206 protein-coding genes and 3 tRNA genes (2 of these 209 only partly in view) are annotated in these 226,634 nt (G+C 60.2%); 116 read left to right on the top strand and 93 right to left on the bottom strand.

The window, feature by feature from the left end:
- The 5 genes from GGU46_RS07415 to GGU46_RS07395 form a co-directional block, all read right to left on the bottom strand.
- Nucleotides 1–1,724, bottom strand: partial view of an RICIN domain-containing protein gene (locus GGU46_RS07415; RefSeq protein WP_183402919.1) — the 5' portion only. The gene continues 328 nt to the left of window position 1, outside the view; 1,724 of the gene's 2,052 nt are visible here — the first part of the coding sequence; its start codon is at nucleotides 1,722–1,724; the stop codon falls past the left edge of the window.
- 195 nt (nucleotides 1,725–1,919) lie between these two features.
- Nucleotides 1,920–2,129: a hypothetical protein gene (locus GGU46_RS07410; RefSeq protein ID WP_183402918.1), complete on the bottom strand. Its 210-nt coding sequence runs from the start codon at nucleotides 2,127–2,129 to the stop codon at nucleotides 1,920–1,922.
- Between the two features lie 503 nt (nucleotides 2,130–2,632).
- Nucleotides 2,633–3,304, bottom strand: coding sequence for a response regulator (locus GGU46_RS07405; protein WP_183402917.1), 672 nt, complete (start codon nucleotides 3,302–3,304; stop codon nucleotides 2,633–2,635).
- Between the two features lie 240 nt (nucleotides 3,305–3,544).
- Nucleotides 3,545–4,849 (bottom strand): amidohydrolase family protein, encoded by a 1,305-nt coding sequence (locus GGU46_RS07400; RefSeq protein WP_183402916.1) that lies wholly within the window; start codon nucleotides 4,847–4,849, stop codon nucleotides 3,545–3,547.
- A 157-nt stretch (nucleotides 4,850–5,006) separates the two neighbouring features.
- A complete protein-coding gene (locus GGU46_RS07395; RefSeq protein ID WP_183402915.1) occupies nucleotides 5,007–8,111 on the bottom strand; it encodes an amidohydrolase family protein in 3,105 nt (1,034 codons plus the stop codon).
- Nucleotides 8,112–8,285: 174 nt separating this feature from the next.
- Here GGU46_RS07395 and GGU46_RS07390 point away from each other — a divergent pair, with 174 nt between their 5' ends.
- A complete protein-coding gene (locus tag GGU46_RS07390; protein WP_183402914.1) occupies nucleotides 8,286–8,495 on the top strand; it encodes a hypervirulence associated TUDOR domain-containing protein in 210 nt (69 codons plus the stop codon).
- A 177-nt stretch (nucleotides 8,496–8,672) separates the two neighbouring features.
- On the opposite strand, the gene GGU46_RS07385 is transcribed toward GGU46_RS07390, so the two are convergent.
- On the bottom strand, nucleotides 8,673–10,229 hold the full coding sequence (locus GGU46_RS07385; RefSeq protein ID WP_183402913.1) for an amino acid permease: 1,557 nt from the start codon (nucleotides 10,227–10,229) through the stop codon (nucleotides 8,673–8,675).
- A gap of 573 nt (nucleotides 10,230–10,802) precedes the next feature.
- Between GGU46_RS07385 and GGU46_RS07380 the strand changes: the two genes are divergently transcribed.
- The 3 genes from GGU46_RS07380 (at nucleotide 10,803) to sbcD (ending at nucleotide 13,935) form a co-directional block, all read left to right on the top strand.
- The gene (locus GGU46_RS07380) at nucleotides 10,803–12,185 is read left to right on the top strand and encodes an MBL fold metallo-hydrolase (RefSeq protein ID WP_183402912.1); all 1,383 of its coding nucleotides are present in this window, start codon (nucleotides 10,803–10,805) and stop codon (nucleotides 12,183–12,185) included.
- Nucleotides 12,186–12,276: 91 nt separating this feature from the next.
- Nucleotides 12,277–12,618, top strand: a complete 342-nt coding sequence (locus tag GGU46_RS07375) for a DUF6970 domain-containing protein (RefSeq protein ID WP_183402911.1) — start codon at nucleotides 12,277–12,279, stop codon at nucleotides 12,616–12,618.
- A gap of 84 nt (nucleotides 12,619–12,702) precedes the next feature.
- A complete protein-coding gene (sbcD, locus tag GGU46_RS07370) occupies nucleotides 12,703–13,935 on the top strand; it encodes an exonuclease subunit SbcD (protein WP_183402910.1) in 1,233 nt (410 codons plus the stop codon).
- Between the two features lie 76 nt (nucleotides 13,936–14,011).
- Here the strand turns inward: sbcD and GGU46_RS07365 are convergent, their stop codons facing one another.
- From GGU46_RS07365 to GGU46_RS07345, 6 genes are all read right to left on the bottom strand, one after another.
- Nucleotides 14,012–14,569, bottom strand: a complete 558-nt coding sequence (locus GGU46_RS07365) for a GNAT family N-acetyltransferase (protein WP_183402909.1) — start codon at nucleotides 14,567–14,569, stop codon at nucleotides 14,012–14,014.
- Entirely contained in the window at nucleotides 14,566–14,847 is a 282-nt protein-coding gene (locus GGU46_RS21895) for a GNAT family N-acetyltransferase (protein ID WP_215906283.1), read from the bottom strand. The genes GGU46_RS07365 and GGU46_RS21895 overlap by 4 nt, the downstream gene beginning before the upstream one ends.
- The gene (locus GGU46_RS22570) at nucleotides 14,745–15,068 is read right to left on the bottom strand and encodes a GNAT family N-acetyltransferase (protein ID WP_215906282.1); all 324 of its coding nucleotides are present in this window, start codon (nucleotides 15,066–15,068) and stop codon (nucleotides 14,745–14,747) included. The genes GGU46_RS21895 and GGU46_RS22570 overlap by 103 nt, the downstream gene beginning before the upstream one ends.
- A gap of 16 nt (nucleotides 15,069–15,084) precedes the next feature.
- On the bottom strand, nucleotides 15,085–15,573 hold the full coding sequence (locus tag GGU46_RS07355; protein WP_183402908.1) for a hypothetical protein: 489 nt from the start codon (nucleotides 15,571–15,573) through the stop codon (nucleotides 15,085–15,087).
- A gap of 3 nt (nucleotides 15,574–15,576) precedes the next feature.
- Nucleotides 15,577–16,851 (bottom strand): glycoside hydrolase family 2 TIM barrel-domain containing protein, encoded by a 1,275-nt coding sequence (locus GGU46_RS07350; protein ID WP_183402907.1) that lies wholly within the window; start codon nucleotides 16,849–16,851, stop codon nucleotides 15,577–15,579.
- 88 nt (nucleotides 16,852–16,939) lie between these two features.
- Nucleotides 16,940–17,449 (bottom strand): DUF2306 domain-containing protein, encoded by a 510-nt coding sequence (locus GGU46_RS07345; protein WP_183402906.1) that lies wholly within the window; start codon nucleotides 17,447–17,449, stop codon nucleotides 16,940–16,942.
- Nucleotides 17,450–17,880: 431 nt separating this feature from the next.
- Here GGU46_RS07345 and GGU46_RS07340 point away from each other — a divergent pair, with 431 nt between their 5' ends.
- Nucleotides 17,881–18,693 (top strand): alpha/beta fold hydrolase, encoded by an 813-nt coding sequence (locus GGU46_RS07340; RefSeq protein WP_183402905.1) that lies wholly within the window; start codon nucleotides 17,881–17,883, stop codon nucleotides 18,691–18,693.
- Nucleotides 18,694–18,845: 152 nt separating this feature from the next.
- Here GGU46_RS07340 and GGU46_RS07335 read toward each other — a convergent pair whose 3' ends face one another.
- The 3 genes from GGU46_RS07335 to GGU46_RS07325 form a co-directional block, all read right to left on the bottom strand.
- Nucleotides 18,846–19,127 carry a hypothetical protein gene (locus GGU46_RS07335; RefSeq protein WP_183402904.1) on the bottom strand — a complete coding sequence of 94 codons (282 nt, stop codon included), beginning with the start codon at nucleotides 19,125–19,127 and terminating at the stop codon, nucleotides 18,846–18,848.
- Between the two features lie 186 nt (nucleotides 19,128–19,313).
- Nucleotides 19,314–19,535: a hypothetical protein gene (locus tag GGU46_RS07330; protein WP_183403512.1), complete on the bottom strand. Its 222-nt coding sequence runs from the start codon at nucleotides 19,533–19,535 to the stop codon at nucleotides 19,314–19,316.
- A gap of 527 nt (nucleotides 19,536–20,062) precedes the next feature.
- Nucleotides 20,063–20,572, bottom strand: coding sequence for a nuclear transport factor 2 family protein (locus GGU46_RS07325; protein WP_183402903.1), 510 nt, complete (start codon nucleotides 20,570–20,572; stop codon nucleotides 20,063–20,065).
- A 305-nt stretch (nucleotides 20,573–20,877) separates the two neighbouring features.
- Between GGU46_RS07325 and GGU46_RS22290 the strand changes: the two genes are divergently transcribed.
- A complete protein-coding gene (locus GGU46_RS22290) occupies nucleotides 20,878–24,309 on the top strand; it encodes an SbcC/MukB-like Walker B domain-containing protein (RefSeq protein ID WP_183402902.1) in 3,432 nt (1,143 codons plus the stop codon).
- A gap of 94 nt (nucleotides 24,310–24,403) precedes the next feature.
- Here the strand turns inward: GGU46_RS22290 and GGU46_RS07315 are convergent, their stop codons facing one another.
- Together GGU46_RS07315 and GGU46_RS07310 are read right to left on the bottom strand one after the other, a co-directional pair.
- Nucleotides 24,404–25,471, bottom strand: coding sequence for a DUF6687 family protein (locus tag GGU46_RS07315; RefSeq protein ID WP_215906281.1), 1,068 nt, complete (start codon nucleotides 25,469–25,471; stop codon nucleotides 24,404–24,406).
- A gap of 48 nt (nucleotides 25,472–25,519) precedes the next feature.
- The gene (locus GGU46_RS07310) at nucleotides 25,520–25,813 is read right to left on the bottom strand and encodes a sulfotransferase family protein (protein ID WP_246398867.1); all 294 of its coding nucleotides are present in this window, start codon (nucleotides 25,811–25,813) and stop codon (nucleotides 25,520–25,522) included.
- Nucleotides 25,814–26,066: 253 nt separating this feature from the next.
- Between GGU46_RS07310 and GGU46_RS07305 the strand changes: the two genes are divergently transcribed.
- The 4 genes from GGU46_RS07305 (at nucleotide 26,067) to GGU46_RS07290 (ending at nucleotide 30,303) form a co-directional block, all read left to right on the top strand.
- Nucleotides 26,067–26,507: a hypothetical protein gene (locus GGU46_RS07305; RefSeq protein ID WP_183402900.1), complete on the top strand. Its 441-nt coding sequence runs from the start codon at nucleotides 26,067–26,069 to the stop codon at nucleotides 26,505–26,507.
- A 164-nt stretch (nucleotides 26,508–26,671) separates the two neighbouring features.
- A complete protein-coding gene (trxA, locus tag GGU46_RS07300) occupies nucleotides 26,672–26,980 on the top strand; it encodes a thioredoxin (protein WP_183402899.1) in 309 nt (102 codons plus the stop codon).
- Between the two features lie 140 nt (nucleotides 26,981–27,120).
- Nucleotides 27,121–29,421 carry a TonB-dependent receptor gene (locus GGU46_RS07295; RefSeq protein ID WP_317171870.1) on the top strand — a complete coding sequence of 767 codons (2,301 nt, stop codon included), beginning with the start codon at nucleotides 27,121–27,123 and terminating at the stop codon, nucleotides 29,419–29,421.
- A 42-nt stretch (nucleotides 29,422–29,463) separates the two neighbouring features.
- Complete coding sequence (locus GGU46_RS07290) at nucleotides 29,464–30,303, top strand: DUF4249 domain-containing protein (protein ID WP_184093981.1); 840 nt, start codon at nucleotides 29,464–29,466, stop codon at nucleotides 30,301–30,303.
- An 88-nt stretch (nucleotides 30,304–30,391) separates the two neighbouring features.
- Here GGU46_RS07290 and GGU46_RS07285 read toward each other — a convergent pair whose 3' ends face one another.
- The 3 genes from GGU46_RS07285 to GGU46_RS07275 all read right to left on the bottom strand — a co-directional run bounded on the left by GGU46_RS07285 (nucleotide 30,392) and on the right by GGU46_RS07275 (nucleotide 34,792).
- Nucleotides 30,392–31,210, bottom strand: coding sequence for a purine-nucleoside phosphorylase (locus tag GGU46_RS07285; protein ID WP_183402896.1), 819 nt, complete (start codon nucleotides 31,208–31,210; stop codon nucleotides 30,392–30,394).
- Nucleotides 31,211–31,418: 208 nt separating this feature from the next.
- Entirely contained in the window at nucleotides 31,419–33,188 is a 1,770-nt protein-coding gene (gene sppA, locus GGU46_RS07280) for a signal peptide peptidase SppA (RefSeq protein WP_183402895.1), read from the bottom strand.
- A 356-nt stretch (nucleotides 33,189–33,544) separates the two neighbouring features.
- Nucleotides 33,545–34,792, bottom strand: coding sequence for a replication-associated recombination protein A (locus tag GGU46_RS07275; protein WP_246398944.1), 1,248 nt, complete (start codon nucleotides 34,790–34,792; stop codon nucleotides 33,545–33,547).
- A 244-nt stretch (nucleotides 34,793–35,036) separates the two neighbouring features.
- Here GGU46_RS07275 and GGU46_RS07270 point away from each other — a divergent pair, with 244 nt between their 5' ends.
- The 5 genes from GGU46_RS07270 (at nucleotide 35,037) to dinB (ending at nucleotide 40,393) form a co-directional block, all read left to right on the top strand.
- On the top strand, nucleotides 35,037–35,975 hold the full coding sequence (locus GGU46_RS07270) for a DMT family transporter (protein WP_183402893.1): 939 nt from the start codon (nucleotides 35,037–35,039) through the stop codon (nucleotides 35,973–35,975).
- 243 nt (nucleotides 35,976–36,218) lie between these two features.
- On the top strand, nucleotides 36,219–37,865 hold the full coding sequence (locus GGU46_RS07265; protein ID WP_183402892.1) for a carboxylesterase/lipase family protein: 1,647 nt from the start codon (nucleotides 36,219–36,221) through the stop codon (nucleotides 37,863–37,865).
- Nucleotides 37,866–38,034: 169 nt separating this feature from the next.
- Nucleotides 38,035–38,334 carry a hypothetical protein gene (locus GGU46_RS07260; RefSeq protein WP_183402891.1) on the top strand — a complete coding sequence of 100 codons (300 nt, stop codon included), beginning with the start codon at nucleotides 38,035–38,037 and terminating at the stop codon, nucleotides 38,332–38,334.
- 46 nt (nucleotides 38,335–38,380) lie between these two features.
- Nucleotides 38,381–39,145 (top strand): type I methionyl aminopeptidase, encoded by a 765-nt coding sequence (gene map, locus GGU46_RS07255; RefSeq protein WP_183402890.1) that lies wholly within the window; start codon nucleotides 38,381–38,383, stop codon nucleotides 39,143–39,145.
- Between the two features lie 165 nt (nucleotides 39,146–39,310).
- Nucleotides 39,311–40,393, top strand: coding sequence for a DNA polymerase IV (dinB, locus tag GGU46_RS07250; protein WP_262890931.1), 1,083 nt, complete (start codon nucleotides 39,311–39,313; stop codon nucleotides 40,391–40,393).
- Nucleotides 40,394–40,450: 57 nt separating this feature from the next.
- Here dinB and GGU46_RS07245 read toward each other — a convergent pair whose 3' ends face one another.
- From GGU46_RS07245 to GGU46_RS07190, 12 genes are all read right to left on the bottom strand, one after another.
- On the bottom strand, nucleotides 40,451–40,774 hold the full coding sequence (locus GGU46_RS07245) for a hypothetical protein (protein WP_183402889.1): 324 nt from the start codon (nucleotides 40,772–40,774) through the stop codon (nucleotides 40,451–40,453).
- Between the two features lie 149 nt (nucleotides 40,775–40,923).
- On the bottom strand, nucleotides 40,924–41,868 hold the full coding sequence (locus GGU46_RS07240; protein ID WP_183402888.1) for an N-acetylornithine carbamoyltransferase: 945 nt from the start codon (nucleotides 41,866–41,868) through the stop codon (nucleotides 40,924–40,926).
- Between the two features lie 56 nt (nucleotides 41,869–41,924).
- Nucleotides 41,925–42,293: a copper resistance protein NlpE N-terminal domain-containing protein gene (locus tag GGU46_RS07235; RefSeq protein WP_183402887.1), complete on the bottom strand. Its 369-nt coding sequence runs from the start codon at nucleotides 42,291–42,293 to the stop codon at nucleotides 41,925–41,927.
- A 451-nt stretch (nucleotides 42,294–42,744) separates the two neighbouring features.
- Nucleotides 42,745–43,068: a hypothetical protein gene (locus GGU46_RS07230; RefSeq protein ID WP_183402886.1), complete on the bottom strand. Its 324-nt coding sequence runs from the start codon at nucleotides 43,066–43,068 to the stop codon at nucleotides 42,745–42,747.
- Between the two features lie 113 nt (nucleotides 43,069–43,181).
- The gene (gene carB / locus GGU46_RS07225) at nucleotides 43,182–46,430 is read right to left on the bottom strand and encodes a carbamoyl-phosphate synthase (glutamine-hydrolyzing) large subunit (RefSeq protein WP_183402885.1); all 3,249 of its coding nucleotides are present in this window, start codon (nucleotides 46,428–46,430) and stop codon (nucleotides 43,182–43,184) included.
- 81 nt (nucleotides 46,431–46,511) lie between these two features.
- Nucleotides 46,512–46,802 (bottom strand): GIY-YIG nuclease family protein, encoded by a 291-nt coding sequence (locus GGU46_RS07220; protein WP_183402884.1) that lies wholly within the window; start codon nucleotides 46,800–46,802, stop codon nucleotides 46,512–46,514.
- A 466-nt stretch (nucleotides 46,803–47,268) separates the two neighbouring features.
- Nucleotides 47,269–48,357 (bottom strand): glutamine-hydrolyzing carbamoyl-phosphate synthase small subunit, encoded by a 1,089-nt coding sequence (gene carA, locus GGU46_RS07215; RefSeq protein ID WP_183402883.1) that lies wholly within the window; start codon nucleotides 48,355–48,357, stop codon nucleotides 47,269–47,271.
- A gap of 535 nt (nucleotides 48,358–48,892) precedes the next feature.
- Entirely contained in the window at nucleotides 48,893–50,032 is a 1,140-nt protein-coding gene (locus GGU46_RS07210) for an aspartate aminotransferase family protein (RefSeq protein WP_183402882.1), read from the bottom strand.
- An 86-nt stretch (nucleotides 50,033–50,118) separates the two neighbouring features.
- Entirely contained in the window at nucleotides 50,119–50,517 is a 399-nt protein-coding gene (locus tag GGU46_RS07205) for a hypothetical protein (protein WP_183402881.1), read from the bottom strand.
- 48 nt (nucleotides 50,518–50,565) lie between these two features.
- Nucleotides 50,566–51,546, bottom strand: a complete 981-nt coding sequence (gene argC / locus GGU46_RS07200) for an N-acetyl-gamma-glutamyl-phosphate reductase (protein WP_183402880.1) — start codon at nucleotides 51,544–51,546, stop codon at nucleotides 50,566–50,568.
- A complete protein-coding gene (argG, locus tag GGU46_RS07195; protein ID WP_183402879.1) occupies nucleotides 51,536–52,723 on the bottom strand; it encodes an argininosuccinate synthase in 1,188 nt (395 codons plus the stop codon). Before argG ends, argC begins: the two co-directional genes overlap by 11 nt.
- 202 nt (nucleotides 52,724–52,925) lie before the next feature.
- Entirely contained in the window at nucleotides 52,926–53,366 is a 441-nt protein-coding gene (locus tag GGU46_RS07190) for a GNAT family N-acetyltransferase (RefSeq protein WP_317171868.1), read from the bottom strand.
- A gap of 764 nt (nucleotides 53,367–54,130) precedes the next feature.
- Here GGU46_RS07190 and argB point away from each other — a divergent pair.
- The 4 genes from argB to GGU46_RS07170 all read left to right on the top strand — a co-directional run bounded on the left by argB (nucleotide 54,131) and on the right by GGU46_RS07170 (nucleotide 58,664).
- The gene (gene argB / locus GGU46_RS07185; RefSeq protein WP_246398869.1) at nucleotides 54,131–54,901 is read left to right on the top strand and encodes an acetylglutamate kinase; all 771 of its coding nucleotides are present in this window, start codon (nucleotides 54,131–54,133) and stop codon (nucleotides 54,899–54,901) included.
- Nucleotides 54,889–55,962: a M20 family metallo-hydrolase gene (locus tag GGU46_RS07180; protein WP_183402876.1), complete on the top strand. Its 1,074-nt coding sequence runs from the start codon at nucleotides 54,889–54,891 to the stop codon at nucleotides 55,960–55,962. Before argB ends, GGU46_RS07180 begins: the two co-directional genes overlap by 13 nt.
- Nucleotides 55,963–56,231: 269 nt before the next feature.
- Nucleotides 56,232–57,536 (top strand): argininosuccinate lyase, encoded by a 1,305-nt coding sequence (argH, locus tag GGU46_RS07175; RefSeq protein ID WP_183402875.1) that lies wholly within the window; start codon nucleotides 56,232–56,234, stop codon nucleotides 57,534–57,536.
- Between the two features lie 594 nt (nucleotides 57,537–58,130).
- Nucleotides 58,131–58,664 (top strand): TetR/AcrR family transcriptional regulator, encoded by a 534-nt coding sequence (locus tag GGU46_RS07170; RefSeq protein WP_183402874.1) that lies wholly within the window; start codon nucleotides 58,131–58,133, stop codon nucleotides 58,662–58,664.
- Between the two features lie 85 nt (nucleotides 58,665–58,749).
- Here the strand turns inward: GGU46_RS07170 and GGU46_RS07165 are convergent, their stop codons facing one another.
- Together GGU46_RS07165 and lpdA are read right to left on the bottom strand one after the other, a co-directional pair.
- Complete coding sequence (locus tag GGU46_RS07165; protein WP_183402873.1) at nucleotides 58,750–59,289, bottom strand: hypothetical protein; 540 nt, start codon at nucleotides 59,287–59,289, stop codon at nucleotides 58,750–58,752.
- 109 nt (nucleotides 59,290–59,398) lie between these two features.
- Nucleotides 59,399–60,793, bottom strand: a complete 1,395-nt coding sequence (gene lpdA, locus GGU46_RS07160) for a dihydrolipoyl dehydrogenase (RefSeq protein ID WP_215906280.1) — start codon at nucleotides 60,791–60,793, stop codon at nucleotides 59,399–59,401.
- Nucleotides 60,794–61,029: 236 nt separating this feature from the next.
- On the opposite strand from lpdA, the gene GGU46_RS07155 reads away from it, so the two are divergent.
- Entirely contained in the window at nucleotides 61,030–61,770 is a 741-nt protein-coding gene (locus GGU46_RS07155; RefSeq protein ID WP_183402872.1) for a tetratricopeptide repeat protein, read from the top strand.
- 199 nt (nucleotides 61,771–61,969) lie between these two features.
- Here the strand turns inward: GGU46_RS07155 and GGU46_RS07150 are convergent, their stop codons facing one another.
- A complete protein-coding gene (locus GGU46_RS07150; RefSeq protein WP_183402871.1) occupies nucleotides 61,970–63,211 on the bottom strand; it encodes an NAD(P)/FAD-dependent oxidoreductase in 1,242 nt (413 codons plus the stop codon).
- 251 nt (nucleotides 63,212–63,462) lie between these two features.
- On the opposite strand from GGU46_RS07150, the gene GGU46_RS07145 reads away from it, so the two are divergent.
- The 4 genes from GGU46_RS07145 to GGU46_RS07130 all read left to right on the top strand — a co-directional run bounded on the left by GGU46_RS07145 (nucleotide 63,463) and on the right by GGU46_RS07130 (nucleotide 66,919).
- Nucleotides 63,463–63,864: a hypothetical protein gene (locus GGU46_RS07145; protein ID WP_183402870.1), complete on the top strand. Its 402-nt coding sequence runs from the start codon at nucleotides 63,463–63,465 to the stop codon at nucleotides 63,862–63,864.
- A gap of 98 nt (nucleotides 63,865–63,962) precedes the next feature.
- Nucleotides 63,963–64,712: a 3-oxoacyl-[acyl-carrier-protein] reductase gene (gene fabG, locus GGU46_RS07140; RefSeq protein ID WP_183402869.1), complete on the top strand. Its 750-nt coding sequence runs from the start codon at nucleotides 63,963–63,965 to the stop codon at nucleotides 64,710–64,712.
- A 114-nt stretch (nucleotides 64,713–64,826) separates the two neighbouring features.
- Complete coding sequence (locus GGU46_RS07135) at nucleotides 64,827–66,014, top strand: MFS transporter (protein ID WP_183402868.1); 1,188 nt, start codon at nucleotides 64,827–64,829, stop codon at nucleotides 66,012–66,014.
- 425 nt (nucleotides 66,015–66,439) lie between these two features.
- Nucleotides 66,440–66,919 (top strand): YiiX family permuted papain-like enzyme, encoded by a 480-nt coding sequence (locus GGU46_RS07130; RefSeq protein ID WP_317171901.1) that lies wholly within the window; start codon nucleotides 66,440–66,442, stop codon nucleotides 66,917–66,919.
- A 6-nt stretch (nucleotides 66,920–66,925) separates the two neighbouring features.
- Here the strand turns inward: GGU46_RS07130 and GGU46_RS07125 are convergent, their stop codons facing one another.
- The gene (locus tag GGU46_RS07125; RefSeq protein WP_183402867.1) at nucleotides 66,926–67,666 is read right to left on the bottom strand and encodes a hypothetical protein; all 741 of its coding nucleotides are present in this window, start codon (nucleotides 67,664–67,666) and stop codon (nucleotides 66,926–66,928) included.
- A 160-nt stretch (nucleotides 67,667–67,826) separates the two neighbouring features.
- Between GGU46_RS07125 and GGU46_RS07120 the strand changes: the two genes are divergently transcribed.
- The 6 genes from GGU46_RS07120 to GGU46_RS07095 all read left to right on the top strand — a co-directional run bounded on the left by GGU46_RS07120 (nucleotide 67,827) and on the right by GGU46_RS07095 (nucleotide 75,997).
- Nucleotides 67,827–69,902, top strand: a complete 2,076-nt coding sequence (locus tag GGU46_RS07120; protein WP_246398871.1) for a vWA domain-containing protein — start codon at nucleotides 67,827–67,829, stop codon at nucleotides 69,900–69,902.
- Between the two features lie 151 nt (nucleotides 69,903–70,053).
- Complete coding sequence (locus tag GGU46_RS07115; RefSeq protein WP_183402866.1) at nucleotides 70,054–70,455, top strand: hypothetical protein; 402 nt, start codon at nucleotides 70,054–70,056, stop codon at nucleotides 70,453–70,455.
- 109 nt (nucleotides 70,456–70,564) lie between these two features.
- Nucleotides 70,565–71,428: a pseudouridine synthase gene (locus GGU46_RS21885; protein ID WP_246398873.1), complete on the top strand. Its 864-nt coding sequence runs from the start codon at nucleotides 70,565–70,567 to the stop codon at nucleotides 71,426–71,428.
- 8 nt (nucleotides 71,429–71,436) lie between these two features.
- Nucleotides 71,437–72,378 carry an alpha/beta hydrolase gene (locus tag GGU46_RS07105; RefSeq protein WP_183402865.1) on the top strand — a complete coding sequence of 314 codons (942 nt, stop codon included), beginning with the start codon at nucleotides 71,437–71,439 and terminating at the stop codon, nucleotides 72,376–72,378.
- Nucleotides 72,379–72,702: 324 nt separating this feature from the next.
- Nucleotides 72,703–74,643, top strand: a complete 1,941-nt coding sequence (dnaK, locus tag GGU46_RS07100) for a molecular chaperone DnaK (RefSeq protein WP_183402864.1) — start codon at nucleotides 72,703–72,705, stop codon at nucleotides 74,641–74,643.
- Nucleotides 74,644–74,848: 205 nt separating this feature from the next.
- Nucleotides 74,849–75,997 (top strand): FAD-dependent monooxygenase, encoded by a 1,149-nt coding sequence (locus tag GGU46_RS07095; RefSeq protein WP_183402863.1) that lies wholly within the window; start codon nucleotides 74,849–74,851, stop codon nucleotides 75,995–75,997.
- A 38-nt stretch (nucleotides 75,998–76,035) separates the two neighbouring features.
- On the opposite strand, the gene GGU46_RS22065 is transcribed toward GGU46_RS07095, so the two are convergent.
- On the bottom strand, nucleotides 76,036–77,208 hold the full coding sequence (locus tag GGU46_RS22065; RefSeq protein ID WP_183402862.1) for an endonuclease/exonuclease/phosphatase family protein: 1,173 nt from the start codon (nucleotides 77,206–77,208) through the stop codon (nucleotides 76,036–76,038).
- A 48-nt stretch (nucleotides 77,209–77,256) separates the two neighbouring features.
- Nucleotides 77,257–77,814, bottom strand: a complete 558-nt coding sequence (purE, locus tag GGU46_RS07085; RefSeq protein ID WP_246398887.1) for a 5-(carboxyamino)imidazole ribonucleotide mutase — start codon at nucleotides 77,812–77,814, stop codon at nucleotides 77,257–77,259.
- Nucleotides 77,815–77,965: 151 nt separating this feature from the next.
- On the opposite strand from purE, the gene GGU46_RS07080 reads away from it, so the two are divergent.
- The 3 genes from GGU46_RS07080 to hemE all read left to right on the top strand — a co-directional run bounded on the left by GGU46_RS07080 (nucleotide 77,966) and on the right by hemE (nucleotide 80,308).
- The gene (locus GGU46_RS07080) at nucleotides 77,966–78,592 is read left to right on the top strand and encodes a MarC family protein (RefSeq protein ID WP_183402861.1); all 627 of its coding nucleotides are present in this window, start codon (nucleotides 77,966–77,968) and stop codon (nucleotides 78,590–78,592) included.
- A 9-nt stretch (nucleotides 78,593–78,601) separates the two neighbouring features.
- The gene (locus tag GGU46_RS07075; protein ID WP_183402860.1) at nucleotides 78,602–79,171 is read left to right on the top strand and encodes a hypothetical protein; all 570 of its coding nucleotides are present in this window, start codon (nucleotides 78,602–78,604) and stop codon (nucleotides 79,169–79,171) included.
- 111 nt (nucleotides 79,172–79,282) lie between these two features.
- Complete coding sequence (gene hemE, locus GGU46_RS07070) at nucleotides 79,283–80,308, top strand: uroporphyrinogen decarboxylase (RefSeq protein ID WP_183402859.1); 1,026 nt, start codon at nucleotides 79,283–79,285, stop codon at nucleotides 80,306–80,308.
- Nucleotides 80,309–80,476: 168 nt separating this feature from the next.
- Here the strand turns inward: hemE and GGU46_RS07065 are convergent, their stop codons facing one another.
- From GGU46_RS07065 to GGU46_RS07055, 3 genes are all read right to left on the bottom strand, one after another.
- Nucleotides 80,477–81,499 carry a bifunctional heptose 7-phosphate kinase/heptose 1-phosphate adenyltransferase gene (locus GGU46_RS07065; RefSeq protein ID WP_183402858.1) on the bottom strand — a complete coding sequence of 341 codons (1,023 nt, stop codon included), beginning with the start codon at nucleotides 81,497–81,499 and terminating at the stop codon, nucleotides 80,477–80,479.
- 204 nt (nucleotides 81,500–81,703) lie between these two features.
- A complete protein-coding gene (locus GGU46_RS07060; RefSeq protein WP_183402857.1) occupies nucleotides 81,704–82,924 on the bottom strand; it encodes a pyridoxal phosphate-dependent aminotransferase in 1,221 nt (406 codons plus the stop codon).
- 86 nt (nucleotides 82,925–83,010) lie between these two features.
- A complete protein-coding gene (locus GGU46_RS07055) occupies nucleotides 83,011–85,002 on the bottom strand; it encodes a glycosyltransferase (RefSeq protein WP_215906279.1) in 1,992 nt (663 codons plus the stop codon).
- Nucleotides 85,003–85,365: 363 nt separating this feature from the next.
- Here GGU46_RS07055 and GGU46_RS07050 point away from each other — a divergent pair, with 363 nt between their 5' ends.
- Nucleotides 85,366–86,511 (top strand): glycosyltransferase family 61 protein, encoded by a 1,146-nt coding sequence (locus GGU46_RS07050; protein ID WP_183402855.1) that lies wholly within the window; start codon nucleotides 85,366–85,368, stop codon nucleotides 86,509–86,511.
- 82 nt (nucleotides 86,512–86,593) lie between these two features.
- On the opposite strand, the gene recR is transcribed toward GGU46_RS07050, so the two are convergent.
- Nucleotides 86,594–87,208, bottom strand: a complete 615-nt coding sequence (gene recR / locus GGU46_RS07045; protein WP_183402854.1) for a recombination mediator RecR — start codon at nucleotides 87,206–87,208, stop codon at nucleotides 86,594–86,596.
- A gap of 139 nt (nucleotides 87,209–87,347) precedes the next feature.
- Nucleotides 87,348–87,629, bottom strand: coding sequence for an ATP-dependent Clp protease adaptor ClpS (locus GGU46_RS07040; protein ID WP_139923925.1), 282 nt, complete (start codon nucleotides 87,627–87,629; stop codon nucleotides 87,348–87,350).
- A gap of 342 nt (nucleotides 87,630–87,971) precedes the next feature.
- Between GGU46_RS07040 and GGU46_RS07035 the strand changes: the two genes are divergently transcribed.
- Both GGU46_RS07035 and GGU46_RS07030 read left to right on the top strand, forming a co-directional pair.
- Complete coding sequence (locus tag GGU46_RS07035) at nucleotides 87,972–88,529, top strand: hypothetical protein (RefSeq protein WP_183402853.1); 558 nt, start codon at nucleotides 87,972–87,974, stop codon at nucleotides 88,527–88,529.
- 35 nt (nucleotides 88,530–88,564) lie between these two features.
- A complete protein-coding gene (locus GGU46_RS07030) occupies nucleotides 88,565–89,332 on the top strand; it encodes a hypothetical protein (protein WP_183402852.1) in 768 nt (255 codons plus the stop codon).
- A gap of 79 nt (nucleotides 89,333–89,411) precedes the next feature.
- Here the strand turns inward: GGU46_RS07030 and GGU46_RS07025 are convergent, their stop codons facing one another.
- Both GGU46_RS07025 and GGU46_RS07020 read right to left on the bottom strand, forming a co-directional pair.
- Complete coding sequence (locus GGU46_RS07025; RefSeq protein WP_183402851.1) at nucleotides 89,412–90,059, bottom strand: YceI family protein; 648 nt, start codon at nucleotides 90,057–90,059, stop codon at nucleotides 89,412–89,414.
- A 50-nt stretch (nucleotides 90,060–90,109) separates the two neighbouring features.
- Nucleotides 90,110–90,559 (bottom strand): MarR family winged helix-turn-helix transcriptional regulator, encoded by a 450-nt coding sequence (locus GGU46_RS07020; RefSeq protein ID WP_183402850.1) that lies wholly within the window; start codon nucleotides 90,557–90,559, stop codon nucleotides 90,110–90,112.
- A gap of 191 nt (nucleotides 90,560–90,750) precedes the next feature.
- Between GGU46_RS07020 and GGU46_RS07015 the strand changes: the two genes are divergently transcribed.
- Nucleotides 90,751–91,338: a DUF6799 domain-containing protein gene (locus GGU46_RS07015; protein ID WP_183402849.1), complete on the top strand. Its 588-nt coding sequence runs from the start codon at nucleotides 90,751–90,753 to the stop codon at nucleotides 91,336–91,338.
- A gap of 127 nt (nucleotides 91,339–91,465) precedes the next feature.
- On the opposite strand, the gene GGU46_RS07010 is transcribed toward GGU46_RS07015, so the two are convergent.
- Nucleotides 91,466–92,473, bottom strand: coding sequence for a dipeptide epimerase (locus tag GGU46_RS07010; RefSeq protein WP_183402848.1), 1,008 nt, complete (start codon nucleotides 92,471–92,473; stop codon nucleotides 91,466–91,468).
- A 196-nt stretch (nucleotides 92,474–92,669) separates the two neighbouring features.
- Here GGU46_RS07010 and GGU46_RS07005 point away from each other — a divergent pair, with 196 nt between their 5' ends.
- The 7 genes from GGU46_RS07005 to GGU46_RS06975 all read left to right on the top strand — a co-directional run bounded on the left by GGU46_RS07005 (nucleotide 92,670) and on the right by GGU46_RS06975 (nucleotide 102,603).
- Nucleotides 92,670–94,091 carry a dicarboxylate/amino acid:cation symporter gene (locus tag GGU46_RS07005; RefSeq protein WP_183402847.1) on the top strand — a complete coding sequence of 474 codons (1,422 nt, stop codon included), beginning with the start codon at nucleotides 92,670–92,672 and terminating at the stop codon, nucleotides 94,089–94,091.
- A 260-nt stretch (nucleotides 94,092–94,351) separates the two neighbouring features.
- The gene (locus GGU46_RS07000) at nucleotides 94,352–95,023 is read left to right on the top strand and encodes a hypothetical protein (RefSeq protein WP_183402846.1); all 672 of its coding nucleotides are present in this window, start codon (nucleotides 94,352–94,354) and stop codon (nucleotides 95,021–95,023) included.
- A gap of 187 nt (nucleotides 95,024–95,210) precedes the next feature.
- A complete protein-coding gene (locus tag GGU46_RS06995) occupies nucleotides 95,211–96,608 on the top strand; it encodes a M16 family metallopeptidase (protein ID WP_183402845.1) in 1,398 nt (465 codons plus the stop codon).
- A 33-nt stretch (nucleotides 96,609–96,641) separates the two neighbouring features.
- Nucleotides 96,642–98,201, top strand: a complete 1,560-nt coding sequence (locus GGU46_RS06990) for a M16 family metallopeptidase (RefSeq protein ID WP_183402844.1) — start codon at nucleotides 96,642–96,644, stop codon at nucleotides 98,199–98,201.
- 330 nt (nucleotides 98,202–98,531) lie between these two features.
- Nucleotides 98,532–99,407 carry a T9SS type A sorting domain-containing protein gene (locus GGU46_RS06985; RefSeq protein WP_183402843.1) on the top strand — a complete coding sequence of 292 codons (876 nt, stop codon included), beginning with the start codon at nucleotides 98,532–98,534 and terminating at the stop codon, nucleotides 99,405–99,407.
- 152 nt (nucleotides 99,408–99,559) lie between these two features.
- Entirely contained in the window at nucleotides 99,560–100,126 is a 567-nt protein-coding gene (locus tag GGU46_RS06980; RefSeq protein WP_183402842.1) for a hypothetical protein, read from the top strand.
- 152 nt (nucleotides 100,127–100,278) lie between these two features.
- On the top strand, nucleotides 100,279–102,603 hold the full coding sequence (locus tag GGU46_RS06975) for a GAF domain-containing protein (protein WP_183402841.1): 2,325 nt from the start codon (nucleotides 100,279–100,281) through the stop codon (nucleotides 102,601–102,603).
- Nucleotides 102,604–102,968: 365 nt separating this feature from the next.
- On the opposite strand, the gene GGU46_RS06970 is transcribed toward GGU46_RS06975, so the two are convergent.
- The 3 genes from GGU46_RS06970 to GGU46_RS06960 form a co-directional block, all read right to left on the bottom strand.
- A complete protein-coding gene (locus tag GGU46_RS06970) occupies nucleotides 102,969–103,652 on the bottom strand; it encodes a phosphatase PAP2 family protein (protein ID WP_183402840.1) in 684 nt (227 codons plus the stop codon).
- A gap of 206 nt (nucleotides 103,653–103,858) precedes the next feature.
- Nucleotides 103,859–103,940, bottom strand: a tRNA-Leu gene (locus GGU46_RS06965).
- 132 nt (nucleotides 103,941–104,072) lie between these two features.
- Nucleotides 104,073–104,789 carry a phosphatase PAP2 family protein gene (locus GGU46_RS06960; protein WP_183402839.1) on the bottom strand — a complete coding sequence of 239 codons (717 nt, stop codon included), beginning with the start codon at nucleotides 104,787–104,789 and terminating at the stop codon, nucleotides 104,073–104,075.
- 63 nt (nucleotides 104,790–104,852) lie between these two features.
- Here GGU46_RS06960 and GGU46_RS06955 point away from each other — a divergent pair, with 63 nt between their 5' ends.
- Together GGU46_RS06955 and GGU46_RS06950 are read left to right on the top strand one after the other, a co-directional pair.
- Nucleotides 104,853–105,548, top strand: a complete 696-nt coding sequence (locus GGU46_RS06955) for a class I SAM-dependent methyltransferase (protein WP_183402838.1) — start codon at nucleotides 104,853–104,855, stop codon at nucleotides 105,546–105,548.
- Nucleotides 105,549–105,616: 68 nt separating this feature from the next.
- A complete protein-coding gene (locus GGU46_RS06950) occupies nucleotides 105,617–107,473 on the top strand; it encodes a M61 family metallopeptidase (protein ID WP_183402837.1) in 1,857 nt (618 codons plus the stop codon).
- A gap of 89 nt (nucleotides 107,474–107,562) precedes the next feature.
- On the opposite strand, the gene GGU46_RS06945 is transcribed toward GGU46_RS06950, so the two are convergent.
- On the bottom strand, nucleotides 107,563–108,294 hold the full coding sequence (locus GGU46_RS06945) for a Bax inhibitor-1/YccA family protein (protein WP_183402836.1): 732 nt from the start codon (nucleotides 108,292–108,294) through the stop codon (nucleotides 107,563–107,565).
- 99 nt (nucleotides 108,295–108,393) lie between these two features.
- Nucleotides 108,394–109,047, bottom strand: a complete 654-nt coding sequence (locus GGU46_RS06940; RefSeq protein WP_183402835.1) for a hypothetical protein — start codon at nucleotides 109,045–109,047, stop codon at nucleotides 108,394–108,396.
- A gap of 121 nt (nucleotides 109,048–109,168) precedes the next feature.
- Between GGU46_RS06940 and GGU46_RS06935 the strand changes: the two genes are divergently transcribed.
- From GGU46_RS06935 to GGU46_RS06890, 10 genes are all read left to right on the top strand, one after another.
- Nucleotides 109,169–109,738, top strand: coding sequence for a hypothetical protein (locus GGU46_RS06935; RefSeq protein ID WP_183402834.1), 570 nt, complete (start codon nucleotides 109,169–109,171; stop codon nucleotides 109,736–109,738).
- Between the two features lie 161 nt (nucleotides 109,739–109,899).
- Nucleotides 109,900–110,916, top strand: coding sequence for an MBL fold metallo-hydrolase (locus GGU46_RS06930; protein WP_183402833.1), 1,017 nt, complete (start codon nucleotides 109,900–109,902; stop codon nucleotides 110,914–110,916).
- A 180-nt stretch (nucleotides 110,917–111,096) separates the two neighbouring features.
- Entirely contained in the window at nucleotides 111,097–112,599 is a 1,503-nt protein-coding gene (locus tag GGU46_RS06925; protein WP_183402832.1) for a sodium:solute symporter, read from the top strand.
- A 134-nt stretch (nucleotides 112,600–112,733) separates the two neighbouring features.
- Nucleotides 112,734–113,222 (top strand): energy transducer TonB, encoded by a 489-nt coding sequence (locus tag GGU46_RS06920; RefSeq protein ID WP_183402831.1) that lies wholly within the window; start codon nucleotides 112,734–112,736, stop codon nucleotides 113,220–113,222.
- 104 nt (nucleotides 113,223–113,326) lie between these two features.
- Nucleotides 113,327–115,177 carry an ABC transporter ATP-binding protein gene (locus GGU46_RS06915; protein ID WP_183402830.1) on the top strand — a complete coding sequence of 617 codons (1,851 nt, stop codon included), beginning with the start codon at nucleotides 113,327–113,329 and terminating at the stop codon, nucleotides 115,175–115,177.
- A 113-nt stretch (nucleotides 115,178–115,290) separates the two neighbouring features.
- Nucleotides 115,291–115,890: a hypothetical protein gene (locus GGU46_RS06910; RefSeq protein WP_183402829.1), complete on the top strand. Its 600-nt coding sequence runs from the start codon at nucleotides 115,291–115,293 to the stop codon at nucleotides 115,888–115,890.
- On the top strand, nucleotides 115,871–116,278 hold the full coding sequence (locus GGU46_RS06905) for a hypothetical protein (protein WP_183402828.1): 408 nt from the start codon (nucleotides 115,871–115,873) through the stop codon (nucleotides 116,276–116,278). Before GGU46_RS06910 ends, GGU46_RS06905 begins: the two co-directional genes overlap by 20 nt.
- A 15-nt stretch (nucleotides 116,279–116,293) precedes the next feature.
- The gene (locus GGU46_RS06900; RefSeq protein WP_183402827.1) at nucleotides 116,294–116,452 is read left to right on the top strand and encodes a hypothetical protein; all 159 of its coding nucleotides are present in this window, start codon (nucleotides 116,294–116,296) and stop codon (nucleotides 116,450–116,452) included.
- Complete coding sequence (locus GGU46_RS06895; protein WP_183402826.1) at nucleotides 116,452–116,985, top strand: hypothetical protein; 534 nt, start codon at nucleotides 116,452–116,454, stop codon at nucleotides 116,983–116,985. The genes GGU46_RS06900 and GGU46_RS06895 overlap by 1 nt, the downstream gene beginning before the upstream one ends.
- A 98-nt stretch (nucleotides 116,986–117,083) precedes the next feature.
- On the top strand, nucleotides 117,084–117,992 hold the full coding sequence (locus GGU46_RS06890; RefSeq protein WP_183402825.1) for a DUF2911 domain-containing protein: 909 nt from the start codon (nucleotides 117,084–117,086) through the stop codon (nucleotides 117,990–117,992).
- A 132-nt stretch (nucleotides 117,993–118,124) separates the two neighbouring features.
- Here GGU46_RS06890 and GGU46_RS06885 read toward each other — a convergent pair whose 3' ends face one another.
- The 5 genes from GGU46_RS06885 to GGU46_RS06865 all read right to left on the bottom strand — a co-directional run bounded on the left by GGU46_RS06885 (nucleotide 118,125) and on the right by GGU46_RS06865 (nucleotide 124,063).
- Entirely contained in the window at nucleotides 118,125–119,819 is a 1,695-nt protein-coding gene (locus GGU46_RS06885) for a sodium:solute symporter (RefSeq protein WP_183402824.1), read from the bottom strand.
- On the bottom strand, nucleotides 119,816–119,962 hold the full coding sequence (locus GGU46_RS06880; RefSeq protein ID WP_183402823.1) for a hypothetical protein: 147 nt from the start codon (nucleotides 119,960–119,962) through the stop codon (nucleotides 119,816–119,818). Before GGU46_RS06880 ends, GGU46_RS06885 begins: the two co-directional genes overlap by 4 nt.
- Nucleotides 119,963–120,005: 43 nt before the next feature.
- Nucleotides 120,006–120,692 (bottom strand): phosphatase PAP2 family protein, encoded by a 687-nt coding sequence (locus GGU46_RS06875; protein ID WP_183402822.1) that lies wholly within the window; start codon nucleotides 120,690–120,692, stop codon nucleotides 120,006–120,008.
- 163 nt (nucleotides 120,693–120,855) lie between these two features.
- Nucleotides 120,856–123,465: a PIG-L family deacetylase gene (locus GGU46_RS06870; protein ID WP_246417601.1), complete on the bottom strand. Its 2,610-nt coding sequence runs from the start codon at nucleotides 123,463–123,465 to the stop codon at nucleotides 120,856–120,858.
- Nucleotides 123,466–123,751: 286 nt separating this feature from the next.
- A complete protein-coding gene (locus GGU46_RS06865) occupies nucleotides 123,752–124,063 on the bottom strand; it encodes a hypothetical protein (RefSeq protein ID WP_183402820.1) in 312 nt (103 codons plus the stop codon).
- A gap of 577 nt (nucleotides 124,064–124,640) precedes the next feature.
- Here GGU46_RS06865 and GGU46_RS06860 point away from each other — a divergent pair.
- Nucleotides 124,641–126,287 carry a S8 family peptidase gene (locus tag GGU46_RS06860; RefSeq protein WP_183402819.1) on the top strand — a complete coding sequence of 549 codons (1,647 nt, stop codon included), beginning with the start codon at nucleotides 124,641–124,643 and terminating at the stop codon, nucleotides 126,285–126,287.
- A 105-nt stretch (nucleotides 126,288–126,392) separates the two neighbouring features.
- On the opposite strand, the gene GGU46_RS06855 is transcribed toward GGU46_RS06860, so the two are convergent.
- The gene (locus tag GGU46_RS06855; protein WP_183402818.1) at nucleotides 126,393–126,740 is read right to left on the bottom strand and encodes a DUF805 domain-containing protein; all 348 of its coding nucleotides are present in this window, start codon (nucleotides 126,738–126,740) and stop codon (nucleotides 126,393–126,395) included.
- Between the two features lie 157 nt (nucleotides 126,741–126,897).
- On the opposite strand from GGU46_RS06855, the gene GGU46_RS06850 reads away from it, so the two are divergent.
- The 4 genes from GGU46_RS06850 (at nucleotide 126,898) to GGU46_RS06835 (ending at nucleotide 130,991) form a co-directional block, all read left to right on the top strand.
- Nucleotides 126,898–127,863, top strand: a complete 966-nt coding sequence (locus GGU46_RS06850) for a YitT family protein (RefSeq protein WP_183402817.1) — start codon at nucleotides 126,898–126,900, stop codon at nucleotides 127,861–127,863.
- A 321-nt stretch (nucleotides 127,864–128,184) separates the two neighbouring features.
- Nucleotides 128,185–129,012, top strand: a complete 828-nt coding sequence (locus tag GGU46_RS06845) for an MOSC domain-containing protein (RefSeq protein WP_183402816.1) — start codon at nucleotides 128,185–128,187, stop codon at nucleotides 129,010–129,012.
- Between the two features lie 442 nt (nucleotides 129,013–129,454).
- Nucleotides 129,455–130,210, top strand: coding sequence for a DUF547 domain-containing protein (locus GGU46_RS06840; protein WP_183402815.1), 756 nt, complete (start codon nucleotides 129,455–129,457; stop codon nucleotides 130,208–130,210).
- 100 nt (nucleotides 130,211–130,310) lie between these two features.
- On the top strand, nucleotides 130,311–130,991 hold the full coding sequence (locus GGU46_RS06835; protein ID WP_183402814.1) for a DUF2461 domain-containing protein: 681 nt from the start codon (nucleotides 130,311–130,313) through the stop codon (nucleotides 130,989–130,991).
- Nucleotides 130,992–131,209: 218 nt separating this feature from the next.
- Here GGU46_RS06835 and GGU46_RS06830 read toward each other — a convergent pair whose 3' ends face one another.
- Complete coding sequence (locus tag GGU46_RS06830) at nucleotides 131,210–131,833, bottom strand: deoxynucleoside kinase (RefSeq protein ID WP_183402813.1); 624 nt, start codon at nucleotides 131,831–131,833, stop codon at nucleotides 131,210–131,212.
- Between the two features lie 144 nt (nucleotides 131,834–131,977).
- On the opposite strand from GGU46_RS06830, the gene GGU46_RS06825 reads away from it, so the two are divergent.
- Nucleotides 131,978–132,445 (top strand): hypothetical protein, encoded by a 468-nt coding sequence (locus GGU46_RS06825; protein ID WP_183402812.1) that lies wholly within the window; start codon nucleotides 131,978–131,980, stop codon nucleotides 132,443–132,445.
- Nucleotides 132,446–132,546: 101 nt separating this feature from the next.
- On the opposite strand, the gene GGU46_RS06820 is transcribed toward GGU46_RS06825, so the two are convergent.
- On the bottom strand, nucleotides 132,547–133,278 hold the full coding sequence (locus tag GGU46_RS06820) for a hypothetical protein (RefSeq protein WP_183402811.1): 732 nt from the start codon (nucleotides 133,276–133,278) through the stop codon (nucleotides 132,547–132,549).
- Nucleotides 133,279–133,394: 116 nt separating this feature from the next.
- On the opposite strand from GGU46_RS06820, the gene GGU46_RS06815 reads away from it, so the two are divergent.
- Both GGU46_RS06815 and GGU46_RS06810 read left to right on the top strand, forming a co-directional pair.
- Nucleotides 133,395–133,907, top strand: coding sequence for a GNAT family N-acetyltransferase (locus tag GGU46_RS06815; protein ID WP_183402810.1), 513 nt, complete (start codon nucleotides 133,395–133,397; stop codon nucleotides 133,905–133,907).
- Between the two features lie 83 nt (nucleotides 133,908–133,990).
- Nucleotides 133,991–134,278: a CDGSH iron-sulfur domain-containing protein gene (locus GGU46_RS06810; protein WP_262890930.1), complete on the top strand. Its 288-nt coding sequence runs from the start codon at nucleotides 133,991–133,993 to the stop codon at nucleotides 134,276–134,278.
- Nucleotides 134,279–134,350: 72 nt separating this feature from the next.
- On the opposite strand, the gene GGU46_RS06805 is transcribed toward GGU46_RS06810, so the two are convergent.
- Nucleotides 134,351–134,602 (bottom strand): acyl-CoA-binding protein, encoded by a 252-nt coding sequence (locus GGU46_RS06805; RefSeq protein WP_183402809.1) that lies wholly within the window; start codon nucleotides 134,600–134,602, stop codon nucleotides 134,351–134,353.
- 152 nt (nucleotides 134,603–134,754) lie between these two features.
- Between GGU46_RS06805 and GGU46_RS06800 the strand changes: the two genes are divergently transcribed.
- Complete coding sequence (locus GGU46_RS06800) at nucleotides 134,755–136,053, top strand: amidohydrolase family protein (RefSeq protein ID WP_183402808.1); 1,299 nt, start codon at nucleotides 134,755–134,757, stop codon at nucleotides 136,051–136,053.
- A 98-nt stretch (nucleotides 136,054–136,151) separates the two neighbouring features.
- Complete coding sequence (locus tag GGU46_RS06795) at nucleotides 136,152–136,679, top strand: CinA family protein (RefSeq protein ID WP_183402807.1); 528 nt, start codon at nucleotides 136,152–136,154, stop codon at nucleotides 136,677–136,679.
- 374 nt (nucleotides 136,680–137,053) lie between these two features.
- Here the strand turns inward: GGU46_RS06795 and GGU46_RS06790 are convergent, their stop codons facing one another.
- The gene (locus tag GGU46_RS06790) at nucleotides 137,054–138,085 is read right to left on the bottom strand and encodes a hypothetical protein (protein ID WP_183402806.1); all 1,032 of its coding nucleotides are present in this window, start codon (nucleotides 138,083–138,085) and stop codon (nucleotides 137,054–137,056) included.
- A gap of 254 nt (nucleotides 138,086–138,339) precedes the next feature.
- On the opposite strand from GGU46_RS06790, the gene GGU46_RS06785 reads away from it, so the two are divergent.
- From GGU46_RS06785 to GGU46_RS06775, 3 genes are all read left to right on the top strand, one after another.
- Nucleotides 138,340–139,581, top strand: coding sequence for a zinc dependent phospholipase C family protein (locus GGU46_RS06785; protein WP_183402805.1), 1,242 nt, complete (start codon nucleotides 138,340–138,342; stop codon nucleotides 139,579–139,581).
- Between the two features lie 356 nt (nucleotides 139,582–139,937).
- Nucleotides 139,938–140,843, top strand: a complete 906-nt coding sequence (locus GGU46_RS06780; protein WP_183402804.1) for a manganese catalase family protein — start codon at nucleotides 139,938–139,940, stop codon at nucleotides 140,841–140,843.
- Nucleotides 140,844–141,002: 159 nt separating this feature from the next.
- A complete protein-coding gene (locus tag GGU46_RS06775; RefSeq protein ID WP_183402803.1) occupies nucleotides 141,003–141,758 on the top strand; it encodes a peptidylprolyl isomerase in 756 nt (251 codons plus the stop codon).
- A gap of 50 nt (nucleotides 141,759–141,808) precedes the next feature.
- Here the strand turns inward: GGU46_RS06775 and GGU46_RS06770 are convergent, their stop codons facing one another.
- Both GGU46_RS06770 and GGU46_RS06765 read right to left on the bottom strand, forming a co-directional pair.
- Entirely contained in the window at nucleotides 141,809–142,168 is a 360-nt protein-coding gene (locus GGU46_RS06770; protein WP_183402802.1) for a hypothetical protein, read from the bottom strand.
- A gap of 86 nt (nucleotides 142,169–142,254) precedes the next feature.
- A complete protein-coding gene (locus GGU46_RS06765) occupies nucleotides 142,255–144,366 on the bottom strand; it encodes a M13 family metallopeptidase (protein WP_183402801.1) in 2,112 nt (703 codons plus the stop codon).
- 330 nt (nucleotides 144,367–144,696) lie between these two features.
- On the opposite strand from GGU46_RS06765, the gene xseA reads away from it, so the two are divergent.
- The 8 genes from xseA (at nucleotide 144,697) to GGU46_RS06725 (ending at nucleotide 150,130) form a co-directional block, all read left to right on the top strand.
- On the top strand, nucleotides 144,697–146,190 hold the full coding sequence (gene xseA / locus GGU46_RS06760) for an exodeoxyribonuclease VII large subunit (protein ID WP_183402800.1): 1,494 nt from the start codon (nucleotides 144,697–144,699) through the stop codon (nucleotides 146,188–146,190).
- An 11-nt stretch (nucleotides 146,191–146,201) separates the two neighbouring features.
- Complete coding sequence (gene xseB, locus GGU46_RS06755; RefSeq protein WP_183402799.1) at nucleotides 146,202–146,420, top strand: exodeoxyribonuclease VII small subunit; 219 nt, start codon at nucleotides 146,202–146,204, stop codon at nucleotides 146,418–146,420.
- A gap of 98 nt (nucleotides 146,421–146,518) precedes the next feature.
- The gene (locus GGU46_RS06750; RefSeq protein ID WP_183402798.1) at nucleotides 146,519–146,905 is read left to right on the top strand and encodes a hypothetical protein; all 387 of its coding nucleotides are present in this window, start codon (nucleotides 146,519–146,521) and stop codon (nucleotides 146,903–146,905) included.
- Between the two features lie 9 nt (nucleotides 146,906–146,914).
- Nucleotides 146,915–147,580, top strand: coding sequence for a hypothetical protein (locus tag GGU46_RS06745; protein WP_183402797.1), 666 nt, complete (start codon nucleotides 146,915–146,917; stop codon nucleotides 147,578–147,580).
- Between the two features lie 106 nt (nucleotides 147,581–147,686).
- Complete coding sequence (locus GGU46_RS06740) at nucleotides 147,687–148,070, top strand: hypothetical protein (RefSeq protein WP_183402796.1); 384 nt, start codon at nucleotides 147,687–147,689, stop codon at nucleotides 148,068–148,070.
- 62 nt (nucleotides 148,071–148,132) lie between these two features.
- On the top strand, nucleotides 148,133–148,852 hold the full coding sequence (locus GGU46_RS06735) for a hypothetical protein (protein WP_183402795.1): 720 nt from the start codon (nucleotides 148,133–148,135) through the stop codon (nucleotides 148,850–148,852).
- Nucleotides 148,853–148,895: 43 nt separating this feature from the next.
- Nucleotides 148,896–149,708, top strand: coding sequence for a sensor histidine kinase (locus GGU46_RS06730; RefSeq protein ID WP_183402794.1), 813 nt, complete (start codon nucleotides 148,896–148,898; stop codon nucleotides 149,706–149,708).
- Nucleotides 149,705–150,130 (top strand): response regulator, encoded by a 426-nt coding sequence (locus GGU46_RS06725; RefSeq protein ID WP_183402793.1) that lies wholly within the window; start codon nucleotides 149,705–149,707, stop codon nucleotides 150,128–150,130. The genes GGU46_RS06730 and GGU46_RS06725 overlap by 4 nt, the downstream gene beginning before the upstream one ends.
- Nucleotides 150,131–150,205: 75 nt before the next feature.
- Here the strand turns inward: GGU46_RS06725 and GGU46_RS06720 are convergent, their stop codons facing one another.
- Complete coding sequence (locus GGU46_RS06720; protein WP_183402792.1) at nucleotides 150,206–150,562, bottom strand: MGMT family protein; 357 nt, start codon at nucleotides 150,560–150,562, stop codon at nucleotides 150,206–150,208.
- A 287-nt stretch (nucleotides 150,563–150,849) separates the two neighbouring features.
- Between GGU46_RS06720 and GGU46_RS06715 the strand changes: the two genes are divergently transcribed.
- The 6 genes from GGU46_RS06715 to GGU46_RS06690 all read left to right on the top strand — a co-directional run bounded on the left by GGU46_RS06715 (nucleotide 150,850) and on the right by GGU46_RS06690 (nucleotide 157,895).
- Nucleotides 150,850–152,025, top strand: coding sequence for an efflux RND transporter periplasmic adaptor subunit (locus GGU46_RS06715; protein ID WP_183402791.1), 1,176 nt, complete (start codon nucleotides 150,850–150,852; stop codon nucleotides 152,023–152,025).
- Between the two features lie 31 nt (nucleotides 152,026–152,056).
- A complete protein-coding gene (locus GGU46_RS06710) occupies nucleotides 152,057–152,407 on the top strand; it encodes a four helix bundle protein (protein WP_183402790.1) in 351 nt (116 codons plus the stop codon).
- A 47-nt stretch (nucleotides 152,408–152,454) separates the two neighbouring features.
- Nucleotides 152,455–155,535, top strand: a complete 3,081-nt coding sequence (locus GGU46_RS06705) for an efflux RND transporter permease subunit (RefSeq protein WP_183402789.1) — start codon at nucleotides 152,455–152,457, stop codon at nucleotides 155,533–155,535.
- A gap of 56 nt (nucleotides 155,536–155,591) precedes the next feature.
- Entirely contained in the window at nucleotides 155,592–157,016 is a 1,425-nt protein-coding gene (locus tag GGU46_RS06700; RefSeq protein ID WP_183402788.1) for a TolC family protein, read from the top strand.
- 44 nt (nucleotides 157,017–157,060) lie between these two features.
- Nucleotides 157,061–157,498 (top strand): hypothetical protein, encoded by a 438-nt coding sequence (locus tag GGU46_RS06695; RefSeq protein ID WP_183402787.1) that lies wholly within the window; start codon nucleotides 157,061–157,063, stop codon nucleotides 157,496–157,498.
- Between the two features lie 211 nt (nucleotides 157,499–157,709).
- Nucleotides 157,710–157,895 (top strand): hypothetical protein, encoded by a 186-nt coding sequence (locus tag GGU46_RS06690; protein WP_183402786.1) that lies wholly within the window; start codon nucleotides 157,710–157,712, stop codon nucleotides 157,893–157,895.
- 69 nt (nucleotides 157,896–157,964) lie between these two features.
- On the opposite strand, the gene GGU46_RS06685 is transcribed toward GGU46_RS06690, so the two are convergent.
- Nucleotides 157,965–159,224, bottom strand: coding sequence for a zinc dependent phospholipase C family protein (locus GGU46_RS06685; RefSeq protein WP_183402785.1), 1,260 nt, complete (start codon nucleotides 159,222–159,224; stop codon nucleotides 157,965–157,967).
- A gap of 267 nt (nucleotides 159,225–159,491) precedes the next feature.
- Between GGU46_RS06685 and GGU46_RS06680 the strand changes: the two genes are divergently transcribed.
- The 4 genes from GGU46_RS06680 to GGU46_RS06665 all read left to right on the top strand — a co-directional run bounded on the left by GGU46_RS06680 (nucleotide 159,492) and on the right by GGU46_RS06665 (nucleotide 165,963).
- A complete protein-coding gene (locus GGU46_RS06680) occupies nucleotides 159,492–159,908 on the top strand; it encodes a hypothetical protein (protein ID WP_183402784.1) in 417 nt (138 codons plus the stop codon).
- Between the two features lie 231 nt (nucleotides 159,909–160,139).
- Nucleotides 160,140–163,301 (top strand): efflux RND transporter permease subunit, encoded by a 3,162-nt coding sequence (locus GGU46_RS06675; RefSeq protein ID WP_183402783.1) that lies wholly within the window; start codon nucleotides 160,140–160,142, stop codon nucleotides 163,299–163,301.
- A 187-nt stretch (nucleotides 163,302–163,488) separates the two neighbouring features.
- A complete protein-coding gene (locus GGU46_RS06670; RefSeq protein ID WP_183402782.1) occupies nucleotides 163,489–164,748 on the top strand; it encodes a TolC family protein in 1,260 nt (419 codons plus the stop codon).
- Nucleotides 164,749–164,796: 48 nt separating this feature from the next.
- Nucleotides 164,797–165,963: an efflux RND transporter periplasmic adaptor subunit gene (locus GGU46_RS06665; protein ID WP_183402781.1), complete on the top strand. Its 1,167-nt coding sequence runs from the start codon at nucleotides 164,797–164,799 to the stop codon at nucleotides 165,961–165,963.
- A 188-nt stretch (nucleotides 165,964–166,151) separates the two neighbouring features.
- Here the strand turns inward: GGU46_RS06665 and GGU46_RS06660 are convergent, their stop codons facing one another.
- The 7 genes from GGU46_RS06660 to mltG all read right to left on the bottom strand — a co-directional run bounded on the left by GGU46_RS06660 (nucleotide 166,152) and on the right by mltG (nucleotide 171,161).
- A complete protein-coding gene (locus GGU46_RS06660) occupies nucleotides 166,152–167,423 on the bottom strand; it encodes a PAS domain-containing protein (RefSeq protein WP_183402780.1) in 1,272 nt (423 codons plus the stop codon).
- 33 nt (nucleotides 167,424–167,456) lie between these two features.
- Nucleotides 167,457–167,816, bottom strand: a complete 360-nt coding sequence (locus GGU46_RS06655) for a hypothetical protein (protein WP_183402779.1) — start codon at nucleotides 167,814–167,816, stop codon at nucleotides 167,457–167,459.
- Between the two features lie 213 nt (nucleotides 167,817–168,029).
- Nucleotides 168,030–168,114 (bottom strand) — tRNA-Ser (locus GGU46_RS06650).
- A gap of 78 nt (nucleotides 168,115–168,192) precedes the next feature.
- Nucleotides 168,193–168,279: transfer RNA gene (locus GGU46_RS06645), tRNA-Ser, on the bottom strand.
- Between the two features lie 118 nt (nucleotides 168,280–168,397).
- Entirely contained in the window at nucleotides 168,398–169,366 is a 969-nt protein-coding gene (locus tag GGU46_RS06640) for a YihY/virulence factor BrkB family protein (protein ID WP_183402778.1), read from the bottom strand.
- Nucleotides 169,367–169,514: 148 nt separating this feature from the next.
- Nucleotides 169,515–170,000: an acyl-CoA thioesterase gene (locus GGU46_RS06635; RefSeq protein ID WP_183402777.1), complete on the bottom strand. Its 486-nt coding sequence runs from the start codon at nucleotides 169,998–170,000 to the stop codon at nucleotides 169,515–169,517.
- An 84-nt stretch (nucleotides 170,001–170,084) separates the two neighbouring features.
- Nucleotides 170,085–171,161 (bottom strand): endolytic transglycosylase MltG, encoded by a 1,077-nt coding sequence (gene mltG, locus GGU46_RS06630; RefSeq protein ID WP_183402776.1) that lies wholly within the window; start codon nucleotides 171,159–171,161, stop codon nucleotides 170,085–170,087.
- 132 nt (nucleotides 171,162–171,293) lie between these two features.
- Between mltG and GGU46_RS06625 the strand changes: the two genes are divergently transcribed.
- Together GGU46_RS06625 and GGU46_RS06620 are read left to right on the top strand one after the other, a co-directional pair.
- Nucleotides 171,294–172,280, top strand: a complete 987-nt coding sequence (locus GGU46_RS06625) for a T9SS type A sorting domain-containing protein (RefSeq protein WP_183402775.1) — start codon at nucleotides 171,294–171,296, stop codon at nucleotides 172,278–172,280.
- A gap of 191 nt (nucleotides 172,281–172,471) precedes the next feature.
- The gene (locus GGU46_RS06620) at nucleotides 172,472–173,101 is read left to right on the top strand and encodes an L-threonylcarbamoyladenylate synthase (protein ID WP_139924072.1); all 630 of its coding nucleotides are present in this window, start codon (nucleotides 172,472–172,474) and stop codon (nucleotides 173,099–173,101) included.
- Nucleotides 173,102–173,311: 210 nt separating this feature from the next.
- Here the strand turns inward: GGU46_RS06620 and GGU46_RS06615 are convergent, their stop codons facing one another.
- Together GGU46_RS06615 and GGU46_RS06610 are read right to left on the bottom strand one after the other, a co-directional pair.
- On the bottom strand, nucleotides 173,312–174,220 hold the full coding sequence (locus GGU46_RS06615; protein ID WP_183402774.1) for a lysophospholipid acyltransferase family protein: 909 nt from the start codon (nucleotides 174,218–174,220) through the stop codon (nucleotides 173,312–173,314).
- A complete protein-coding gene (locus GGU46_RS06610; protein WP_183402773.1) occupies nucleotides 174,217–175,101 on the bottom strand; it encodes a hypothetical protein in 885 nt (294 codons plus the stop codon). Before GGU46_RS06610 ends, GGU46_RS06615 begins: the two co-directional genes overlap by 4 nt.
- A gap of 231 nt (nucleotides 175,102–175,332) precedes the next feature.
- Between GGU46_RS06610 and GGU46_RS06605 the strand changes: the two genes are divergently transcribed.
- Entirely contained in the window at nucleotides 175,333–175,956 is a 624-nt protein-coding gene (locus tag GGU46_RS06605; protein WP_183402772.1) for a WbqC family protein, read from the top strand.
- Between the two features lie 119 nt (nucleotides 175,957–176,075).
- The gene (locus GGU46_RS06600; protein ID WP_183402771.1) at nucleotides 176,076–178,697 is read left to right on the top strand and encodes an ATP-dependent Clp protease ATP-binding subunit; all 2,622 of its coding nucleotides are present in this window, start codon (nucleotides 176,076–176,078) and stop codon (nucleotides 178,695–178,697) included.
- Nucleotides 178,698–178,856: 159 nt separating this feature from the next.
- On the opposite strand, the gene GGU46_RS06595 is transcribed toward GGU46_RS06600, so the two are convergent.
- The 4 genes from GGU46_RS06595 to GGU46_RS06580 all read right to left on the bottom strand — a co-directional run bounded on the left by GGU46_RS06595 (nucleotide 178,857) and on the right by GGU46_RS06580 (nucleotide 182,404).
- Complete coding sequence (locus tag GGU46_RS06595) at nucleotides 178,857–179,837, bottom strand: glycosyltransferase family 2 protein (protein WP_183402770.1); 981 nt, start codon at nucleotides 179,835–179,837, stop codon at nucleotides 178,857–178,859.
- 9 nt (nucleotides 179,838–179,846) lie between these two features.
- A complete protein-coding gene (locus GGU46_RS06590) occupies nucleotides 179,847–180,503 on the bottom strand; it encodes a methyltransferase (protein ID WP_183402769.1) in 657 nt (218 codons plus the stop codon).
- A 31-nt stretch (nucleotides 180,504–180,534) separates the two neighbouring features.
- Entirely contained in the window at nucleotides 180,535–181,242 is a 708-nt protein-coding gene (locus tag GGU46_RS06585) for a WbqC family protein (protein ID WP_183402768.1), read from the bottom strand.
- 82 nt (nucleotides 181,243–181,324) lie between these two features.
- On the bottom strand, nucleotides 181,325–182,404 hold the full coding sequence (locus tag GGU46_RS06580; protein ID WP_183402767.1) for a DegT/DnrJ/EryC1/StrS family aminotransferase: 1,080 nt from the start codon (nucleotides 182,402–182,404) through the stop codon (nucleotides 181,325–181,327).
- 348 nt (nucleotides 182,405–182,752) lie between these two features.
- Between GGU46_RS06580 and GGU46_RS06575 the strand changes: the two genes are divergently transcribed.
- From GGU46_RS06575 to GGU46_RS06560, 4 genes are all read left to right on the top strand, one after another.
- Complete coding sequence (locus GGU46_RS06575) at nucleotides 182,753–184,321, top strand: acyl-CoA carboxylase subunit beta (protein ID WP_183402766.1); 1,569 nt, start codon at nucleotides 182,753–182,755, stop codon at nucleotides 184,319–184,321.
- 27 nt (nucleotides 184,322–184,348) lie between these two features.
- Nucleotides 184,349–184,849, top strand: coding sequence for a DinB family protein (locus tag GGU46_RS06570; protein ID WP_183402765.1), 501 nt, complete (start codon nucleotides 184,349–184,351; stop codon nucleotides 184,847–184,849).
- 23 nt (nucleotides 184,850–184,872) lie between these two features.
- The gene (locus GGU46_RS06565) at nucleotides 184,873–185,943 is read left to right on the top strand and encodes a M42 family metallopeptidase (protein WP_183402764.1); all 1,071 of its coding nucleotides are present in this window, start codon (nucleotides 184,873–184,875) and stop codon (nucleotides 185,941–185,943) included.
- A 109-nt stretch (nucleotides 185,944–186,052) separates the two neighbouring features.
- Nucleotides 186,053–186,859 (top strand): helical backbone metal receptor, encoded by an 807-nt coding sequence (locus GGU46_RS06560; protein ID WP_246398889.1) that lies wholly within the window; start codon nucleotides 186,053–186,055, stop codon nucleotides 186,857–186,859.
- Nucleotides 186,860–186,919: 60 nt separating this feature from the next.
- Here GGU46_RS06560 and GGU46_RS06555 read toward each other — a convergent pair whose 3' ends face one another.
- Both GGU46_RS06555 and aroB read right to left on the bottom strand, forming a co-directional pair.
- Nucleotides 186,920–188,212, bottom strand: a complete 1,293-nt coding sequence (locus GGU46_RS06555; RefSeq protein ID WP_215906278.1) for a 3-phosphoshikimate 1-carboxyvinyltransferase — start codon at nucleotides 188,210–188,212, stop codon at nucleotides 186,920–186,922.
- 92 nt (nucleotides 188,213–188,304) lie between these two features.
- Complete coding sequence (gene aroB, locus GGU46_RS06550) at nucleotides 188,305–189,345, bottom strand: 3-dehydroquinate synthase (RefSeq protein ID WP_215906277.1); 1,041 nt, start codon at nucleotides 189,343–189,345, stop codon at nucleotides 188,305–188,307.
- 124 nt (nucleotides 189,346–189,469) lie between these two features.
- Between aroB and GGU46_RS06545 the strand changes: the two genes are divergently transcribed.
- From GGU46_RS06545 to lysS, 7 genes are all read left to right on the top strand, one after another.
- On the top strand, nucleotides 189,470–189,913 hold the full coding sequence (locus GGU46_RS06545) for a hypothetical protein (RefSeq protein ID WP_183402763.1): 444 nt from the start codon (nucleotides 189,470–189,472) through the stop codon (nucleotides 189,911–189,913).
- Between the two features lie 230 nt (nucleotides 189,914–190,143).
- On the top strand, nucleotides 190,144–191,337 hold the full coding sequence (locus GGU46_RS06540; RefSeq protein ID WP_183402762.1) for a proline dehydrogenase family protein: 1,194 nt from the start codon (nucleotides 190,144–190,146) through the stop codon (nucleotides 191,335–191,337).
- A gap of 120 nt (nucleotides 191,338–191,457) precedes the next feature.
- Complete coding sequence (locus tag GGU46_RS06535) at nucleotides 191,458–191,826, top strand: hypothetical protein (protein WP_183402761.1); 369 nt, start codon at nucleotides 191,458–191,460, stop codon at nucleotides 191,824–191,826.
- Nucleotides 191,827–192,015: 189 nt separating this feature from the next.
- Entirely contained in the window at nucleotides 192,016–192,897 is an 882-nt protein-coding gene (locus GGU46_RS22565; RefSeq protein WP_394353390.1) for a hypothetical protein, read from the top strand.
- A gap of 319 nt (nucleotides 192,898–193,216) precedes the next feature.
- Nucleotides 193,217–195,364 carry a carboxy terminal-processing peptidase gene (locus tag GGU46_RS06525; RefSeq protein ID WP_183402760.1) on the top strand — a complete coding sequence of 716 codons (2,148 nt, stop codon included), beginning with the start codon at nucleotides 193,217–193,219 and terminating at the stop codon, nucleotides 195,362–195,364.
- A 228-nt stretch (nucleotides 195,365–195,592) separates the two neighbouring features.
- A complete protein-coding gene (locus GGU46_RS06520) occupies nucleotides 195,593–196,630 on the top strand; it encodes a hypothetical protein (protein WP_246398892.1) in 1,038 nt (345 codons plus the stop codon).
- Between the two features lie 214 nt (nucleotides 196,631–196,844).
- Nucleotides 196,845–198,407: a lysine--tRNA ligase gene (gene lysS, locus GGU46_RS06515; protein ID WP_183402759.1), complete on the top strand. Its 1,563-nt coding sequence runs from the start codon at nucleotides 196,845–196,847 to the stop codon at nucleotides 198,405–198,407.
- 571 nt (nucleotides 198,408–198,978) lie between these two features.
- Here the strand turns inward: lysS and GGU46_RS06510 are convergent.
- Together GGU46_RS06510 and GGU46_RS22430 are read right to left on the bottom strand one after the other, a co-directional pair.
- Nucleotides 198,979–199,338, bottom strand: coding sequence for a YtxH domain-containing protein (locus GGU46_RS06510; RefSeq protein WP_183402758.1), 360 nt, complete (start codon nucleotides 199,336–199,338; stop codon nucleotides 198,979–198,981).
- A 193-nt stretch (nucleotides 199,339–199,531) separates the two neighbouring features.
- Nucleotides 199,532–199,966 carry a CsbD family protein gene (locus GGU46_RS22430; RefSeq protein WP_110978311.1) on the bottom strand — a complete coding sequence of 145 codons (435 nt, stop codon included), beginning with the start codon at nucleotides 199,964–199,966 and terminating at the stop codon, nucleotides 199,532–199,534.
- A gap of 242 nt (nucleotides 199,967–200,208) precedes the next feature.
- Between GGU46_RS22430 and GGU46_RS06500 the strand changes: the two genes are divergently transcribed.
- Nucleotides 200,209–200,454 carry a Kazal-type serine protease inhibitor family protein gene (locus tag GGU46_RS06500; protein ID WP_183402757.1) on the top strand — a complete coding sequence of 82 codons (246 nt, stop codon included), beginning with the start codon at nucleotides 200,209–200,211 and terminating at the stop codon, nucleotides 200,452–200,454.
- Between the two features lie 70 nt (nucleotides 200,455–200,524).
- Nucleotides 200,525–200,896: a cupin domain-containing protein gene (locus tag GGU46_RS06495; RefSeq protein ID WP_183402756.1), complete on the top strand. Its 372-nt coding sequence runs from the start codon at nucleotides 200,525–200,527 to the stop codon at nucleotides 200,894–200,896.
- A 59-nt stretch (nucleotides 200,897–200,955) separates the two neighbouring features.
- Here GGU46_RS06495 and GGU46_RS06490 read toward each other — a convergent pair whose 3' ends face one another.
- From GGU46_RS06490 to GGU46_RS06480, 3 genes are all read right to left on the bottom strand, one after another.
- Nucleotides 200,956–201,705: a LytR/AlgR family response regulator transcription factor gene (locus tag GGU46_RS06490; protein WP_183402755.1), complete on the bottom strand. Its 750-nt coding sequence runs from the start codon at nucleotides 201,703–201,705 to the stop codon at nucleotides 200,956–200,958.
- The gene (locus GGU46_RS06485) at nucleotides 201,686–202,744 is read right to left on the bottom strand and encodes a sensor histidine kinase (RefSeq protein WP_183402754.1); all 1,059 of its coding nucleotides are present in this window, start codon (nucleotides 202,742–202,744) and stop codon (nucleotides 201,686–201,688) included. Before GGU46_RS06485 ends, GGU46_RS06490 begins: the two co-directional genes overlap by 20 nt.
- A gap of 96 nt (nucleotides 202,745–202,840) precedes the next feature.
- Nucleotides 202,841–203,614, bottom strand: a complete 774-nt coding sequence (locus GGU46_RS06480) for a hypothetical protein (RefSeq protein ID WP_183402753.1) — start codon at nucleotides 203,612–203,614, stop codon at nucleotides 202,841–202,843.
- A gap of 193 nt (nucleotides 203,615–203,807) precedes the next feature.
- Between GGU46_RS06480 and GGU46_RS06475 the strand changes: the two genes are divergently transcribed.
- From GGU46_RS06475 to GGU46_RS06465, 3 genes are all read left to right on the top strand, one after another.
- A complete protein-coding gene (locus tag GGU46_RS06475) occupies nucleotides 203,808–204,668 on the top strand; it encodes a dienelactone hydrolase family protein (protein ID WP_183402752.1) in 861 nt (286 codons plus the stop codon).
- Nucleotides 204,669–205,086: 418 nt separating this feature from the next.
- Complete coding sequence (locus GGU46_RS06470; protein ID WP_183402751.1) at nucleotides 205,087–205,350, top strand: hypothetical protein; 264 nt, start codon at nucleotides 205,087–205,089, stop codon at nucleotides 205,348–205,350.
- A gap of 479 nt (nucleotides 205,351–205,829) precedes the next feature.
- Nucleotides 205,830–207,290: a carbohydrate-binding protein gene (locus GGU46_RS06465; protein WP_183402750.1), complete on the top strand. Its 1,461-nt coding sequence runs from the start codon at nucleotides 205,830–205,832 to the stop codon at nucleotides 207,288–207,290.
- Between the two features lie 430 nt (nucleotides 207,291–207,720).
- Here the strand turns inward: GGU46_RS06465 and GGU46_RS06460 are convergent, their stop codons facing one another.
- Nucleotides 207,721–209,295 (bottom strand): M28 family metallopeptidase, encoded by a 1,575-nt coding sequence (locus GGU46_RS06460; RefSeq protein ID WP_183402749.1) that lies wholly within the window; start codon nucleotides 209,293–209,295, stop codon nucleotides 207,721–207,723.
- A 117-nt stretch (nucleotides 209,296–209,412) separates the two neighbouring features.
- Entirely contained in the window at nucleotides 209,413–211,659 is a 2,247-nt protein-coding gene (locus GGU46_RS06455; RefSeq protein ID WP_183402748.1) for a xanthine dehydrogenase family protein molybdopterin-binding subunit, read from the bottom strand.
- A 223-nt stretch (nucleotides 211,660–211,882) separates the two neighbouring features.
- Between GGU46_RS06455 and GGU46_RS06450 the strand changes: the two genes are divergently transcribed.
- The 6 genes from GGU46_RS06450 (at nucleotide 211,883) to GGU46_RS06420 (ending at nucleotide 217,733) form a co-directional block, all read left to right on the top strand.
- Nucleotides 211,883–212,680 carry an alpha/beta fold hydrolase gene (locus tag GGU46_RS06450; RefSeq protein WP_183402747.1) on the top strand — a complete coding sequence of 266 codons (798 nt, stop codon included), beginning with the start codon at nucleotides 211,883–211,885 and terminating at the stop codon, nucleotides 212,678–212,680.
- A 256-nt stretch (nucleotides 212,681–212,936) separates the two neighbouring features.
- Nucleotides 212,937–214,748 (top strand): ABC transporter ATP-binding protein, encoded by a 1,812-nt coding sequence (locus tag GGU46_RS06445; RefSeq protein WP_183402746.1) that lies wholly within the window; start codon nucleotides 212,937–212,939, stop codon nucleotides 214,746–214,748.
- Nucleotides 214,749–215,000: 252 nt separating this feature from the next.
- The gene (locus GGU46_RS06440) at nucleotides 215,001–215,444 is read left to right on the top strand and encodes an REP-associated tyrosine transposase (protein WP_215906276.1); all 444 of its coding nucleotides are present in this window, start codon (nucleotides 215,001–215,003) and stop codon (nucleotides 215,442–215,444) included.
- 191 nt (nucleotides 215,445–215,635) lie between these two features.
- A complete protein-coding gene (locus tag GGU46_RS06435) occupies nucleotides 215,636–215,899 on the top strand; it encodes a barstar family protein (RefSeq protein ID WP_183402744.1) in 264 nt (87 codons plus the stop codon).
- Nucleotides 215,900–216,236: 337 nt separating this feature from the next.
- Complete coding sequence (locus GGU46_RS06425; RefSeq protein WP_183402743.1) at nucleotides 216,237–217,253, top strand: hypothetical protein; 1,017 nt, start codon at nucleotides 216,237–216,239, stop codon at nucleotides 217,251–217,253.
- 48 nt (nucleotides 217,254–217,301) lie between these two features.
- Entirely contained in the window at nucleotides 217,302–217,733 is a 432-nt protein-coding gene (locus tag GGU46_RS06420) for an ACT domain-containing protein (protein ID WP_183402742.1), read from the top strand.
- 135 nt (nucleotides 217,734–217,868) lie between these two features.
- On the opposite strand, the gene GGU46_RS06415 is transcribed toward GGU46_RS06420, so the two are convergent.
- The gene (locus GGU46_RS06415; RefSeq protein ID WP_183402741.1) at nucleotides 217,869–218,285 is read right to left on the bottom strand and encodes a tellurite resistance TerB family protein; all 417 of its coding nucleotides are present in this window, start codon (nucleotides 218,283–218,285) and stop codon (nucleotides 217,869–217,871) included.
- Between the two features lie 195 nt (nucleotides 218,286–218,480).
- On the opposite strand from GGU46_RS06415, the gene GGU46_RS06410 reads away from it, so the two are divergent.
- Nucleotides 218,481–218,888, top strand: coding sequence for a hypothetical protein (locus GGU46_RS06410; protein WP_183402740.1), 408 nt, complete (start codon nucleotides 218,481–218,483; stop codon nucleotides 218,886–218,888).
- A 10-nt stretch (nucleotides 218,889–218,898) separates the two neighbouring features.
- Here the strand turns inward: GGU46_RS06410 and GGU46_RS06405 are convergent, their stop codons facing one another.
- Nucleotides 218,899–219,846 carry a pectinesterase family protein gene (locus tag GGU46_RS06405; protein WP_183402739.1) on the bottom strand — a complete coding sequence of 316 codons (948 nt, stop codon included), beginning with the start codon at nucleotides 219,844–219,846 and terminating at the stop codon, nucleotides 218,899–218,901.
- 185 nt (nucleotides 219,847–220,031) lie between these two features.
- On the opposite strand from GGU46_RS06405, the gene GGU46_RS06400 reads away from it, so the two are divergent.
- Nucleotides 220,032–221,240 (top strand): porin, encoded by a 1,209-nt coding sequence (locus GGU46_RS06400; RefSeq protein ID WP_183402738.1) that lies wholly within the window; start codon nucleotides 220,032–220,034, stop codon nucleotides 221,238–221,240.
- Between the two features lie 12 nt (nucleotides 221,241–221,252).
- Here GGU46_RS06400 and GGU46_RS06395 read toward each other — a convergent pair whose 3' ends face one another.
- A complete protein-coding gene (locus tag GGU46_RS06395) occupies nucleotides 221,253–222,203 on the bottom strand; it encodes a pectinesterase family protein (RefSeq protein ID WP_183402737.1) in 951 nt (316 codons plus the stop codon).
- A 177-nt stretch (nucleotides 222,204–222,380) separates the two neighbouring features.
- The gene (locus tag GGU46_RS06390) at nucleotides 222,381–223,718 is read right to left on the bottom strand and encodes a cytochrome P450 (protein ID WP_183402736.1); all 1,338 of its coding nucleotides are present in this window, start codon (nucleotides 223,716–223,718) and stop codon (nucleotides 222,381–222,383) included.
- 284 nt (nucleotides 223,719–224,002) lie between these two features.
- Here GGU46_RS06390 and GGU46_RS06385 point away from each other — a divergent pair, with 284 nt between their 5' ends.
- Nucleotides 224,003–224,935: a carboxypeptidase-like regulatory domain-containing protein gene (locus GGU46_RS06385; protein ID WP_183402735.1), complete on the top strand. Its 933-nt coding sequence runs from the start codon at nucleotides 224,003–224,005 to the stop codon at nucleotides 224,933–224,935.
- Nucleotides 224,936–225,015: 80 nt separating this feature from the next.
- Here the strand turns inward: GGU46_RS06385 and GGU46_RS06380 are convergent, their stop codons facing one another.
- Nucleotides 225,016–225,837: an enoyl-ACP reductase FabI gene (locus tag GGU46_RS06380; protein WP_183402734.1), complete on the bottom strand. Its 822-nt coding sequence runs from the start codon at nucleotides 225,835–225,837 to the stop codon at nucleotides 225,016–225,018.
- Nucleotides 225,838–226,010: 173 nt separating this feature from the next.
- Nucleotides 226,011–226,634, bottom strand: the 3' end of a protein-coding gene (recN, locus tag GGU46_RS06375; protein WP_183402733.1) for a DNA repair protein RecN. Its footprint extends 1,050 nt past the window's final position; 624 of the gene's 1,674 nt are visible here — the last part of the coding sequence; its start codon lies off the right edge, out of view — the gene reads right to left on this strand; it ends in the stop codon at nucleotides 226,011–226,013.

Here is a 226,634-nt window from a genome sequence, read left to right as displayed (position 1 = left end):
TCCAGGCTGGAGCCCACGGCGGCCGGTACCAGCAGCAGCTCCCGGCTCTGCGAGCCACTCATGGTAATGGTGTCGGTGGCCGTGAGGTAGCCCACGCGGGAAGCCAGCAGGCGGTAGCGGCCGGGGGGCAGCGTTAGCTGGAAGGCGCCGCCGGCCACGTCGGTGCGGGCCGTGGCATTGAAGGCCAGCTCATTGCCCAGCCGAATGGCTTTTACCTCGGTGGCCAGGGGCAGGCGGGTTTTGGCATCGAGGGTCCGGCCTGCAAGCAGGGTGCGGGCCGCCGCGCCCGGCGAAACGGCCGGCGCAACGGGCCGGGCCGAGTCGGGCGCGGCGGGGCGGGGCGCTACCCCGGTTACGGTCCGGAACAGGTCGGCGGGGCCGTTGGCGGTTTGAGAGGCCACGTAGTAGGCTTGCTTACCATCGGCCGTGAGGCTGAGGTAGGCATCGAAGCCGGGCCCATTCAGGGGGGCGCCCAGGTTGCGGGGCTCGCTCCACCGGGTCCAGGTTTCATCGAGGCGCTGACTCACGAACATATCGGAGCTGCCGTAGCCGGCGTGGCCGTAGGAGCTGAAGTAGAGGGTTTTGCCATCGGGGGCCAGCCAGGGCGCAAAATCGAAGCCGGGCGAGTTAATAACCGGCCCCAGACTCACCGGCTCGTTCCAGATGCCATCGGCCCCGGGCCGACTGATGTACAAGTCGTTACCGCCCTGGGAGTCGCCGCGCTCCAGGGACAGCAGCAGAATTTTCTCGTCGGGGGTCATGAAAAACGACGTGGCCGGCCCGGCGGAGTAGTAGTTGGCAATATCCAGGGGGACGGGCAGGGCTTGCTTGCCGGTAGCCCCGCGCGGCACCTGGCTCAGGCCTTCGTCGCGGAAAGAGCCGTCGCGCTGATATTGGCCGCGCACCAGCAGGGTTTTTCCGTCATTCGTGAGGGCCATTACCCCGTTGTGCTGGGTGGTGTTCAGGGCATCGAGGCGGGTAGCCGGCCCCCAGGTGCGGCCCCCGTCCGCGGAGGTGCTGGTCCAGATGTCGCCCGATTCCGTAACGCCTTCCGTGTTGCCGGCATAGCGGGTGCGTACAAAGTAGAGGGTGCGGCCATCGGGGGCCACTACGGGCTGCAGCTCGTTGCCGCTGGGCGTGTTCAGGGCCGAAAGCGGGGCGGGCAGCCCGAAGCCCAGCTGGGTAGTGTCCACGTTCAGGCGCAGCTTAAACAGCTTCCACTGCTGGGTGGCCCGGTTCAGGATGCGCTGCCCTACCACGGGCGTACCATTAAACTTGTCGGCGGCGGCCAGGGCGGCGCACTTATCGTTGCCGCGGCTCACCAGCATAAAGCTACCCATGGGCCCGGCCGGAATCAGCTTCCACTGCTGGTAAAAGCTGCCCGTCCAGGGGCGCTGCACAATGGCGGCATTTTCATCGGGCTTTTCCAGGGTCAGGCACTTGCCGCTGTGCCGGGCCTCAATGCGGTAAAAGTCGCTGCCCTTAGCGGCCGGTACAAAGCGCCACTGCTGGCTGTTAGCGTGCGTAAACTCCCACTGCACACTGGTAGCGCCGGCCTCCGTCGAGGCGTTGGTAACATCCAGGGAGCGGCCGCTGCCGCGGGCAATAACGCCGTACCAGGCATTTTCATCGGGCACAAATGCTACCTGGGCGCGTAGCCCCGAGGGAGCAGAAAAAAGCAGGGCCAGCAACGGCAACACAAAACGAAACAGCGGATTTATCATGCACGCGAAACGGATGAACCTGGGTGCAAGTTAGCCGAATTCCGGCCCAGCCCGGGCAGAACAAGAAAAGGCGCCGCCTCCCCGAAGGAAGAACAGCGCCTTTTGGTGTAGGTTTTTGCTAGGTTTTTTCCGGGCTGGCCCCGCGGCCACCCCGGCGGACGAACAGAACTAAGCAGCCTCCTTGACAGCGGCTGCTTAGTTGTTGCTGATGTATTTGAACCGAACAAACCGGTCGTTTTCATAGATGGCCGTAAAGTGCCCGCCACTTGTTTTAGAATCCGCTTTGGAGTCGGTTTTGCGCTCCGTGGTTTTGGGGCTGGCGGCAGAACTCGTCGGGACGGCCGGATATGCGCCGGGAGCCATACCGGGTACGTGGCAGATAAAGGAGAGAATCTTCGAAGGCATGGTCTGTTTTCCGTTAGTGGTTAAATGTTTAGACACTGGCAAAACGGTATTTAGATGAGAAAAAACTTAATTAAAGCGATTCGGAGCCGCTTTTGCTCAGATCAAATATAAAGATATTATCATTTGATTGAACGATGCTAAGGTATATTTTTTCTTTGATAAATGTAAATAGGTAGCAACCCTTATTTTACCTCCGTACTAGCACGGATATTTATCCGGGCCGCTCAGCGCCCTATCACACCCCACGTTTTCCCGGCGCTATGGGCTTCAGATCGAACACAAAACGCCCTTACGGCGCTAAAAGCCCGATTTGCATTTCGTTTCTCATCTTAAAAGCAGGGCCTTGGCCTACCCCCTCTTCTCCCCCACTACCGGCCACGGGTTAGCCGTTGGCTTCCCGGCCGGTAGCCGGTGGCTGCTCAACTTTTTGGAGCCTACTGCGGGGTGCGAGGCGCCAGTTTACATCTGGCGAGAACCTTGCACATTAGCTATATAGCGCCGGCTCAGGAAATCAGCTTGTGCCGCAAGGCGTACTGAATAAGCCCCACCACCGACTTGGAGTTGGTTTTAGTGAACAGGTTGCGCCGGTGCGTTTCCACGGTCCGCTCACTGATGAAGAGCATTTCGGCAATGGCCTGGTTGGAGTACTCCTGCGCAATAAGCCCCAGAATTTCCCGCTCCCGGTTGGTCAGGTCGGCGGGGCGGTTGGCCTCCAGCGCGGCCGGGATGTGCAGGTTCTGCAGCAAGGTGGCGGCTACATCCTGGCTGAAATAGTTGCGGCCGGCGGCAACCTGCAGGATGGCCTCCGTCAGTTCCGTCCGGGTAGCGGTTTTGAGCACGTAGCCCGAGCCACCCGCCTCCAGCATTTCGGCTACCGTGGCGTGGTCATGAAACATGCTCAGAATAAGAACCCGAATGGATGGCCACTGCGTCCGGATGGTGCGCGCCAGCTCAATGCCCGACATTTCGGGCATGTTCAAATCCAGCACGGCCACCTGAATATTGGGCCAGTGGGTGGCCAGCAGGTGCAGGGCTTCGGCGCCGCTGTAGGCCTGCGCCGCCACGCGCAGGCGGGCTTCGGGCCGCAGCATGCTTTTGAGCCCCTCTACTACCACCGGATGGTCGTCCACCAGCAAAAGGGAAATGACTTCGTCTTCTGGCAATGGTTCAGACATAGGTACAGGGCGTAACGCCTTTGGTTGTCCGGCCGGAGGTTGGTCGCGGGTCCACAAAGAAAGATACTATAATCTACTCTTTCCGTCAATATAACCCATAGTATATATTATGATTTTTACATATCCTCAGGCGAGCGTTTTCTGGCGCTGGCGCGCAAAACCCGGCGCCGGGGCCGGCCCTACCCCGCAGGCAGGCCCACACTCCCAACGCCGGGTTTCCAGCTCCGGACTTACCGGCGCCTATTTCAGGCCGTACTTCCCCCGGAACTTGTCGCGCAGGTAGGTTTGCTTGGTATCGAGGCGGAAGGCCCGGCCCTCAATCCAGGCGCGGGTCACGTCGTTGGTGCGCATGTCCAGCAGGTCGCCGCGGCTTACTACCAGGGTAGCGCTTTTACCCGCTTCCACGGAGCCAAAGTCCTTGTCGATGCCCAGAATGCGGGCCGGGCTCAGGGTTACGGCTTCCAGGGCCTGCTCTTTGCTGAGGCCGTAGCCGGCAGCCGTGCCGGCTACAAAGGCCAGGTTGCGGGCCCCGGAGGTTTCCTGGTCGCCTTCGTAATCGAGGCAGAAGCGCACCCCGGCCTGCTGGAGCAAGCTGGGCAGCCGGAAAGGCTGGTCGTAGGCGTCGCCCTCGCGGCGGGGCAGGGCATGAATGCGGGACAGCACCACGGCCACGTCGTTCTGCTTCAGAAAGTCCAGCATCATCCAGGCGTCGCGGGCCCCCACTACGGCTACTTTCTGCACGCCCAGGCGCTTGGCAAACCGCACGGCCTCCAGCAGCTCCTTGCCGTAGTCGGCGTGAATAAACAGGGTTTTCGAGCCATCGAAGAGGCCGGCCAGGGACGTGAGGCGCAGGTTTTCGCGGCGGCCGGCGGGCTGCTGGCGGTAGGCACTGGCCTCCTGGAGCAGGCTCTCGAGCTGGCGCAGCTGCTCCTGTCGGTTTTTCTCGCGGCGCTCCAGCACCGCAGGCTCGTCGGTGGGGCTGGTTTTGATAATCATGGCCGGCCAGTTCAGGTGCAGGCCATCATCGGCGCGTACCTGGGCGTCCTGCCAGTTCCAGGCATCCAGCTGCACCACGCTGCTCTGACCCGAGAGAATACCGCCGCGGGGCGTTACCTGGGTGAGCAGCACCCCGTTGGTGCGCACCGTCGGGATAATGTCGGAGTCGGTGTTGTAGGCAATGAGGCTGCGCACGTTGGGGTTGAACTCGCCTACCTCGCGCGCGTCCACCGTGGCCCGGATGGATTCTACCTCCGTCAGGCCCAGGGTGGAGTTGGGCAGAATCAGGCCGGGGTATATCTGCTGGCCTTTCACGTCGATGACCTCGAAGGCGGCGCGGTCCTGGGCAAAGCCGCTCTGGGCCCCGGCGTAGGTAATGCGGCCCTTATCGAAAGCCACGGCGGCATCGGGCACCACCGTGCCGTTGCCTACGTGCAGGGTGCCGCCCAGCAGCAGCACCGGCCGGCTCTGGGCCGGCGCCGGGGCGGGCACCTGGGCCAGGGCGGGGGTAGCGGCCAGTAGCGCCAGGGAAAGAAAAATATGTTTCATGGGGTTATTATTTGTCTGGAACGTGTCATGCTGAGCGAAGCCGGAGGCGTAGTCGAAGCATCTCCCCCTCTGGCTAACGCATTCATGAGGACGAAGCGGGAGAGATGCTTCGGCTGCGCTCAGCATGACGAAGAATTGTAGGCTGAGCAGCCAAAAGCTACTTATCCAGCTCCTTTGCCTGGCCCTCGGTGTCGCAGTGGTAGTGCTGGTTGGGCTTGGCGGTGGGCAGCTGGGTAGCGGCGCCGCCTTTCTTGGCGTCCAGCATTTTCTGCACAATGCGCAGGCGCTCCTGCTCCAGCTGCTGGCGCAGCTGCTGGTCGGTTTCCAGGCTGAACATCTCGCGGCCGTCCACGAAGGTGCGCTCGGCGCGGGCGTACACGCTCAGGGGGTTATCGGTCCAGAGCACTACGTCGGCATCCTTGCCTTCCTTGATGCTGCCCATGTTCCGGTCCAGGTGCAGCATTTTGGCCGGGTTGATGGTCACCATTTTCAGGGCTTCCTCCTCTGACAGGTTGCTGTACTTCACCATTTTGGCGGCTTCCTGGTTGAGGCGGCGGCTCATTTCGGCGTCGTCGGAGTTGAGGGCCACGTTCAGGCCCACGTCGTGCATGATGCCGGCGTTGTAAGGAATGGCGTCGCGCACTTCGTTTTTGTAGGCCCACCAGTCGGAGAAAGTGCTGGCGTTGATGTTGCGCTGCTTCATCTTGTCGGCCACTTTGTAGCCTTCCAGGATGTGGGTGAAGGTGTTCACCGGGAAGCCCATGCGGTCCGACACGTTCATGAGCATGTTGATTTCGGACTGCACGTAGCTATGGCAGGTGATGAAGCGCTGGCGGTTCAGGATTTCCACCAGGGCCTCCAGCTCCAGGTCGCGGCGTGGGGCCTCGCCTTTCTTCTGCTTGCCTTTGCTGAGCTTGTTCCAGGCCTTCCACTCCTGCTCGTACTCCTTGGCGCGGGTGAAGGCATCCACGAACACCTGCTCGGTGCCCATGCGGGTTTGCGGGAAGCGCACCACGTTCAGCTCGCCCCAGTTGCTTTGCTTGACGTTCTCGCCGAGGGCAAACTTGATAAAGCCCGGTGCGCCGGCAATTTTCATTTGCTCCGGCGTCATGCCCCAGCGCATTTTAATCAGGGCCGACTGCCCGCCGATGGGGTTGGCCGAGCCGTGCAGCAGCTGGGCGGCCACTACCCCGCCGGCCAGGTCGCGGTACACATCCACGTCCTCGGGGTCCACTACGTCGCCGATGCTCACTTCCGACGTTACGGACTGGGTGCCCTCGTTTACGCCCCCGGAAATAGCCAGGTGGGAGTGCTCATCGATGATGCCGGGCGTGAGGTGCTTGCCGGTACCATCAATGCTGCGGCCGCCGCTGGGCACGGACAGGTTGCGGCCAATGCGCACAATTTTGCCGTTTTGCAGCAGTACATCGGTGTTTTCGAGCTTGCCGGCGGCCTCACTGGTCCACACGGTGGCGTTCTTGATGAGCACGGTTTGCTGGGCCGGCACCTCCGGGCGGCCGTAGGCCACGAAGGGATACTGCACCGCGCCCAGCTGAGGCGGCACGGGCGCTTTCACGGAGTCGCGGCGGGCGGCGCGGGTGGCTTCTTCGAGGCGGCGGGCCGTCCATTTGATGTTTGTCCAGCCGGTTTGTGTACCGCTTAGCTGACCGTCGCCTTGAAAAGTGCGGGTTTCGGGGGTATAGTAGCCACTTAAACGAGTTACATCAGCGTCTTTTCCCTTTCTGGTATTGAATACGATGGTAGCCAACTCGCCGCTAACAGTCAGGCTGCCCTTAATCGTATCGCCGGGCGAGCCCACAACTTTTAGTTGGGGAGCGTCTGGTTTGCCCTGAATCAGCAGGGTCATATCTGCCCCAAGCCGGAACTCATTATCCTTGACTTTATCAGCAGTCGTCATGCTCAGCTTGTACACGCCCCGGTAGTCGACCGGCAGGGTGCTGAGCTGGTACCGCTCGCCCTGCACCCAGTTGTCGAGCAGCACGTTATCCTCGGCGAGCAGGCGGCCCGAGCACACCAGGAAGTTGGCTTCCATGCCCGGCCGCAGGGCCCCTACCCTGTCCTGGGCTTTCACCAAGGCGGCGGGGGTAGCGGTGAGAGCCTTCAGGGCCTGCTGCTCCGAGAGGCCGTACTGCACGGCTTTGCGCAGGTTGGGCAGAAACTTCTTTTTGTCTTTGAGGTCGGCGGCCGAGAGGGCGAAGGGCACGCCGGCTTTGGCCAGCATGGCGGGGTTAGCCGGGGCCATTTCCCAGTGCTTCAGCTCCTGCAGGCTTACGCGGGCCGCGTCGTACACGTCATCTACCTGGTAGGCATCGGGGAAGTTGAGGGTGAGAATGAGCGGGGCCTGGGTGGCTTTGATATCAGCAATGCGCTGGTACTCGTCGCCGCGGCCTTTGATGATGTACTGCACCCCGAACTCGTCGCCCAGCTTATCGGCCCGCAGGGCGTTGAGCTTGTCGCGCACCTCAAAAATGGCGGGCAGCTGGCGCTGCTGCGTAAGGGCCCGCAGCGAGAGGTTCTGCTCTCGGGTGGGGTTGCGCTGGTTCCAGTCGGCATCGAGGTAGCTCTGGCGCAGCAGGGCAATGCTGCCCATCAACGACGACGGATAATCTTGCGTGCTGCTACCCTTCTCGAAGCTGAAAGTCGCCGCCGACCGGTCCTGGAGCAGCACCTCACTTTCGCGGCGGCTGGAGCTCAGGCTTACCAGGGCGGCCGTGCCGCGGGCAATGCCGTCGGGCTGGTGGGTGAGCACCGCCCCGAAGCCCTGGCGGCGGTAGGCCTCGGCCTGCTCAGCATTCACGCGAAACAGCTCGGCCGCGTTTACCTCCGGATGAATGGCTTGGTTCCAGTCGTAGGCGCCGGCCTTGGTGCTTTCCAGCTGGGGGCCACTGCGGCGGCCCTGGCGCTCGGGGGCTTTCACCTCGGGCACACCGTAGGAGGCGTACAAATCCACGAAGCCGGGGTAAATAAAGCGCCCCTTCAGGTCCTGAACCACGGCCCCGGCCGGAATCTTCACCTTGGGCCCCACGGCCTCCACTTTGCCGTCCCGAATCAGCAGAGTGGCATCGTCGAGGCGGGTTTTGTAGTCCAGAAAAATGGTGGCGTGGGTGAAGGCGTACAGGCCCGGCCGCTGGTCGTACACGCCGTTGCGGGGAAAGGTGGCTGGCTGCTGGGCGTGGGCGGCCGTGAGGCTGCCGGCCAGCAGCCCACCGGCCAGGCCCAGCCGGCGAAGGTCAATGCGCATGGGGTAGAGGTATGAGAAATAGAAAGGATGTGACGCGGAAAAACGGCCCCGGAAGCAGCAAATTCCTACCCCCTGGTGCAGCAAAGAACCACTTCGGCAACCGGAGTTGCACCAGGTCAGTATGCTGAAGAAGAAGCTCAACTAACTACCAAAACCCGACATTTCCCATACCCCATGCGCAAAGGCACCCAAGTAACCTGGAAATACGGCACCGGCACGGCCACCGGCAAAATCGAGGAAACCCACAAAGAGTCGGTTACCCGCAAGCTGCAGGGCTCTGAAATCACCCGCCACGGCACCCCCGACAACCCCGCTTTTCTTATTGTGCAGGACAACGGCGACAAGGTGCTGAAGCTGCAAAGTGAGGTGAAGCCGGCTAAGTAACCGCCCGAGCGGTTTCCGCCTACCCCCGCCACGGCCGCAAACCCTATCGGCCGGAAGTCAGCCCGAAGCCAGCCGGTCAGACGGCCCCGCCGTCGGACCGGAACGGGCGGCTAGAATACTAAAAAAGCCCCGCCGAGTTATCGGCGGGGCTTTTCTGTTCAAAGCGAGGTAGGCTGCTTAGGCGTTTTTGGGGTCGGGCTCGATGAAGGCCTGCTCCTCCATTTCGGTGGGTACCACTACAATGCCCTGCTGGAGCTTGGAGTTGCGCTTGCCGTAAATAAAGTACACGATGAAGCCGAGAATCATCCAGCCCAGGGCTACTTTCAGGGTGAAGGCATCGAGGGCGGCAATCATAGCCAGGCAGACCACGATACCCATAATCGGCACGAAGGGGAACGAGGCATCGGAGAGGGGCGCGCGGAACGGACGGGGCTGCTGCGGATCGGTTTTGCGCATGATCCACACGCCCGCCGACACCAGCACGAAGGCCAGCAGAGTCCCGAACGAGGTCAGGTCGCCGGCCAGGGAGCCGGGTACAAACGCCGCGAAGGCGCCCACGAACACCAGCAGCACCAGGTTTGACTTGTAGGGCGTGCGGAATTTGGGGTGCAGCTCGGAGAAAGCCTTCGGCATCAGGCCGTCGTTGGCCATGGAGAAGAACACCCGGCTCTGGCCCATCAGCATTACCAGTACCACCGACGAGAAGCCAGCCAGAATAGCTACCGTTACGGCCGTCGAGAGCCACTCGTAGCCGGGCATGTGCTCCTTGATGGCGTAGGCCACGGAGGCCTCGCCACCCTTAGCCGGGTCAGCAAACTCGCGCCAGTTGGCTACGCCCGTCAGCACGTGGCCGAACAGGATGTACAGCACGGTGCACACGGCCAGGGAACCCAGGATACCGATGGGCATGTCGCGCTTGGGGTTCTTGGCTTCCTGCGCGGCCGTCGAAACGGCGTCGAAGCCAATAAAGGCGAAGAACACGATGGCCGAGCCCCCCAGAATGCCGAAGATGCCGTGCTTGTTCCAGTCGGTGTACTCGCGTACTACCACGCCGGCGGCGTTGCGCACGGGCTCAGCGTTGTCCGGAATCAGGTAGGGCGTATGGTTGGCGGGGTTGATGAACTGCCAGCCTACCGCAATGAATACCAGCACGATGGCTACTTTCACCACTACAATAATGGAGTTGAACGTGGCCGACTCCTGGGTGCCTTTGATGAGCAGCAGGCTCAGGGCCACTACTACCAGCAGGGCGGGCAGGTTCAGCCAGCCGCCTTCGCTCGGGGCGTGGCACAGCTCAAAGGGTATTCGGGTGCCAAAAACTTCCAAGAGCTTGTTCAGGTACTCGCTCCAGGCAATGCTCACCGTGGCGGCCCCCAGGGCGTATTCCATAATCAGGGCCCAGCCAATTACCCAGGCCACAAATTCGCCCATGGTGGTGTAGGCGTAGGTGTAGGCCGAGCCGGCAATGGGAATCATAGCGGCAAACTCGGCGTAGCAGAGGCCGGCGAAAGCACAGCCAATGGCGGCCACAATAAAGGCCAGCGTCACGCCCGGCCCCGAGGCCTGGGCGGCGGCAGCGGCAGTACGCACGAACAGGCCGGCCCCAATGATAGCCCCCACGCCGAGCGCCACCAGGTTAGCGGCGCCCAGGGTGCGCTTCAGCGAGCCTTCCCCCGAGGAGTTGGCTTCGCCCAGCAGCTGGGCCAGCGGTTTTTTGGCGAAAATATTTGCCATACAGGTTGATGAGAGAAAAGAAAGGGGTGAGACGGGGATTATGAAATTTGCAAAAAAAGCCGCCTGCAAGCAGCTACGTGGGCCGAATATAGCCCTTTATCCGGATAGCTGAACTTGAACCGGATGCCAGCGGACAGATTCGGCACCGAGATGAAACCGGAATGAAGCCCGGCGCCCAGCCCCCCGGTGCTTGCGGGCAAAGACGCCTCCCCGACGCAAAAGATGCTTATGCTACCGGCCCTAGCCGCCCACCCCCGTGCGGGGCCTACCCCGGCTGCTCGCCCAGGGTTGCGGCTCCCCATAACCCCAGGGCCAAGGCCTGGCGGGGCCGGGGTGCGAGTGGCGCGTGAGAAAGCAAGCCTGGCCCCGGGAGGAAGCCAGGGCCACCAACCTTTTCAGGATCAAGCGGGTTACTACCCTACGCTCGCGGCCAAAGGCAACCGCAACCGTTCATGCGCTACCCCCAATATTTTCCGGAACCCGTAGGCAGGCTTTTCTTCTTGCTTATATTTGAAAATATGCGCCCGGGCAACGGCTGAGCCCGCCCGGGGGCACCACCACATCCAACACCCCATGAGTCCTCTGCCTAGTAGTACCGGTTCGGTACAGATTCAGCAGTTCTACGACAAAGGCCTGGCCCACGCGAGCTACGCCATCCGCAGCGGCCGCCAGGTGGCCATCATCGACCCGGCCCGCGACCCCCAACCCTACTACGATTTCGCCGACGAGCACGACGCCAAGATCATTGCCGTCATCGAAACGCACCCCCACGCCGACTTCGTCAGCAGCCACCTGGAAATTGCCCGCGAAACCGGCGCTACCATTTATGCCAGCAAGCTGGTGAAGGCCAGCTACCCCCATCAGCCCTTCGATGACGGCCAGCGCATTACGCTGGGCACGGTGGAGCTGCACGCTCTCAACACTCCGGGCCACTCGCCCGACTCTATCAGTATTCTGCTGATGGACGAGCTGGGTCAGAGCCGGGCTGTATTCACCGGCGACACCCTGTTTGTGGGCGACGTGGGCCGCCCCGACCTGCGCGAATCCGACATTGTGGGCGGGCACAGCCGCGAGGAGCTGGCGGCCCAGCTCTACCAGAGCACCCGCCAGAAGCTGATGACCCTGCCGGCTGCTACCCGCGTGTACCCGGCCCACGGCCCCGGCTCGCTCTGCGGCAAAACCACCTCCCCCGACCTCGACAGCACCATTGGCAAGGAGTTGAAAACCAACTACGCCCTGCAGCCCATGTCGCAGGAGGAGTTTATTAAGGTACTGCTGGAAGACCAGCCCTTCATGCCCAAGTATTTCGGCCACGATGTAGTGCTGAATAAAAACGGGGCCCCGTCGTTCGAGGACAGCGTGCGGGCCGTGCCGCGCCTGCACTCCGGTATTGCCCTGGAGCCGGGGGTAGTGGTTATCGACACCCGCCCGGCCGAGCAGTTCCGGGCCGGCCACCTGCCCGGAGCCATCAACCTGATGGATGGGGGCAAGTTTGAAACCTGGCTGGGCTCCATTGTGGGGCCCCAGGAGCCCTTCTACCTCATTGCCGACTCGCAGATTGCCCTGGACACGGTGATCCGCAAAACGGCGAAAATCGGGTACGAAGGCAACATTAAGGGGGCCCTGCTGGCCCCGAGGGAGCTGCCCGCCACCAGCCCCGATACCGACGTGGAGCACGTGCGCCAGCAACCTCAGGACTACACCATCGTGGATATCCGCAACCGCACGGAGGCCCACCAGCCCATCTTTGATAATGCCCTGCTGATTCCGCTGCCTGAGTTGCGGGAGCGGGCCCAGGAGGTCCCGACCACCAAGCCCGTGCTGGTGCACTGTGCTGGCGGCTACCGCTCGGCCGCCGGGGCCAGCATTCTGCAGGCCGCCCTGCCGGCCAGCGTACCAGTGTACGACTTAGGCGAAGCCATCAGCACCTTTCAGCCCCAATCGGCAACGGTGTAGGCGGTAGTGCAACCTTTTGGCAATGCCAATACTCCCAAAAAGACCGGACCCACTAGGGTTCGGTCTTTCTGTTTTTAATCAACAAGCTCTTATGAAAAAAGCACTATACCCAATGCTGGCAGCAGCACTTCTGTTATCTGCCTGTGATGAAGCGGATATTGAAAAGGGCACGCCCAGTTGCGTGCGGCAAAAGATTATCAACTTGGAACGGGATACTCCCTGTGATGAAGGAGCCTACGTGAAGGAATATTCTTTCCAGGGTAAAACCGTGTATGTGTTCGACGCGGGCAACTGCATTGCCGATGGCAGCGCGGAAGTAACGGACGCCGACTGCAACACGCTGGGGTATCTGGGCGGGTTTGGAGGTAGCATTCAAATCAACGGCGAGAACTTCAGCAATGCGAAGTACAAGCGCACTGTCTGGGAGCAGTAGCGGCCCGATACTTCCCTACCCCCGCGCCCGGCCCGAACCTGCCGGGTCTTCCTCTTCCGGCCCAGAAGAACTATCTTCGTAGTCATGCGCGTACTACACACCGCCGACTGGCACCTGGGCCAGCGGTTTATTCAGGGCCACGAAAGAACTGAGGAGCACCGCCATTTTCTGGAGTGGCTGGTGCAAACCGTGCGCGAGCAGCAGGTAGAAGTGCTGGTGGTGGCCGGCGACATTTTCGATACCGGCTCGCCTTCCAATCAGGCCCTGGAGCTGTATTACTCCTTTCTGCTGAGCATGCGCGGCACCACCTGCCGCGACATTGTGGTGGTAGGCGGCAACCACGACTCGCCGGCTACCCTCAACGCCCCGGCCCGCCTGCTGCGCCACTTGCGCGTGCATGTGGTAGGCTGCGTACCCGACTGCTTCGAGGACCAGGTGCTGGTGCTGGACGATGCCCAGGGCAAGCCCGGACTGGTGGTGTGCGCCGTGCCCTTCCTGCGCGACCGGGACATTCGGCTTTCGGTGCCCGGCGAAACCGCCGAGGAGCGCGAGGCCCGCATCAAGCAGGGCATTGCCGACCACTACGCCCGTTGCGCCGAGGTAGAGCGAGTGTGGCAACTGAAAGACCTGGGCCTGCCCGTACTGGCTACCGGCCACCTCTACGCCGCCGGCGCCGCCCCTTCCGATTCGGAGCGGACCATTCATGTGGGCAACCTGGGCCAGATTACCGCCGACCACTTCCCGGTCGTGTTCGACTACGTGGCCCTGGGGCACTTGCACCGTCCGCAGCGGGTAGGCGGCCGGGAGCATATCCGGTACTCGGGCTCCCCCATTCCGCTGTCGTTTTCGGAAGTTGACCACCCCAAGGAAGTACTGCTGCTCGACTTCCGAGAGGGTAAGCTGGCCGAGCTACAGAGCCTGCCGGTGCCGGGGGCGCGGCGGCTGGTGCGCTTCCACGGTACCCTGGATGAGGTAACCCAGGGCCTGACCAGCTACGACAACACGGGCTACCCCCTCCCCGCCTGGGCCGACGTGCAGATTCACTCCGAGCTAACCCAGCTGGAAGTAGCCGAGGCCCTGCTCAACGTAATTCAGGAACTGGACCGCCGCCACCTGGAGGTGCTGGCCCGCCGCCACTTCCGCCTCGTGAAGCTCCGCGCCCTCGGCGAGGCCGAGGAAACCGACGACACGCCCCTCACCCGCAGCCTCCACGACTACACGGCGCGCGAAGTATTTGAGCAGCGCCTAGAAGCCGAGCCTGAGGATAGCCGAGTCGAGCTGCTCCGCACCTTCGATGAGCTGCTGGAACGGATGTAGCTGATCTGCTAAGTGCTACTATTCTCTATCCGGCTGCGAATAACGACTAGCTCCCCTCCTCATCTGAGGAGGGGAGCTAGTTCTTGCTTCGACCTAATGCTGTTTTCTGCATAGGGTTTTGCCTCGCATACCACCACCACAAGCTGCCATCCGGCTCCAGGAATTCTTCCTGCGGCTGCATGCCCAGCTTTTCCAGAATACGGCGGGAGGCGGTATTTTCCTGCATAACGGTGGCATTGATTTCCGGGAGTTGCAGTACTTCCAGGCCGTGGTGCAGGGTAGCGTGGGCCGCTTCAGAGGCGAAGCCTTGGCCCCAGTGCGGGGGTAGCAGGCGGTAGCCAATGTCGTGGTAGTTGATGCGGCTGTTTACCTCGCTGTCGTTCACCAGCTTCAGGCCACACCAGCCGATAAACTCCTGGGTATCCTGGCGCACCACGGCCCAGCGCCCGATGCCATTGCGCTCATACTGCTGCCGGATGTATCGGATGATGGCCTCCGCCTCCGCGAGGGTGCTGATGAGCCTGTTGGGCACATAGCGCAGTACGTCGGGGTTGGAGTCGAGGGCCAGGATGCCGGGCGCATCAGCCAAGGTAAGGTCGCGCAGCAGCAGGCGGGGCGTTGCCAGACGAATCATGGGCGCCGCACGGCGTACACCAGCTCGTCGATGTACTGGCCGTGCTTGAAGAACGTTTTCTCGAAGCGAGCTTCCAGCACGAAGCCGGCCTTTTCCAGCACCCGCTGGGAGCGGGGGTTGGTGCCGAAGGGCCGGGCGAAGATGCGGGTAATATCAAAGGTGCGGAAGCCATAGTTCACCATCTGCCGCACGGCGTCCGTGCTGATGCCCTGCCCCCAGAACGGCTCGCCCAGCCAATAGCCCAGCTCGGCGTTCTTGCGCTCAATGTTGGGGCGCACATGCAGCCCAATACCGCCCACTGCTTCGCCCCTACCTCAATAGCCATGATGTTCACCGGATTTTCCCCGGCGGCCATAGCAATGAAGTCGCGGCCATCTTCCTCCGTGTAAGGGTGCGGAAACTGGTCGTTCATGTACCGGGCAATGGCCGGGTTGTTGGCGTAGCGGACGAGACTGGGCAAATCGGCCGGGGCCCAGGGGCGGAGGGTGAAAGGTGTCATAATTGTTTACGGTGTGTTATCCCACTTTTTTCAATAGGGCTTCACTATTCGACAAATACATTTCATTGAAAGAACACCGGCAATTACCAATAGTCTGTCCTTGTTCATTCCTAAATTCAATACTCCACGATACATCTTCTATTTCTACTTCTCCTTTTAATCGTATCCTGATATTATTTCTGAATTCAAAAATCAAAGTTCCTCCACTCTCTAACTCAATATTATTAATACTAACCTGAGTTAGCAGGGTCATAAAGAACCCTCGAAGCGGCTCTTCTGGTCCACACAAGTTTTCTATACTAAAAGGGTAGGTCGCCAGTAATTTATTCCATTCGTTTTTGTCCTCGAGTTCGAAGTCACTAATAATAGCATTCGCCGTTATACCTAAATCATCATTAAATAATTCAAATTCGAAATAGGTAATGCCATAGCAGAATTTTGTGTAGTATGAGCCAATCAAGGCTTTCCTTAAAACCTCTATGATTTTACAAGTATCTGTTTCCATCAGCTACTTCCCCTTCACATAAAACGGGATATTGGCCGTGGCTACGTTATCCTTGCCATCGTAGGCGTACACGAACAAGCGGTAGGCGCCTTCCTGGGTGGGCGCTTTGAGGGTCGTCTGGGCTTTGGCGCCGGCCGGGATGAGGCCCGGAATGGCGGCGGGGCGGCTTTCCCGGTCGCCGCCCGATTTGAGGTCGGTGCTTTCCGGGAGCAGCTCGTAGCGGTAGGTGAGCGGGTCTTTGTCGGGGTCGGTTATGGCCACTACGGCGGGGTAGCTCTGGCCGGGCTGCAGCTGCACGTTGTCGGTGGCCTGCTTGCCATCGAGCTTGAAGCTCGCCAGGTGCGGGGCGCGGTTCTGGGGCCATTTGCCGCTCCAGAGGTACTGCATCACATCCACTACTTCTGATTCCTTGCCATCCTCCGTGAAGATGCCGTACCAGGTGGGTGTGCGCTCCTGCTTCTGACCCCACAGAAACACGTAGGTGCCCAGGCACTGGGTTTTGTCTTTGGCCACGGAGGCCTCGTAGCGGCTCCGGTACACGGCGGCTTTCTGGCTGCTGGTTTCTTCCACTGAGGCTTTCCAGGGCGTAACGGGGCTTTCCCAGTGGCCGGTGGGACCCCACTCGGCTACCACGTAGGGGCCGGTCCAGCCGGTGGTGCGCACCTGCTGCGGAATTTCGGCCAGGCCAGCGTAGGTGTTGATGCTGAGGATGTCCACGGCCGGGCACTTGGCCTTGATGTAATCAACTTCCTTCTGGTTAAGGCCGGCCAGCACGGTGCTGGTGGGGTGGTTGGGGTCCACCTCATGAATCATCTGGGCAATCTGCTGCACGGCGTCCCATACCTTGGGGTTGGTGTACTCCAGGTTCAGCTCGTTGCCGATGCCCCAGAACAGCACCGCCGGGTTGTCTTTGTACTTCAGCACCTCGGCGCGCAGCTTCTGCAGCTGCTCGGCTACGGCCTGGGGGTTGTTGTAGTCGAAGCCGTGCCGCTCCCGGGCCACATCGAGGCCCAGCATCACGGTGAGGCCGTTTCTCTGGGCTTCGGCCAGCACGTTGTCAGAGTTGTGGGTGCTCCAGGTCCGGATGGAGTTGCCGCCGTAGGCCTGCACGCGCTCCGGATACTGACCGCCGCCGGCCCCCTTAATGAAGTACGGCTGGCCGCCGCGCAGCAGCTCGTAGCGGCCGTTGGCTTGTTTTACCTCCACCTTCACCGGGGCATTTTGGGCGAAGGCGGGGGTAGCGAAAGAAAGCAGGGAGAGGAACAGGTAGGATTTCATAGATACACAGGGGGTAGCAGACAGGCTGGGGCCGTGAGCGTTAAAGTAAGGGGTATTTTTCACTGATGCCCCTACCCCTGGTCTCCCGTCAAACCTTGTGCTCCACCACCCGAACCGCCGCCGGCACTTCCCTACCCTGCCAGCGCGGCCAGGCCCGCACCAGCCACGCCACGCCCGGCAGCGCCACCGTAGCCGTGGACAGGGCAGCTACTTCCCAGAATAAAAGGCCCGGCACCCGCACCAGCACCTCGGCCACCAGCGCCACGTACAGCTCCAGCACCGACCCGTACATAAACCCAGCGTGAAGCTGCCGCCAGGAGCGCATGGGCCTGCGGCGCAGCACCGGCACCATGCCGGCCACCAGGGTCAGGGCACTGAGTATGGCCGCTGCGTGGAAGATGCCGAAGCCATGAAACTGCCGGTAAATCCCGAAGCAGGTAACCAACATCAGCACGAGGGCCCCTACGTAGCCGTAGCCCAGCCGCTTGTGCAGCTGCCCACTTTTGGGCCGTACCAGCACTGTAGTGCCCAAAACCAAGGAAGCCAGAGCTGCCAGCAGGTGCACCAACCCCCAATAGCTGTAAACAATACTGTGCATGTTGCGCGCTTGTTAGGGCCCTGGCAGGCTCGTGTCTGCCAGGGCCCCGTATCTCAGCAGTACGTACTCATCCGGGTATCGTTTTGAGAGCTGGCAATTAGCCGGATTGATGGGGTAGCCAACGCACCGAGGGAGAATTTTCGTCGGACCGCTGCAGCGCCTTCTTTCTGCCTGCCCCTCGCACCGCCTTCCGCCTTGAAATCAGCCCGCTACTTTTCTTTCCGGGGCTGCGGCCTTTTCTGCTGCCCTCTCGTTCGGGTGATAGTTGGGGGCAGGCTTGACTAATCCCACAATGGGAAAACGCTACTTTATTGAGAAGCGCTTGCTTAGGCTGTGTATTATTTGGAGCTTTTAGCACATTGCCTGAAAACAGGCTGCAGAATTGCTACGGAGACGCACTGCTTCCGCCAGCTTTTTCTAGTGTTATTGCTATGGACATTCTTAAACGTCACCACGTTTCTTCCTACGGATCGGGAGTTCAACCCATTCTGTTTTCGCACGGCTTCGGCACCGATCAGCACGCCTGGCAATACGTGGCCCCCGCCTTTGCCGCCCGTCATCGGGTGGTGCTGTTTGACCTGGTAGGCGCCGGCAGCTCCGATAAAGCCGCCTACGATTTCACGCGCTACAACACGCTGGAAGGCTACGCCGACGATTTGGTGACCTTGCTGCGGGCCTTGCAGCTGCCGAAAGCGGTGTACGTGGGCCACTCAGTCAGTGGCATGATTGGGGTGCTGGCGGCCATCCGGGCTCCGGAGCTGTTCGAGCGGCTGGTGCTGCTGGCGGCTTCTCCCTGCTACCTCAACGACGGCGACTATTCCGGGGGCTTTGAGGCGACTGACTTGGAGGAGTTGCTCGGTTTTCTGGACCGCGACTACCGGGCCTGGTCGAATACGATGGTTCCCAATTTGGTTGGGGGCGACATGCGCCCGGAGCTGGTTGATGAGGTGCTCGACAGCTTTTCCCGCGTCGATCCGGCCATTGCCCGCCAGTTTGCCCGCGCTACGTTTCTTTCCGACTACCGCTCCCAGCTAGCCCAGCTACAGGTTCCTTCCCTGATTATTCAGTGCGCCGACGACTCCGTGGCTCCCGCCGAGGTAGGCCACTATCTGCACGACCATCTGGCCGGCAGTACCCTGGAAATCCTGAACACCACCGGCCACTACCCCCACCTTAGCGCCCCGGTAGCCACCATTGCCTGCTTGGAGCGCTACCTGCGCGCCACCTGGCCCAGCGCCAACTAATGCGCAGGTAGCGCCGCTAGCACTCCGGCCGGCTCAGTACACAACGCTTACCTTGTGTTATTCCGAGCGCAGCGAGGAATCCGGGTTACTTCATCAGGAAACCAGATTCCTCGCTGCGCTCAGAATGACAGGTAGCACCTGATTTCCCCACGCTACAGCGGCTCGTCGTGGCTGGTGTTGCTGGCGCCGGGGTCCGCGTCGCCGCCCGCGTCAGCGGCTGCCGTTGAGGCCGTGGCATCAGTGGGCATGTCAGGGCCGGTTTCGGGTTCCGCGGAAGGCGTATTTTCTTCCGTGTCGGCCGGGGTGCTTTCGGGGCGCGGCAGGTTGGTGGCGTCGTCGGTAGCGGCGCTCTGCGTATCGGGGGTGCCTTGGGTGGGTGGCGTGTTATCGGCTGGCGCCGGCTGCTTTGGCTTGTCTTTGGGGTCTATGTCCATGATGCAGGTAAGGAAGGGAAGGGAGGAAGTAGAGCCGCTCAGCAGGTAGCAGCTAGTAAGCCTGTGTACGGCGAAGCTGAACAGTTGGCTGCACCAACCCTGCTAATTCAAACCATACTACACAGCCCTTCCCCATTCCCGTTGCCCATCATGAGCAACGTTGGCTCTAACCGCCCGAGCGGTACGCTAGGTGGCTTGGTTTCGGGCTTGTTTGGCGGCAGAAGCGCTGCTTATCGGCAGCGCCGGGGTTGCCATGCCAAACGGCACCGTCGCGCCCGGAAACGTGTGCCCCATGCGCTGGGTGCCCACACTGGGGTGAACATACTGCACCAGGTTTTCGGCGGGCTTCGGAGTCTGGGCGAGGGTAGGCAGGGCCGTGAGCAGCGCGGCGAGGAGCGGGAGTTTCATCAGCTTCAAGCAAGAGCGTTGAAGCTGGGAAGGTAGGAACCAGCTACTTGACTGTAGACGCAGATATATAAGAATAAAGCCGCAATCTGTCATTAGATAACTCTATTTGAAATTGGCCAACTTCTTCAACTTTGCGCCGAATAGAGATAATATCTTGTTCTTTTGATTGGTCATTGTGGATAGACCGAGGAAAATCCAGCCATTCTATTTCCTTGTATGCGCACCAGCCGCTGAGTGCAGGCACACCTGTAACCATGGATTCCATAGCCGTATCATAGTAGTCTAATTTGTAACTAATTTGTTCTTAAATAATCAATTTTCGGGACGAACTATTTTCTTCCCAAATTAGCTTCACTAAGCATTCTTGTACTAGCTGCCAGTTTTCCACTAATACCTTGATTAGCTTTACCCATTTAGCATTGCTCATTGTGGGAGCTAAGCCTCTACTTATAATTATCTTATCGAGTGAATCATTGTCTCGTTTCTGTGTAAGGGTTTTCATATTTCAAATAGAAAAAACAAAGCAATTAATGCCCGTAACTCACCACCCGCGTTACTTTCCACTGCCCGTCGCGTAGGCGCCACACCATCATGTTCTTGAAAGTACCGCAGTCGTCTCGGCCGTTCTCGACGTGGCAGAAGCGGTGCTGGTAGGTTTCTACGGCCCCGTAGCCGCTGATGGGGTACACTTCCAGGGTGCCGGGCACGAGCTGGCGGTTGAGGCCGGTGGTTTTGTTCTGAGCAAACAGGTTGCGGAAGCCCTGCATGGTTTGCTCAAAGTTGGCCAGGCCGCCTTTGTCGTGGTAAAACTCCAGGTCTTCGGCGAAGAAAGTTTGCAGCCGAGCTGCATCGTGGCGGTTGAAGGCCGCGAACATGGCGCTATCCAGCCGGGCAATGGTGCGGTACAGCTCCGGGGATATGGGTGGAGGCGGCAACACGGCCAGAGCGGCGGGCTTGGTGGCGGTGCAGGCCGTGGTGCCGGGCCCCGCCAGCAACGCGGCTACTGTGGTGGCATACGCCACGGTTCGGGTGAGCATAGGGGGTAGGAAAAAGTAAGGGGAGGACGGCAAGATCTAACTATACAGGGGATTTCTATCTTCCTTCGACGAGCGTGTGCATCCGATTCCTCTTTTGGGCGAAGCTGCGGCCGGCTCCCTACCCCTCGTCCGTGAGTAAACCCTGCTCTCCCGTAACGCCCCGGCCACCACGGCCCAGTGCTCATGGAGTGCACGCAACGGAATGTATTGCGGGCCGGGTCGGTTAACTTTGCAGCTCCCCCGGCAGCTTCGGTGCGCGGGGCTTCTCCCCTAGTTGCTATTTGCTTCGGCGCCGCTCTGCCCGCATGAAAATTCTCCGCGTCCGCTTTTACAATCTCAACTCCCTGCGCGGGGAGCATACCGTTGATTTCAGCCAGACTCCCCTTTCCGACGCGGGCCTGTTTGCCATTACCGGCCCTACCGGCGCCGGCAAAACCACTATTCTGGATGCCATTACCCTGGCCCTCTACGGCCAGGTGCCCCGCCACGAAACCAGCGGCCCCGAGCACGTGATGAGCCATGGCACCGGCGAAAGCTGGGCCGAGGTAGAGTTTGAAGTAAACGGCCGGCAGTACCGCAGCAAGTGGGGCCAGTACCGCGCCCGCAAGCGCCCCGAAGGCAAGCTCCAGGACCCGAAAATGGAGCTAAGCGAGCGGAAAGTAGCTGATGACGGCGAGGAAACCTGGCCCTTCCTCGAAACGATGAAGCGTAATGTGCCCGTGCGCATAGCGGAGCTCAGCGGCCTGGAATACAAGCAGTTTCTGCGCTCCGTGCTCCTGGCTCAGGGCGACTTCACCCGCTTTCTGAAGGCCCCGGCCGGCGAGCGGGCTCAGCTGCTGGAAAAGATTACCGACACCCGCAAATACTCCGACATTTCGCGGGCGGCTTTCGAGCAGGCCAAGCAGGAAACCCTGAAAGCGGACCAGCTGCGGGCCGGGCTGGCCGGCGTGACCTTGCTTTCCCCGGAGGAGGTAGCGTTTTTGGAAGAAGAAGCCCAGCAGTTTACTGCGCAGTTGAGCGCCGCCACCGCCGCCCAGGAGCAGCTGCGCGAGGCCCGGCAGTGGCACCTGCGCCGGCGGGAGCTGCGCCAGAAACTGGAAGCCACCCAACTGCGCCAGCAGCAGCTCCTGGCTCAGGCCGAAACCCTGGCCCCCCTGCGCCAGCGCCTGGCCCTGCACCAGCAGGCCGCCCCCTTCGCCACCGACTACGCCCTGCTGCGCCAAACCGACGAGCAGCTGGCGCGCCTGCACCGGGAAGTGGAACAGCTCCGCGGGCAGCTGCCCCAGCTGCAGGAGCGCCGCGCCACCGCCGCCGACGCCCGGACCAGCGCCCAGCACACGTACGAGCAGGCCGCCGCCACCCAGCGCGCCCAGGACCCCAAGCTGCGGGAAGCCGAGCTGCTGGACCATCAGATTCGGGAAAAGCAGCAGCGCCTGGAGCAGGGCAAGCAGGAGTATCAGGAGCAAAACCAGCTCTGGAAGCAGCAAAACCAGGAAGCCACCCAAGCCGACAGCCAGAGCAAGGAGCAGCGCCAGCAGGTGCGCGAGCTGCGCGAATGGCTGCTGCCGCGCACCGTGCTCAGCACCGTAGCCGAGGCCCTGCCGCCCCTCAGCGGCTACCTCCAAGACTGGCAGTACATCCAGACGGAGCTAACCGAGCTGGGGCGTACCCTGCAACAGCGGCAGCAGCAGCTGGCTTCCGCCACCGTTACCGAGCAAACCAGCGCCGAGCTGCTGCGCGCGGCCCAAACCCAGCTGGCCACGGCCACCGCGCAGCAAACCGCTGCCACCGCTGCCCGCCTCGACTGGCGCCACCAGCTCGGCCACCATGTTAGGCGCCTGCACCGCGAGGAAGAAGCCCTGGAGAAAAGCCTGCAGGATTTGCGCCGCCTCATGCACGCCCACCAGCTCATTCTGACCCACGAAGACGCCCGCCAGCACCTGCGCACCGGCGAGCCCTGCCCGTTATGCGGGGCCCTGGAGCATCCCTACGCGGCCGGCGTGCTGGGCGTAAGTGAGGATTCTTTGCTCCGGGACCAGGAGCGGGAGCAGGCGCTGACCCAGCAAACCGTAGCCCTGAAAGGCCGCATTAACCGGCTAGTGAGCATTAGTGGGCTGCTGGATACCGACACGCTGCCCGCCACCCCCGCCGATGCCGGTTTACGCTGGCTGACGGAGGAAGAGGAAACCACCGTGCCGGGCATTGTGCGCGGGCTGGTGCAGGAGCTGCGCACCCTGGAAGAGCAGCAGCAGCAGGCCCGCCTGGCCCAGACCCAGGCCGAGGCCGACCAGCGCAACGCCCGCCAGCAGCAGCAGCAACTGCAAGCCGAGCTGAAAGAGCTGGAGCTGCGCCTGCAGGATGCCCAGGAGCAGGCCCCGAAAATCAAGGAAATCATCAGTAGTCTATTGAAGTCGTTCGGGCTGGAGTTTTCCGGCGAAAACGGCCCCGCGCTGGTGCGCCGCCTGGAGCAGGCCGGCGCCACCTACCGCCAGAAGCTGCAGGAAGCCGAAAAGCTGGAACGGGACCTGGAAGTAAACCAGGAGCGGGCCAACGCCGCCCAGCAGCGCCGCCACGAGCTGCAGCAGTGGCTCAGCCAGCGCAAAACGGAGCTGCACACGGCCCACACCGAGCTGCAACAGCAGCAGCAGCGCCGCCAGGAGCTGCTGCCAGATGCCGACGTAGCCCGCGCCCGGCAGGTGCTGGAAGAGGCAGCACGCGCCGCCGACCAGCGCCGCCAGCAGGCCGATCAGCAGTTTCAGCAGCATGATACCGCCCTTACTGTGGCCGCCGCCCGCCTGCGCCAGCACGAGCAGGATGCCGGGCAGCAGCAGCAAATCCGCCAGGAGCGCTTCGCGGCCTTAACTACGGCCCTCACCGCCGCTGGCCTGTCGCCCGACCCGGCGGCCCTGCCGGCCCTGCTCCTACCCCCCCCGGAGCTGCAAACCCTGCAGACCCAGCTGCGCCGCCACGAGCAGGAAACGGCCCTGGCCGCGCAAACCCTGCAGGAAACCACCCAGCAGCTGGAGCAGGAAGACGCCCGCGCCCTCACCCCTGAGCCCCTGGAAAGCATCGACCACCAGCTCAGTGCTACCAACCAGCAGTTGGCTTCCCTGAATCAGCAGCTGGGGCAGCGGCAGGAGCGCCTGAGCAGCCACCGGGCCGGGCAGGAGCGCCACGCTGCCCTGGCCGCCGAGCTGGAGAAGCAGCAGCAGCAGGCCCGCCGCTGGCGCCAGCTAGCTGAGCTCATCGGCTCCGCCGATGGCAAGAAGTTCAGCGAGTTTGCCCAGGGCCTTACCTTGGCGCGCCTCGTGGAGCTGGCTAACCGCCACCTGCACCGCTTCACCGACCGGTACCGCATCCAGCGCAACCCCGAGCAGCACCTCGACCTCCTGATTCAGGATGAGTACCAGGCCGGCGCGGTGCGCACCATGAACTCGCTGTCGGGCGGGGAGAGTTTCCTGGTGAGCCTGGCCCTGGCTCTGGGCCTCTCGGAGCTGGCCGGCCGCCGTACCCAGATTGATACTCTCTTCATCGACGAAGGCTTCGGCACCCTCGACCCCGACACGCTGGACGTGGCCCTCTCGGCCCTGGAAATGCTGCAGGGCACGGGCAAAACCATCGGCATCATCTCGCACGTGGAGGCGCTGAAGGAGCGCGTCACCACCCAAATCAGCGTCCGCAAGGGCACGGGTGGCGTCAGCTCCCTGCAAGTGCTGGGCTTCGGGCAGGAAGTGTAGCGGCTGATAATAAACTGTCATCCCGAGCGGAAACGGGAAGTCTGGGTTCACGGCCAGAAACTAACCTAGATTCCTCGCTTCGCTCGGAATGACACTACTCGCCTCCGCCTACCTCCCGGATTTCGGCCCAGCTCCAGTAGCGCCGGGGCCGGATACCGGCGTAGCGGCTCCGGAAAAACGCTACTACTTCTGCTTCCAGCTGCTCCGCCGGAATGGAAGAAGCATGGATGGGCCGTTGGTCGGGGTCGGCGTAGCGCTGGGGTTTGGTGAGGGCTTTGCCGCTCAGGCGCAGCAGCGGGCCGGTATCGGTAACGCCATCGAAGGTCCAGCGGTGGGGCGCCAGCTCCTGGTCGTTGAGGCGGGTTGCCAGCGCCGCGAGGGGTAGGCGCGGCAGGGTGGGGCGGCTTTCCAGATCAATCCAGGTGGTGTACTTGTACTCAAATTCATAGCGCTGCCCATCGTACAGGCTCAGCACCATATCGGCGCCGGCCGTGGGGCCAAACAAGGCGTAGTACGGAACGGGCCGGGGCGTGCGCACCACCACCAGCCCTACCTCGGGGTAGCGGCGCAGCGTGGTGGCGGGGCTTTGCATCAGGGCCACGCCCTGGCTTACGCGCAGGTACTCCGGCTCCCAGGCCGCCCGGCCGGTTTCCGGATCAAGCAGTACCCCCGCAAAGCGCGGCAGAAACCACTCAAATTTCTCGGCTGAGGCCTCATCTTCGCGCCGCCGCCGGGCCGGCGCCCCGAAGGGCTCGTAGAAGCGGGCCTTTTCCTCCGCGTTCAGCCAGCATACCAGCCGCAGGGCCTGGTCGGCCAGCGGGTCGGCCCAGTTTATTTCGCGGAAGTCGCCGAGGGTAGCCACCAGCCGCAGCAGGTGCTCGTGCTCCAGGGCCAGCTCCGGGTTCAGCAGGGCCCAGACGCCTACAAAACCGTCCACATCGAAATGATTGGCCGTAACGGCCGGCGCCGCCAGGCCCGGCGTGGCCGGCTGGCGCAGAGCCCGCAGCACGGATCCGGCGCTGGTATCATCGCGCAGCAGCGCTGGGGTTGCCGCGCCGCGCCAGTGGGCCAGTGTCAGGGCCGCCCCGGTGCCGGTGCTATCGACTACAATGGTGGGCTGCTGCCGCAGCTGCCGGAACGGCACAAAAAATCGGGTTATCATCACGGAAAAGGCCTCGGTAGAAGAGAGCCCAAAGGTAAGCGCCCGGCCCTACCCCCGACGGGCCCGGCGGTTACTGATGCGCTCTACCCGGTTGCGCCGCACCCAGTGCAGGTACTTCTGCAGCTCCTCGGCCGCGCGCAGACGTTCCACGGTGTTGTAGCGCCGGGCCAGCTCCCGGTTGGTGAGCAACAAGTGCACCGTGCTATGGCAGGGCTGACACAGGTCCACGATGGGCCCGTGGTGGCCGCCTTCTTCGCGGGGTACTAAATGGTGGCGCGAGGTGTGCTGCACTTCCCGCTCGCACAGGCCGCACCGTATTTCTGCCGGTAACGGCTCGGGCAACGTCCATGCGTACTTTTTTCTTCGCATCGCTTCTTCTTTTTCTTCTATCCTCTACAACAACACCGATGCCGCCGCCAGGATTCACTCTTGCTATTTTGATAAAATAGAAATCAAAATTTTGTGAGTACTTTCAAATAACATCTATATTTGGTTGCGCCTCAGCCGCATACACCGTGCAAAAGGGCTGCATCTTCGTTTCATCCATTTCTCTGTTCAGGCAACTGCTCATTTTTTCACTTTTCACCGTTTTTCTATGCGCGTTTCTACTCCTGCTTTCTCTTTGTCTCGTGTGTTGCGGGTAGCAGGGTTGCTACTGGCACTGATGGTTTTCTCGCCTGCTACTTCTAAGGCACAAACGTGGCTGGTTTCCACGGATGCCTACGTGAAGCTGGGCGTGGTAGATAAGTTCAGCCAGCTGGGCGCCTACACCGCTAAGTTTGTGGTTATCAACCAGGAAACCGGCAAAGAATACATCCTGTCCAAGCAAATTCCCAAGGGCCAGAACGGCATAGACGTTATTTTCCCTTCCGAGGCTTCGGAGGCCGATTATTTCAAGACCGAGAGCGGAGAGGCCGCCGCTGCCCGCCCCGGCCGCTACACCTGGGAGTGCCAGGTAAGCGGAAAAAAAGTGGTGGGAGGGCGCTTTAGTTTTTCTGAAGTCGCAAATGATGTTACCTTGCTAGGCAAGAACTAACCTCCTCCTCTTCACCCACTCACTTACAAGGGAAAGCCCGGTGTTGCAGCACCGGGCTTTTTTGTGCTTGCCCCCCTCCGGAAAAACCCGCTACCCGCCCCCGCTTTCCTGCGTACAAGCCGGAGCGGCGGCGCGGTGCCGACCGTTTTTTGCGGTTTTATCTCATGCCGAAGAAGTCGTTTTCTGAGCTTATTAACAGCCCCGGTATGCCGGTGCTGGTTGATTTTTACGCCGACTGGTGCGGCCCCTGCAAAACCATGGCTCCCATTCTGGAGCAGGTGGCGGCCCAGCACCAGGGCAAACTCAAAGTCATCAAGATTGACGTGGACCGCAACCCGGCGGCTGCGCAGCAGTTTCGGGTGCAGAGTATTCCTACCCTGATTTTGTTTCAGAAGGGCCAGCCGGTATGGCGGCAGGCGGGCGTGGTTTCGGCGGCGCAGTTGGGCCAAGTGGTGCAGGGCGTGCTGAAGTAAGCGGGGCAAGGAGCCGCGAGTAAACTTCCGGGGCGTCGTAGGGGTTGGGTAGAGTGTCCGTACTTTTGGACTCCTCTGTACTGCTGCCCCGAATGACCCTACGGCTCACTCTTTTAAGTATTGTATTTCTGCTGAGCGCTGTGCTGCCGCCGCGTTTGCAGGCCCAGGTCCGGCACCTGCTTTCCGGGGTGGTGCGCGCCGCGGCGAGCCCCAACGAGCCCCTGCCCGGCGCTACCGTAGCCGTGCCCGCGCTGGGCATTGGCACCACCACCGCCGACGACGGCTCGTACTCGCTGCGCCTGCCGCCCGGCCGCCACCAGGTAGTGGCGTCCTTTATCGGCTACGCTACCCAAACCCGCGACGTGAACCTTACCCGCGACCAGCGCCTGGCGTTTCAGCTGGCCGAGGCAGGCAACGAGCTGGGCGAGGTGGTCATTGAGGGCTCGGGCTCGTTGGAGCAGAAGCTGCAAACCACTCAGATGAGTGTGGAGCGCCTAACCGCCCGCGAGGCCCGCCTGCTGCCGGCTTTGTTCGGGGAGGTGGACATTCTGAAAACCTTGCAGCTGAAACCGGGCGTGCAAAACGGCGGCGAGGGTACCAGCGGCCTGTTTGTGCGCGGTGGCTCCGCCGACCAGAACCTGGTGCTCCTGGACGACGCGCTGGTGTACAACCCCAGCCACTTGTTCGGGCTGTTTTCGGTGTTCAACTCCGATGCCGTGCAGTCGGTGGATTTGTATAAAGGAGGGTTTCCGGCCCAGTACGGGGGTAGGCTTTCCTCGGTGGTAGATGTGAAGATGCGCCCCGGCAACCCCGAGAAGTTCACGACCAGCGGCGGCCTGGGCCTGATTTCCTCGCGCCTGACCCTGGAAGGGCCCATCCGGAAGGGCAAAGGGGCTTTTCTGGTGTCGGGGCGGCGCACGTACTTCGATATCTTCACCCGCCAGATCAACCGACTTAACCAAGACGACCCGGACTACAACCCCATTCCCGACTACTATTTCTACGATTTCAACGCCAAGGCCAACTACAAGCTGGGCAGCAAAGACGAGCTGTTCCTGACCGGCTACCTGGGCAACGACGTATTCGGGTTCAACTCCCAGGGCGGCTTCAATTTCGATTTTAACTGGGGCAACACCGTGGCGGCCCTGCGCTGGAACCACGTGTTTACCCCGCGGTTGTTTCTGAACACCACGGCTTCGCTGACCAAGTACAAGTACCAGATCGGCAACAAGCTCGACCAGTTCGGCTTCAACCTGTCGTCCGACATCCGGGACCTGACCCTGCGCTCCGACCTGGACTATACCCCCAACGAGCGGCACGCCCTGCGCTTCGGGGTCACGGCCACGCACCACCGCTTCGGGACGGGCCGCCTGCAGGCCGGCTCCCAGGATGGCAGCGTCAACTTCGGCTCCAATATTACCTACTACGGCACCGAGGCTGCCCTCTACGCCTCCGACACCTACAAGCCCACCGAAAAGCTGCAGCTGGAGTACGGCCTGCGCCTCTCGGGCTTCCAGTCGGGCCCCGATGCCTATGGGGGGCTGGAGCCGCGGGCGGCGGCGCGCTACTCCCTCACGCCCAACGTCTCGCTGAAAGGCAGCTACGCCCTCATGTACCAGTACGTGCACCTGGTGACAAACACGGGCGCCTCCCTGCCCACCGATATCTGGTACCCCTCGCGGCAGTCCGTCAGGCCCCAGCGCAGCCAGCAGGTAGCGGGCGGGGTGAGCTGGCTGCTCGGCGACGGGCGCTACCTGCTCACCAACGAAGTGTACTACAAGTGGGCCCAGCGTCAGATTGATTTCAAGGACGGGGCCCAGCTGTTCGTGAACCCCGAGCTGGACTCCGAGTTTCTGTTCGGCAAAGGCTGGGCCTACGGCAACGAGCTGTACCTGGAGAAAAAGCAGGGCCGCACCACCGGCTGGGTGGGCTACACGCTGTCCTGGACGAAGCGGCAGTTTCCGGCCCAGCGCGGCACCAACGGCATCAACAACGGCCGCCCCTTCTACCCTACCTACGACCGGCGCCACAACCTCACGGTGGTGGTGTTGCACCAGCTGAACCAGCGCATCAACCTCACGGGCTCCTTTGTATTTACCTCGGGGGCCGCCACTACTCTGCCGCTGGGCCGGTTTGCGTTTCAGGATGTGGTGGGCGCCGAGCCGAGTGCCGTGCCCATTTACCCCGAGCGCAACACCTACCGGCTGGCGCCCTACAACCGCCTGGACCTGGGGCTGGTGTACAAGCTTAAGCCCATCCGGACGGGCGGCGAGTCGGACCTGACGTTTAGCGTGTACAACGCCTACAACCGCCGCAACCCCTACTTCGTGTATTTCGACCAGGTGAAGGATGAGGCCACCGACCAGGTGCTGAACTACCGCGCCCGGCAAGTGTCGCTGTTTCCGGTGATTCCGTCGGTTACCTACAACTTTAAATTTTAAGCGCGGATGATGCGAATTACTCAGATTTCGCGGATTTTGAGGATGAAACTAGCCGCTCCGCTGCACAGGGCCATGCCAATGGGTAGCCTGGTAGCCGGCCTGCTGCTCAGCAACTGCGACCTGCAGAAGGACATCGATGTGGAGCTGCCCGCCTACCCCCCGCAGCTGGTGGTAGAGGCCTACCTGGAAAACGGCCGTGTGCCGCGCGTCACCATCTCGGAATCGGTGCCGTACCTGGCCGCGCCTACCCCCCAGGTGCCCACGGATGTAAAGGTGGTGCTGACTCTGCCCAACGGCCGCCGCGATACGCTGCGCTACGCCCCCAACATCAACCAGAGCTCCGGCAAGGCCTACACCCACAGCGGCACTACCCGCCTCACGGCCCGCCCCGGCGACGTGTTCCGGCTGGAAGCCTACGACACCCGCGGCCGCCGGCTGACCGGCACGGCCACCGTGCCGGCCACCGTGCCGATTGATGCGGTGGAGTGGAAATTCAACGACAAGCCCGCTGAGCAGCGCCAGGCCTACGTGCTTACCAAATTCCAGGACCCGGCCGCTACCCTCGACTACTACCGCCTGCAAGTGCACAAAAGCCGCCTCAACGACGACCCCGAGGTAGAATACACCATTGAGGACCGGCTCAACAACGGGCAGGCCATTACCCTGGGCACCTCCTACGAGTTCAACCCCCAGGATACCGTCATTGTCACGCTCTACCACCTCGACCGGCCTTATTTTCAGTTTCTGCAATCGGTAGAAGATGCGCGTGGCGCCAACGGCAACCCCTTCGCCCAGCCTTCGGCCATTAAAAGCACCGTGGAAGGCGGCATCGGGATATTTACAGTGCTGAGCTACCAGCGGCGGCAGGTGATTTTGAAATAGACGAGCATGCGGCCTACCTATTGGCCGTATTAAAAAAAGGCCCTTCCACTGATCATGAAGGGCCTTTTTTGTTTCATCGGGTCGTCTCTTACAGCTTTTCCAGCACCCGGCGCAGCAGGGCCGTGAGGCGGGGCTCGGCCACGGCGGCGGTGCGCAGGATGTCGGCAATGTCCACCTTCTTGAGCTTGCCGGGGGCGCACAGGTCCGTGATAACGGACACGGCCAGCACGGGCAAGCTCATGTGCACGGCGGCAATAACTTCGGGCACGGTGCTCATGCCCACGGCATCGGCCCCGATGGTGCGCAGGTAGCGGTACTCGGCGGGGGTTTCGAGCATGGGGCCGGGTAGGGAGGCGTACACCCCCCGGCGCAAATACTGGCCCAGGCCCAACTCCTGAGCGGCTTCTTCGGCCAGCTGCAGCAAACCTAGGTCATAGGGCTCCATCATGTCGGGGAAGCGGGGGCCCAGCTCATCGAGGTTTTTGCCGATAAGCGGGTTGGTGGGCTGCAGGTTGATGTGGTCCTCCAGCAGCATCAGGTCGGAGTAGTCGTAGTCGGGGTTGAGGCCGCCGCTGGCGTTGCTCACGAACAGGCGCTGAATCCCGAGCAGCTTCATCACGCGCACCGGAAACACTACCTGCTCCATGGTATAGCCCTCGTAGTAGTGGAAGCGGCCGCGCATCACCAGCACCCGCTTGCCGGCCAGCGTACCGGCCAGCAGCTCGCCGGCGTGGCTTTCCACCGTGGAAACCGGAAAATGCGGAATATCGGCGTAGCTGAAGCGGTGGGCTACCTCCACTTCCCTGGCCAAAGCCCCCAGGCCCGTACCAAGGATAATGCCGGCTTCGGGCTGAAAGGTTTGGAGCGTCTGGCGGAGGTAGGCGGCGGCTTCGTGGAGTTCGTGCATGGGGAAGGAGTTGTCAGTTATCAGTTGCCCGTTGTCAGGATGTCTTAACCGCAAGGTTTGTAAAAAGTCTGTCATCCTGAGTACGACGAAGGACCTTACCGCGCCAGAACAAGTCGTTATTACGGCTCGTGTTGGCGTGATAAGGTCCTTTGCTTGGGCTCAGGATGACAGTGGAGTAGCCGATTAGCTACTACTTACCAGCAACTGTTTACTGCACGTTCACCTCGAAGGGCATGCGCATTTGGGCGCCTTTCATTTCCGAGAGCTTTTTGTACTGCTGGTACATGGGGTACATGGGGCCCATTTCCTCGCGTACCATGCGCAGCTTGGCTTCCTCGGAGAAGGAGCTGAACAGGTTCTCGGCGAAGGACTTCTGGCGTGGCAGCTTCTGGATGCGGTAGTCGCCCTCCTTCAGGTTGGCGCGGCGGGCGGCAATGCGTAGGGCATCATCAAACGAGCCCAGCACGTCCACGAGGCCGCGAGCTTTGGCTTCCGTGCCCGACCACACCCGGCCCGAGGCCAGACGGCGCAGGCGCTCCACCGGCATGCGGCGGCCCTGGGCAGCTTTGGTGGTGAAGTCGGCGTAGATGCGGTTGATTTCGGCCTGGAACTGGCTTTGCTCGAAGGGGGTGAGGGCGCGGGTGATGGTGGGGAAGTCGGAGAACTTGCCGGTGGTCACGCGGTCCGTCGTCACGCCAATCTTGTCGCGCAGGAAGGGCTCAATGTTCGGCAGTACCCCAAACACCCCAATAGAACCGGTGATGGTGGTCGGGTGGGCCACAATCGTGTCGCAGCCCATGGCAATGAAGTAGCCGCCCGAAGCCGCCACGTCCGACATGCTGGCAATAACGGGCTTCACTTTCTTGGTCAGCATCACCTCGCGGTAAATAATATCGGAAGCCAGCGACGAGCCGCCGGGCGAGTTGATGCGCAGCACTACGGCTTTCACTTTCTTATCCAAGCGGGCTTTGCGAATGGCCTCGGCAAAGCGGGTGCTCCCGATGCTTTCGTTGCCGCCTTTACCGGTCACGATGTCGCCCTCGGCGTACACCACGGCAATGCGGTTGCCGCTGGTGCTGCCTTCCTCGTCGTCATCGTCGCCGGTCTTTTTGTAGTCCGACAGCTCAATGAGGCTGAGTTTGTCGTCTTTCTCTACCCCCAGCTTGCCCTTCATGTAGTCGGTAGCCTGGTCGTAGTAGCCCAGGTCCGTCACCAGGTTCAGGCGCTTGGCGTCGTCGGCGTTGTGCACCAGCATGGAGTCGGAAATCACCTTGAGACGGGCCGGCGCGATTTTGCGGGCGGCAGCTACCTCCGATAGCATGGCATCGTTCAGGGAGTTCAGGAACGACGAGGTTTGCAGGCGGGCCGAATCCGACATGTTGGTACGGAAGTAGGGCTCTACGGCGCTCTTGAACGAACCTACCCGGAAAATCTGGGCCTGCACGCCCAGCTTATCGAACAGGTTTTTGTAATACATCGTCTCGGAGCTGAGGCCGTTGAACTCCAGCGTGCCCTGGGGGTTCAGGTAGATCTTATCGGCCACGGAAGCGAGGTAGTAGCTTTTCTCCGACTGGGCATCAGTGTAGCTCACCACAAACTTGCCCGTCTTCTTGAAGTCCAGCAGCTCGTGGCGGATTTCCTCCATGGAGGCCATGCCGCCCTGTACCAGCTCCAGGTTCAGGAAGATGCCCTTGATGTCGCCGTCGGCTTTAGCCCGGCGAATGGCCGCCTTTAGCTCATCGAGGCCGATGCTACCCCGACTACCGCCACCCAGCATCAGTCCAATCGACTGCGGTTCTTCCCGCTCCCCAATGGGTTTATCAAGCTTGAGTTCCAGCACCGAGTTGCTGGCTACGGTCACTTCCTTATCGGAAGAAGCCGCGGCGGCAATCAGGGCCACCAGCAGCACTACCCCTACCAGGGCAAAGAGCACGAGGCCGGTGAGCGTCGCCAGCACGTACTTAAAAAATTGTCTCATCGTGAGTCAGAAAATTGGATAGTCAGATCGGTCTTGAAACAAAAGTATCGGCTTTTCCTCCCCCGTTCCGGCTATTCAACCAACGGGCGGTTTTGGGGCGGGAACGGGCGCGGATTAGGGTGTGAGGAGGGGTAGAAAGTAGTGGGCTTGTGTCATTGCGAGGAGGCACGACGAAGCAATCCTTTCTCTCCAAGTGATAAACCTGATAATGCGACAAGCCCTTCCGCCTGTGCTGAAAGGGCTTGTCACATCTTTGGGGGTAGCACATTTTCCCGGACGGATTGCTTCGTCGTGCCTCCTCGCAATGACACACGCTTACCACTTCACTTCTTACCCTCTTACCCTCCTACCCTACCTCAATACCCATATTTCTCGCCCCATAATTGGCGGAGGCGCTCCTGGGCTTTGGCTTCGGCGGGGTTCTGGCCGGGGTGGTAGAACACGCGGCCGCTGAGGGCTTCGGGCAGAAACTCCTGGTAAGCAAAATTGCCCTCGTAGTCGTGAGAGTACATATACTGGTTGCCGTAGCCGAGCTCCTCCATGAGCTTGGTAGGCGCGTTGCGCAGGGCAATGGGCACGGGCTGCACACCCTGCTGGCGCACCAGGGCCCGGGCTTCCCGGATGGCCTTGTAGCTGGCGTTGCTTTTGGGCGAAGTAGCCAGGTACACCACCGTCTGGCCCAGAATAATATCCGACTCCGGCATGCCGATAACCGTCACGGCCTGGAAGCAGCTTTGGGCCAGCATCAGGGCGTTGGGGTTGGCCAGGCCCACATCTTCCGAGGCCAGAATAAGCAGGCGGCGGGCAATAAACTTCACGTCTTCGCCGCCTTCGAGCATCACAGCCAGGTAGTAAAGCGCGGCGTTGGGGTCGGAGCCGCGGATGCTTTTAATAAAGGCCGAAATGACATCGTAGTGCATTTCGCCGCCCTTATCGTAGCGGGCGAGGTGCTGCTGGGCCAGCTGCTGCACAGCTTCATCGGTGATGACGATTGCGCCGGTTTCGGGGGTAGGGCGGCTGGCTTCTACTACTATTTCCAGCAGGTTCAGCAACTTGCGCGCGTCGCCGCCGGAAATGGTAAGCAGGGCGTTGTATTCCTGCACGCGCACCTTCCGCTGCTTCAGAACCTCGTCTTCGGCCAGGGCTTTGTCCACGAGACTGGTCAGCACGTCCCTGCCCAAGGGTTCAAGCACGTACACCTGGGCCCGGCTCAGTACGGCCGGAATAACTTCAAACGAGGGGTTCTCAGTAGTAGCCCCGATGAGCGTGACGACGCCCTGCTCCACGGCCCCCAGCAGCGCATCCTGCTGCGACTTGCTGAAACGGTGAATTTCATCAATAAACAGCACGGTGCCGCGCTGCTTGCGGGCCCGCTCAATGACTTCGCGCACATCCTTCACGCCCGCATTAATAGCCGACAGCGCCGCGAAGGGCAGCCCCAGCTCCTGGGCCAGCAGGTTAGCCAGGGTGGTTTTGCCTACCCCCGGCGGGCCCCAGAGAATGAGAGAGGGCAGGCGGCCAGCATTGAGGTAGCGCCGCAGCACGCCCTCGGGCCCGATAAGGTGCTGCTGCCCGGCATACTCCTGCAGGGTGCGCGGGCGCATGCGCTCCGCCAGCGGGGCACCGGGCCGGGGCAGGTTAGGCTGGGCGGAGGGGGTAGGGTCAGAATCGAACAGGGAGCCGGTGGCCATAGGAAAGGAAGCGCAGGTGAATAGGGCACGGGGCGGGGCTGGGAAATCAGCTGCGCCCCGGCGGCCGGCGGGTGCGGGCGGCCGGTAGCAAAGGTAACTACGACATTCCGCGGTTTTGCGCTGCGGGGGCGCGGCGGGCTGCTACCTTCGTGGCCGGATGAAGAACTCGTTGAAAGTACACGCGGCCCTGCTGGTGGTGGCCCTGATTTACGCCGCCAACTACAGCATTTCCAAGGATGTGATGCCGCGCTACATGGGCCCCTTCGGGCTGGTGCTGCTGCGCGTGGTGGGCGCCACCGTGTTCTTCGGCGCCCTCAGCCGCTTGGTAGCGCCCCAGGACCGCATCCGGGGCCGCGCCGATCAGTTGCGGGCCGTGGCCTGCGGGGTGCTGGGTATTGGGCTCAACCAGCTGCTGTTCTTCTCGGGCCTGAACCTGACCTCGCCCATCAACGCCTCGCTTATTCAAACCATTGCCCCGGTAGTCACGGTGCTGGCCTCGGCCGTGCTCCTGGGCGAGCGGCTGACGCTGCCGCGCCTGCTGGGCATTGGGTTGGCGGGCGCGGGGGCAGCCAGTATTATTCTGAGTCGGGGGCCGGTGGCGGCGGGCGGGCAGGATGGGCTGCTGGGCAACGTGTTCATTTTGCTCAATGCCACGGCTTTTGGGGTGTACCTGGTGCTGGTGATGCCCCTCATGCGCACCTACCACCCGTTTACGGTGCTGGCCCGCATTTTTCTGGTGGGCGCCGTGCTGGCCGTGCCCGCCGGCTGGCAGCAGGTACAAGCCGCCGACTACAGCAGTTTCCCAACGGGTATTTGGGTGGCTATTGCCTACATGGTCATCTGCCTGACCATTCTGGCCTACCTGCTCAACAACTGGGCCCTGAAATATGCTTCGCCCTCCCTGCTGGGCGCGTACATTTACCTGCAGCCCGCCCTGGCCGTGCTGATTGCCGTAGCCCTGGGCAAGGATGTGCTTACGCCCGCTAAAGCCCTGCAGGCCCTCCTGATTTTTGCCGGCGTGTTTCTGGTGAGCCGTAAGCCCCGCCAGCCCATACCGGCTGCCGGAGCCGCGCCGCTGGAGCCGGTGCAGGATTAGGCTACTGCGCCGGCCGCTACGCGGTTCTATTCCTTCCGGAAAGCCAAAACTGAACCTGTCAGTCTGCGCATCAAATAAAGCCGGAGCATGAGCCCTAGAATCCTACAGCTTATGGAAGCTGCTACCCCCTACGAAACTCTGGAAGGCCCGCGGTAGCTGCCGGATTTTGCCGGGGGTTCAGTACTATTGAGCATCCTGCGGGCGGCTTGCCCGTTATTGCTGCCACTCTTGCCTGCCTGTTCTATGAAAATTCTGCTGCTACTTTCCCTTCTGGCGGTGTCCGCCCTACCCCCGGCCGTGGCCCAAACCCCTACCGTTGTGACAGCCACAAAAGCAAACCCGCAGGTGAAAACGGCCAATGGGGTAGTGGCCGGCTTGATTACGGCCACGGGCATCCGCACCTTTAAGGGCGTGCCGTTTGCCGCGCCACCCTTGGGGGAGTTGCGCTGGAAAGCGCCGCAGCCCGTGCAAAACTGGACCGGAGTGCGCCCGGCCACGCAATTCGGGCCGCGCGCCATGCAGCTACCAGTATTCGGCGACATGAATTTCCGCTCCAATGGCGTGAGCGAGGACTGCCTGTACCTCAACGTCTGGACGCCGGCCAAATCCAGTCGGGAGAAGCTGCCGGTACTGGTGTATTTCTATGGGGGCGGCTTTATTGCCGGCGACGGCTCGGAGCCGCGCTACGATGGCGAGAGCATGGCCCGCCGCGGCATCGTGGCCGTCACGGTAAACTACCGCCTGGGGGTGTTCGGGTTTCTGGCCCACCCCGAGCTGACGCAGGAGTCGCCGAACAAGGCCTCGGGCAACTACGGCTTCCAGGACCAGACGGCCGCCCTGCGCTGGGTGCGGCAGAACATTGCCGCTTTCGGCGGCGACCCGCAGAAAATAACCATTGCCGGCGAATCGGCGGGCTCCATGTCGGTGAGTGCCCAAATGGCTTCCCCGCTCTCGAAAAGCCTGTTTGCCCGCGCCATTGGCGAAAGTGGCTCGATGCTGAACACCGGCTTCGGGCCCGTTCCGCTCCCGGAAGGCGAGCAGGCGGGCGTAGCGTTTGCCACCAGCCTGGGGGCCACTTCGTTGGCCGCGCTGCGGGCCTTGCCGGCGCAGCAGTTGCTGGAAGCGGCCGGCCAGCCCGGTACGCCCCGCTTCGCCCCTACCCTCGATGGCTACTTCTTCCCCCAGAAGCCTACCGCCATTTTCGCGGCCGGACAGCAGGCCCGCGTGCCGCTGCTGGTAGGCTGGAACTCGCAGGAAATGGGCTACCAGGCCCTGCTCGGGCCCCAACCGCCTACCCCCGAAACCTTCCGCCAGGCCGTGCAGAAGCTCTACGGGGAGCGCGCCGCCGACGTCCTGCAACACTACCCCGCCGCTACCCCCGAGCAGGCCGAGCAGGCTGCCACCGATTTGGCCGGCGACCGGTTTATCAGCTATAGCACCTGGAAATGGGCCGATGCCCACGCCCAGACGGGTGGCCAACCGGTGTACCGGTACCTCTACGCCCGGCCTCGCCCCGCCATGGTACCCGAAATGGGCAATGCTACCACCGGCCTGGCCGGCGGCGTAGTGAAGCAGGCCCCGGCCGCCGCCCCAGCCCCGCCCGCCAAGGGTGCGGTACACTCAGCCGAAATTGAGTATGCCCTGGGCAACCTGCCCGGCAACAAGGTGTTTGCCTGGACGCCCGACGATTATAAGGTGTCCGAAACGATGCAGAGCTACTTCGCCAACTTCATCAAAACCGGCAACCCCAACGGCCAAGGCCTGCCCCCTTGGCCGGCTACTACCCCCGGCCAGGCCTCGCAGCTGCTGCGCATTGATGTCACGACGAAAGCGGAGCCGGAGCAGCACCGGGCGCGCTACCTGCTGCTGGATCAGCAGGCCGGGAAGTAGCCGGGGCCGGGCCGGCACGGCCGGCGTTTCTGCCGCGGCAGCCGGCCCGCACCCAAGCTCCGCTACAACGTCGGCGGCCTGGGGGCGTACACTACGCTGCGCGTGGGTGGTCAGCAACTACGCCCGCGCTGTTTCGCAGCTATTATTTCTTCGCTAAACTCCTGGTTGTATGAAAATGAAAGCATCACCCGTCTGGATTGGGGCCCTGGTAGCCGGCAGCACGGCAGCCTTCTACTTCTGGCAGAAAAACGGCAGTTTCAAGGACCCGCAGCCGGCTACCGGTGTCCCCGACGCGGCTACTCCCCTGCCCTCTGCTTCTACCTCTGCATCAGGCAGTAGCGGCAGCCGTACTCCTTCCGCCGCGAACGGCCACGTCCGCGACGTGCAGGCCAGCGACCCGCCCGCCCCCGACACCGGCACCAACTTTACCGTGCAGGGCGACGTGCACCAGCCTGGTAGCTCCAACTAGCGAGGGCCAGCCAACGCTGCCCCCAAACCCCAGAACCCTCCACGATATGTCCATTACCTCAGAAGCAGAATTAGCCGGCCTGCAGCGCGTCAGTGAAGCGGTAAGCACTACCCTCAGGGCAATGCGCAACCATGCCCGGCCGGGCATGACCACCAAAGAGCTGGACGAGTACGGCGGGCGTATGCTGGCGGCGTTAGGCGCTACATCAGCCCCCCGGCTGGCTTACGGCTTCCCGGGCTGGACGTGCATCAGCCTGAATCATGAGGTGGCGCACGGGGTTCCCTCCGGCCGCAGGGTGCTGCAGGAAGGCGACCTGGTCAATATTGATGTGTCGGCGGAGTTGAGCGGCTATTGGGCCGACAACGGGGGGTCCTTTGTGCTCGGGACTGATATCAATAACCATCAGCCCCTGGTGGATGCCTCCCGGCAGATTCTGCGCACCGCCCTCGGCCGCATCCGGAGCGGCGTCCGCATTGCCGATATTGGGGGACTGATAGAGGCCGAAGCCCGGAAAGCGGGTTTTCGGGTTATTAAAAATCTGGTGGGCCACGGCATCGGCCGCAGCCTGCACGAGGAGCCCGCCGAAATTCCCTGCTACTACGACCGCCACAATCACAAGCGCTTCCGGAAGAACTCGGTGGTAGCGGTAGAAACCTTTATTTCTACTCGCGCTACGCTGGCCCACCAGCTCAGCGACGGCTGGACGCTGGCCACCCCCGACGGCAGCTTCGTGGCCCAGCACGAGCACACCATTGTGGTCACGGAGGGCAGGCCTATTATTTTAACCCAGGCCAACAGCATTTGGGCGTGAGTTTCCAGAACGAGGACGCAGCCCCCTACATAGCTAGCATACAACCGTTTAACCCGCAATACCGGCGTTAAATTACACGGCAGCCCGGGCTATATAGTTCCGGATGTCGGGGGCAACGCTGAACTTTATGCTGGCCGCGTAAAGTTCAGCGTTGCCCTTTTTGCTTTGGAAGCCCTCCCGGAAACCCGCAAAATCATCCACCTCGACATGGATGCCTTCTACGCCTCGGTGGAGCAGCGCGACAACCCCGTACTGCGCGGCCGGCCCGTGGCAGTGGGCGGCTCCCGGCAGCGCGGGGTAGTGGCGGCTGCCTCCTACGAGGCCCGGCAGTTTGGGGTGCGCTCGGCCATGCCTTCCAGTACGGCCCTGCGCAAGTGCCCCGGGCTGGTTTTTGTGAAACCGCGCTTTGAGGTGTACAAGGAAGTGTCGCGGCAGATCCGGGCCATCTTTGCCGAGTACACACCCCTGATTGAGCCGCTTTCCCTGGATGAAGCCTACCTTGATGTGACGGAGAACCTGAAAGGCATCACGCTGGCCACGCAGGTAGCGCGCGAGATTCGGGCCGAAATTCTGCGCCAGACCCAGCTCACGGCTTCGGCGGGCATTTCCTACAATAAGTTTCTGGCCAAGCTAGCCTCCGATTACCGCAAGCCCAACGGCCAGTTCGTGATTCGGCCCGACCAGGGCCCGGCTTTCGTGGAAAAACTGGGGGTAGGCGAATTTCATGGCATCGGGCCGGCTACGGCGGCGCGGCTCAACAACCTGGGCATCTTTACGGGCCTCGATTTGCGGCAGCAGACCGAAGCATTTCTGCGTCAGCACTTTGGTAAGGCCGGCTCGCACTACTACCGCATTGCCCGCGCCCAGGACTTCCGCCCCGTGGTGTCCGACCGCCTGCGCAAATCCATTGGCTCCGAAACCACCTTCGAGCAGGATTTATGGACGCCCGAAGAGCTGCTAGAGGGCCTGCAGCCCTGCCTCGATTCGGTGTGGCAGCACTGCCAGCGCACGGGCTTGCGGGGGCGCACGGTTACGCTCAAGGTCAAGTACGCCGATTTCCAGCAAATCACCCGCAGCCGGACCCTCTTCGGCCCGGTCCCTACCCCCGAGGCCTTTGCCTACCTCAGCCACGAGCTGTTGACCGGCATTCAGCCTATCAGCAAAGGGATCCGGCTGCTGGGCGTCTCGCTTTCCAACCTCGAAACACCCGAGGAAGCCGTGGGCAAGCAGCTGGCACTGTTGCTCTAAACGCAAAACCGCCCCGACTGGAGTAGGCAGGGCGGCTTCGGTGGAAAGCAAACGACCTTACTGGGGGTCAGCTTTTACTTTCGACTTTTTCTTCTTGTCCTTCATCTTCACGTCTGCGCGGGGGGTAGTCGTGGGGCTCATAGTGCCCGAGGTGCTCGACTGGGTTTCTACCGTGGTAGTGGTAGAAGCGGGCGTAGTGGTGGTTTGGTTGATGGTGGAGCCGGAGGTAGTACCCTGCATGGGCTGGGTGGGCTGCGTCTGAATGGTGGTGCTCTGCGCGGGCTGGGTCGTGGTGGTAGTGGTGGTGCTGGTGTTGGTTTGGGCGTTAGCGGCCGAAATACCAGCTACACATACAGCGGCAATGGCAAGGAGCTTTTTCATAGCAAAAATGGTCGAGTGGAACGTTAGAAGTCAACCGCACGGCCGGCTTCTGACAGCCTCTAACGAAGCTCGCCCGGGAATGTTGTAATTCGACCTGTTTTTGTCCTACTTTCGGCCTTATAGCACTGCGGAGCCGCGAAAAAACAGCATCACTTCAGCAGCTCGTGCAGCACGGTTTGCATGGAGAACACCCGGTTGCCGGCCTCCTGAATCACCAGGGAGTTGGGCGAGTCCAGAATGGCGTCGGATACCTCCACGTTACGGCGCACCGGCAGGCAGTGTAGAAACTTGGCGTCGTTGGTGCCGGCCATATGCTCGGGCGTGAGCATCCACGCGGGGTCGTTGCTGAGGACCTGACCGTAGTTATGGTAGCTGCTCCAGTTCTTGGCCTGCACGTAGTCGGCGCCTTCCAGGGCCTTGCGCTGGTCGTACTCGATGCGGGCGCCCTTGGTAAATTTGGGGTCCAGCTCGTAGCCTTCGGGGTGAGTGATGACGAAGTCCACCCAGTCGATTTCCGAGAACCAGTCGCAGAACGAGTTGGGCACGCACTGGGGCAGGGCGCGCACGTGTGGGGCCCAGGTCAAGACCACTTTCACCCGCTCCTTCTGCTTGGTTTCGGCCACCGTAATCAAGTCGGCAAAGCTCTGCAGCGGGTGCAGGGTGGCGCTTTCCAGGCTGATGACGGGCACGGTGGCGTACTGCAGAATCTTGTTGAAGACTACCTCGTGGTAGTCCTCGTCGCGGTCCTTGAGCGTGGGGAAGGTGCGTATGCCCAGCACGTCGCAGTACTGGCTCATCACGGCAATGGCTTCCTTGATGTGCTCCTGCGTGGAGCCGTTCATCACCGCGCCGTCGGCCATTTCCAGGGTCCAGGAGTCGGCGCCGGCGTTGAGCACCCAGGCTTGCGCCCCGAGGTTGTAGGCGGCCTTGATGGAACTGAGGCGGGTGCGCAGGCTGGGGTTGAAGAAAATCAACCCGACGGTCTTGTTCTTGCCCAGGTGCTGGTAGCCGAAGGGGTTCTGCTTAATCTCCAGCGCCTGTTGCAGCAGGGCGCGGTAGTCGGGTGCGTCGGCAAACGAGGTGAATTTTTTCATGGGGTGAAGTAACGCGAAGTTTCACTTCGCGTTTCGTTGCGAGGGTTGAGGCGGAGCTACTTTGTAGGTCGTTGAAGCAGGAGCGTATAATAACATCTGTAGAAATCGTAATCCTTGATTGAATCTTCTTTCGAGTAAAGCTTAATCGTGTCGCCTTTCACTCTAAAGTATTCTTTGTTAAAAAAGCCTTTTGGCTTTTGGCGGCGCGAATTCAGCACCAGGTAGTTTCCCTTTCGCTGCCAAGTGCCTTTATCCTTCAGCACGCCTTTGCTATGATGGTACCAGGAAGAATAGGTAAAGGTTGAATCCGAATGAAGAGTAAGCGTAATTCCGGAATAGCGCGGTCGGCCTCCTTCATATACCTGAACAGGGTCTGGGGCGAGAAGCAAAGTCGCTGCTAGCCCAGAGCAGATAAGTAGTTTCATATGAAAGTTGGTAATGGCATGGCATTGAGGACAACAAAGCGGTAAGGCCAAAACAAGGAGCGGAGCCAATCGGCTCCGCTCCTTGCCAACCCCGGTTAGCCGATCCAGTGCCGGGCCGCGGCGGTAAGCACCGCCTTGACCAGCTCCTGAACCAGCCACCACCAACGGAAACCATTTTCGGGCTGCGTTGGTATAGGTTTGCGAAGGCGGACGTTACGTCTTACCTTCGACGCACGATTTCTTCTCATTGCGACAAGAAGTTAGGTGCTTCTTCCACCTACTTCTCGAAGCCCTTGGTATTCCAGTACCAAGGGCTTCACCTTTTCAGGAGGCAGCCGTGTGGTGAGGTGGAATAACCGTGCGGTCGAGCGAAGGTACGAAGTGCCGCCTAGCGCTACTTCTCCTGTCTAGTCCTTATTTGCGGCCCTTGCTCGGGTAGCCTTGTTGACGGCTATTTCTGTTTAGCCTGGGTGTGGTACATGATTACAAATTCCTGCGCCTCCCGCAGATTGTCAGGATACCGAACATAGTTTTCAACCTTGCCATTTCGCACTGGATTCTCATCCGTGTGATAGATGTGCTGGTATGAAAACCCATGTTCAACGAGGAACTTCACCGTTTCCCATTTAGCCGTTTCCGTTTTCTTCGGCGGACGAAACCGGTGCGGCAGTCGAATCATCTGCTGCCCACATTCCCTGCACGTCATTTCGCCAGTAATACCAAAAGGCATATTGAATGCTTTGTGACAGTTCAGGCAAACGTTTTTATGTCCCATCGTTGGCAAGCAAGTAAAGGATGACTACCACCAGAAACACAAGAACGTCATGCAGAGCACGCGAGATGTCTCGACAAGCTCGACATGACGTTCTGATACAGTCCGCTAACTTCCTACAGCACCGGCTCGGTTTGCGCCTTGAACTCCTTCCAGCTCTTGATGCTCAAGTCCTCCAGCTTCAGCGTGGTGAAGGCGTGGATGAAGGCTTTGGCCAGGCGGGCGTTGGTGATGAGCGGAATGTTGAAATCGACGGCCGTGCGGCGGATTTTGTAGTCGTTGTCCAACTCGCCCTTGGTCGTGTTCTTGGGAATGTTGATGACCAGGTCGATTTTCCGCTCGCGCAGGTAGGTCAGGGCGTTGGGCTCCTGCAGCTCGTCGGGCCAGTAGACCAGGGAGCTGGGCACGCCGTTTTCGGCGAAGAAGCTGTGCGTGCCGTGCGTAGCGTAGATGGTATAGCCGCGCTGCACCAGCACCTGCGCCGATTCCAGCAGGGCTACTTTCGACGTCAGCGGGCCGCTGGACATCAGCACCGTCTTCTCCGGAATGCGGTAGCCCACCGACAGCAAGGACTTCAGCAGCGCTTCCTCGGCCGTGTCGCCCAGGCAGCCCACTTCGCCGGTGCTGGTCATGTCCACGCGCAGCACCGGGTCGGCGCCCTGCAGGCGGGTGAAGGAGAACTGCGAGGCTTTCACGCCCACGAAGGGCAGGTCGTACACCAGCTCACTCGCGTCGCGGTCCACGTGCTGGCCGAGCAGCACTTTCGTGGCCTTCTTGATCAGGTTGTTGCCCGATACCTTGCTCACGAACGGGAAGCTGCGCGAGGCGCGCAGGTTGCACTCGATAACGCGGATTTCGCGGTTTTTCTCCAGGAACTGGATGTTGAACGGCCCGCTGATCTGAAAGCGCTTGGCAATCTTCTCGGCAATGACCTTGAGCTTGCGCACTGTGCCCACGTACACGCGCTGCGGCGGGTAGTACATGGTGGCGTCGCCGGAGTGCACGCCGGCAAACTCCACGTGCTCCGAAATGGCGTACGACACGATTTCGCCCTTGTCGGCCACCGCGTCCAGCTCGATTTCCTTAGCATCCTGGATAAACTGCGACACCACCACCGGGTACTCAGCGCTGACCTCGGCGGCCAGCTTCAGGTACTCCTCCAGCTCCCGCGGGTTCGACACCACGTTCATGGCCGCGCCCGACAGCACGTAGCTCGGGCGGATCAGCACCGGGAAGCCCACCTGCTTCACGAAGTCGTAGATGGCCTCCATGGTGGTCAGCTCGCTCCAGCGCGGTTGGGCAATGCCCAGCTCGTCCATGATGCTGCTGAACTTGTGGCGGTTTTCGGCCTCGTCGATGCGCGAGGCGGCGGTGCCCAGGATGGGCGCGCCGGCCGCTTCGAGGCGGGTGGCAATGTTGTTCGGAATCTGCCCGCCGGTGCTCAGAATCACGCCCTGCGGCTCCTCGAAGTCCAGAATATCCATCACCCGCTCGTAGCTCAGCTCTTCGAAGTACAGGCGGTCCGACACATCGTAGTCGGTCGAAACGGTTTCGGGGTTGTAGTTGATGATGATGGACTTGTAGCCTTCCTCGTTTACCGTCTGGGCCGCATTCACGCCGCACCAGTCAAACTCCACCGAGGAGCCGATGCGGTACACGCCCGAGCCCAGCACCACCACCGACTTGTCGGTTTCGGGTTCCAGGTCGTTTTCGGTGCCGTGGTAAGTGAGGTAGAGGTAGTTGGTCTGGGCCGGGAATTCGGCCGCCAGCGTGTCGATTTGCTTGACCACGGGCACCACGCCCAGGGCCTTGCGGCGGGCGCGCACCAGCATTTCGTTGGCCTTCACCTCGGCCGGACCGAGCAATTGCACGGCCAGCTGCTGGTCCGAGAAGCCCGACTTCTTGGCCTGGCGCAGCAGGTCGGTGTCGAGGGCGTCGAGGCCGCCCTGCTGGCGCGTTGAGGCGAGTTGCAGGCTCAGCTGGTAGATGCCGTAGAGGCGCTGCAAAAACCACCGGTCGATGCGCGTCAGCTCGTACACGCGCTCCACGTCGTAGCCGGCCTGGAAGGCCTCGTTGATGGCGAAGATACGCTCCTCGTTCGGCTCGCTCAGCAGCCGGTCGAGGTCCGCGAGGTCGATGGGCTCGGGCTTGTTGGCCACGAAGCCGCGCCGGCCGGTATCCAGCATGCGCAGGCCCTTCTGCACGGCTTCCTCGAAGGTTTTGCCGATGGCCATGACCTCGCCCACACTCTTCATGGCCGAGCCGATCTGGCGCTGCACGCCCGAAAATTTCCCTAGGTCCCAGCGCGGCAGCTTCACCACCAGGTAGTCGAGCGAGGGCTCGAAGAAGGCCGAAGTGGTCTGCGTCACGCTGTTTTTCAGCTCGGCCAGCGAGTAGCCCAGGCTGAGCTTGGCGGCCACGAAAGCCAGCGGGTAGCCCGTAGCCTTGGAAGCCAGCGCCGAGGAGCGCGACAAACGGGCATTCACCTCAATCACGCGGTACTCCTCCGAGTGCGGGTCGAGGGCGTACTGAATGTTGCACTCGCCCACGATGCCCAGGTGGCGGATGGTCTTGATGCCGATGCTGCGCAGCTTGTGGTACTCGCGGTTGCTCAGCGTCTGCGACGGGGCCACCACGATGCTCTCCCCGGTGTGGATACCGATGGGGTCGAAGTTCTCCATGTTGCAGACGGTGATGCAGTTGTTGAACTGGTCGCGCACCACCTCGTACTCCACCTCTTTCCAGCCTTTCAGCGACTCTTCCACCAGAATCTGGTCCGAGGTCGAGAAAGCCTTCTGGGCCAGGGCGCGCAGCTCGTCCATGTTGTTGGCGAAGCCGCTGCCCAGGCCACCTAGGGCAAAGGCGGCGCGCACGATGATGGGGAAGCCAATCCGCTCCGCGGCGGCCAGGGCGTCTTCCATCGTCGTCACGGCTTCGCTGCGGGCCGTGAGCACGCCGATCTGGTCGAGCTTTTCCTTGAAGATGTCGCGGTCCTCGGTGTCGATGATGCTCTGCACGGGCGTGCCGAGCACGCGCACGTGGTACTTCTCAAACACGCCGGCGCGGTACAGGGCCACGGCGCAGTTCAGGGCCGTCTGGCCGCCGAAGGCCACCAGAATGCCGTCGGGCTGTTCCTTTTTGATGACTTCCTCCACGAAGTAGGGCGTCACGGGCAGGAAGTACACGTCGTCGGCAATGTCGTCCGACGTCTGCACGGTGGCAATGTTGGGGTTGATAAGGATGGTGCGGATGCCTTCCTCTTTCAGCGCCTTCAGCGCCTGCGAACCGGAGTAATCGAACTCCCCGGCCTCCCCGATTTTGAGGGCACCGGAACCGAGGATGAGGACTTTGTTGGGTTTGTTCATTAGGTCGTGTGTGTTCAATCAGAACGTCATGTTGAGCGGAGCGCAGCGGAGTCGAAACATCTCTACCGCTTCGTCGCAAAATCAACCAGTCCAGGTTTCTAAATCAATTGGTTGCCAGCTCGGATTAAACGCGGCAATCAGCGCATCTTTCTTCTTCCGGGTCCAGCCTTTCAGCTGCTTTTCCCGCGCTATGGCCTGCGTGGCATCGGGGCAGATTTCAAAGTACACCAGCAAATCCGCCTGATACCGCCCGGTGAACTTCCCGGCGTCGCCCCGCCCGCTGCTGTGCTCGTGCAGGCGGCGCTGGAGGTCATTCGTCACGCCGATGTAGAGCACTGTTTGGGTGGGGTTGGTCAGGATGTAGACGTACATTCTGATTATTATGGTTTGCGAACAAGGGTAAAATATTCTTTGTAAAAACTATAGTTTTTGATAGAATCCTCTCTGGAATAAAACTTTAATGTATCACCTTTCAAAACGAAGCTTCTATTATGAAAAGCAGCGTTTTTCTTTTTTGAATCAAGAATTAGCTTACCAGGTGCGCTACGCCATATTCCTTTATATACACCTACTTTCCTCTGTCCGCTATGGTACCAAGCAGAGTAAGTAAAAGTTGAATCCTGATAGAGTATCAGAGTAAGGTGGGAATGGTATCGGCTGCCTCCTTCATATTTCACCAATACCGGAGGTTTAAAGAACAGGGCCATTGCAGGCAGCAGAACTAAGAATCTCATCGTGTTTTGTCGAAATATGGCGTACTCCATGACTGTACTAGCGAAGCGGTAGAGATGCTTCGGCAAGCTCAGCATGACGTTCTTTTTCGGTCGTTCTGCTACTGCTACTTGCCCGCCTTATACTTCTCTACCTCGTCCAGGAACTGGTCGAAGAGAAACTCCGTGTCCTGGGGGCCACCGGCGGCTTCGGGGTGAAACTGGGTGGAGAAAAAGGGCTTGGTTTTGTGCTTGATGCCTTCGCAGGTGCCGTCGTTCAGGTTCTCGAACAGCATGTCCCACTCGGCCGGCAGCGTGGCGGTGTCCACCGCGAAGCCGTGGTTCTGGCTGGTGATGTAGCTGCGCTGGGTGCCGGTGAGCTTCACCGGCTGGTTGTGGCTGCGGTGGCCGTACTTGAGCTTGAACGTGTCGCCGCCGGCGGCCAGGCCCATGAGCTGGGAGCCCAGGCAGATGCCGAAAATGGGCTTGTCCTGCTGCAGGGCTTTCTGCAGGTGCTCGATGGTGGGCACGCACATTTTCGGGTCGCCGGGGCCGTTGCTCAGGAACAGGCCGTCGTAGTCGAGCTGGGTGAAGTCGTAGTCCCAGGGCACGCGGATCAGCTCCACGTCGCGCTCCAGGAAGCAGCGGATAATGTTGGTCTTGGTGCCGCAGTCCACCAGCACGATTTTGTTTTTGCCGGTGCCGTAGTGCTGCACGCCGTCGGGGCTCACCTGGGCCACCAGGTTGTCCTGGTTGGGGTCGTGCAGAGGCACGTCCTCCCCGTCGGCCACGATTTTGCCGAGCATGGCGCCCTTCTCGCGCAGCTTCTTGGTGAGCATGCGCGTGTCCACCCCGTAGATGCCGGGGATGTTGTACTCGGCCAGCCACTCGCCCAGGCTCTTGGCGGCGTGCCAGTGGCTGTGCTCCTCGGAGTAGTAGTTGACCACCAGGCCGGCCACGTGAATCTTGTCCGACTCGAAAATGCGGGAAATCGACTCGTACAGCTCCTCGCCCGGCACGCCGTAGTTGCCCACGATGGGGTAGGTGAGCACCAGAATCTGCCCGGCGAAGGACGGGTCGGTGAGGTTTTCGGGGTAGCCGGTCATGGCCGTGCTGAACACCACTTCGCCCGCAGACGAGGTAAAGGCGCCAAAAGATTGGCCCTCGATTTCGGTGCCGTCTTCGAGAATGAGTTTTACCGATTTAGCGTTTTCCACTCTGTTTTGCGAAAAAAGGGTTTACTCTATGGATGGTTTTCTGCGGTAGTCAGGCCCGTGGCTTTCCCGTTGTGTTAGGCGGAGGCGGCAAGTATGCCTATCAGCCCCGCCAACTCTACTCCGCATCCTGCCTCTGGAAGGGGATGCGACGATTTGAAAAATCCCGCTGCCGGGCGTCTGGTGAGTGCGTGGCGTGGCCTCGGCCGGCTTTCGGAACCGCCCGGATACAATTTCGGCTGGAACAGAACCAAACAGTAGGGGTCTATTCCAGCCGAACGAGGAGGTAAGCCAAACGGGAGCGAAAGAAGGTAGTTCAATCGGTCCCGCACCCGGCCGCTCCCAGATGTCAGGCATCGGGAAGTCGGGCGGGCACAACTGCTGGAAGGAAAAGGGGGAGGCTGTTCTTTCGGGGAAAGAACCGGCCGGTTGCTGCGCAGGAGTCACCAATGGCAGCGGGCAGCTTGTCAGAAGGGGAGCGGGGCTCGGGAGCTTCAGGGTGCTACTCATTGGGGCTGCAAGTTAGGCCACAGGTCGTTTACTTTTTCACTTCGGCCGGAATTAATGCGTACAGCGCCTGCAAAAACCGGTCTACCTCGGCTTTAGTAATATTGAGCGGGGGCAGCAGGCGCAGCACCGTGGGGTCGGAGGCGTTGCCTACGAAGATGTGATGCTCCGAAAGCAGCTGGTCGCGCACGTCCTTGATGGGGAAGTCGTACTTGATGCCCACCATCAGGCCCCGGCCCCTAATTTCCTCGGCGCCGGCGTTGGCTTCGAGCTCCGAGCGGAGGTAGTGGCCTAGCTCGGTGGCGTGGGCCAGCAGGTTTTCCTGCTCAATTACTTCCAGCACGGCCAGCGCGGCGGCGCAGGCCAGGTGGTTACCCCCAAACGTGGTGCCCAGCAAACCATAAGACGCCTTCAGCTCCGGCGCAATCAGGATGCCGCCGATGGGGAAGCCGTTGCCCATGCCTTTCGCCACCGAAATAACATCGGGGCGGATGCCGGCGTGCTGGTGGGCGAAGAACTTACCGCTGCGGCCGTAGCCGCTCTGCACTTCATCGGCAATCAGCAGGGCGCCGTACTGCTTGCACAGGGCCGCCAGGGCAGTCAGGAAGTCATCGGAAGGCATGATGATGCCGCCTACCCCCTGAATGGGCTCAATGATGGCCGCGCACACGTCGCCGCCCTGCAGCACCTGCTCCACCGCCGCTAGGTCGTACTCCACGAAAGAAATGGCGTGGTCGGCGTTGAAAGGCGCTACAATTTTGGGGTTATCAGTAGCCGCCACCGCACCGCTGGTGCGGCCGTGAAAAGCGCCTTTGAAGGCCACCGCGCGCTTTTTGCCGGTGTGGAAAGACGCCAGCTTCAGGGCATTCTCGTTGGCCTCGGCGCCGGAGTTGCACAGAAACAGCGAGTAGTCCGCGTAGCCCGATACCTGGCCTAGCTTCTCGGCCAGCTCCCGCTGAATCGGAATCTGCACCGAGTTGGAGTAGAAGCCGATGTTCTGCAGCTGCTCCGTGAGACGCTGCACGTAGTGCGGGTGGCTGTGGCCGATGGAAATAACAGCATGGCCGCCGTAAAAATCCAGGTACTCCTGGCCCTTATCGTCCCAAAGTTTCGCTCCCAGTGCCTTTACCGGCGTGATGTTGACGAGCGGATATACGTTGAAAAGGTTCATGTTTCTTGGTGATGTCAGAGTGGTTAGCAACTAGAACGTCATGCTGAGCTTGCCGAAGCATCTCTGCCGCTTCGTTGAATTTGATTTTAACGACGGCCCGCAATTATTTCTTGGACAGTTGAGGAGGTCAAATCCCGACGCCTATCTATATCTAGGAGTCTGTCGCTGAACAACTGTGCTTGCAGCCATTTTTGCTCAAAAGTGGCTGCAGCGATGACGTTTTCAGGTAATTCTAGTTCTTGATTCAAATCAGTTTCAGATAAGTAACAAGTACCAGCTTGTTTGCAGGTATGAGGGTTAATATAGGAGTAGAGTAAAATCCTCCCGTAATCTTCAACCTGCCTTAAAGGCTCTAGATTTTCACCATACTCAACATAAGCAAAGCCTTCACCGAAAAGAGTATCCTCCTGATTAGCATATTTATAGTAGTAATTCATGTTTTCAGCTCTTAAAGGGGGCAGGAAGAAATAGTTTAAAGGTTTCAACGAAGCGGTAGAGATGCTTCGACAAGCTCAGCATGACGTTCTGCGGGGTTAAAACAGCCCCGCTTTCAAGCCTAGGCCAGTCGTTTCCGGCAGACCGAATAGCAGATTCATGTTCTGCACCGCTTGGCCCGAAGCGCCTTTCACGAGGTTATCGATAACCGAGGTGATGAGCAGTTGCTTGCCAAATTTCTGGACGTGCAGCAGGCACTTATTGGTGTTTACTACCTGCTTCAGGTGAATTTCCTTATCCGAAACCGTAGTGAACGGCGCATCTTGGTAGAACTGCTGATACAGCTCCCGGGCCCCTTCCTGGGTCAGGTCCGAGGGCGTGTACACGCTGGCGAAAATGCCCCGCGAGAAGTTGCCGCGGTAGGGAATGAAATTGATGTCCAGTTCCAGCTGCGGCTGCAGCTGCGCCAGGCTCTCCCCTATCTCGCCGAGGTGCTGGTGGGTGAAGGGCTTGTAGATGGATACGTTGTTGGTGCGCCACGAGAAGTGCACCGTCTCCGACAAACTCTGGCCCGCGCCCGTGCTGCCCGTAATGGCCGATACGTGCACATCGTCCGTGAGCTTTCCGGCCTGGGCCAGGGGTAGCAACGCCAGCTGAATGGCCGTGGCGAAGCAGCCGGGGTTGGCAATACTCTGAGCCTGCTGGATGCGGCTTCGGTTCAGCTCGGGCAGCCCGTACACAAACTCCCTACCCCCAAACTCGGCGTCAACCTCCAGGCGGAAGTCGTTGCTGAGGTCGATGATGTGGGTGGTTCCGGGCAGCTCGTGCTGGGTCAGCCAGGCCTTAGAGTTGCCGTGGCCCAGGCACAGGAACACCACGTCTTCATCACCGGCCAGCTCCGCGGTAAACACCAGGTTCGTCTCGCCCACCAGGTCATCGTGCACCTGGGCGATGGGGTTGCCGGCGTTGGAAGAGCTGACGATGGCGCCCAACTCGGCGTACTCGTGATGCAGTAGAATGCGGATGAGCTCCCCGGCGGTGTAGCCGGCGCCGCCTACGATGCCAACCTTAATTTTCATCGTTGAATGAGCTGTGAATCCGTAGCTGGTTGCTGAAGATTTTGATGAAGCCTTTGGCGTCGCGGCCGTCCCAGGCGTCGTTTTCCTCCCCGTAGGTGGCCACTTTGGAGCGCATCATGTCGTAGCGCGACTCAATGCCTTGCAGCTCGAACTGGTACGGCTTCAGCGTCACGAACACCGTGCCCGACACCCGCTCCTGCGACGACGCGAGGAAGGCTTCGAAGTCGCGCATCACCGGGTCGAGGTACTGGGCCTCGTGCAGGAGCGTACCGTACCAGTTGGCCACGTAATCTTTGTGCAGCAGCTGCCAGCGGCTGGAAGTGTGCTTTTCCAGCAAATGGTGAGCCTTCAGCAGAATCAGCGGGGCCGGGGCCTCAAAACCGACGCGACCCTTAATGCCCAGAATCGTGTCGCCCACGTGGGTGTCGCGGCCAATGGCGTAGGCACCGGCCAGCTCGTTCAGGGCCTGAATCAGCTCCACGGGGTTCATGGCCTTGCCGTTCAGCGCTACCGGCTCGCCTTTCTCAAAGGTAATTTCGACGGTAGCAGGCTTGGTTTCGCTGAGCTGGGTGGGGTAGGCCGACTCCGGCAGGGCCTGGTGCGAGGTCAGGGTTTCGACGCCGCCCACACTGGTGCCCCAAATGCCCTTGTTGATGGAATATTTGGCTTTTTCCCAGCTCATCTCGAAGCCGTGCTGGTGCAGGAAGTCAATCTCGGCCTGGCGCGAGAGCTTCAGGTCGCGGATGGGCGTGATGATTTCCGTGTGGGGCGCGATAACCGAGAAAGCCACGTCGAAGCGCACCTGGTCGTTGCCGGCGCCGGTGCTGCCGTGGGCAATGTAGTCGGCCTTGTGCTCCCGGGCGTACTCGGCCAGGGCCAGGCTCTGGAACATGCGCTCCGCACTGACGCTCAGCGGGTAGGTATCGTTCTTGAGGATGTTGCCAAAAATAAGGTAGCGCAGGCAGTCCTGGTAGAAACGCTGGGTTACGTCAATCACCTCGTGCTTCGCGGAGCCCAGCTCGTAGGCGCGCTTCTCGATGCCGGCCAGCTCTTCCTCGGAAAAGCCACCGGAGTTGACAATGACCGTGTGCACTTCCAGGCCCAGCTCCCGGGTCAGATACACAACGCAGTAGGACGTATCCAAGCCGCCGCTGTAGGCTAATACTACCTTTTTCATGTAGTGGCAAAAGAGATTTTTAGAATGTTTTGCTTGGCTAAGCCTCCTCGTTTGAGATGAAGGCCGGACGCACTATTCGGCCGCTCGTCGTTGGCCCCGTTGATCTTCGGGTGCGGAACCTGTTGCCGCTGGTCATCCAAGCACAAAGGCTTGCGTTTCAATGGATAGTCCAAACGGCTTGCTCCGGCTCCGCAGGGTTGCGCTATTGCTCCCGGCTGATGATGTCGATGGTGGCCTGGCTGAATTGGTCGTTCAGCGTGTCGTACACCATGCCGGTGCACAGGCACATTCTGCGCTGGTTTTCCATCAGAATGCCGTAGTTTTTGCAGCTGGAGCAGCCCTTCCAGAAATCGTCGCTCTGCGTCAGCTCGGGAAAGGTAACCGGGCGGTAGCCCAGCTCGTTGTTGATCTTCATCACGGCCGCCGAGGTAGTGATACCGAAGATCTTAGCCGCCGGATACTTCGTGCGGGAAAGCTCAAACACGCGGTGCTTGATGGCGCGGCCCAGGCCCTCCTTGCGCAGTTCCGTGTTCACAATCAGCCCCGAGTTCACCACGAACTTGTTGTCCTCAAAGGTTTCGATGTAGCAGAAGCCGGCCAGCTGCTCTTCCAGGAAAGCAATGATAGCGTCTCCTTTTTCCATCTTCTTTATCAGATAGTTAGGGTCACGCTTGGCAATCCCGACCCCGCGCGTTCTGGCAGATTCGGCATACCATTGACAGAGGGTTTCCACGTACTGCGCATCAGCAGCATTGGCTACGCGTAAAATCATGGTCAAGACTCGGTTGGTTGCCTGGCTATACGGCAACGGACTCGGAAAGACAAGCAAGGGGAGGGAGCCAGAGCGCAGCGGCCGGACAAGGCGTCGCGGCGGCCGGTACCGTGTTCAGTACCCGCACAAAAGCTCAGGAAAAGAAAGAAGGCCCACGGTACACGCCCGCTACGCGGGTTGTGCGCTGTACTCACTGGGGCAAGGGTGCACTACGGCCTACACTCGTGTCAATTCGTTACTCGTAGAAACTTTCTTCCGTGGGCCGCTACTTGTTGTGGCCCCTTCGCCGGGTTTTGGTACTGGTAAAACCTCAGGCGAATTATTGCACGCCAGCTCTTAAGCTGGCATTGTTCGCACAACCAGGGTAGGTCGTCGCAGAAGCGCAATAGAAGAGAGAAGAGTCATTGACAGCAGCCGCGGGGCGGCGTGGGGTGTTTCTGCGGTTGAAATGATCAGGACCGCTAAATCGTTGCAAAACTAGATGTTTTTTTTTGGAAACTTTGCCGGCCCGGCCGCAAAAAAAGTTCCCGCCCGCCTGCCGGTTGCGACTGGTTGCCGCCGGCGCGGCTGCTTCATTTGGCTCTTTCCGGCCCCCTACGCCACTTTTCCCCGACTCCTACTTCATGCGCGAAGGCTTGAAAATTTTTAAGATTGGCGGCGGCATCATCGACGATGAAGCCCAGCTGCGCCACTTCCTGACGGAGCTGGCCCGAGTACCCGGCCGAAAAATACTGGTGCATGGCGGCGGTAAAGGCGCCAGTCAGATGCTGCAGCACCTCGGCATTGAGCCCCGGATGGTGCAGGGCCGCCGTATTACCGACGCCCCTACCCTCGACATCGTGACAATGTTCTACGCGGGCAAAACCAACAAGCAGATAGTGGCGCTCCTGCAGGCAGCCGAGGTAAATGCCCTGGGGCTTTCCGGCGCCGATGGTAACGCTGTCCGGGCCGTGCAGCGGCCGGTAAAAGACATCGACTACGGCTTCGTGGGCGACCTGCCCGAAAACAGCATCAACGTTGGGCTGCTGGGCCAGCTGCTGCGGGCCGGCATCACGCCGGTGTTCTGTGCCATCACCCACGACGGCCACGGTCAGCTGCTCAATACCAACGCCGATACCATTGCCAGCACGTTGGCCCGGGCCCTGACCGCCGAGCATGAGGTAGCGCTGCACTTCTGCTTCGAGAAAGACGGCGTGCTGGGCGACATCAACGACGAAACCTCCGTGATACCGCAGATTACCGCCCGGCAGTACCAGCAGCTGAAAGCCGAGGGAGTTATTGCCGCCGGCATGGTCCCAAAGCTGGATAATGCCTTCGCGGCGCTGGAAGCTGGTGTGGAGCGTGTAGTGATTGAAAATGCGCTTAACATCAACAAACCCGTGAAAACTGTGCTATGTCGGAGCTAGTACACCGGCTAACCGGGTATGCCATTGCGCTGTTACAGAAGCTGATTCAGACGCCTTCCTTCTCAAGAGAGGAGGACCAGACGGCCGCGCTGATTTTTCAATTTCTGACCCACCAGGGCGCCTGCCCCCGGCGCGACGGCAACAATGTGTGGGCTGTGTCCAAGCACTTTGATGCCAGTAAGCCTACCATTTTGCTTAATTCCCACCACGACACGGTGAAGCCGGGCAGCACCTGGACCCATGATCCATTTGGAGCTACAGTAGAAGGCGATAAGCTGATAGGCCTGGGCAGCAACGACGCGGGCGCTTCGGCCGTGAGCCTGCTGGCTACGTTTCTCTGCTTCGAGCAACAGGAAACCGCACCGCCATTTAACCTAATCTGCGCCATTACGGCCGAAGAGGAAATTTCGGGCGCCAACGGCATCCGGCGGCTGCTACCCCTCCTACCCCCTATTGACCTGGGAATCGTGGGCGAGCCCACCCAAATGGATTTGGCCGTAGCCGAAAAAGGTTTGGTGGTGCTGGATTGTGTAGCGCACGGCCGCACCGGCCACGCCGCCCGTGAGGAAGGTGAAAATGCCCTCTACAAAGCCGTAGCCGATATTCGGTGGTTTGAGCAGTACTGCTTCCCGCAGGTGTCGGAACTGCTGGGACCCGTGAAAATGACCGTGACCCAGATTCAGGCCGGCTCCCAGCACAACGTGGTGCCCGACCGCTGCACGTTCGTGGTGGATGTGCGCACCAATGAGCGGTACACCAACCAGGAGGTAGTGGAACTGGTGCGTCAGCATGTTACCTCCGATGTCACGCCCCGCTCTACCCATCTGAACTCCTCCCGTATTGCCCTGGAGCACCCGCTGGTGCGGCGCGGCGTAGCCCTGGGCCGCCGCACCTTCGGCTCGGCCACCCTCTCCGACCAAAGCATGATGCCCTTCACCACCGTCAAGGTAGGCCCCGGCGACTCGGCCCGCTCGCACACCCCCGACGAGTACATTCTGCTCAGCGAAATCCGGGCGGGGGTGCAGGGCTACGTAGCTTTGCTCGACGGGCTGGGGCTGTAGCGCGCCGCTCTCGCCTGGCGTATAGTGTTGAACGAACCCAACAGAAAGTCCTACCTGAACGTCATGCTTCATCTGTCGTCTGCTTGTCGAAGTATCTCTCCCTCTGGCTACTCAATAGCATGGCAACGAAGCGGTAGAGCTGCTTCGACTTTGCTCAGCATGAGAGTCAGCATGGCAACATCAGCACGCGAGATGCTTCGACTGCGCTCAGCATAACGCTCTGTTCCACCCCATACCACGGCTCCATTCGTCGTGAAAACCAACCAAGCATGAAAATCTGGGATAAAGGCATTGCCGTCGATAAGAAAATTGAACAGTTCACGGTGGGCCACGACCGGGAGCTGGATATGTATCTGGCCCGCTTCGATGTGCAGGCGTCCGGGGTGCAGGCCAACATGCTGGCCCAGGCTGGGCTGATTTCCGAAGAGGAAAACGGGCAGCTGCAGCAGGGCCTCGCCGAGCTGGTCGCCCAGCTGGAGGCCGGCACCTTTACCATTGAGGCCGAGTTCGAGGATGTGCACTCCAAGATTGAGTTCTACCTCACCGAAAAGTTCGGCGACGCGGGCAAAAAGATTCATACCGCCCGCTCCCGCAACGACCAGGTGCTGACGGCTATCCAGCTGTTTCTGAAGGACTACACTAAGCGTGCTGCCGCTCGCACCCTGGAACTGGTAGAGGTGCTGCTGCAGAAAGCCGAGCAGCACCACGCCGACCTGATGCCCGGCTACACCCACTTCCAGGCGGCCATGCCCAGCTCCTTCGGCCTCTGGTTTTCGGCCTACGCCGAGCACCTGCTCCTGGATCTGGCCTTGTTTGAAGCCGCCCATACGGTAGCTGACCAGAACCCGTTGGGCTCGGGCGCGGGCTTCGGTTCGTCCTTCCCCATCGATAGGCTGCAAACCACGCGGGAAATGGGTTTTGGTAATCTGGCCGTGAGCAGCGTAGGGGCCCAGATGCTGCGGGGCAAAACGGAAAAGACAGTGGCCTTTGCCCTGGCTGGCATGGCCGCTACCCTGGCCAAAATGGCCTACGACCTGGTGCTCTACAACTCTCAGGATCTGGCATTTGTGGAGCTGCCAGCCGCGTTTACTACCGGCTCCAGCATCATGCCCCACAAAAAGAACCCCGATGTGTTTGAGCTGATCCGGGCCCGCTGCAATGCCCTGCAGGCCCTGCCCAACACGCTGATGCTGGCCACCAGCAATCTGCCCAGCGGCTACCACCGCGACTTTCAGATTCTGAAGGAGCTGCTCTTCGAGCCCATGACCCAGCTGCTCAACATCCTGGACATCGTGCTTTTCGCCCTTCCTCAGCTGCGCATCAAACCTGATTTGCTTAACCAGCCAAAATATGATGCGGTATTCTCGGTAGAGAACATTAACCAGCTCATCCAAAGCGGCACTCCTTTCCGCACTGCCTACAAACAAGTGGGCCAAGCCGTAGAAGATGGCAGCTACCGCCCGCACCGGGAGTTCCAGACCACGCATCTGGGCAGCGTGCATAACCTGGGGCTGGCAGAGATTCACGCCAAGGTTGCACGGTTCCGGACAGATAGTGCCCTGATGGCACACTAGACTTGCAATGCTTCATACACTTCGCGTGCCTGGTGAGGGTAAGTGCTGCCTCTGCTCAACTTCTTGTACCTAACCCATTGGCAGTGTTGGTGGTAGTGCTGTCAAAAAAGACAAAATTTTGAACACCATCATTCTTAGCTCACTATCAGGCGCTTACATAATAGATAAACATTGGTGAGTGATTACTTACAAAAATAAGTGAGCTAATACTTACCAGCTTTCCGAGTTATTGCTTATTATTGCATCATCAATCCGGCAGCTACTCCCACTAACTACCGGTACATAATTCCCACGCCCCGCTTACCCGGATGAACCCCACCCCATCCGGTACCCTTCGAGGACCGCGCAGCTGTACCCCCGGCGCTGCTGCCCGCTGGTTATCGGAAACCCACGTAGCCGGCCGATTTGGTATCCCCAAATCGGCCGGCTTCTGTTTTTAGCCGTTTTTACTTCATCTACTGGAGCAGGCAAATCTGTGGATGATTCTAAAAAAATAGCTTGATTTAGGTTCCAAGGCCCGAACTTGCGGTGTTTCTGTTGTTTCAGACAGAAGCTTCAGCGCGGCTGGAGCCGCACCACAATCGAACGAATCGTATGACGAACCGCAAACAGCACATTGCAGAGGTAGCATTGCAGCTATTTGGGGACAAAGGCTTCGAGAATACTTCGACCCAGCTGATTGCCAAGGCAGCGGGAGTCTCAGAAGCTCTTATTTTCAAGCATTTTGGCTCCAAAGACCAGCTCCTAGAGTTTGTAATTCGCAATGGCTATAAGCGCATCATTGAGGATAACCGGGGCGGCCTTGCCGAACCCGATCCGCTGGCTTTTATCCATAGTGTTATTGAGCTGCCCTTCAAGCTGGTGCAGGCGGAGCCTCACTTCTGGAAGCTGCAGTACCGCCTTACCGACTCTGAAATGGCCCGGCAGCAGCACGAGCGGTTTATGAAGCCCGTGCCGGCCCTGCTGCGCCAAGCCTTTCAGAAGCTGGGCTACACCGACCCGGATAAGGAAACCGAGCTGCTGCTGCTGCTAGTAGAAGCCCTCTGGAAGCAGGAAGCCACCAAAACCGAAGCCTCAGACGACCAGGGCATGCTTGATTTCATCAAGGGCAAGTACCAGGCGCAGTAGTGACTAGTAAACACAAGTGTCCCATCGGCCAGACTGCTGCAAATCAGCCTAGCCGATGGGACACTTGTGTTTGATGATACTTCCGCTACGGATTGAGCACGCGCAACGACTGCACCATCTCCTGGGCCTTATCCTTCCACAGAGCTACATCTTTTTTGACGCAGTTGAAGGTCATCACCAGTACGTGCCCGTCCAGGTCCGTAAAGAAAATGAGGTTGTACACCTCTGTATCTACCGCAGGCGTCATCAGCTCCAGATAGCCAACCTGCCGGTCATGCACCTTGCGCGTTCCATGGCCGTACCAGATGGCTTTGGGCTGCGCTTTCTGCATTATGGCGTGCATCTGCTGCTCAAAATACGGCAGGTTCTCTTGGGTTACGGGGGTAGTAGTGAGAGAGAAGGCTACGTTGGTGGCTCCCCGCTCGTCGGTCAGCACTTCCTGGGGCGGCCGCCCGCCCGGATACTTCAGCGCCAGCATCTCCTTGTTCATGGGCGCGAAACCTGCGGGCACCAGTAGCTCGACCCGGCCGTTGAGTAGCTGCCGTTTTTCAAGCGGTGGAGCCTGGCCCCACGCCGTAACCCAACTGATGCAGAAGCCGCAGAGCAGAAGTAGAATGTGTTTCATACGAAATGTGCAGGGTAAAAGTAAACACAAGTAAAAACGCCCCAACCGGGTCCGGCTGGGGCGTTTTTGCTCAGCACCAGCTGCGTTGCGCTGGCAGCCGCAGCCAGGCTTACAGGTGAATCACCTCGCCGTAGGCGGCGGCGGCGGCTTCCATCACGGCCTCGCTCATGGTGGGGTGCGGGTGCACGGCCCTAATGATTTCGTGGCCAGTGGTTTCGAGCTTGCGGGCCACGACCACTTCGGCAATCATCTCCGTCACGTTGGCCCCAATCATGTGGGCGCCCAGCCACTCGCCGTACTTCTTGTCGAAGATAACCTTCACGAAGCCGTCCTTCACGCCACCAGCGGAGGCTTTGCCCGAGGCCGAGAAGGGAAATTTACCTACCAGCACATCGTAGCCCTGCTTTTTGGCTTCGGCTTCGGTGAGGCCCACGGAGGCAATTTCCGGCGAGGCATAGGTGCAGCCGGGAATGTTCTGGTAGTTGAGCGGCTCGGGGTGGTGGCCGGCAATTTTCTCGACGCAGATGATGCCTTCGGCGGAAGCTACGTGAGCCAGCGCGGGGCCGGGTACGATGTCGCCGATGGCGTAGATGCCGGGCACGTTGGTCTGGTAGTAGTCGTCCACGATAACGCGGCCTTTCTCTACGTTGATGCCCAATTCTTCGAGGCCCAGGTTTTCGAGGTTGGTAACTACGCCGGCGGCGCTCAGTACCACGTCGCAGGCAATCTGCTGGTCGCCTTTGGCGGTCTTAACCGTTACGTTGCAGCCTTCGCCGCTGGTGTCCACCTTCGTTACCTCGGCCGAAGTCAGCACGTTGATGCCGATTTTCTTGAAGGATTTCTCCATCTGCCGCGATACTTCTTCGTCCTCCACGGGCACGATGCGGGGCAGGTACTCCACCACCGTTACCTCGGTGCCCATGGTGCGGTAGAAGTAGGCAAACTCCACGCCGATGGCGCCGGAGCCCACAACCACGAGGCGCTTAGGCAGGGCGGGCAGCACCATAGCCTGGCGGTAGCCGATGATTTTCTTGCCGTCGATGGGCAGGGCGGGCAGCTCGCGCGAGCGGGCGCCGGTGGCCAGAATGATGTGCTTGGCCTCTACGGTTTCCTTGCCGCCATCGGGCTTGGTCACTTCTACCTTACCGGCAGCCAGCAGTTTGCCGGTGCCCGATACCACGTCAATCTTGTTTTTCTTGAACAGGAAGTTGATGCCCTTGCTCATGCCGTCGGCCACGCCGCGGCTGCGCTGAATCACGGCGCCGAAGTCGTAGCCTACGCCTTCCGCCTTCAGACCGTAGTCGCCGGCGTGGTTGAGGTACTCAAATACCTGGGCGCTCTTGAGCAGGGCTTTGGTGGGAATGCAGCCCCAGTTGAGGCAGATGCCGCCGAGCGACTCGCGCTCCACCACGCCTACTTTCAAGCCCAGCTGCGAAGCCCGGATAGCCGCGACGTAGCCGCCGGGGCCGCTGCCGATAACGACCAGGTCGTATTGCAATGCCATGTTGTGTTCGGTTGAAGGTTTAGAAGGAAGGACCACCGGCTGCTTCGGGCGGGCAGGTGGCCCGGCAAAGATAGGCAGGCCGCGCTACTCTGCCACGCTGCCCGGTTCCGCTGGGGCCTGCGGGCCCCGGACAAAATTTTGGGGCCGGGCTTAGCCTTTCCTAAAGGGTGCCCGTACAAGAGCCGTTACCCGATTACGGGCCGTTGCGCCTGCCCTTTTTTCACTCTGAACTCTCCATGAAAGCACCTATACTTTCGCTTTTTACCAGCCTGGCTTTACTTTCCCTGACAGACTGCGCCCGCAGCACCACGGAGGTGGAGCGCCCGACCTCGGCTTCGCGGAACGCGGCCCGGGAAATGGCCATTGCCCGCTCGGCCGACACGGCAGCCCGGGCCGCCGATGGCACGGCTACGGCCTCCGTGGCCTCTGCCCCTACCCCTGCCCTACCCGTAGAACCCGCCGCCCGCAAAACCAACGCCGACTACCGCGCCGAAATTCGCACGGCCGATGCCGCCCTCAAGGCTAAACCCCGCGACTTCGACGCCCTGCTGGCCCGGGCTAAAGCGAAAAGCCACCTGAAAGATTACCGGGAGGCCGTAGCCGACTACAACGCCGCGCTGCGCCTGAAGCCTACCAACGCGGAAGCCTACTACAACCGGGGCCTCAACCGTCTCAAGCTTAAGGAGTACAGCGCCGCTATTTCCGACTTTACCAAGGCCGTGAAGTACAACCCCCAGGACAAGGAGGCTTATTTTGGTCGGGGTGCCGCCAAGATGCAGCTGTTCAACTTCAAGGGTGCCATTCCGGACTTCGCCAAAGCCATCAGCCTCGACCCCAACTACGCCGATGCCTACGAGTACCGCGGCATTAGCTACGCTTCCATCAACAAGCCCAACGAAGCCAAAGCCGACCTGGAAAAAGCCACCATGCTTAACCCCGAGGCCGAAAAAAGCCTGCGCCGCTACGCAGGCAAGTAGTGAGATGGTGAAGTGGTGTCATGGCGAGGGCACCGAAGCCATCCGTCCTGACCAACGTGCTACCCCTTTTACTGTGAGAAGCCCTTACATCCGCGCTGGAAGTAGGGGCTTTTCACTTTATGAGGTTTGTCACACAAAGAGGAAGGATGGCTTCGTGCCTCGCCATGACACAACTTCACAACTTCACAAATTCACCATATCACCGCCCCATCAGCAGCTTAACGTAGAAGCTGGGCTGGCGCAGCCGCTCGCGCAGGTCCAGGTCGAGGAACATGTTGCTGATGGTTTCGGCCAGGGTGGGGTTGTTGGCGGCGCGGTTGGCCACGAAGTTGAACAGCCAGGGGTAGCCCAGCAGGCGCTGCATGGCCCGGCTCAGGCGCAGCTCCTGCCAGAGGCGGTTGTACACGGCCTGGTCGTAGCCGAGCAGAAAACCGGCCGAGAAGTTCTGCGCCGCCAGCGCCCGCCCGGCCCAGTCGGCGGCGTGGCGGCCCGATACCATAGCGTGGCTGATGCCCTCACCACTGAATGGGTCGATGAGGGAGCCTGCATCACCGAGCAGCAGGTAGCCGGGGCCGGAAAGCGGGCGGCGTTTGGAGCCTAGGGGCAACCCGAACCCGCGCACCGGCCCCAGCCGCTCGGCGGTGGCAAACCGCTCCTTCAGGGCCGGATGCGTCTGCAGTATCTCATCCAGCCGCTCGCGCAGCTTTACCTTCTTTTTCGATACCGCTTCGGTGAGCATACCCACCCCCACGTTGGCCTCGCCATTGGGCAGCGGAAACACCCAGAGGTAGCCGGGCAGAAACTCTCGAATGAAGTGCAGCTCAATGAAATTATCGGGGTGCAGGCCCTGCACGCCCCGGTAGTAGGCCCGCAGGCCGGCGCAGTGGTGGGCCGGCTCCAGCGCGTGGCCGCCCACTTGCCGGGCAAAGCTGGATTGCGCGCCGTTGGCCACCAACAGCAACCGGGAGGTGGTTATTTCAACGTCATCGGGCCCGAACAGGCGCCAGCGGCCGTCGGGCAATTGCTCGTGGCGGGCTACCTCGGTATTTTCCCGGAAGTCGATTTCCGGGCGGCGGCGTACCTCTTCAATCAGAAAGTTATCGAAGTGCAGGCGCTTGCTGATGTGGCCGGCGCTGCGGTCGGTGGCGGGGTTGTACTTCGGCTTGAAGGGCACGGCCAAACGGCGGCCGTTGGGCGCGTAGAAATCAATGCCCCAGCTGGGCAGCTGAATGGGCTCGGCGGCCAAGCGGGCGGGCAGCTCCGGGCCCAGCCGGCGCAGCTCGCTGAGCACTTTGCCGCTGAGGGCGTCGCCGCATACTTTGTCGCGGGGGAAGGTGGCGCGGTCGAGCAGCAGGCAACGGTGGCCGGCCTGGGCCAGGTGCAGGGCCGCCGTGGCCCCGCCCGGGCCAGCGCCCAGAATGCAGATATCGGTGTCGGGCATAGGGGTAGCGAAGATACGAGCCGCAACCTTTGGGTTGCCATCTGCGCTACTGCTGCCACAACGCAGCCTCAGCCATACATACAGCGGCCTTTGCTTGCCGGCCTCAGTGCTACCTGAAACCAAAGCGCAACCGGCGTACCCCGCGCTGCTGCCTTTCGCAAACCAATTGCGCTACTTCAACCAGAAGGCCTGCTTCTGGCTGGCTTCTCATAATTTTGCTTCCCGACTCTAGGCTCTTGCCTTACTTGCCAATGGCTCTCCGACTTTTACATCAGGATCCTACCATCACCATTTCCTACGACTACCAGCGCGACTGGCTGTACGCCAACTGGACCGGCGACCAGAGCCTGGAATCGGTGCAGGCGGGCTGCCTGCGCCTGCTAGAACACCTACAGTTTGAGCGGTGCACCAAGCTCCTCAATGATAATACGGAAGTAACCAGCATGTGGAGCGATGCGTCGGGGTGGGTGGGCGCCACCTGGTTTCCGATGATGGCCGACGCCGGGCTGGAGTATTTTGCCTGGGTGTACTCGCCCAACGTGTACAGCCGCCTCTCCGCCGACCTTTCCATGCAGCAGCAACTCGGCACCCGGCCCATTGTGCTGGCGTTCGATAATCAGGAGCTGGCCTCCAACTGGCTACAGCTGATGTAGCGTCAGTTGCCCAAAAGCTCGGCCATTAGCGCCCGGGTAGAGGGTGTAGCGCAAACCAAGGGGTAGCAGGTTAGGCTTTCGTTGCTACCTTCGCTGGCATGACGAAACAGCTTGACGGAAAAGTGGCCCTCATCACGGGTGCTTCCAAAGGAATTGGCCGCGCTATTGCGGTGTATTTCGCCCAGCAGGGCGCGCAAGTGGCCTTCACCTACCTCTCCAGCGTGGAGAAAGGCCAGCAGCTGGAGCAGGAGCTTTCGGCTTTCGGCACCAAGGTGAAGGGCTTCCGGTCCGACGCTTCCATCTACACCGAGGCGGAAAAGCTGGTAGATGAGGTGGTAGCTGAGTTTGGCAAGCTGGATATTCTGGTCAACAACGCCGGCATCACCCAGGATGGCCTGCTCATGCGCATGAGCGAGCAGCAGTGGGACCAGGTGCTGGCCGTGAACCTGAAATCGGTGTTCAACCTGACCAAAGCCGCCACCAAGCCCATGATGCGCGCCAAAACCGGCAGCATCATCAACATGACCTCAGTAGTAGGCATCAAGGGCAACGCTGGCCAAGCTAACTACGCCGCTTCCAAAGCCGGTATCATCGGCTTCACCAAATCGGTGGCTCTGGAGCTGGGCTCGCGCAATATTCGTTGCAACGCCATTGCGCCGGGCTTCATTGAAACCGAAATGACTGATGCCCTCGACCAGAAGCAGGTAGATGAGTGGCGCAAAGCCATCCCGCTGCGTCGCGGCGGCTCGCCCGAGGACGTGGCCAAAGCTACTGCCTTCCTGGCCTCCGAAGAATCGGCCTATATCACCGGCCAAGTGCTGCAAGTTGATGGCGGCATGCTGACCTAGGGCAGCCTCTTTTTGAACAAGACTGGTACGTGTCGGGTTGTACGGGCTTGCGAAGCGGGCCTGCCAGCCCGACACGTTTTTTGTTGCGCCCGCCGCCCCGCCCCTACCCCCGCTATGAAATCGAAACTTGTATTGCTACCGCTCATGCTGGGCGGGTTCGGCATTGGCATGACGGAGTTCGTCATGATGGGCATTCTGCCGGATATTGCCCGCGCCATGCGCATCAGCATTCCGGATGCCGGCCACTTCATCTCGGCCTATGCCCTGGGGGTAGTGGTGGGCGCTCCGCTGCTGGTGGCCCTCACCGGCAAGCTGCCGCCGCGGAAAATTCTGGCCTTGCTGATGGCGTTGTTTGCCGTGGGCAACGGGCTGTCGGTGCTGGCCTCCTCGTACCACCTGATGCTGCTGACGCGCTTTGTTTCGGGGCTGCCGCACGGGGCGTTTTTCGGGGTAGGCGCCGTGGTGGCGGGCCGGCTGGCCCAGCCGGGCAGGGAGGCGCAGGCCATTTCCATCATGTTTGCGGGCCTCACGTTTGCCAACATCATTGGGGTGCCCATTGGCACCTACCTGGGCCACCATTTCAGCTGGCGGATTCCGTTTGTGCTCATTGTGGTGGTAGCCCTGCTGACGGTGGTGAGTGTGCTGCGGCTGATGCCCAATCTGGCCGCCAAAGAAACCAACCTGCGCCAGGAATTTCACGCCTTCACCAAGCTGGAGCCCTGGCTGATTATCGGGATAACCGTGCTGGGCAACGGGGGCTTTTTCGCGTGGTTTAGCTACATCGTGCCGCTGTTCACGGAGGTAAGCGGGTTCGGCCCCAATACGGTGGCGTTTCTGATGGTGCTGGCCGGCGTGGGCATGGCCCTGGGCAACCTGCTCGGCGGCTGGCTCACCGACCGTATCTCGCCCCTGCGGGCTACTACCTTCCTACTGGCAGCCATGACGGCCTCTCTGCTCCTGGTGCCCGTGGCCGCGCCCTACCAACTCCCGACGGTTGTCATGACCATGCTCACGGGGGCGCTGGCATTCTCCACGGCCGCGCCCATCCAGATGCTGATGATTCGCTCGGCCAAGGGCTCGGAAATGCTGGCTTCTTCGCTGAGCCAATCGGGCTTTAACACGGGCAACGCGCTGGGCGCTTACCTGGGCGGCCTGCCCATTGCCGCCGGCCTGGGCTACACCTCCCCCGACTGGGTAGGCGCAGCGCTGGTGACGGGCGGCATCCTGTTCTGCGTGGCGCTGGTTTTCCGCCGCCGCAGTCAGGCCGCCGCGCCGGAGCCGGAAGTGGCAGTAGTTAGATAAGAATAGAGGGGGTAGGAAAATACGCTTTCAAGAAAAGCGACTGTCATCCTGAGCACAGCGAAGGACCTTCTTACGCTTGAACGAGGCGCTGTTATGCTCGTTCTTCAGGCGGGGTAAGGTCCTTCGCTGCGCTCAGGATGACAGACATTTTTCTAACTACCCGTGCAATCTGTAGCACAGCCAATCTGCCACGCGCTTACCTTAGCCGCAACCCGTTTCTCGCCTCGAATGAAGCTCAAGATTTTGTTGGCGCTGCTGTTGCTGCTTACTGTTTCGCTGGTGGCCTACCCCCATTTGCACCACCGATACGTGCGCTATCAGCGGCAGCAAACTGCCTTCAAAGCTGCTGAGCAGATTTCTACCCGCCTGCGCAACGGCGACCTGATCTTTCACACCTCCCAGTCGGCGCAAAGCCAAGCCAAGCCATTCAGCTGGCCACCCGCTCGCCGTACAGCCACTGCGGCATTTTATTCAAAAAGAACGGGGAGTGGCGCGTGTTCGAGGCCGTGCAGCCAGTCAGCGAAACGTCATTGGCAGCTTGGGTGGCGCGCGGCAAAAACGGGCAGTTTGTGGTTAAGCGCCTGCGCGATGCGGAAACCGTTCTGACACCTGCAGCCCTTCAGCGTCTGCAAGCCGCCGGCGAACAGTACCGCGGCCGCAACTACGACCTTTACTTCGGCTGGTCCGATGAGCGGATGTACTGCTCGGAGTTGCTCTGGAAGATGTATCACCAGGCCACCGGCCGTGAAATCGGAAAGCTCCAGGCCCTGCGCGAGTTCGACCTAGGCCACCCAGCCGTGCAAGCCAAGCTGCAGGAGCGCTACGGCAAGCGCATTCCACTGGATGAAAAGGTTATTTCGCCGGTCCGGATGCTGGAAAGCCCGGAGCTGGTGACGGTGCGGTGAGTAGCGTTAATCTGCGTTGGCTACTTTATTGGTAGCTTCTAGCAGTTGAATAAGGCTTGATAATTGGGTAGCATATTCCGCTTCCGGGTTTTGAAAGAAGATAGTTGTCAGCATTTCAATTATTGTTTTGTTAGTAAGCCAGCGACTGAACAGAATTCCAGGTCCTGCGTCTCTATCAAAGACGGATAGCCGTTTACTTCCTATTACCATATCAGCATTACGATCTACAAAATCAATCAACCGCTTAATACTTACTGGGCTCTTAAATTCACTCCATATAGATAGCAATAGTTCAACGTCAGGATACACATTCATAATAGCTGGAAAGTAGTCTGAGAAGGCAGCATCAGCTATTTCTAAATCTGTATTGAGCAATTCATTCCACAGCGTTAACAGATAATCCTTTATAGCGTTTTGTTCAGATACTGGCCATGTTTGCCAATGCCCATAACGCAGTTTATCCAATGCTACCCATTCTTCCCAACCAGTATCAAGCGTAGCAAGCAGTTCAAAAATTCGAGGAAGAAAATGCCGGAAATCATCCACATCACCCCAAGTAGTCATCACTTTGAAATAAAAGATACCCAGGTGGTCAACGGATAATTCTCGTAGTGGCCGAGCTGCCAAAGTGCGATTCCAGATTAACAAATCACTATGCAAGGGGCTACCCTCCATATGAGGGTCTAGTGGGTACTTGGCAAAGACACAGTATAGATTTTCTATGGCGGTCTGCAGCTTGCTGTTCATAAATACAAAGATCCACTATTCGGCTCGTGTATATTGCCTGCTATAACGTCAGGCCTACTCCCCCCGCAACTCCCTACCTTCGCTATCCGCCCCAACCCTCACCCGCGCAACTCTGCGTGGTAATCCGGGGTTCTTAGGTTCACACTGATTCCGTTGGCATTTGCTACTATCTGCTTCTCCCTGGTTTATACTGCTGTGCCTGCTGGTAGGCGCGGGCTACGCGGCCCTGCTCTACTCGGCTAAGGCCCCCTGGAGCCGGACCATCAACTACGCACTGGCCTTCGTGCGCTTTGCGGTGGTGAGCTTTTTGTGCTTCCTGCTCCTTTCCCCCTTCCTGAAAACCACCACCACTACCACTGAAGCGCCGACCGTGGTGCTGGCCGTCGACAACTCGCAGTCGGTGGGGCTGTTCACGCCGCCGGCTGTCCTGACCCAGGCCACCCAGGGGCTGGCGCAGCTGGCCGAAACATTGCGCGGCCGGGGCTTCCGGGTAGAAACTCGCACGCTTTCCGCCGGCAGCCGTCCGGCCCGGCCCGATTCGCTACGGTTTCAGGCTCCGGCTACCGACCTTGATGGGCTGCTCACGGGCATCGGCGAGGGGTTTCAGGAACGGAACCTGGCGGGGGTAGTATTGGTATCGGATGGGGTAGTAAACCAGGGCCGCGCCCCCCAATACACCTCCTACCGCTTCCCGATTTACGCCATTGGCGTCGGCGATACGGTGCCCAAGAAAGACGTCAGCCTGCCCGCCCTGACCTACAACCGCGTGGCGTTCAGCGGCAACCAGTTTCCTATCGAAGCCGAGCTGGCTTACGACGGCTACCCCACTGGCACTACCGCAACCGTGCTGCTGCGCGAGAATGGCCGAGTGCTGCAAACCAAGCGCGTGAGCCTGCCTGCCGGGCAGCGGCGCACCAAAACCACCTTCCTGGTAACGGCCCCGGCCCCCGGCAAGCGCCGCTACGAAGTGGTAGTGGAAAAGCTGCCCGGCGAGTTCACGGCCCTCAACAACCAGAAGTTTGCCTACCTCGACATCGTGAAGGGCAAGCTGCGAGTGCTGCTGGCCGGCGCCGCCCCCCACCCCGACCTAAAGGCCCTGCGCGCGGCCATTCTGCAAAACGACAACTTCGACCTCGCTACCTACCTGCCCGGCATCAGCCCGCTTCAACCCCAGGATTTCGACGTGGCCATTCTGCACCAGTTGCCGGCCCAGACGGGGGTAGGCGCCGAGGTGCTGGCCCAGGTGAAAGCTCGCCGCGTACCGGCCCTGTACATTCTGGGGGCCCAGTCGAACTACAGCGCCTACAACGCCCTGAGCACGGGCCTGACCGTGACGCCCCGCGGCGGGCAGACCGATGACGTGACGCCCGTACCCAATGCCACCTTCACCCGCTTTTCGTTTGAAGAGGATGCTTTGCGCCGGTTCGCGGCCTATCCCCCAGCGCCGGTGCCGTTCGGGGAGGCGCGCCTGGGTAGCGGGGCTGAGGCCGCGCTGTGGCAGCAGGCAGGCCGCGTAAAAACGCAGAAGCCCCTGCTGGTATTCGGGGGCACGCCTCAGCAGCGCCAGGCTACCCTGCTCACGGAAGGCAGCTGGCAGTGGCGCCTGCAGGAAGCCGCCGAGCACGACGACCGGCCCGAGGCCTACGACCGGCTGGTGGTGCGGACCCTGCAGCTGCTGACCCAGAACGCCAACAAGAAGCGCCTCGATGTGTACCCCACCCAGGACGCCTTCAACACCCCGGACGACGTGACCTTCGGGGCCGAAACTTACAACGCCATCTTCGAGCGCATCTACGGCCAGCAAATCACGCTCACACTCACCGATGAGCAGCGCAAAACCCGCACCTTCACGTACACCAACAGCCCCGATGGCTCACCCCTGCACCTGGGGCCGCTGCCGGCCGGCCTGTACCGCTACGTGGCGCGGGCTACTCTGGGTGGGCAGGCGCAGCAAGACCAGGGCGAGGTATTGGTGCAGGAGCAGCAGCTGGAAGCCCTCCAGTCGCGGGCCGACCACAACCTGCTCTACCAGGTAGCCCGGCGCAGCGGGCAGCGCCTCTACTACCCCGCCCAGTTCGCCCAACTCGCCCAGGACATTCAGAAGGCCAACTACAAGCCCGTGATTTATGAGCACGAAGACCTAAAGGACCTGATTAATTTGAAGTGGCTGTTTTTCCTGCTGCTGGGGCTGATGACGGTGGAATGGGCGACCCGCAAGTATTCGGGCGGGATATAAGACCGCTGCCCACACGACTTCGGCCTTCTGCTTTTCCGTGGCAAGCCAGAAGTGCAGACCTTTACCTCTCCGAAAAAACACCTGTTGCGCTGAGTGCTGCCTCTTTGGAAAGAGGACCGGAGCCCAGGTTTACGTCTTCCATTCTCCTCCCATGAACCGTCTGCTTTTCCCTTTGCTCTCCGCAACTCTTCTGCTGACCGCCTGCGACAAAAACGCGGAACAGAAGGCCGAGCTGGCTGTGCAGGATTTCGTGCGCATGCGCGTTTCTGATCCTAAAAACTACTTCCCGGGCAAATTCCGGCACAAGCCCTACACCAAGCGCGACTCCCTGCAATACCTGGCTCAGATGGCCCGGATTAACGGACTGCCGGCCCCGCCCGCCCCTACCCCCGCCGACTCCGTGCGCATTGGCACGCTGGTGCTTCACGACTACCGCGACGAGATGCGCAACGGCATTTCAGTGCGCGACAGTGGCGAGTACGTGGTGCGGCCCAACGGCGAGGTGCGCATGCTGATAGCGGAAAGCGTCCGGCAGAAGCGCCTGCAGAAGTAAAGCGTACCTTTGCCGTTCCGGACGGGGTAGGAAACGGGAGCAGGCCGCTCCGGTTCCGGCCCTGGTCCGGAATCCTGTTTTTACTGCTTTTACGTGAGCTGGAAGGCTCATGCCCCGCATGCGCTACATTCTGCTCAATAAGCCCTACGAAGTCCTGACTCAGTTTACCGACGAAACCGGCCGGAAAACGCTCAAGGATTTTGTTAACGTCCCGAACATTTACCCCGTGGGTCGCCTCGACTACGATTCCGAAGGGCTGGTGCTGCTCACCGACGATAAGCAGCTGCAGCACCGTCTGTCGGAACCGCGCTTCAAGGTACCGAAAACGTATTGGGTGCAGGTAGAGGGCGTGCCAACCGAGGAAGCGCTGGAGAACCTGCGCCGGGGTGTGGACCTGAAAACTGGTTTTACTACCCCCGCCGAGGTAGCCCTGCTGCCCGAAACGCCCCAGCTTTGGGAGCGAAGCAAGCCGGTGCGGTTCCGGGCCAACATCCCGACCACCTGGGTGCAAATCCGGATTTCGCAGGGCATGAACCGGCAGGTGCGCAAAATGACGGCTGCTGTGGGCTACCCCACCCTGCGCCTGGTGCGCGTCGGCATTGCCGATTTGCGGGTGGATAAGCTCCAGCCCGGCGAGTGGCGCGACCTGACCAAAGAGGAAGTACAGGCCCTGACCGAAGACATGGCGGCCCAGACCGCCGCGGCCGGCACCTTCAAAACGCCCGGTAAAGGCTCCGAATACTGGCCCGGCGGCGTGCGGCCCGCCGGCGAAAAACCGCGCAGCACTAACCGCAGCGGTTATACTCTCCCCGGCACCAAACCGGCCGGCAGCTCCCGCACCGCCGGCACCCGGGGCGCGGGCCGCAACGCTACCCCCGGCAAAACCGGCAGCAAGCCCGGCCCTAAGTCGGCCGGACGGGGTAGCGCGCCCCGCAAACCAGGCGCGGCGGGGGGCCGCTCCGGGCGTAGCTAAGCCGCAGTATGCGCCACGCCCGAAAACTGCGGCGGCTGGCTGTGCTGGCGGCCCTGGCCTTTGTGCTGCTGAACGTGGTAGCCGCTTTCCACGCTTGGCGGTTCACGCACTTCACTACCGAAGTGGGCACCCATACTGATAACCCCGAACAGCTGACGCTGCTGCAAAAGCTGTGGGTGCTGGTCACGGGCATCAAAAATCCCAAGCCCGTCAACCACGCCGCTCCCGACTTTCCCTACGTCACTACCTACCTCGAAAGCCCCAACGGGCGGCTGGAAGTGTGGCACGGCGAGGTCCCGAACGCGCGCGGCACGGTGGCCCTATTTCATGGCTACACCAGCTCGAAAGCAAAACTGCTCTCCGAGGCCGCCTATTTCCGCAGCCTGGGCTACAGCGTTGTGCTGACTGATTTTGCGGGTAACGGCGGCTCCGAGGGCAACGTCTGCACCGTGGGCCACCACGAGGCTGAAGATGTGGCGGCGGTGGTGCAGTGGCTGCAGCAGCGGCCGGGGCCGGTATTCATTTACGCCAACTCCATGGGCGCCGTGGCTACCCTCCGGGCCGAAGCCGAGCTGGGCGTGCGCCCCACGGCCAACCTGCTGGAGTGCCCCTACGGCTCCATGCTTGAAACCGCCCAGAGCCGCTTCCGCTCCATGCACGTCCCGCCCTTTCCGATGGCCAACCTGCTGGTATTCTGGGGCGGAGTGGAAAACAACTTCTGGGCCTTTGACCTCGATGCTACCCGGTACGCTGCTCGTATCACCACTCCTACCCTGCTGATGTGGGGCGAAGCCGACCCGCGCGTAACCCGCCCGGAAACCGACGCCATTTACGCCGCCCTGCGCGGCCCCAGGAAGCGCCAGGATTTCCCCCGCTCCGGCCACGAGCCGTATTGGTGGAAACATAAAGCGTTATGGGAAAGCACGGTGAGGGAGTTTATGATAAAATAGTATGTCATCCTGAGCTTGCGAAGGACCTTATTACACTAGCACGAAGCACCGCTACAAGAATAGATCGGGCGCGATAAGGCCCTTCGCAAGCTCAGGATGACAAATCCGAATGTACCACATCCTGCCCACCTGTCAGCATATCCTACCTCTGGTTTTATCGTAGAAGTCAGACCGTCGCGAAACGGTACCACGAGTTATTCCAAAATGACAATCTGTCACGAAAGAAAGGCATTTTCTTGGCTGGTACGCGTCTTGTAATTCCCCCGGTGCGAGTGATTCGCATCTAGTATCTGACACTTCAACTCTTACTATACAACCATTCACATGGGCAAAATAATCGGTATTGACCTCGGCACCACCAACTCGTGCGTGGCCGTAATGGAAGGCAACGAGCCGGTGGTAATTCCGAATAGCGAAGGCCGCCGCACGACTCCCTCCATCGTGGCGTTCCTCGATAACGGTAAAGGCGAACGGAAAGTCGGTGACCCCGCCAAACGTCAGGCCATTACCAACCCCAAGAATACGCTGCAGTCGATTAAGCGCTTCATGGGCCGCGGCTTCGGCGAAGTGACCGAAGAAGCTAAGCACGTTTCTTACGAGCTGGTGCGCGGTTCCAACAACACGGTAGCCGTGCAAATTGGCGACCGTCAGTACACGCCCCAGGAAATTTCGGCCATGGTTCTGCAGAAAATGAAGCAGACCGCCGAAGACTACCTCGGCACCACGGTAACCGAAGCCGTTATTACGGTTCCGGCTTACTTCAACGATGCCCAGCGCCAGGCTACCAAAGAAGCTGGCGCCATTGCTGGCCTCGATGTGAAGCGCATCATCAACGAGCCCACCGCTGCTGCCCTGGCTTACGGCCTCGACAAGAAGCACAAAGACCAGAAGATTGCCGTGTACGACCTCGGTGGTGGTACCTTCGACATCTCGATTCTGGAGCTGGGTGATGGTGTGTTCGAAGTACTGAGCACCAATGGTGACACCCACCTCGGTGGCGACGACTTCGACCAAGTAATCATCAACTTCCTGGCGGAAACCTTCGCCAGCGAGAACGAAGGCCTCGACCTACGCAAAGACGCTATGGCCCTCCAGCGTCTGAAAGAAGCTGCTGAGAAAGCCAAAGTAGAGCTGTCGTCTTCGACCGAAACGGAAATCAACCTGCCCTACGTAACGGCTACCGCTTCGGGCCCGAAACACTTGGTAGTAAAGCTGAGCCGCGCGAAGTTCGAGCAGCTGGCTGACTCGCTGGTGCGCCGCTCGATGGAGCCCTGCAAAAAGGCGCTGCAAGACGCTGGCCTGAGCACTTCCGACATCGACGAAGTAATCCTGGTAGGTGGCTCGACCCGTATCCCCCGCATTCAGGAAGAGGTAGAGAAGTTCTTCGGTAAGAAGCCTTCGAAGGGCGTTAACCCCGACGAAGTAGTAGCCGTAGGCGCTGCCATCCAGGGCGGTGTGCTGACCGGGGAAGTGAAGGACGTGCTCCTGCTCGACGTGACCCCGCTTTCGCTGGGTATCGAAACGATGGGCGGCGTAATGACCAAGCTCATCGAGTCGAACACGACCATTCCGACCAAGAAGTCCGAGACCTTCTCGACGGCTTCCGACAACCAGCCTTCGGTAGAGATTCACGTATTGCAGGGCGAGCGTCCGCTGGCTTCGCAGAACCGCACCATCGGCCGCTTCCACCTCGACTCGATTCCGCCGGCACCCCGCGGTGTTCCGCAAATCGAAGTAACCTTTGACATCGACGCCAACGGCATTCTGCACGTTTCGGCCAAAGACAAAGGCACCGGCAAGGAGCAGAAAATCCGCATCGAAGCCTCGTCGGGCCTCACCGACGCCGACATTGAGCGCATGCGCAACGAAGCTGCCGCCAACGCCGAAGCTGACAAGCAGGAGAAGGAGCGCATTGAGAAAGTTAACCAGGCTGACTCGATGATCTTCCAGACCGAAAAGCAGCTCAGCGAGTACGGCGACAAGTTGAGCGCCGGCAACAAAACGGCCGTTGAAAATGCGCTAGCTGACCTCAAGAAGGCCCACGAGAGCAAAGACCTCGGCCAGATTGACACCGCCATGGCCGCTATCAACGCTGCTTGGCAGGCTGCCTCGCAGGAAATGTACGCCGCTACCCAAGGTGGCGCCGACGGCCAGCCCGGTGCTGACGGTGGCAACCCCTTCGGTGGCCAAGCTGGCGGCAACGGCCAGCAGGGCCAGTCCCACGACAACGTGACGGATGTGGACTACGAAGAAGTAGGCAAGTAAAATCGCAGATTACCGCTGATTTTCTTGATTCCGCTGATTGTGATTAAAAAAGCCCGAAGCAGTGATGCTTCGGGCTTTTTTTGTGGGCGTTATTTAGCCGGGCATTCCATTTTCTTCTGAGCTTGCAGCCGGGTAGCTTCCTCAGGAAAAGTCGGTCTTTGGAATGCTTGCCGGCTTTTCCTACCCAACGACTAACCCAAAGCGCATGGCTGATTTTCTGATTATTGGGGCGGGCATTGGCGGACTCACGGCGGCGCACGCGCTGCTCCAGCAAGGCCACCGGGTGCGGGTGCACGAGGCGGCGCCGGAATTGCGCGAAGTGGGCGCCGGCCTGGTGCTGGGCGCCAACGCCATGCGCGCCCTGCACCAGCTGCACCTAGACGCGGCCGTCCTACCCCTGGGCTCACCCGTAACCCGCCTCGACCTGCGCGACCAACGGGGCCGGCTGCTCCAGGCCGCCGACACTGCCCCATTTACTACCCGCCTGGGCTTTCCCAACCTGGGCATTCATCGGGCGGCGCTCCAGCAGGTTCTTTCTCAAGGTTTGCCCCCGGACGTCTTAACGCTCGGCTGCGCTTTTGAGCGGCTGGAAACCGATGCCACCGGCGTAACCGCGCACTTTGCTGATGGCCGCACCGTGCGGGCTGACGCGCTAATTGCCGCCGACGGCATCCGCTCCCGGGTGCGGCGGCAGCTGCTGCCTCGCGCTGAGCCGCGCTATGCGGGCTACACCTGCTGGCGGGCCGTGGTAGATGCCAGCCGGCTGGACTTGCCCGTGGGCGAATCGTGCGAGACGTGGGGCGAGCGGGGCCGGCGCTTTGGCTACGTGCCCGTGGGCAAGGGCCAGGTGTACTGGTTTGCCTGCCTGAACAGCCCGCAGCCTCAGAACCCGCAGTACCGGGCTTACCGCACAACAGATTTACAGCGCGCGTTTGCCGGCTTCCACGCGCCCGTACCCGAGCTGCTGGCCCTCACCCGCGACGAGGAGCTGCTCTGGAACGACATCCTTGACGTGAAACCCCTGCGGCGTTTTGCCTTTGGACGGGTGCTGCTGCTCGGCGACGCCGCGCACGCCACTACCCCCAACCTAGGCCAGGGGGCCGGCATGGCCGTGGAGGATGCCGCCGTGCTGGCTCAGTGCCTGGAGGCCCAACCCGATTTGGGGCGGGCTTTTCGGCAGGTTGAGCAGCGCCGTCGCGGCCGCACCGCCCGCATTGTGCGCACCTCCTGGCAGCTGGGCCGGGTAGGTCAGCTGGAAAGCCCGCTACTAACCGGGCTGCGCAACACCGTGATGCGCTTACTCCCCCCGGCCGTGAGCCGCAGCCAGATGGCCTGGCTCTACGATGAGCTCTAACCGCCAAGGCCGAAGCAGCAGTGCTTCGACTTTGGCGGTTAGGTAGTAAGTTCTTTCTTGCGGTCGGGGTTGGCAGCTTCATCCTGCTCTTCCTCGTCTTCCTCCTCAAAGCCCTCCCGAATTTTTTCTACGGCTTCGTGGTGGTCGTCGGCGTCGGCTTCCTCGGCATTTTCCTCCTGTTCGGCCTTGTCGTGGGGCTCGTAGCTGAGCTTAATGTAGATGGGGAAGTGGTCGGAGCCGACGTAGGGCAGCCGCTCCATGTCATCTACCTTGAAATGCGGGGAAACGAAAACGTGGTCGAGGGGCCAGCGCAGCAGGGAGTAACCGGCGTGGAAAGTGGGCAGCAGCCCACGGCCCACGCGTGGGTCGAGTAGGCCACTGATGCGGCGGAACAGCTCGGAGGTGTGCGACCAGGCTACGTCGTTCATGTCGCCGAACACAATGGTAGGCTCATCTTTCTGGTCGATGGTTTTGCCGACTAGTAGCAGCTCGGCGTCGCGCTTGGTGCTGGTTTTGGCTTCGGCCGGGGCCGGGGGCTTGGGGTGCAGGCCGTACACGCGCACCATGGTTTTGCCGTCGGGCAGCTCTACCAGCGTATGAATGGAAGGCACGTCGTCATCGAGCAGATACTTTACTTCGCAGCCGTGCAGGGGTAGGCGCGAGAAGAACAGCAGGCCGTAGGTGTTGTCCAGGGGCTCGTGGCAGGTGTAGGGGTGAGTCTGCTCCAGGGGCCGGAGCTGCTCCAGCCACCACAAGTCAGTCTCCACCGCCATTATCAGATCGGAGTCGGCATCCTGCAATACCCGCAGAGCTTTCTGGCCCTGTTTGTTGTACTGCAGCACGTTCATCATGGTCAGGCTCAGGTGCCGGCGGCCGTCTTTGTGAGTGCTGTCGCCGACCTGCTTTTTTACCAGGCGGGTGTAGGGCATAATGCGCAGCAGCTGGTAGACAACGGCGGCGGCCAGCGCCAGCAGCAGGCCGGGGGCCCAGTACGTGTCGTCAGCGGGCCGGTGCCACTTCAGCAGCAGCCCGGCGGCTAACACCAGCACCAGCACACCCACAATCTGCAGGCGCGGGAAATCAAAGATGCGAATCCACCAGGCGGTCTGGCGCAGCAGGGGCAGCAGCGTGGCTACCAGCGTGGCTACGGCCAGCAGCAGGGTCAGGCCGTGCGCAAGTTGCAGCCAGAGTGGAACGTCGAGGTCGGGCACGGAGGGGAGAGAGTAAGCGTGGGAGAAAGAGGAAGGCAACCGGGCAGCTTAGTCATCATTGAATCCTCCTTTACGCAACTCCTCAATGGTGCGCATTACTTTGTCCTTTAAGGAAGTGCGATACTTCTCCAGCACATCGGCCAGGCGGGCATTCTGCAGGGCCAGAATCTGGGTGGCCAGCACGGCGGCGTTGGTGGCCCCATCCAGCGCCACGGTAGCTACCGGCACTCCCGCCGGCATCTGCAGCATCGACAGGATGGAGTCGAGGCCGTGGAAGGAAGTAGTGGAGTTGATAGGCACCCCGATGACGGGCAAAGTAGTGAAAGAGGCAATCATGCCCGGCAGATGGGCCGCGCCTCCTCCACCGGCAATCAGTACGCGCAGGCCGCGCTTACGGGCGGTTTCGGCGTACTCCACCAGCCGGTGCGGGGTACGGTGCGCCGATACCAGGGTGATTTCGTAGGTGATGCCGAACTGCTGCAGCAGCTCAGCTGCCGCCGACATGGTTTTCAAATCTGACTGGGAGCCCATAATAATACCCACCAGGGGCGTATCGTGGGGAGCCGGCATATCGGGGGCCGCAGCGGCGGGAAGCGTGGTAGGCATAGGAGAGTACAGGAAAAACAGGACCGGCCGGGCCGGGATAGGCTTTTACGACCTCCCAGCGGTGCGGTTGAGCCTATAAACATAGCATTTTCCCTGTTTGCTGATTCTCAAAGGCTCGTACCTTTACCCGCCGCCGTTGTGTTCCCCGCCTATGGAAATCCTGCTCGCCACGTTTACTACCCTCTTTTCGGTTGTGAACCCCTTCAGTGCCATGCCCGTGTTCCTGACCCTGACGGAGGAGGATACGCCGACGCACCGGGCCGGCATAGCCCTGCGCGCCTGCATCTATATGATTGGAGTTCTGGCCGTTTCCTTTTTCGCGGGCCAGTACGTGCTGAATTTCTTCGGCATCAACATTCACCACCTGCGCATTGCGGGCGGCATCCTGCTCATGCGCTCGGCCTTCGATTTGCTCACGCCCGGCGGCAACCGCAGCAAAGTTTCGGATGCTACCCTCGACGAAAGCCGCCACAAGGACGATATCAGCTTCACGCCCCTGGCCATGCCCATGCTCTCGGGTCCTGGCTCTATGGCCGTGTGCATCGGCTTGTTCACCGAAAAGCTGAGCTTTCTGGATATGGGCCTGATTTTCCTGGGCTTCGTGCTGGTGGCCCTGGCCGCCTACCTCATTCTTATGTCCTCGTTGCGGCTCACGCGCTTTCTGGGCCGGCCCGGCATGGCCGCCCTGGCCCGCATCATGGGCTTTATCACCCTGGCCATCGGGGTGAATTTCCTGGCTACGGCCATTGCGGCGCTGTTTCCGGGGCTGAGCCGGTAGTGGCAGAATATGGGTGAAGTTGCTAGCCTCCTTGCGCTGATGGTTCTGTGCGTCTGCGCACTGGCAGGCCTTCCGGCCGCAGGATTGTGGGCACTTTCCCGGTGGCTAAAGCGTCGAAATCACCAGCGGGCGGCCGTGGCAGCTCAGGTGCTACTGGCGGGCTTTGGAGCCTTCTGTCTGAGCGTGGTTTACTCGTTTTACTTTCCGCTCGATAGGGAGTTTGAAAATGAGTTCGAGCAATTAACCGGCCTGTCTTTTCCTGAATCAGGAGAGGTAGTAAAGGGAGAAATGTCGGGGCTTGATCTAGGTGGTGACTATTACAGCAATGCCCAAATTCAGGTCAGCCCAAAGGATTATTACCTGATATTAGGTCGGATTTCCGCTGATTTCAGCTTCTCATGCGATACACAAGCCCCATTTGCCGGCGAAGCAGAGAAGTCTGCTGCTACCCTTTATACTCCGTTAAAGCCATCTTCCTGCAGAATTTTCACGAAACATACGCCTGAGCGAGGCCTGTATCAAACCGTACATTTCCTGCCTGACGAACAAACAATTACGTTCTCTAGAATTGATGAGTAAGTAGATTTCTATTTCCTCCGCACGCCCTTTGTATTTCTAAGCGAAGCGTACCTTTGCCCCGCGCCGCTATTCGCTTACGAATCTGCGCAATCCGCGTAATCAGCAAAATCAGTGATTAAGAACGACCTCCTCCTCCGCGCCGCCCGTGGCGAAGAAACCGAGCGCACCCCCGTGTGGCTCATGCGCCAGGCCGGCCGCATCCTCCCCGAATACCGCGCCCTGCGCGCCCGCCTCAGTGGCTTCAAGGAACTGGTAGAAACGCCCGAGCTGGCCGCCGAAGTCACTATTCAGCCCGTGGATGCGCTGGACGTGGACGCGGCCATCATCTTCTCCGACATTCTGGTGGTGCCCGAAGCCATGGGCCTGACCTACGAAATGGTGGAAGCTCGCGGGCCTCTCTTCCCCGAAACCATCAAAACCGCGCAGGATGTCGCCCGCATGCGCGTAGCTGACCCCGAGGAGCACTTGGGCTACGTGCTGGAAGCCATTCGGGTAACCAAGCGCGCCCTTAACGGCCGGGTGCCGCTGATCGGGTTTGCCGGCGCCCCCTGGACCATTCTGGCCTACATGGTGGAAGGCCACGGCTCGAAAACGTTCAGCAAGGCCCGCCGCATGCTGTACGCCGAGCCGGAGCTGGCTCACGAGCTGCTGCGCAAAATCACGGCCACCACCATTGCCTACCTGCGCGCCCAGGTACAGGCCGGGGCCAACCTGATTCAGGTGTTCGATTCCTGGGCCGGTATTCTGCCGCCCGCGCATTATAGGGAGTTCAGCACGCGCTACATTGCCGAAATCTGTGCCGCCATTCCGGAGGTGCCGGTAACGGTGTTTGCCAAAGGCGCGTTCTGGGCCGTGGAGGATTTCGCCCAGCTGCCCTGCCGCACCATCGGCCTCGACTGGAACCAGGATGCCCGCGCCGTACGCCCCCTCGTCGGCGACAAAACCCTGCAGGGTAACCTCGACCCCTGCGCCCTCTACGGCACCCCGGAGCAGGTGCGCGCCGCCACCCTTCAGATGCTGGAGCAGTTCGGCCAGCAGCGCCACATTGCCAACCTCGGCCACGGCGTGTACCCCGACACCAACCCCGACAACGTGAAGGTGTTCATCGAAACCGTGAAAGAGCACAGCCGCCGCTAGGCTTAGCTACTTTATAAACAAAACACGTCATCCTGAGCGTGCGAAGGACCTTATTACGTCAGTGCTACAGTCGTTCCTATGACTTGTGCTGGCCTGACAAGGCCCTTCGCACGCTCAGGATGACGTGTTTTGTATAGTGACGAGAAATCAACTGTTTCGGCGCATGCCTTACAGCGTCAGCCCTACCCCTTCGGCTTCGGCCAGAAGCTGCTGCTTTTCGATGGGCACTACCCCTACCTGCTCGCATACTAGCCCGCCCCCCAGGTTGGCCAGCGCGGCGGTTACGGGCGCCGATAAACCAAGCGCCACGCACAGCGCCGCAATGCTGATAACCGTGTCGCCGGCGCCGGAAACGTCGGAGATGGTACGCAGGTGAGCCGGTATGTAGGTGCGCGCCAGGGTGCCGTTTTCCACGAAAACACCCCGCTCCGAGAGAGTAACCAGTACAATTTCCGGCTGGAGCAGCTCGCGCAGGCGAGATACGGCGCTTTCGAAATGCGGGCGGTCGGCGTCGGTGTCGCCGAACTCCAGCTTCAGGCCTTCGCGCAGCTCCTTGAGGTTGGGCTTGAAGAGGGTGCAGCCCCGGTAGGCCAGGAAGTTTTTCTTCTTGGGGTCCACCACGGTAGGAATACCGCGCTGCCGGGCCAGGCTGATGAAGTGTTGAATGCTGACTTCACTAAGCACGCCCTTGTCGTAATCCTCGAAAATCACCACGTCGGTGCGGTCGAGCAGCTGCCCGAAGCGCACAGCCAGATCCGCGTTTTCAGAAGAGTTCAGATCGGTTTCAACCTCGGAGTCGATGCGCAGGAGTTGCTGGCCGTGGGCCAGAATGCGCTGCTTCACGGTAGTGGGCCGGTGAGCGGAGCGCACAATGCCTTCGGCCGAGAGGCCAGTGGTATGCAGCAGCTCCAGTAGCTGGTCGCCACCCTGGTCCTGGCCAATTACGGCGCACAGCAAGGGGGTAGCGCCCAGGGCCTGCACGTTCAGGGCCACGTTGGCGGCTCCGCCCAGGCGCTGCTCGGTGCGGCTCACGTTTACCACGGGCACCGGCGCCTCGGGCGAGAGGCGGGTGGCTTTGCCCCACACGTAGGCGTCCATCATCACGTCGCCCACAATCAGGACGGTCAGGTTATTGAACGCGGCAAACAACTCAGTTAGGGAAGCGGGCAAGGCGGCAGCGGCAGCAGGCATCACGGCAGATTCAGGAAGTAAAGGCCGCAAAGGTAAGTTTTGGCCGTCATTCCGAGCGGGAGCCAGGAATTGGAGTTAGCCGAATATGATTCCCCCAGATTCCTCGCTCCCGCTCAGGATGACAGTTCAAAAAGTGGAAAGCGCCACATCCCTCGTTAGGGAGTGGCGCTTTTCTTACCCCCACAATACCTTTGGCTTTGGTTACTACTTCAGTTTGGCCAGGCTGTTTTTGATGCGGATAAAAGCCTCGCGGAGCTTTTCATCGGCGGCGGCGGTGCTGAAGCGGATGCAGTTGGGCGCCCCGAAGGCGGCCCCGTCCACGGCGGCCACATGGCCATCGTTCAGCATGTACAGCGCCAAATCCTGGGCCGAGCTGATGACCTCGCCGGTGGGCGTGGTTTTGCCGAAGTAGCCGGTTACATCGGGGAAGATGTAGAAGGCGCCGCTGGGGGTAGGCGTCCGGAAGCCCGGAATTTCCTTCACCAACTCCAGCACCAGGTCGCGGCGGCGGCGGTAGGCTTCCACCATTTCATCGGCCGAGGAGCGCCCGCCCTGCAGGGCCGCCAGGGCCGCGCGCTGGGTCATGGCGCAGGTGCCGGAGGTTATCTGGCTCTGCATTTTCTCGCAGGCGCTGGCAATCTTCTTATCGGCGGCCAGGTAGCCCACGCGCCAGCCCGTCATGGCGTAGCCCTTCGAGAAGCCGTTCACGGTAATTACCCGGTCCTTGATTTCCTCAAACTGCGCGATGCTCACATGCTCGCCCACAAAGTTGATGTACTCGTAAATCTCGTCGGCCAGCACGTACACCTGGGGGTAGCGGGCCACTACCTCCGCAATGGCGCCCAGCTCCTCCCGCGAAAACACGGCCCCCGTGGGATTGCAGGGCGAGGAGTACATGATAAGCTTGGTGCGGGGCGTAATGGCCGCTTCCAGCTCCTGGGCCGTCACCTTGAAGTCGTTTTCCAGGGAGCCCACCAGCGGCACGGCCGTACCCTCGGCCAGCTTCACCATTTCCTCGTAGCTCACCCAGTACGGCGAAAACACAATCACCTCGTCGCCGGGGTTTATGAGGCTGAGCACGGCGTTGGCCAACGACTGCTTGGCTCCCGTGCTCACCACAATATTCTCGGGCTTGTAGTCGAGGTTATTGTCGCGCTTAAACTTGTCGCAGATAGCCTGGCGCAGATCGGGGTAGCCGGGCACGGGGGTGTAGAAGGTAAAGCCCTCATCAAGCGCCTTTTTGGCGGCGTCCTTGATGTACTGCGGGGTCTGAAAATCCGGCTCACCAAAGCTCAGACTAATCACATCCACGCCCTGGGCGGCCAGCTCGCGGGCCTTTTTGGCCATGGCAATGGTCTGCGACTCCTGCATGGCGTTGATGCGGTCAGAGAGAACAAGGGGCGCGAGGGCGGTAGCGTCGGGCATAGCAAACGGGTGGTTAGGGAAGGCCACAAAGGTAGGCGGAATGTACGGAGCGCGGGGCAGAACGCCCCCACCGGGTTTCCCGAAAGTTACTCTTCGCGCCCCAGCCCGCGGAAGCAGCGCAGCAGCAGACGCACGTCGGTGCCGGGCTCGTAGTCCTTGGCGTAGAGCAGCTCCAGGCGGCGGCGGGTGGCTTCGGTGAGGGGCGCGGAGGTAGGCTGGGCGGCGTCGGCGGCCGAGAGCACCGCCCGGGCCAGCCGGCGCGGAGCCGTAGCATGCCGCAGCCCCACCCAGGTGCGCGAGCCGGCCAGCACCCGCAGGCAGTTACGCAGAAAGCCGCCCTTACGCCGCTGCGCCCACACTACCACCGGCGCCGCCAGCAGCAGCACCAGGCTAACGGCAATATCGAGCAAGCGCTTGGTGCGCACCTGCGCGGGCCGGAACAGGTTCAGGCTGATATCGAGGGCGTAATAGTCGCCGGGCGAGTCTTTGCCCGAGCTGCCGATGATGTACTCGCTGCCCTGGGGTAGGATTTTGTACGCTACCGGGGGCTGCCGGTGCAGCTCCACCATGAGCCCGATAATCTGGCTGGCCGACAGGTCGCGGCCGCAGAAAATCAGCTCATTCAGATCATAGATGCGGATAATGTCGTCGAGCTGGCGCACCTCGCCCAGCAGGTCGTCGGCGGGCGTGGCGGCCTTGCCCGCAGTCGTGCCGGGCTCGATGTAACCAATTACACGCGCCGGCACGGCCGCGTGCTCCAGCAGGTAGCGCACCCGCTGGGCTTCCTCCGCCGAGCCCACGATGGCCACGTTTTTCTGGTACTCAGCCGTCAGGCTGAAGGTGCGGTAGCGCAGGAAGTTGGCCGCCGCCCGCCGCAGACTCAGGGCCGCCACGGCCCACGCCCCCCCCAGCACAATCAGGGCCTTGGAGAAGCGCCAGGCATCCAGGAAGTTGCTGAAGGCCGAAATCAGGACCGTGCCCACAAAAATGCCCCGCACGATGCGGCTCACGCGGGTGGGCTGGTCGTAGGCCCCGCTGAAAAACGCCGATAGCAGCCACACCGCCACGTACACGGGCACGACTACGGCCATGTAGGGCTCGGGGTAAGGCTCGCGCACGTAGCGGTGGTTTTGCTCCCAGTACGTTTTCAGAAAGTACATGCCCCCGTAGAGCAGGCCAGCATCCAGCAGCACGGGCGCCGCCTGCACCACTAGGCGCTGGGCCACGGCCGCGCCGGCCCGCAGCCAGATGGCCAGGTTTATCAGGAAGCTGAAGGCCCCCGCCCGACCCGGGGCAAAGTGCTTGCGGGCGAAAATCACCATGGCCCGGTAAAACACGAACACGTAGTTTACGCTCGTGCGCTTGGTGCTCTCGCCCTTATAGTGAATGATGCGGGTACCGGCGAAATAGTAGTTTTTCCAGCCGCCCTGGGTTAAGCGGTACGAGAGGTCAATGTCCTCGCCGTACATAAAGTAGTCTTCATCCAGCAGCCCTACCTGATCCAGAGCAGTCTTGCGCATGAGCATAAAGGCCCCGCTGAGTACCTCAATTTCGTGGGTTTGCTCGGGGCTGAGGTAGCCCAGGTGGTAGCGCCCGAAGCGCCTGGACTTGGGAAATAGCTTCGCCAGCCCGAAAATCTTGTAAAAGGCCACCCAGGGGGTAGGCAGCCCCCGCTTGCTTTCCGGCAGAAAGGTACCTTGCCCGTCCAGCATCTTCACGCCCAGTCCGCCGGCCTGCGGGTGCTCGTCCATAAACTCGCAGCAGAGCCGGAAGGTGTCCTCTTCTACCACGGTATCGGGGTTGAGCAGGAGCACGTACTGCCCCCGGGCCTGACGCAAGGCCTGGTTGTTGGCCCTGGAGAAACCCGGGTTGTCCTTGTTTTCAAGGAGGATGACTTCCGGGAACCGGCTGCGCACCATCTGCACCGAGCCATCCACGGAGTTGTTGTCTACCACGAATACCTCCACCGGCCGGCCGAGCTTTTCTACCGCCCGCCGTACCGACAGCAGCGCCTGCTCCAGAAAGTAGCAAACGTTATAGTTGACAATAACGACGGACAGCGTAACGGCAGGCAGCACAGGGAGCAGAGCAGGAAAGGCCGCGAAAGGTAAGCAGAGTCTATCTGTTCTAGAAACTTGCATGGCTTGCCGGCCGGGTTTCAACATCAGCCAACTGCCGTGCACTGCTATGCCCGGGTGTAGTGCGCCGGAGGCAACTCGCCTCCTGGAGTAGCTTATGAAACAATGCGGCCAGGCAGTATAGCTGCCATAAGAGCCAGACGAAGCACCATGCCATTAATCCTAAGTAGGGGTCGAATTCTATTATTTATAATTTTACTAACATAAAATATCAACTAAATAATCCTTTCTTGCTATCACAATGGCCTTTTACGCTTACCTGGTAAGGTGGCGAAGTTCTGTTCTTCCGCCTGACTTCATTCTATGGCATTCAGAAAAATGGCTGCTCAGGCCAAGAAGACGCTAAAAACCGCGGCTCTTTCCGCTTCCAAAAAGTTGTGGCGTGTTCCGCTAAGTCAGGCAGAGAGCCTAGCCCTGCTGCGGGGGCAGGAAATATATGATCAACAATATCCCTCCGTGCAGTTAGCCGGCACCAGCGCAGCCAACGGAGGCGGGGCGCACCACCGGCCCGAAACGCGCACTTTTGCTCCGGACCGCGTGTGGCAGGTCAGCACCGGTCGCAACGCGGTCCGGTCCTTGGCCGTGTGCCGTACCGGGGGCCTGCTTCTTAACGGTCGCACCCTGCTCGACGTCGATTTCTCTGCTGCTGCCGGCTTAATTGATATGCCCTTTAAGCGGCGCCAGGTGCATTATCCGCTGGTAGTAGCCCCTTGGCCCCACCAGTGGGCCAGCTTCTATGATTACACCACCTTCGTGGTGGCCAAGCTCTGCCGCATCGAGCAGGCTTATGGAGCCGATATCTGGCAGCAGGCCAAAGTATGCTATCCGCTCCTGCACACGTCTTTTGAACGCGACTTTCTGAACCTGTTGGGTATTCCGGCCGCCAACATCATTGATACCGCTGCCCTGTGGAACACGGAGCTGCGCACCGACTGCGCCCTGGTAGCCAACAGCCAGCAAAGCTGGTCGTCGAGCCTGGGCGACCTGGCCCTGCTGCGGACCCGCTTTCGGCCGCAAAAGCCAGCCGTGCAACCCTGGCGGCGCTTGTATCTCTCCCGCGCGGGGCGCCGGCGCGTCCTGAACGAAGACCCCGTCAGGGCGCTTATGCAGTCATATGGCTTCGAGATAGTGGAAGATGAGCCGCGTAGCATCAGTGCCCAGATTGAGCTATTCCTGGAAGCTGCGGTGGTGGTTGCCCCTCACGGAGCAGGACTAACTAATCTGCTGTGGTGCGAGCCCGGGACCAAGGTGCTGGAGTTCTGCTACGATGGTTACCGGCCTAACTATTTCTACTACCTGTGCACGGCGCTCCATCTGGAATACCAATTTTTGGTTGACTACAGCGCCGGCCCAAGTAGTAACCACTGGAGCAACATGAGCCACAATATAGTAGCGCCTCTGGCGGAACTTGAGCAGCAGCTTAAGCAACTGCTGCGCGACCAACCTTAACCGTCCCTACCCCTGATCAAGTAAAAAAGCCTGTTGGGGTACAACAGGCTTTTTTACTTGATCAGGGGTAGCCCACTCTAGCTCAGCGGGCCTGACGCTGGCGCTCCACAATGGAGCGGCCCAGGGTAATTTCGTCGGCGTACTCCAGCTCCCCGCCCATCGGGATGCCGCGGGCGATGGTGCTGACGTTCAGCTCGGGCAGGTCGCGGAGCTTGCGTGAGAGGTAGAAGGCCGTGGTGTCGCCCTCCATGGTGGGGCTGATGGCCAGAATAACCTCCCGGATTTCGGAGCCCTCCCGGGTCACGCGCTCCACCAAGGAGTCAATAGTAAGGTCAGAGGGGCCAATGCCTTCGATGGGCGAAATGACGCCGCCCAGCACATGGTACATGCCCTGGTACTGGGCCGTATTCTCAATGGCAATTACGTCGCGGATGTCGGATACTACGCACACCGTGCTCTGGTCGCGGAGCTGGTTGGCACAGATGCTGCACTCCGGCGTATCGGAAATGTTGTGGCAGGTGTCGCAGTAGCGAATCTCGAAGCGCATCTTGGCCAGGGCCTCCGCCAGGGTAGCGGTGGTGTCGGCCTCGGCTTTCAGCAGGTGCAGGGCCAGGCGCAGAGCGGTTTTCTTGCCTACCCCCGGCAGCTTCGACAACTCGCCCACGGCGTTTTCTATCAGTTTGGAAGGGAATTCCATTCAGGTCAGGAAGAGGATAAAAGAACTGTCATCCGGGGCTTGCCAGTAAGGATCAGGCCACCCGAATCAGAACACCGATTTCGGCCTGATAGGTCCTTGGCCGGGGCGCAGGATGACAGATTTTTTCGGCGGTGGCTACCTACACTACGTCGGCCGAAATACCCCGGTCGTGGATGGCGGTGCACATGCCGGCCAGCTCGTCGTAGGCGCCGTGCTTCACGGTGCACTGCCCTTTGTAGTGAATAAGCAGCGTGCACTGCTCGGCCTGCTCAGGCTCGTGGCCGCACACGTCCATCAGGGTTTTGATAACGTGGTCGAAGGTATTGATGTCATCGTTGTACACGACCAGGTCGCGCACGTCAATGGTTTCCTCCAGGAGCAGAACGTCCTCGTCGTACTCGATTTGCGGTTTGCTGTTCATAGCACAAAAATACGGAGAAACGGGCAAAAAGCCGGATTCTATTATCCCGGCAGGTGTAGTATAACTGGCTGAGTGCCCGAAACGTTTCCGGGCATCGGGAAAGATTCCGGCGGGCTTTCTTTGCGGTAAGCCGCCACCCGGCCCTACCCCCTCGCGGGGCCCTGAACCCGGCTCAGCACCGGGCCAGCCGGCCTAATAGCGGCACGATGCGGAAGCCGCACCGTATTTTTACCGCTATCCGCGAAGCAGGCCGCAACGGCTTCCGCTTATCCACGGCCCAACTTGCCACGTAAAGGTCTGACCCGGCCCTACCCCCTTCGCTCCACATCAGCTTTCATTCCCATGCCCGTTCCGTCCGCCGAGTTTAAGCGCGCCCTCAAACGTTTGTCGGATAAAGAAAAGGAAGCGCTGCTGTTGCGGGCGGCCCGCCGCGACGCCGAGCTCTACGACACGCTCAGCTTTGAGCTGCTACCCGACGTGACCACCGAAACCGTGTTCGAGCAGGCCTCCGACCAGATTCATGAGCTGTTTGCGGTGGGTGCCACGGGGCGCCTGCTCAACCGCAGCCTCACCAAAGCCCTTGGCAAAGCCACCAAAGAGGTAGCCCGCGCCCGCCGCATCACCAAGGACAAGCGCCTGGAAGTGGACCTGAACCTGTACACCCTGCGCCACATTTTCGAGAACTATACCGGGCAGTTCGAGAGCGTGTACGCGGGCTTTTACACCAGCACGGCCCGGCTGGCGGCGCGCACGGCCCAGCTGATTCTGCAGAACCTGCACGAAGACCTGTGGCTGGAGTACAAGCCGGAGCTAGATGATTTTCTGCAGCAGCTGCACGCCCGCACTAAAAGCCGCAGCCTGAAATTTGAGCTGCCCCGTGAGCTGGAACTACCGGATTAGGTGATTACTTGCCGGTCCATTTTATCCGGTTCGTTATGCTTTCTGCCAAAGGGGCTCGCTGCCTCGGATTCCTCTACGCGCTGACTGCCTGCTCTACTGACCCGCCTACCCCACCTGCCGGCGCCAACGCCTCGCCCAGTACCGTAGCCGTAGAAAAAGCGGCCCGCGAATACCGGGAACACTACAACTCCCCCGTTGACCTTGATAGCACCGATTTTTATTACCAGCCTATTTCGGTACTCACGAAAGACGGTACTGCCCGGAGCCGCACCTTCGAATCGGGGAGTTATTATGGCAGCGATGATGAGGGCAGAAGCGGCATTGAGGGCACCTGCTATAACGTGGTGTTCATGCGCAAATCAAACGTGAACGAGCAGCATTTACTGCTTCCTCACGGCCAGTTTGTTATCCAGCAGATTGATGACCAGCAGAAGCCTGATGCCCGCTGGCCTTACCTGTTTTACGGCATCATCAAAGCAGATACCAATGCCGACGGGGAGCAGAACGGGGAGGATGCTACCACCTTGTTTGCTTCTGACCGTAGCGGGCGTCAGCTGCGTCAGCTCACGCCCGACGGTACTCACCTGGAAGCCCGTTACTACCTCGCCCCGGCTGCTGTCATGCTGGTGGAAGTACGCCCCGATGCAAACCACGACCGGGAATACACCCGCGCCGATGGCACGTACTGGCTCCGTTTCAACCTCCGCGACCTAGCCGCGCCACCCGTCCGCCAGCCCGCCGCCGCGCTCGGCCGGCAATTGCACCAGCAGATGCTGCAGCGCCAAAGCCGCCTCCCCCAGTAACCACCACAAGCACACAACCCCGCCGGCGGCTGCCGGCGGGGTCGTGTGCTTTTCGGAACGGGAGGAACTACCCGAAGAATTACTTCTTGGCAATAACGTTGAAGCTCATCGTGAAGTCATCCATGATGGCTTTGTCGCCGATGCTTTCGAAGAACGACTTCGAGCCGTACTTGATGTCGAACTTGGTGCGGTCGATGGTAGCGGTGCCACTGGCCGAAGCCACGCCGTTCTTCACGCCTACCTTGGCGGGGAAGGAAATCGACTTGGTAATGCCTTTAATGGTCAGGTCGCCGGTTACGGTGGCGTTATTGCCGTTGGCGTCGCCTTTCAGCGGGGCCAGGCTGGTGATTTTGAAGGTAGCCGTGGGGTACTTATCAATGCTGAAGAAATCGTCGGAGCGGAAGTGTCCCACCAGCTTGTCGTTGTACTCTTTCTCCTTGATGTCCTCCACCTTCAGCGAGTTCATATCCACCAGGAAAGTGCCGCCCACAATCTGGTTGCCGCGCACCTGTACGTTGCCTTCCTTGAACTGAATGGTGCCGTTGTGCTGGCCGGTTACTTTTTTGCCTACCCAGCCCAGGGTGCTCAGCTGGGGCTGCACGGCATAAGCGGTGGCGGCGGCCTTCTCGGTGCCGGGGGTGGTTTTCTTAACGGCAGGCTTTTGAGCGAAGGCCGGAGCCGCAAACAGGGAAGCAGCCAGCAGCGCCGGCAAAATCATTTTTTTCATGGCGTTATCAACAAAAAGGAAAAAGGGCAACAGGAAGAAACTGAAAAACGTTAGTCGCGGATTTTGTCAAGCAGGTCGCTAAGCTGGGCAGCCTCTTGGGCAGTGAGGTTCTGCAGGCCGGTGCTCTGCGCGGCCATCACCGCATCCAGGCGCTGCAGCAGCTCCAGCCCGTCCTCGGTGATGCGGATATCCACGGCCCGGCGGTTGCTGGGGCACACCTTGCGCGTTACCAGCGCCTTGGCCTCCAGCTTATCCACAATGCGCGAGGCATTGCTGGTTTTATCAAGCATGCGCTCAATCAGCAGGTTCACGGTGGCGGGCTTGGGGTGCTGCCCCCGCAGGATGCGCAGAATGTTGAATTGAGGCAACGTAAGGCCGTATTCTTTGAACAGAGCGCTCTGGCGCAGTTGCAGCCAACCGGCAGTAAACACCAGATTGATGTAGGCTTTCTGGTAGTCGTCTTTGAAAGCGGGCTGCTTAATTTCGTCTTCTATTTTCATGGCCGCGGGAAAAAGCCGAATGGTGCTGCAAATATATGTACCTACATTTAATGTCGCAACACCATTTCATCGATTTGCAGAAAATAATTTCCGGCCTTCCATGTCCTGCCGGTGCCGGACCAAGCCCGGGGCAGAACGCGGCGGGTTGAATGCCGTACACAGGCGGGTATTTCCTCCCTACCCTCTGCCCCATGAAAAACCTCGTGCTTCTGCCCGCTCTGGCTGTTAGTATGCTGACCGCCTCCGCTGCCCTGGCCCAAACCACTAGCTCAACCAACGTGGCCGGGCCGGTGGCTACTACCCCCTCCGACCGGTTTATGCTGCAAAACGGCGAAGTAGTGCTGGTGCAGGGCAAGCGCCCTACGCCGCTTACCAAAAACGTGCTACTTTCCAACGGCACGAAAATTAATTACAAGAGCGGTATTGTAGAGCTGCCCGGCGGCAAAATCACGACCCTCAAGGAAGGCGACTACGTGCGCCCCAACGGCGACATTGTGTTTGCTACCCCCGCCAGCGCCGCCCAGGCCCGCGGCGACAACTCGGTGCCGGCCACGGCCAAGTTTGACACCTACCTAGACCCGCGCCCGGCTCCGGCTACCCCCGCCGCCATGGAAACCCGCCTTTCGGAAATGAACACCAAAATCAGCCTCATGGCCGAAAAGATTCAACTGCTGAACCAGAAAATCAGCGTGCTCAGCGGCAGCGTCCCGCGCCCCGCCGACACGGCTGCCCTGGACAAGCAGCTTGAGGCCATTGACGCCAAGCTGAAGAGCAACTAAATACGTGAGTAGCTGAGCATTCTGCGCCCCCGGTGTTTGCTCATCGGGGGCTTTGTGCTTGTATGTGGGGTAGGAAGCTACAGCGGCGCGGCCTCGTCCTACTCCCGCTTATAACTCAGCTATTCATTTACTGCGTTACCCTCAGGTGCCCGCTTTCTTCCCGCACCAACTGAAATGGCTCGTCCTGTACGATAAGGAAGCCGTCCAGGTCGCAGACGTCGGCCAGGGCGCTTACGTGCAGGGCCGAGCGGATGCCCAGCGAGGTTTCCACCATGCAGCCCAGCATGGTTTGCAGTCCGTGGGCGCGGGTTTCGCGCAGAATACGCAGGCCGTTGAGGTAGCCGCCGGCTTTCATCAGCTTCATGTTTACTCCGTCGAACTGCCGGGCTATAGCGGCAAAGTCGGCCTCGTCAGTTACCGATTCATCGGCGAAAACGGGGCAGCCGAGCTGGCCTTTGAGGGCGCGGTAGTCGGCGGCGCGGGTGGCAGGCAGGGGCTGCTCCAGCAGGCGCACGTTCAGGCCCGGCAGCCGCCGGATTTGCTCCCAACTCTGGCGCAGGCTGTCGGCGTCGGGCCAGGCCTCGTTGCCATCAATCAGCAGCGCCCGCCCCGGAAACAGGCGCGTTACCTCGCGCAGCAGTTCCACGGCTCCTTCGCGGTTCACTTTAATTTTCAGCAAGGAAAAGCGGCCCAGCTGCTGCTCCCGCGCAAACTCGGCCACGGCTCCGGGCTCCATAATGGGCAGGGTAAACGCCGTGGGCACGGCCGCCGCTGGCGGAGGCACGCCCAGCCACTGGGCCACCGCCTGCCCGGCCCGCGCGGCCTCCAGGTGTACCAGCGCCGACTCCAGGGCAAAGCGCAGGGCGTGGGCCGGTGGGTGAGCGGTCAGAAGTTCGGTTAGCGCGGGCAGGGTAGCGCACTGGTTCAGGCCGGCCTGCTGCAGCTGCTCAAACTCCGCTTGCAGGCTCTCGGGGGTTTCGCCGTAGCGCACGTTGGGCGCGGCCTCGCCCAGGGCCTCGTGGGCTCCTTCGCGCAGGCGCACGAGCAGGTTGGTTTTGGTAGTAGAGGCGTTGCGCGAGATTTTCCAGGTGTAGCGCAGAGGTAGCACCAGGGGCGTGAGCGTCCAGATCGGCATGTATGGAACTCCTGAGGGGTGGATTCGGGCGAAAGATAACCGATGCCGGGTAGTGGCCGGCGGTGGCGGTCGGCTCCTGGGCCACGAAGCCGGGTAGTTGCTATTGCCAGGCTCCCGCTCAGCTGACTGCACTACTGCCGGGAGAAACCTATCTTTGCTGCATTCCCGCTACCGTCTTTCCCCCGAATTGCCGCGCATGAAGTTTTCGCGACTCGCCCCCCTTGTTCTTGTTTTGTTTCTGGTAGCCGCCGTGCTGACGGCCGCTACGGCCCAGGGCTGGCTTACGCTCGACCCGGCTATTGCCATGGCTGCCCGCTGGCTGGCCATTCTGGCGGCCATTGCCCTGGCCGTGCAGCGCCGCTCCATCACCTTCTGGATTGTGGTGAGCATGCTGGTCGGCGCCGAAATCGGCCACGACTTCCCCAAGCAGGCCGTAGAGCTGAAAGTGCTCAGCGACGTGTTTCTGCGCTTGGTGAAAACCATTATTGCCCCGCTGGTATTCGCTACGCTGGTGGTGGGCATTGCCGGCCACGCCGATCTGAAACAGGTTGGCAAGATGGGCCTGAAGGCGCTGGTTTATTTTGAAGTAGTTACCACGTTTGCCCTCTTCATCGGGCTGGGCGCTATTAACCTGACCCGGGCCGGCGAGGGCGTGGACCGCAGCGGCATTGCCGCCGATACCGAGAAGCTGGAAACCGTGAAGCAAACCACGGCCGACATCATCCTGCACATTTTCCCCGAGAACATTGCCAAATCGGTGGCCGAAGGGCAGGTGTTGCAGGTGGTCGTGTTTGCCATCATTTTCGCCATTGGCCTGGCCATGGTGCACCAGAAGCACCGCCAGCCCCTGCTGCAAGTCACGGAAAGCCTCTCGGAGGTGATGTTCAAGTTTACCAACGTGGTGATGTTCTTCGCCCCATTTGGGGTAGGCGGCGCCCTGGCCTATACGGTAGGCAAAATGGGCTTCGGGCCGCTGCTGAACGCGTTTAAGCTGCTGCTCACGCTTTACGGTGCCCTGGCCGCTTTCATTGTGCTGGTGCTGGTGCCCATGGCCCTGATTGCTCGTATCCCGCTCAAGCGCTTCGTGCAGGCCATTGCCGAGCCCGTCAGCATTGCCTTCGCCACTACCTCCTCGGAGGCCGCCCTGCCCCGGGCCATGGAAGCCATGGAAAGCATTGGCGTACCGCGCCGCATTGTGGCCTTTGTAATGCCTACCGGTTATTCCTTCAACCTCGATGGCACCACGCTTTATCTTTCCCTGGCCGCCGTGTTCGTGGCCCAGGCGGCGGGCGTGGAGCTGTCGTTCGGGCAGCAGCTGGTGATGGTGTTTACGCTGATGCTGACCTCGAAGGGGGTAGCCGGCGTGCCGCGCGCCTCCCTGGTGATTCTGCTGGCCACGGTAGCTTCATTTAACCTGCCGGCCTGGCCCGTGTTCATCATCCTGGGCATTGATGCCCTGATGGACATGGCCCGTACCGCCGTCAACGTGATGGGCAACTGCCTGGCCACGGCCGTAGTAGCCCGCTGGGAAGGCGAGTTTGTGGACAATTATGTGGCTCCTGACCCCGTTTTGGACTTGGCCGAGGCCGACAGCAGCCTCAGCCAGCACGCTCACTAAGGCGGGCCTTCTATAAGTTCAACCCAGGTATAATGCCTGGTCTGGAATAACTACCTGAATACCTTGCTCTTCTTCGATGGAGGGCAAGGTATTTTGCATTTAACCAATACAGGTTTACATCCTGTATATAGCCTTGATAATTATAGAAGAAAAATCATATATTTTAATTGTAAATCATAAATCAAATTGTGTTTTTCTGGCGTTCCTGTGCTGTAATTTTGACATTCCGCTGGTGCGGTAGGACTCTGATTGTGATACATATGCTTCGTTCTTACTCTTATGTATTTCTGGCGGTGGCCGGCTTGGGCCTGGGTAGCTGCAAATCCACGGAGAAGGCTGTGTTCCGGACCATCCGCTCCAACAACTCGGTGGCGCTGGGTCGGCTGCCCCAGCTGGAAGCCGTAGTGGAGTCCGGCCCGCTGGGCCAGACCGACGGCGCTTACCCCGACGACGCCAGCAAAGTGTTTCGGCAGGAGTTATCTTTCCACCTGGCCGAGGCCCAGCCCGACACGGTGAAGTATGGCTACGCTAAGTTGCTGGTAACCCAGGCCAAGGTGCAGCGCACCGGCCGGGCCCTGCAGGCTTTCCAGATGCTGACCCTGATGACGCCCAGCCTGCTGGGCATGCCCCTGGAATGGTACCGCACCAACCTGAAGGCCGAAGTGCAAATCATTGACTCGAAGGGCGACGTAGTACGCACCTACACCGGCACGGGCCGCAGCAAAGTGCGAGTGGCCATGTACCACGGCTACAGCCAGACCAAAGCGGCCCGCCTCTCCGACGTACAAGCCCTGCGCTTGGCCCTCGACCAGATCCGGCCCCAGCTGGACGCCGACGCGGATACGCTGCGTCAGCAGCTGGCTGCCTCGGGGCCACTAGAGGAAATCATCGGCCAGTCGGCGCAGTCCACTGACTCTACCGCCGTGAATTAGGCCGCTTCTCCCAGCTGTTGTTTCCTTCCCCGCTTAGGTGGCTCATTAGGGCCATTTGGGCGGGGAAGGTCGTTTTACGGGGTGGTGAAAAGCCCATTTGGCGCAACCGTCGCGGCGGATTCGGTTACTTTGCCGTGGGCGGCGCATTCCGAGGCCGCCGCCCCAAGCTCACTCTTTACCATTTCTGATGAAACACGCAGTACAGGCGCTGCTGCTGGGTACGGCTCTGCTGACCGCCGCGCCGGCCGCCCAGGCCCAGAAGCAGAAAGCCGCGCCCAACGCCGCCGCTACCCCCGCCGCAGCCGCCAATGCCGCCTTCCCTTACCCCATCCAGCAAAAGCAACTCCCTAACGGTCTGAACGTGGTGACTGTGCCCTTCGACTCGCCGGGGCTGGCCTCGTTTTTCTTGGTGGTGCGCGCTGGCTCCCGTGACGAGGTAGAGCCGGGCCATACGGGCTTCGCGCACTTCTTTGAGCATGTGATGTTCCGGGGCACCGAGAAGTACTCCAAAGACCAGTACAACGACGTGCTGCAAAGCATCGGGGCGGCGGCCAACGCTAACACTTCCCTCGACCGCACCGTGTACCACATGACCGGCAACGCCCGCATGCTGGAGAAGATGTTTGAGGTAGAAGCCGACCGGTTCCAGAACCTGAAGTACCCGGAGCACGACTTCAAGGCCGAAGCCGGGGCCGTGAAGGGCGAGTACACCAAGAACTCGGCCTCGCTCTACACCCAACTCAACGAAAAGGTGGCCGACGCCGCTTTCGACCAGCATACCTACGAGCACACCACCATGGGCTTCTTCAAGGACGTGGTGGACATGCCCAACCAGTATGATTACTCCCTCACCTTCTTCGACCGGTTCTACCGCCCTGAGTACACGACCCTGCTAGTAGTCGGCGACGTGAAGGCTGATGAGGTAAACAAGCTGGCCGACAAGTATTTCGCCAGCTGGAAGCGCGGCACCTACAAGCCCGACATCAAGCCCGAGCCCGCCCAGACGGCCACCCGTTACGTGCACATTCAGAACGCCAGCTTCCCGCCCCTGGTGAGTTTGAGCTACCGTGCTCCGGCCTTCTCCGATCAGCAGAAAGACTTGCCTGCCCTGGATGTGCTGACTACCCTGCTCTTCGCCGAAAACTCGCCGCTCTACCAGCAGCTGGTGGTGAAGGAGCAGAAGGTGCGCTTCGTGGGTGGCTCGCCCAATTACACCCGCGACCCATACCTGCTCACCATCCGGGCCTCGGTAGTAAAGGCCGAGGATATGCCTTACGTGAAGGAGCAGATTACCAAGGCCCTGAATGAGATGAAAACCAAGCCCGTAGATGCCAAGCGCCTCGCCGACACCAAATCGGCGCTGAAGTATGGCTTCCTGATGGGCCTCGACGCCCCCGACCAGATTGCCAACGCCCTGTCGCAGTTTATCTGGCTGACCGGCGACGTGAACTCCCTGAACCGCTTCTACGCCCTCTACGACCAGGTAACGCCCCAGGACATTCAGGCGGCGGCGCAGAAGTATTTCGTGCCCGAAGGCCTCACCGTAGGCACCATTGGCCCGAACGCTACCGGCGGCGTGCAGTAAGCTCTTTCCCTTTTCCTTCCTGATTTTCTTCTCATGCGTTATACATTCTCCCGCTTTCTGCTGGCCGCGGCGCTGCTCGGTCCGGTAGCTACCCCCGCGGCCCGCGCCGCTGAGGTAGTGGAACTGCGCCAGCCCAACGCCGCCAAGGTGGTGGTGAAGCTGCAGTTCCGCAACGGCTCGGCCGCCGACCCCGTGGGCAAAGAGGGCTTAACCTACCTCACCAGCCAGCTCGTAACCGAGGGCGGCACCAAAGACCTGACCTCGGCCCAGCTCAAGGACCTGCTCTACCCCATGGCGGCGCGCTACTACGCCACCACTGACAAGGAAGTCACCACCTTCACCTTCGAGTTTCACAAGGACTTTATCGATAAGTTTTACCCGGTACTGCGCGGGCTGATGCTCACGCCTAGCTTTACCCAGGAAGACTTCGACCGTCTGAAAAGCAACCAGCTCAACTACGTGGAGCAGGTTATCCGGGCTTCGTCGGATGAGGACTACAGCAAGTTTGCGCTGGAGGACCAGCTGTTCCGCGGCTCCCGCTACCAGCACATGACGCGCGGCACCGCTGCCGGGGTCAAGAGCATCACCCTGGCCGACGTAAAGCAGTATTACGCTACCGCCTTCGGCACCGATAACCTGACCATTGGGCTGGCCGGCAACTACCCCGCTTCGTTTGCCAAGCAGCTGGAAGCTGATCTGAAGAAGCTGCCCAAAAGCTCGGTGAAGGCCCCCATTCCGGTGGCGGCCATGCCCAACGGCATTCACGTTGAAATTATCAGCAAGCCCGACGCCCTGGGCTCGGCCGTGTACGCGGGTTTCCCCATCAAAACCACCCGCGCCGAGGACGATTTCGCGGCCCTGATGGTAGCCAACTCCTGGCTGGGTGAGCACCGCAAAAGCTACGGCAAGCTCTACGACAAAATCCGCACGACCCGCTCGATGAACTACGGCGACTACAGCTACATCGAGTGGTACGAAGCCGGCGGCTCCAACATGCTGCCCGTGCCCGGTGTGCCGCGCCACGCCAACTACGCCAGCCTCTGGCTGCGCCCCGTGCAAATTGCCGAAGGCCTGCGCAAGCAATACCCCACCGAGCTCGGCGACCTGAAAGTAGGTCACGCTCCGTTTGCCCTGCGCCTGGCCGTGCGCGAAATGGATAACGTGATGAAGAATGGCCTGAGTAAGGAAGACTTCGAGCGCACCCGTACCTTCCTGCGCTCCTACGTGAAGCTCTACGGTACTACCCCCGCCAAGCAGCTCGGCTTCCTGCTTGATTCGCGCTTCTACGGCCGCAAGAACTGGCTGCAGGATGTGGATGCCCAGCTCGCCAAGCTGACGGTGGACGACGTGAACCGCGCCATGCGCAAGCACTGGCAGGTGCAGAATATGTTCGTGACCATCGTGACCGATGACAGCGAAGCCCAGCCCCTGGCCGATGTACTCAAGAACAACACGCCCTCGCCCATGAGCTACGCCAACGTGGTAAAGGCCGGCTTGCCCAAGGAGGTAGTAGCCGAAGACGCCGAAGTAGCCACCTACAAGCTCAACGTGACGGAAGTCAAGGTGATTAACACCAACGATACGTTCCGTTAGGCTTAACTATTATCAGTTGAATATCGTGTCCTGCTGAGCTTGTCGAAGCATCTCTCCCTCTGGCTAATCAATAGCATTACAACAAAGCGGTAGAGATGCTTCGGCAAGCTCAGCAGGACACGGTCTTTTTGACTTTTACTTATTACCTACGCCTTCTGCATTGTCATTCTTCGCTCCCACTCGGAATGACAGCTCATATATAGCAAAACCGCTTTGGATAGCCTTCCGGAGCGGTTTTTCTTTTTTCGTGGATTAAACCCTACCCCCGCCCCGGCATCTATGCCAGTGAATCCGGATACACCATCTCTTCCCACTAGCATTTACGACTTCATGAAAGCTATTACCCTCGCGCTGGCTTTGTCGCTGCTCCTCGGCGGCTCGGCCGTGCAAGCCCAGAACACCCAGGCCCGCCAGGCCGCTCCCGCTCGCAAGGAGCTCCGCGCCTACTACCAGCAGCAAGTGCTGCCTGTAGTGCGCCAGCAGCGCCAGAAGCTGGAAACTCAGCTGACTACTTCCGACAAAGCCCAAATCACGCTCTACCGGGCCCAGCTGAAGGAAGCCCGCCAGAAAGCCAAGGCCCTCCGTCAGAGCTTCCGCCCGGCCGGCACGCCCACCGGCCCCCGCCCCGAGCTGACCGACGCCCAGAAGCAACAGCTCCAGCAGCTGCGCGCCGAAACCAAAGCTATTCTGCAGAACGTGGGTCAGCTGGCCCAGAAGTACGAAGGCGACATTGCCAAGCTGGCCCAGGAAGTGCAGCCCCAGCGCGAAAAGTGGCAGGCCGATACCAAAGCCATTCTGGCCCGCTCCGCTACCCCCGAGCAGCCAGCCAAGGCCGGTAAGGGCTGGCTGCTCGGGGGTAGCGGAGCGGGCATGCGGCGCTACTTCCAGCCTACCTCCTTCCTCCTGCTCAACCCCAATGCACCCACCCAAACGCCTACCCCCGCCGGGCGCGGCAACGTGGGCGTGTACCCCAACCCCTCCGTGAGCACCAACCAACTGGAGTATGAGGTGAAGAAAGCCGGCCCCGTAACAGTGGAGCTGCTCGATGGGCGCGGGAACACCCTGCGCACCGTAGCCCAGGAAACCAAGGCCGAGAAAGGCAACCACACGCTGCAAGTAAACGTGGCCGACCTGCCGGTGGGCACCTACTACTTCAAAATCACAACCCGCTCGGGCGCGGAAACCAAGCGTTTCGTGAAGGAATAACTTAGTTACGGCCTACCCCTCAATAAGCAGGGAAGGCCCGCGTTACACCAGCCGGTCTGCGGAAGCGGGCCGGCTGGTGCTGTTTTCAGGCACTTCGGCAACTTTCGGCTTGGCGGCGGGTGCTGCTGAGCGGCGTGTTATCTTTACGGCCTATGCGGCGCTCCTTTCTTACCTGGCTTCTTGTTCTGACTACCACTGTACTGGTTGCGGCCTGCTGCGGCTCCGTGGCCTGCGAGTGTAATGATACGTACGCCGATGCCGTTGGCCTGCAGTTCAGCCTCGCCAATTCCCAGGACAGCCTCCGCGGCTTTTTCCCCTCTTACATCGATACGGTGTACCTGGTCCGGAACCCGCGCGACACTACCCAGCGCCCCCGCGCCGATACCGTGGCCCTGACCCGCAGCCGCGCCGTGGTGTTTACCCAGCCCATCATTATCAACAACGCTACCCCTTTTGGGCTGGTTACCGGCCGCAAGCTCAACGCCTACCGCTATACCCTGTACCTGGCCAAGCGGCGGCGCGCTACCCCTACCTACACCTATAAGCTTGACAGCATTCAACTCTCTACCCGCTACCAGGGCGACGGGTGCTGCACTTGCTACCAGAATTCCAGTAAGAAGGTATTTGTTACCAATCAGAAGGGCGTTTCTCAGCAGTTTGATCTGACGGATACTGGCGGCAACAACGAGTTGAAGACCATTACCATGGAGCGTTTTTAGCTCGGCAGTACCGTACCGCCGGACTACTGGCACTGAGGTCGATTGATTCCCGGTGCCGCGTATGTCCGTGGGGGCGGCTCCTGCCGTATATACTACCGCACTACGTCTTGTCGGCCACAGTCCCGCCGGCGGCTGTAGCGCGTTTCTGGTTTATGCTGAAAGAACCCTCTACGGCGGTTACGCCCACTTTTCCTTTCCAGACTACGCTTAGCCTGGAACCTCTGATTGCTTATTGGCAGCGGGGTGAAAACTCCCAGAATGTGGGCGTGGCCATGCTGGCCAAAGCCGTCAGTGAGCAGGTAGCCACCGCCGATTGGTCGCGGGGCAACATCGAGGATCTGAAGCTGCTGGAATGCAACTGCGACCTGGTGGAAACCCTGATGCTGGCCGTATTTCCGCCGGCTTCCTTCGATACCGACATTGCGGGAGCCATTGCGCCGTTTCAGCGCCACAGCTTTTACCATACCCCGCGCTTCGCGGAGGTGCTGCTGAACCCGTCTAAGTCTATCAAGCAGCCGCTGAATATTGATATGCGGACGCTGGAGGTCTATACCACCCGCATGGCCTACCAGCTGATTCTGGAGAAAGTGTACGGAGTGCACCTGCCGCTGCAGGGCACCATCATCTTCACCGTGCCCGACTACAGCATTGGCCTTTACCGCCACTATGGGGTAGAGTTCAACTCCACGTTCGTGGAAATCAGGGTGCACGGCGACAAGCCGGAGCTGACCCCGGAGCAGCTTGACCACTTGGCCCGCAACCCCCACCGTGCCGATTTGTGGCAGCAGATGCTCCCGCCCCACCACTTCGAGCTGGTGGGTTTTAACATCCTGCACCTGGTCGATGTCACGGAGCAGGAAATTCTGTCGGAGCTGAAGTACGATTTGCTGGAGCGCGACGTGCTGCAGGCCTCCGACCGCCTGGAGCAGATCCAGGAAAAGCTGCGGGTGCTGTTTGGGCGGCCGTTTCTGCAGCTGGGCATTGCCGCCTACGACGGCAAGAAGCGGGCTTTCGTGGATTTCGGCCGCAAAATCAACCACAGCTTCCTAACCAAGCAGCTCCACAGCCCCGATGCCGGCTCCGGCTTCCGCCAGATTTACAGCCGGCTGTGGGCCGACCGCCAGCCCCTGGTGCTGGAAGACGTGGAGCAGGCCGATATTCCCGAGGATTTGCGCCAGCAGATTCTCAGCCTCGGCATCCGCTCGGCCATTCTGGCCCTGCTACCCTACGGCGACGATACGGTGGGCCTGCTGGAGCTGGGCTCGCCCAACGTGGGCGACCTCAACGAGTTCAGCCTGGAAAATGTGAACCAGTTTGTGCCCCTGTTTGCGGTGGCCGTGAAGCGCAACGCCGAAGACATCCAGACCCGGGTGCAGGCCATCATCAAGGAGAAGTTTACGGCCATTCATCCTACCATGGAGTGGCGCTTTACGGATGCCGCCCAAAACCTGCTGCAAAAGCTGGAGGATGGCAACAAGAGCGCCGAAATGGAGGACATCGTGTTTCACGACGTGTACCCCCTGCACGGCTCCAGCGACATCAGGGGCAGCAGCACGGCCCGCAACGAAGCCATTCAGGGCGACCTGATTGAGCACCTGACCCTGGCCGGCAAAGTGCTCAAGAAAGCCTCCGAGTTTCAGCAGCTGCCCATTCTGGACGAGCTAAAATTTTACGTCAATAAAAACCTGCGCCGTCTGCGCGAAGGAATTCTGTCGGGCGATGAGGTCAGCATTTTCGAGTCGTTGCGCACGGAGGTAGAGCCCCTGTTTGAGTACCTGAGCCAGAACACGCCGGATCTGCGGCCTGTCATCCGGCAGTACTGGGCCAACATCGACCCCGAGCTAGGCATCCTGTACAAGCGCCGCAAGGCCTTCGAGGAAACCACCACCCTGCTCAACGATGCCGTCAGCAGCTACCTCGACGAGGAAGATGCCAAGGCGCAGGCCATGTTTCCGCACTACTTCCAGCGCTTCAAGACCGACGGCGTAGAGCACAACATCTACGTGGGGGCTTCGCTGGTGGAAAACAAGCCGTTTGACCTGGTTTTCCTGAAAAACCTGCGCCTGTGGCAGCTGCTGGTAATGGTGGAAATTACCCGTCGCACCGCCGCCCTGCGCCCAACCCTGCCCGTACCACTCGAAACCACCCAGCTCATCCTTATCCATAGCCAGCCCCTGAGCATCCGCTTCCGCCAGGATGAGCGCCAGTTTGATGTGGACGGCGCCTATAACATCCGCTACGAAATCATCAAGAAGCGCATCGATAAGGCCACGGTGCAGGGTACCGGCGAGCGGCTGACCCAACCCGGCAAAATTGCCCTGGTGTACTCCCAGCAGCGTGAGGCCGATGAGTACGAAGAATACATCGACTACCTCCAGGACCGGGACCTGCTGGAGCCCGGGCTGGAATACCTGGAACTGGAAGAGCTCCAGGGCGTGAAGGGCCTGCTGGCCCTGCGGGTAACGGTGAAATTGTGATTTGAGGTGATGGGGTGAAACGCGCTACAGGACTGGCGGCAGACTTCTGGCCACAGGCCAGGCGTCTGCCCGCCGGCTAATGGGGCAAGTCTCCCGACTTGCGGCCGCCGAAGGCGGCCCGCTCGCGCCTGCGCCATTCGCACTGCTAGGAGTAGTTGCCTTGTTTATAGATGTGTGTAAAATGCCTGCTGGTTTGGTGCTCACGAAGCCAAGGGGGAGGGGGTAGGAGATTTGAGCGGACGCCTAACGGCGCAGGCGCGAGCTGGCCGCCTTCGGCGGCCGCAAGTCGGGAGACTTGCCCCATTGGCCGGCGGACGGACGCCTGGCCTCCGGCCAGAAGTCTGCCGCCAGCGCGTTTCACCCCATCACCTCCTCGCTTCCTCACTTCCTGCTTTTCCCCGCCACCAGAGCAGCAGCGCGGTGCGCAGCAGAATTAACCAGAGCAGCCCCGCTGCGAAGCCGGCCAGCACATCGGTAGCGTAGTGCACATGCAGGTACACCCGCGTGAGGCCGATGAGCATTGCGAACAGTAGCAGCAAGGCGGCCCAAATGGGGTGGCGCCGGTGCCGCCAGAGCAGCCAGGCCAGGCAGCCGTAGAGGGCCAGCCCAATCATGGCGTGGCCGCTGGGAAAGCTCAGGCCCTGCTGGAAAATCAGCGCCGAAGCAGGCCGCACGCGCTGAAAATGCGTTTTGAGCAGTTGATTCAGCAGCGCGGCTCCGGCTACGGCCAGAAACACCTCCAACCCCTCGCGCTTATGCCCACGCCCCCGCAGCACGACGGGTATTCCTACCCCCGCCCCCACCAGAAAAGGCAGGGAAGCAAAAAACGTCAGGCCATAGACCAGAGTAGTCAGGCCGGGCCAAGCGGCGCGCAGCACGTCCATCTGCCCGAAGGCCCAGGCATCAAACGCCACCGAGTGCTGCACAAAAACTACCCGCGTGAGGTAGAAAAACAACAGCGCCGACAGCAGAAACATGCCTCCTACCAGCGCCACTTCCAGGGTAAGCAGGCTAAACAGGGCCAGTAAGCGGCCGGCAAACGACTTCATTTTTCAGGAGCTGGTAGCGGATAGGTTTGTTTGTTTGGCAGGGGTAGGAAAACGGGGCACTGCCTCACCTCCCACCAGCAAGTCCTGGAAAAACCACTGAAGCCGGCTTCAATACACCGTCCTTACGAGAAATCAGCGAAATCAATCCAATCAGCGCGAATCCGGGATAAAACAAAAAAGCCGACCCATTTCTGGATCGGCTTTCGTGCGCTCGGAGAGACTCGAACTCTCACACCTTTCGGAACTGCCGCCTGAAGACAGCGCGTCTACCAATTTCGCCACAAGCGCAGCTTTTTTTATCATCTGACCGCCGTGGTGGTTGTCATTTGATGCTGCAAAGATAGGGGCCTTTTTCGACCCGTGTCAAGCTTTTGCTCAAAAAAACTTGATAAATTTTTTTGAAAAAAGCCTGATTTTACGCTATATAGGCTGTTTTTCAGCTGATTGCAGTTGCTTTTTAAATCGTTTTTTCACCATAATTTCTACTTGTTTCAGCAGCGGAATGGCCACAATCAGCCAGCCCGCCCCTGCCGTAAAGCCGGCCAGCACGTCGGTGGCGTAGTGCACCCGCAAATACACCCGCGTCAGGCCGATGAGCAGAATCAGCAGCAGCAGCGCGGCCACCAGGGGGTAGCGCACGGCCGGGCGGCGCACATGCGTCCAGACCAAGTAAATGAGCAGGCCGTAGAAGGAGGCCGATATCATGGCGTGGCCGCTGGGAAAGCTCAGGCCCGAGGCCGAGGTAAGGGGTAGCAGGGGGCGCGGGCGGTTATAGAGCTGCTTGAGCACCAGGTTCAGGGTGATGCTGCCCAAGGCCACCACCGGCACCAGCAGCGAGTACCACCGGTGGCGCTGCACCAGCAGAAACCAGTTGATGAGCAGGCCCGCGGCCCCGGAAATAAAATTGCGGGAAGCCAGAAACGTAACCGCTTCCACCCACTGCTGCCGCTCAGGGCCCAGCAACTGCCGCGACCAGCGAAACGCGGCGGCGTCGAACGTGGCGGCGTCCTGGTCGAACACTTCCCGGCTCAGGGCCAGGAACAGCACCACGCCCAGCGTCCCCAGCATGAGGGTAATGGCAAATTCGGTTACGAAAAGGGTAATACCGGCCAGCAACCGGCGCAACGTCGTCGTCATAGGTCCTGATACGATGCGGCCGGCAATTTGTCGACGCTCCCGCCTACCCTGCTAGCTTTGCGTATGCCTCGCCTCCCTGATTCCGGCTTCGACTTGGTGGCCTCTTTCTACGACCCGCTGGCCCGGCTGGTGTACGGACGCAGCCTGCAGCAGGCGCAGCAAGCCGCGCTGCAAGCAGGTTTGCCGGAGCAGGAAGGCCGCGTGCTCATTATTGGGGGCGGCACAGGCTGGGTGCTGGGCCAGGTGCTGCGGCGCCGGCCCGCAGCGCAGGTGCTGTACCTGGAAGCCTCACCCCGGATGCTACGCCGCAGCCAGGCCTGGCTTGCGAAAACCCTACCCCTGTGCTTGGGCCAGGTGGAATTCCGGCTGGGTACGGAGGCCACTTTGCGGGCCGACGAGCAGTTTGCAACGGTAGCTACCTTTTTCTTTCTGGACCTGTTTGAGCCGCATCGGCTGCGGCTTCTGGTTCGGCGGCTGCACACGGCGCTGGCGCCGGGCGGCGCCTGGCTCCTGGCCGATTTTGCCGCGCCCCAGCGCTGGTGGCACGCGCTGTTACTGCGGCTGATGTACTGGTTTTTCGGCCTCACCACCGGCATTAGTGCCCGGCGGCGGCCGCCGATTGAAACCGAGCTGACGCGGGCAGGATTGTCGAGAGCACCGGCCGGCCGGTTTTTCGGGGAGATGATAGAGGCCAGCGTGTGGCGGCAGGCAACTGCCGGCGCTGAAAATGCATCTGCTCTGCTCAGTTTCTGCCCCTAATACTGTCAGCTCTGCCGGATACCTGTTAGGTTAGCGTTTCCTTTCTGTTCCTCTCCATTTCTCTGCGTATGACGATGCGGAAATCGGCGGCCCTGCTGGCCCTGGCCCTACCCCTCGCCTTTGGCCGGCCCGCCCAGGCCCAGGCTCCGGTTCAATACAACCTTTCCTTCCCGAATGCCGCGCACCACGAGGCGCGCATCACGGTTACGTTCCGGGAGCTGCCGGCCGGCCCCCTGCAGGTGCGCATGGCCCGCTCCTCGCCCGGCCGCTACGCCCTGCATGAGTTTGCCAAGAACGTGTACGACGTACAGGCCACGGATTCCAAGGGCCAACGCTTGTCGGTGATGAAGCCCGACCCCTATGGATGGACCGTAGCCGGCCACGATGGTACCGTGACGTTTATCTACACCCTGTTCGGCGACCGAACCGACGGAACCTACGCCGGCATCGACAGCCGCCACGCCCACCTGAACATCCCGGCTACCCTGGCCTACGCCCAGGGCCTGGAGCAGCGCCCGGCCGAGGTGAAGTTTGCCCTACCCCAAGGCTGGACGGTAGCCTCCCAGCTGCGGCCCGATGCGGGCGGCGCTACCTGGTACGCGCCTAACCTGCAATACCTCATGGATTCGCCTACCTCCCTGGGGCCCCAGCAGGTACGCACCTGGCAGGAGCAGGGCAAAACCATTGAGCTGCAGGTGCTGCACGACGGCACCCCCGCGGAGCTGGACGCCTACACCGAGCAAACCAAAAAGATTGTGAAGGAGGCCGCCGCTATCTTCGGGGGCCTGCCCGATTACGACTTCGGGCGCTACACCTTCGTGGCCAACTACCTGCCCCAAACCAGCTCCGACGGGATGGAGCACCGCAACTCCACCAGCCTCACCAGCAGCCGTCCCCTGCGCGGCCCCGGCGCCATCGATAACCTCGGCACCGTGGCCCACGAGTTTTTCCACAGCTGGAACGTGGAGCGTCTGCGCCCCCAGGACCTGGAGCCGTTTGATTTCCAGCGGGCCAACATGAGCAGCAATCTGTGGTTTGCTGAGGGCTTTACCCAGTACTACGGCGAGCTGCTGCTGCGCCGGGCCGGCATCTACACCGACGAGCAGTACTGCCAGGAGGCCCTCAGCGGCATTGTGGATGCCATGCTGACCATACCCGGCCCGAAACGCTACTCGCCGGTGTACATGAGCCAGCAGGCGCCCTTCGTGGATGCCGCCGCCGCCATCGACCCCAACAACCGCTCGAACACCTACCTGAGCTACTACTACATTGGCGCGGGCAACGCCCTGGCCCTGGACCTGCAGCTGCGCCAGCGCTTCAAAACCGACCTCGACACCTACCTGCGCGCCCTCTGGAAGGAGCACGGCCAGCAGCAGAACTACGCTCCCGCCAAGCCCTACACCCTCCGCGACCTGCAACGGGTACTGGGCCAGGTAACCAAGGATACCACCTTTGCCGGCCAGTTTTTCCGCCAGCACATCATGGGGCACGAAGCGCACAACTACGAGCAGTTGCTGGCCCCGGCCGGGCTGCTGGTGCGCCGGGCCCAGGCCGGACAGGCCACCCTGGAAGCCCGCCTGCAGTTCAACCCCGACAGTAGCGCCACCCTGGGTACTACCCTGCTGGGCAGCCCCTTCTACCTCGCCGGCCTCGACCGGGAAGATGTGGTGTTGAGGCTGGATGGCCGCAAGCCCACCAATGCCAGGGAAGTGCAGAAGCTCCTAACGGCACACAAACCTGGCGACGTCATTCAGGTGGAAGCCCGGGCCCGCGACGGGGTACGCACGGTGCCGGTTACGCTCCAGGAAAACTCGGACCTTGAGGTAGTGCCTTATGAGAAAGCCGACCGTACCCTGACTAAAGCTCAGAAGAAATTCCGGGAGGAATGGCTGAACGGCAAGGCCAAATCAGGCGGAAAGCGGTAACCCGTTTCCCACCTACCCCTTTACAACAAACAAGCCCTACCTCACTGCAGTGAGGTAGGGCTTGTTTGTTGTAAAACTTTGTTCTGCTGTTAACGACGACGGCCGAAAATGCGCAGCAGGAACAGGAACAGATTGATGAAATCGAGGTAGAGGGTAAGGGCACCTAGCACGGCGGCTTTGCGGTCGGTGGCTTCATCTTCCAGCCCTACAAAGGCCAGGGCTTTAAGCTTCTGCGTATCGTAGGCGGTGAGGGCTACAAACAGGATAACGCCGATGAACGAGGTGATGGTGTACAACACCGAGTTTAGCCAGAACATATTCACTACTGATGCAATGACAAGGCCGACCAGACCCATCATCAGCACATTGCCCCAGTGGGCCAGGTTGGTGCGCGTGAAATAGCCGTACAAGCTCATTACGGCGAAGGTGCCACCGGTCACGAAGAAGGTAGAGGCCAGAGAATCGGCGGTGAAAACCAGGAAGATTACGCTCAGGGTAATGCCGTTCAGAGCCGAGTAAGCAATGAAAGCGCCCGTGATGGAGGAGGCCGACATGTCGAAGGCGCGGCTGGAGATGTAACCCACCACAAACATTTCCAGCAGTAACAGCCCAAAGAACACCAATCGGTTTCCGGCTACCACTTCCACCAACTCGGGCACGGAGCTGACGAGCATGGCTACCCCGCCCGTGAGAGCCAAAGCACCGGCCATCCAGCCGTACACTTGTTGCATAAACGTGCCCTGGATGCGGGCCGCCTCTTCGGCGCTGATGTGCAGAACTGGCTGCGCTTCCTCGTGCTGCTCGGGTACAAATTCTTCCATGAAGTAGATAAAGTAAGAAAGTAGAAAAATACAGTTGATGCGCCTAAAGTACAGATTTCGGTTTAGCCTCCGGCAAAGGGTAGCGCGGGGCTTGCCAGCTTACTGGCCCGTGTAAAAGCGCCAGGCCAGCACCAGCAGGAAGCCCACCGCACCCAGTGCCAGAATACGCAGGCCGTGGGCGCGGTCCTGGGGTAGGAAGCCGTATACCTGCCGGCCATCGGGTAGCTGCTTTTTGTGCGAATAGAGGTGCCAGCCGATAAACAGGGCAATGACGCCGCCCAGCAAGGCCGTTACGTAGCCAAATACCACCCAGGCTTTTTGGCGGGGCTCGGGCTGGGCCAAATCCTGAATCCGCTGCTGCCGCAGGCGCTCCGTCAGGGCCGGACTAACGTCGTGGCCGCGCTGGCGCAGAATACGGCGAGCCAGGGCCACATCAAAGCTGTTCCACTCGTCGGGCTTGAGCAGGATGTCGAGTAGCTCGTCGTCGGTGAAGTTGAACAGGTAATGGTCGGTAGGGGCATTGGCGGTTAGCTCGTCGCTGGCGGCCAGCTCCAGGGCGTGGGCGCGCTCAAAGTCCTCGGGGCGCAGCTGCACCACGAAGTAGGTGCTGGTGGGGTTGAAGGCAAACGAGGGGTCGATGCGCGGCTGATCGAAGACGGTTTCGTAGGGAATGTCGTGCTCGTGCAGCAGCTGGATCAGAGGCTGAGCCGCTTCCACGGAGGCAAACCGCTGATAGGATTGATAGTCAGACATAGGGTAGCAAGGTAAACGGCAGTGAAGGTGGCAGTTTTTTCCGGGCCGGGCACGGTAACGGGCCGCCCAGCGTTTCGTACCTTAGATGCCGGTTCACCCAACGGTTCCGGCCGCTTTTCCTATGCTCCGATTCCTTTCCCTGCTCACCTTTGGCTTATTGCTAGCCGGCGCGGCTCAGGCCCAGGCGCCCGAACAGCCCGCATCTGCCCCCCGGCTGGGCCTGAAGCCTTTGTACAGCCTCAACGCCGGGGCTATGTTTGCGGGCCGCTACGGCTCGGCTACCTACCTCAGCCCCACGGTTTCGGTGCCGGTTACCAACCGATTCTCGGTGTTTGGTGGCGTTACCTATATGCGCATGATGCCGGGTGCGGCGTACATGCCCTTCGGGGAGGCCGGCCGCTTCGGGGCCACAGCCCAGAACCGCTACCTCATTCAGGGCGGCGGCCAGTATGCCCTGTCGCCGCGCGTGACCCTGACCGGCTCCGCGTGGAAAGACCTGACGCCTACCTCCGGTTTTCAGGTGAACCCTTACGCCGGTTTTGGGGGTAACCTGGGCTCCGGCGTGAACCTGCGCGCCGACTACCACATCACGGAGAACTTCTCGGTGTCGGGTGGGGTGCGGGTGAGCAATGGTGCTACGGCTTACCCCGGTGCCTATTCGCCGCTCTACGGGCCGGGCGGGTACTGGTAATCCTCTTTGTCATCCTGAGCACAGCGAAGGACCTTATCACGCCAGAACAAACCTTGTCTTAACGACTTGTTCTAGCTGGGTAAGGTCCTTCGCTGTGCTCAGGATGACACGGATTGATTTTTTTTGCCCTGTTCAGTCTCTTCTGTCTTCTTCCGCCGCGCATGGCCCCTACCCCTCGCTTCGTCCGCAACCCGCAACTAGCCACCATCAAGCCCAATTATCCCGGCAACAAAATGATAGGGGCCGAATACTGCAACGGCGAGGAGCTCTACGAGCCGAACTTCGGCACCGTGATTAAGTGGCAGCTGAGCGAGAATCCGCAGAAGGAAGAGAAAAAGGCCGATACCTGGGTGCCAGAAGTGGTGGATTGTACGCCGTTTCTGCAAAACCAGGAAGACGGCCTGGTATGGCTGGGACACGCCTCGTTTCTACTGCGCATCAGTGGCAAAACCATCCTTTTTGACCCGGTGCTGTTTTCGTCCTTGGGGTTGCGCCACCGCCACCCCCTGCCCTGCCGCCCCGAGGACCTGACCAACCTCGACTACCTGCTGCTTAGCCACGGCCACCGCGACCATCTGGACGAAAAATCTATTAAGCTGCTGGCCCGCCAGAATCCGCAGCTGCGGGCGTTCGGGCCGTTGGGCATGGCGAAGCTGGTGCGCGGCATGGCCCGCACGCTGCCGGTGCAGGAGGCCGGCTGGTGGCAGCAGTTTGATTTAGGCCCCGATGCGCCCTTCGAGCTGTTCTACCTGCCCGCCTCGCACTGGCACCGCCGCGGCCTCTTCGACCTGAACACGGTGCTATGGGGCTCTTTCCTGCTGCGCCTGCCCGATGGCCGCACCCTTTACTTCATGGGCGACACCTCCATGGCCGACCATTTCGAGGCCATTGAAAAGCAGTTTGGCCCTCTGGATGTAGTGCTGCTGCCCATCGGGGCCTACAAGCCGCCCTACATGATGCAGATGAGCCACGTAAACCCCCATGAAGCCGCCAAAGCGGCTAACCTACTACGGGCCGGCCACTTGGTGCCCATGCACTACGGCACCTTCGACCTGAGCGACGAACCCGCCTCTGAGCCCATCCGGGAACTGCAACTAGTCGCCAACGGCAAAATGCTGCGCGGGGAGCTACATGTACCGGCCGTGGGCGAGGTGCTGCGCTGGCAGGATTGGGAGTAGGCTCAGTTATCAGTTGTGAGTTGCCAGGCGTCAGCTGGGGCATTGCGCACGAGTATGCGCTATTGTTGATTGGTTGTTGGTAGCTTTGAAACCTGTTTTCAACTGATGCGGCTGCTACCGGTCGGTTTGCTCTGGCGCAACCCGACAACCGGCAACTGACAACCGGCAACTGAATTCCCCATGTCTCCTACCCTCGTGCTGAGCCTGATTGCGGGCTACTTCGTTGTTCTTATCATCATTGCCTACCTCACCTCCCGGAAGGCAACCAGCGAATCGTTCTTTATTGCCAACCGCAACGCGCCCTGGTACATGGTGGCCTTTGCCATGATTGGCACGTCGCTGTCGGGGGTGACGTTTGTTTCGGTGCCGGGACAGGTGCTAACGGGGCAGTGGAGCTATTTGGGGCTGGTATTTGGGTATGTGGCCGGCTACGCGGTTATTGGTACCGTGCTGCTACCCCTGTACTACCGCCTGAATCTGGTTAGCATCTATACGTATCTGGAGCAGCGGTTTGGGTTCTGGAGCTACAAAACCGGCGCGTTTTTCTTTTTGCTGAGCCGGGCCATTGGGGCGGCGTTCCGGCTGTTTCTGGTGGCGGGCGTGCTGCAACTGCTGGTGTTCGAGAAGCTGGGCGTGCCGTTTGCCGTTACCGTCACGGTCAGCATCCTGCTGATTTACCTGTACACGTTCCGCGGGGGGCTCAAAACCATCCTCTGGACCGATACCTTCCAGACCCTGGCCATGCTCCTGTGCGTGGTGGTGAGCATCGGGCTGATTGGGCAGGAGTTGAACCTGGGCTGGACCGGGTTGGTGCAGACAGTGCGCGAGAGTCCGCTGTCGGAAACCTTCTTCTTCGACGACCCCAACAGCAAAAAGTACTTCTGGAAGCAGTTTGCGGCGGGTATGTTCATCACCATCACCATGACCGGCCTCGACCAGGACCTGATGCAGAAAAACCTGAGCTGCCGCAGCCTGCAGGATGCTCAGAAAAACATGTTCTGGTTTACGCTCACGCTGGTGCTGGTGAATGTGCTTTTCCTGAGCCTGGGGGTGCTGCTCTACGAATATGCCAGCGTGAAGGGCCTAGCCTTGGACAAGTTGCCCGAGTTGCTGAACCCGAAGGGCACGCTTGATACCGACAAAGTATTTCCCTACCTGGCCACCAACCACTTCAGCCTGTTTGCCGGGGTAGTGTTCGTGCTGGGCATCATTGCCGTGACCTACGCCTCCGCCGACTCCGCCCTAACGGCCCTGACTACCTCTTTCTGCGTTGATTTCCTGAATATTTCGCGCTACCCCGAGGCCCGGCAGAAATCAATGCGCCAACTCACGCACCTGGCCTTTACGGTAGTGCTCATCGTGATAATTCTCATCTTCCGCGCCCTCAACGACCAAAACGTGGTATCGGCCGTCTTCGACGCGGCAGGCTACACCTACGGGCCACTGCTGGGCCTCTATGCCTTTGGGCTCTATACCCAGCGCCGCCCTCAGGACCGCTGGGTGCCCCTGGTGTGCGTGTTGTCGCCGGTGCTGACGTGGGTGCTGGTAAAGAACGCGGGCACTTGGCTTAATGGCTACGAAATTGGCTTTGAGAAGCTCATTTACAATGGCTTACTCACCTTTATTGGCTTATGGGCCGTTTCGCGGCGGGTTCCGCAGCCCGAATTGAACCCTGTTGCGTAGGGGTTGTTTAGAGGAGCGTACCTTTGCATTCTGCAGTGAGCAGTAGCGTATGCTTATCCTTCTGACCGGAAGGAGGAATGATAGAGTTTGCGGCTTACTTCTCACTCATTCAGCTCCCTACCCTACCAAACCCTATGAAACATCTGTTCTTCCTCTTTCTGCTCGTGGCTTCGGCCGCGGGCGGGGCCCAGGCCCAAACTACCGCTGGCAACATGCCGGCCAAGCAACCCATTGAGTTGAAGCCCGGTCGCATGCAGGCCCAGGCCAAGCCCGCGCCTAACCGGCCCGATGCACCGCCCCAGTTTCCGGGCGGTGCGCAGGGTTTGAACACCTTTTTTCAGCAAAACCTAAAGTATCCGGAAGCGGCCAGCGTCAAGCAAATCAGCGGCAACGTGGTCATGACCTTTACGGTGGAAGCCGATGGGCACCTGACCAACCCCTCGGTGGTGCAGCCCCTTTCGCCGGAGTGCGACACGGAGGCGCTGCGGGTGCTGGGCCAGATGCCGGCCTGGAAACCTGCTACCCGCAAAGGTCAGCCCGTGGCTACCCAGGTGCGCCTGCCCATCCCGTTCGGTAACTCCGAAGGGCTGCAGGTAGAGCAGGGAAAGCCTAAATTTGAATAACTGAACTCCAGACATGAGCGAAGAGAAGTGAGAACCAGCGGAGCGTTCAGTTAGTCCTGAGCCCCCGCTGGTTCTCACTTCGCCTTTCTCACTTCTAACACACAATGGCCCGAAGTGGACTGAATACCAGTGGCGCTGACGCAGAGAATGCGCCCGAAAAGAAGAAGCTCACCAAACAAAGTTTTCAGCAGGGGCTGCGCATTTTTCGCTTTGTACTACCCTACAAGGGTATGTTCATTGCGGGCCTGCTGCTGCTGCTGCTGAGCAGCGTTTCCACCATGGTGATGCCCAAAATGCTGGGCTATATCGTTAGCGTGGCTAACCATGAGGCCAAAGCCTTGCCGGCCTTCGTGCCCAAAACCATTACCGGCATTGCCCTGCTGCTGTTCGGGGTGGTGCTGCTGCAAGGTATCTTTTCCTTTTTCCGAATCTTCTTTTTCTCGCGGGTCAGTGAGTTTACCGTGCGCGACATTCGCCGCACGCTGTATCAGAAGTTGGTCACGCTGCCGATTCCGTTCTTCGAGCAGCGGCGGGTGGGCGAGATTACTTCCCGCCTGACCTCCGATGTAGCCAACGTGCAGGACACGTTTTCACTGACGCTGGCCGAGTTTATGCGTCAGATTCTGACGCTGTTAGCTGGCGTTGGCTTTATCATGTGGGAATCGTGGCGGCTTTCGCTGTTTATGCTGGCTACCTTTCCGCCGCTGGTGCTGCTCGCGTTTTTCTTCGGCCGCAGCATCCGTAAGCTTTCCAAACAAACGCAGGATGAGCTGGCCAAGACCAACGTCATCGTGGAGGAAACCTTGCAGGGCATCAGTTCCGTGAAGGCGTTTACCAGCGAGCAGCACGAGGTTAGCCGTTACGGGACTGGCCTGAACCGCACCGTGCAGGCAGCCCTGAAATCGAGCCTGTACCGGGGCGCCTTCGTGTCATTTATCATCGTGGCGGTCTTCGGCGGCATTTTTCTGGTGCTCTGGCGCGGGGCTACCTACGTGGATCTGCCGGAGGCCGACCCTCGCCACCTTTACATGAGTGACCTGGTGTCGTTTATCCTCTACACCATGTTCATTGGCGCTTCCGTTGGCGGCCTGGGCGAGATGTACGGCAAAATTCAAAGCAGTTTGGGCGCCACGGAGCGCCTGCTAGAGATTCTGGATGAGGAATCGGAGCCGGTGCACCAGCCGCGGCCGGCTGGCGCCGCTCCTCTGCCGGTGTACGGCGACATCCGCTACGAGAACGTGCAGTTCCGCTACCCCACCCGGCCCGATTTGGCCGTGCTCAAAGATATCAGCTTCCATATTGAGGCCGGCGAGAAAGTGGCGCTGGTAGGCCCGTCGGGGGCCGGCAAAAGCACCATCGTGCAGCTGCTCATGCACTTGTACCCGCTCAGCGGGGGTAGCATCAGCGTGGACGGCCGCGACATCAACATCCTGGACCTGACGGAGCTGCGCCAGCACATCGGCATTGTGCCCCAGGAAACCATGCTGTTTGGCGGCACCATCCGGGAAAACATTCTCTACGGCCGCCCCGGCGCGCCGGAGGCTGATGTTGTGGATGCTGCCCGGCGGGCCAACGCCTGGCAGTTCATTCAGTCGTTTCCCGAGGGGCTGGATACGGTGGTGGGCGAGCGGGGCATTAAGCTTTCGGGTGGGCAGCGCCAGCGCATTGCCATTGCCCGCGCCATCCTGAAAAACCCGGCCATTCTACTCCTCGACGAAGCTACCTCGGCCCTCGACTCGGAAAGCGAGAAACTGGTGCAGCAGGCCATGGACGAGCTCATGCAGAACCGCACCAGCATTATCATTGCCCACCGCCTCAGCACTATCCGCAAGGTGGATAAGATTCTGGTGATTGATGGGGGCCGCATCGTGGAGCAGGGCACCCACGAGCAGCTCAGCAACGACGAAAACGGCCTCTACGCCAACCTGCTCAAGCTGCAGTTTGAGCTAACGTAAGGTATGGATATAGACGGACTACCCGAAATGGGCGGCGCATTGGGCGTCGCCCGTTTCGTTTTCTGGTATATTCAGGTGCTATATTCAGCAGTACAGTACAGCCGGCTTATACCATGACGCACAGAGTATCACGTATCGAGTTGCTGCGGCCGGAACTGGGGCTATGGGGCGGATTGCTGCTGTTACTGAGCACACTATTCATGTCTTCGGCCAAGTTCTCGGCTGATTTACCTGTTGTGCAGCTTCCAAGTAGTATAGTGCATTGCACCAGAGGTTTATCTGAAGTTCAGATCATTTTCTCTCTGGATGCCCAGAAACGTCTGTACATGCATGCCAGCACCACCGAGCTGCAGACCAAAGCCATTGAACTGCTCGCGCAGCAGTACGGCCTGCAACTATCAGGCAGGCAACTACAGCAATTGCAACAGCTCCCGTATCTAAGCTCGGATGTACGGCAACTGCCGGGCTGGCTTATCGCGCCTGGCTGGAAGCGGAAGAAATTACCTGATGGCATTCCATATTCTGCCCCAAACGACCAGTTTACGGCGATGCTACGGGTTGCCAACCGGGCTGCCCTTGACATCCACTACCGCCGCCCTGTGATATGTCTGCGCCTTGATCAGCGGCTGCCGGCTTCTGTTGTTATGCCGTTTCTACAGCAAATTCAAGCCCAAGAAATTAACCACATTGTACTTGTTACCGAATCCGAGTAACTCCTCAATACCCATCATTCAGTTCCCTGCCACCCCTCCTACGTTCCAGGAGTACCAGCTGATTCACCAGACGCAGCAACGGCAGCGCTACCCGAAGTTGGCCAACCAGCAGAAGCCAGCTACCTCCGACCAGTGGAAACGCAGGGTGCGGTTGTGGCTGGGCGTGCTGGCCGGGGCTGCGGGGTATTTTATCTGGTTCGAGCCCGCCGGCGGAGCCGGATACCTGCTGGTATTCAGCGTATTTACTGCGCTGGGGCTGTTGTACCAGTGGTGGGAATACCGCCGGGCTTTCCTGCAATATCAGCGGCGGCCGCAGCCGCTGGGGTTTCGGGTAACGGAAACCAGCTTGGCCGTGCAGTGGCCGCAGGGCTGGCAGCGGCTGCCGTAGCCCAACCTGACCCGCGTGCAGCAGGTAGGCGACTGGCTCCTGCTCTACCCCGGTCCCGACTTTTGCTATTACCTGGATTTGCGGCAAGTGCCAGACCCCTATACGGGCGTAGATGTGCTGGCCTTGATTGGCAACCAGGAAGTAAGCGGGCCAGCGCCTACCTTCGCCTCCTGATGAAGCCAACCCCCATCGTTCTGTCCGGCGTGCAACTCTCCGCCGATGAGTTTGTGGCCGTGAACTTTCGGTTGTGGCGCGCCCGGCCCCGCACCCGCCTCAACCACTGGATTCTGGGCGCGGCCATTGCGCTGCTGAGCGTGAGCCTGGGGCTGGAGGTGTACCAGAGCGGCCGGCTCCCACAGTCCTCTTCCCTGGTTTTTCTGGCGGTAGCAGTGGGGTACGCGCTGGTGCGCTTCGGGCTGGTGCGCTACCAGCTGCGCCGGGGCTACGCCAAGAACACGGCTGCCCACCACCCCACCGATTTTACCCTCACCGACACCGAAATCAGGGGCCGTAGCGCGCTGGGGCAATTTTCTGGTAAGTGGAGCCTGATCCGGCGGGCCGTGTGGGTGCAGCCCCACTGGCTGCTGCTCTACCCCACCGAGGCCGCCTGCTACTACCTGGATATGCGCCGCCTGCAGGCCCCCGCTACCCTCGCTACGGTGGAGCAACTGCTTGCCACTCACCAGATACCGCAGCAGCGCATCTGAGAAAACAGGCCCAGGTTTAGCATTCAGCTAAATTCTTGAGCCGTCTGTTGGTTTTGCCTACTTTTACCCCACCATCCCTTCTCTCACTTGTTCATCCTATGACCACCTCGATTTTCCTGAAGTCTTCGTCGCGCACCTTAGGCGCCACGCTGCTGGTAAGCGGCCTGCTGTTGGCCTCGGCCGCCGAAGCCCAGATCAGCACGCCCCAGGCCAGCCCCAAAAGCACCGTGCAGCAGCGCGTGGGCCTCACCGACGTAACCATTACCTATTACCGCCCCAGCCTGAAAGGCCGGGTAGGCTTTGGTGATGCCGCCAGTAAGGCCATTGTGCCCTTCGGCCAGCGGTGGCGCACGGGTGCCAACGCTACCACCAGCATCAAATTCTCGGATGACGTGACGGTGGAAGGCAAGAAAGTACCGGCCGGCGAGTACGGCATCTACACCATCCCCGGCAAAGCGTCCTGGACGGTGGTACTGAGCAAGAACACCAAGCAGGGTGCCAACGTGGATGGCTTCAAGGCCGAAGACGACGTAGCCTCGTTCACCATCAAGCCCGTGAAGCTGGCCAGCAAGGTGGAAACCTTCACCATCAACTTCACCGACCTGACGCCCGCCACCGCTACCGTGGACATGCAGTGGGAAACCACCGGGGCCCGCTTCAAAATCACCTCCGATGTGGAGTCGAAGGTGATGGCGCAGATTGACGAGAAGGTGCTAAAGAACAGCAGCCCTTCCAACGGCGACCTGGCCGCCGCCGCCGTGTACTACCTCGACAACAACAAAGACCCCAAGCAGGCGCTGGAGTGGATGCAGAAGGCCAACGCCACCGACCCCAAGTTCTGGAACGTGCACACCGAAGCTAAAATCCGCCTGAAAATGAAGGATTATAAAGGCGCCATAACGGCCGCCGAGCAGTCGAAGAAACTGGCTTTGGAAGCTAAAAACACCCAGTACGCCCAAATGAACGACGAGCTGATTGCCGACGCCAAGAAAGCCGGTAAGCTGTAAGCGGTAGTTGAATAACAAAGGAAAGGCCTTGCTGTCCGTGGACAGCAAGGCCTTTCTTTTTCCAGATAAATTTGAGTTATTGATTACCAGCAAGTTGACACCAGAAACAACTAAGCGTCCACCTTTAGCTAACTATGCTGCCGTTGCTGGTTTGCGGCCTTGGAGTAGTAGGCTTCCCGCTACCACCACCCCACAACCCAGGATGTTGTACCAGAGGTAGCCAATATCCGTGGCAAAAAACAACATCAGCACAATGGCTTGGGCTACCACTGCCGACCAGAACACGGCCGAAGCGCCCACCTTCTTCAGAAAAAACGCCACCATGAAAATGCCCAGAATAGTGCCGTAGAACAAGGAACCCAGGATGTTTACAGCCTGAATCAGGTTTTCGAGGCGGGCGGCAAAAGTGGCGAAACCGATACCCAGCACGCCCCAAGCCACGGCCGCTACCCGTGAGGCTTTCACGTAGTGCGTTTCGGGGTAGCTAGGCTGGCCGGGGCGGTACAAATCAACGACGGTGGTGGAGGCCAGGGCATTGAGGCCGGCGGCGGCCGAGCCCAAGGCGGCGCTGAGCACCACGGCAATCAGCAAACCTACCAGCCCTTGGGGCAGGTAATTCAGCACGAAAGTCAGGAAGACGTAGTCAGTATCCTTGGCTTCGGTGGCGGGCACGGCTTGTTTCAGCAGCTTCTGCGCCTGCTGACGTAGCCCTTGGGTAGCCGCCTGGGTAGCCTGAACGTGAGTTTGCGCGGCGGCGGCAGTCTCCACATCATTGGTTTGCAGGGCGGCTACTAATTGGCCGGTAGCGTGGCGGCGAGCTTCAAATACGGTTGCGTGTTCGCGCTCCAGCTCGCGCAAGGCCGGGCCGTATTGCTCGGAGTGGGCCACCTGAATGTACACGGGCCGGTTGAAGGTGAGCGGGGCCAGATTGAACTGATAAAACACGAACAGCAGCACGCCCAGCAGCAGAATCCCGAACTGCATCGGGATTTTCAGCAGGCCGTTCATCAGCAAACCCAGGCGGCTTTCGGTAATGTCGCGGCCGGTGAGGTAGCGCTGCACCTGGCTTTGGTCGGTGCCGAAGTAGGACAGGGCCAGGAACAAGCCGCCCGTCATGCCCGACCAGAAGTTGTAGCGGTCTTTGGGGTCGAAGTGGAAATCGACGAGGTTCAGCTTGCCCTGGTGGCCGGCCAGGCGCAGGGCATCGGTAAAGCCGACCCCGGCCGGCAGGTAATGCACCAGCAGGTAGCCCGCCACCAGCAGCCCCACGAAAATCACCAGCACCTGCCCCTGCTGCGTCACCATTACGGCCCGCGTACCACCCGAAACGGTGTAGGCAATCATCACCCCGCCCAGGAGCCACACCGTCAGGTGAATGTTCCACCCTAGAATGGCCGACAGTACCAGGGCCGGAGCGTAGAGGGAAAGGCCGTTGCTGAGGCCGCGCTGCACCAGAAACAGCAGGGCCGCGAAGGTGCGCGTGCGCCTGTCGAAACGGCCTTCCAGGTATTCATAAGCCGTAAATACCCGCAGGCGGTGGTAAATGGGCACCGCAAACACGGCAATCAGCACCATGGCAATGGGCAAGCCAAAGTAGAACTGAATGAAGCGCATGCCATCGTCGTAGGCCTGGCCCGGCGTACTCAAGAAGGTAATGGCCGAGGCCTGGGTAGCCATAATGCTCAGCCCGATGCCCCACCAGGAGGCCTGGCGGCCGCCGAGCAGGTAGCCGTCCAGGGTGTCGCCGGCGCGGCGCGTGCGCCAGGTGCCGTAGCCGACAATAAACAGGAGCGTACCCCCCAGAATCAGCCAGTCGAGCCCACTCATGCGAACAGCCGCGTCAGGTACACAAACAGGCCGATTTCCACTGCCAAAGCGCCCAGCACCAGTGCGTACCAGGCCCGCCAGGAGGGTAGCAAAGGCGGCTCAGACTCTGGAACGGGGATGGGGGTAGGAGCGGATGACGACACGGAAGAAGCAGCTAGCGCAAGGTGAGAGACGCAAGATAGGAACTCAGGCGGCAGCAGGAACGCTCGGCGCTCCGGAAAAAGTACCTTTCGGCCGCAGCCACCAGGTAGCCATTTCAAACGTGCAGGTGAGCACCAGCGCCAGGCACACCGATGCTACTACGTCGCTGAGCCAGTGCGCTTCCAACCCTACCCTGCCTATGGCCACCAACCCGATGCAGGCCAGCAGCCAGGGTCGCACCTTCGGGAAGCGCAGGGCCAGGGGCAGCAGCAGGCCCGCCGCCCAGGCTGTATGCCCGGACGGAAAGGCCTCAAAATGGCCTACTGGCTGCCAGAAGTCAGCATTCGGAGCCTGGTAAGTTAATATAGCCAGCGGGCGGGGCCGGTTAAAGTATAGTTTTAGCAGGTTGCCTATCCCCTCGCTACCCACCATAGTCAGGAGCACCACCAGCCAGATGGTGCAGTGGGGCCAGCGGCGCATCCTGCCCACCAAAAACAGTAGCAGCAGTAAGGACCACGCCCACGGCACCCCTAGAGGACTAGGCGTATGAAACAGCCACGAAAGACGGTCGATAGCAACCATCAGCGCGGCAAAGAAAGGCCGGACCGGCGCCCCGTGCTCGTGCACCAGCCGGGCCAGCGGCTCATCCACCACAAAGATGCAAAGCAAGGTAAGCGGAACAAGAGCCAGCAGGCCTTTCAATAGCAGAAGCCGGTAGCAAAGGATAGTCATAGTAATATACTTAAGCGCTTTACCCATTTGTCATCCTGAGCGGAGCGAAGGACCTTATCACGTGTGACGTTACCTGTTTGAGCGGTCCAAACGTGATAAGGTCCTTCGCTCCGCTCAGGATGACAGAACAGTAAACTCACAATTTCACTAGTTCACCAACTCACTACTTGCCCAACGACACCATATTAGTCAATATCCGGTAGGCCCCGGGCACGCCGGCGGGCAGCTCCCGGAACAGGCTCAGACCAGTATAGATGTAGTTGCCTTTGCCGTATTTCGCCACCAGAATGGCGCTTTCCTTGGCTTTCTCGCCGGGGTCGGCGGAGCTGATGACGGTCTGGTACTTCGGGTCCCAGGCACTGGGGTAGTAGAGGCCCTGCTCCTGCACCCAGCCTTCAAAATCCTTGGCAGTAATCTTGTTGGGCGAGTTGAGCAGGGGCTGCTGGGGGTTCAGGAAGGTGACGGCCGCGTTTTCCACCGTTACCCGGTCGGAGGACAGGGTAAGGGGGTAGGGGCCGATTTGGGGCAGGACGGTGCCGCGGTTCACCACGTACTGCACCACCAGGTTGCCGCCGTTTTCTACGTAGCGGAGCAGCGTGGGCTGCAGGGTTTTGAGGCGATCCACGGTGTTGTAGGCCCGCACGCCCAGCACCACGGCGTCGAAGCGGCGCAGGTTCTGATCGGTGAGGTCCTCGGGCTTGAGCAGGGTGACGGTGTAGCCGATCTGGCGCAGGGCATCGGGTACTTCGTCGCCGGCCCCCATGAGGTAGCCGATTTCCTGGCCCTTGCGCTTGAGGTCCAGCTTTACCAGTGGAGCCACGGCTTCGGGGAAGAGCACCTGGGTCGGGATGTGGTTGTACTCGATGGCCTGGTAGCCGCGCGAATAGGTTTGCCCGTCCACAGTAGCTACGGCCCGCAGTTCGGTTTTGCCTTCCTGGGCCCCACCCCCCGGCTGCACCCGGAACTGCACAGTTTGCTCGGCGTCTTTGCTGGCGAGGTCAAAGGTGAAGCTCGCCGGCTCCGACTTCCAGCCCTGCGGCAATGTCAGAGCCACGGAGCCTTTCACGCCTGCCTTGCCAGCGCGCAAGGTCACGGGAATAGTTTTGGGTTGATTGTCAGCGAAGACGTAGGCGCGCCCGCCAATGTTCACGGCCACGGGCGGTACCACGGCCAGCGGGCGGTACTTCTCCCCTTCTACCGGGTCAGTGCTTTTGTATTGGAGGGGCTTAGTATAGTAGAGCGGAACCCCGGCAACCTCTATTTTGAAGAGGATGTCATTAACCGGAAGATTTTCAGGGCGACCAAGCTCCTCTCTACCTTCAACAATATGCACAGCATGAGGATGCTCAGGCCAAGTAAACTTCTCTACAGTTTCAGGTATTTTATACATACCTGTGGTACCGGGCTCCCGCAGCCAATAAGGTTGCGAAACAAATTGTGTCGTCGGGACAGTGATGGAAACCTGTTTGACAAGTACTTTATTATCAACCAATAGTTCATCTAGTGGTTTTCTCGCTGTATTTCCCATCACTGTAAACTCGCCTTCAATGAATGGTGCCTCAATCCAAGCGAGCTTAACCGGTATAGATGAACGATTCAGAGCGCTGACTGTAACTGCTACTTTAGTTGCTGGCGCGTTTGTATGTTCCTGAGCTGTAGCTGATAAGTCTAATCCTAAGCAAGCATAGAGCAGCTCGTCCAATTCATCACTTTTATCACTATTCCAAAAAAATGCCTCTGTAGGCAGTTTCTCACAAGCAGCTTTTACCCTTAGCAGCCCCGTCACGCTGGCGCTGGGGTTGCCGGGGTCGTACTTCCGAATCACCTCGTCTATCAGCTTGCCCACGGCCGCGCCGCCGGGCACCCGGTTCCAGCTCATGTCAATGCCCTCGAAGGGGTCGGACGTAGCCTTATCGCCTTTCACGTATTGCAGATACTCCAGGGCCTCGCCGCGCTGGGCCGCTGAGCCGAAGCCCTGGCTTTTGTGTTGGGAGCGGCTGCGGGCGGCAATTTCGCCGTAGCTCTGGCCCAGCAGGGGGTTGTAGGCGCCGGCATCTACTTTCAGGTAACCCTCCATGTTTTCGCCGGGCTTCACGAAGAAAGAGCCGGTGTTCCAGAACAGGCGCTTGGGTTGCCAGGGCTGCACGTATTTCAGCTGCTCGGGGAAGCGCTTGGGGTCGCCGGCGGCATCGAAGGCTTCGGCGGCCAGGATGGCAGAGGCCGTGTGGTGGCCGTGGCCGGCACGGCTATCGGGCGGGAAGCGGGTGATGAGCACATCGGGGCGGCGCTGCCGAATTACCCATACCATGTCGGACAGCACCTGCTCTTTGTCCCAGATGGTGAAGGTCTCATCGGGGGTTTTGCTGAAGCCGAAGTCGTTGGCGCGGGTGAAGAACTGCCTACCCCCATCAATGCGCCGGGCCGCCAGCAGCTCCTGGGTGCGGATCACACCGAGCTGTTCGCGCAGCTCCGGGCCGATGAGGTTCTGGCCCCCGTCGCCGCGGGTACAGCTGAGGTAGCCGGTTTCCAGCAGGCGGCCGTTGGCCAGATAGGCAATCAGGCGGGTATTTTCGTCGTCGGGGTGAGCGGCAATGTAGAGCACCGAGCCCAGCACGTTCAGCTTCTTCAGCCCCAGCAGAATCTCGGAGGACGAGTAGGTTTTGGGCGCCTGGGCCTGGGTAGTAGCTGAGTAACTGAGTAACTGAGTAAGCAGGGCGGCCAGCAGGGCGGCGCGGAGAAGGCGCAAGGAGCGGAAGGGCATACGGAGAAGCATCTTGAGGGCGTGAAGATAACCGCACGCTTTACATGGTGTTTCACTCCCTTTGTTTCCGGGCAAGCGCGAGGCGGCCCTACCCCCGGTCCGACGGCGGAGCCGTCCGACCGGTTGGCTTCGGGCTGACGTTTGTGGCCGTAAGGGTTTAGCTGGCGGCGAGGGGTAGGGCGAAGCGGCTCCGACGGCGCCAGTGGCGCGGACGTCAACCGGTCGGACGCCTCCGGCGTCGGACCGGGGGTAGGGCCGCCTCGCGCTTGCCTTTGTCGGCAAACCCTGCGCCCGAAGCTCACTCTTGGTCGCAGGCAATATATACACTCCCGAACACCAGCGGCAGGGCCCACGGGTGCTCTTGAGCTGAGCTGGGGAGCGGGTGCGCCTGCAGGTACTGCCGCATCACGCGCAAAGCGGCGGGCACCAGCTCCGGCCGATCTGCCACCAGAACGGTTATGGGCTCAGCAACACTCCTATCTATTTTCACCCACACCTGAGCCGGCGGCAGGCTATGAATGCCGGTGTAATGCCGCTCCTCCGGCGTCATCAGGCGCCGCGCTTCACAGTAACGCTGCTTTATTTCTTCCAGAGGTAGATTCTTCCACAACTTTCTCCCAGCAGGCAATGGCGCGGATTGAATTGCCCCCCGCAGCACCTGCACATACCATTGGCAGAGATACGCCGGATAAAACCCTCCAACCTCTGAGGCCGGGTCCGCCAACGTCAGCGGCCCGCTTACCCAGCTGGCTTTCACCCTACCCCTCACATCAGGCCGGAACCAGCGCCGCAACTGGATTTGCTTAGCGCTTTCCGCACAGGTCGGTGTAATGGCCAGCAAATAAAGCTGTTGATTCTCAATGGCCCAGGTGGCCTGATAGCAGCGTCAGTTGCTGGATTGGACGCACGGCGTCAGGCGGCACGGTGCATCCTTTCGACCCTCGAAGTAAGTTTCGAGCGGACTTTCCGGCAGATACAGCGTGTCACCCTGATAGAGCAGAAGGTCGGGTATCTGGGCGGTAGCCCGCGCAACCTCCGGCACCGCCCACCCGACTATCACCAGCATAAACCACCCTACCATTTTTTGCATTCGGGAAGATAAGAGGCGAAGCTTCAGCCAAGCTTCATCCTGTGGCGCGGTCCTTGCGTACATCCTGCTTTCCTTTCCGATTTTGACCTCCCCTTGCATGGCGTTTCCCCTTACCTCCCGGCTGCGGCTGCTGGGCCTCTCATTTCTGTTTCCGGTGCTGGCCGCTTCCGCCCAAACGGCTACCCCTCCCGCCGCTTCCAACCCTGCCACGCCCCAATGGTATTTGCTTGACCCCGAGCAGGATGGAGGCGTGATGGGCATCAGTGCCCGCCGTGCCTACCAGGAGCTGTTGCAGGGCAAAACTTCTACCCCGGTTATCGTGGCCGTAATCGATGCCGGCATCGATACGGCGCATGTGGACCTGAAGCGCGTACTCTGGCGCAACCGCAAGGAAATTGCCGGCAATGGCAAAGACGACGACCAGAACGGCTACGCCGACGACGTGCTGGGCTGGAGCTTTCTGGGCGGGCCCGATGGGCGCAACATCAACGTAGAAACGCTGGAGGAAACCCGTATTCTGGCCAAGCTGCAGCCCTTGTACGCGGGCAAAGTGCGTACCGCCGTGCCCGCCGCCAAGCGCGCCGAGTTCGACCTTTATCAGAAGGTGAAAAAGAGCTACGACGCCAAGGTGAAGGAGAACACCCAGCGCCTCAAGGAGTTCAACCAGGCCTACCTCGAAAACGCGCAGGGCGCCGCCGGCCTTAAGCAGGCGCTGGGGGTAGCCCGCCTCGACACGGCCACCCTGCGCAACCCGCCCACCCAGGACCCAGAGCTGCGCCAGATTACCCAGGGCCTCTACACCACCCTGCTTCAGACGGGCTTTGCCTCCCTGGATGATGTGCTGGAGGAAATGAAGAAGGGCCTGAAGGAAACCCAGGACCAGCTCGACTACGGCCTGAACCTGAAGTACAACCCGCGCCCCCTTGTGGGCGACCGGCCCGAGGACACCAAACAGCGCGACTACGGCAACCGCGACGTGCATGGCCCCGACCCCATGCACGGTACCCACGTAGCCGGCATCATTGGCGCCGACCGGGACAACAACCAAGGCGTGCTGGGGGTGGCCTCCAACGTGCAGATTATGGCCGTGCGCGCCGTGCCCGACGGCGACGAGCGGGACAAGGACGTAGCTAACGCCATCCGCTACGCCGTGGACAACGGGGCCCAGATCATCAACATGAGCTTCGGCAAATACTACTCGCCCCAGCGCGCCGCTGTAGAGGAAGCCATTAAGTACGCCGCCACCAAAAACGTACTGCTGGTGCACTCCGCCGGCAACGAGAACGAGGACCTCGATAAAACCCTGCAGTACCCAGCCCCGGTGTACCTCAGCGGGCAGCGCATCCCCAACATGATTACGGTGGGCGCTTCGGCCCGCACCAACGATGAAAACCTGGTGGCCGACTTCTCGAACTACGGCAAAAACCAGGTGGACGTGTTTGCGCCCGGCAACCAGATTTACGCTACCCTGCCCGGCAGCCGCTACGGCAACCTGAGCGGCACCAGCATGGCCGCCCCCGTGGTAGCCGGCATTGCCGCCACCCTGAAATCGTACTACCCCCAGCTGACGGCGGTGCAGCTCAAGCGCATCATCCTGGAGTCGGCGGTGCCCTACCACACCAAGGTGCGCAAACCCGGCTCCACTACCCTGGTTGATTTCGCGGAGCTCTCCCGCACGGGCGGCCTCGTGAACCTCTACCGCGCCCTGCAGCTGGCCCAGCAGCCCCTACCTGAGCCGAAATAACCCGGCAGTTTCTGCCGCTTTTACGCAACCCTGCCCTTCCGGAGGAGTCTCTAAAACAGAGAACCTACTCTGGAAGGACAGTTTGTTTTACGGGTTTCGGCGGTTTCAGCCAGTAGCCTGCAGCCGGTTGGTGGCCCCGTGCCGGGTAACGCAGGGCAGCCCCGGTAGCACCAGCAGCGCCAGTAACATCAGGGCACTCAGGCCCGGCACCAGCAGTAGCAGGGCGTACCAGCCGCTACGCCCTATATCGTGCAGGCGGCGCACCGCCAACACGGCTACCAGGGCGGTAGCCAGCAGCCACAGCCCCGAGGCCAGCCACAGCGGTGGCACCTGTCCTTCCGGTGTGAAACCATAGAGCAAGGCCAGTGGCAGCACCACCGGCACCAGTTCAACTGCAAATTCCTTCCGTTCCTGCCGCCCCCATAACACCTGATACTGCTCTAGCAATGCCATAACTACTACTCCTGTTTTCGGGGGCCAACGCGGACCCCTGAAAAAACTTTTCCAAATTCTAGGCCAGTCCCCCACTGCCGGGCCGGGGTGCCTTAATTTTCAACATTCACCCGCACGGTGCCGTACCTGATAGCACTGCGTTTTTCCTGTTTCGCCTATGACTGATTTCCACCCCCTGCCTTCGTCCGAGTTACCTGCTACCCCTTCTTCCGGCGGCACCAGCCTGAAACGCCCCGGCCCCGGCGCCCGCTCTGCCCGCGACCGACGCTGGTGGCGGCGGCAGGTTGTGAATACCCTGTTAATGGTAGTGGGGGTGTTTTCGGCGGGGTTCGGGCTGGAGAGTTTCTTGCTGCCCGGCGGCTTCCTGGATGGGGGCGTAACCGGGGTTTCGCTGCTGATTGTCAGGGTGTTTGGCCTACCCCTTCCGGCGCTTATCGTGGTCCTGAACATTCCATTCGTGCTCATGGCCTGGCGGCAGCTCGACCCCGGCGTGGCCATCCGGACCCTACTCGGCATTCTGGGCCTGGCCCTGGTGCTGGCCCTCATTCCCTACCCCATCGTCACGCAGGACAAGCTGCTGATATCGGTGTTCGGGGGCTTCTTCCTAGGGGCCGGCATTGGGCTGGCCATGCGCGGCGGGGGCGTGCTCGATGGCACCGAAATTATGGCTATCTACCTCAGCAAGCAGTCGAGCATGAGCGTGGGGGATATCATTCTGGTATTCAACATTCTCATTTTTGGAGTAGCGGCCTGGGTCTTGTCCATCGAAACGGCCCTGTACTCCATCCTGGCCTATCTCTCGGCGGCCAAAACCATCGACTTTATCATTGACGGCCTGGAAGAATACACTGGCGTCACCATCGTATCGGGCCGCTCCGATGCCATCCGCCGCATGATTACCGAAAAGCTGGGCCGGGGTGCTACCGTGTACACCGGCAAGCGCGGCTACGGTACCCGCGGCGAGCAGCCCAACCCCGTTGATATCGTCTTCACGGTCATTACCCGCCTCGAAGTTTCCAAGCTAAAGGCTGAGGTAGAGCAGATTGACCGCCAGGCCTTCATGGTCATGCACAGCGTCCGGGACACCAAAGGCGGCATGATCAAGAAACGCCCGCTGCACTAGACATTGTCAGTTGTGAGTTGCCGGTTATCGGTTGCCAGTTGACTGTTGTCGGGGGTGGTGCTTATCGGTAGCAGGCCCTACCCCTTCACTCTAACCAAAGCCCCAGCGGGGCGACACCTAATCGTTGAACGAGAAGGTGTCGCCTGGCTGGGGCTTTATTGTTTCACCACCGCTTCTCTACCAATACGCAGCCCCTCCAGGGCTTCGGTCAACCTGAGAGGGTAGGAATACGACCGGCAGACCGCCCCGCCAGCATCTATCTCTGACAACTCACAGCTGGCAACTGACAACCGGCATCCCACTATTTCCCATCTTTGCGGTATGGCTGCACCTCTTCTTCTCTCTGACCTCTATATCTATCCGGTAAAGTCCCTGGGCGGCATTCGCGTGGCGGAAGCAACGGTGGAAACCCGCGGCCTGCGCCATGACCGGCGGTGGCTGGTTGTGAATGAACGCAATCAGTTCATGACCCAGCGGCAAACGGCCGCCATGGCCCACCTGAAGGTAGCGGCTGCCTACAACGGCTTCCTGCTCAGCCACCAGCAGCGCCCCGATCTGCTGCCCTTGTTTGTGCCCTTTGAGGCTACCCCGGAGAAAACCCTGTTCGTGACCATTTGGGACGATATGGTATTTGCCTGGCGTGCCCGCCCCGAGTGCGACGAGTGGCTGTCGGAGGCCCTGGGGCAGCCCTGTAAGCTCGTCTATATGTCGGATATGGTGCGCCGCGACGTGGAGCGCGACTATAACCCGGAAGGTAAGCTGGTGAGCTTCGCCGACGCCTACCCCTTCCTGATGATCGGGCAGGAGTCGTTGCAGGAGCTGAACGGGCGCCTGGCCGAGCCCGTAGGCATGGACCGCTTCCGCCCGAACCTGGTGTTCAGCGGGGGGCAGCCCTTCAGTGAGGACGCGTGGCACCATTTCCTGATCGGAGAACTGCCCTTCCGGGCTGTCAGGCCCTGCGGCCGGTGCGTGCTTACTACCATCGACCAGCACACCGCTACCCGCCACGCCCTGGGCGAACCTCTGCGCACCCTGGCCGGCTACCGCTCCGAAGGCAACAGCGTGAATTTCGGGCAGAATGTGACCGGCAGTGGCCAAGGCGTGCTCCGCGTAGGCGATGCCATTGAGGTGTTGGACTACAAAAGCTAAGCTACTGCCCCGATTATTCCTTCGGGCGTTATACTCCTTCTTTAAGCTGTTGTATAAAATTTCTGGGGTGGCACCGGGACCCCGGAACTCGCTGGTTGTGCTGATAGCTGTGGGCTGAGGTGCCCTGACACACTGCGTACCGCTTGCAACGGCTGCTCAGTTGCCTTCTATTTATGGAATAGGATAATATTTGAAAAAATTTCTGTTATTTTTCTATATTATTAAGATAATGCTAATACATTTGAAAAGTCAATCGGGTCTTGCTGTAGTGATACTCAGCCGGCTGATTCTCCGCTCTCCACCCGAGTAGTCTTCTATTGGAAGAATAGGTGACTGCCGGGCTGACTTGTCTGCTCCACCTTTGTTGCCCTCGCCCCCTCCCTATTGCATGTTCCGTCAGTTTCACTTTTTGCCCCACCGGTTTGTATTCCTTTGGTTGTGTTTGCTGACTCCTTTTTTGCTGCGGGCCGAGGATAATAATACCCTGCAACTGCTACACGAGCCCTGGGGCCGGTTGCTGCACCACCATGTAACCACCGATGGGCGCCTGGACTACGAAGCCCTGCTGGATGAGGAGGACAAGCTGCTGGCCTACCTCGAAAGCCTGCGCAAGGTAAAGCCCGACCCCAGCTCCTGGACCCGCGACGATACCAAGGCCTTCTGGCTGAATGTGTACAACGCGTCGGCTACCTACCTGGTGCTGCAGTACTACCCCGTAGCCAGCATCAACGACATCCGGGTAAAAACCGTGAGCGGCGTGAAGTCGCCGTGGGAAGCGCCGGTTGTGAACGTGGGCGGGCAGAGCTACTCCCTCAACCAGATTGAGCAGCACATGCTGCGCAACCAGTTTCATGACCCGCGCACCCACTTTGCCCTCATGTACGGAGCCGCCTCCAACGCCCCCGTGCTGGCCGAGCCCTACGACGGCACCCGCCTCGGCGCCCAACTGGACGAGCAGGCCCGGCGCTTCATCAACGACTCGGCCTTCAACCAACTCACGCCCCAACGCGCCCTGCTCTCGGGCTTGTTTCAGGCCTACTCCGCCGAGTTCGGGACGGATGCCCAGGTGCTGGCCTTCGTAAACCGCTATGCTCGCATTCCGGTGTTGCCTACTGCCCAGGTGGAATATCAATCGTTTAGCTGGGCCCTCAACGACCGGAGCGCGCTCAGCAGCTCCCATGCCCTGAACAAACGCTAAACCGCGCGCCAACCCGCGCGTGCGCTGCCCCGTACCGCCTAGCGGTGCGGGGCAGCTTGTGTAGTAGGCCCTGCCCCTCCCTCACGCTTTCTGCCCGTTTATGAACCTGACTTCCGTTCTGGAATTTCTGCGCAGCCTCGCCGCCAACAACAACAAAGCCTGGATGGACGCGCACCGTGCCGACTACCACCGGGCCCGCGCCGAGTACACGGCTTTTGTGGCCGAGCTGCTGCGCTTGGCTTCCGCCGAGTTGGAGCCCGGTCTGCGGGGCCTCAGCCCCCAGGACGTGATGTTTCGCATCAACAAAAACGACCGTTTTCAGCAGAGCGACGAGCCGTATAAGCGGCACATGGGCGCGGGCCTCAAGCCCGGCGGGCGGCATAGCGCCTGGGCCGGCTATTTTGTGGCCGTGGAGCCCGGCGGTGAAACCTATGTGGGGGCAGGCCGCTGGCTGCCCGAACCGGCTCAGCTGGCCCGCATCCGCCAGGAAATTCATTATAACGCGCCGGCTTTCCATGCCCTGCGGCAGGATGCCGCGCTGCTGCGCCAGTTTCCTGATGGGCTAGACATGTCTCAATCCCTGAAAACAGCCCCCAAAGGCTATGACCGCGCCGACCCCGACGTGGAGTGGCTGCGCCTGAAAAGCTTCTTCGTGTGGCGCTCTTTCCCCGATGCCGACGTACGCCGCCCCGACTTTGCGGCCCGGGTGCTGGAAGCCTGGCAGGCCGCCCGCCCCTTCGTGCGCTTCCTCAACGAAGCCATGCGGGAGGAAGGAAATTAGGTGAGGAAGGCCGCTGGGTGGGCTCCCCGCCATGTAACAAACCGTGGTAGGGAGCGGGGCTTGCCCCCGCCCAGCGCCTGAAGAACTACCGGTGGAGCAGCCCGGGCGGCGGGCGGGGGCAAGCCCCGCTCCCTACTGGCAATGGCGGGGCAAAAGGCAGCAAGAATAACGCCACGGCCCTGCTGCCTTAACTCCCCCGCTCTGCTCTGTGTGCCTGCTTAAAACAGTCCGAACAGCGTGCTGTTAATCTTGTCGATGATGACGCTCAAATCCTCGGGGTTATTCACGTAGTCAAGGTTGTTGACATCTACGATGAGCAGCCGGCCAGCCTTGTAGCCGCTGATCCACTCCTCGTAGTGCTCGTTGAGGTGTTTGAGGTAGTCGATTTTGATATTGTTCTCGTAGTCGCGGTTGCGCTTGTCAATCTGGGCTACCAGCTTGGGCAGGTCCGCGCGCAGATACAGCAGCAGATCGGGCGGGTTCACCATGCTGATCATCGACGTGAACAGGCTCAGGTAATTCTGGTAGTCACGCTCCGTCATCAGGCCCGACTGGTGCAGGTTGGCCGCGAAGATGTGGGCATCTTCGTAGATGGTCCGGTCCTGAATAACCCCCTTGCTGGCCTGCTGCAGGGCTTTAATCTGCTGGGTCTGGCGGAAGCGGCTGTTCAGAAAATATACCTGCAGGTGAAACGCCCAGCGGGGCATGTCGTCGTAAAAATCCTTGAGGTAGGGATTGTGGTCCACATCTTCCAGAAACACCTCCCAGTTGAAGTGGTGAGCCAACTTATTGGCCAGCGTGGTTTTGCCGGCGCCAATGTTACCGACGATTGCAATGTGCATGAGCGAAGCGCAGAAAAAAACGGAGCGGCAAAAATAGCGGATGCCAGCCGAACCAAAATAATGGATGAGCTCAGATCCGAATCAATCTTGTTTTCAGTATATTCCGTGGATTCGTGCTGATCTTCCTCGCGTCCTACCCTCCCCATGGACTCCCTACCCCTTGAATTGCTTGGTACCCTGCCTGATGCGCACGGCAACCTGTTGCTTGAGTTGCTGCACTCGCCCACGCACCGGGTGCTGTACGTACGGTGGTTTGGCAACCTGACGGGCCAGGAGGTATCGTACGCCTCGCAGGAAGTAGCGCGCATACTGGCCGAGCTGCGCTACCCCCTGCTGCTCAACGACAAGAGTAACGCCACCGGCGACTGGAGTGAGGCCATGGACTGGGTAGAGTACGAGGTGCTGCCGCAGGTAATGGACTCGGGCCTGCGGGCCATTGCCTACGTCTTCTCGCCCGATATGCACAACCAGCTTATCAGTCTGCGCTTTTTTGAGCGGGTCAGGCAGTATATCCCCATTCAGATGTTCTATGATCTGCCCTCGGCCTGGCAGTGGCTGCGCCGCTACCACCTGCCGCCCAACCCTGCTGCCCTGGAGCCAGACCCGGCCTGATGGGCCGCGAGCATACGAGAGCAGCAAAAAAGCCGTGCCGCCTTTAATCAGGCGGCACGGCTTTTTTTAAGGGGCCGGAAGGCTGGCTGGCTGGGGCGCTTTTATTCCCGAATTACGTCTTTCACGTCGCGGGCTTTTTCCAGGGTCCGGAATTCGCCCTGCAGGCTCCGGATGCGCAGGCGCTCCTCCAGGGGCAGCTGCTCCCGTACCTGCTCGTAGCGGGCGTTCAGGCGGCTAAGCACGGCACTGGCGGCGCTCCACTCGGCCTGGGTCCAGTTCTTGCGGTCGGTGCGCATGGTTTCAATGAGGCGGAAGTACAGGTCGGGCAGCTCCGTGGGCCGGGCCCGGCTGATGTTCACGTCTTCGCCCAGCAGGCGGCGCTGGGCCTGGTCGGCGGTGGCCGGGCGGCTGGCGGCGGCATCCAGGCTATCCTGGCGGGTAGCCCATTTTTTATAGCGGCCCTTCTGGATGGTGTACTCGTGCTTGCCTTCCACCGTTAGGCTGTCCACGGCCTTATCGATGCGGCGGCTCTGGCGGTCAAACTCCTCCGTGAGGCGGGGCAGCTCGCGGCGGGCCGTGGTGGCGGCCTGGTCCACCTTTTCGTTTACCCAGTCGCTGAACACGCGCAGGTCGCGCTCCACGCCGGCCGTAGTGGAGCTGGCCGAGGGGGCTTTGGTGGTTGTTTTGGGGGTAGCCTTGGGGGTTTGCTGAGCCACGGCGGCCGGGGCTGCCAGCAGGCCCGAGCCCGTAAGCAGGGCCAGCGAAAACAGGAAAGGTTTCATAAGCAGGTGGGTGTCGTAGTCGGAGGAAGGAATGGTGATGAGGTAAAACACGAAAACGGCCCCGGAGCCAAACTCGTGTAGCGGAGGCAGGCAATTTCCGGCCCAAAACGAGTGAAACCGGGCTTGGGGTTCGGTTTTGCGCTGAATAATGCCGTTTTTTGCCTGCTATGTCAGTCTCTGCCGCCGCTCCCCTTCGTATTCAGCCCGCCACCCTCACCGATATTCCTACCATCATCGGGCTGGCGGAAGCCACCTGGGAGCCCACGTACCGCTTCATTATTTCGCGGGAGCAGATTGACTACATGTACCGGGTTATTTACACGCCGGCCTCGCTGGAGCGGCAAATGACCGAGCAGGGCCACACGTTTCTGCTGGTGTACGTAGAGGGTGAGCCCCGGGGCTACGCCTCTTTTGCGGCCCAACCTACCGCGGGCCTCTACAAGCTGCACAAGATTTATGTGCTACCCTCGGCCCAGGGCCAAGGCCTGGGCCAGCACCTGATTGGGGCCGTGGAGGCGGCCGTGCGCGCGGCCGGGGGCCACGCCCTGGAGCTGAACGTAAACCGCCACAACCCCGCCCTGGCCTTCTATGAGCGGCAGGGCTTCCAGCTGCACCGCGAAGAAGATATTGCCATCGGCCCCTACTGGATGAACGACTACGTACTGCGCAAGGAGCTGTAGCCCCGGCTGCCGCCAAGCCGTACGCTGCCCGCTCATTCACCACCTGTCACCATTCCTCCCCGTCACCTCATCACCTTCACCATATGGCCACCAAACTTACCGTGCTCAGCAACGGCTCTCTACGGGTAGAGGGCACCGATTTCGAACTAGTAGATGCCCAGGGCCAGCCCTACGGCCTGGGTGGGCGCGAGCGAATCAGCATCTGCCGCTGCGGACTTTCCAAGAACAAGCCCTTCTGCGACGGCTCGCATAAAGGCCACTTCGAGCATAACGCCGTAGCCTTCGACCTGCCGACGCCCGGCGGCGCGCCCGCCGCGCCGGCTCCGGCCGCCCCTACCCCACCCGATGCCGGCAACCAGCCCCTGGCCTAGCACAGATCAGTACAACCGAAAAGCCCGCTGCCAGAACCTGGCAGCGGGCTTTTCGGTTGTACAGGGCGGTTTTTAGAACAGGGAGTTCACGAAATCAACGTACTCCTGGCGGGCTTCGTCCTGGGATTTGCCGCGCAGGTTAGCCCAGGCGTCGTACTTGGCAATGCCCTTGAAGTCGAAGCCACCGGGCCGGTCGCCGGTTACGTCGCCTTCGCTGGCCTGCTTGAACAGGGCGTACAGTTTCAGGAGGGTAGAGTTATCGGGCTTGCTGGGGAGTTGCTGCACGCGCTGCTGCGCGGCCTCAAAATCGGCGGTAGTGGCCATACAAGGAAAGTGTGAAGTAGTGGAAAGAGGGGGTTAGTGCTCTGCCGTAGCAGAACCGGTGGCAAAAGATACGGATTGCGGTGGAGTTAGGCTGCATGCAGCGTTTTTCCGTGTTGTATCTTCCCCCCACTACTTCACCTCATTCCTCCCCTATGCTACCAAAACTACTCGCTGGCCTGACGCTGGGTAGCGCCCTGCTGCTGGCCCCCGCCGCCTGGGCCCAGAAAACCTACCTGCACTGCGGCCGCCTGCTGGACATGCGCCAGGACCGCGCCCAAACCGAAGTGACCGTAATAATTGAAAAAGGCCGCATAGTGGCCGTGGAGCGCGGCTATACTACCCCGGCCGCCAGCCAGGATAAGGTAGTGGACCTGAAAAACCGCACCGTGCTGCCCGGCCTCATCGACTGCCACGTGCACCTGGAGGGCGAAACCAGCAAAGACAACTACCTGAAGGAGTTCACCCAGAACCCCGCCGACGTGGCCTTCAGCTCCCTGGAGTATGCGCGCAAAACCCTGCAGGCCGGCTTCACCACCGTCCGCGACCTGGGCGGCTCGGGCGTAAACCTGGCCCTGCGCAACGCCATCAACCGAGGGCAGGTAGTGGGCCCCCGCATCTTTACGGCGGGCAAAGCCATTTCGGGCACCGGCGGCCACATGGACCCCACCAACGGCTACCGCCTGGACCTGATGGGCATGCCCGGCCCGGCCGACGGGGTAGCCAACGGCCCCGACCAGGGCCGGCAGGCCGTGCGCGAGCAATACAAGCGCGGCGCCGACCTGATCAAAATTGCCAGCACCGGCGGCGTGCTCAGCGTGGCCAAAGACGGCTCGGCGCCGCAGTTTACCGAGGAGGAAATCCGGGCGGTGGTGCAAACCGCCCGCGACCTGGGCCTGAACGTGGCCTGCCACGCCCACGGCGCCGAGGGTATGAAGCGGGCCATCCGGGCGGGCGTGACCAGCATTGAGCACGGCACCCTAATGGACGACGAAACCATTCAGCTCATGAAAAAATACGGCACCTGGTACGTGCCCACCATCACGGCCGGCAAATCCGTAGCCGATTCGGCGGCCAAAAACCCTACCTACTACCCCCCGCTGGTGACGCCCAAGGCCCTGGCTATTGGCCCGAAGCTGCAGGGCACGTTCGGGCGGGCGTACAAGGCCGGGGTGAAAATTGCGTTTGGCACCGATGCCTCGGTGTTCCGGCACGGCGTGAATGCCTTTGAGTTCCGCTACATGGTAGAAGCCGGTATGCCGCCCCTGCAGGCCCTGCGGGCTGCTACCGTAAACGCGGCCGAGCTACTGGGCCAGACGCCGAACCTGGGCACCGTGGAACCCGGCAAGCTGGCCGACCTGGTAGCCGTGGAGGGCGACCCGGTGCAGGACATCAATGTGATGCAGCGCGTACGCTTCGTGATGAAGCAGGGGGTAGTGTACCGGCAGGAGTAGGCGGGCAGGCTGCCTCAACCGGGCAAATTGCCAACCTCGGCTATAACATTTGGGCGGCGTATTGGCGTAAAGCCGGTACGCCGCTTTTTTATTTTCTGATGAAGCCCAACGACCTGAACATCCTCGCGCAGAAGTTTCTGCAGTATAAACTAACCCTGGCCTTTGCCGAAAGCTGCACGGCCGGCTTGCTCGCCTCTGAATTTGTGAAAGCCTTTGGCAGCAGCGAGGTGCTGCTGGGTTCCGTGGTGACCTACCACCCCATTGCCAAGCAACGCCTGCTGGGCGTGAAAAAGGAAACCCTGGCCCTGTACACCGCCGAAAGCCAGCAGGTAACCAACGAAATGGTGATGGGCCTGCACAAGCACCTGCCCACCGCCGACATCTGCGTGGCCGTGACGGGCCTGTGCGGGGGCGGCGCTTCCGAGTCGGAGGAGAAGCCGGTGGGCACCATGTACTTCACCGTGCTGCACCAAAACCGGGCCTACGAGCTGCGGGAGGAGTTTACCGGCAACTGTGATAAAGTGCGCCAGTTAGCCGTTGACTATATTTTCAACTACCTCAACAACCTGCTCGATGAGTACGCCCAGCAGCACGCCGGTTCGGCCGTTGAGGAGAAAATGAAGTGATTTTGGGGGGAGAGGTGAATGGTGATGAGGTGAGGGGGTGACGGGGCATACTGGCGGCAGACTTCTGGCCGGAGGCCAGGCGTCTGCCCGCCGGCCAATGGGGCAAGTCTCCCGACTTGCGGCCGCCGCAGGCGGCCACCCCGCGTCTGCTCCATTCGCGCCGCGTGGAGCCACCCACTCCTCGCTCTGCCGGAACTGTTCAATCCATCTGCTTCTGGCCTTCAGCCAACATCTACTACCCCTCTTGCGCACTCAAACGGCCCAGACGCGAGGTGGCCGCCTGCGGCGGCCGCAAGTCGGGAGACTTGCCCCATTGGCCGGCGGGCAGACGCCTGGCCTCCGGCCAGAAGTCTGCCGCCAGTCCTGTCACCTCCTCACCTCTTCCCCCGGCCCAGCGTCAGCAGCAGATTCAGGCGCACTACGTCGCCCATAGAGCGGCAGGCGGTGAACTGCTCGGTGCGGTGGTGCTGGTTGAGTTGGGCTTTGAGCTGCCGGACTTTTTCCGGGGGCGATACTTCGTCCTGACGCAGGCAGTCGATGAGGTCCTTGAGGCGGTAGCGCTCCGAGCGGGCCCGGCGGGCCATTAGGGTGCGTTCCTCGGTTTGGTACTGCCGGATGGTTTCGGGTTCCAGCAGTTGGCTGCAGAGTAGCACTACGGCGCGGTTATCCTTGAAAAACTGGGGCAGATACATGTTTTTCTTGCCCTCGTAGCACTGCTGATCGAAGTCGATGGCGCGCACCCGGTACTGCTCGTCCTCGAAGTCGGGCGTTACGTCGATGACGTAGTTGTAGGCGCGCATGTCGCCGAGCAGGCGGGCAAAGCACCGCTCGTTAAACTTCACGAACTCCTTGGCAATGCGCACCTGGTTGAGGTGAGGCCGCTGCAGATGCAGGCGAATGAAGTCGTCGCCGGGAATGCCGGCAATGTGCTCCTCAATCAGGGTATCCTCGTGCACCAGGTAGTTTATGCTGTTGGGCGAGAGCAGGTGTTCCAGCTCCAGGCCATACACCCGCGAGGCGTCGGCCCGCTTCACGTAAAAGTAGTCGTAGTTGTCGTTGAGTTGATTGACGATGCGCACCCGAAACGGGTTGGAGTTGCCGAAGCGGCAGTAGTCGATGCGGTCGGCAATGAGGTGGTCGGTAAAGGAAAGGTCGCCGGCGGTTTTCAGCAGGGCGTACACCTGGGCCAGCCCCTCGCTCAGCTCGCGCAGGGCCTGGGGCTCGTAGAAAACGGTTTCCCAGAGCGTGTCGCGGCCGTTGCGGTCCAGGAGCGGAAAGGCCCCGCTGATGCGCGTGAGTTCCAGGTAGGTCACTGGCAGCGGGGTTTCCCGGTCGTAGTCGCGCAGGTAGTGGCGCAGCTTTTCCTGAATGGGGTAGGTGATTTTCTTTTTGGAAATAAGCGTCACGGGGTGGGTGGTTAAGGCGAAGCGGCGGATAGTAGCCTACGTACGGGCCGGGCGGGAAAGATGCAGGCATTTTTGCCGCCCGGCCCGTACGTAGTGCCTTTATCTGGTTTGGAAGCGTAACAGGGGGTAGTACAGCCAGCAGTTTACGGGCTGCCGGCCCCTGACCGCCGGGGTACATCTTGCCGGCAAAAGGCAGCACATCAAGTGCTTCGGTTGTACCTTTGCCCTGCTTTTCCTGTTGTCGTGCCGCTCCTATGAGAAAACTTCTGCTCACTCTTTTTGTCGTGCTACTTTGCCCGGTATGGTCGCCGGGCTGGGGCGTTTTTGGTCACCGTACCATCGCCCAGATTTCGGTGTATGCCCTGCCCTCCGCCATGCGCGGCTTCTACTACCGCCACCTGCCCCAGCTGATCCGGCTGAGCACTGCCGCCGATGAGCGCAGCAGCCAGGACCCGCTGGAAGCCAGCAAGCACTTCATCTACATGGATCACTACGGCGACGACCCGTTCGGCCTGATGCCCAAAGCCTGGGACAAGGCCGTGGCCAAGTACACCGCCGATACCCTGCGCAAATACGGCACCCTGCCCTGGGCCGTGCTGGAAACCAAAACCAAGCTCACGGAAGCCTTCCGCCAGCGCGATACGGCCGCCATTGTGACGCTTTCCGCCGACCTGGGCCACTACATAGCCGATGCCTACGTGCCCCTGAACACAACCGTGAACTACAACGGCCAGAAAACCAAGCAGGAAGGCATCCGGGCTCTGTGGGACAGCAAGCTACCCGAGCGCCATATTGCCAAGTACAAACTCGACAGCGAATCGGCGGACTACTCCAAGGACCCTCTGAAGGATATCTGGCAGACTGTACAGGACTCGTATGGCTTCCTGGGCGATACCTTCGATAAAGAAGAGGAGATAACCCGCAAGTACACCCCGGAAACCAAGTATGTGTTCAGCCACAAATACGGCAAAACCCGGCGCTCCTATTCCGATGCCTTCGCCGACTCTTACCACGAGAAGGTGGGTGGGCAGGTAGCCTACCGCCTGAAGCTGGCCCCTACCCTGGTGGCCTCCATGTGGCTGACGGCTTGGAAGGATGCCGGCAGCCCTAACCTGGAGGCCCTGCTCAAAAAAGCACCCACCAAAGAAGAAAAGGAAAAACTGGCCCAGGAGCTGAAAACCTGGAAAGACAACGGTTTGGTGGACGGACAGCTGCTGCTGGCGTTGCAGAAATACAAAGAAGCCGAGCGCCCCGACCTCATTAACGCCGCCAAAGATATGCAGCCCCTACCCGCCGATGCCGAAGCCACGCCGGTGGTAGCAGCCCCCGTTCCGGGCGCTCCGGCCCCGCCCGTCGGCACTACCACGGTTAAGGTGAAGAGCAAGCCCGCCGCCAGGCCGGCTCAAAAGCAGAAAACCAAATCGGAGCAACCCGCCAAACCGAAGAAGAAACCGGCTTCGGATGGGTGGGACACTCCTGCCGGCTCGGGCTGGTAGGCAGCTCCTCAGTGGAAAGAACAATAAAGGGCGGCGTTGGCAACCAGGCTGACGCCGCCCTTTCCTTGTGCGCGCCTCTGTTTCTTTCTCAAACGTAACGCGCTTTCAACCAAGCTGTTACCCCAGCAGCTACCACGTTTCGGAGCTTTGCCATGCAACGTGAGCCGGGGTTGCCTTCATCTGAGTTTTCTGCTAAAAATCACCATTATTATTTTCACAAAGCCATAAATATCAATCAGATACGCCTGAACAACATTAGGGCATTGGGCTAACCTACCGGGTAACCACCCGTTAAGTATAGCGTTCCGCTATAGGGGAACAGTAGCACTCGTTCTTCACCTCAAACCCAAGTTGCTATGATTCTGCGCTATGACCGGCTGGCCGTTGAGCTGCCCAAACCCAAAAATCCCTCTCCCAACGACGCAGCCGCTATTCAGGAGCTGCTGGGCGGTAAGTACGGGGAAATGTCCACCCTGATGAACTACACGTTTCAGTCGTTCAACTTCCGGGGGCGGAACCGGTTGCGGCCGTTCTATGACCTGACGTGCAGCATTGCCGCCGAAGAATATAGCCACATCGAGGCTCTTTCTTACGCCATTAATCTGTTGCTGACCGGCCAGACCGTGCGGGGCAAAGACCCCGTGCCCGCGCCGCTCGCCGACGCCAAGGATGCGCGCAACAGCTACCATTTCCTGACCAGCGCTCAATCGGCGCTACCGGTGGATTCGATGGGCAACCCCTGGACCGGCCAGAATGTACACGCCAGCGGCAACCTGAAGCTGGATTTACTGCACAACTTCTTCCTGGAGTGCGGGGCCCGCGCTAACAAAATGCGGGTGTACGAAATGGTTTCGGACCCCTGCGCCCGCGCGGTGGTAGGCTATCTGCTCGTGCGCGGCGGGGTGCACGTAGTAGCCTATGCCAAGGCCCTGGAGAAGCTGACGGGCGTAGAAGTCAGCAAGCTGGTGCCGGTGCCGGAACTAAGCAACGACGCCTTCCCCGAAGCCAAGAAGCTGCAGGATCAGCAGAAGCTGCACCTGAAGCTCTATACCTTCAGCCCCGACGACTACAAGACGGCGGGCGTTATCTGGGACGGCAAGCACCCGGAGGACGGGCAGCCGCTGGAGCTGGTTCAGGGCGGCTTTGAGGGAGTTCCCTACCCCGTGCTGGAGGAGGAACCTCAACTGAACTCGCCCGGCGCCGACGATTACGACCCGCAGATGTTCGCGGATATTGCCAAGAAAATGGGCATCAAGCTGTAAGCACGTCCTTCAGCGCACAAGCGGCTACCCCTGCCAGGCGGGGGTAGCCGCTTGTGCGTTACAGCCGGCTGTCGTCCCTTGCCAGATAAGCCTTGTTTCTCACCCGACTGACGCGCGGTTCGTATCATTGCACACCGCCACTTGCGCCGCCCACCACGTATGCTTCAGTCCTTTCTCCGCTCCCGCCGCTCTGCCGGGCTGCTCGCCTTGGTTCTGCTGGCTGCCGCCTGCAACCGTACCCAACCCGAAGCCGCCGCGCCCCCTACTCCCGCCCCGGTCAGCGTACCCGGCCCCGACCTGATGAGCCTGGCCGACTCCAATGCGGCCGCCCTGCTCCTGCCCTATGGCCGCCAGTATCCTGGCCGCGAAGTGCTGCTGCAAACCCGCCACGGCAACATGCGCATCCGCCTCTACGAAGACACCCCTTTGCACACGGCTAACTTCCTGCTGCTCGCGCGCAAAGGCTACTTCGACCAGACCGTGTTTAACCGGGTAGTAAAGGGCTTTGCTATTCAGGGCGGTACCTCCGACCGCCTCACCATGCGCCTGAGCCGCTACCGCCTGCCTCCCGAAATCAGGGCCGGGCACTTCCACAAGCGCGGCGCCGTGGGCATGGCCCGCTACGACGACGAGCAGAACCCCGGTAAGCTGTCTTCCAGCCACGATTTTTACATTGTGCAAGGCCAGAAGCTAACGGCCTACCAGGCTCAGTCCAGCACCAACCGAAAACTGACGCCGGCTCAGTTCCGCACCTACGCTACCCAGGGCGGCATCCCCAGCCTCGATGGCGAGTACACCGTGTTCGGGGAAGTGGTAGAAGGCCTCGACGTTATCGATAAGATTGCCGCCGAGCCCGTAGGCACCGACAACTGGCCTCACCAGGACGTTCATATTAAGATGAAAGTCATACAATGACCTTCGCCCTACCCCTGCCGGAAGCCCCAAGCCCCGGCCTTCAGCTGGTGTTACCGGCGTACCTCTACCAGGCGGCTGTGCAGCACGTCGCCAGGCTGCTCCTGCAGTAGCTCCCGGGCTTCGGCGCGCGTATAGGGGAGGCTCTTGTCCTGGGCAAACATATCGGGCAGGGCGGCATCAGCCGTGGCAGCATCGGTCCGGGCCGGGTGCAGGTACACGCTGTCCGGCGTAACGCGGTAGAGCTGATAGAAGAAATACCGCGTTTCTGTTCCGCCCTGGGGCTGAAACTGCACCACGTACACGTCGCCCTGCTGCGGGTTTTGCATCTTCTCCTCCAGTGAAGGCTGGCAGCCAGTAAGCAGAACGGCGCCCAGCAGCCACGCACTGCACGCCCGAATAACTTGTTGCATACGGCAAGGTAGCGTAACCCCCGCACAAAAAAGCGGCCCGCACCTGGTGCGGGCCGCTTTGGCAAACTAAAGGGTATTCTGAAATACTACCACACTTTGGCACGCTCCGTCTGGGCACGTACCATTTTCGCGTCCTCTTTGCAGCCGAAGGCCTCGTAGAACTGGGGCATGTTCATGAGCGGGCCGCTGGTGCGGAACTGGGCCGGGGAGTGGGGGTCCGTCATGACCTGCTGGCGCAGGTACTCAGGGCGGGCATTGGTACGCCAGATCTGGGCCCAGGCCAGGAAGAAGCGCTGCTCGGGCGTGAAGCCGTCGTACTTGGGCGCGTTGCCGTTGGGATACTGCTTCCTGATTTGCTTCTGCAGGGCCGTGTAGGCAATGTTCAGGCCGCCCAGGTCAGCCAGGTTTTCGCCCATGGTCAGCTTGCCGTTCACGAACACGGAGTCCAGCGGCGAGAAGGCCGAGTACTGCTTGCCCACCATGTCGGCGCGCTGCTCAAACTTGGCGGCGTCCTCCTTGGTCCACCAGTCGCGCAGGTTGCCCTCGGAGTCGTACTGCCGGCCCTGGTCGTCGAAGCCGTGCGTGATTTCGTGGCCGATAACGGCACCCATGCCGCCGTAGTTTACCGCGTCATCGGCTTTGGGGTCGAAGAACGGGGGCTGCATGATGCCGGCCGGGAACACAATTTCGTTCATCGGCGGGTTGTAGTAGGCATTCACCGTGGGGGGCGTCATGCCCCACTCCTTGCGGTCAATGGGCTTGCCAAACTTGCTGAGGTTGTCCATGGAAGCCCACTGCCGGGCGGCCAGCACGTTTTTCAGGTACGACTCGCGCGAAACATTCAGGGCCGAGTAGTCCTTCCACTGGTCGGGGTAGCCGATTTTTACGGTGAAGGCATTCAGCTTCTTGAGGGCTTCCTGCTTGGTAGCGGTGCTCATCCAGTCCAGCTGCTGAATGTGCTCGGCCATGGCCTCGCGGATGTTGGCCACCATTTCCATGGCCTTCTGCTTGGTTTCCGGCGTGAAGGCCTTGTCCACGTAGAGCTGGCCGAAGGCTTCGCCCAGGGCGCGGTCGGTGGCGGCGTTCATGCGCTTCCAGCGGGGCTGCTGTTTCTTGGCCCCCGTGAGCACCTGCGAGAACCGGAACGACTCATCCCCAAAGGCCTTCGGCAGGGCCGAGGTCAGGGAAGTCGTCAGGTGCCAGCGCAGGTAGGTTTTGATGTCAGAGAGGGGCTCTTGCTTAAGCATGGCGCTTTCCTCCTTGAAGAACTCCGGCTGCCCCACAATCACAGTTTTCACCGCGCCCAGCTTCATGGCCTGCAAGGCCTGCGGCAGGGCCAGGTTCGGGAACTGCTGGTTGAACTCGGCCACCGTCATCTTGTTGTAGTTGGCCTGCGGGTCGCGCAGGGCTACGCGGGTGCGGCTGGCTTTGGCCAGGCGGGTTTCAATGCGCATCACGGCGGCGGCATTCTTCGCGGCCGTGGCCTCGTTGTCGCCCAACAGTTTGAAGGTGTTGGTGAGGTAGGTGGTGTAGGCCGCGCGCAGCCCTTTCGAGCGGGCGTCATCCTTCAGGTAGTAGTCCCGGTCGGGCAGGCTGAGGCCGCCCTGATAGAGCTGGAAAGCGTATTCCGTGCTTTTTTTCTCGTCCTGGCCTACGCCGGCGCTGTAGAACGCGCCGGTGCTGTACAATTGCTGACGCACGATTTCGTTCTGCACGCCTTTCAGGTCCTTGATGGCGTTGATGCGCGCCAACTCGGGCTGCAGGTACTTCAGGCCGGCCTGCTCAATGGCCATCGAGTCCATGGCCGTGGCATAGTAGTCGCCTACTTTCTGGGCGTTGGAGCCTTTAGCGGCCGAGGTGTTGGCAGCTGCTTCCTGCAGAATCTGCCGCATGAGGGCGTTGTTCTTGTCGGCCAGCTCATTGAAGGAGCCCCAGCGCACTTCAGCAGCCGGAATTGGGTTGTTTTTCAGCCAGTTGCCAGAAGCGTACTGAAAGAAATTGTCGCAGGGGTTAACCGAGTTATCAATGTTGGCCACGTTCAGGCCCACTCCCTGGGGGTTGGTGGCCGGAGCGGGGGTAGCGGGAGCCGTGGTGGTAGCGGCCGCCGTGGGTGCGGCGGTTTTGCTGGAGGCGCAACCAGCCAGCGACAGGCCAGCCATTGCCACCGCCGCCAACTTCAGGCTATTGCGGTTTTTCATGAAAACAGAAAAATAGAAAGGTGGAACCAGGGGTATGTAAAGGCAAGGTAAAATAATTTCCGGCCGCAGCCACCGGCGTTGGCTAAGTGAGATGGTGAGCTGGTGAACGGGGGAGTTGGCCGTTCAGCTCCCCAGAGCGGGCAGCCTGGCGGAACCGAGGTCCACCGTTCGGCGGTTTAAGTGGCTCCGCCGGACTTGACTGACGCAAGGGGGGTAGGTGCGGGTTGCCGCTGGTTGCCGCCCTACCCCCCTTGCGTCAGCCAAACAGCAAACTCACCATTTCACCAGCTCACCATTTCACCACTTCCCGCTGCGTAACTTGCGCCTCTGATGCCCCTGTATAACCGCCGCCCCGAGCCGGGGCTTTCTTCGGCCCAATCACCGTCGTCGTTGCCGCCCGCGGCCCTGCCGCTGAGCGAGCTGCTGGCCCGGGTGCGCCAAACGCTGAGCGAGCGGTTCGTGGACTCCTACTGGGTAGTGGCCGAAATTGCTGACCTCACCCTGCCGCGCTTCGATGGGGCGCATTGCTACCTCACCCTCACCGACCAACATACCACCGCCCGCGGGGCCCAGCTGAAAGCCCAGGCCCGCGCTACCATCTGGAGCCAGCGCTACCAGCAGTTGAGCGCTGTGTTTGAGGAGCAAACCGGCCTGACGCTGCGCATTGGCCTGAAGGTGATGCTGCGGGTGCAGGTGAAGTTTCACGAGCAGTTCGGCCTCAGCCTCGATGTATTGGCCCTTGACCCCACCTACACCGTCGGCGACCTGGCCCGGCTGCGCCTGGAAACCCTGCGGAAGCTGCAAGATCAGGACTTGCTGGAGCGGCAGAAGCGCCTGACTTTGCCCATTGGGGTGCAGCGGGTGGCCGTTATTTCGTCGCCGACGGCGGCGGGCTGGCAGGACTTTGTGCAGCAGCTGCAGGAAGCGCCCTACGATTTCTCCCTCACGCTTTTTCCCGCTCTCATGCAGGGCGACGATTCGCCGGCCAGCATCCGGGCGGCTCTGGATGCCATCCGCCGCCGCCGCGACGAGTATGATGCCGTGGTCATTATCCGGGGCGGGGGCTCCAAAACTGATTTGCTGGCCTTCGACGATTTTGGTTTGGCCGCCGCTATTGGCGCTTTCCCGCTGCCCGTACTCACCGGCATTGGCCACGAGCGGGACGAGGCCGTGGTGGACCTGACCGCCCATACGGCCCTGAAAACGCCGACAGCAGTAGCCGCCTTCCTCATTGAGCGCCTGGCCCGCCTGGAAGCGGCGCTGGAAGGTTACGGCCTGCGCATTCGGGAGCTGGCCCAGGAACGCGTGCAGGCCGAAGGCACCCGCCTTAACCGCCTGCTGCGCCACGCCCACCTGGCAGCCCAGAACCAGCTCCAGGACCAGCGCGATGCCCTGCACCAGCGCATCCGGCAGGCCGCCGCTACCCCCCGCGCCCAGCTGCGGCAGCAGGAGCTTCAGTTAGTCCGCCGCCGCCATCAGCTGCACCGGGCGGCCCGCACGAGCCTGCGACACCACGAGCAGGGCCTGCGCCAGCGGGGCCGTATGCTGGCCCGGCACTTCCGCCGCCTGCACCGCCGCCGCTGCGAGCAGCTGCTGCGCCGGCAGCACCAGCTGCAGCTGGCCGCTACCCGCCTGCTGCACCGCGCCGAGCTGCGCCTGGCCCAGCTCAACGCGCAACCCACCGGCGGCACTATCCGGCTCCTGACGCCCAAAGGCCAGCCCTTCACGGGCCCGTTGCGGGCGGGGCAGCAGGTGCTTTTGCGCCTCCCCGACGGGGTAGTACCGGCCCGCATAGGGGGGCAGCTCCCCCTTCTTCTTTCTTAGTACTTTCCGCCATGTCGCCCCAAAACCTTACCTACCGTCAAGCCATCGAAGAACTGGAAACCATTCTGCGCGCCCTGGAAACCGACGCCGTAGATGTGGATGACCTCACTACCCGGGTGCAGCGCTCCGCCGAGCTGATCCGCCTCTGCAAGCAAAAGCTGCGCTCCGCTGAGTCGGCCATTGATCAGGTGTTCGAAAATCTGGAGGAAGAAGACGAAGCAGGACAATAAGCCAGGTAACGGGCAGGCAAGCTGTCATTTGCACTGCATACCTAATACGGTATATTTGAACGCTACAATTTGCTCCCTATTCCTGCTGCTTCTCCCTAATGCCCACACCTAACGATTTTTCTCAGGAGCCCTTCAGCCTTGATCAGGCCAGCGACTGGACCCGCCGCTACCGCGAACAACACACAGATGGCGTTAAGGGCCATTGCTTTTCCCGGGCTACGCTGGAGGCCATTTTAGCGCAGCCTGGTTGCACGGGCGTGCGGGCCTATTACGGCCGCGATGCTGAAAACCAGCGGCGACTGGTGCTCGTCGGGACCGATGCGCAGGATAACGACATGCTTCCTACCGCATCTTTGCCGCAGGCCACCAGCCTGCTGACCGAGAGCAGCGCCTTGGCTACCACCGCCGCCACCGACGACACTATCATCGGCCCTGGTAAAGCATGCCCACCTGCCTGTAGCATGCAGAATATACTGAACAGTTAACGACTACTCATGGCTGTTTCGCCTTGGGTAATTCAACTCGCGGACTGGTCGGAGCCGGTGGCGTACTGGAGCCTGGTATTTCCGTTGCTTATGGCTGGGCGCCGCTGGGGCTCTCTGTCTTCGTCTCTGCGCATACTGGCATACCTGGCAGCTTACATGCTGGTAGTGTACTTACTGATGCGAGTAGCTGCGCGCGTGTGGCATAACAACATTATCCTTGCCCACTGCGCCAGTGTAGGCGAAACGATACTGTACCTGTTCGCTTTCCGTGCCGCTCTCAGGCGGCTGCCGCGCTACTGGTTTGCGCCTACCTTAGTCGCGTTTCTAGCTTTTGCCTGCCTGGATTCCTGGGTGCTGGAAGGCTTCACGCGGCTCAATAGCTATACCTTGTCTTTGGAGGGTTTCCTGGGTATCCTGCTGGGCCTGCTCTACTTTGAGCAGGAGCTGCATCAAGCTCCTGCCTCCTCCGTACCTATGCTGGCCCGGCCGCTGGTGGTCGCCTGCATGGGCATAGTGCTTTATTTGGCCGGCACTATTATGGTGTACAGCCTCAGCAACCACTTTATAGCAACGAATGACGCGGCTGGCACTGCCCTCCTTTATTCGGTGAATAGCATAATGCTCTGCGTGCTGAGCGGCAGCTTGTTCTATGCTTTTTATTTGACGAAGCCCTGAACTCTACCTCGGCCTTTGTAGCTTACGGCCCAGCCTCTGCTACCATGCAAAGCATCACTTCTCAGGAGATTCTTGCTTGCCTTCTCTTCTTACTTTCTATTGTCGCATGAGCACTCCCTTCACTGCCGAAGCCGGCAAGTTCTTCCCCAACATCCAAGAGGCCGCCGACTGGACCAAAACCTACCGCAAAGAGCATCCGCAGTTAGCAGATGATGGTACCGTAAAGAAAGTGCTGTACGCGACTTACTTCGACAACGACTTTCTTCAGAAGTTTATGGAGCAGCCACGTTGCGTGGGGCTGCGCTTCTATCAGGCAGTCGATGCCAATAAGGAGCGCCATATAATTGTGGTAGGTGTAGATAGCGACGGCAACGACATCTTGAAAGTGAAGGATAACAACGGGCAGCTAACCGGCGAGGACGGCCTGGTAGGCAATTGGGGCCACCGCTGCCCCGACCACTGTAGCACGGGTGAGCTTGCTGGCAACTAATCCTAGCGTCTGACGGCTTACTATCCTCGGCAGGGGTAGTAAGCCGTTTATCTGATACTCAGATGTTTCAGCTAATCCTGATCAGCGAGCTGTTTTTTATACTTCCGCTGGCCGTAGGGCTTAACCGGATAGGCAGTATGCCCAAAGCATTCCGCCTGACTTACTCGTTTATTCTGGCTATAGCGGCTACATGGGTTTTGGGCATGATTGGCGAAAAAGTAGCTCGAAATAATTTATTCATTTTCCACTATTACTCACTCTTTGAATTTACTTTTTACCTTTTGGCTTTTCAACAACTGCAGCTGTTTAAGAAGCTGTATTTTTATGTATTAGGGGGCGTCTTTAGCTTAGTATTCTTACTGGATGCACTTTTTCTAGGCGGAATTACCAAGGATATAAATCTATATTCCAATACCTTTGGCAATATTATTTTGTTAGCTCTTTCTTTATTTTCATTATATAAAATCAGCGAAAACATATCCTCTCCGCTGCAAAGCAAAGCTACTTTTTGGTTTTCCATTGCTGTACTTTTCTATACTAGCAGCAGCACTCTTTTATACATTACGGTAGCCTTATTCCCTTCCAATGACGATGATTTATTTGCTTACTTCCCTTTCATAAATTTCATTTATATGGGCTTGCTGACGCGCATGTATCTGTGTTTTGCGCTCAGTATATCTCCACGCCAGGCGTTGCCCCGCTGGCTCAGGTTTCGTATTGGCTGGCGGCCGCCCACGGAGCCGCCACACTACCGGGTGCTCCCACCCCACCTAGTCAGGTAAAACCCCGTATCTTGGTCAGGCAAAGCCGGTTTCTATCTTTTCCATGCCCGACGCGCTTATCCCTTTAGTTCTCGTAACGCCCATCCTGCTGCTGCTGGCGCTGGGCATTGTGGGCTTTGTGGTGCGCTACCAGCGGCGGCTGATTCAGCAGCAACTAGAGATGCAGGAACTGCACGAAGCCGCCCAGCAACAGGCCCTGGAAGCCGCTCTGCTGGCGCAGGAAGAAGAGCGCCGCCGCATTGCCGGCGACCTGCACGATGGGGTGGGTACCACCCTGGCCATTGTCAAGCTCCACCTCAATACCCTGGATCAGCCGGAGTTAACCCAGGAGGCTTCCTCGCTGCTGGATCAGGCCATTAACGAGGTGCGCCGCATTTCCCGCAATCTGCTGCCCGCCGCTCTCCAGAAGTTCGGGCTGCCCTTTGCCCTGGAGGCCCTGGCCCGTACGGTCCCGGCTGATGGCCCTACCCGGGTTGAAGTAGAGCAGCGAGGCGAGCCGCGCCGCCTCGATCCTAAGTACGAGCTGATTGTGTACCGGGTGGTGCAGGAGCTGCTGGGGAACGGCCTGCGCCACGCCTACGCGGCCCACATCCATATTGTCGTGGAATTCGGGACTGACCAACTTTCCTTGCAGTATTCCGATGACGGCGTGGGCTTTGACCCTACCCTACCCGATCAGCCCCCGGCGCCCGGAACCCGTACCGGCCTGGGATTAACCAACTTACGCAGCCGAGTTGGCGTACTACGCGGAACGCTGCGCCACGAATCGGCGCCGGGCGAAGGAACCCGCGTTTGGATTTCCTTACCCGTTCCGTACCTTTCTACAATTCTACCTGCTCCCTCTTCCGTCCTATGAGTTCTACCACCATTCGCCTAGCCGTAGTTGATGATCATATCCTGTTTCGTAAGGGGTTGCGGGCACTCATCAGCGGCTTTCCCGGCATGGAAGTGCTGTTTGAAGCCGGCGACGGTCAGGAACTTCTGGAACGGCTGGACCAGGGCGTCATCCCCGATGTAATCCTCATGGACCTGCAGATGCCGGTGCTCGATGGTCTGCAGACGGTGCGCCTGCTGCGGGCCCAGTACCCGCAGGTGCGCTCCATTATTATTTCCATGCACGATGAGCCGGAGCTGATTGACTCGCTACGGGCCGAAGGTGCGCACGGCTACCTGCTCAAAAACGCCAGCCCGGAGGAAGTGCGCGGGGCCATTCACAGCGTCATTGATAACCGCCCTAACTCCGATAGCTCCCGATTTTTGCTGACTACTACGTTCTAGCAGCTTGCCTCTTGGGTTGCCACTGAGGCAGCTTTTTCCCTGTTTCCAGGTGTAGCCACCGGGGAACAGGGCTTTTTATTCCAGTTCTGCGGCGGGGTCCCAGAACAGGCGCCTGAACTCAACTACCTCGTCCTGCTCTACCCGAATGCCTTCCGCTTCCAGGGCTTCCTGCATGGCCGTGGGCGAGGCAAAGTGCTGGCGGCCCGTGAGTAGTCCGTTGCGGTTTACTACCCGGTGGGCCGGCACGTAGGCGTCGGCGGTATGGGCGGCCATCATGGCCCAGCCCACCATGCGGGCTCCGTGCCGGGCCCCCAGGTAGTGGGCAATTGCCCCGTAGGTAGTGACGCGGCCAGTGGGCACGAGGCGTACAACTTCGTGTACTTCCTGGAAAAAATTTCGCTGCTTTTCGGTGGGGTTGCGGGGTAAGGACATGGAAGGCGGTGAATGTTGCGGCTGGGTTCTTCTGGTTTCCTCTGGTTTACGGCAAATAAATCACTGGGCGGCACAAGCTGCCAAGGGCACACTGCAGAAAAGAGCAATAGTACTCTACTACTCCCACAGCGGCGGCAGTTAAGCAACCCGCACCTATTTTTTGTGTCTTACCCCCGTTATCCGACTCCCCTCCTCCCATCCAACTTAATCCTGGCGGTTAGCGTTGTGACGGTTGCACCCACAGCCGCACGCCGCGTTGGGTAGGGCATCACACTCGTAGTAGCTACATGCAAACGCAGCAAGAAACTGAACAAGAAGTAACCGATAACCGCTCCGGCGGCGCGGGTCGGCGCATCATCTGGATGCTGGTGGCCCTGGCCGTGGTAGGCGCTTTGGCCTTTATCAAGATAAAATACTTCCCTTCTCAAGGAGCCGAAGGCAAAGGCGGTGGCGGCAAAGGGGCCGCTGGTGGCGGTGGTGGCAAGGGAGCCCCCGGAGGGGCTGGCGGCAAAGGCGGAGCCGGCGGCCAGAAGCTACCCGTGCAGGTGTACGTAGTAAAAGCCACCAACCTGGCCGACGAAGTAGCTGCTACCGGCTCTATTCTGGCCGAGGAATCGGTGGTGCTGAAAAGCGAAATTTCAGGGAAGATTACCAGCCTCAACATCCGGGAGGGGCAGCCGGTGCGCAAAGGGCAGTTGCTGCTGACTATTAACGCCGACGAAATTCAGGCTCAGCTGCGCAAGCAGGAATACAACATCAAGCTTTTCCGCGACCAGGAGCGGCGCCAGCGCACCCTGCTCGATAAGGAATACATCAGCGCCCAGGAATACGAGCAGGCCAACAACCAGCTGCTCACGGCCCAGGCCGATTTGCAGGCCCTGCGTGCATCTCTGACCAAAGCCTACATCAGGGCACCTTTTGATGGCGTGCTGGGGCTAAGCACCATCACGGTGGGCACTTACGTGAGTCCGGGAGCTGAAATAACGACTCTCTCGCGGGTGAAGCCAGTGAAAATCAACTTTACCGTGCCCAGTCGCTTCTCGAATTTAGTGCGCACCGGCGACCCGATTACCATCACCGACGAGGCTTCGAATAAGAAGTATGAAGCCAAGGTATATGCTCTAGATCCGCAGATTGACCCCGTGAGCCGCACCCAAACCGTGCGCGCCCGCTACGCCAACAGCAACAATGAGCTGCGCCCCGGCGCCTTCGTGAAAGTAAACCTGCAGCTGGGCCAAACCTCAGAAGCCCTGCAGGTACCCACCGAGGCCGTAATTCCCGAAGCCGCCGGCTACAGCGTGTACACGGTGCAAGGCGGCAAAATGGTCCCGAAGAAGGTGAAGATTGGCGTGCGCTCCGCCCGCCTGATTCAAATTACCGAAGGCATAGCCGTTGGCGACTCAGTAATCCGCACAGGCATTCTGCAGGTTAAACCCGGTGACGCGGTAGTAATTAAGAATTAGCAATTAAGAATTAAGAATTGCGAGGTGGCTAATGAAAGAAGATAATATTATCCTTCAGAAGAGCTATGCATTTGCTGTGCGTATTGTACGACTCAGCCAATTCCTCGTCACGGAGAAGCACGCGTATCAGTTGGCCGATCAGATTCGCCGGAGCGGTACCTCCGTTGGTGCAAATGTGGAAGAAGCTATAGGAGGACAATCCCGGCGGGATTTCGTTGCTAAATGTAGCATTGCTTATAAAGAGGCCCGCGAAACGCATTATTGGCTCAGGCTGTTGCGCGATACCGGCTACCTGGAATATAATCTGGCTGAGTCTCTGCTGGGAGACTGCGAGGAACTACGAAAAATCTTAACTGCTATTCTTAAATCAGCTAAATCCTAACCACTCAATTCTTAATTATTCATTCTTAATTCTTAATTAACGAGGTCATGAGTCTTTCCTCCACTAGTATAAACCGGCCGGTGCTCGCCATTGTGATGAGCCTGGTCATCGTGATTTTCGGGGTGATTGGGTTTCGCTACCTCAGCGTGCGAGAATACCCGAGCGTTGACCCACCCATCATTACCGTGTCGGCCTCCTACACCGGTGCCTCCGCCGACGTAATGCAGGGCCAGGTGACCGAACCCTTGGAAGAAGCCCTCAACGGTATTCAGGGCATCAAGAACCTGACCTCCAACTCCCGCGACGGCCGCACCCAGATTACGGTAGAGTTTGACCTCGACGCCGACCTGGAAACGGCTGCCAACGACGTGCGCGACAAAGTATCGGGGGCCCAGGGCCGCCTACCCCGCGACATCGACCCACCCGTGGTGAGCAAGGCCAACGCCGACTCCCAACCCATTGTGATGACTTACCTCAGCTCCAGCCAGCGCAACCTGCTGGAACTGACCGACTACGCCAACAACACCCTGAAAGAGCGCCTCCAGACGATTCCGGGCGTTTCGGAAGTACGGGTGTACGGGGAGCGCAAGTATTCCATGCGCCTGTGGCTGGACCCCGTGAAGCTCTCAGCCCTGGGCGTGAGCCCTGTGGATGTGCAACAGGCTCTCACCCGCGAAAATGTGGAGCTACCCAGTGGCTCGGTGCAGGGCGAAGCTACCCAGCTGACCCTGCGTACCATGGGCCGCCTGTCATCGGTTGAGGACTTCAACAACCTGATTATCCGCCAGGATGAATCTTCCCTGGTGCGCCTTTCCGACATCGGTTACGCCGAGCTCTACCCCGAAAACGACCAAACCATTTTCAAGGTGAACGGGGTACCTATGGTAGGCCTGGCTGTTATTCCGCAGCCCGGCTCCAACCAGATTGACATTGCCGACGAGTTCAACCAGCGCATTGCCCTCTACGGCAAAGACCTCCCCAAGGACCTGGTACTAAAGCCTGGCTTTGATAACTCGGTGTTTATCCGCAAGTCCATTAATGAGGTAGAGCACACCATTATTGAGGCTTTCGTGCTGGTAGTGATTATCATTTTCCTCTTTCTGCGCGACTGGCGCTCCACCATTATCCCGGTGGTAGCCATTCCGGTATCACTGGTAGGTATCTTCTTCGTGATGTACCTGATGAATTTCTCCATCAATGTGCTCACGCTGCTGGCCGTGGTATTGGCTATTGGTCTGGTAGTGGACGACGCCATTGTGGTACTGGAGAATATCTACTCCCGCATTGAGGAAGGCGAAGACCCTAAAACGGCCGCTATCAAAGGTTCTGAGGAGATTCTGATGGCTGTTGTCAGTACCACCATTGTACTGGCGGCCGTGTTCCTGCCCGTAGTGTTCCTGACGGGTATTACTGGCCGCCTGTTCCGGGAATTCGGTATTGTGGTGGCCGGGTCCGTCCTGATTTCGGCCTTTGTATCCCTTACCCTGACGCCGATGATGTGCTCGGTGCTGCTCAAGCGCCAGGAAACGCACAACTGGTTTTACCGCAAAACCGAGCCTTTCTTCGAAAAGATGATTGGCGGCTATCAGAGCAGCCTGGAAAGCTTTCTGCGCAACCGCTGGATGGCCTGGCTGATGGTAGTGGGCACGGGCGTGAGCATCTGGTTTTTCATGAAAACCCTTCCCTCGGAGCTGGCTCCTATTGAAGACCGAAGCCGGGTGAACATCAATGCCACTGGTCCGGAGGGTGCTTCTTTCGAGTTTATGGACGCCTACATGGCCCAGCTCACCAAGCTGGCGATGGATACTACCGGCGAGCAAAACCTGAGCAGCGTGTTTGCCGTGACCTCGCCCGGTTTTGGCGGCGGCTCCAACTCCGGCACAGCCCGCGTACTCCTGCTCGATGCCGATGACCGCAAACAAACCCAGCAGCAGCTTTCCGACAAGCTCAGCGCCGGCGTGAAAAAACTGACCGCCGCCCGCACCTCCGTATCGCAGGACCAGAGTATTGGCGGGGGCGGGGGCGGCCTACCCGTGCAGTTCGTTATCCAGACCCAGGATTTCGACAAGCTCCGCGCTGCGGTGCCCAAGTTCCTAGATGCCGCCCGCCAGGACCCTACCTTTCAGTTTGTGGACGTAAATCTGAAATTCAACAAGCCCGAGCTGCGGGTGAATATTGATCGGGAGAAAGCCCAGAGCCTGGGCGTATCGGTGCAGAGCATCTCGCAAACGCTGCAGTCGGGCCTGAGCGGACAGCGCTACGGCTACTTTATCCGGGAAGGCAAGCAGTACCAGATTATCGGGCAGGTAGCGCGCGAGGATCGCAGCCAGCCCCTGGATGTTCGTCTGCTGTCGGTGAAAAATGCGAACGGGGAGTTGATTCAGCTTGACAACGTGATTCGGCTGGAAGAAAGCAGCACCCCGCCTCAGCTCTACCGCTTCAACCGCTACAATTCGGCTACCTTCTCGGCCTCTCTGGCCCCGGGCCGCACCCTCGGCGATGGTATTGCCGCTATGCAGGCCGTTGCCGATAAAAACCTCGACGAAACCTTCTCCACTGAACTCGCCGGCGCTTCCCGCGACTTCCAGGAAAGCTCCTCTTCGCTGGTGTTTGCTTTTGGCCTGGCCCTGGTGCTGATTTATCTGGTGCTGGCCGCCCAGTTCGAGAGCTTCCGCGACCCGATTATTATTATGGTGACGGTGCCACTGGCGTTGTCGGGCGCGTTGCTCAGCCTGTGGTACTTCAACCAGACGCTCAACCTGTTCTCCCAGATTGGCATTATTATGCTGGTGGGCCTGGTGACCAAAAACGGTATTCTGATTGTAGAATTTGCCAACCAGCAGGTAGAGAACGGCAAGGACTACATGACCGGCCTGATTGAAGGCGCTACGGCCCGTTTCCGCCCCATCCTGATGACGTCGCTGTGCGCCATCCTGGGTATCTTGCCCATTGCGGTAGCTACCGGTGCCGGTGCCCTGAGCCGCCGGGCCATGGGCATTGGGGTAGTGGGGGGCCTGTTTTTTGCCACGGCGCTTACTCTGTACGTAGTGCCTGTGATGTACTCCTACTTCGCGACGGCCAAAAAGCACAAACAGCCCGAGGCCGAGCAGAAGGCCGTGGCTGCCTAACTGTGCCGTATTCTTTTGTCATTCAACCGCCCTGTTTTCAGCAGCTGATTTCCTTCATGAGTCGTTCTGTTCTTGCTGCTTTCCTGCTCGCCGCTCCCCTACCCCTGCTGGCTCAGCAGCCGGTGCTACCCTCGCGCCAGCCTACCACGCAGCCCCAAAGCAAACCCCAGACGGAAAAGCCCGAAACGGTGGCCCCGGCGCCCTTCCTGACCCTGGCCGACGCCATCCGGACGGGAATCGAGAATAACTACAACATCCGGCTTTCCCGCCAGGACGTGCGCATTGCCGAAAACAACGTCACGCGTGGCAATGCCGGCCAGCTGCCCACCGTAAACGGCAACTTCACCCGCACGTTCAACCGCAACAACGTGCGGCAGGAGTCCTCGAGCCGGCCCGAGCCCAGCATTGCCAACAACGCCAAATCCAACCTGCTGAACGGCAACGTGGCCGCCACCTGGACCATTTTTGATGGCTTCGGGATGTTCATTGCCTACGACCGGCTGCAGGCCCTGGAGCAAAGCCAACGCCAGCTCACGCGCGCTACCCTGGAAGAAACCGTGGCTGCTATTACCGATGCCTACTTTGTGGTAGTGCGCGAGTCGGGCAAGATTAACTCGATTGAAGAAGCGCTGAAAATCGGCCAGGCCCGCATCGACCTGACCCAGGCCCGCGTGGACGTGGGCGTGAGTGCCAAGGTAGAGGTGCTGACGGCCCGCGTGGACTACAACGCCGACCGCTCGGCCCTGATTCAGCAGCAAGAGGCCCTGAAAACCGCCAAAATCAACCTCAACAACCTGCTGGGCCGCAACCCTAACCTCGATTTTCAGCCGGCAGACTCCATTGTGGTCAGCCCAAACCTGAACCGGGACGTGGTGCTGCAGGCCGTGCGCCAGAACAACCCGCGCCTGCAGCAGGCCCGCCTCAATACCGAGGTGGCTACCTACGACCGGCGCCTGGTGCGGGCTTCGCGCTTTCCGCAGATTGGCCTTACCACGGGCTACGGCCTGAACCGCAACATCAACGGCGCCGCCTTCTTCGGGACTCAGCTGGTAACCAACACCGGCCGCACGTACGGCCTCAACTACGGGGTAGTGGCCTCGGTGCCCATCTTCGATGGGTTTAACCGCAACCGCCTCGAGCAGAACGCCCGTATTGTGGAGGAGCAAAGCCGCCTGCAGCTCGACCAAGCTCAGCTGCAGCTTGATGCGGAGGCCGAACAGGCCTGGGCCCAGTACCAGAACCGCCTGCAGCTGCTGGAGCTGGAGGAAGCCAACATTCTGCTGGCCCGCGAAAACGTGGCCATTGCCCTGGAACGCTACCGCCTCGGTTTGCTCACGCCCCTGGCCCTGCGCGAGGCCCAGCGCACCCAGCTCGACGCCGAAGTGCGCCTGCTGGATATCCGCTACCAGGCCAAGCAGGCCGAAATTATACTGCGCCGCCTAAGCAGTGGCCTGGTTCAGGAAGGAACCGTTCAGCCCTGATTACTGGTTAGTGTGCCTATCCGAAGGCCTACTTTCCTCCTGCTATGAACTCTGCACTGCTGACACCTACGGCTGATTTTCTAAACCTTAGCTACCGGACGGATATTGGTGTATTAACTGCTCGTTGGCTGCGCTCAGTTACTCTGGCTGAGTTGCAAGCCGGTTTTCAACAGGTGCGGCAGCACAGCTTGGCCCACAGCGCAACCCATTGGCTGGTTGATGTACGACGTCGGACGGAGTTAGACGCCACTTCCTCCGGCTGGGTGGTACGGGAGCTGCTACCAGCCGCCGCCCAGGATGCTGCTCCCGCTACCCTGCATATTGCCTACCTACTAGCTCCCACCCGGGAAGCCCTGCTGCGTACCGACTCCGACATGCAGGCCACTACTATGGCCGCCGAAAGCCCGACGCAACCCTACCGACTGCGGACCTTTATCCAGGAAGGCCTAGCTATGCAGTGGCTGCTAGGTCAACCAGCCTAGCCCATACTCCCTCCAACCATTAGGGTGCTCTTCCTTGCCTGATGTTGGGAAGGGCATGCGTGCTTTTACCCGGCTTTCCAGTATCGGGAAATAATTCGCCTGCGAAAAAACCCTATTCAGACGGAATAGTCCGGGGCCGGCCGAAGAAATTCCAACTCCGGGAATCGTCAGACTAGCTTTGTTTCATCAGTGCCCTCTGTTGTTTCCTGCTATGCTCGCTTCCGGCTTTCGTCTGCTTCTGATTTTCCTTGCTCTCTCCTTCTGCCTACCCACTCAGTCCTCGGCCGCCGCGCTGCGGGGGCGCGGTTTGTTGCCAGCAGTGCGGGCCAAACTGAAAGGACAGCACCACGTGCACCGGCCCAACTACCGCGCCTATCGTCCTGCCCGCCTGCGCTAACTAGTGCGCCACCGGCCAAACGCTTTGTTCAGCCCGATTAGCCCCGCCGAAACGCTGCCGGTAGAGAAGCTACTTTACCGGCGCGGCCCGAAGCTGCTCCAAGGCCGCCATAGTTTCCCGACGCTTTCCTTTTTCATCCTCATCCTTTGGTTCGCGGGTTTGCTGGCTGAAAAAGGTTAGCAGGTGCTGCTGCTGCGGAGCGGTTAGGTGGTCAAATTTTTTGTCGGCCAACTTGCGGAGCCATTCTCCGTAGGTTTCGTCGGTCAGAGCATACTCGCCCAGCCGGGTGGGCTTGCCCGTATCGAAGTCGGCATTAGGCAGGCGCGGGGCCACGGCCGCCGTGTCCTGGGGTTCCTGCTCCAGCAGGCCACAATACTTTTGCTGCACGTCCCGGAAGCTGGCCTTGAATAGCTCCTGGGCTTCGGGGGTAGGCAGCTTGAACGCAAATGGCCGCAGGGGCCCGATTTTGGGCAGCACTCGCACGAAGTACGACAGCACGCGGGCTCCGGTGCCGGGGTGTTCGTAGTCGGTGCCGTAGCGGCGGCGGTACTCCCGCTCACTTTCCTTGTACACGTACTCGCGGCGGCGGGCCTGGGGGCTCAGTTGCCGAATTTCCTTTCTCTGGGACTGCCAGGCGGCGCGGCTGGCAATGGGAATCAGGCTGCGCACGGCAAACCGGAACGAGCTGATGGCCAGGTCCACATTGAAGACCACTTGGCCCAGCTCCAGCCCGTAGGTTTTCAGAAAGGCCCGCTCCAGCACCGGCTTGCTCACCTGAAACCCAATGTAGCGCTGGTAGTCGGCGGTGCGGTAGCGGCCGGCGGCCACCTGCACCACATCGAAGGCAAACTCCAGCTGAGTGTGCTGAATGGGGGCTTCCTCGTAGGTAATAACGTCGCCAAACTGGGCTTTTAGCTCCGGATACACGCTGGGCATGGCGCGGTTGGTGCCCTCGGGGTGACCGTGGATGTCGGCGGCGTAGTGGGCCAGGGCCCCCAGGGCAAAGGCGTATTCGTTGCTGCCGTGGGCTTCATCCAGCAGGCTGCGCACGAAGTCGCCGGAGCGCACGTAGTGCGTCAGATTCGTGAACAGCTCCGAGCCGAAGGGGTAGTAGCCCATGTCCTGCAGGATAGAGCCGCCGTAGGCAAAGCTTTTCGCCTCATTCAGTTGCTCCTCCGTAGCGCCGGGGTAGCGGCGCTGCAGCAGCGGGAGCAGGCAACGCGTCCAGCTGGAGTCCACGTTGGCCTGGTGAGTAAGCACGGAGTAGGCCGCCGCCGGCTGCGCAGTCAGTCCTAGCAGAACTGCCGCGCTCAGTATCCATTTCAGCATAAGCAACAAGGCCGGGCCAGGCAAAATAACTCAACCGCAGGCCCTGCCTTTACGCGGCCCCGCCGGCCATGGTTGTAGGTACATGGGTACTACGCACATCAGGCCCCGCCAAGATGCCGACGTAGCAGTTATCCTACCCCCTCGGCGTTTTCAAACCGGCTGCAGCCTATTATTTTTCGGTGGGCCTGAAATCATACTGATTCCAAATTTGCCTTGGCTGCACGTTTTCCTGAACAAGTCCCTGCCGGAGAAGTTACCTTTGCCGTGATGAAACCCGTGGTGGCCTTCTTGCTGGGAATCCTGATGCTCGTGAGCAGCCTCGTGCCGCAGGGCGACGTGTCGGAGCTGCGGAAGCTGCCGGAGCTGGCGCGACACTACCGCTACCACCGGGCCCTGGCCGGCGGAACCCTCTCGCCCTTGGCGTTTCTGGTGCTGCACTACGGTCCCCACGGCGCCGACCACCGCCGCCACCCCTACTCCCAGCGCGACGAGCAGGACCACCACAAGCTCCCCCTGGAGCAGCATCACCACGACTGCGTGATGGTGAGCTTCGTGCTGCCCACGGGCCGCATGCTGCCGCCCCCACCTCTGCAAAGCTGGCCCACCCCCGACTACCACATGATGGCCGGGCCGCTGTACACGTTCAGCGTCAGCCAGTCGCTGCTGCAGCCGCCCCGAGCGTAGCGCCCCCAAGCCCCCGGGCGCAGTGTGCCCGGTTGCTACCCCCGTTGCCTGGCGCAACCCCTCCTTTTTCCTGCTGACTTCGCCTCCGGTATATCGGGGTAGAGACACCATTTGTCATTCCGACCAACGAGCGGAATCTGAGTTACTCACAAGAGGCCAACCCAGATTCCTCGCTTCGTTCGGAATGACAAACGGCCCCTACCCCCCGCGGAGGCTGCAACCTTTCCCTTTATGCTTTCCCGCATTATCCGGGCCAGCATCCACAACAAGCTGTTTGTGGTGCTGCTGCTGCTGGCGCTGGTCGGCTGGGGCGGCTACTCGGCTGCTCACCTGCCCCTCGACGCCATTCCCGACGTTACCAATAACCAGGTTCAGGTTATCACCCAAAGCCCCGCGCTGGCCGCCCAAGAGGTAGAGCAGCTGCTCACGGTTCCGCTGGAGCTGAGCTTGCGCACCATTCCGGGCGTCACGGAAATCCGCTCCACCTCCCGCTTCGGGCTGTCGGTGATTACCGTGGTGTTCGAGGACGACATCAGCACCCTGCAAACCCGGCAGCTGGTAGCCGAAAAGCTGCGCACCGCCGAAGCCGACCTGGGTGCGGACCTGGGTCGCCCCGAAATGGCGCCCATCACCACCGGCCTCGGCGAAATCTACCAATACAGCCTCGGCATCAAGCCTGGCTTCGAGAAGAAGTTCTCCCTGGCCCGACTCCGCGACGTGCAGGACTGGATAGTGAAGCGGCAGTTGGCCGGCGTGCCGGGGGTAGTGGAGGTGAGCAGCTTCGGGGGCTACGTGCGCCAGTACGAGGTGAGCGTGAACCCCGAGCGGCTGAACGCCAGCGGCGTAACCATGAGCGAGCTGTTTGCCGCCCTGGAAGCCGGCAATGCCAACACCGGCGGCTCCTACCTGGAGCGCGGCCGCAACGCCTATTTCATCCGCGGCGAGGGCCGCGCTACCTCCCTGCAGGACGTGGGCAGCATGGTTATCAAGCAGGCGGGCAACGTGCCCCTGCTGGTGCGCGACGTAGCCGACGTGCGCTTTGGCCACTCGGTGCGCTACGGAGCCATGACCTTTGACGGTAAGGGCGAAACGGTGGGCGGCATTGTGCTCATGCTGAAAGGGGCTTCGTCGGAGCAGACGATTAAGGGCGTGAAGGCCCGGGTAGAGGAAATCAACCGCCAACTGCCCGAGGGCCTCTACGTGCGTCCCTTCCTCGACCGAACCAAGCTGGTGGACACGGCCATTCACACCGTGGCCAAGAACCTGATTGAGGGCGGCGTGATTGTGATGGTGGTGCTGCTGGTGCTGCTGGGCAACTGGCGCGCCGGGCTGGTGGTAGCCTCCATGATTCCGCTGTGCATGCTGTTTGCGCTGGGTTTGATGAGCCTCTTCGGTGTATCGGCCAACCTGATGAGCCTGGGCGCCCTGGACTTTGGGCTGATTGTGGACGGAGCCGTGATTATCGTGGAAGCCATGATTTTCCACCTGGTGCACTTCCGCCAACGGGCCGCGCACGAAACCATGGACCAGGTGGCCGAAACCGCCGCTACCCGCATGATGCGCTCGGCTCTGTTCGGGCAGCTCATTATCCTCATCGTGTACCTGCCCATTCTGGCCCTTACCGGCATCGAGGGCAAGATGTTCCGGCCCATGGCCCTGACGGTGAGCTTTGCCATTATCGGGGCCATGCTGCTGTGCCTGACCTACGTGCCGGCCGTTTCGGCGTGGGCCCTGCGCAAGGACATCAAGGAGGAAGGTACCCTGGCCGACCGTATCATGAAGTTTCTCTACCGCGGCTACCGCCCCATCATCCACGGGGCACTGCGCCTGCGCGGGCTGGTAGCTGGCGCCGCCGTGGGCTTGCTGGTGTTGGCGGGGGTAGTGTTTGCCGGCATGGGCGGCGAGTTTATTCCGCAGCTCGACGAGGGCGACTTTGCCGTGAACGTAGCCCTTACGCCGGGCTCCTCCCTGGCCCAGAGCATTGCCACCACCACCCAGGTGCAGCGCATTCTGCTGGCTAAGTTTCCGGAGGTGGAGCAGGTAGTGGGCAAAATTGGCACTTCGGAAATTCCAACTGACCCGATGAGCCTGGAAGATTCCGACCAGATTGTGGTGCTCAAACCCCAGGCCGAGTGGACTTCGGCGGGCTCCCGCGAGGAGCTGGCGGGCAAGATGAGCGAGGCCCTGGCCGGCGTGCCCGGCGTGAGCCTGGAGTTTCAGCAGCCCATTCAGATGCGCTTCAACGAGCTGATTTCGGGGGTGAAGTCCGACATCAGCATCAAGATTTACGGCGACGACCTGGGCCTGCTCTTCGACAAAGCCAACGAAGCCGCGGCGCTTATTCGCCCGCTGGCAGGGGTAGGCGACCTGAAGGTGGAGCAGATTGCGGCCCTACCCCAGCTGCGCGTGACCTACAACCGCTCGAAAATGGCCCAGTACGGCCTGCGCGTGTCGGACCTGAACACGCTATTGCGCGCTTCCTTCGCCGGCGACGTGGCCGGCCAGGTGTACGAGGGCGAGCGGCGCTACGACCTGGTGGTGCGCCTCGACAGCCTTAACCGCCGCAGCATCCAGGATCTGCGCGCCCTCTACGTCGATTTGCCCAACGGCGAGAAAGTGCCCCTGGAAGAAGTAGCTGCCGTGGATTTCCGCAACGCCCCCATCCAGGTTTCCCGCGATGATGCCCGCCGCCGCATCAACATCGGGGTGAATGTGCGCAACCGCGACGTGGAAAGCCTGGTGCAGGATATTCAGCGGCAACTCACCGCCAAGCTGAAGCTGCCGGAGGGTTACTCGCTCAAGTACGGCGGGCAGTTCGAGAACTTACAGCAGGCTAAGTCGCGCCTGGCGGTGGCCGTGCCGGTGGCGCTCCTGCTGATTTTCGTACTGCTTTACCTGTCTTTTCACTCTGTCAAGCAGGCCCTGCTGATTTTCACGGGCATTCCGCTGGCGGCCATTGGCGGTATTCTGGCCCTCTGGATGCGCGGCATGCCGTTCAGCATTTCGGCGGGGGTAGGGTTCATTGCCTTATTCGGGGTAGCGGTACTGAACGGCATCGTGCTGGTGGCCAGCATCAATGAGCTGGCCTTGGTGGGCGTGAGTTCCGTGCGGGAACGGGTGCTGAAGGCCACCGCCGAGCGGTTTCGGCCGGTACTGCTCACGGCAGCGGTGGCCTCCCTGGGCTTCCTGCCCATGGCCCTGAGCAACTCCGGCGGCGCAGAAGTGCAGAAGCCCCTGGCTACGGTGGTTATCGGGGGCCTGATTTCGGCTACCCTGCTCACCCTGGTGGTGCTGCCCGTGCTCTATACTTTTTTCACGAAAGATGGCGAGGCCAGCCCCGTAGAGTCAACCCCGGAAGCCCTGGCCGATGCCCGCGAGAATCATGAGCTGTAAGCCCATCTGCCCCGGTCCCATGCCGAAGGCATCCGACTGGTTGACTTCCGTGCCACTCGCGCCGAAAGAACGAAGGCCATTTCCTTACCCCCTGCAGCCCGTCCAACCCTCCCGGCAGGCTGCAGCAACGTCAACCGGCCGGACGCCTTCAGCGTCGGACCAGAGTGGCACCACTTTTCTCTGGAATATGAAGCACCCATTTCTTCTGTTTCTGCTGCTCGTTTTTCTGCCTGGCCGGCTTTACGCCCAGACAACCCCGCGTACCCTACCCCCTCCTACCTCCGCAAGCCCAGCAGCACCGGATGGGCCCCTGACGTTGCAGCAGGCCCTGCAAACCGGCCTCGGCCAAAGCCTGCTGGTGCAAACCGGCCGCCTGGAAGTGGAGCGCCAGCGGGCCCTCTCCCGCACCGGCTACGACTTGCCCCGCACGGTGGTGGATTACCAGGTAGGGCAGATTTCGGGGCCTTTGCGCGACCAAAGCCTCAACATCGTGCAGCAGTCGGCGCTGCCGGGCGTGTACGGGGCGCAGCGGCGCTTGCTGGAAGGCCAGATTATGACCGCTGAGCAGCGCGTGCGCAGCCAGCGCCGGGAGCTGGTACACGCCATCCGAAGCACGTATTATGAGTTGCTGGTGAGCTACCGGCGCGCAGCTTTGCTGCGCCAGCAGGACAGCCTGTACCGCCGGGCGGCCCGGGCGGCGCGCATTCGCTACCAAACCGGCGAAACCAACCGACTGGAGCAGGTTTCGGCCGAAGCCCGGATGCGGGAGCTGCAGAACCAGCTGGCCATTGTGCTGACGAACCGGCAGGTGCAGCAGCAGCAGCTGGGGGTGCTCCTGAACCTGGGTCGCCCCGCCGCCATCGACACAACCGCAGCGGCCGTGGCGCCCCTCTCTCCTACTGATACCACTACCCTTACGGCGGCATCTAACCCTACGCTGGCCCTGCTGGAACAGGAGATTGACGTGAGCAAACGCCAGACAAAAGTAGAGCAGCTGCGCCGCCTGCCAGACCTGCGTTTGGGCTACTTCACCCAGACCATCAACAAGGAAAACGGCTTCCACGTAGCCCAGGCCGGCATTGCGGTGCCCCTGCTCGGCGGCATCCAAAAAGCCCGAATTCAGGCGGCGCAACTAAGCGAGCAAGCGGCCGAAGCCCAGCTGCGCTATGCCACTACCCAGCTCAACGGCCAACTAGCCGGGCTGCGTCAGCAGCTGGGCCGAGCGCGGGCCTCGCTCACCTACTACGAGCAAACCGCCTTGCCCCAGGCCCGCCTGATTCTGAATACGGCCGAGAAAAGCTTCCGGGCCGGCGACATCGACTACGTGGAATACGTGGTGAATACGAAGCCCGCCTGGCAGATCCGTACGGCCTACCTCGAGCAGGTGCGCCAGTACAACGAGCTGGCCCTGTCCCTGCAGACGCTGACCGGCCCGGACGTGCCATAACCTTTCGCGCTACCCATGACACCGGCGCGAACCCTCCTTAACTTCTCTATGAAATCGACCTACCTTTTGCTGCTGGCTTCTTTACTGACCGCCTGCAGCACCGATAAATCAGCTCCACCCGAAGCGGCTACTGCAGCGCCTACTACCCCTGCGCCTCCCCCCAACCCCGACGAAGTCAATGTGAGCAGTGCCCAGGCCCGGGCAGCGGGGCTGGAAACGGGTTCTTTCGTCTGGAAAAACATGACCACCGATGTACAGGCCAACGGCAGCATTGACGTGCCGCCCCAAAACCGGGCGTCGGTATCGGCCGTGATGGGCGGGTACGTACAGTCGGTGGCGGTGCTGCCAGGGCAGCAAATAGCGCGGGGCGGCACCGTGGCCGTGCTGCGCCACCCCGACTACCTGCGGCTGCAGCAGGATTATCTGCAAAGCAAAGCCCGCGTAACGTTTCTGCAGAAAGAGCTGCAGCGCCAGCAAACCCTCGACGCCGAGGATGTGGGCGCTAAGCGCAAGCTCCAGCAGGCCCAGAGCGACTACGCCTCCGAGCAGGCTACCGTGCGCGCTACGGCTGCCCAACTCCGGATGCTGGGCATCTCACTCAGCCGCCTCGACCGGGGCGAAATAGTGCCTACCGTGCCGCTGGTGTCGCCCATTAAGGGCTACGTGAAGTCTGTCAACATTAACCCCGGTCAGTTCGTGAATCCGCAGGATGTGCTGGTGGAAATCGTGGACCGTTCCGACCTGCACCTGGAGCTCAAGGTGTTTGAGCGAGACATTGCGCGGGTGAAAAACGGCCAGCGCATTCTGTTCAAAATTCCCAGCCGTGGCTCGAATGAGGACATGGGAGCCCGCGTATTTCTGGTGGGCAAGGCCTTCAACGACGACGCCCGTACGGTGAGCGTGCACGCCCATCTGGAGCCCGAGCGCGACGACGTGCTCCCCGGCCAGTACGTGTCGGCTCACATCCAGACGGCCGGCGCCCGGCAGCGTACCCTCCCGGAAGACGCCATTATCCAGGCCGGGGAGTTCAACTACATTTTCGCCCAGACCGGCCCTGCCACCTACCGCCGCTACCGCGTCCGAACTGGCGCCACCGACAGCGGCGATGTTGCCATCACTCTCCTCGACCAACTCCCCGACACCACCCGCCTCGTCCGCCACGGCGCCTATTTCCTAGATGCCGAGCTGAAAAAAGGCCAGGACACGGAGGAGTAAATGGTGAAGTTGTGAGGTGTCATGGCGAGCGGAGCGAAGCCATCCGTCCTGACCCGCGTACTACCCCCTGAAACGTGACAAACCCTTGACGACTGCGCGAGCGTCAAGGGCTTGTCTGTTTATCAGGCTGGTCACAAAAGAGAGGAAGGATGGCTTCGCGCTGCTCGCCATGACAACTCAGTCACCACCTACTCACCCAGCCGCTGGCGCAGTTCCTGCACTTCCCGCTCCAGGTCGAGGGTGCGGAACATGACTTTGGCTTCGAGGTCGGAGTAAGCGCGCTCCAGCTGGTCCTGCAGCTGCTTTTGCTCCGTGATGTCGGTGTTAGTGCCGCACCAGCGCACGATGCGGCCTTCCTCGTCGCGCACGGGCAGGGCCCGGCTCAGGAACCACCGGAACTCGCCGTCGTGGCGGCGCAGCGGGAAGGTGTCTTCCCACTTTTCGCCATTGCGAAGGGCCTGCTTCCAGCCAGCGGTTACCTGCTCCACATAGTCGGGGTGTTGCACGCTTTGCCAGCCCCAGCCCATCATCTGCTCGTGGGTAGTACCCGTAAAGCGGAACCACCGGTCGTTGTACCAGAACAAAGAGCCGGTTTCGTCGGCCATCCAGGCCAGTTGCGGAATGGCGTTGGCCAGCGTCATGAAGTCCTGCTCGCGCTTGCGCAGAGCCAGCTGCTGCATTTTCTGGTCGTGGATGTCGGTGCAGGTGCCGAACCACTTCACAATTTCGCCGGCCTCATTGCGCACGGGCAGGGCCTGCCCCAGAAACCAGCGGTAGTCGCCTTGCCGCGACTTGAAGCGGTATTCTATTTCGTAGAACTCGCCGGTAGCCAGCGAGTGGCCCCACACCTGCCGCGCCCGTTGCCGGTCATCAGGATGGAGCAGATTGTTCCACATCTCGTCCCCGATGCTATCGGCCAAGGTGTAGCCGGTGTAATCGGTCCAGCGCTGGTTGAAGTAGGTGTGGTAGCCTGTGGGGTCGGTGGTCCAGACCAGCTGCGGAATCAGTTCGGCCAAGAAGCTGAAGTCGGCCCAGGGCTTACTGTCAGCGGCTTCCGGGCCGCGCAGCTCCTCGATATCCACGGTGCTGATAATCCACTGCTGCACCTGGTTTTGCCCGTTGAGTTGGGGGTAGCCCGTACTGCGCACCCAGCGGTACTGCCCATCGTGGCGACGCAGGCGAAACTCAATCTGGTAGGTTTGTCCGCTAGCCTGGGCCTGCTGCCACTGGGTAGCGGTCCGGTCCCGGTCCTGGGCATGCACCAGCTCCACCCATTCAGCGCTTAGCTGCCCCAGGTTCAAGCCCGTAAACTGCACGAGCTGGGGGCTCGCAAACACCAGAGCGCCCGTGGCATCGGCAATACCAAGCAGCACGGTAGCGGTAGCGGGCCCGAAAGGAAGGGAGCGGTCGGCAGAAGTTCCCGGAGTGGGGACCGGGGTGGCGGAGGCAGAAGTGGCCATTGAAAACGAAACGTTTAGCAACTGGAGGAAAGACTACGGGCGGGTGAGCTGCATTTCCATCCCCGACTGAAAATAAAGGCTAAGCTGACTAACGCTCCCGTCGCGGGAGCGGCGCAGGCGGGTAATCAGGGCCCGGGTTTGCTGCTGCTCCGTGTCTATTTCCAGGTAGGGCCGGTTCAGGATATTGTCGCGCTGTACCAGCCAGCGGCCGGCATCCGGCCCGCCGGGAGCCTGAATTTCCAAGCGCCCGGGCTCCAGCTGAAAGCGCTCGGCCTGCGCCAGGGTAGTGCCGGGGTCCGTACGGTTCAGCACCCGGTCGGCAACCCGCCAGTTGCCCGTCAGAAAATCGTCGGGCAGCTGCTGCAGATTAACATCAAAAAGCAATTCAGACATAGAGGCCACAAAGATACGGCAGGCGTCAACAAACTCCGGACCAGCTAAAGAGCCGGGGCCGGCAAGGTACTGCCTGGCGCGCAGTAATGTACTGCGGGTAAAATACTTCTGCTCCTTCCTTTTCGCACACGCCTCCAACAGAACAGCCTCCTGACCCAAGGGCCAGGAGGCTGTTCTGTTGGAGGTATGCTTGCCGTATCCGCGGGTGCGTTGCAGAGGAGGAGGGATTCGAACCCCCGGAGGTGTAACCCTCAACGGTTTTCAAGACCGCCGCAATCGACCACTCTGCCACTCCTCTGTAGGGGTAAGCCCAGCGCGCCGTGCGGGATATAGCAAGCAAGAAAAAAGGCTTTTTCACGGACTGAAAAAACCAATGCAGAGAGGGGGGGATTCGAACCCCCGATACCCTTGCGGGTATAACGGATTTCGAATCCGTCGCATTCGACCACTCTGCCACCTCTCTATAAGGTTCCAACTGAGCGGTTTGGGATGGCAAAAGTATCAAGGAATGCGCAATACGCAATAATGCCTTCCACTTTTTTTAGGAAGCTCCTTCTTACCAGCTCATTTTCAACCACAAATTATTTTGACCGGGCCGTCGCCATCGGGAGTGGGCGCTTAAGCCGGCCCGTTACGGCATCAATGCTCACGTTTACTTCAAATCCCAGAATCAGGGTCATACACACAAAATCAAGCCACACCATAAAGCCCACCAGCGTACCAATGGAGCCGTAAAAGTGGTTGTAGCTGTCGAAAATTTTGACGTAAAGAATGAACAGAAACGATACCAGGAAAATAAGCAGCGTGGCCACCACTGAGCCGGCCGAAAGAAACGGCCATTTATCGTGCACCGGGGGCACGTAGTAGTACACCAGGCAGGTAGTGAGCAGGAACAGCCCCACCACCGAGCCGTAGCGCAGTAGGGCAATCAGCTGATTCGTCAGGTGCTCGGGCACAATTTCGTGGTACACCAGCGCGTCAATAATATAGGTTCCGAAGAAGATGCCGGCCACCGAGAACAGCAGTACCGAGGACAGCACCACCGTCAGGAGGGTAGCAATAACGCGCTTACGGACGTAGGTGCGCTTCTTGAACGAGGGGTATTTCTTCTCGAAGGCATCGAGCAGGGCCATAATGCCGTTGGAGCTGAGCACCAGCGCCGTAGCGAAACCAAAGGAAAGCAGCCCGCCGTGCGGAATGTTCACGATATCCTCAATAGTCCCGGAAACGGCCACGTACATTTCCCGCGGAATCAGGTCGGCGAGGAACTGCAGAATGTCGAGGTTGAGATTGGGGACGGGAATGTAGGGAATGAGGGTGAACAGGAAGATGATGGTCGGGAAAATGGCAATGGTGAAATTGAAGGCCATGTAGCTGGCCCGCTTGGCAATGCCATCGAGCTTGATTTCCTGCAGCAGCCGGTCCACCACATCGTACACCGAGGCCTGCCCGCCGTGGAAGCGCAGCCGCTTCAGCAGCACGATAAAGCGCCGGTAGCTGCGGCGGCGACGCACATCGGGCAAATGATAACGACGAACGGGAAGGCGCATACAGGGAGTAATTGGGTAGCGGAGTAACGGAGTAATCGGCAAGGCAGTTCGCCCTGCGTAACCACCCGGTTCCTGAGCAGCCGGCCGAAAACAAGCGGCCCTGCACATATGCTCAGTTACGCAGCTCCTCAACTACTCTAGTGTTACTCTATTTCAGGAAAGCCGCCGGGGCGGGAGCATCGGTGGGGGCTTTGGGCGGCGTGAGGGGGCCGGCGGTTTCGTCGTCGGTGAAGTAGGGCGCCAGCTTGGCCTGAATATCGGCCGGAATAGCCCCGGGCCGGCCGGTAGCCATGCTCACGAACACCATCAGGGTGTGGCCTTCGGTCAGGAGCTCATCGGCTTCGTTGCGGATTTCATATTCAAACAATATCCGGGAGCCTTCGGGGGGCTGCCGGAGCAGGAGGCGCACGGTCAGCAGGTCGTCGTAGCGGGCGGGGCGGCGGAAGCGGGTGCGGATTTCGCCTACCGGCATGCCTACCCCATCGGCCTCCAGATCCTTGTACCGGATGCCCAGCTGCCGGAAAGCCTCGGTGCGGGCTACCTCAAAATAAGCCGCATAGTTACCGTGGTACACGTAGCCCATCTGGTCGGTTTCGGCGTACCGAACGCGGATGTGGGTGTCGTAGGAATACATATCAGTTGTGAGTTGTCAGTTGCGGGTTGCCAGTTACCGGTCATCTTCCACTGACAACCAGTAACTGGCAACCCTCCACTGAATTTACTTCATAATGCCGGCCCGGCTGAGGGCGGCCTGGTAGCGGCGGGCGTTTACGAGGTGCTCCTGCTCGTTGCGGGCAAAGGCGTGGTAGCCGCTGAAATCCTCTTTGGCGCAGAAGTAAAGGTAGTCGTGGCTTTCGGGGTTCAGCACGGCATCAATGCTGGCAATGCTGGGCAGGTTGATGGGGCCGGGCGGCAGGCCGCCGTATTTGTAGGTGTTGTAGGGCGAGTCTTTGGCCAGGTGCACGTTGAGCACGCGCTTGATGGTAAAGTCGCGGTTGGCGTACACCACGGTGGGGTCGGCCTGTAGCTTCATGCCGCGCTTGAGGCGGTTGAGGTACACGCCGGCCACCCGGGGCCGCTCGTCGGCGTGCTGCTGCTGCTCGGCCTCCACAATGCTGGCCAAGGTGCTCACTTCGGCCCGGCTCAGGCCCAACTTTTTGCGCTGGGCGTCGCGCTCCGGCGTCCAGAACTTCTCATACTCCTTCTTCATCCGGTGCATGAGGTTGTCGGCGGAGGTGTTCCAGAGCAGCTCGTAGGTGTTCGGAATGAACATGGTGAGAATGCTCGTGGTATCGAAACCCAGGCTTTTGGTGTAGGCCGGCGAGGTCAGCAGAGAATCAAACTGGCCGGGGCGCGCATCAATGGTGGTGCTCAACTTGCGGGCCAGGTCCTGCCGCAGCCGGATGTTCTGGAACGTCAGCATCAGGGGCAGCTTGTTGCTACCCGTGCGCAAATCATTAATCAGCTGCCGGTTGGTGTAGCCATTTTTCAGCTCGTAGCGGCCGGGCTTTACCAGCTGGTCGTACTTCAGCAGGCGGGCCACAAAGCGCAGGCTGAGCTTGTCAATGACTACGCCGGTGGCCTCAATGGAATCCAGCACAGCTTTGGCCGACTCTCCCCGCCGCACGACCACGTAGGCCGGCCGGCCCTTGGTATCAATATTAGGCGTGAAAAAAACCTGGTAGAAATAGTAGGAAAAAGTGACAAGCAGCAACCCAAAAATACCGGTAACGTATGCAAACCGGTTGCGACGGCGCGTGGCGTTGGCTTTGTAATCGATGCGGGTTTTGGCCATGAAGCGGAAGAGGTAACAAAACGGTAACATTGCATATCCAATCTTATATTGGACCTGGCAACGGATAGCAGGTAGATTTGCTGCTCAAAAGTACGAGTTCTAATTCTTCACCCCTTTCTCTTTTCTTTTATCATGCAACACTCTTACACTTCCAAATCGGTGTTCCGCAGCCTGCTGGGCTTGCTACTGGGCACGGGCGCCTGTGTTTCAGCCTCGGCGCAAACGGTTACTCCTGTTAGCGTAGCGGCCGGCGCTATTTACACCCAAAACTTTGATGGCATTGGGGTGGCGGGTACTACGTATCCGGCTGGCTGGAGCGCAGTCCGTCTGGGGGGCTCTGGCACCCTGAACCAGGCACTGGATCTATCTGCTTCCGATGGCAATAGCACGTCGGGCGGCATCTATAACGTAGGTCTGGCTAATGACCCCGACCGTGCGTTTGGTACTATTGCCTCGGGCTCGACGGTACCCGCTTTCGGGGCAGCGTTCACCAACGGCACAGGCGCCGCGGTAACCCGGGTGAACATGGCCTTTCGGGGCGAGCAGTGGAAATCCGGTAGCGCCGTTGACCTGACGGAAGTGCTGGCCTTTGAATATAGCCTGGATGCCACCAGCCTGACCACCGGCACCTGGACGGCTGTAACGGCTCTCAATATCACGGAGGTAGCTAACGCTAACGTATCTACGGCTCCTATTAACGGCAATGAAGCCGCTAACCGGGCGGCCATTGCTGGCTCGATCAGTAATATCACCTGGCCGGCCGGCGCTACCATGTGGATCCGCTGGAAAGACACCAACGACGGGGGTACCGATGCCCTGCTGGCCGTTGATGATTTCGCTATTTCTACGGGCACTACCGCGCTGAGCAGCCGCAACGTTATTGCCGCCAGCAACGTGGCTATTTTCCCTAACCCCACCGCTGAGGCTGTGACCATTCAGGTTTCGGGCCGCGCCCAGAAAGCTGCCGTAACCGTTTCGGACCTGATGGGCCGCACGGTACTGCGCGGCACCGCCGCCGCCGATGGCACTTTCAGCCTCCGCTCCCTGCAGGCCGGCAACTACGTGGTGCAGGTACAAAACGGCGACTCGTTCAGCACCCACAAAGTAACCAAGCAATAAGCTGACCGCCTATCTATAAGAAAAGCCCCGGCCCATGGCGCCGGGGCTTTTTTTGTGCCGCTGCTGCAGGCAGCGGCAACCCGCCGGGAGTTTTTATCGAAAAGGGTAGCAGGTTTCTTTAGGGCCTTGTACCTTGACCGTCCCCGTCGTCCGCCGGCGCCGGGTTTGCTGCTTACTCAACTGCCTTCGCTATGTCTGCAACTTTGCTTCGCATTCACCCCGACAACCCACCCCAGAACCGTATTGCCCAAGCCGTAGAAGTGCTGCGGAACGGGGGGGTTATCATTTATCCAACGGACACGGTATATGGCCTGGGCTGCGACATTCATAATGCCCGCGCCGTAGAAAAGCTCTGCCGCATTAAAGGCATTCATCCCGAAAAGGCCAATCTGTCGTTTATCTGCTCCGACCTTTCACATATCACTGACTACGCCAACGGCATTACCACACCCGTGTACAAGGTGCTTAAAAAAGCGCTGCCCGGGCCGTTTACCTTTATTTTTGAAGCTAGTACCAAAGCTCCGCGCTACGGTGGCGTCAAGCGCAAAACCGTTGGTATTCGGGTGCCCGATAACCAGATCTGCACCACTCTGGTGCGCGAGCTGGGTAACCCCATCGTTTCTACTTCCATTCACGACGACGACGAGATTCTGGAGTACAGCACCGACCCCGACCTTATTTTCGAGAAGTATCGTCCGCTGGTGGATCTGGTCATCGACGGCGGTTTCGGCAACAACATTGCCAGCACCGTGGTGGACTGCACCAACGAGGACTTCGACATTATCCGCCAGGGCGCCGGCGACATCGAACAGTATCTGTAGTCTCAGGCGCCAGGTGTTGGGGTAGCCGCGCGAGGCCGACCCATACGCAGTCCGCTACCCCCCCTGGCCGTACAAAGCTCCTCAACAGTAGCACAGGGGTAGCAACCGGCCGCTATTCACACCCAACCAAGCCCCAGCGAAGTGACACCTGCCGTTGAACGGTTAGCGTCGGGGCGCTGGGGCTTTGCTGAGTGTTAGCAGCTACTCAGCTTACTCCGTTACTCTCTTGTGCTTCCACCGGCGGTGAGTCCAGAGGTAATCCGGGGGGAACAGGCGAATATCCTGCTCCAACTGGTGCACGAACGCGGCGGTAAGGGGGAAGTCGTTGGCGGGCAGGGGCGAATCACCATCGTAGAGTTCCGTCAGCACGATTTCGTAGTAGCCTTGCCGTAGGCGCCGGATGCTGACGTACACCACCGGGCACCGGAAACGAGTGGCCAGCCGCTCCGTGCTGGTGTAAAAACCAGCATCCTGGTTCATGAAGGTAGTCCAGTACGGCCGGTCCTCCGGGCCCGCGGCCTGGTCTGACAGCATGCTTACTACCCGCACTTCGCCTTTCCGCTGTACCATATCGCGCAAGGTGTCGCGCATAGGAATCAGCCCCGAACCCATGCGGGTGCGCAACCGATACATGAAGCTCTCGAAGAAGGGGTTACTCAGGGGCTTATACACGCCATCTGTGTGCGCTGACAGCCATAAGGCTCCGGAGGTCAGGACCCACTCCCAGTTGCCCGCGTGCGAGGAAAGCCCGAGCACCGTGCGCTGGTTGGCAAAGTGGCGCTCCAGCACTTCCGGATTCCGAAACAACACACGCCGCTTCAGCTCTGCCGCCGGCATGGTTGCCAGTTTAATGACCTCCACCATCACCTGCGAGAAGTGCCAGTAAAACTGGTGCGCCAACTTTTCAATTTCAGCTCCCGATTTTTCTGGAAAAGAATTGCGCAGGTTTTCCAGTACCACGCGCTTACGGTAGCGCACCACATACGCCAGCAGCAGGTAAAATCCCCGGGCCACAGCGTACAGCACTGGGAAGGGCAGGTACGAGAGGCCGAGGAGCAACCATTCTACCGGCCGGTAATACCAGGGGTAGGATTTTGGGGCAACGCGGGCCGCACTCATCGGGGCATAACGGCCCCAGCCGGAGCGTAATCGGCCGGGTTGCGGCGCACGGTGGTGGTTTGGGTGGTCAGCACTTGATTTTTAGCGTTTCGAATTTCCAGCGTGAGCAGGTACTCGCCGGCTGGTACCTTCGTCAGGTCCAACTCACCGGTTAGCACTGTGGGCCTACCCTCCGCACCTTGCGTAGCGCCCTGGCTGGCCACAGCATCCTTGGTAGTTTTGGCAGCCCGCAACCGGTAGCGAAGAACCAGCGGCTGCCCGGCCGAGGCATTGTACAGCTCGGCGTAAAAGTACAGCTTATCCATGCCGCGCGCATACAGTCCGCCCGGAGTTCGGGTCAGGCTCAGGCCATTTCGTATAAAATTATTTGCTTCCACAGTAGAGCGGCTGGCCGGCTTGCTGAGCAGTACTACGTCGCTCAGCCCGGGTTTCGTGCTGCTAAACTCCATTACCAGAGGCCGTTCTACAATATCGGTGTTGGCGGCGCGGTACTGGTCGCGGAGGTGGCCACGCAGGATATAGCGCCCTTCGGGCAGCGTAATGCGCTTTTGAAAGCTGATCGGGTTTTTGATGGCCGCTGTGGTATCGCGCAACACTGGGGGCCGCAGGGTTATGGTTTCCTGATAGATAGCCGAGCCATCGGGGCGCACGGCCTCCAGCGTAACGGTAGCCCCGGCCTGAAACAGCTTGGGGCCCCGGCGCTGGTACGTCAGGTGCTTGCCCGACACGGTAGCGTAGATTTCTACTGTTCCGCCCTTCACGGCCACATCCGTGCTCCGGAAACGGGCTACGTCCAGCTGCAGCTGGTGTTGGGCCCGGACCGCCGCGAAGGGTAGGCAAAGCAGGCAAATGGTCAGCAGAAGTCTGAGTCCGGAGGGCATAGTGTCAGAATGTCGGTACATTAAAAAGGCCGGTTCGCCTGAAACGGCGGTGGGCAAACACGGTCCTCCCTGATGGCGTTTCAAAAGTACTGTCCCACTTTTGTACAAACCTTCCCCATATTCGGAAGCAAGGCCGCTGCCGCCGGTCGGTTTCGGCACTGGGCCTCCGTATTTGCCCGTTGGGCCGTATTATCACGCTTTCCTTGCCGTTGGTGGCACTAGTTTTTTTTCATGCCCGCTATTCTTTTCGAGTCGCAGTACAATCCGCCCGCGGCCTTTTTTGCTGAACTTCTTGGCGCCGAGGCTCTCTACCTGGAAGCCCATGACAACTACCGCAAACAAACGTACCGCAACCGCTGTCTTATCCTCACGGCCCAGGGAGTACAGCCGCTGACCGTGCCGGTTATTGATGGCAACCGGAGCGAAAAAGTGCTAACATCGGCCATTGAAATCGACTACCGCCAGAATTGGGTACACCGACACTGGCGCACCCTGCAAACCGCTTACGGCGGCTCGCCGTATTTCGAGTACTACGCCGACTATCTGCACGATATCTACGTACAAAAGCCTTCCCTTCTGTTCGAGTTAAACCTGAGCTTGCTGCGGCTGCAGCTGCGCTGCCTGCGGCTACGGTTGCCCATTCATCTCACCCCCGAGTACTACCCCTCTCCTACCCCTGTCTCTCTGCTGGATCGGCGCGATTGGCTGACACCGAAAGCAGCGGCCCCGGCGGAACCTGACAGGACGTCGGTTCGGCCCTACCGGCAGACGTTTGGTAAAGATTTTGTACCGGGACTCAGCATCTTAGACCTGCTTTTTACGCAGGGACCGGCCGCCGGCAGTTTTCTTACGTAGTGTACTTGCCGCCTCCGAACCTTAGCCCGCCTCCTTCTGTTTTCAGAGTACAGCGGCCCAACCCGCCAGGCCTGTCTTAGGGCTTGCGGGGTTCCGTTTTTCTTCACTACCTTATCTGCATGGAAGCTAAATTCTCAAATCGTGTCAAGGAGGTCATCTCCCTGAGCCGGGAGGAAGCCATCCGGCTCGGGCACGACTATATCGGTACTGAGCACTTATTGCTGGGCATGATTCGCGAGGGGGAAGGCACGGCCATTGGTCTGCTCAAGAAATTGGGCGTATCCGTGGACGAGCTGAAGTACGCTCTCGAACAGGCTACCCGCAATACCGCTACCCAGGGCACGAGCATTACCGGCTCCATCCCCCTGACGAAGCAGACCGAGAAAGTACTCAAGATTACCTACCTGGAAGCTAAAATCTTCAAAAGCGAAATCATTGGCACGGAGCACCTGCTGCTGTCGATTCTGCGCGATGAAGACAACATTTCGTCCCAAATCCTGAGCAAATTCAACGTGAACTACGAATCCGTACGTGATTCGCTGGACTACCACGGTAACACGGCGAACAACCCCACCAACGGCCCCGAGGCCGACGACGACGACAACGACCGCCTCTTTGGTGGCAGCGCAGGCCGCGGCGGTGCCGGCGCCGGGGCTACCCCTAAGAAGGGCAACGAGAAGTCGCGCACGCCGGTGCTCGATAACTTCGGCCGCGACCTGACCAAGCTCGCCGAGGAAGACAAGCTCGACCCCATTGTAGGCCGCGAAAAAGAAATCGAGCGGGTTGCTCAGATTCTGTCGCGCCGCAAAAAGAACAACCCCATCCTGATTGGTGAGCCCGGCGTAGGTAAGACCGCCATTGCCGAAGGCCTCGCCCTGCGCATCATCCAGAAGAAGGTGTCGCGCGTGCTGTTCGGCAAACGCGTCGTTACGCTCGACCTTGCCTCGCTGGTAGCGGGTACCAAATACCGCGGCCAGTTCGAGGAGCGTATGAAGGCCGTGATGAATGAGTTGGAGAAGTCGCCCGACGTGATTTTGTTCATTGACGAACTGCACACCATTGTAGGTGCTGGCGGCGCTTCCGGCTCGCTGGATGCCAGCAATATGTTCAAGCCCGCCCTGGCCCGCGGCGAAATCCAATGCATTGGCGCTACCACGCTTGATGAGTATCGTCAGTACATCGAGAAGGATGGTGCCCTAGCCCGTCGTTTCCAGATGGTAATGGTGGACCCCACCACGCCCGAGGAAACCATCGAAATCCTGAACAACATCAAGGACAAGTATCAGGACCACCACCACGTTCTGTACACCGATAAGGCCATTGAAGCCTGCGTGAAGCTGTCGGACCGCTACATGTCGGACCGTTTCCTGCCAGATAAGGCCATCGACATTCTGGACGAGGCCGGGGCCCGCGTGCACATCAATAACATTGTGGTGCCCGAGGATATTCTCAAGCTCGAAGAGCAGATTGAGAACATCAAGACGGAGAAAAACCGCGTGGTGAAGTCGCAGAAATACGAGGAAGCCGCCAAGCTGCGCGACACGGAGAAGAAGCTGATTGATCAGCTCGACCAGGCCAAGAAGGACTGGGAAGAAGAGACCAAGAAGAAGCGCTACACCGTGAAGGAGGAAAACGTGGCCGAGGTTATTGCCATGATGACCGGCATCCCTGTTTCGCGTGTGGCTCAGAACGAAAGCTCCAAGCTCCTGAAAATGGGCGAAGAGCTGCAGGGCAAGGTAATCGGACAGGACAAGGCCATCAAGCAACTGGTGAAAGCCATCCAGCGTACCCGCGTAGGCCTGAAAGATCCGAAGAAGCCGATTGGCTCGTTCGTGTTCCTCGGCCCGACGGGGGTAGGTAAAACGGAACTGGCCAAGGTGCTGGCTACCTACCTCTTCGACAAGGAAGATTCGCTGGTGCGGATTGACATGTCGGAGTACATGGAGAAGTTCAGCATCTCGCGCCTGGTAGGCGCGCCTCCCGGCTACGTGGGCTACGAGGAAGGCGGTCAGCTGACGGAGAAAATCCGCCGCAAGCCCTACTCGGTTATCCTGCTCGACGAGATTGAAAAGGCCCACCCCGACGTGTATAACCTGCTGCTGCAGGTGCTCGACGACGGTATCCTGACCGATGGATTGGGCCGTAAGGTGGACTTCCGTAACACCATCATCATCATGACCTCGAACATTGGGGCCCGTGACCTGCAGGACTTCGGTGCTGGCATCGGTTTCGGCACCAAGGCTCGCCAGGAAAACATGGATGAGATTACCAAGGGCACCATCACCAACGCCCTGCGGAAAACCTTCTCGCCGGAATTCCTCAACCGTCTGGACGACGTTATCGTGTTCAACTCCCTGGAGAAGCAGGATATTCACCGCATCATCGACATTTCGCTGTCGAAGCTGCTGGGCCGCATCCAGACGTTGGGCTACCGCGTGGAGCTGACCGACGCCGCCAAGGACTTCGTGGCCGAGAAAGGCTACGATCCTAAATACGGCGCACGCCCATTGAACCGGGCTATCCAGAAGTACATCGAAGACCCGATTGCCGAGGAAATCCTGAAAGCGGAAATTGCCCAGGGCGACGTCATCACGGCTGACTACACGGCCGGCGCCGAAGAGCTGACCTTCTCGGTAAGCAAGAGCGGTGAGCAACTCAACCTCGCCAGCGACGAGCGACCCGAAGAAGCTCCTGAGCCCAACGACGACGAGCCGAACGACTCGAAGAAGAAAGGCGAATAATCAGCTGGAGTAAACAAAAACAGCCGGTTCCTGCAAAGGAACCGGCTGTTTTTGTTTGACTTAGTTACTACTGTGAAACCTGACCATTAAACTCAGCGCAGACTTTCTACTACACTTAGTTAATAACGCAGGCGCTACCCATACCGGGTGAATAGTAGATTATTTGGAAGCCAGCTTCCCTAGCGCACGCAATACAGCGGCGGTGTACCGGTGCGGCCGACTAAAAGTTACCGAGGAAGGTGGAACGTAGGACCAGTCAATTGACTGAAAATAGCGATAAGCGGCTTTCATTTTCCCGCGCTTCAGCTTGGTAAACAGCAGTTCATAGAGAATAAGCTGACGCTCTACGGCTAACTGCTGCTGATAGCGGGCGGGTAGATGCTGCTGCAAAATGTTAAAGAAGAGCAGAGAATCCTGACGTTTTTTCAACCAGCTGGCACCAGTAAAAGCTCCTTTCGCGTGGCGACGGTACACGCCCATTACCTCGGGCAGGTAGCAGGCCCTACCACCGGCAGCCAACACCAGGTAGTAAATAGCCAGATCCGGATACGGCAGCTGATAATAGTAAGCTGGTAATTCCGGAGTCAGTCGCCGGAATATTGCTGATACGGTATATATAGGATTGCCAAGGTGGATGAACTCATGAAGATCCAGGCCTTGGGAGACGCTGGACCAAGCAGGGTGAGGTGGCAGGGTATACCGGCCGGAGCTTTCGTCGTACACCTGTACGGAGTGGAAGCTGATGTTGCACGTGGCATCAGCTTCCATTAAGTCAATTTGCTTTTGCAGCTTCTGCGAGTCCGTCCAGTAATCGTCGCCATCGAGCATAGCCACGTATTTGCCCCGGCACATAGCAAAGGTTGGTTCCAACACCGGCACCATACCCAGGTTTTCAGGCGAGAGAAACAACTTGATGCGGTCGGGGTACTTCTCCTTATAGGCCAGCACTATCTCGCGCGTGCGGTCAGAGGAACAGTCTTCTCCTATAACCAGCTCAACCGCAAAGGTTGTTTTCTGCATTAGTACGCCTTCAATGGCTTGCGCGATGTAGGGCTCGTGGTTGTAGGTAATCAACCAGACGCTCACCAGGGGCACCCGCTCGGAGTTAGGCGCAGTGGGTGGGAAAACAGAAGTGTCCATGCCTGGGGCCTAACGCTGGGGCTCCCGGTACACGTAGGCCGTATATTCGTACAGGCCATAATCGTGACGAATGACCACGTGCCGGCTCAGATGCTTTTTTAGGAAAGCCATCAGCATATCCAGGGGTAGGTGAAAGAGGTCCTCCCGTTCCCAGTCTACGTGCTTGGTCATTACGTTAAAAGCCAATCCGACCCGTGCCTTTGCGAATACGGTGAGCAGTAGTTGCTGCGCATAAGCCCACATGTCGTCGAAGCCCACGGTGCATTTCTGAGTGAGCACCCCGTTCATCAGAATGTAGTCATATTCCGGCAGGTTTTCTGGCTCACGCAACACGTCCAGGGCCAGAAAGGACACATCGGGGTATTTAGCTCGGGCCAGCTGGAGGTACCGCTCTGATACGTCGAGCCCAGTATAGCTCACCTGGTCTGCCCCCTTTTGATCCAGCAGATACTGATAAAAGTGCGCCGGGCCGCACCCAAAATCCAGAACGCGCGCGGGCGCTGCCCCAGCATCTCGCAGCAGGTCCAGCATCACCCCGTAGCGGGTATGCGCATCGGCCTCGTTGGGCCAGCCTACCCCCAAGTGATTATCGCCGTGAGTGTGCAGGTAGCTTTCGCACTGAGCAACAATGGCATGATGAGGCGAGGAGGTGTTGGTTGGCTGCATGAGGTGAGAGAGAAAGGTGGAAGAACGTTACTTATGCCGCAGACACTTCTGCCTGCGCAAGAGTTTCCCGCACCCAGGCGGGAGAGTTTTGCATTAGCACATCGATGATGGACAAACCCGGCACGAAGGTCGGGGCCGCCTGGGGATATGGCAGCAAGCGGGCCCGCAAGAACTGCAGCTCTACCCCCCGTCCGGCAAAATGAGCGGCGTCGTACAGCGGGCGGCCGGCCTCCATGTTCACGTACTGATCAGCTTTCAGTTCATGGCAGATAGCCAGTATCCGGTCGGCGCCGCTCAGACCCGGCTCTTTCGGTAGCGCCGAGCTCAGGTAGAGCTGCGGCTCCCAGCCCAGGTAGTGGCCCACGGCAAGCAAACTTGCGTGCGCCATGTCAGTAACCGCCAGCGAGGGCGGAGAAAGCAGCACCTGCTCCAGCAACGGAAAGCAAGCGGCGAAATACGGTGCTTTTTTATAGGCTTGCCTGATGGTTTGCAGAAGCTTGCGGCGGGCGTGCTGCTCAGCTTGCACTTGCACCTGCTGAATCAGCTTGTGCTGCGAGACGCCCTCCAGCGGAATCGTAAACAAGTGCTCCTGGCCGTTTACCAGAATACGGTTCCGGTTAATCCACCCCCGCTTGATGAATTGCACATCGTCGAGCAACACAAACTTATCGGCCGCCCGCAAAAGCTGAAAATAGCCTAAGTAGGGAAACAAATACGGCTGCATTACGGCCACGCGCATTATGATTCTGGGTTAAGGAGGGGCAGGGCAGGTGAAGGCAGGATACGAAAGTGCATAGCATCCTTCACGTCCGTCGGATTAGTTAACTACCAATAGCAGCCAGAACAATGGTAGCAATGCGCGCCACGTCGGCTTCGGCCAACTCATAGTAGAGCGGCAGGCACAGCACCCGGCTTGCCGCATCGGCCGCGACCGGGCAGTGGGCGGGCAGCACATACGGTAGGGTGGTTAAGCAGGGGTAGAAGTAGCGCCGAGGGAAAATTTCTGCCTGATTCAACGCTTTACGAACGCGTAACAGGCTGGCCTCCGACTCAAACAAGACGGGATAGTAGGAGTGCACCATTTCCGTGCCGACCGGCAATTGGGGGCGCTGCAACTTGGCGGGGGCTAGCAGCTGGTCGTAAAGCTCCGCCAAGCTACGGCGCCGGGCTATCAACCGGGGGACATAAGGCAACACGCACAACCCCAGCGCCGCGTGAATCTCAGAGTTTTTGGCGTTGATACCCAGACCAGCAAATGAATGCGCATCCTGATGACCGAAGTTACGCAAGTAAGCTAACCGGCGCGCCAAGTCGTCGTCGTTGGTAACGAGAGCCCCCCCTTCACCGGTGTGAAAGAGTTTGGTGGCATGGAAGCTCAGGGTTGAAACATCGCCGTACTGCAGCACCGAGCTACCCCGGTAGCGCACCCCAAACGAATGGGCGGCGTCGTAAATCACGCGCAAGTTGTGGCGGCGGGCCACCCGCTCTATTCCCTCGGTATCGCAGGGCGTGCCAAACACGTGGGTTGCTACAATAGCCTGGGTGGCAGGCGTAATAGCGGCTTCTATCAGGGCCGGATTCAGGCAAAGCGTCTGCGGGTCGATATCCACAAATACCGGCTGGCAGTGCTCCCAGACAAGGCTGCTAGTGGTGGCAACGTAAGAAAATGGGGTGGTTATTACCTCGCCCTGCACGGCGAGGGCACGCACCGCAAGTTGCAGGGCCAGCGTGCCATTGCTCACCAGTATTACGTGTCGCACACCTAAGTATTGGCGCAAAGCCTCCTCTAACTCTAGAACTAAAGGGCCTTCGTTAGTTATCCAGCCACTTTCCCATGCACCTTGCAACCGCTTATGATACTCTTCGAGAGGTGGCAAAAAGGTCTTAGTTACGTTGATCATGCAAGAAATGGCGCGGCCCGGAATACTGCTTTGTACCGCAATATCGTCTTTTCACCTCCCACAACATAAATTTTCTGGTATTAAAATGCATCGATATAAATTATACTGGTTCGTGCAGGCAGCTTGTTAGCAAGAATCGTGTAGCAGCTTAATCAGCTCGTAATCAACTGCTATAGCGTAAACCACCCATAGCTTCATCTACTTTCGTAAGGGTACCCCACCTCTATCATCAGCACTGTGGCTTCCTCCTAAGCCGCGCCAGAATTCTGGTGCGGCTTTTCTTGACCCGTACGTTACCTTTGGCTTCTGACCTACCTAGCACAACCGACTTCCTCAAGCCCACCCCGCATGTCTGATTCGCGCACTGCCGCCCAGTTAAGCAAACTCGAAATCCTCGCCCAGAAAAACCAGGAGGCCCTGCTCGGCGGCGGCCAGGCCCGGATTGATGCCCAGCATAAAAAAGGCAAGCTCACGGCCCGGGAGCGAATTGACTTGCTGCTCGATGAAGGCTCCTTCGAGGAGATTGGCAAGTTCGTGATGCACCGCTCCAAGGACTTTGGCCTGGATAAGGAGTATTACCTCGGCGACGGGGTAGTAACGGGCTACGGCACCGTAAACGGCCGTTTGGTGTACGTTTTCTCCCAGGATTTCACGGTGTTCGGCGGCTCATTGAGCGAAACCCACGCCGAGAAAATCGTGAAGATTATGGACCTGGCCATGAAGAACGGCGCCCCGGTTATCGGCCTGAACGATTCGGGCGGGGCCCGTATTCAGGAAGGGGTAGTAAGCCTGGGCGGCTACGCCGATATCTTTTATAAGAACACCCTGGCCTCGGGCGTGGTGCCGCAGCTTTCGGCCATCATGGGGCCGTGCGCGGGCGGGGCGGTGTACTCGCCGGCCATCACTGATTTCATTCTGATGGTGGAGGACACGAGCTACATGTTCGTAACCGGCCCGAACGTAGTGAAGACGGTAACTCACGAAAACGTAACCAGCGAAGAGCTGGGCGGCGCCAGCACCCACTCCACCAAAAGCGGCGTCACGCACTTCACGGCTCCCAACGAGGTAGCCTGCATCAACCAGCTCAAGGCCCTGCTGAGCTACATGCCCCAGAACTGCGAGGAAACGGCCCCAGTCGTGCCTTACGAAGCCGGCCAGGATGAGTCGCGCGCGGTGCTGGACAGCATCATCCCCGACAACCCCAACCAGCCCTACGATATCCGGGAGGTGATTGAGGGCATCATTGATACCGACTCTTTTCTGGAGGTGCACCAGAACTTCGCCGAAAACATTGTGGTAGGCTTTGCCCGCCTCGGCGGCCGCAGCATTGGCATTGTGGGCAACCAGCCCGCCGTGCTGGCTGGCGTGCTCGATATCAACGCCTCGACCAAAGCGGCCCGCTTCGTGCGCTTCTGCGACTCATTCAACATTCCGCTGCTGGTACTGGAAGACGTGCCCGGCTTCCTGCCCGGCACCGACCAGGAGTGGCGCGGCATCATCACCAACGGGGCCAAGCTGCTCTACGCCTTCTGCGAAGCCACCGTGCCGCGCATCACCGTGATTACCCGCAAAGCCTACGGCGGGGCTTACGACGTGATGAACTCCAAGCACATTGGGGCCGATATGAACTACGCCTGGCCCACCGCTGAAATTGCGGTAATGGGCGCTAAAGGCGCGGCCGAAATCATCTTCAAGCGCGAAATAGCCGCGGCCGAGGACCCCGAAGCCAAGCTCCAGGAAAAGGTGGATGAGTACCAGCAGAAGTTTGCTACCCCCTACCGCGCCGCCCACCGCGGCTTCGTGGATGAAGTAATTCTGCCCTCGCAGACGCGCCAGAAGCTCATCCGGGCGTTCAAGATGCTGGAGAACAAGGTCGATACCCTACCCCGTAAGAAGCACGGAAACATTCCGCTGTAAAGCGCCACCTCTTTCCTTAGTCGAATTATGTATTCTTCTGTTTCGGATTTCGCAACAGACTGGCAGTATGAGGTAGCCGCCACCGGCCGGGTGTTGGCGGCTCTCACGGATGCCTCGCTGGCCCAGCCGGTTGCGCCCGGCGGCCGCACCCTGGGAATGGTAGCCTGGCACATTGTGCAAAGCCTGACGGAAATGCCGCACACGGCCGGAGTTTTGTCCACCGACGAGCTGCACGGACAGGCTATGCCCACTACTGCTCAGGAAATTTATGCAGCGTATCAGCACTGGGCTCCTCAGGTAACTGCAGCTGTTACGGCGCACTGGACCGACGACCAGCTGCGTGATAAGGTGCCAATGTATGGTGATACCTGGGCCAAGGGAACTGTGTTGTCCGTACTTATCCGGCACCAGGCCCACCACCGCGGTCAGCTCACGGTGTTGATGCGCCAGGCTGGCCTGCGGGTGCCGGGCGTGTATGGTCCGGCCCGCGAAGAATGGGCCGACCTGGGCATATCTGCCCCCGCTTAACTCTCCATCTAGCCACTTTTTTCATGCGTCAAGAATCGTTCGACTTCCTTCAGCAATACCTGAACAACCCCTCCCCTACTGGCTTCGAGAAGGAAGGCCAGCAGCTGTGGCTGGAATACCTTAAGCCCTACATCGACGAGTATTTCGTGGATACGTATGGCACCGTGGTGGGGGTAGTAAACCCGGAGGCCAAGTACAAAGTGGTGATTGAGGCCCACGCCGATGAAATCAGCTACTTCGTCAACTACATAACCAAGGAGGGCTACCTCTACCTGCGTAAAAACGGCGGCTCCGACCCCCTGGTAGCCCCCAGCAAGCGCGTGAACATCCACACCAAGAAGGGCATCGTGAAAGCCGTGTTCGGCTGGCCGGCCATTCACGTGCGTAAGGTAGAGCAGGACAAGGCGCCTACCATTGAAACCGTGTTCCTGGACTGCGGCGCTTCCAGCAAAGAGGAAGTCGAGGAAATGGGCATTCACGTGGGCTCGGTCGTGACGTTCGAGGACGAGTTTACGGTGCTCAACGACCGGTTTTACGTGGGCCGGGCCCTCGATAACCGCATTGGCGGCTTCATGATTGCCGAAGTAGCTCGTATGCTCAAGGAAAACGGCAAGCAGCTGCCCTTCGGCCTCTACATTGTGAATGCGGTGCAGGAAGAAATCGGCCTGCGGGGCGCGGAAATGATTGCCCACCGCATTCAGCCCGACGTGGCCATCGTGACGGACGTAATCCACGACACGCAGGCCCCGATGTACGAGAAGAAAACCTCCGGCGACCTGCACTGCGGCAAAGGCCCCGTTATTACCTACGGCCCGGCCGTGCAGAACAACCTGCGCGACCTGATTATTGAAACGGCGGAGGCCAGCGAAATTCTGTTCCAGCGCGCCGCCGCTACCCGCGCCACCGGCACCGATACCGACGCCTTTGCCTACTCCAGCGCCGGCGTCGCCTCGGCCCTGATTTCCCTACCCCTCAAATACATGCACACCACCGTAGAAACCGTGCACAAGGACGACGTAGAGAACGTGACCCGTCTCATCTACGAGACGCTGTTGCGCATTGAGGATGGCCACGATTTCCGCTACTTCAGCTAAGCTTTAGCAGCAACAACTTATCTGAAAGAAGGCTACAGCCTGGGCCCTGCTCAGTGTGTAGCCTTTTTTGCTCCCTCCTACCCCTGTCGCTCACCCTAACCTCCGTTGCATGACTCCTGAGCCGCTGCTCCAGATGCCGCTAACCGTAACCGACCAGATGAACCGGCGCGTGGCCGTGCCGTTTCCACCACGCCGGATTGTATCGTTGGTGCCCTCGCAGACGGAGTTGCTGTTTGATCTGGGGCTGGGCGACCGGGTGGTGGGCGTCACGAAATTCTGCCTGCACCCGGCCGGGGCCCGGCAGTCAGCCACCGTGATTGGCGGCACCAAGAACTTCCACTTCGAGCAGATAGACGAGCTGCGCCCCGACCTTATCATTGGCAACAAGGAGGAAAACTATCAGGACGGAATTGAGCAGCTGGCCGCCCGCTACCCCCTGTGGATGAGCGACATTCTGACGCTGACCGATTCCACGGATATGATTCGGCGGGTGGGCCTGATTACCGGCCGCAAGGAAGCGGCGGAACAGATTAGTCAGGAGATTCTGTGGTCCTTCGCAGCCCTACCCCCGGTGGCGGCCCCAATTCCGGCGGCCTATTTCATCTGGCGTAAGCCGTATATGGTAGCCGCCGCCGGCACCTTCATTGATGACCTGCTGAGCCGGGCGGGCTTCCGCAACGTATTCGGCCACCTCGGCCGCTACCCCGAGGTAACGCCGGAACTCCTCCGGGCCGCAGCGCCCCAGCAGATTCTGCTGTCCTCCGAGCCCTACCCTTTCGGGGAAAAGCACCTGGCCGAGTTCCAGGAAATCTGCCCCCAGGCTCGCATCCGGATTGTGGATGGGGAGCTGTTCAGCTGGTACGGCAGCCGGCTGCGCCACTCGGCGGCTTACGTTAAACAGCTTCAGGCCGGCTAACCAAAACGCCGTGCATTAGGTGATGCACGGCGTTTTGTTGGGAAAGAAGAAGCTACGGATTTAGTACACCGGGGCCGGGGTGGGGCCCGTGGTAAACCCTGCCTGCTCCAGCTCTGCCCAGAATTGGGGGTAGGATTTGCGCACGACCTGGGGCGCCTCCACGGCGAGCGGGCCGCGCAAGGCCAGCGGGGCAAACGCCATGGCCATGCGGTGGTCGTGGTAGGTAGCCACGGTTTGGCCCGCTACCCGGAAATCGGCCGCCGACACCCGGAACACACCGTTGCCCTCATCCGTGAGGCTGCCCCCGAACTTGGCCAGCTCGGTTTGGAGGGCGGCAATGCGGTCGGTTTCCTTGATGCGCAGGCTTTCCAGGCCGGTCATTTCCGCCGGGACGCCGAGGGCAGCGGCCACTACGGCCACCGTTTGGGCCAGATCGGGGCAGTCCGTAAAATCCTGGGTGAGGGTAGCGGCAGGCTCCGTTTGGGTAAGGCGCACGGCTTCATCGGCCAGAAACTCGGTTTTTACGCCCAGCTTCTCCATAATGCCTACAATGGCCTGGTCGCCCTGCCAGGAGTAGCGGCGCAGGGTGGGCAGCGTGAGCGAGGAACCGGCCGGGGCCAGGGCCACCATGGCGTACCAGTAGCTGGCCGCCGACCAGTCGCCTTCCACGGTATAGTTGGTGGGCTGATACGCTTGGGGCCGCACTTCCAGCACCTCGCCCAGGTCGCGGCAACTAGCCCCAAAATGCTGCATCAAGGCCTGCGTCATCCGGATGTAGGGGCGGGAGCCTACCTTGCCGGTCAGCCAGATGCGTAGGCCGTGGGGCAGCGTAGGGCCAATCATGAGCAGGGCCGAAATGTACTGGCTGCTGATGTCGCCACGCACGGTCAACTCAGTGAAATCGGCCTCTTCTTCGGTGGCGGGCTGCGGGGTGCGGCCTTGCAGCCGCAGCGGCGGGTAGCCTTCCTGGCCCTGGTAGTCGATGCGGGCCCCGAGTTGGCGCAGGGCATCCACCAGAATTCCGATGGGCCGCTCCAGCATGCGAGCGGTGCCCGTTAGCTCGGTTTGCCGCCCCGTCATGGCCAGGTAAGCCGTCAGAAAGCGCATCACGGTGCCAGCATCTTCGGCATCAAAGGCAGAAGCCGTGGGCTCCTGCAGCAGACGCCGCATCAGGCGCGTGTCGTTGGCGTCGGAGAGGTTATGCAGTTCCCCTCCTGCTGCCAGGGCCTGAATAATAAGGGCGCGGTTGCTTTCGCTTTTTGAGGCCGGCACCTGCGCTTTGCCGCGTAGCGCCCCACGGCTCCAGGAAAGTGCGATGGAAGAATTAATGATACTATCAACTTTGCAGGGCAAAGCTCCAGCCTCGCACCTCGTGAAACAATGACAACACTGCCCCGCCACAGGCGGCCGCAGTGGCAAAGCTGGAGCTTTGCCCAAAGGGTTAGCTATAACCGGTGGTAGTAGCGCAACGACGCCGCAATTTCTTCCAGCGTTACGGGCTGGTTGTACACTCCCCGGCCAATGCCTTCCAGCAGCGTACAGTTGATACTATTTGCCGCGTTTTTCTTGTCTTGGCGGGCGAAATCAGCAATGGCTTCGGTTTCCAGCGTTACAAACTGCACCTTTTCGAATACCGAGAAGACGAAGGTTTCAATCTGGTCGAGTTCCTGGGCACTGAGCAGGCCCTTGTGGTGGCTTAGCCAGGCCTCGCAGACCAGGCCGGCAGCTACCGCTTCGCCGTGCAGGATTTCGCGGCCGGGCTGGGTAAGCAGGTAGCTTTCGAGGGCGTGGCCCACCGTGTGCCCGAAGTTGAGCAGCTTGCGCGGTCCGCTCTCCAGGGGGTCCTGGGCCACAATGCGCTGCTTCAGCGCCACCGATTCCCGGATGAGCGGCGTCCAGTCATCGACCATGACACCAATGCTGCGGTTGCGGGCAAAGGCCTCGGCATCGGCAATCAGCCAGTGCTTTATTACTTCGGCGTAACCCGATTTCAACTGACGCGGATCCAAGGTTTGCAGGAAGCGCGGCTCGATGCACACGGCTAAGGGCTCCTGAAATACCCCCAGCTGGTTCTTGAACCCCAGAAAATCGACGCCGGTTTTGCCGCCTACGCTGGCATCTACCTGGGCCAGCAGGGTAGTTGGCACCTGCACGAAAGCAATGCCGCGCTTATACAGGGCTGCGCAAAAGCCTCCCAGGTCCGTTACTACTCCGCCCCCTACGTTCACCAGCACCGCGTACCGGTCGGCCTGGGCCTCGGTCAGAGAACTCCAGACGGCTTCGCAGGTCGCCAGAGTCTTAAATTCTTCGCCGGGCGAAATTTCAATAGGGGTATAGCCCGCTGGCAGCTGTCCTTCTACCAGCGGCAGGCAGCAGCGGGCCGTGTTGGCATCCAGCAGTACAAACACCTGGCTAACGGCCGGCCGGCTCAGCAGAGTGCCCAGTCCAGGCAAAGCCTCGGATCCAATGAACAGGTTTTCGTTCAAAATAATATCGTTTTAAAAAAAGTCCTGTCAGCAGTAAAAGAAATCGGACAAAAATAGCTTGCTTTGATGCAACTATTCAGCCTGAATTTCGCTCCTACCAGTGCAACTTACTTTCTATTCAGTTATGACTTCTTTTACGCGTGGTGTATTTGGATTAGCATTGGCGGCTACGGGCTTGGCTGTGGGCGGCTGCAGCCGCGAATCGGTGCCTACTGTAGAGGAAAAGCTAGTGGGGCGCTGGGAGTGGCAGCAAACGGAAACCGGCGACCAACGGGCACTTACGCCCGGCAATACCGGCCACCAGGTGCTGGTAGAGTTTGACCGGCGCGGGCGGGCGCGGTTTTACCAAGATGGGCAGCTGGTAAGTGCGGCGGCTTTCTCTGTCCGGCGCGTGATGAACGGCTTCGGAAAACCCTCACAGCACGTTATTATTTACCGGGGCTACCAAAACAATCAGTACTACTCCGTTTCCGGCAACCGCCTGCACCTGCAGGATGCCAGCGGCAAAAGCTCAGCCCACACCTACATCCGGGCTGCGCCGGAAGTCTCGGCGCGTACACCCCTGTAGAGAGGCCTGTAGCGGCTTTCCCAGAACGCCAGCCCTGGTGTGGATTACGGTGGCGCGGTAGGCAGTAGCCGCGGCATTGCCCGGGCCGGCGGACCGGCCGCTGCTCGGCCGTGGGGCTACTTGGTTTTGGATTATGAGGAGGCAACTATCCGGTTTGGAACGATGTTTACCGGCTATCTTTGCGGTACCAACTTCCACCCGGTTGCCACTCATTCCCTACCACCCCCACCATGCCCACTACGCAAGCCCCACCCGTTTCCTTCGACAATACTGCCGTTGCTTTCGCCTCCAAGTCGGATGGTGAGTTGCGCAAGATGTACGCCTTGTTCGCGGCCATGAACAACAATTCGCTGGTGAAAACCGGTGGGGGCCTGATGAAAACCGCTCTGAAGTGGCAGCTGCCCGGCACGAAGTTCCTGATCAAGAACTCTATTTTCGAGCAATTCTGTGGCGGCGAGTCCATTCAGGAGTGTCTGTCTGTTATTCAGGAGCTAGGCCGCTACCACATTGGCACCATCCTCGATTACTCAGTGGAGGGAGAAGGCAACGATAAAAGCTTTGATGCCACTACCACTGAGCTGCTGGCTACTATTGACCTGGCCCACCGTTCCCAGAACATTCCCTTTTCCGTATTCAAAGTAACCGGGGTTGGCGACGCGGCCATTCTGGAGAAAGTACAGCGGGGCACCTCCCTTTCGCCAGCGGAGCAGGCTAGCTTCGAGCGGACTAAAAAGCGCATCAATGCCATTTGTGCCCGCGCGCATCAATATGGCGTCCGGGTTTTTGTGGACGCGGAGGAAAGCTGGTTTCAGGAAACCATTGACCAGCTCGCCTACGAGATGATGCAGCGCTATAACCGCGAGTCAGCCATAGTCTGGAACACCTACCAACTCTACCGCCACGACCGGCTTGACGCTCTGGCCAAGGCCTACCACGACGCTGAGCGCGGCGGCTATTACTTGGGGGGCAAGCTGGTGCGCGGGGCGTACATGGAAAAGGAAGGCCGGGTGGCCCAGCAGCAGGGGCGTCCTAATCCCATTAATTCCAGCAAACAAGCCACCGACGACCTCTACAACGAAGCGCTGCGCTACTGCATTGAGCACATTGACCGCATTAGCATTTGTGCGGGCACCCACAACGAGGCCAGCTCGCTGTTGCTCACCGAGCTAATGCACGAGCACGGTCTGCGCCCCAACGACCCCCGGGTGTGGTTTGCCCAGCTTTACGGTATGAGCGACAACCTGAGCTACAACCTGGCGCATGCCGGCTATAATACGGCCAAGTACGTGCCCTACGGTCCTGTGGAAGCAGTAATGCCCTACCTGCTCCGCCGGGCCGATGAAAACACGGCCATTGCCGGACAAAGCAGCCGCGAGTTTCTGCTGATACAGAGAGAAATGAACCGGCGTAAAGCCCGGGCCTAAGCGCTATATAGTTGATCGGCACAGTTTTGGTTAGCGAGCACCCGCTGCCCGGATTTTCTCCCGGAGCAGCGGGTGTTTTTTTTGTTACATTCCGCTTTCACTTTCCCCCGTTTCCCACACATGACCGGCCGAGTACGCAGCCATTTGATCCGATTTGCCCGCACCCAGGTAGGCACTACCAGTTACCTGAATCTGGTTCAGGAAGCAGAACTAGGCCTGAATCTGGACATCTCCCACGAAAAAGCCCGACTCAACGAGATTCTGGCGGAAATCTCGGAAACTGAATTCCGGGCCGGCCGTCCCTTGCTGAGCTGCCTAGTGAAAGTAGAGGGATCCAAGGGCCAAGGCGACAACTTTTATAAGCTTTGCGAGCGGTTGGGCCTGGGAGAGTGGCGGGCGCTGAAGCAACAGGAAGATTTCCTGAAAACCATTCGGCGTGAGGCCCGTGAATTCTGGAAAGACGACAGCAACTTCGAAAAATTTGAATAAATAAAAAGGCTCATAAGGGCTCCGGAAGCCTTTTTTGAATGGATGCGGATACAAAGACCAGAAATATTTCTGCAACCCCGTAAGACGAGCTACCGTTAAGCACATCGAAACCGATGTTGGATTATTTTCTTCATTAATAGTCTGCATCGGGGTACTCTCTCCTTTCCATTCAACTTCAATTCCACCCTTATGAACACCAACGAATCGAACAACCCGACGAACACTGGTACTGGCTCAGGCGCTAACTATGGTACTGGCTCGGCCGGCTCTGGCTACGGTGCCGGCACTGGCAGCACCAACTCTAGCGGCAACATGGGTAACGCCAGCACCGGTGATTCTTCTAACCAAGGTGGCCTGGGTTCGTCTTCGTCCTCTTCTTATGGCTCGTCCAGCACTTCGGGCTCTGACTCCAATGCTCACCACGATTACAGCGCAACCCAGAAGGGCGCAGCTATGGCCGGCTCGGCGGGTGCTGCAGTAGGTGCTGGTGTTGATGCCGTACAAAACGCCGCTGGCGATGCTGCCCGCGCTGTAACCGGTAGCAATACTACGTACGGCTCCTCGTCTACTTACGGCTCGTTCCGTGACCGTGACAGCGCTGAGCGCGCCTACCAGTCACTGTCGTCGCGGGGCTACAGCAAAGACGACGTGAACGTGCTGATGTCGGATGACACCCGCAAAACGCACTTCGGCGACCACACTCCTGACACCGAGCTGGGCGATAAAGCCATGGAAGGTGCCGGTGTAGGCTCGGCCATTGGCGGTACCGCAGGGGCTATCATTGGCGCTATTGCCGCCATCGGTACCTCGGTAGCTCTGCCCGGCTTGGGCCTGGTAATTGCCGGCCCGATTGCTGCCGCGCTGGCTGGTGCCGGTGCCGGTGGTCTGACGGGTGGCCTGGTAGGCGCCCTGGTAGGCTCGGGCATCCCGGAAGAGCACGCCGCTGAGTATGAAAGCGACGTGAAAAACGGTAACATCGTAATGGGTGTGCGTCCGCGTAACGAGGAAGATGCCCGTTACTTTGAAGAAGAATTCCGTCGCCACAGTGGCGACAAAGTACGTCGCTACTAATCTGGCAACAGGTTTGCAACAAAAAGCTCTTCCTGCCTTCGGGCAGGAAGAGCTTTTTTGCTTTTAACAGCTAAAGGATGCGGCCTATTCCCGATTCCGTGCTTATTTGCTGTTCGGCCTATATTCGGCGGGCGCTAGGTTACGCGTGTGCAACCTTTCCGGCTTCTTTTCCACCTTTATCCTACTAGCAAAGACCCTGAGCGGGCACTTATTTCCTTTCCCCTAACGTTTTCTACTAAAACCGCCGGCATTGCCCGTGCGTAGCCTGTAGCAGGCACCCTTCTCCCGACTTTTCTTCATTTCATCCCCCCGTTAGTTCATGTCTTCCCCCCGACTCAAGATAGGCTTGTATGCCTCGGTGTTGCTGGCGGTGTTCGTGTTGGCTTCTTACAAGCTGTACCGGCGCAACGATGGCCGCTCCCCTCAGAAGGATGAAGTTCTTATCAAGGCTATGCTCCAGGGCCTGAGCCAGGCTCACTACCAGCCTGAGCGCATTGACGACGCCTTCTCCAAACGGGTTTTCGACCTGTATCTGAAGCGCCTTGACAGCAGTAAGAAATTCCTGCTGCAGTCCGATGTGGACCAGCTGCGTAAGTATCAGAACGATATCGACAACCAAGTGCAGCGCGGCACCCACGAGTTCATGGACCTGGGTACCCAACTGATGGCCCAGCGCGTGAAGGATATTCAGGGCCTGTACCGGGATATTCTCTCCAAACCTTTCGATTTCACCACCGACGAAACCTTCGAGACGGAATCGGACAAGGTGACGTTTGCGGCGAATGCAGCCGCCCAGCGCGAGGAGTGGCGTAAGTTTCTGAAGTACCAGACCATGGTACGGGTATCGGAAATGATGGATGAGCAGGCCAAGAAGAAAGACAAGCCGTTGGCTTCTACTTCCGCTACCCCCTCTTCGGCTACCACTTCTGAGCCAACCCGTACGCCGGCCCAGATGGAGGCCGAAGCCCGTAAGCGTGTGCTAAAGTACTTTGATGATTACTTTAAGGACCTGCAGCAGACGGACGCTAACGACCGGCTGGCGATGTACGCCAACACCATTGCCAACACCTACGACCCCCACACCGAATACTTTGCTCCCCGCGACAAAGAAACCTTCGACATTGCCATGACGGGCCGTTTCGAGGGTATCGGGGCTTCGCTACAGGAGAAGGATGGTCAGATTAAGGTTTCGGATATTATTCCGGGTAGCGCTTCCTACCGCCAGGGCGAGCTGAAAGCCGGCGACATTATTCTGCGCGTTGCTCAGGGCCCGGCCGAGCCGGTATCGGTGGAAGGTATGCGTCTGGACAAGGCCGTTTCTATGATTAAAGGCAAGAAGGGCACGGAAGTGCGCCTGACGGTGAAAAAGCCGGATGCCAGTACGAAGGTCATCTCCATCATCCGCGACGTGGTCGTGATTGAGGAAACCTACGCGCAGTCGGCCACCATCAACGACAACGGCACCAAGCTTGGCTACATTAAGCTCCCGAACTTCTACGCCGACTTCAACGACAACGGGGGCCGCAGCTCGGCTGCCGACGTGAAAAAGGAGCTGGAAAAGCTGAAGGCGGAGAACGTACAGGGCGTAGTGCTCGACCTGCGCTTCAACGGTGGGGGCTCCCTGCAGGACGCCGTAGAAATGGCGGGCCTGTTCGTGGAAAGCGGCCCGGTAGTGCAGGTACGCAACTCCCAGGGTGCTCCTACCATCCTCAACGACCGTGACCCGCGCGTGCAGTACGGCGGCCCGCTGGTAGTGCTGGTGAACAAATACAGTGCCTCGGCTTCCGAGATTCTGGCCGCCGCTATTCAGGACTACAAGCGTGGGGTTGTAATGGGCTCGGCCAGCACGTATGGCAAGGGCACCGTACAGCGCATTTTTGATCTGGATGAAGCCATGCCCGCCGAGTTTAACAGCATCAAGCCCTTCGGCTCGCTGAAGCTCACGACTTCGAAGTTTTACCGCATCAACGGCGGCTCGACGCAGTTCAAAGGTGTTATTCCCGACATCATCCTGCCCGACGCGTACAGCTACCTCGACCAGGGTGAGAAGGAAACCGACTATCCCCTGAAGTGGGACGAAATTACGCCCGCCCGCTACCGCGCTTGGAATGCAGCTCCGGCTATCGACAAACTGCGCCAAGCCAGCACCGCCCGCGTGAATAGCAGCGCCAGCTTCAAGCAGCTGTCGGATATGGTGGCCCGCATGGTGAAGCGGAAGGATGACACGAAAGTATCGTTGAAGCTGACGAACTACCGCGCCGAGCAGGAGCAAGCCAAGGCTGAATCGGATAAGTATGAGGCTATCCAGAACGCAGCCCAGCCCATTGCCATTGCGCCGCTGACTTTTGACCTGCGTCAGTTGGGAGCCGATACGATTAAGGTAAACCGCGCCTCTCGCTTTGTGAAGCCCCTGAAGAAGGACATCACCCTGCGCGAAGCCGTAGCTGTGCTGAAAGACCAGATTTAATTTCAGTAGTAACGTAACTAAAAGCCCCTGCACACTTGCTGTGCAGGGGCTTTTTTGGCTCTATACCAGCCCACTACATACCGTTAGCAAATCAACCCCAAAAAATTTATTTATCACCTGCATTTACAAGTTTGCAAACTGCTGTAAACCAATTCATTGCTTTTAGTAAATCGTGTCAATATTTTTAGCAAATAAGAACTCAAAACCTACTATCTTGGTTTACTAAGCATGACAACGATGAACATGGAAACGACCATTATTCCGCTCGTAACGGACGAGCAGAAGCAGGCTGAGGAAATCTGGCGCAAATCCATTCCGGCCCAGGTGTTCCTGAACTACTTCTTCGCCATCAACTACCACATTCAGGAAGCTGACGACGCCATGGGCGGCCTGCAGCACCTGCCGTTCTTCCGGGCCCACCAAGCCGAGCTGACCGAGGCCGACGTGCAAGCCATTACCAAGCTGCTGCACGCCAGCTGGAGCACGGAGTACGCCCTGCGCGCTACCGCCGAGCTGGGCGACGAGGACTACCTGCGCAACGCTCTGCACTGGACCTTCCCACAGGCCTATCATACCATCATGGCTGGGCTGCAGGCGTTCCTGTACACGGCCGGCGTCCGCAGCAACAACCCTTCCCTGATCCGGCGGGAGGTAGGACGTTTGGTGGTACGCAATGCCTACCCCCGTCCTATTTCCTTCTATGCGGCTGGCGCCTACGGCGACTTCAGCATTCACCGCTTGCCCCTGGCGGGCTACAAAGCCGGGCTGCACATTGCCAGCAAGGAGATTGACGCCCAAGCCCAGATCGGGCAGTTCCTGCGCACCACCCGCAAGCTGAAGGCCCAGGCCACCCGCCAGCAGGTGCAGGCCAACCCGAACACGGCGCTGCGCAGCCAGAAGACGGGCAAGGTGCTGGATAAGTGGACGGCTGCACACTGGCAGCAGATTACCTGGCGCCTCGGCTACACGACCATCTTCGACCTGCTGGGTCGCCTGCGCATCTCCCAGACCAGCCGCGAGATTGAGCGCTTCGTAGAGGCCGAGATTGACTTTAAGCTCTTCCACCAGTCTTTGCTCAACATTGTGAGCTACCTCAACGGCATCCACGAAACCTACGTGGCCAAGGCCATGGGCCTGGAGCGCTACCAGCAGGTGGTGGCGGAGCTGCCGAAGCACCTGCAGAACTCCTTTGTGCAGGAGCGCCTACACACCCGCGTTGAGCCCCAGCTCCGCGACAACGAGCCGACCATGCGCATGGCGGCCTAAGGCACCCGCGCTTTTTTAGTAGTCTGACTGCATATACACGTAAGCGCTGGCCCCCTGGGCCGGCGCTTTTTGTTTGGCCCTACCCCCACTACCACTACATTTCGGGCAACCATCCAACTCTTCGGTGGTTTATGCAAATAAGTGTTGGAGCCGCGCTATTTTTGCAGCTTGACTTTACCGGCCCCGCGTGGGCTTTCTTTTTAGACCTTGTACCATGCAGCACCTCAGCGAACAGGAGATAATCCGTCGGGGCAAATTGGAAGAGCTCCAGAAGCTCGGCATTGAGCCCTACCCCTCCGAGCTGTTCGACGTGAACTTCTACGCCCAGGAGATTCTCGAGAACTACCACCCCGAACTCAACAACTTTCAGGATGTCAGCCTGGCCGGCCGCCTGATGTCGATTCGGGTGAAGGGCAAGGCCTCGTTCGCGGAGCTGCAGGACGCCTCGGGCCGGATTCAGCTCTACATCAACCGCGACGAAATCTGCCCCGGCGAGGACAAGGAGCTGTACAACACAGTCTTCAAGAAGCTCGTGGACCTGGGCGACTTCGTGGGCGTGAAAGGCCACGTGTTCAAGACGATGGTAGGCGAAACCTCCATCCACGTAACCGGCTTCACGCTGCTAAGCAAGAGCTTGCGCCCCCTGCCCGTAGTGAAAGAGCGGGTTGATGAAGCTACCGGCGAGAAAATCACCTACGATGCCTTCACTGACCCCGAGCAGCGCTACCGCCAGCGCTACGTGGACCTGGTCGTGAACCCGCATGTGCGCGACGCTTTCGTGAAGCGCACCCAGCTGGTGCAGGCCATGCGCAACTACCTCAACGACAAAGGCTATCTGGAGGTGGAAACGCCCATCCTGCAGCCCCTGTACGGTGGCGCGGCGGCTCGCCCCTTCAAAACCCACCACAACACGCTGGACATGACGCTGTATCTGCGCATTGCCAACGAGCTGTACCTGAAGCGCCTGATTGTGGGTGGCTTTGATGGGGTGTACGAATTCTCGAAGGACTTCCGCAACGAGGGCATGAGCCGGTTCCACAACCCGGAGTTCACCCAGATGGAGCTGTACGTTGCCTACAAAGACTACTACTGGATGATGGACCTGGTAGAGGAAATGGTGGAGCGCGTGGCTCTTACCCTGCACGGCAAAACCGAAGTGCAGGTGGGCGAGAACCTCATCAACTTCCAGCGCCCCTGGAAGCGCTTCACCATGGCCGAAGCCATTGAGCACTACACCGGATTCAATATTGACGGTAAGAGCGAGGACGAGCTGCGCGCCGCCGCCAAGGACCTGAAAGTGGCCCTCGACCCCAGCATGGGCAAAGCCAAAATCATCGACGAAATCTTTGGGGAGCACGTGGAGCCCAAGCTGATTCAGCCTACGTTCATCACCGACTACCCCGTGGAAATGTCGCCGCTGGCCAAGAAGCACCGCAGCAAGCCGGGCCTGGTGGAGCGCTTCGAGGCAATCTGCAACGGCAAGGAAATCTGCAATGCCTTCTCCGAGCTAAACGACCCCATCGACCAGCGCCAGCGCTTCGAGGACCAGCTGGAGCTGGGCAAGCGCGGCGACACCGAGGCCATGGTGCTCGACGAGGACTTCCTGCGGGCTCTGGAGTACGGCATGCCGCCTACGGCCGGCCTGGGCATCGGCATTGACCGCCTGAGCATGATCATGACCAACTCCAACTCTATTCAGGACGTGCTCTTCTTCCCGCAAATGAAGCCGGAGTACACCAAGTCGGAAAACGCGCCGAAGCCCGAAGCCGAAGCATAACTCCCTACCCCCTGAAAAATCAGAAAGCCTCCCGCTCTGTACAGCGGGAGGCTTTCTTTTGTAACTGACTAATTAGGTCCGTTGAACCGCCTTTGCCTGAGGAAGCTTGCGATGGGCGTGTACGATTTTACTACCAAGGTTTGTTAACCATTCCTTTGTAGAAGCTCTACAGCCGGCAATTTTACGACAGGTGCGTATCCAACTTCTTGTAAGCCGGTTATGATATCTTTAACGGGGTAGCTTGACCAAGGTTACACGGCAATGAAAAATTTCTGAAGAAAATAATCGGGCCGCCTCCCTACCCCCTTGAAAAAACAGAAAGCCTCCCGCTAAATAAATGCGAGAGGCTTTCCTTTTAATACAACTGGCTTACCCTTCCGAATGGGTTTACAGAAGAAGCTTGCGATGGACTGCGTTCGATTTTACTAACGGGTTGTTTGACCAGATCCTGTTAGAAGCTCAACGAGCCGGCAATTTTACTTGCTGTATTTTCTCCAATCTTCTTTTAAGCCGATTGTATGTTCTTTAACGGGGTGCCAAAAGGAAGGTTACGTGTGCCCGAAAAAAATTATCAGGATTTATAACCGGGGTAGTGCCGGGAGTCGCCGCCTACCCCATCGTAGTCCGAATCGGCGTCGCTGGACGTAGATACTTCGTAGGCCGAGTCGCTGAGGGAGTTCAGGAGGCTGTCGGCGGCGGTGCGGTCGGTGCGGAGCTGGTCGGAGGCGGGCTCTTCCTCTTTTAGGGCACTGAGGCCCAGTTTTCCTTGCTTAAGCAGCTTGCTTAGTTCGTCGCCCCACTTCGAGGCCGACTTTTTGAGGCTGGCCCGGGTGGCGTCGCCGGTTTCAGGGGCCAGCAGTAGTCCGGCTACCGCTCCGGCCGTAGCCCCAACCAGCAGGGAGAGAATTACTTTGCCTTTCGTGTCTTGCATGAGGCGGAACAAGTTTAAGATGAGCACACTAGCTTCCGGCAGCACACCGGCCTACTGGTAGAACGCGAAAAGCATAGAGTAGGTTAAATATTGTTTCTAGTAGGGCTCAGCCAACTGCCGGGGGTAGGAACCCAAACAAAACCCCTGGTAGCTGAGCTACCAGGGGTTTTCAAAACGTGGAAGCCGGAGTGGCTTACAGTTCGTTCAGGAGCTTTACTACTTCCTGCTTGGCTTTGCCCAGCTTGTTCTGCAGGCGGCCAACCAGCTCATCGCCCTGGCCTTCAGCGTACTCCAGGTCTTCGTCGGTCAGCTGGGCGTACTGCTGCTTTAGCTTGCCTTTGGCTTCGTCCCAGTTGCCTTTCAGCTTCAGTTTGGAGCCGGCACCGGTGATGCCCATATCTTCGAGCTTCTCGATGTAGCCTTTGAATTTGGCATCGAGGTCTTCGCCGTATTTCGAGAGTTGCTCGCCCAGCTGGCCGCTGTACTTGGTAGCGGCGCTGCCCAGCTTGCTGCGGGTAGCCGTGCCTTTGTCAGGGGCCATCAGCAGGCCGGCAATGATACCAGCACCGGCACCAGCCAATGCAGCGAGGAGAATTTTACCCGAGTTGTCTTCTTCGTGGTAGGACATGATTCGTAGGGGAGAGAAATGAAAAATGGAGTTCGAAGTAAATCCGGTAGCCCCTGGTTAGAGGCAGGCCAGCCTTGCGAGGCAATGGGCCATTGTACAGGATATGGGCCTCTATACGGCGGGGCGCGGTCGAGGTTTTGCGCCAATATAAAAATTAGCCCTGCAAAATATTCGGCCAACTCTCTTGATTTGCGTATCAGGGCAGTCCTTTACCTTTAGCGCCTCACGCGTCTCCTTTTCTCATGCGAAAAATCGTTGTTTTCGGCGCTTTGCTGCTTTCCGCCGCTGCCTGCCAGCGCACCCCGGCTTCCACGGCCCAGTCTCCCTGCATCGACGAAAGCAAAATCCGCAGGGACGCTATGTGCACGATGGACTACAAGCCCGTGTGCGGCTGCGACGGCAAAACCTACGGTAATGCCTGCCAGGCCACCAATGCCGGCGTCACCAGCTCGACGCCCGGGGAGTGCCCCCAGAAAAGCACCAACTAACTCCTACCCCTTCACCACCGGCAAAGCCCTGCCTTGGGGTTGGCTTCGCCCATCCTTTGCTTTTTCCCTTATGTCTGAAAAGCGTTATTTCCGCCAGCAGAACCCGTTTATTGTACCCACTACCGATGGCAAGCTGATTGAAGAGCACATTGGCCTGGCCAGCACCGGCACGGGCCAGTACAGCGTGGCCCACATGGTGGCGCCCCCGCAGTGGAGTGAGCCCCACCAGCGCCCCGAGTTTGACGAAGTAACCATTGTGGTGCGGGGCCGCAAGCGGTTTGAAATCGACGGCGAGGTAGTAGAGCTGGGCGCCGGCGAGTCGTTGCTGATTAAGGCCGGGGCCCGGGTCCGCTACTCTAACCCCTTCGACCAGGAGTGTGAGTACTGGTCTGTTTGCGTGCCGGCGTTCAGCCCCGCCACCGTAAACCGGGAGGAAGCGTAGCAGCGTTTTACCCGGTAGCAACGCACTGGCCGCGGTGGCTGCTGGGGAAGCGTAAGAGGTTACCCCAGCAGCCACTTGCGCAGCTCGGGGGTGCGGTGCGAGCTGCTGGTTAGGGTAGTGACGGGGGCTTTCAGGTGTACTACCAGCGTATCATTGAAGTAGGGCTCCAGGCGCTCAATGGCGCTGAGCTGCACGAGTTCCGTGCGGTTGAGGCGGAAAAACTGGGCAGGATCAAGCAGGGCTTCCAGCTGGCTCAGGGTTTCGTTGAGTATGAAGGCCCGGCCTTGCCCGTCTATAGCGTGCGTGACGCCGTTGCGCAGCTGAAAATACGCCAGCTCGGCCACCTCGAGCAGGTACAGGCCCGCGCGGCTCTTGCTGACCAGCCGGGTTTTGTAGCGCGGCGCGGGGGCTACCTGGGCCACCAGCTGCCGCAAAGCCGCCCCCTGGAACGACTGCCGGAGCCGCTCATATTTCTGCAGGGCCGCCGCAAACTGCGCGTACTGCACCGGCTTCAGCACGTAGGCAATGCCGTTCTGCTCAAAGGCCTGCACCAGAAACGTATCGTAGGCGGTGATGAAGATGACGGGACTCGTAACGGAAATCTGCCCGAACAGCGCGAATACGTTGCCATCGAGCAGCTCAATATCGGACAGGATCAGGTCGGGGGCGGGGTGCTGGCGCAGGTAGGCGGCGGCCTCGCTCACCTGCTGGCACTCGGCCACGATGGTAGCGGTGGGCTGGTACTGGTGCACAAACCGGCGCAGCTGGGCGGCGGCGGGCTCCTCGTCTTCAATTAGCAGTATGCGCATGGGCAGGCACGGGTAGGGCGGCGGTTAGGGGCAGCGTCACGGTAAAGTCTTCGTCGGTGGCGGTTATGCGCAGGGGCACGGTGGCTACCAGCGCCACCCGGGCCTGCAGGCCGGCCAGGCCGCTGCCCGCCCCGGCGGCCGGCTGCGGGCGGGGGCGCCGGTCGTTGCGCACCTCAATTTCAGTAGGCCGAACACGCAGGCTGATGCGCAGGGGCTGGTTACGGCTGGCCAGGTTGTGCTTTACGGCATTAGTCAGCAGCTCTTGCAGCACGCCGGGCGGCAGGAGCAGGTTGCGGAGCTGCTCGGGGGTAGCCTGCACATCTTCCTCGAACTGGTAGGCCACCCCGAACCGGCTGCGCAGCAGCTCGCAGTAGTCGCGGGCAAAGGCCAGCTCCTCGGCCACGGGCACCACCTCCTGCTCGCGGGTGCGCACCAGGTAGCGGTACACTTCGGCCAGGTGCCCCAGGTAGGCGTGGGCGGCCGCATTGCCGGGCTCGATGAGGGCGGCCAGGATGTTGAGGTTGTTGAACAGAAAATGCGGATCGACGTGCTGCTGCAGGGCCTGCAGCTTGGCCCGGGCGGCTTCTTTCTCGGCGCGCTCCAGCTCCAGCCGCACCTGGCCGGCGTGCTGCTGGTATAGAAACGGCAGGTACACGCTGCCCACCAGCAGATACAGAAATACATCGGAGGAGAAGCCGCGTACGGCGGCGTACCAACTGCCGTAGTCGCCCTGGCCTACGCCCGCAAGCACCAGCGCGGCCTGTAGCAACTGCTTGAGCAGGATAAACAGCAGCGCCCCGCGCCAAAGCAAACCGAAGTAGTAACCGGCCCGGCCTCTGGCCCGGTCCCGCTGCGTAACGCGAGCGTGCAGGCGGTCGAGCAGGTACACCACTAGCAAGGCTTCCAGAAACATCCAGAACGGCGCGTCGGGGAACAGATAGAATTCCTCGGGCCGCACGGCCATAGTCAGGCGCGTGTACAGAGCCAGCAGCACCGACAGGCCGAGCACGAATACGTAAAACCAGGGTTTCTTGCGCATCACGAGCGGGAAGGTAGCAGTTGGCGGCGGATACCGGTGCCGCCGCTGGTATCAGCCGCTTAGCTTGGCTCAGGTCTTGTCCTAGAGCTAGCTGCCCTACAGACCAGCCGGTTTTACGTCCTTACCCTGCTCATCGAGGAAGCGGAGCACGGGCTGGTTGTTTTTATCGACGCCGATGGTGAGGCGGGTGCGGCCCTGGGCGTCCTTGAAGTCGAGGGTGGACTGCTCGGTGTTGGCCACCAGCATCACGCGGGTTTCGCCGCGCTGGTCGGCCATAATCATGGCCGACGACCGGCCGGCGGTGGTGCCCACGTACAGGCGGCGCATTAGCCCCAACTTGCCTTCCTTCACGGCCTGCTGCTTCTGCTCGGGGGTAGCGGTTTTATATTTCTCTTCCAGGGCCGTTATAGATTCCTCGGGGGCGTCGCTGAAGGTGAGGCCAGCCTTGTAGCCCCCGCCCTGCTCCTGGTAATTCAGGGCAATAACCTGGTCCTGCCCAAACCGGTCGAAGGACAAATGGCCGCCAGCCGACACCTTCCCATTAGCGTCTTTTTCACCCCCGAAGATCAGGCCGCCGCACTCCTCGCCCTTGTCGTTGTAGAAGAGCATGCCGGGGTGAGGGCGCTTGTAGTCCAGGTGTTTGCCGTCGATGGTGACGCCCTGCGGAAAGCGCGCCTTGTTGCTCATGAGCATCTTCACGGTGCCGTCGCGCTCCACTAGGTTCAGGCGCTCCACCGATATTTCCCCGAAGCGCACGGGCTTATCGGGCTTGGCGAAGGCGCAGAGCAGAGCGGCCAGGGGCAGCAGGGTGGTAACCAGAGCATAGAGCTTGAGAAACTTCACGTCGCGGGCCAGGTTGCGGGTATCCATGGGGGTAGTAGTTGGGGTGAGACGATGCCCAAAACTGCTGCTTCCGGCGCCCGAAAGCCGGCGAATTCGCGGGAGTGCCGGAAAAACCGCCGGAGTGCCGGAAAAGCCGGCGGGAGTGCCGCACCGCCATCCTCTGCGGGAAGCGCCAAACCCGTACCTTGCCCCTGTACTTCCTCTCCTACTCTCCTGCCTTATGGATCAGCGCATCATCAACCTGTTCGACGAGTACACCCACGCCCCGCTCAGCCGCAAGGAGTTTCTGGACCGGCTGGTGAAGCTGGCCGGCGGCACGGCCCTGGCCGCCGCCGCGCTGGCCGTGCTGGAGCCCGGCTACGCCCAGGCCGCCACCGTACCCACTGATGACGAGGACCTGGTGACGGAGGACGCAACCTGGCCCGGCGCGGCTGGCGTGACCATGAAAGGCTACCTGGTGCACCCGAAAGGCAAGGAGAAGCGCGGGGCCGTGGTGGTCATCCACGAAAACCGGGGCCTGACGCCCCACATCAAGGACGTAACCCGGCGCGTAGCCAAGGCCGGCTACCTGGCCCTGGGCGTAGATGCGCTGTCGGTGTTCGGGGGCACGCCGGCCAACGAGGATGAGGGCCGCGCGCTCATTGGCAAGCTGGATAAGCCTCAGAACCTGGAAAACTACCTGGCCGCCCTGCGCTACCTGCGCCAGCGCCCCGACTCCAACGGTCGCACCGGCTGCGTGGGTTTCTGCTGGGGCGGGGCCCTGGCCAACAGCCTCGCTACCCATGATGCGCAGCTGAACGCCGCCGTGGCCTACTACGGCACCCAGCCGCCCGCCGAGGAAGTGCCCAACATCAAGGCGGCCCTGCTGCTGCACTACGCCGCCCTCGATGAGCGGGTAAACGCCGGCATGCCGGCCTACGAAGCGGCCCTGAAAGCCGCTGGCATTAAATACGAGCAGTACGTGTACCCCGGCGTGCAGCACGCCTTCAACAACGACTCCTCCCCGGCCCGCTACAACGCCGAGGCCGCCCAGCTGGCCTGGAGCCGCACCCTGAAGCTATTTAAGGAAAAGCTGGGGTAGCAGAATCCGAGTGCCACTTTCCATGCATACCCCGCTTTATCTTCGATGACCCTCAGTATCAGGCACAAATTACTGCTTACCGTATTACTGGCGGGGCTCCTGCTGAGTAGCTGCCAGCAAGATGCATCCTATACTTCAGCTGACGCTACAGACACCACGGCTCCGGGGCAAAACCGCATCCCGCAATCAGCACCAACCGCATCTTTGCCCATTGAGTACATCGATGTCGGCGAAGTGGCCATCAACGGCTCCCTGCCGCTGATGGGCAAAAAGGCGGCGTTGTTCAAGGTTTTGGGCCCGCCGGACAGCGTGGTAACGCCCAACATGAACGACTACTGCATGCCCTATTACCCCGACAGGGCCCTGCAGTGCGCTTACTATCGGCCGGGGCAGCGCAGAAGTGTACGGCGACACGGCCGTGATATCGTCCCTGGATTTTCAGCGCCAGCCGGAAATCGAACTGCAGAATCCTACCCTCCCCCTGACGCGCAACACTACTCTGGCAAGCCTGGCCACCGTTTTTCCTTACGCTGTAAAAGCGCAGCAAGTGCTCGACGTTTACCAAGTAGGCAAGCGCGTGGTCGTGACGCTGCAAACGGCCAAAGTCCCGAACGATTATACCTGGTTGCTTTTCTTCCACCAGGGGCGGCTTGAAAGCATTGAGCTGCATACACCTTGTTAGGGCTAGCAACTGCCCCATACGGTTTAGCTGGGGGTAGCGCCGCTCCAACAGCCCACTGCCCCGGAGGTAGTGGGCTGTTTGTCTTTAGGAGGAAATCCGGCGCAACTGGCAATGCTACCGCTGGCGCAGCTACTGGAGTGCAGTAGAAAACTTTGGCATCCGGATGTTTTTCAGTTGTTTTTTAGCCGTTCGTGGGGTTGAAGTTTTCCGGGCAGGTAGCACAATAAAGCCAGAGTACAGGGGCCTGAAGCAATGTGTTGTAAGTGTATAAGCTCGACTATACGAGTGCCTGAGGCCCAACTTTTAAGCCTTGCATTGTGCCCGGTTACCCTAATACCTTGGGGTAGTGCTTTACTCTTTGAGCCCAGATTTCAGCTGCCTTACACAGCTTTTATCAGCCTCTTTTACTTTCTGAAGTCAGTGTACCAGGCTGCCTTCTTCCTCGCTGCTCTTCTTTCCACCAACTCCCACACAACCAAATGAAACACCGGTTTACCTCCCTTCTGGGAGCGGCTGCCCTGTGCGTGCTCGGCTCCGCTTCCTCCCACGCCCAAACCTACCAGCAGGTCTGGGCCGATGAATTCACTACAGGCATTGGCCCGAGCTGGGTATTTGAAACCGGCGGGGGCGGCTGGGGCAACAACGAGAAGCAGTACTACCAGCGCGCCAACGCCAGCGTGGTGAACGGCATTCTGCAGATTACGGCCCGCAAAGAAAATGTAGGCGGCATGCCCTACACCTCCTCGCGCATGAAAACCCAGGGCCTGAAGGAGTTCAAATTCGGCAAGATTGAGGCCCGCATGAAGCTACCCCTGGGCCAGGGCCTGTGGCCGGCCTTCTGGATGCTGGGCTCCAACATTAACACCGTAAGCTGGCCGGCCTGCGGCGAAATCGACGTGATGGAGCACGTCAACGCCGAAAACAAGGTGTACGGTACCGTGCACTGGGACAGCAACGGCCACGCCGAGTACGGCGGCAACGTCATCACTACCCCCCAGGACTACCACGTATATGCCGTGGAGTGGGAGCCCACGTATATCCGCTGGTTTGTGGATGGGGTGAAATTCCACGAAATCAACATCAGTGGCGGCACGGGTAGTACCGAGGAGTTTCAGCGGCCCTTCTTCCTGCTGCTGAACCTGGCCGTGGCCGGCAACTGGCCGGGCCAGACAGTAGATGAAAGCAAGCTGCCCGCCACCATGTACGTGGATTACGTGCGGGTGTACCAGAAAAGCGGCACCACTACCCCGCCGCCCACGGGCTCCAGCACCACCATTCAGGCCGAAAGCTACAGCTCCATGAACGGGGTGCAGCAAGAAACCACCTCCGATACGGGCGGCGGCCAGAACGTAGCTTACATTGACGCCGGCGACTGGATGGCCTACAGCAACATCAACTTCCCGACCTCCGGCACTTACACCCTGGAGTACCGGGTGGCCAGCCCCAGCGGCGGCACCCTGTCCTCGGACCTGAACGCGGGGGCCATTCAGCTGGGCAACACCACCATTCCGGCCACGGGCGGCTGGCAGAACTGGACGACCGTATCCCGGACGGTGAACGTAAATGCAGGCACCTACAACTTCGGGGTGTTTGCCCAAACCGGCGGCTGGAACCTCAACTGGATTCGGATTACGAAAGCTGGCAGCGCCCGCCCGACAGCGGTTTTGGCTTCTACAGCGGGTAGCGAGGAAGCCAAAAGCCTAAGCGTGTACCCCAACCCCTACTCGGCCGGCTCGCCTCTCACTATTCAGCTCCCTACCTCGGACCTCTCGCCGGCCCAGGTGCAGATTCTGGACGTGCAGGGCAAGCAGGTATGGCAAACCACAGCGTTTGGCTCGGAAGTGAGGATAGCAAAAGACCTCCCGCTCCGCAGCGGCATGTACCTGATTCAGGTAACCAACGCCGCCGGCATCTCGGTGCAGAAATTAGTGGTGCGGTGACAGGTGACAGGTGACAGGTGACAGGTGACAGGTGACAGGTAAATGGTGATGAGGTGAACTGGCGGCAGACTTCTGGCCGGAGGCCAGGCGTCTGCCCGCCGGCCAATGGGGCAAGTCTCCCGACTTGCGGCCGCGAAGCGGCCAGCCCGCGTTGGCGCCATCCGCGCCGCGTGGGGCCGCGTGCTTAACCTTTGGAGTGCTCTTATCGAAACCAAAAAAGCCCGTGCGATAATATTGCACGGGCTTTTTCAATTGAATTAATGCGGAAAGAGCTGGCCCCACGCGGCGCGGACGAACCTAACACGGGGTGGCCGCCTGCGGCGGCCGCAAGTCGGGAGACTTGCCCCATTTCTCGGCGGGCAGACGCCTGGCCTCCGGCCAGAAGTCTGCCGCCAGTTCACCTCATCACCTGTCACCTGTCACCTAAACACTACATGCGCTGCTCGGGCTTGGCGGCGGGCAGGGGTTTGCGGGGCAGCTTGGCGTCGCGCATGGCGGCCTGGTACACGAAGGAAGCTACTACCACGGAGGCCTGCTTCAGGTCGTCGGCGGGCAGGCGCTCGTAGGTGTCCATGTTGGTGTGGTGGGTGCGGGTGCCGTAGTCGAGGGGGTCCTGAATGAACTGGAAGCCGGGCAGGCCCACGGCGTCAAACGAGAGGTGGTCGGTGCCGCCGGTGTTGCGCAGCGTAACGGTGGTAGCACCCATGTCGGCGAAGGGCTTGAGCCACTCCTGGAAGATAGAAGCCGCCGCCTCGTTGCCCTGGGCATAGATGCCGCGGATTTTGCCGGCGCCGTTATCAAGGTTGAAATAAGCCGCCAGCTTCTCGTGTTCGGGCAGCAGCTTCATGGTAGCGGGGTCGGCGAAGTGGTTTTTCACGTAGCCGCGCGAGCCGAACAGCCCCTGCTCCTCCTCACCCCACAAGGCAATCCGGATGGTGCGGCGGGGCTGCACGCCGGCCGCCTTCAGGATGCGCACGGCTTCCATCATCACGGCGCAGCCGGCGGCGTTGTCGGTGGCGCCGGTAGCGGCGTGCCAGGAGTCGAGGTGGGCGCCCAGCATCACAATCTCGCTTTTCAGCTTTTTGTCGGTGCCCGGAATTTCGGCTACCACGTTGTAGCCCTTCAGGTCCTGGGTCTGGAAGCGGGTGCGGGTTTCCAGCTCAAGCTCTACCGGAATGCCGGCCTCGGCGAGCCGAATCAGGCGCAGCTGGTCTTCGGGAGCCATTTCCAGCTCGGGCAATACCGGCTTGGCGTCGGCGGCGTAGGGGGCGCCGTTGCTGGTGAAGAAGGTACCATCGGAGCCGCCGCGGCTGCTCAGGATAGCGGCCGCGCCTTCGCTCAGCATCATGTCCGACATCTTAGTGCGCAACGCCAGAAGGGCTCGGCGCTGGGCCATGCGCTGCTCCATTTCGGCACTGGCGGGGGCAGCAGCGGCCGGAGCCTCGGGCTTGAAGGCCGCCATTTTCTGCAGCTCGTCGTCGGAGTAGCGCTTGGCATCGGCCTCGAAGGAGGTTTTCGGAGCCGTTACGTCGAGCAGCACAATTTTGTCGCGCAGCTGGCCTTTGTACTTGTACAGCTCGGCTTCGGTGGTGGCCTTCACTACCACTACCTGCTTCTTAAGAACCCCGTTGGTGCTGGGCGTCCAGGCCTTGGGGGCCCCAATGAGCGTGTGGTAGTAGGGTGCCGTCATGGCCACGTACGACTTATCAATATCCCAGCCGCGGCCGAAGGTGCCCCAGGGCTCAATGGTTGCCTTGGTCAGGCCCCAGCTGGTGAGCTGCTTCTGGGTCCACTGGTTGGCGCGGTTCAGCCCCTCGGAGTTGGCCAGGCGCGGACCGCACACATCCGTCAGGTAGAAGGCTGTTTCCATCACTCTGGAGCGGTTCAGGCCTTCGTCCTTGATTTTAGCCAGCGTGGCCTGGTCGGCCTTGGTACCCTGTTGGGCCAGGGAAGGCGCGGCTACCGCGAGGCCGCCGGCTAGCGCCAGAAGTCGAAATGCGTTCATTGAGGAAGGTTGGTTGTAGAGAAGATGTTTTCGGAAGATAAAGAACCGAAACCAGTCGCAACGTTGCGCCGCCTATTCCCAGGCCGTCTTTTCTTTCTCCCGAACCCTACCCCCCTCCTAGTCCTGAACCTCTTGCCGGGCGGCCAGCACCTTATCGGGCGTAATGGGCAGCTCCCGGATGCGCTTGCCGGTGGCGTGGTACACGGCGTTGGCAATGGCGGCCGTGAGCCCAATCAGGCCGATTTCGCCCATGCCCTTGGCGCCCATGGGGTCGAGGCGGTGGTCAGGCTCATCCATGAAGACAACCTCTACCTCCGGCATGTCGGCATTCACGGGGATGTGGTACTCGGCCAGCTGGTTGTTCACGAACCGGCCGAAGCGGTGGTCCATGCGGGCCTCTTCCATCAGGGCCATGCCGATGCCCCAGGTGACGCAGCCGTACACCTGGCTCCGGGCCGTTTTGGGGTTGAGCACCTTGCCCACATCCAGCGCCGACACCACCCGGCTCACGCGCACTACCCCGGTGGCCTCGTTCACCCGCACCTCCACGAAGTTGGCGCAAAACGACTTGCCAGAATACTGGTCCTGCTCGGGTCCCTTATCTACTTCGCGGGTCAGGTCGAGACCCATCAGGTTATGTTCGCGCAGAATCTGGGGGTAGGAGAGCTGCCGCCGGGGATGCCGCACCTGCCGGACTACGCCATTTTCGGCTACCAGCTCGGTGGGTTTCAGCTTGTGGCGGCCCCAGGCGGGAGAGCTCCGGGCCAGGTCCAGGAGCTGCTGGTGCAGGGCGGTGCAGACGGCGTGCACGGCCGAGCCCACCGAGGCCGCCGTGTGGGAGCCAAATTGCCCCGGTGCGGGCGGGAAAGCGGAGTTGCCCAGCTCGAACCGCACCTGCTCTGCCGGCATGCCGCTGGCCTGGGCCGCAATCTGGGTCATGATGGTGTAGGTGCCGGGGCCGGCGTCGGCGGTGGCGCTCTGCACCAGCAGGCGGCCATCGGCGAAGAGCTGCGCCCGGGCGGCGGCTTTCACCCGCTCGGCCTTATAGATGCCCATGGCCATGCCCCACCCTACCAGCCACTCGCCTTCCCGGGTAGCCCGGGGCTGCGGGGGCCGCCTGCTCCAGCCAAAGCGCTCGGCCCCGCGCTCATAGCAGGCCCGCAGCTGGTTGCTCGACCACGGCTTGTCGTCCTTGGGGTCGGTTTCGGCGAAATTCCGGCGGCGCAACTCCAGGGGGTCCAGGCGCAGGGCATACGCCAGCTCATCCATGGCCGACTCCAGGGCAAACGAGCCGCTCGACTCGCCGGGGCCGCGCGTCCAGGCGGGCGTGCTCACGTCCAGGGGCACCAGCTGGTAGCGGGTGTTCAGGTTGGGGCAGCGGTACGCCGATTTGGTGGGGTCCACGATGCGCTCCGTAAACTCCTCGTGCCGGGAGGTCTGCCCGAAGGCCTCGTGGGTGATACCGATCAGCTGCCCGTCGGGGGTAGCGCCCAGGCCTACCCGTTGGGAAGAAAAGGGCCGGTAGCCCACCAGGTTAAACATCTGCTGGCGCCGCAAAGCCACCTTCACCGGCCGGCCCACCAGCTTCGCGCCCAGAATAGCGGCTACCTCCTGGGGCCAGATACGCGAGGCACCCCCAAATGCCCCGCCCACATACGGCGAGTGCACCTGCACCCCGTCCTCGGGCAGCTGAAACATACGCCGCAGGTCCTGCTTGGCCAGGGCCGGTGCCTGGGTTTTGTTGTACACCACCAGCTTGGGGCCGTCCCAGTGGGCAATGGCGGCGTGGGCCTCCAGGGGGTTGTGCACCTGCACGGCGGTGCGGTATTCCTGCTCCAGGCGCACGGGGGCCTGCTGGTAGGCATTGGCCTGGCCCCGCTGGTAGTCCTCAGCCTGTTGGGGCTTCCGGCCTCGGCTACGGTGGGCAAGCAGGTCGGTTTCGGGCGCGGCCGCCTGGTACTGCACCCGCACCAGCTCGGCGGCGTGCTGGGCGTGCTCCAGCGTGTCGGCAATGGCCAGGGCTACGGGCTGGTTGCTGAAATGAATCTGCTCGTCGTGGAATACGCGGTGCTCCTGGCCTGCCAGGCGGGGGTTGTTGTTGGCCTTGGCATCCTGGTAGGCGGGCACGCCGGGCGAGTTGCGGTAAGTAAGCACGGCCAGCACACCGGGCGCTTTTTCGGCGGCGCGGGTATCCAGGTGTATCATTCGGCCCTTGGCAATGGCACTGGTCACCAGCACGCCGTGTACCACCCCGGGTACGGCGTGCTCGGCGGCGTAGCGGGCCTGGCCCGTTACTTTGGCCCGGCCATCAACCCGACTAAGTGGCGCCCCAAGTCCTGTTTCCTTCAACTCTTTCTCTTCCATACTGTATAAACCATACAACCTGACCAAAGACCAAAACCGGGCTCTGTTTCTGTACGGATACGCGGCAGAAAGGCTACCCCCATGTAGGCGCTACGCTGCATCTGCACTCACGCACGGGCCGGGGATTCTTGCGTAGGGTGGCTTCCTATTTTGGTAATTCTTTGACTTATTCTATAGATATTCTTATATACTGCTTCTGCTCTTTCTTTATGTGTTCTGCCCCATGGTAAATGTGCTAAAGCGCAACAACGTCCGGGTTATCGGGCAAGGCGCTCAGACGTTGCTTTTCGTGAATGGCTTCGGATGCGACCAAAGCATCTGGCGCTACATCCTGCCGGCATTTTCCGCCCAGTATCAGCTGGTGCTCTTCGACCACGTAGGCGCGGGCCTCTCTGACACGACGGCCTATGATCCGAAGAAATACGCGTCTCTGGAAGGCTACGCGCAGGACGTGCTGGACATCTGCCACCAGTTGCAGCTGGAGCAAACCATTTTGGTGGGCCACTCCGTGGGCGCCATGATTGGGGTGCTGGCCGCCATTCAGGAACCCGAGGCTTTTGAGCGGCTGCTGCTGCTGTGTCCTTCGCCCTGCTACCTCAACGAGGAAGGGTATCACGGGGGCTTTGAGCGGCAAGACATTGAGGACATGCTGGCCTTCATGGAGAAGGACTATGTGGGCTGGGCTGATTCGTTTGTGCCTTTCATTATGGGCAACCCCGACCGGCCTTCGCTGACAGTGGAAATGACGCACAGCTTCTGCCAGAACGATCCGGCCATTGCCCGGCAGTTTGCCCGCGTCACTTTCCTCTCGGATAATCGCCCGGACGTAGCCCGCCTGCGCGTGCCCTGCCTGCTGGTGCAATGCGCGCAGGACTTTGTGGCCCCGCAGGAGGTAGGCGAATACCTGCGGGCCACCATCCCCGATTCTACCCTGGTCACGCTGCCCGTATCGGGGCACTGCCCCCACGTGAGTGCCCCAACGGAAACACTGGACGCTATGGAGCACTTCATGGTTGCCTAGATTGGCTCCTGCTCACACAAGCGGCTGATCAGGCACCTGAACGGCTTCCGCAAGAGCCTGGAGTTTAGGGCCTTTTTTCAGCTAGTGAAGCCGTTTTACCAGAGCGTTCAGGAAATGCAGCACTACGCGGTAGTGGAATGAAACCCGTCATACTTCGCTGCGTTCTGCCTGCCGTTCGCTCTGCCTACCCCAAAATAACCCCTACCTCCCTACGCTCGTCTAACCGGCTACCCCTCACCTAGCCCCGAACGACCTGATGAGCCTCTGGGAGATAATAAAGCGCCTGTTTCCGTACGTGCGGCCCTACCGGGGGCTGGTACTTGCCACGCTGCTGCTTACGCTGGTGGGCTCCCTCGCGGCCCAGGTAAACCCGTTTGTGCTGCGCTACACCGTGGATACGGTACAGGGCCTACTCAACCGCAATGCCACGCTGGCGGCCGGTATGCCCCTGCTGCTGCTGGTGAGCGGGCTGCTGCTGGGCAAGGAAATCATCAACACCTTCATTCAGTTCGGGCAGAAGTTTTACGGGGAGAAAATCCGCATCAACGTGTCGAGCCGGCTCATGCACGACGCGGTGCAGCGGGTGGTGGGCTACCAGCTCGGCTTCTACGCCGACACCGGCAACCAGACCGGCAAGCTGCAGACGCGCATCGACCGGGGCGTGGAGAGCCTGATGAAGCTGGTGCAGAATTTCTTTATCGACATTCTGCCCCTGTTCGCCAATTCCATCGTGGCCCTGGTGGTCATGTTCACGGCCAACGTGTACGTGGGGCTGGTGGCCGTGGCGGTGCTGCCGGTGTATTTCTGGCTCAGCTACCGCCAGGCCGACCGGCTCAACGGCACCCGCCGGGCCCTGCGCGGCCTGCGCGAAGCCCGCAGCCAGGGCCTCGTAAACCTCATCGATTCGGCGGTAGTCATCAAGAGCTTTGTGCGCGAAGACTATGAAGCTCAGAAGCAGAACCAGCAGCAGGACGCGCTGCAGCGGGCCCAGCTGGAAACGCGCAAAACCAACTTCCTCTACGACGGCCTCAAAACCTTCACCGAGCAGATTGGGGTAGTGCTCATCATCATCCTGACGGCCTACCTCGTGCTGGATAGGCAAATCAGCATCGGGGCCATCATGTTCCATATTCTGCTGTTCAATAACGTGTCGGCGCCCATCCGGCAGCTGCACCGCATCTACGACGAGATGAACGACGCCCTCACGTACTCCGAGGGGTTCTTCGATATTCTGGACGCGGAAAACGCCACCGAGCCGACCGGCACCCTGCAGCCGGCGCACCTGCGGGGCACCTTCGATATCTGCAACGTAGATTTCACCTACCCCAGCGGCACCCAGGCCCTGCACGACGTGTGCCTGACCATTGAAGCGGGCAAAACTACGGCGCTGGTGGGCCTGAGCGGGGCCGGCAAAAGCACCATCATCAACCTGCTCTGCAAGTTCTACGCCCCCGACCACGGCAAAATGCTGCTGGATGGCCAGCCCCTCTCTGACTACGACACCCACGCCCTGCGCCAGCACATTGGGCTGGTGCTGCAGAAAAACCACATCTTCAAGGGCACCATTGAGGAGAACATCCGCTACGGACTGATGGACGCCACCCCGGAGCAGATTCAGCAGGCGGCCAAGCAGGCCTACCTGCACGAGCAAATCATGGGCCTGCCCAAGGGCTACCAGAGCGACGCCCAGCAGCTCTCGGGCGGGCAGCAGCAGCGCATTGCCATTGCGAGGCTATTTCTGAAAAACCCGCCCATCATCTTCCTCGACGAGCCCACCGCCTCGCTGGACGCCATTGCCACCGAGCAAATCAAAAACTCCCTCGACGCCATCAAGCAGGGCCGCACGGTGGTCATCATCTCCCACTCCCTGGCCCAGATTGTGGATGCTGACTGTATTTACGTGATGAAGCAGGGCCGCATGGTGGAAAGCGGCACCCACGAGCAGCTCTACGACCGGCGCGGCACCTACCGCGAAATCTTCGACGCCTCCGCCCGCAGCCTCAACATCGAGAAGCTGGCCCGCGTGTTGGTAGATGATGGGGACGAGGTGGAGGATACGGCGGCGTGAGGCAGTAACGCGAACTTTGCAGTTCGCGCCCTAGAACTATTTCCATTGCGTCTTCCTGACGCGTACTACCATGTTCGCGCTACTTCCCTATCCTGCTGTCCAATGAGTAATCTGATATACTACGAGCGTAACCTCCCCCACCGTTTGCCACCCGGCACCGATCTATTTCTAACGTTCCGATTGGCCAACTCGCTGCCAACCGCGGTTGTCTCCTACCTACGAACGCAATTCCGCTCTTCTACAACCACCTCAATGACAACTACCTACGCGCAGCAACGCCGGTATTTCGGCCGATTCGATCAGCTTTTGGATGAAGCTGCGCACGGTTCCACCTGGCTTCGACAACCGGCTATTGCTGCGCTGGTAGGTGATTCGCTACGTCATTTTGACGGGAAAGCTTACCAGTTGCACTGTTACTGTATCATGCCGAACCACGTACACTTGGTTGTTTCGTTGGCTTATAATGCTCCGCTGCTGGTTGAAACGCTGCAACGCATTAAAGGCTACACTGCTTTGCAAGCAAACAAGCTGCTCGGGCGCACGGGCCAGTTCTGGCAACGGGAAACGTACGACCACATCGTGCGCAGTGGCGAGGAAATGCAGCGAATCATTGCCTACGTGCTGAATAATCCCGTGAAGGCGGGTTTGGTTGACACGTGGGAGCAATGGCCGCACACGTATTGGGCCGAACCTTAAGCCGCGGACCTGCAGCCAGTAATGCGAACTTTGTAGTTCGCGCTTCAGAACAAAAACGGCCGAACGTCCCATTAGCCCGAATTACGGGGTTTGCCTTTGTCTACGTGCATATTTCTGCCGGCACAACTCACAACTCGCGAACTACAAAGTTCGCGCCACTGCGCCACTGCTATTGTTAAACCGACACCTCTATGACTCTCGACCTCACCGGCATTACCAGCAAAGCGGCCATCCACCAGCTGTTCAAGGAGAAGCTGGGCTTTGAAGACTGGTACGGCGCAAATTGGGACGCATTCTGGGATTCTATTGTGGCCATTGTGGAAATGCCGCCCGTGCTGACCTTAACCAACTGGGAGGAATTTGCCGAAAGCTGCCCCCGCGACATGGAAATTCTGCGGCAGGTGATAGAGGATTACGCGGAGGAAATGGCACCCAAGCGCATCGTGCTGGGGTAGCCTTTCGATGGCGTTGCACCGGGGTGATAACCGATATGACCAGAAGCCGGAAGCTGGGTTTCCTGGTGTACCAGCCCACCGAAGAATCGTTCTTCGACCTGTTCGAGCAGCTCCGCGCCGACCGCCTGATTCCGTAGCTGATTATGTGCTTGCGTGCACGCCGCTTTCAGCCCCGGCTAGGGTGGTGGCTGGGAGCGGCAGTTGGGCTTGCTAGCTCCGGCCAGTTCAGTGCCTCTTCTCAGCTCTCGAAACCAAATAACCCCGTTCAGGCAGGAAGTACCCGCGCATTTCGGGTAATATTTGTGCGGTTTCTGTCTTCAGGTTGCTTCCGCGCTACATGCTGCTCATCTTTCGTTTTGTCCTGCTTGCTTTTCTGGCACTAGGGGCGTCCCTGACCCACGCTCAAAAGGCACCCTTTAGCATCCAGACCGTTAGTCTGCCGAAAGGAATTGCGGACCGCAACAACCAGTTTTCCGGCCTGTTCATACGCAACAAGCAGCTGCTGCTGCTTTCGGAAAGCCGCTTGCAGGAGCGGGCCGAGGCCAAGGTGTACGCGCTGGACCTGAACAGCATCAGCAGCCAGCTCCAGCAGAAATCGGGAGAAGTAGCGTACCGCAAATACCCCCTGCAGAACCTGGATCTGATTCGGACCCGGATGGACAGCTTACGGCAGGAATACGAGGGCCTGGAGGGAATTACGATGGTAGGCAGCACGGCCTACTTCACCATTGAAACCACTACCCCCTCGGCCTACTGCTACCTGATTAAGGGCGAGTTAGATGAGGCCGGCGGCACCATTCGCCTGGATTCGCGCTACCTCGTGCCGCTGCCCAAACCCGTCCTCTCCAACGGTACTCACATCAACAACGCCGGCTTTGAGGCCGCCGCCGACTACGACCAGAGCCTGTTGTTGCTGTTCGAATACAACTACTTCACCCACGACAACTACGCTTTCCGGCTGCCCACCGCCGCCCCTACCCCCGATATTCCGCGCTACGTGCCCGTGGCCCGCCTGCCCTTCCGCGTAACGGACCTGGTACACGAGGGGAAGAACCGCTTTACGGCCATCAACTACTTCTACAACGGCGCCGACGACAGCGTGTACCGCACGCCGGGCCAGGACCCGAATACCCGCCTCATCCGCAACGGCAGCGGCTACCAGAATTACTGTCGCCTGCTTAGCCTGCGCTACAAGCGCAACAAGGTGAAGTGGAAGCCCCTGTTCGAACTGCCCCGGGAATATATGACCTATAACTGGGAAGGACTGGCGGCCTACCAGGGCGGCTACTTCCTGATCAATGACAAGTACGGCCCCTCCAACCAATCGACGCTGCTGTACCTGCGCCGGAAGTAAGTTTCCGAGCTGGGAGTACGCGTATCCCTTCCCTTTCCCCTACCCCCTATGCCCGGCCAAACCGATTTAACCCAGCTGCTGCGTACCCTGAAGCCGGAGCTGCAGCCAGGCACTTACGTGTACTGCACCGTTGCCACGCCGGAAGAACTGCCACTCACGGAAGTGGTTGGCACCTTTCGGGAACGAGAGGGCCTTACCGTTATTCTGCCCCAGGCCACGGCCGACCGGCTGGGGCTGCCCTACACCTTTGTGGCAGCCTGGATTACCTTGACGGTGCACTCGGCGCTGGAGGCCGTGGGCCTGACGGCCGCCTTTTCGCGGGCCCTGGCCCAGGGCGGCATCAGCTGCAACGTAGTGGCCGCCTACTACCACGACCATCTTTTCGTGCCCGCTGCCGCCGCGGAAAAGGCCCTCCGGATTCTGCGGGAGCTGGCCGAAGCCAAGCCGGTGCAACGCCCTTTGGGGGCCGCCAACACGTAAATAATCAGCCCCAAATCTGCCCCCCGGGTTGGGCATCGGCCGGCCTCGCACCGGAATAAATCCGCAACGGAGGTAGCCCGGCGCGGCAGTAGTGCCCGCCCCAGGCTACCTCCGTTGGCGGAAGGCCGAAAGCAATTAGCTGACCGTAGGCGGGTTGCGGTTGACTACCGGTCCGGCGCCGGCCAACTGGCTTACCATGTCGTCCAGGATTTCCTTGCCGTAGCCAATGCGGTTGGCGTACTCCATGCACAGGCCGTACTCGCGGGGGTCAATCTGGCCGTCCTGCAGCATCATCTGCACCAGCGTCTGGAGTTCCAGGGTGCGCTGCAGGCCGTCGGCGGGCACCACAAAGCTGAGTACGCTCAAGTTGTCGGCCAGGGGTTGGGTCTGCTTGGACGTCAGGCCCAGGCGGTTGCCAATCTGCAGCAGAAAGTCGCCTTCCTGCTCGTCCAGCTGGCCGTCGGCGGAGGCTATCAGCAGTAAATTCTGGAAGAAGCTCAGCTTCTTCTGCTCAGTATTCAAAACCTCTTCGAGGGTGTGTTGCGACTGCATAGCGGTAGCGGTGGAAGGTGAGAGAATTAGCCGCCTTGGGGCGAGTTTTCTTTTGAACGCGGCCTCCGGCGGAAGGTTATTTACCGCTTTCCACGGCCTGGCCCTCAAACATTCCCCTATACATGTCGTTTCTTTGGGCACCACTGTTCGACTGATGTGCCCCACGCGGGCACTACTTATTTGGCGCGCTTATTCATGATTACATCACTGCAACGGGGCGACGGCAGCACCTATCTGACCATTGAGCGCAACCTACTCGACAATTGGGTGCATGCGCGCTGGCACGGCCGCCAGACCCTGGGCACCGTGATGGACGGCGGCCTGACCCACCTGGAAATGCTGCGGCAGAAGCCCTGTGCCAAGCTCCTCAACGACCACCGCAGCCTGGTGGGCGCCTTCACCGAAGCCAACGACTGGATTCAGCAGGTCTGGACTCCGCTCATCATTGGGGCCGGCTTGCGCTACATCGGGCAGGTAGTGTCGCCGGATGTGTTCGGGCAGTTTTCCATGGAAGACCTGCAGCAGCGCATCGGCGACCAGCTACAGATTCATATGTTCCAGGAGCTGGAAGCGGCCGAAGACTGGCTGCGGGCCCAGAACTAGTTTCGGTTGTTTAGCGCTTTGGCTTCCAGGGCTCAGTTCCGGCGAAGAGGCGCCTGAGCGTGTACGCCCGCGCCTCCCGGGCAGAAAGCTGCCGGGCCCAGGCCACGCGCGTAGCGGCCGGCGCGGCGCCGGGCCCGGTGGAGCGGTACTCCACGTAGCGGGCGGTTTCTTCGCTTTCGGGCTTTTTCCAGTTGTCCCAGCCCGCGGGCCGGATGTGCGGCCCCATGTACGTGCGCAGGTAGGCTACCTGGGCGTAGGGCTGCCAGGGCCGCCCCAACGACACGTTGGTGGCCAAAGCCGTATCGGCCGTGAGGCGGCACTTCCGGAACACAAAGCCGTAGGCTTGGTCCGCGGGGGTAGCGGCCGCCGTGATGTGGGAGTTTTTCTTGCTGCGAATGGTGCAGTGGTCGAATACGGCCGTACTGCTCCCGAAAATAAAGTCGGTGGTGCCCTCAACAAAGCACCGGTAGAAATACTGCCGGGTGTGGGCAGTAGCCAGAAACAGGGTATCCTGGTCGCCGAGGATGCGGCAGTTGCGGAAGGTACAGCGGTCGGCCTCCACGTGCAGGGCCACGGCCTGCCCCGCCGTGCGGCCGGCCGTGTTCCGGAAGGTGAGGTTTTCGGCCCGGAAATCAGCCCCCTGTACCAGCACCGAGTACGAGGTGTAGGTGTTGAGGCTACCCTTGCCGCTGTGGTCATCGAAGGTCAGGATGGTCTGGTCCCGCTCGTCGCCCAGCAGCGTCAGGTGCGTTTTGGCGGCCGGCACTACCAGCTTTTCCTTGTACACGCCCCTGCGGATGCGGATTACTACCTCCTGCTCCGCTTGCGAAGGCGCGGCATTAATGGCCTCCTGCACCGTCCGAAATTGCCCGCTGCCGTCCTGGGCTACTACCAGTTCCGCACCCCTAACCCGGCTCAGGGTTAGCCAGGCGAGTATCACTACCAGAAAATATTTCATTGAATGGGGGTAAATCAGTACGCCGGAAATCGAAAGTAGAAAAGCTACCCGGCTTTGCAGTACAGGAGCGGCGCCGCATGTGGTGGCAACTCGGTTAGGTTAAGGCCATTGGTAACATTCGCGTAATGGTCTGGTCACATTGAAGTAATAGGTAATGCCGCTCTTTGCGCCAGCATTACCATTCTATGAAGAAACTGTTAACCAGCCTTTTGCTTCTGGCAGTAGGCTTCGCCCATGGCCAAGCCCCTGACACGGCAGCCAAGCCCCACCCAACAGCAAAAAAATGGTTTGAAACAGTTGCCATCCGGGGCTACCTGCAGGCCCGCTACAACCGCCTGCTGGAAACCAACCCCGACCTGGCCTGCGAGCAGTGCGACCGGTCGTGGGGCCGCAACGGCGGTATTTCCTTCCGGCGCATTCGCGTAATTTTCTACGGGCAGCTGCACGAGCGGGTGTACTTCTACCTCCAGCCCGATTTTGCCAGCACGCCCAGCGGCAGTACTTCCCTGCACATTGCCCAGATACGCGACGCCTACCTGGACCTGGGTCTGGAAAAAACCAACCAGTTTCGGGTGCGCATCGGTCAGAGCAAAATTCCCTTCGGTTTCGAGAACATGCAGTCGAGCCAGAACCGCCTCCCGCTGGACCGCAACGATGCCCTGAACAGTGCCCTGTCGAACGAGCGGGATTTGGGGGCGTTCCTGTACTGGGCACCCACGGCCGTGCGCCAGCGCTTTAGTCAGCTGGTGAAAGATGGCCTCAAGGGCTCCGGCGACTACGGCGTGGTGGGCCTTGGCGTGTTCAACGGCCAGACGGCCAACCGCCCCGAGCTGAACAACCAGCGCCACGTAGCAGCCCGCCTAACCTACCCCCTGGCTATTGGCAATCAGATCATTGAGCCCGCGCTGCAGGCTTATTCCGGCGAGTACGTAGTGGCCCGCGACCAGCTCTCGAGCGGCGTGAAGCACCGCCCCGACCTGCGCTACCCCGATCAGCGCGCGGCCGCTACCTTCGTGCTCTACCCCCAGCCATTCGGCATCCAGACGGAGTACAACGTGGGCCGCGGCCCCGAATTTAACCCGCGCACAGACAGCATTGAAACCCGGCGCCTGCACGGGGGCTACGTGCTGCTCAACTACCGCCTGCGCTACCGGCAGCAGCAACTCTACCCCTTCCTGCGCCTGCAATACTACGAGGGCGGCAAAAAGCACGAGCGGGACGCCCGCAGCTACCAGGTGCGCGAGGCGGAGTTGGGCCTGGAGTGGCAGCCCTTCCCCAGCTTCGAGCTGGTGACGATGTACACCCTGTCGCGGCGCCGGTTCGAGGATTTTCAGAAGCCGGATAACCGCCAGCGCGGCGGCTTGCTGCGCCTGCAGGCTCAAATTAATTTTTAGGGGTAGCGGCGCTTAGTCTTGGGTAGGGTCCCAGCCGCGGAGCACGGTGGGCAGGGTGTACTGCCGGGCGTCGGCGTCGGAAAGCTGCCGGGTCCAGGCTACGCGCTGCGTGGGGGCGGCGCCGGGGCCCCGGCTCTGATACTCGGCGTAGCGGGCGGTTTGCTTGTTGCTTTCCTTGTCCCAATGGTCCCAATCTTCGGGCCTGATCTGCTTGCCCAACTCGCAGCGCAGAAACACGGTTTTGGCGTAGGGCCGCCAGGGCCGGCCGAGGTAGAAGCTGCCGGCAGGGGCGTCGCCGGTAAGGCGGCACTGGTTGAACACGTAGCCGTAGCGGGTGCTGTCGGGGGTGGAGGCGGCCGTGACGAAGCCGCCGGTTTTGCAGAAAATGGTGCAGCGCTCAAACCAGGCCGTGCTGCTGCCGAAGATAAAATCCACGGTGCCTTCAATGTAGCAGCCCTCGTAGTACTGGCGGCTGCCGTAGCCGTAGGTGTAAAGCGTATCCTGAAAACCGAGGAAGCGGCAGTTCCGGAACCGGGCTTTGTCGCCGGCCACCCACAGGGCCACGGCCTGCCCCACCGGCCCCGAGGAGTTCTGAAACGTGAGGTTTTCGGCCGTGAAGTCGGCGCCGTAGATGTAGCAGCTGGCCGAGCCCGAGGTGCCCTTGTCTTCCCCGAAGATGTTTTTCTTCTGATTATAGTCGTCGTAGGTGAGGATGGTTTTCTCCCGGTCCTCGCCCACTATTTTCACGAAGTGCTTGGAGCCAGCCAGAATCAGCTTCTCCTTGTACACGCCTTTCTTAATGAAGATGGTGGTGACTTTCTTCCGGAAATCGGGCACGGCATTGAAGGCCTCCTGCACCGTCCGGAACTGCCCGCTGCCATCCTGGGCCACCACAAAATCGTAGCCGAGGGCGCGGCCCAGCGTCAGCCAGAGCAGCAGGCAGGAAAGCAGAACGGGTTTCATAGCGCGCGGGTGGGTAGGGCGGCAACTTAGGCGGAACAGGCCGCACTTCCGGCCCGCTACCCCGGAATTTTCGCGCAAACGTTGCCGGGAACGTTGCCGCTTCCTACCCCTCCGGCAGCATTCATCCCGGCGGCGCCCACGCAATGGCTGCAATGGGCCGCCCGACAACGCTACCCCCTACCCCTTATGAAACGGGCAACCCATCGCCATAGCTGCGGCCTTTTCGCTGCCGGCGGCGGGCATGGGCAGAGCCGCCCGGGCGCCTTTGCCGGTAGCTTGCACGTTGGTCAGCACGAAGCCGCTGGCGGGTAGCGTGGGCATGCGGGTCAGGTTGTAGCGCAGGTCCTGGGCGGGCACGTCGTAGCGGATGCCGTCGTTGAGGAAGGCCACGGCTTGCTTCAGGGCCTCAATGGTAATCCACTCGCCGGCGCAGCGGTGGCCGGTCAGGAACTCGCCTCCGCCCTGCGGAATAAAGTCGTAGGGGCTGGGCTTCCGCTGCCGGAACCGCTCGGGCCAGAACACTTCCGGGTCCTGCCACTCCCGCTCGTCGCGGTTGGTGCCGTACACGTCCAGCAGCACCAGCGTGCCCTTCGGGAACTCGAAGCCGTGCCAGGTAAACTCCTCGCGTACCAGTGCCCCCACAAACGGCGTGAAGGGGAAATAACGGCGTACTTCCTGGACAAACAGCTCGGCATAATCCTCGGCGGGGTTGCGCAACAGCTGGCGGTAGGCGGGGTGCTCGTGCAGGGCCAGCGCCGCGAAGGTGATGTAAGTAGCAATGGCCACGATGGGCCGGGTAGCGTTCATGAGCTCAATGGCGGCCATCTGTACATCCAGCAATTCGCCGTTCGTGTCCCGGTACCAGGCTACCATATGAGCCGGCGAGCCTTTCTGCACGGGCAGCTGGCCCTTCCGGATGGCCCGGATAATGCCGCGCATCCACTTCTCGCCCCGACTGCGAGCCTGCTTACCGCGCCAGTGCCGGGGCCCTACCCCGCCAAAGCCATCCACCATGTCGCCGAAGTCGCGGGCGCGCTGGCTTACTTCCTCTTCTGCCAAGGGGACCTCGGCCCAGGCGCAGGCCGCCCGGCACAGAATTTCCTGGGCTTCGCGGAAGAGCACTACCCGGTCCATCTTCTCCCAGCGGTGGGCGTAGCGCTGCCATTGCTCGGCCAGTAGGCTCATCAGCCGCTGCCGGCTGGCGGGCCCCATTAGGGCCATGAACATTTCCTTGCGGCAGCGGTGCTCCCCGTTGTCGCGGGTCTGGATGGCATCCAGGCCCATAAGCGTGGTTTGCACCCGGCGCGGCACGGCCCCCTTCCGGATAAAGAGCTTGGGGTTGTAGAATAGCTCGGCGGCCTCGGCTCCGTGCAGGCAAATGGCTGGCAGGCCCATCAGCCGGATCTGGAAGATGTCGGAGTTGAAGCGCTGACTTCGGTTGTAGAGGAAGGGGTAGCCTTCACGCAGCACATCCAGGGTACTATCGAAGCTCGGGTCGCGGAAAATCTTAGGCATAGCCGGTAAATAGGTAGCGGGTGCATCGCCGAAGCGGATACCTTTACCTTACGGGGTAGCGCTGCGCAGGATATAGACGAGCCAGGAGAATCACTACCATCGTATGGTACTTCGCCTTGGACTAGGCAGCTTGTGTTATTTCCTGAACTCTCACACCTCCATAACCACGCAGCGGTCCGGTAGCACTCTGGGCCAGAGAAGCAGCAGTCTTCAATTATTTTAGGGCCCTGGTATGAAATCTGAGCTGCAGGTGCATCTACTGGGTGTACCCGTTCCTGCACCCTATGAAACACCTGCTACTTTTTATCTTTTCTCTGCTATGCTTCTCCACCCTGGCCCAGCAGGCCCAGGTAGTGGGCCGGGTCCTCGATGATAAAACCGGGGCCGGCTTGCCGGGCGTTACCATTCTGCAGAAAGGCACTACCAACGGAGTTTCCTCCAACTCTGACGGCTCGTTTGCCTTTACTGTGCTGCCCGAACCCGAGGATAGCGTAAGCCTAGTTTTCTATTCCATCGGCTACCTCACGCAGGAACAGCGCGTGGCTGTTAGCCTTCCGCGCGTGTTTCGGTTAGCCATCAATCCCCATATCATCGAATGTTCTTTCAGCTCCCCTAAGTTGGCGGTGGGCCTGACGAGCGGAGTCCGGTACACGCCCGTTGGCGGCAATCTTCGCCTGTACGGGTACCGGTGGCTGCCGCGTCCGTTTATGGTGCCCGTGACAGTAGCTGCTAGTTACCGCACTAATCTGCACCGCAACTACGATTTCACAACCAGCCTTGAGCTGCCGGCCCTGGGCCAGTTGGGGCCGCTGTACGTGGGCGAGTCCGTAGGCTACCAGCACGTACGTAACGGACCGGCCAACCTGAGCTTCCATAGCTACCAGGCGGTGCTTACCTTCGATTTGGCCAGATTCATTCATTCGGCCCTGCCTACTGTGGTGCTAGGCGGCGGGTACGCTCAACTTGGGGCGGCATCGGGCACAGAAATGCGCCCTGGTGCGCACGGCTATGGCTATACGCTGGGCCTTCAGCAACAGGTACTACCCAGCTCCCTCGGCTTGCAGGCCAGCGTGCAGGCCACGCGCTGGCCCGGCTACTGGCAGTGGCAGGGCCGGCTGGCTTGCCCGCTGCCCCTAAACCTGCAGGCGGGGATAGAAATCAACTCCCTGCGCACCTACACGGAAGTAACCCTGGCGCTCAGCCGTTTCTTTTACTAACCGGAAGGCGCATACCCCAACCTAAACGCAAAAGCCCAGCCATGCAGGCTGGGCTTTTTTTATTGGAAACAACTGGCAGCCTAGGCTTTGCTATTGGTGATGAGCTCCACGATTTCCTCCGAAATACCGGTGGTGCTGAAGCCGCCATCATGCATCAGGTTCTGCATGGTTACGTAGCGCGTCAGGTCGGAGAACAGGCTGATGCAGTAGTCGGCGCAGGCTTCGGCCGGGGCGTTGCCCAGGGGCGAGAGACGGTCGGCGTACTCGTAGAACGCATCGAAGCCGCTGATGCCGGTGCCGGCCGTGGTTTTGGTGGGCGACTGGGAAACGGTGTTCACGCGCACTTTCTTCAGCTTGCCGAGGCGCTGACCGTAGCTGCGGGCAATGCTTTCGAGCACGGCCTTGGCCTGCGACATGTCGGTGTAGTCGAGGAAGGCGCGCTGGGCCGCAATGTAGCTCAGGGCCACCACCGAGCCCCACTCATTGAAGGCATCCTGCTTTTCGGCCACGGCCAGCATCTTGTGCAGCGACAGGGCCGATACGTCCAGGGTCTTCTGGTACCACTCGTAGTTCAGCTCGCCGTAGTGCTTGCCCTTGCGGATGTTGGCGCTCATGCCAATGCTGTGCAGCACGAAATCAAGCTTGCCGCCAAGCTGCTCCTGCGCACCGCTGAACAGCTTCTCCAGGTCCTCCATAGAGGTAGCATCGGCCGGGATGATGGGCGCGTTGCACTGCTCCGAAAGCTTGTTGATTTCGCCCATACGCATGGCCAGCGGGGCGTTGGTGAGCACAAAGCGGGCACCTTCGGCGTGAGCCTTCAGGGCTACTTTCCAGGCAATGGATTCTTCGTTCAGCGCGCCGGAAATGATGCCGACCTTGCCAGCGAGTAGGTTATTGGACATAGGATGAGTAGAGGCGTGTTGGAGTTTGAAATACAAAAGAGGCGAAAAAAATAAAGAACGTCATGCTGAGCGAAGTCGAAGCATCTCGTGTGCTGACGTTGAGTTACTACTCCAACGGCGCACACGAGATGCTTCGACTTCGCTCAGCATGACGTTCTAATAAGTTCGTCTATTTACCCCACCAGCTCCTCGCCCCGCATGGCCAGCAGTTCACGGGCACTCTGGTAGGCGTGCTGGCTGGGGTTGGCACCCGAAATCATCTGGGCAATTTCATGAATGCGCTCCTCCAGGTTCAGCATCCGGATATTGCTCACGGTACGGTCGGCGCGGTCTTCCTTGTACACGAAGTAATGCGCGTCGCCGGCGGCGGCCATCTGAGGCAGGTGGCTGATGGTAATGAGCTGGTGCTTGCGGGCCATCTGCTGCATCATGCGGCCCACCTTCACGGCAATTTCCCCGCTGATGCCCGTGTCAATTTCATCGAATACGATGGTGGGCAGGGCAGTTTTATCGGCCAGCATGTACTTGATGCACAACATCAGGCGCGAGAATTCCCCCCCGGAAGCGGCCTTGCTCAGGGTCTGGGGCTGGGCGCCTTTGTTGGCCGTGAACAGGATGCTAATCACGTCGATGCCGCTGGTGGCGGGCGGACCTTCCTGGTGCTGCACCACAATGCGGGAGTTCGGCATACCCAGGTCGGCCAGCAGAGCCACCAGCTCCTTCTCAAACTTCGGAAACACCTTGCGGCGCGCTTCCGAAAGGCGACTGGCTTGCTTTTTCACGGTTGCCAAAGCACC

The organism is Hymenobacter latericoloratus (genome assembly GCF_014199535.1).
GTDB classification, from domain to species: Bacteria; Bacteroidota; Bacteroidia; order Cytophagales; family Hymenobacteraceae; genus Hymenobacter; species Hymenobacter latericoloratus.
This window is presented reverse-complemented; position numbering and strand designations above follow the sequence as displayed.

Bases quoted from the DNA above. Each gene is read 5' to 3' on its own strand.
- GGU46_RS06705 (WP_183402789.1), top strand. From the start codon at position 152,455: ATGAGTCTTTCCTCCACTAGTATAAACCGGCCGGTGCTCGCCATTGTG.
- GGU46_RS06500 (WP_183402757.1), top strand. From the start codon at position 200,209: ATGCGAAAAATCGTTGTTTTCGGCGCTTTGCTGCTTTCCGCCGCTGCC.
- GGU46_RS07060 (WP_183402857.1), bottom strand. From the start codon at position 82,924: ATGCCCGACGCTACCGCCCTCGCGCCCCTTGTTCTCTCTGACCGCATC.
- GGU46_RS06845 (WP_183402816.1), top strand. From the start codon at position 128,185: ATGGCTGCACCTCTTCTTCTCTCTGACCTCTATATCTATCCGGTAAAG.
- GGU46_RS06665 (WP_183402781.1), top strand. From the start codon at position 164,797: ATGAAATCGACCTACCTTTTGCTGCTGGCTTCTTTACTGACCGCCTGC.
- GGU46_RS06465 (WP_183402750.1), top strand. From the start codon at position 205,830: ATGAAACACCGGTTTACCTCCCTTCTGGGAGCGGCTGCCCTGTGCGTG.
- GGU46_RS06560 (WP_246398889.1), top strand. From the start codon at position 186,053: ATGACTCCTGAGCCGCTGCTCCAGATGCCGCTAACCGTAACCGACCAG.
- GGU46_RS07005 (WP_183402847.1), top strand. From the start codon at position 92,670: ATGAAGTTTTCGCGACTCGCCCCCCTTGTTCTTGTTTTGTTTCTGGTA.
- GGU46_RS07170 (WP_183402874.1), top strand. From the start codon at position 58,131: ATGACGAACCGCAAACAGCACATTGCAGAGGTAGCATTGCAGCTATTT.
- GGU46_RS07315 (WP_215906281.1), bottom strand. From the start codon at position 25,471: ATGATAACCCGATTTTTTGTGCCGTTCCGGCAGCTGCGGCAGCAGCCC.
- GGU46_RS07285 (WP_183402896.1), bottom strand. From the start codon at position 31,210: ATGCACGAACTCCACGAAGCCGCCGCCTACCTCCGCCAGACGCTCCAA.
- GGU46_RS07230 (WP_183402886.1), bottom strand. From the start codon at position 43,068: ATGGGACATAAAAACGTTTGCCTGAACTGTCACAAAGCATTCAATATG.
- GGU46_RS06385 (WP_183402735.1), top strand. From the start codon at position 224,003: ATGAAACACCTGCTACTTTTTATCTTTTCTCTGCTATGCTTCTCCACC.
- GGU46_RS07270 (WP_183402893.1), top strand. From the start codon at position 35,037: ATGAAGAACTCGTTGAAAGTACACGCGGCCCTGCTGGTGGTGGCCCTG.
- GGU46_RS06870 (WP_246417601.1), bottom strand. From the start codon at position 123,465: ATGCTTCTCCGTATGCCCTTCCGCTCCTTGCGCCTTCTCCGCGCCGCC.
- GGU46_RS06825 (WP_183402812.1), top strand. From the start codon at position 131,978: ATGGACTCCCTACCCCTTGAATTGCTTGGTACCCTGCCTGATGCGCAC.
- GGU46_RS06680 (WP_183402784.1), top strand. From the start codon at position 159,492: ATGAAACCCGTGGTGGCCTTCTTGCTGGGAATCCTGATGCTCGTGAGC.
- GGU46_RS06640 (WP_183402778.1), bottom strand. From the start codon at position 169,366: ATGCGCCTTCCCGTTCGTCGTTATCATTTGCCCGATGTGCGTCGCCGC.
- GGU46_RS07075 (WP_183402860.1), top strand. From the start codon at position 78,602: ATGGGTGAAGTTGCTAGCCTCCTTGCGCTGATGGTTCTGTGCGTCTGC.
- GGU46_RS06685 (WP_183402785.1), bottom strand. From the start codon at position 159,224: ATGCTGAAATGGATACTGAGCGCGGCAGTTCTGCTAGGACTGACTGCG.
- GGU46_RS06395 (WP_183402737.1), bottom strand. From the start codon at position 222,203: ATGAAACCCGTTCTGCTTTCCTGCCTGCTGCTCTGGCTGACGCTGGGC.
- GGU46_RS06455 (WP_183402748.1), bottom strand. From the start codon at position 211,659: ATGGAAGAGAAAGAGTTGAAGGAAACAGGACTTGGGGCGCCACTTAGT.
- GGU46_RS07265 (WP_183402892.1), top strand. From the start codon at position 36,219: ATGAAAATTCTGCTGCTACTTTCCCTTCTGGCGGTGTCCGCCCTACCC.
- GGU46_RS07010 (WP_183402848.1), bottom strand. From the start codon at position 92,473: ATGCCGATCTGGACGCTCACGCCCCTGGTGCTACCTCTGCGCTACACC.
- GGU46_RS07105 (WP_183402865.1), top strand. From the start codon at position 71,437: ATGCGCCACGCCCGAAAACTGCGGCGGCTGGCTGTGCTGGCGGCCCTG.
- GGU46_RS06715 (WP_183402791.1), top strand. From the start codon at position 150,850: ATGCAAACGCAGCAAGAAACTGAACAAGAAGTAACCGATAACCGCTCC.
- GGU46_RS07180 (WP_183402876.1), top strand. From the start codon at position 54,889: ATGTCGGAGCTAGTACACCGGCTAACCGGGTATGCCATTGCGCTGTTA.
- GGU46_RS07335 (WP_183402904.1), bottom strand. From the start codon at position 19,127: ATGGACATAGACCCCAAAGACAAGCCAAAGCAGCCGGCGCCAGCCGAT.
- GGU46_RS06610 (WP_183402773.1), bottom strand. From the start codon at position 175,101: ATGCCCTCCGGACTCAGACTTCTGCTGACCATTTGCCTGCTTTGCCTA.
- GGU46_RS06810 (WP_262890930.1), top strand. From the start codon at position 133,991: ATGGCCACCAAACTTACCGTGCTCAGCAACGGCTCTCTACGGGTAGAG.
- GGU46_RS07165 (WP_183402873.1), bottom strand. From the start codon at position 59,289: ATGAAACACATTCTACTTCTGCTCTGCGGCTTCTGCATCAGTTGGGTT.
- xseA (WP_183402800.1), top strand. From the start codon at position 144,697: ATGCCCCTGTATAACCGCCGCCCCGAGCCGGGGCTTTCTTCGGCCCAA.
- GGU46_RS06765 (WP_183402801.1), bottom strand. From the start codon at position 144,366: ATGAAAAACCGCAATAGCCTGAAGTTGGCGGCGGTGGCAATGGCTGGC.
- GGU46_RS06620 (WP_139924072.1), top strand. From the start codon at position 172,472: ATGTCTGCAACTTTGCTTCGCATTCACCCCGACAACCCACCCCAGAAC.
- GGU46_RS06600 (WP_183402771.1), top strand. From the start codon at position 176,076: ATGGAAGCTAAATTCTCAAATCGTGTCAAGGAGGTCATCTCCCTGAGC.
- GGU46_RS07065 (WP_183402858.1), bottom strand. From the start codon at position 81,499: ATGCCTGCTGCCGCTGCCGCCTTGCCCGCTTCCCTAACTGAGTTGTTT.
- GGU46_RS07115 (WP_183402866.1), top strand. From the start codon at position 70,054: ATGAACCGTCTGCTTTTCCCTTTGCTCTCCGCAACTCTTCTGCTGACC.
- GGU46_RS07220 (WP_183402884.1), bottom strand. From the start codon at position 46,802: ATGTACGTCTACATCCTGACCAACCCCACCCAAACAGTGCTCTACATC.
- GGU46_RS06605 (WP_183402772.1), top strand. From the start codon at position 175,333: ATGCCCGCTATTCTTTTCGAGTCGCAGTACAATCCGCCCGCGGCCTTT.
- GGU46_RS06700 (WP_183402788.1), top strand. From the start codon at position 155,592: ATGAGTCGTTCTGTTCTTGCTGCTTTCCTGCTCGCCGCTCCCCTACCC.
- GGU46_RS06985 (WP_183402843.1), top strand. From the start codon at position 98,532: ATGAAAGCTATTACCCTCGCGCTGGCTTTGTCGCTGCTCCTCGGCGGC.
- argG (WP_183402879.1), bottom strand. From the start codon at position 52,723: ATGAAAAAGGTAGTATTAGCCTACAGCGGCGGCTTGGATACGTCCTAC.
- carB (WP_183402885.1), bottom strand. From the start codon at position 46,430: ATGAACAAACCCAACAAAGTCCTCATCCTCGGTTCCGGTGCCCTCAAA.
- GGU46_RS07240 (WP_183402888.1), bottom strand. From the start codon at position 41,868: ATGAAAAAATTCACCTCGTTTGCCGACGCACCCGACTACCGCGCCCTG.
- GGU46_RS06425 (WP_183402743.1), top strand. From the start codon at position 216,237: ATGCTGCTCATCTTTCGTTTTGTCCTGCTTGCTTTTCTGGCACTAGGG.
- GGU46_RS06950 (WP_183402837.1), top strand. From the start codon at position 105,617: ATGACGATGCGGAAATCGGCGGCCCTGCTGGCCCTGGCCCTACCCCTC.
- GGU46_RS06545 (WP_183402763.1), top strand. From the start codon at position 189,470: ATGACTTCTTTTACGCGTGGTGTATTTGGATTAGCATTGGCGGCTACG.
- GGU46_RS06525 (WP_183402760.1), top strand. From the start codon at position 193,217: ATGTCTTCCCCCCGACTCAAGATAGGCTTGTATGCCTCGGTGTTGCTG.
- GGU46_RS07015 (WP_183402849.1), top strand. From the start codon at position 90,751: ATGAAAAACCTCGTGCTTCTGCCCGCTCTGGCTGTTAGTATGCTGACC.
- lpdA (WP_215906280.1), bottom strand. From the start codon at position 60,793: ATGGCATTGCAATACGACCTGGTCGTTATCGGCAGCGGCCCCGGCGGC.
- GGU46_RS06380 (WP_183402734.1), bottom strand. From the start codon at position 225,837: ATGTCCAATAACCTACTCGCTGGCAAGGTCGGCATCATTTCCGGCGCG.
- GGU46_RS07050 (WP_183402855.1), top strand. From the start codon at position 85,366: ATGGCATTCAGAAAAATGGCTGCTCAGGCCAAGAAGACGCTAAAAACC.
- recR (WP_183402854.1), bottom strand. From the start codon at position 87,208: ATGGAATTCCCTTCCAAACTGATAGAAAACGCCGTGGGCGAGTTGTCG.
- GGU46_RS06915 (WP_183402830.1), top strand. From the start codon at position 113,327: ATGGCCCGAAGTGGACTGAATACCAGTGGCGCTGACGCAGAGAATGCG.
- GGU46_RS06885 (WP_183402824.1), bottom strand. From the start codon at position 119,819: ATGAGTGGGCTCGACTGGCTGATTCTGGGGGGTACGCTCCTGTTTATT.
- GGU46_RS06860 (WP_183402819.1), top strand. From the start codon at position 124,641: ATGGCGTTTCCCCTTACCTCCCGGCTGCGGCTGCTGGGCCTCTCATTT.
- argH (WP_183402875.1), top strand. From the start codon at position 56,232: ATGAAAATCTGGGATAAAGGCATTGCCGTCGATAAGAAAATTGAACAG.
- GGU46_RS07190 (WP_317171868.1), bottom strand. From the start codon at position 53,366: ATGGAAAAAGGAGACGCTATCATTGCTTTCCTGGAAGAGCAGCTGGCC.
- GGU46_RS07025 (WP_183402851.1), bottom strand. From the start codon at position 90,059: ATGAAAAAAATGATTTTGCCGGCGCTGCTGGCTGCTTCCCTGTTTGCG.
- GGU46_RS06895 (WP_183402826.1), top strand. From the start codon at position 116,452: ATGAAGCCAACCCCCATCGTTCTGTCCGGCGTGCAACTCTCCGCCGAT.
- GGU46_RS06420 (WP_183402742.1), top strand. From the start codon at position 217,302: ATGCCCGGCCAAACCGATTTAACCCAGCTGCTGCGTACCCTGAAGCCG.
- GGU46_RS07155 (WP_183402872.1), top strand. From the start codon at position 61,030: ATGAAAGCACCTATACTTTCGCTTTTTACCAGCCTGGCTTTACTTTCC.
- trxA (WP_183402899.1), top strand. From the start codon at position 26,672: ATGCCGAAGAAGTCGTTTTCTGAGCTTATTAACAGCCCCGGTATGCCG.
- GGU46_RS06930 (WP_183402833.1), top strand. From the start codon at position 109,900: ATGGCCCCTACCCCTCGCTTCGTCCGCAACCCGCAACTAGCCACCATC.
- GGU46_RS06945 (WP_183402836.1), bottom strand. From the start codon at position 108,294: ATGGAAGAATTTGTACCCGAGCAGCACGAGGAAGCGCAGCCAGTTCTG.
- argC (WP_183402880.1), bottom strand. From the start codon at position 51,546: ATGAAAATTAAGGTTGGCATCGTAGGCGGCGCCGGCTACACCGCCGGG.
- fabG (WP_183402869.1), top strand. From the start codon at position 63,963: ATGACGAAACAGCTTGACGGAAAAGTGGCCCTCATCACGGGTGCTTCC.
- GGU46_RS06710 (WP_183402790.1), top strand. From the start codon at position 152,057: ATGAAAGAAGATAATATTATCCTTCAGAAGAGCTATGCATTTGCTGTG.
- GGU46_RS06670 (WP_183402782.1), top strand. From the start codon at position 163,489: ATGAAGCACCCATTTCTTCTGTTTCTGCTGCTCGTTTTTCTGCCTGGC.
- GGU46_RS07260 (WP_183402891.1), top strand. From the start codon at position 38,035: ATGAAAATGAAAGCATCACCCGTCTGGATTGGGGCCCTGGTAGCCGGC.
- GGU46_RS06720 (WP_183402792.1), bottom strand. From the start codon at position 150,562: ATGTCCTTACCCCGCAACCCCACCGAAAAGCAGCGAAATTTTTTCCAG.
- GGU46_RS06750 (WP_183402798.1), top strand. From the start codon at position 146,519: ATGCCCACACCTAACGATTTTTCTCAGGAGCCCTTCAGCCTTGATCAG.
- GGU46_RS07385 (WP_183402913.1), bottom strand. From the start codon at position 10,229: ATGGCAAATATTTTCGCCAAAAAACCGCTGGCCCAGCTGCTGGGCGAA.
- GGU46_RS07350 (WP_183402907.1), bottom strand. From the start codon at position 16,851: ATGAAATCCTACCTGTTCCTCTCCCTGCTTTCTTTCGCTACCCCCGCC.
- map (WP_183402890.1), top strand. From the start codon at position 38,381: ATGTCCATTACCTCAGAAGCAGAATTAGCCGGCCTGCAGCGCGTCAGT.
- GGU46_RS06935 (WP_183402834.1), top strand. From the start codon at position 109,169: ATGCTCCGATTCCTTTCCCTGCTCACCTTTGGCTTATTGCTAGCCGGC.
- sppA (WP_183402895.1), bottom strand. From the start codon at position 33,188: ATGAGACAATTTTTTAAGTACGTGCTGGCGACGCTCACCGGCCTCGTG.
- GGU46_RS06540 (WP_183402762.1), top strand. From the start codon at position 190,144: ATGCCCACTACGCAAGCCCCACCCGTTTCCTTCGACAATACTGCCGTT.
- GGU46_RS06475 (WP_183402752.1), top strand. From the start codon at position 203,808: ATGGATCAGCGCATCATCAACCTGTTCGACGAGTACACCCACGCCCCG.
- GGU46_RS06770 (WP_183402802.1), bottom strand. From the start codon at position 142,168: ATGCAACAAGTTATTCGGGCGTGCAGTGCGTGGCTGCTGGGCGCCGTT.
- mltG (WP_183402776.1), bottom strand. From the start codon at position 171,161: ATGGCCAAAACCCGCATCGATTACAAAGCCAACGCCACGCGCCGTCGC.
- GGU46_RS07145 (WP_183402870.1), top strand. From the start codon at position 63,463: ATGGCTCTCCGACTTTTACATCAGGATCCTACCATCACCATTTCCTAC.
- GGU46_RS07020 (WP_183402850.1), bottom strand. From the start codon at position 90,559: ATGAAAATAGAAGACGAAATTAAGCAGCCCGCTTTCAAAGACGACTAC.
- GGU46_RS07375 (WP_183402911.1), top strand. From the start codon at position 12,277: ATGAAAAAAGCACTATACCCAATGCTGGCAGCAGCACTTCTGTTATCT.
- GGU46_RS06785 (WP_183402805.1), top strand. From the start codon at position 138,340: ATGAGAAAACTTCTGCTCACTCTTTTTGTCGTGCTACTTTGCCCGGTA.
- GGU46_RS07040 (WP_139923925.1), bottom strand. From the start codon at position 87,629: ATGAACAGCAAACCGCAAATCGAGTACGACGAGGACGTTCTGCTCCTG.
- GGU46_RS06815 (WP_183402810.1), top strand. From the start codon at position 133,395: ATGTCAGTCTCTGCCGCCGCTCCCCTTCGTATTCAGCCCGCCACCCTC.
- GGU46_RS07400 (WP_183402916.1), bottom strand. From the start codon at position 4,849: ATGAAACATATTTTTCTTTCCCTGGCGCTACTGGCCGCTACCCCCGCC.
- GGU46_RS06535 (WP_183402761.1), top strand. From the start codon at position 191,458: ATGACCGGCCGAGTACGCAGCCATTTGATCCGATTTGCCCGCACCCAG.
- GGU46_RS06830 (WP_183402813.1), bottom strand. From the start codon at position 131,833: ATGCACATTGCAATCGTCGGTAACATTGGCGCCGGCAAAACCACGCTG.
- GGU46_RS07410 (WP_183402918.1), bottom strand. From the start codon at position 2,129: ATGCCTTCGAAGATTCTCTCCTTTATCTGCCACGTACCCGGTATGGCT.
- GGU46_RS06890 (WP_183402825.1), top strand. From the start codon at position 117,084: ATGACCACCTCGATTTTCCTGAAGTCTTCGTCGCGCACCTTAGGCGCC.
- GGU46_RS06585 (WP_183402768.1), bottom strand. From the start codon at position 181,242: ATGCGCGTGGCCGTAATGCAGCCGTATTTGTTTCCCTACTTAGGCTAT.
- GGU46_RS06925 (WP_183402832.1), top strand. From the start codon at position 111,097: ATGTCTCCTACCCTCGTGCTGAGCCTGATTGCGGGCTACTTCGTTGTT.
- purE (WP_246398887.1), bottom strand. From the start codon at position 77,814: ATGCCTACCACGCTTCCCGCCGCTGCGGCCCCCGATATGCCGGCTCCC.
- GGU46_RS06590 (WP_183402769.1), bottom strand. From the start codon at position 180,503: ATGCAGCCAACCAACACCTCCTCGCCTCATCATGCCATTGTTGCTCAG.
- GGU46_RS06435 (WP_183402744.1), top strand. From the start codon at position 215,636: ATGACTCTCGACCTCACCGGCATTACCAGCAAAGCGGCCATCCACCAG.
- GGU46_RS07125 (WP_183402867.1), bottom strand. From the start codon at position 67,666: ATGAACAGCAAGCTGCAGACCGCCATAGAAAATCTATACTGTGTCTTT.
- GGU46_RS06520 (WP_246398892.1), top strand. From the start codon at position 195,593: ATGACAACGATGAACATGGAAACGACCATTATTCCGCTCGTAACGGAC.
- GGU46_RS06595 (WP_183402770.1), bottom strand. From the start codon at position 179,837: ATGGACACTTCTGTTTTCCCACCCACTGCGCCTAACTCCGAGCGGGTG.
- GGU46_RS07355 (WP_183402908.1), bottom strand. From the start codon at position 15,573: ATGGAAACAGATACTTGTAAAATCATAGAGGTTTTAAGGAAAGCCTTG.
- GGU46_RS06980 (WP_183402842.1), top strand. From the start codon at position 99,560: ATGCGGCGCTCCTTTCTTACCTGGCTTCTTGTTCTGACTACCACTGTA.
- GGU46_RS06575 (WP_183402766.1), top strand. From the start codon at position 182,753: ATGTCTGATTCGCGCACTGCCGCCCAGTTAAGCAAACTCGAAATCCTC.
- GGU46_RS07305 (WP_183402900.1), top strand. From the start codon at position 26,067: ATGCGCGTTTCTACTCCTGCTTTCTCTTTGTCTCGTGTGTTGCGGGTA.
- GGU46_RS07340 (WP_183402905.1), top strand. From the start codon at position 17,881: ATGGACATTCTTAAACGTCACCACGTTTCTTCCTACGGATCGGGAGTT.
- GGU46_RS06580 (WP_183402767.1), bottom strand. From the start codon at position 182,404: ATGATCAACGTAACTAAGACCTTTTTGCCACCTCTCGAAGAGTATCAT.
- GGU46_RS06390 (WP_183402736.1), bottom strand. From the start codon at position 223,718: ATGCCTAAGATTTTCCGCGACCCGAGCTTCGATAGTACCCTGGATGTG.
- GGU46_RS07380 (WP_183402912.1), top strand. From the start codon at position 10,803: ATGAGTCCTCTGCCTAGTAGTACCGGTTCGGTACAGATTCAGCAGTTC.
- GGU46_RS07030 (WP_183402852.1), top strand. From the start codon at position 88,565: ATGCTTTCTGCCAAAGGGGCTCGCTGCCTCGGATTCCTCTACGCGCTG.
- GGU46_RS06415 (WP_183402741.1), bottom strand. From the start codon at position 218,285: ATGCAGTCGCAACACACCCTCGAAGAGGTTTTGAATACTGAGCAGAAG.
- GGU46_RS06405 (WP_183402739.1), bottom strand. From the start codon at position 219,846: ATGAAATATTTTCTGGTAGTGATACTCGCCTGGCTAACCCTGAGCCGG.
- GGU46_RS07095 (WP_183402863.1), top strand. From the start codon at position 74,849: ATGGCTGATTTTCTGATTATTGGGGCGGGCATTGGCGGACTCACGGCG.
- GGU46_RS07210 (WP_183402882.1), bottom strand. From the start codon at position 50,032: ATGAACCTTTTCAACGTATATCCGCTCGTCAACATCACGCCGGTAAAG.
- GGU46_RS22565 (WP_394353390.1), top strand. From the start codon at position 192,016: ATGAACACCAACGAATCGAACAACCCGACGAACACTGGTACTGGCTCA.
- GGU46_RS06635 (WP_183402777.1), bottom strand. From the start codon at position 170,000: ATGTATTCCTACGACACCCACATCCGCGTTCGGTACGCCGAAACCGAC.
- GGU46_RS06495 (WP_183402756.1), top strand. From the start codon at position 200,525: ATGTCTGAAAAGCGTTATTTCCGCCAGCAGAACCCGTTTATTGTACCC.
- GGU46_RS22430 (WP_110978311.1), bottom strand. From the start codon at position 199,966: ATGTCCTACCACGAAGAAGACAACTCGGGTAAAATTCTCCTCGCTGCA.
- GGU46_RS06625 (WP_183402775.1), top strand. From the start codon at position 171,294: ATGCAACACTCTTACACTTCCAAATCGGTGTTCCGCAGCCTGCTGGGC.
- GGU46_RS06960 (WP_183402839.1), bottom strand. From the start codon at position 104,789: ATGACGACGACGTTGCGCCGGTTGCTGGCCGGTATTACCCTTTTCGTA.
- GGU46_RS06735 (WP_183402795.1), top strand. From the start codon at position 148,133: ATGTTTCAGCTAATCCTGATCAGCGAGCTGTTTTTTATACTTCCGCTG.
- GGU46_RS06835 (WP_183402814.1), top strand. From the start codon at position 130,311: ATGAACCTGACTTCCGTTCTGGAATTTCTGCGCAGCCTCGCCGCCAAC.
- GGU46_RS07390 (WP_183402914.1), top strand. From the start codon at position 8,286: ATGCGCAAAGGCACCCAAGTAACCTGGAAATACGGCACCGGCACGGCC.
- GGU46_RS07245 (WP_183402889.1), bottom strand. From the start codon at position 40,774: ATGAAAAAGCTCCTTGCCATTGCCGCTGTATGTGTAGCTGGTATTTCG.
- GGU46_RS06995 (WP_183402845.1), top strand. From the start codon at position 95,211: ATGAAACACGCAGTACAGGCGCTGCTGCTGGGTACGGCTCTGCTGACC.
- GGU46_RS06570 (WP_183402765.1), top strand. From the start codon at position 184,349: ATGTATTCTTCTGTTTCGGATTTCGCAACAGACTGGCAGTATGAGGTA.
- GGU46_RS07235 (WP_183402887.1), bottom strand. From the start codon at position 42,293: ATGAAACTACTTATCTGCTCTGGGCTAGCAGCGACTTTGCTTCTCGCC.
- GGU46_RS06615 (WP_183402774.1), bottom strand. From the start codon at position 174,220: ATGAGTGCGGCCCGCGTTGCCCCAAAATCCTACCCCTGGTATTACCGG.
- GGU46_RS06795 (WP_183402807.1), top strand. From the start codon at position 136,152: ATGAAGCCCAACGACCTGAACATCCTCGCGCAGAAGTTTCTGCAGTAT.
- GGU46_RS07275 (WP_246398944.1), bottom strand. From the start codon at position 34,792: ATGCGCCCGCGCACCCTGCAGGAGTATGCCGGGCAGCAGCACCTTATC.
- GGU46_RS06410 (WP_183402740.1), top strand. From the start codon at position 218,481: ATGATTACATCACTGCAACGGGGCGACGGCAGCACCTATCTGACCATT.
- GGU46_RS06940 (WP_183402835.1), bottom strand. From the start codon at position 109,047: ATGTCTGACTATCAATCCTATCAGCGGTTTGCCTCCGTGGAAGCGGCT.
- GGU46_RS21885 (WP_246398873.1), top strand. From the start codon at position 70,565: ATGCCCCGCATGCGCTACATTCTGCTCAATAAGCCCTACGAAGTCCTG.
- dnaK (WP_183402864.1), top strand. From the start codon at position 72,703: ATGGGCAAAATAATCGGTATTGACCTCGGCACCACCAACTCGTGCGTG.
- GGU46_RS06510 (WP_183402758.1), bottom strand. From the start codon at position 199,338: ATGCAAGACACGAAAGGCAAAGTAATTCTCTCCCTGCTGGTTGGGGCT.
- sbcD (WP_183402910.1), top strand. From the start codon at position 12,703: ATGCGCGTACTACACACCGCCGACTGGCACCTGGGCCAGCGGTTTATT.
- GGU46_RS07325 (WP_183402903.1), bottom strand. From the start codon at position 20,572: ATGCTCACCCGAACCGTGGCGTATGCCACCACAGTAGCCGCGTTGCTG.
- GGU46_RS07345 (WP_183402906.1), bottom strand. From the start codon at position 17,449: ATGCACAGTATTGTTTACAGCTATTGGGGGTTGGTGCACCTGCTGGCA.
- GGU46_RS06730 (WP_183402794.1), top strand. From the start codon at position 148,896: ATGCCCGACGCGCTTATCCCTTTAGTTCTCGTAACGCCCATCCTGCTG.
- GGU46_RS06400 (WP_183402738.1), top strand. From the start codon at position 220,032: ATGAAGAAACTGTTAACCAGCCTTTTGCTTCTGGCAGTAGGCTTCGCC.
- GGU46_RS06485 (WP_183402754.1), bottom strand. From the start codon at position 202,744: ATGCGCAAGAAACCCTGGTTTTACGTATTCGTGCTCGGCCTGTCGGTG.
- xseB (WP_183402799.1), top strand. From the start codon at position 146,202: ATGTCGCCCCAAAACCTTACCTACCGTCAAGCCATCGAAGAACTGGAA.
- GGU46_RS06855 (WP_183402818.1), bottom strand. From the start codon at position 126,740: ATGGCATTGCTAGAGCAGTATCAGGTGTTATGGGGGCGGCAGGAACGG.
- GGU46_RS07395 (WP_183402915.1), bottom strand. From the start codon at position 8,111: ATGCGCATTGACCTTCGCCGGCTGGGCCTGGCCGGTGGGCTGCTGGCC.
- lysS (WP_183402759.1), top strand. From the start codon at position 196,845: ATGCAGCACCTCAGCGAACAGGAGATAATCCGTCGGGGCAAATTGGAA.
- GGU46_RS06745 (WP_183402797.1), top strand. From the start codon at position 146,915: ATGGCTGTTTCGCCTTGGGTAATTCAACTCGCGGACTGGTCGGAGCCG.
- GGU46_RS06445 (WP_183402746.1), top strand. From the start codon at position 212,937: ATGAGCCTCTGGGAGATAATAAAGCGCCTGTTTCCGTACGTGCGGCCC.
- GGU46_RS06695 (WP_183402787.1), top strand. From the start codon at position 157,061: ATGAACTCTGCACTGCTGACACCTACGGCTGATTTTCTAAACCTTAGC.
- GGU46_RS07135 (WP_183402868.1), top strand. From the start codon at position 64,827: ATGAAATCGAAACTTGTATTGCTACCGCTCATGCTGGGCGGGTTCGGC.
- GGU46_RS06675 (WP_183402783.1), top strand. From the start codon at position 160,140: ATGCTTTCCCGCATTATCCGGGCCAGCATCCACAACAAGCTGTTTGTG.
- GGU46_RS06725 (WP_183402793.1), top strand. From the start codon at position 149,705: ATGAGTTCTACCACCATTCGCCTAGCCGTAGTTGATGATCATATCCTG.
- GGU46_RS07150 (WP_183402871.1), bottom strand. From the start codon at position 63,211: ATGCCCGACACCGATATCTGCATTCTGGGCGCTGGCCCGGGCGGGGCC.
- GGU46_RS06910 (WP_183402829.1), top strand. From the start codon at position 115,291: ATGACGCACAGAGTATCACGTATCGAGTTGCTGCGGCCGGAACTGGGG.
- GGU46_RS07035 (WP_183402853.1), top strand. From the start codon at position 87,972: ATGCCCGTTCCGTCCGCCGAGTTTAAGCGCGCCCTCAAACGTTTGTCG.
- GGU46_RS06655 (WP_183402779.1), bottom strand. From the start codon at position 167,816: ATGTCTGAATTGCTTTTTGATGTTAATCTGCAGCAGCTGCCCGACGAT.
- GGU46_RS06805 (WP_183402809.1), bottom strand. From the start codon at position 134,602: ATGGCCACTACCGCCGATTTTGAGGCCGCGCAGCAGCGCGTGCAGCAA.
- GGU46_RS06450 (WP_183402747.1), top strand. From the start codon at position 211,883: ATGGTAAATGTGCTAAAGCGCAACAACGTCCGGGTTATCGGGCAAGGC.
- GGU46_RS22290 (WP_183402902.1), top strand. From the start codon at position 20,878: ATGAAAATTCTCCGCGTCCGCTTTTACAATCTCAACTCCCTGCGCGGG.
- GGU46_RS06740 (WP_183402796.1), top strand. From the start codon at position 147,687: ATGAGCACTCCCTTCACTGCCGAAGCCGGCAAGTTCTTCCCCAACATC.
- GGU46_RS06975 (WP_183402841.1), top strand. From the start codon at position 100,279: ATGCTGAAAGAACCCTCTACGGCGGTTACGCCCACTTTTCCTTTCCAG.
- GGU46_RS06565 (WP_183402764.1), top strand. From the start codon at position 184,873: ATGCGTCAAGAATCGTTCGACTTCCTTCAGCAATACCTGAACAACCCC.
- GGU46_RS06460 (WP_183402749.1), bottom strand. From the start codon at position 209,295: ATGAACGCATTTCGACTTCTGGCGCTAGCCGGCGGCCTCGCGGTAGCC.
- GGU46_RS06480 (WP_183402753.1), bottom strand. From the start codon at position 203,614: ATGGATACCCGCAACCTGGCCCGCGACGTGAAGTTTCTCAAGCTCTAT.
- GGU46_RS06875 (WP_183402822.1), bottom strand. From the start codon at position 120,692: ATGACTATCCTTTGCTACCGGCTTCTGCTATTGAAAGGCCTGCTGGCT.
- GGU46_RS07405 (WP_183402917.1), bottom strand. From the start codon at position 3,304: ATGTCTGAACCATTGCCAGAAGACGAAGTCATTTCCCTTTTGCTGGTG.
- GGU46_RS22570 (WP_215906282.1), bottom strand. From the start codon at position 15,068: ATGACACCTTTCACCCTCCGCCCCTGGGCCCCGGCCGATTTGCCCAGT.
- GGU46_RS06920 (WP_183402831.1), top strand. From the start codon at position 112,734: ATGAAACATCTGTTCTTCCTCTTTCTGCTCGTGGCTTCGGCCGCGGGC.
- GGU46_RS06490 (WP_183402755.1), bottom strand. From the start codon at position 201,705: ATGCGCATACTGCTAATTGAAGACGAGGAGCCCGCCGCCGCCCAGCTG.
- GGU46_RS06970 (WP_183402840.1), bottom strand. From the start codon at position 103,652: ATGAAGTCGTTTGCCGGCCGCTTACTGGCCCTGTTTAGCCTGCTTACC.
- GGU46_RS07290 (WP_184093981.1), top strand. From the start codon at position 29,464: ATGAAACTAGCCGCTCCGCTGCACAGGGCCATGCCAATGGGTAGCCTG.
- GGU46_RS06690 (WP_183402786.1), top strand. From the start codon at position 157,710: ATGCTCGCTTCCGGCTTTCGTCTGCTTCTGATTTTCCTTGCTCTCTCC.
- GGU46_RS06850 (WP_183402817.1), top strand. From the start codon at position 126,898: ATGACTGATTTCCACCCCCTGCCTTCGTCCGAGTTACCTGCTACCCCT.
- GGU46_RS06780 (WP_183402804.1), top strand. From the start codon at position 139,938: ATGATTCTGCGCTATGACCGGCTGGCCGTTGAGCTGCCCAAACCCAAA.
- GGU46_RS07080 (WP_183402861.1), top strand. From the start codon at position 77,966: ATGGAAATCCTGCTCGCCACGTTTACTACCCTCTTTTCGGTTGTGAAC.
- GGU46_RS06800 (WP_183402808.1), top strand. From the start codon at position 134,755: ATGCTACCAAAACTACTCGCTGGCCTGACGCTGGGTAGCGCCCTGCTG.
- GGU46_RS06990 (WP_183402844.1), top strand. From the start codon at position 96,642: ATGCGTTATACATTCTCCCGCTTTCTGCTGGCCGCGGCGCTGCTCGGT.
- GGU46_RS07365 (WP_183402909.1), bottom strand. From the start codon at position 14,569: ATGATTCGTCTGGCAACGCCCCGCCTGCTGCTGCGCGACCTTACCTTG.
- GGU46_RS06440 (WP_215906276.1), top strand. From the start codon at position 215,001: ATGACAACTACCTACGCGCAGCAACGCCGGTATTTCGGCCGATTCGAT.
- GGU46_RS06955 (WP_183402838.1), top strand. From the start codon at position 104,853: ATGCCTCGCCTCCCTGATTCCGGCTTCGACTTGGTGGCCTCTTTCTAC.
- GGU46_RS07000 (WP_183402846.1), top strand. From the start codon at position 94,352: ATGCTTCGTTCTTACTCTTATGTATTTCTGGCGGTGGCCGGCTTGGGC.
- GGU46_RS06660 (WP_183402780.1), bottom strand. From the start codon at position 167,423: ATGGCCACTTCTGCCTCCGCCACCCCGGTCCCCACTCCGGGAACTTCT.
- GGU46_RS07330 (WP_183403512.1), bottom strand. From the start codon at position 19,535: ATGAAACTCCCGCTCCTCGCCGCGCTGCTCACGGCCCTGCCTACCCTC.
- GGU46_RS06775 (WP_183402803.1), top strand. From the start codon at position 141,003: ATGCTTCAGTCCTTTCTCCGCTCCCGCCGCTCTGCCGGGCTGCTCGCC.